Raw genomic sequence first — 228,243 nt, forward strand, 5'->3', positions numbered from 1 at the left:
CTACGTCAACCTGTTCGAATGGAAATGGCGCGATGTCGCCAACGAGTGCCGTTATTTCCTTGGCCCCAAGGGTTATGCCGCCGTGCAGGTGTCGCCGCCGCAGGAATCGATCAGCGGCCCGGCCTGGTGGACTCGCTATCAGCCGCTGAGCTACCGGATCGCCGGTCGCTCGGGCAGTGAATATGAATTCAAGGCCATGGTCGATACCTGCAAGGCCGCCGGGGTGGCGGTCTATGTCGATGTGGTGATCAACCATATGGCCGGCAGCACCAGCCGCGACTATCCCGGCGTGCCCTACCAGCCGAGCGACTTCCATACCCCTTGTGATATCCGCGACGAGGACTACCGTCAGGACCGCTGGCGCGTGATGAACTGCTCCCTGCCCGGCCTGCCCGATCTGGCCACCGGCCGCGACACGGTGCGTGGCAAGATCGCCGACTATCTGAAGAAGCTGCTGTCGCTTGGCGCTGCGGGTTTTCGCATCGACGCCGCCAAGCATATTCACGAAGACGATATCGCCGCGATCCTGCAACGGGTGCCCGGCAACTACTTCGTCACCCAGGAAGTGATCAGCGATGGCGTGACGCCGGTGGCGGCCTATTTCAAGAACGGCACGGTCAACGAGTTCAAATATATCTACCTGATGAAGAACGCCTTTGACCGCCAGGCCGGCCAGAATCTGGCGGGCCTGAAGCAGGTCCTCGACCCGACCACCAACCCGTGGGGACTGATGCCCAGCCTCAATGCCACGGTATTCGTGAACAACCACGACACCGAGCGCAAAAAGCCCGACGGCGTCAGCTATGACTCGATGAACGTCTATTTCGGCCCGATGCACCGGCTCGCCCATACCCTGATGCTGGCCTGGCCGTATGGCTATCCGCAGGTGATGTCGGGCTACTACTTCCAGCACGACCACGATATGGGGCCGCCCGCCAGCGCGCTCTACGATGGCCCGAAAGACAGCACGCCGGCTTGTACGCCCGATGCCGATCCGACCAAGGCAAGCGGCTGGGATTGCGTCCACCGCAGCCGCTTCGTCGCCGGGATGGTGGGCTTTCGCAATTACACGCTACCGGCCTGGCAGGTCGATAACTGGGTCAACGACGGCGGCGACCGGATCGCCTTCAGCCGCGGCCGGCTCGGTTTCGTCGCCATCAACCGTCACGACAGCGCGAGCTGGAACAGCACCTTCCAGACCGGACTCGCCGCCGGCCAATACTGCGACGTGATCTCGGGCGAACGGCGCCAGGACGGCAGTTGTTCGGGCAAGACCGTCACGGTCGATGCACGCGGCCACGCCAGCGTGACTATCGCGCCGATGGATGCCCTGGCGATCCATATCGGGGAAAAACGCGGCGGCGACCACAGCAACTCGGTCGCAGTCACCTTCAGCCTGCGCGCCCAGACCGTGCCGGGCGAAAACCTGGCCCTGGTCGGCGACCGACCCGAGCTGGGCGACTGGCAAAGTGCCGCCGCCGTGCCTTGCACCACCACGTCCGCGAGCTATCCACTGTGGACCTGTAGCCCGGTCCGACTCGCCCCGAACCAGACGGTCGAGTTCAAGTTCATCAAGCGGCAAGGCAGCCAGGTGATCTGGGAAAACGGCGCCAACCGCAGCTACGGCGTACCGGGCAGCGGGCCGGTCAGCCGCGATGAAGGGCAATGGCGTTGAGGAATTGAAGGATCCGCACAGGAGTCGGAGGCGCCCGCCGCTTCCGACTCATCCAGATCCGCCTCCCCTCTCGCGTCCACCAGCCTTGCAGGATGGGTCCGATCCTGAGGAGCCACGACACAGGTACCAGGTTTTCCGTGGCTTTCGCTCGGGTGCCGTATGGACGGTTTTTGGAGGATTCAGCCTATATTATTTATTTATCTATACCATCTGTTATATTGCTTGCAATGATTTTTCCTAAAATTTTCTATTTAGTTTGATTCTCGCTTACTCGTCCACTGTTCCCCTCACCTGTTTGTCCGTTTTCCCACCGCAAGCACAGGCATGTTCTGGGTTACTATCGGGGCTTGCCTTCGTGCCCCAGGAGTCAGCCGTGAGCGCGCCTCTTCCCGCTTATCGCGTGTTACCGCCCGAACGTGGTTATGAATGGCTGGTACAGGGTTTCCGCCTGTTCCAGCGCCAGCCGATGCTGTGGATTGTCATGGTACTGGTCTGGGGCTTCCTGGCCGTGGTGGTGATGTTTGTGCCGGTGGTCAGCATTGCCTCGCCCCTGCTGATGCCGCTGATGCTGGCCGGGCTGATGGTCGGCAGCGCCCATCTGGCGCATGGCAGGCCGATGGAGTTCGGCCATCTGTTTACCGGTTTCCACAAGCCGATTCCGCTGCTGATGGCGGGCTTGCCGCTGGTGCTGACCCAGATAGTGATCGGTCTGTTGCTGGCGGGGGTGTTGCTGACCTTCCTGGGGGGATGGCTGTTCAGCAGCGACTTCCAGCTGCTGCTGGCGGGCAAGCGCGATATCGTCGAAGTGCTGTATGAGATCGGCTTTGCCTCGCTCTATACCCTGTTGATGACGACGCTGGTCGGGACGCTGCTTTACATGGTGGTGTGGTTTGGCCTGTGTCTGGCGCCTGCGCTGATCATCCTGGGCCGGCTCGAGCCTGGCGTTGCCGTCAAAGCCTCGTTCCGTGCCGTGTTCGCCAACTGGCTGCCCTGGACCATCTACGGCATTGCCAGCCTCTTGCTGGTGCTGTTGTCGCTGCTGACGCTGGGTCTGGGGCTGCTGGTGCTCTATCCGGTGACGTTTGCCAGCTTTTATGCGGCTTACCGCGATATCTTCCCCGAACTGCCCGAATATCTGGAGTCGTAATGGAGCAACCGCTCAAAGGCAAGACCGGCCTGCGACGCATTCTGAACGCCACCCGCTACTCGTTCGAAGGGCTGGGCGCTGCCTGGCGCCATGAGGCGGCTTTCCGCCAGGTCAGCGTGCTCGCGCTGGTCGGCATTGCGCTGGCCTGGTGGCTGCCCTTGCCGCTGTGGGGGCGTGGGCTGTTGATGTTGGCCCATCTGCTGACTCTGGTGATCGAACTGTTCAATTCCGCTATCGAAGCGGCCGTCGACCATACCTCGCTCGAACGTCACCCGCTTGCCAAGCGGGCCAAGGACCTGGGCAGCGCGGCCCAGTTCGTCGGACTGGTCAATCTGGCGCTGCTGTGGGCACTGGTCTGGTGCAGTCGCTGACGATTTCCCTCTATAGCTGAGTCAGAAAACGATACTTGTTCGTTATAGGGTTTTCCTGGTCTTGCGGCTATTTGTCTTTATATTTTATTTTCTGAAGATGCCAACCGGCCGCCAGCGCCAGCAGCGCGGCCAGATCGCAAGCAGCCAGGACGGCATAGAACAGATGCCGTTCGGCATCGACCGCCAGCGGCCAGACACGCACCAGCACCAGCGTAGCCAGGGTCAGCACGGTGATCAGAGCGACGAAACGCAAAGGACGAGGCTGCCAGCGCGGCCACGCCGAATAACCCCGCCGACGCGCCAGGCCGGCCCACCACAGCCCCAGGGCCAGCAGGCCGACGATGGTCGAGCCGTGCTGGAGCCAGCGGTAGAGCGGAGCGCCAGCCAGCGGCTCGGCCAGCAGGGTGAACCAGCGCACGGCCAGCCCGCCGCCGTGGGTGAAATGGTCCCAGAACAGATGGGTGGCGGCGCCCAGCAGGAGCGACAGTCCGACCCGGACTCCGCCGCGTGGACAGTCGGCCGTGGCCAGCAGACCCGCATAGGGTGCCGGCAATAGGGGCAGCAACAGCGGACGGGCGCCACACCACAGCCACCAGCCCAGCCAGGCGATGGCCCAGGCCAACAGCAGACCGTGGAGGCGGTAATGGCAGTCGGCCGCCAACGACAACAGACCGACGAAGTAAGGCAGATCGGGCGCCGTGCTGCCCACCATCAGCGCCGTCAGGCACAGCCGGCGTGGACAGCAGCGCGCCAGCGGCAGCGCTGCTGCGGCATGCGACAGGGTGAAGGGCATGTCAGCGGATACTCTGCAACCAGTCGATCAGATCGCGCGTCACCAGCTCGCGCTGCTCCGGTAACTCGTTGAACAGCTCATGGCGGCCGTTGGGATAGAGCAGGGTATCGACCCGTTTGAGACCAGCGGCCCGGTAGCGCGCCGCCAACTGACGGCAGCCAAGGCCGCCCATGCTGACCGGGTCGTGACTGCCGGCGATCAGGCGGACCGGCAGATCGGGCGGCAGGGCCAGCGGTGGGGCCGCTTCAGCGGCTTCGAGCGCCACGATGGCGTCAAACAGCGTCTGCCACAGGCTGGCACTGCAATCGAAGCCGCACAGCGGATCGGCGATATAGCGGTCGACTTCGGCCGCGTCGCGCGACAGCCAGTCGTTCGAGGTCCGTGCCGGCAGAAAACGTAGATTGAAGGTGCCAAACACCAGGCGGCGCAGCAAAGGGTTGGGACGGTCGCTGCCACGCCGGCGGGCTTCCCAGGCGGCGATCCGGCCCATCAGCCGGGCCAGCGGGGCCTGGCGAAAGCCAGTGGCCGACAGCAGCAGACCGTCGAGCAGGGCTGGATGGGACAGTAATAGTGAACGAGCAACGAAAGAGCCCATGCTATGGCCTATCACTATCAGTGAAAGACCCGGATGGGCGGCCCGGACGTCGCGGCACAGCTGGGCCAGATCGGCCACCACCTGAGACCAACCGACGCCAAAGTGGCCATAACGGCCATCTTCGACACTGCGGCCGTGGCCACGGTGATCGAGTGCCCAGACGCTACAGCCGGCCTGATTAAGCGCCTGGGCCAGACGGTCGTAGCGGGCGGCATGTTCGGCCATGCCGTGGGCGATGATGACAAGACGGCGCGGCGTAGCGGCCGGCCAGTGGTAGCGGGCAGAGAGGGCACCGTCGGCGGCGCGGAATGTGTCGGTCAGCATGCGGCGAGTGTACCCATGTATACTCGATTGGAGCAGTAAACCTAGTGAAAACGGCGACACCGAGATGACGATGACGACCTGGATGGCGTTGGCAGCAATCGGCTTGACGCTGGTCGCGGCCGGTCTGACGCGACCTTACTGGACCCCCGCCACCAAGCAACTACTGCGCAAACTGGCTGGCTTTCGCCGCCATGAAATAGCCATCGATGGCCATCAGCTGGTCTATCACTGTTGCGGCAAGCCCAGTTCACCGCCGCTGGTGCTATTGCATGGCTTTGCCGGCGACTGCGACAACTGGCTGTTCTATGTGCGGCATTTCCGCCGCGATTTCCATGTGATCGTTCCTGACCTGCCGGGCTTTGGCGAAACCGGCGCCCTGCCGCAGCGTTCCTATTCGCTCAACGCCCAGCTTGCCCGGCTGGCCGCCTTCTTCGACAGCATCGGCCTGCACCGTTTTCATCTGGCCGGCAATTCGCTGGGCGGCTATTTCGCGGCGGCCTACGCGGCCGATCATCCGGAACGGGTCGCCTCGCTCGCCCTGTTCAACGCCGCCGGCGTCGATATGCCGCACCGCAGCCCGTTCTACAGCGCAGCGCTCGAAGGCCGCAATCTGCTGCTGGTTCGCCAAGCGGGCGACTTCGACCATGTGCTCAAGCTGGTCTACCACCGCCCGCCGTGGATTCCGGGCTGGTTCAAGCGCGACCTGACCAAGCAGCGCATCGAAGTGGCTGCCGAGCAGGACCAGATATTCCAGGAGATCTTCGAACAACGATTGTGGCTGGACACGCGGCTGCCGCGGATCAGCATGCCGACGCTGGTGCTGTGGGGAGACGACGACCGGGTGCTCGATATTTCCAGCGTATCGCTGTTCCGCCAGGGTATTGCGCATGCCGAAGTGGCCATTCTGCCGGCCTGCGGTCATGTGCCGATGCTGGAAAAGCCGAACGAAACGGCACGCCTGCACCGCGACTTTATGGACCGGGCCTGGCGTCCGCTCCTACCCAGCGATCCGCCCAGCGCCATCTCAGCCCAATCGAACGCGTTCGGCCGCTAAGGCCACCTTCAGAAGCCGCGCTTGAATTCCTTAACCACATGGGCCTGCCGCCGGCTGACCGGCAGCTTCTCGCCGATCCCGTCGAGCAGGGCCAGCCAGTGGGCGTCATGGTCGTCCTGACCGCGCTCGAACCCCGTCAGCGCATTGCGCGCCACCAGACAGTTGCGATGGATGCGCAGGAAGCGGTCGTTGAATTCCTGTTCGAGCTGGGTCAGCGATTCTTCCAGCAGATACTCGGCATCGCGGGTACGCAGCGTGACGTATTTGAGCTCGGCCTTGAGATAGAGCACCTGATCGACCGGCACCAGCCGCACCCGGCCACGTTCGGCCACACTGAAATAGCGCCGCGCCCGGCTCTCCAACTGGGCCAGCGCCTCGGGGCGCGGCGGCGCCAGGTCGCGGGCCCGTTGCAGGGCGGCAGTCAGCCGTTCCCGGCGGATGGGCTTTAGCAGATAGTCGATCGCATGGACCTCGAAGGCATCGACGGCGAACTGGTCGTAGGCGGTGCAGAAGATCACCGCCGGCCGAGGATGGAGCCGGCCCAGATGGCGCGCCAGCTCCAGCCCGCTCATCCCGGGCATCTGGATATCGGTCAGCACCACATCGGCATGCTGCTCATTGAGCTGGGTCAGCGCTTCGGGTCCGTTCTGGGCCACGCCGATCACCGTATGCGGCAGAACATCCTGACAATCGCTGAGAATATCCTGTAGCCGGTTCAATGCCGGCGGTTCGTCGTCCACCAGAAACAATCTAAGCGGTGCGGCCATTGATTCTCCTTTCCTTGCGACGCGCCGGGCGGTAGGGCAGGGTCAGATGCACTTGATAATAGTCCGGACCGACGGTGGTTTTTAGGCTGGCTTCGGCGTCGAAGTGCAGTAGCAGCCGTTCGCGGATATTCCCCATCGCCATATTGTTGCCGGCATGGCGCCGGCCTTCATTGGCAAAATGGGGGTTGCGGATATTGATATGGACCTCGTCGCGGGCGCGAAAGATATTGATGGTGATCACACCAGGCCGGGTAGCCGGCTCGATGCCATGGTAAACGGCATTCTCCAGTAGCGGTTGCAGCGTCAGCGGCGGGATCAGCGCGTCACCGGGCATCTTGTCGATATGCCATTCCAGCCGCATCCGCTTGCCCAGCCTCAGCGCCTCCAGATCGAGATATTGCCGCACCAGTTCCACCTCGCGCGACAGCACCGACAGCTCGCGGTTTTCCGCCATGAATACCCGGAACAGATCGGCCAGATCCTCCAGCGCCCTCTCGGCCTTGGCCGGCTCGCTGCGGATCAGGCTCAACACCGCATTGATCGAATTGAACAGGAAATGCGGGCGTATCCGTGCCTGTAGCGCCTGCAAGCGCGCCTCGGTCAGCAATGGGCTGAGCGCCCGGTTGCGCAGGCGGAAATAGCCCAGGGCACTCCAGGCCAGCAGGGCGGCAAAGCCGCCGGTACGCAGCGCCGTGCCGGTATTGAACGGGTATAGCTCGCGCAGCATCAGCCGCACCAGGATCGCGACCGCAGCCGACAGCAGCACGATCACCGCCACGGCGCTGCGATAGCCGAGTTCTTCGAGTTGACGGCGCAGCCCCACGGCCAGACCGACGCAGAGCAACAGAGTCGGCTCCAGCACTGCCGCCTGATCGGAGAAATACTGGATGGCCTCGGACCAACTGCTGGTCGCCGCCAGCGCCACCACCGCACCACACACATTGACCGCCAGGATCACGCGCAGCAATACCCCCAGATTGCGCAGATCGGGCAGTTCGTCGGGCAGACGGTCGGGCAGGATGGTGGTCATGATGATCGGAAGCGGGTCGGACCGGGCTGCGCGGCTGCGCGACCGTCGGTGCCGGTGGCATATTCCCGCGTCATTATAGGGGCAGTCGGCCGTGATTTCGTCCCCCTGCCCTGCGCTTCCTATAATCGTCCGTTCCATCCCCAAGGAGAACCGCTATGTCGCTCGCTGTGGTCCATAGTCGCGCCCTGCAAGGGGTGGCTGCGCCGCCGGTGACGGTCGAGGTCCATCTGGCCAATGGTCTGCCCGGCTTTACCGTGGTCGGGCTGGCCGATGCCGAGGTGCGCGAGGCACGCGACCGGGTGCGGGCGGCCTTGCAGACCGCCCGCTTCGAATTTCCCAATCGTCGTCTGACCGTCAATCTGGCCCCGGCCGATCTGCCCAAGGAATCGGGCCGCTTCGACCTGCCGATCGCGCTCGGGGTACTGGCGGCCTCGGGCCAGCTGCCAGCGGCCCAATTGGCCGGATACGAATTCGCTGGCGAGCTGGCGCTGACCGGCGAGCTGCGTTCGGTACGCGGCGCCCTCGCCATTGCGCTGGCGACCGGACGGGCTGGCCGCCGCTTGATCCTGCCGCGCCCGAGCGCCGGCGAAGCGGCCTTGCTCGATGAGGTCGAAGTCTATGGCGCCGACGATCTGGCCGGCGTCTGCGCCCATCTGGCCGGCCAACAGGCGCTCAGCCGGGCGGTTGCAACGGAAATGGTTTCCCGGATCGGCTACCCCGATCTGGCCGAAGTCAAAGGTCAGCCGGCTGCCAAGCGCGCCTTAGAGGTGGCGGCGGCCGGTGGCCATTCGCTTTTGCTGGTCGGCCCGCCCGGCAGCGGTAAATCGATGCTGGCGGCGCGATTGCCCGGACTGCTGCCGCCGCTCGATCGCGATGCCGCACTCGAGACGGCCGCCGTGCAATCGCTCGGCAGCGCCGGTTTCGACCCCAGCCGCTTCGGCCAGCGGCCGTTTCGTCAACCGCATCACACGGCCTCGGCCGCGGCCCTGGTCGGTGGAGGGTCGGAGCCGCGTCCGGGCGAGATCAGTCTGGCGCACCATGGTGTGCTGTTTCTTGATGAGCTGCCCGAATTCGACCGCCGGGTACTCGAAGTGCTGCGCGAGCCGCTGGAAACGCGCCGTATCGTGATTTCGCGGGCGGCACGCCAGGCCGAGTTCCCCGCGTCGTTTCAGCTGGTGGCGGCGATGAATCCCTGTCCTTGCGGCTATCGAGGCCATCCGGGCGGACGCTGCCGTTGCAGTGCAGTCCAGGTAGCGCGTTATCAGGGACGGCTGTCCGGGCCGCTGCTCGATCGCATCGATCTGACGGTGGAAGTCCCCGCCATCGCCCACGCCGAATTAAGCGCCCCGGCCAGCGGTGAACGCAGTGCCCTGGTGCGGCAGCGGGTGGCAGTCGCCCGTGAGCGGCAGCAGCGGCGCCAGGGCAGGGAAAACGCCCTGCTCGGTGCCCATGAGCTGGACCGCTTCGCCGCCCTCGATCGCGACGGCACCCGTCTGCTGGAAGCCGCGATGCAAAGGCTCGATCTGTCGGCCCGCGCCTATCACCGCATTCTGCGCATCGCCCGCACCGTCGCCGATCTGGCCGGGGCCGAAACGATCAGCAGTGCCCATCTGGCCGAGGCGATCGGCTACCGACGGGCGCTGTAGCTGCGATGTAAAGCATTTACGGGACATTGGACACCATAAAAAAATCGCCCCGGCTAGCCGGGGCGATTGGCGAACGAGGACCGTCTCCGTTTAGAAGCGGTAATCGAGCATCAGGCCCAGATGGGAGCCGTCGATGCTGTCGTTGCTGTTGAAGTCACGGTATTCGTAGTCTTCATGGGCATAACGACCGATCAGGGCCAGATGGTCATTGAAGTTGTAACCCACCTCGAACAGCAGACCATAGGCATTATCGAAACGGACCCGGTTGGAATAACCGTCGATGTCATAGACCAGCTTGGGCTTGACGGCCCAGCGGGCACCGACACCGACCATCCAACGGTCGGTCGGATGGTAATAGCCGATCAGCTCGATCGGGAAACGGCGGAAATACACGTCGCCATTGCTGCCTGGGGCGATATCCATATGCATATTGGCCGTCAGCTTGATCGACGCCGGCAGTTCGTGGTCGCGCCACACTACGCCAGCACCAAACTGGACCAGGGCACCGGTGCGGATCGACTTGCTGCTGCCGTTGGTATAGCGCACGGTGCTCAGCTTATCGCCACCGCCGGTCAAGCCGCCGGTCATGACAAAGCGCAGGCCCGAATGCTGGCCGGTCGGAGCGGCCATGGCTGCGCCGGATAGCGTCAGTGCCAAGGTCGCGAACAGGGTCTTGAGCGTTTTGGACAACGTGGTTTCCTTTCCTTGTTCATTGGTATGTCAGAAGCGCATATCCAACATCAGGCCGATATGGGAACCATCGAATTTGAGCGGGCGGTATCCCTTGGTTTCGTATTCTTCTTTCACATACCGCACTACGAAACCGGCCTTTGGACTGAAGTTATAAGCGCCTTCGACGATCCAACCCACGGTATCGTCGAATTCACCGCTGCCGCCTTGTCCGTCGAGGCTCAAGCTGAGCTTGGGCTTCTTGACCAGACGCGGACCCGTACCGAGTGACCAGCGCTCGTTAAAATGATAGGCGCCGACAAATTCAATCGGAAAGCGGCGGAAGGTCAGATCGCCATTCGAGGCCGTCGCACCGTCTACGTGATAGTTGCCGGTGACCTTGACCGAAAGCGGCATATCCTTGGCGCGCCAGTACAGGCCCGCCCCCAGTTGCACCATTCCACCTGCATGCACCGACGACGACTTGCCGTTGGTGTAGATCATATTTCCCAGTTTGTCGCCGCCGGCCGTCAGTCCGAGGGTAAGCAGAAAATCCAGACCCGATTCGGCCTGGGGCTGCTCGACCTTTTCGGAAGTGGTATCGGCCAGGGCAGCATTACCCAGTACCATGGTTGCAGCGATCAGCGTGGATTGTAATAGGTTGAAACGCATTTGATTATTCCAATGTGATATGGAAAAGAAAAAAAGGGGCCACATTCTAGCACAAACAGAAAATAATGATTAGATGAAATACAGAAAAAACCTTGATATGCCATGGGAAAACGGCTGAAGGGGCCGTCAGGTCTACGGTCTTTGCAAACAGAGAAAAAATCCGACAAGACTACCTACCAGGCTGTGCTGAGCGGCATCAGCGGCCAAATCAAGCAGACCAGTTGCCAACCGTTTTCCGCCACCACGAACAATCAGCAACGACTGTCCCACCAGCTTCGCAACAGGCCTAGGCTTCCCGGTTGGCTCGGAAACCCGGTTCTGCTAGTATCCTGCCCCTGTGCGGGCGTCGTTCAATGGCAGGACCTGAGCTTCCCAAGCTCAAGACGTGGGTTCGATTCCCATCGCCCGCTCCACATCAAATTCCAGGGTGTTCCAGGGACGTCCACGGAGTGCTGCAAGTCATTGATTTTAAGTGGCTTCGCGCATTCGGATGTTCCAGGGACGTCCAGGGAAATCCACCAACAGCCAGGACTTTTAAGTCCATTTTTAAGTCCATTTTTTATGGGCGTGGTGGATTCCGGATTGTTGCTGTGGCCCACGCGATGATGTGACGAGCATCTGACTCCTGACTCTTCAGGAGCGAAGCATGTCACTCTCAGACCTCGCGATTCGGCAAGCCAAGGCAACAGGTCAGGCGTACACCCTTCCCGACATCGATGGACTCTCCTTGGCTGTGACCGCCGAAGGCGGCAAGTCCTGGCATTTCCGTTACTACTGGCTCGGCAAGCAGAAGCGCATGTCGCTCGGGACCTATCCCGAGATCGGCCTGCGCGATGCGCGCGCGCTACGCGATGAAGCGCGTGCGCTCCTCGCAAAGGGCATCAACCCGCATCAGGAGCGCAAGCGCCGGCGCGCCGAAGTTCGGCTTGCGGACGAGCACACATTCCGTGCCGTCTACGAAAAGTGGTGCCGGCACCGCGAACTCCAGATCAGCGCAGGAACGCTTGAGGGCGCTCGGCGCATATTTGATCGCGATGTATTGCCCACGCTCGGCGAGCGCTCGATCTACCACATCAAGCGAGCCGACCTGATCGACGTAGTGGCGAAGATCGAGGCCCGAAGTGCTCTGTCCATCGCCGACAAGGTGCGCACCTGGCTCAGGCTCATGTGGCGCTATGCGCTGGTCGTGGTGCCCGACCTTGAGAGCAATCCCGCAACGGATCTCGATGTCGTCGCGATGCCTCTCCCGCCCGTCTCCCACAATCCGTTGCTGCGGATGCCGGAGCTGCCACGTCTCATGCAGCGCATCCGGTCCTATCGGGGCCGGCTCGTCACGCAGTTCGGCGTGCGGTTGCTGCTACTCACGGGGGTTCGAACGGGTGAACTGCTGCAAGCGACGCCAGAACAGTTCGATCTTGACGCGGGCCTCTGGAAGATTCCACCGGATGCGGTGAAGCAGCTCCAGCTTGAAATGCGGAAGAAGCGCATTCGCCCCCAGGACATGCCGCCTTACATCGTGCCGCTTCCCGTGCAGGCCATCGAGATCGTTCGCTATCTGTTGGACCAGTTCAAGCCGGCACAACGCTTCCTGCTTCGCGGCGATCACGACGTGACGTTGCCGATGAGCAACAACACGCTGAACCAAGCACTGCATCGCATGGGGTTCAAGAGCCTGCTCACCGGGCACGGCATCCGGGGCACCATCTCGACGGCGCTCCATGAGCTTGGGTATCTCAAGGCGTGGATTGATGCACAGCTGTCGCATGTGGACCCGGACGCCACGAGCGCATCGTATAACCACGCCGAATACGTGGAGCAGCGGCGAGCGATGATGCAAGACTGGGCCGACCGGCTCGATCTGTTCGAACAGGGTCATGTCGAGCGCGCGAGCCAACGCCTCATTGTCCAGTTTCAGGCGGTTCCCGCTGCATCGTCCGACGGAGCGGCTGCAAGCACGATGGTGTCGCCGATGCTGATCGTGACGCAGCCGCGTGTGGGTTCCACCGAGTCCGATGGAGCGACGCGTCTCCCGGCAGTACCGGCCCCACGTTCCGCAATGCTGCCCGTTCTCTCGGGCGTCCAGCGTGAGCAGTTGGCGCTGATCGACATCTTTGAGGCGCCGCACAATCTGCCGGCCGTCGACTTTGCCCAGTTGGCGGGCAAGTCGAAGCGCTGGATCAACTATGAAGTGTCAGCGGGCAATCTCTTGGCACTGAACCTTGGCAATCGTGGCCGCCGCATTCCGGACTGGCATCTCGACCCAGTGAAGCATGCGCTTATCCAGGCGGTGATGAAGCTCGCGCGCAGTGCAGAGCCTTGGGAGATCTATCACGCCCTGGCCGCGCCACGCGCGATACTGAATGGCCGCGCTGCTGTTGATGCTGTCACCACAGAAAACACCGATGAGCTGATTGCAGTGGTGAGCAATGAAGTTCGGACGGGCGAGTGGTCGGCACTGCGCGCCGCATAGCTGATGCATCCCACAGTCTTCTCGCTCGCTTTTCGGGCTGCAAGAGTTGGTGCATGTACTGGCCTGCCTTGATCACTGATCCGGTCTAAGCTGATCAGTGTGCTGGTGTTGATATGTCCGCTTTCGACCCAAAGCGGTCGATCAGCTAGAGGCCGAAGCTTGGGGCGAGCACTTGACTCCGAAGTGGCTGCGGCGTTAGCTGCTGCGGAGCACGCTGACTTATCGAGTTCTGGAGAATCGTGATGGAGGAGAATCGTGATGGAAATCGGTCAACCTAATTTTGCTGCAATGCTGGCAGCCAAGTTCTATGAGCCGACGCTGGAGGATCTAGCGTCTGAAATTGACCGGATCCTCCGCAAACACTTCAGTTGCAGCGCAATGCCAGCCCGACAGGTGGGAATCGGAGTCCTATGCCATGAATACGAGCCGGAGACGCTGGAGGCTACGATCGAGCGAGAGGCCCAGGTAACGCGGGAAGTGGCTGAGCAGGTGGCGCACCTCATTCGTGCTCGCGACACCGACAACTATCACCGGCCGAGCTGTCGCTATCTCAACCAAACGGAGCGCCAAGCAAGCCTCCAAAGTTTTTGGTCTAGCCTGAGGGGCGACGAACTCGACCCTGTCAAGCTAAACGACAATAATGCAAATAATGCTGTTGGTCGGGCGTTGGAAATGATTGAGCGTCGGGCACCACAAGCATTTCGTTGGCTTGAGGCCGGAACGCCCCTTTGGCGAGGCCGTGCCGATGAGAATTTCAGCTTGTGGGAGGCAGTGCAGGCAGATGGCTATTGCGCGCTTGGGGCACACCCTAACGGACGTGCAAATCGTCTAAATCCAGAAGGAATTCGTTGCTTCTATGGGGCAAACGATGTTCAGACAGCGTTGAGTGAGCTGCGCGTTGAGACCGGCTGGATCATTTATCTGGGAAACTTCACGCTTACTCGGAACGTCCCGATTCTCGATCTGCAGCTATTGAAACAAGCTCCTTGGCCGTCGGTATTTGCTGGTGACTACAAAGAGCAGGCGTACGAGGTCGGGGTCATCCGTGGAATTCCCAACGAGCTTGCGCACGCTCCTTGGAAAGGAGGAGGTGACCACGTATATCGTCCCGCACGCTACTTCGCGGAGTTCTGCAGGCAGCGACAATCAGACCGAATCGCGGGGCTACTTTATCCGTCTTCCCAGCATCCTTCTGGCTTCAACATCGCATTGTTCGCTGATAAGTGGGACGGATCAAACGACCCCATTAGACTGACCTCCATCCACACCACACAGATTCTCTCGCGCACTACTCGTGCCCGTGGAGTAGACGTTTGTCTGGATGGAGTGGATCCGTTGGATACGGATGAGTGAGATCACGGGCATTAAAATATGCCGTTCTGAGCGACCGCTCCTGGCCGTTAGCGGAACTAACGCCTGATTAACACCAGCGTAGCGGTCAGCGATCTCCGGAACTAACGATCAATCTCACCGAAGTCTATAGTTGGGTTAGCCGCTTTGACGGCGAAAAAGCCTACTGCTTCTCGCTCAATGAATGCCTAGCCGCCAAGCAACGGATCATCCCGGTGCTACGTGACAACGACGGAATCCAGCGATGAAAACAAAGTTGTCATCGGATGAAACTGCAATTTGCACCGGTACGCTGACCAAAGTGTAAGACTCCTGCGCCATCGGGCGCGTGCTTACGCAGGGGAGTCAACGATGGATAGACCCAATCGACGAAAGAGGCCCACAGCGCGGAGGTCGGCTTTCTCTCGACCGCCGACGCGGGAGGAGAAGGAGGAAATCGACCTTGCCGAGCAGTATCTTCAACTTCCCCCTGCGATGCGTGATGCGATTCGGCACCTGATGATCGGCGCTTATCAGATCGATACGTCGTGAACCGGCCAAGCGTGTCGCTCTAACTAAGAGGATCGGCCGGGACGCAGTCGGACAGTGCGACCCGGAGCACGCCGCGAAAGCCCAGCGCGGCACGCTTCACATTGGCGCGCGCCTGCTCCAGCTTCGCGAGGATGGGGCGCATGTCGTCGAGAAAGCGCTCACCGGCCCAGGTGAGCCGTACGCCGCGCGAGTTCCGTTCGAACAGCACGGCGCCCAAGTCCGATTCCAGTTCCTTGATGGTGCGCGAAAGCGGCGATTGCTCGACATGGAGCCGGGTCGCTGCCCGAGTGAAGTTCAGCTCCTCCGCGACCGCGACAAAACTTCGAAGATGACGCAGTTCCATGGCGGGCACCTCACCAGCCGGCCTTGACTGCACCGCCCAGGTGGCAAGTCGGCGTCACTGGTCGCCCGCTCGCCCCGCTGATCGGCCGGAGGCGCCAATGAAACATCGCTGCCTCATCGAGCACGGCATTGGGGGACGCCACCGCTAAACGTGGGGGTGGCAGCACGGTGCAGGCGGGGGAGACGACAACCATGAGGGTACGAATCGCGGACTCCATCCTTGGCTCCAGTCTTTCGAGGGTCGTGTCAACAGGGGTCGCTCCCCACAGCAGCTCAGAACCGCGTGGCCGTTGGGGGCAGCAGGCAGGTGAGGCAGGTGTCGTCTGGGTCGGTCAGCCCCCGGAATAAATGACGTGTGAGTTTTCACATTGCGATGGCACCGGGTGCGGTGGGGCACTGCGATGACAGTGCCCAATGCGGCGTGTGGCTCGGCGTCAGTGCTTTGGAGAGTGGGGGGAGCTGGCGGGCATGACGCAGGGTGACGTCATCAGAGAGGGAGTCGGAAACTAGCATCGGGCAGAGAAAGCGACTCGCCGATTTCGGACATCAATGCAATGGAGGATAAATCGTCAGAATCTCCCCTCAATCATCAGCGAGTGGTCGTCGTAAGAAATCTGGACGGACTGTCAGACACTAGAAGGCGAGTCGCCGCCGGCGCATTGGGCAGGCACTTCCGTGCCAAATGGCATCGCAGTGAATTTGGTCGAACATGCGTTCGATATAAAAACAGTGCGGCCGCCTTTGTTGCTGTTCCCGCAGGGGCGGCCGAGCGGCATCGAATATCGAACGATTTCCCTATTCAATAACGTAATTCATCTAAATAGTCAGGTTCTATACTGCACAAATGAACCATAAACATTTGTCTTTAAAGTGCTGTTCCGTAAGGCAATAGTGGCTTGACTGGGGATGCCGCGATATAATCTATTCTTCGATCGACTCTGATAAGGGTGCGCACCGTTGTGCGCGCCCCGGGTAGATTTTTCTTTTTTATTCTCTTGTGGTTATTCAATGAAAAGCTGGTTAAAACCCCTCGCTTTTCCCCATGGTCATGGTCAACGCAGTATTCGAAAACTAGCTATTGCCGTGTCCTTGTTGGGAATCTCTCCGCTCACCCTGGCTGCCGATGACGATGGCACCACCATTCCCTATCCGAAAGTCTGTGACCTTTTTAATGCCTGTATCGAAAGCGCCAGTATTTCGGAATGGGTAGACCATTTCTACCCGAAGCCAAAACGGAATTGGTGGAAAGTCACCAAAGGTCCTTATGAGTGCTTGGCGCCCAATGGTATGCGAGCCAAGTGCTATGACCTTCAGATCGACGGGCAAAGCTACCTTGAGGGTACAATTGTCCGTGCCATCATCGGTTGTCCAGATGGAACCTTCTTTGGCAAAGTCAGCCAGCGCTGCCGGAAGATTTGCCCCGAGGGTGAATATCTGGTGAAAGATGTGTCGCCGGATCAGTGCAAGCCCAATCCGAAACCTGAAGAACGTGATCCGGACGACACGGCTGATCCGGAACAGGGCATGCCCGAATGCCCAAAACGCTCAGAGGAAATGGATAAGACAACCGGCAATCCCATCAATACCGCGACGGGGAATAAGTTCCAGCGCGAGATTGATACCCTGCTGGGTGTGCCTTTCATCCGGTTCTATAACAGCCACGATTCCGGTCCGAAGCATCAACTCGGCCTGGGCTGGCGCCACAATTGGCACGCCCGGGTATTGCCGGTTTATTCCTATTTCATTGATCCGGGTATTCCCCCGCATATGGACCCGGATTGGCGCGAGTACTGGAATAGCCGTGCAGCGAATAGTTCAGGCCCGAAACCGCGTCTGTTGTTCTACCGGCTGGAGCGTACCGATGGAGCGTCTTTCTCCGCCACGACGGATGGCCGGATTATCGGCGCGACCGACAAGAACACCCTCAAGCTGACCATTGGTCCGACCGGCTTTACTGTCTTTGATGGCGTGAACACTGAGCATTACGACGCCAAAGGCAATCTGGTCTCGCTCATCGAAGGCGGTGGCAAGCGCTACACGCTGACCTATGCCGATAAGCTGCTGAGCCAAGTCAAGGATGACACCACGGGTCGCACGCTGACCTTTACCTACCGCCGGGAAACGCTGGGTGGAATCGAAGACGATTGGCTCAGCAAAGTCGAGAGCGGCAATGCTTCGGGCACGACAGGTCTGGTGGCGAGCTTTGACTATTCGCCGAAGGGCTATCTGGCCAAGGTCACGCATGCGGACGGGACAACGCGTCAGTACGTCCACGACGACCCCGAGCGCGGTGACAAGCTGTCAGGGTTAATCGATGAGAACGGGGTGCGGTTTGCCACCTGGAGTTACAACCGATACGGCGCAGCGATCAGTTCCGAGCACGCCGGTGGGGTGAACCGCTACACCTTGAGCTTCGGCGGGGCACGTGGCTGGCCCAGCACGGCCCAGACCAGCCCAACGGGTGCCACTCGGTTCTTCAACTACCAGCAGATCGGCCGTCGCCTCCTCTTTGCGGGCAATTGGCAGCCGGGTGGTTCGGGTTGCAACGCCAGTACCCGCAAGCGTACCTACGACTCGGCTGGCAATCCGCAAGAGCAGATCGACTTCAACGGCAATGTGACGTGGTTCACCTACGACCCCGAGCGGGATCTGGAGGTGACGCGGATTGAAGCCGCGACCAGCTCGGCACCTCGGGCGGTCACTACGCAATGGCATGCGACATTCCGCTTGCCCACGAAGATCAGCGCCAACGATCGGACCGTCAGCTTTGACTATGATGAGCGCGCCAATCTGACCAAGAAGACCGTTGAGTCCAATGGGAAGGTATGGAGCTGGCGTTATGCCTACGACAGCAACAATCGCTTGATGAGCGTGACCGATCCGGCGGGCCGCAGCAGCGAGTTCGGCTATGACGCCACGGGCAATCTGGTCTCGTTCAAGGATCGTGCTGGGCTGGTCACGACGTACGGTCCCCACAACGCCCATGGTCAACCGCTGTCGATCACCCGTCCTGATGGCGTGGTGGCATCGATGACCTATGACGCTCGCGGTCGCTTGCTGACCTACAGCGAGGGTCAGTCTGTGACGCGCTACCAGTACGCGCCGACGGGCCTGCTCAAGCAGGTCAATCTGCCCGATGGCAGCCAGATCGACTATGAGTACGACCCAGCCCACCGGTTAGTCGGCATCCGCAACAACCAGGGCCATAGCATCCGCTACGTGCTGGATGCTGCCGGTAATCGACTTCAACAGGATGTGCAGGATGCTAACGGCACCTTGGCCGCCGCGATGGCGAAAGTGGACGCTGAACGTCTGTCCCTGATTGCGCCGAACAGCCTGCCGACTCAACAAGACAGCGAATAATTTCTTATGCGATTTCCTCGATTCGCCAGCGTCTTCACGCTGGCAGCGGTCCTGGCCGCCTTCCCATCCCAGGCAGCCATTACCCAAACCATTAAACAAGAGTTCGACCAGCTGGGTCGGCTGGCCAAGGTCATCCAAGCCGATGGCAGTTGGGTCAGCTATGGCTACGACCCCAACGGCAACCGGACCGCAGCGACTGATCATCTCGGGCGGACCACCCACTACGAATATGATGCGTTTAACCGCCTCACCACGATCCGCGACCCGAAGGGTGGCATTACGCGGATGGGATATGACGCCTTCAACAATCTGGTCAAAGTCACTGACCCCAAGGGTTTAACCACCGAGTACCAGTACAACGGTCTTGACCAGCTGGAAAAGCAAATCAGTCCGGACACAGGAACCAGCAGCCAGACCTATGAACTGGATGGCCAGATCAAGACCCGAACCAATGCTGCGGGGCAGACGACCGAGTTCAAGTACGACAGTGCAGGTCGACTCATTGAGCAGCGTCATGCGGGTGGGCCCAACTGGACTTTCCAGTGGGACAGCGTCGGCCGGCTCAGCGAGGTCAAGGACAACACCGCGACCACGCGCTACCGCTACGACAGCCAAAGCCGGCTGGAAGCCAAAACCCAGCAGATTGGCACGCTGACGCAAACGGTGAGCTATCGCTGGACACCGGCGAATCAGCTATCTGGACTGACGACGCCATCAGGCCGAGTGATCGACTATGTTCGGCAGAATGGTCAGATCGTCGCGGTTAATCTGGACGGCAAGCCCTTGCTGACTCAGGTGGTTTATCAACCCTTCGGTGGACCGCAGGGCTGGACCTGGGCGAATGGCCTGCACCATACCCGGCTTTACGACACCAATGGTCGGATTTACCGAATCGAGTCCGCCGGCATCTTTGCCAAACGGCTGATCTTTGACGGGGCCAGCAATGTCAAGCAGCAGGAAGACCTGCAAGACGCCAAGCGTACGCAGGAATTTGGTTATGACGTGCTGGATCGGCTGACGAGCGAAACCGCGACCCATCGTAACGACGCTTATCAGTACGACGCCAACGGCAACCGAACCCAGGTCAGCCGTAATGGCACGACCACGGCCTCAACGATTGAGGCCACCAGTAATCGGCTGACGAGTCTGGGCACCCAGACGCGGACCTATACCGCGACGGGTCATCTGCAAAGCGACGGCACCCGGACATTCGAGTACGACGGGGCTGAGCGGCTGGTCAAAGTCACCACAAATGGCAAGACCTACCAGTACAGCCACAATGCTTGGGGGGAACGACTGGTCAAGACAGGGGTGCGGTTTGTCTATGACGAGCAAGGTCGTCTGCTGGGCGAGTACAAGACCGACGGTAGCCTGATCCAGGAAACGGTGTGGTTAGGGGATCTGCCGATTGCTACGATTCAACCGGACGCCAAGAGCCCCAGCAAAACGTCGGTCTACTATGTTCACCCGGACCACCTGGGCACGCCTAGGGCGGTCAGCGATCCCGTCAGCAATAAAGCGGTCTGGCGTTGGGATTCAGATGCTTTCGGAAATGCTATTGCCGACGAAGATCCGGATCAGGACGGTAAGAGAGTGGTGTACAACTTGCGCTTTCCTGGTCAGTACTTTGACCCCGAATCCGAGCTAAATTACAATCTGTTTCGGGATTATGAGGCAAGCAGTGGGCGCTATGTGCAAAGCGACCCTATCGGGCTGTTCGGCGGTTTAGGGACATTCTCCTATGCGGAGAACAATCCATTGCGAAACGTTGACCGCAATGGTCTCGTGGCAATTCCTGGTCCGATATTGCTTCCCCCGATAGTTCTGCCCGGAAGCTCTGCGCAGAATCTTGAAGACGAACTTCTCGGGAAGAAGCCACGCGGTGGAAATATCGTTTACCCGCCAGGTATTTCGCCCGATCCCAAGCCCCCGGAATCTCATCCGGAAACACGCGTCCCGGCTGAGCCTCCGGTTGAGAAGAAGTGGGGGAAAAATCGCGATTTTAAGAATGATTCGAACTGCAGAATGATGTATGAGGCCTGCAAAGCCGCTGCAGATCAATACGGCAAGACCTGCGTTAGCATCGCAGGAAATGCGTCGTATCTAGTCGTCAGAGGAACGTGTTTCGCTGCCTATTTGGCGTGCATGGCGGCCGATGCCGGCGATGGATTTTTTTAACTGCTAATGGTAAGAGGGGCACTATTATGTTAGTGCCTCCGCAAAATGGCTCGGGAGTGCATTCGCGTGGACTCTCCGAGGTTGTTTGAAGCGCCAGCAATGACAGCAACTGCCATGGTCAAATTGAACTATCATCAGCGAGACTTCTTCAAGTGCGCTTGGAAGGCGATTGATGCCAAAGAAGAACTATTGATTACCGTCAATGGATGGGCGTCAAAGGGCATCTATTTTGTTATCAAGAACCTGCGCAAGCCCTCATTCATAAGAGCGCTCGGCGTGCTGGTTCTAAGTTTTCTTTGCATGAGGATATGGGGAATCCACGTCCATGCAAAACTATCGGGGTTGCAAGAGAACTCAAGCTGGATAACTAAGAACACTTTAGAAATAACCTACACGCGTCCTCCGGCTGGTGTTGAGGTTCGTCTTTTTGGCTAAGGGATAAACCATGGCGCAGCCATCGCAAGCGTTGGAAGGGTCTACTAGGGGGTCCTCAGAGCGACGGGAAATGCGAATAGGAGTTGGCTGGATTCTGCGAATATCATTTGCATCTCTCGATTCGCTCTAGCCCCGCGCCAACTTCTTCGTCGTGATCCAGGACGATGAGCCGGAAAGCATCCGCTCGTGCAATCTTATGGAATGCCCCCCTGGATTCGCACTCAATGAGCACGCTGGCTGCCCAGTCGGCGAGATGTGCATTGAATGCATTGGATAGGTCTACATCGAACGTCTTCTGGTACAGCTCGCTGTATCCGACGGTTTCAATCAGGGATTCCCACGGCTTCCATGCTTGGACGAACGTCGGCGCATATCGGTCATTGACGCAATACAGTGGCCAGTCACCCAATGACCAGAATTGTTCTCGTGCCGATGGTGCAGAAGCTGCGGCTCCCGTATCCATGCCCGCCTGCGCTGCGATGCTCGATAGGTAGCTCTTCGAAGCTAGGCTGAAAAAGATCGACCCCACCGAGAAGTTGCAGTCGAGCGCAAAGCCGACGAATTCTTCGCCTGAGTGTTCGCGCGCGACATTCTCGATGCACTCGCGGATGCCGGCGGACAACACCGTCTCCATCGCTTGAAAGTCGAGACGATCGAGGTAGGGTTTGAGTGAAGTCGTCATATCATTCGCATCCTTGGACAACGAGCGCACCGCTCAGAAGGTCTTGTCGGATTGCAGCCAGCGCGTTGATGGCCTCTTCCTTATCATTTGCGCCCATCACGACCGTTTCGACGAAGTCGTAATACTTCTTGCAGTGTCGGCCACCGTGCGCCGATGAGTAGTCGCCTGCAGCCGCATTCTTTGGGAGCGCGACACCGTTGCTCGGAGAGTTGGGGTCAATTCCAAACTGCTGTAGCTTTGTCATCGCCGGAGAAGTTTTCGGGACGATGTGGTGTGGAATATGGTTGGGCGGCAACTCGCCGAAAATCTGCTCCATGTTGTGCCGGAGCACATTCGCGCTATAGGGCTTGCCGAGTTGCAGATTGATCCCTCGCGACCAGACTCTGGCAAACAGGCAGAACACCTTGTCGCTCATTTTCGCAACAGGCCGGAACTTGGCGAACTTGCCGAGCAAGGTCATCTGCTGGGTGAGTACAAGACCGACGGTAGCCTGATCCAGGAAACGGTGTGGTTAGGGGATCTGCCGATTGCCACGATTCAACCGGACGCCAAGAGCTCCAACAAAACGCTGGTCTACTATGTCCACCCGGACCACCTGGGCACCCCTAGGGCGGTCAGTGATCCTGTCAGCAATAAAGCGGTCTGGCGTTGGGAATCCGATGCATTCGGTAACAGCGCACCCGATGAAGACCCGGATCAGGATAAGAAGAAGCTCGTCTATAACCTGCGCTTCCCGGGTCAATACTTCGACCAGGAAACTGGGCTCAACTATAATTTCTTCCGGGACTATGAGCCGGCTACTGGGCGCTATATACAAAGTGATCCAATTGGAATAAAAGGTGGAATAGGGACGTACAGCTATGCCTTTGGCAGCCCACTTTCATATTCTGACCCCCATGGACTGATTCCAATAGATACAATTTGGGACTTAGGTAATCTTGCATATGATATTGCCACAGGGAACTGGGTGGATGCAGCAGCGGATGCTGCTGCCTTATGTACTCCATATGTTCCCGCTGGAATTCCAAAATTAAGGAAGCTGAAACGCCCAGTTAATGAAAAAACTTCGTCAGCAGTAAAGGATGTCGCAAAAGATGGAAAAGCACTTCCTGATGATGCATTAGTGTGTCGAGGAGGAACCTGTACTGCTGAAAAATTCAGTGGAGGATCAGGAGTAACGTTAGATTCTCATGGGAATCTTCAGGGGGTCTCTGTTAATAGTGGAGTAGGGAAAACTGTTGAGGACTTAACAGTTGGAATACCCAATAAGCAAGTTGGGGTTACAACGGTAGGGAAGGTGCGAGAGGCGGGAGGGAATGTCATTCCGTCACCTACACCAAACAACCCTCATCACTGCACACTATGTGGTATTACGCCAGCAAAAGCGGAAAGTTTGATGACTCCAACGATCAGAAATCCTCATAAATAGGGAGATTACTATGCATAGACCACTTACGGAAGAAGAGATCAACTTGATTACCAAGCGATTGGAAGCGACTCAACCGGGACCATGGAGGTCCTTTGTGGAAGGACGAGATCACACTAGTGGATCCAGTTTTATCATGACGGGAGAAGGTATAAACCGTGGTGAAGATATTGAGCTAACGGGGGCTACTGTTGCCGATCAAGATTTTATTGCTGCGGCGCGGCAAGATATTCCTAGATTGCTTGATGAGATTAAAGATTTAAGGAGGCTTCTAGAAAAAAAATAAACGGCTTCTGTTAAAGGAAAATCCTGCTTTGTCCTTCAAGCCTAGAGCGTGTTATGGACTGATATTGCTGCCAACCTCGGCAAGAGAATGCAAACGAAGGCCAGGAAATAGTAGGCGCCAAGGTCTGACGATGAGGAGATTTTTGAAATGATCAAAATTTCCTCTGCTGAGGATGCGCTCAACGTCCCGTAGGGACGGCGATGGGGCCCGGCGCATTGCTGGGCCCATTTTTACTGAATAGCCAAGGTGATTAGAATATGAACTTGCCGATCCTTGGCAATTATTGTTTGCTCAGCTACATTCGATCTGGCCCGACGTTGAGTTCTTCGTCGTGATCCAGCACGATGAGCCGGAAAGCATCCGCTCGCGCGATCTTATGGAACGCACCGCTGGATTCGCACTCAATAAGCACGCTGGCTGCCCAGTCAGCGAGATGTGCATTGAATGCATTGGATAGGTCTACATCGAACGTCTGCTGGTACAACTCGTTGTATCCGAGGGTTTCAATCAGGGATTCCCACAGTTTCCATGCTTGGACGAACGTCGGTGCATATCGGTCATTGACGCAATACAGTGGCCAGTCACCAAATGACCAGAATCGTTTTCGTAGCGTTGGTGCAGAAGCCGCCGCTTCCATATCCATGCCTGCCTGCGCGGCGATGCTCGATAGGTAGCTCGTCGAAGCCAGGCTGAAAAAGATCGACCCCACCGAGAAGTTGCAGTCGAGCGCGAAGCCAACGAATTCTTCGGGTGGTCGCGCGCCACATTCTCGATGCACTCGCGGATGCCGGCGGACAACACCGTCTCCATCGCTTGGAAGTCGAGACGATCGAGGTAAGGCTTGAGTGAAGCCGCCATATCATTCTCATCCTTAGAACAACGAGCGGCGTGCTTGATCCGTTCAGCATCCGCCCGCGACCGTCGGTCGGTATCACGGACCGGCGAGGCCAGCAGAGCGCAAGTTCTCAAGCTGTGCATTGAACTTCAGCGGACCAGGACAGGACCCGCGAGTTGATCAGATCCGCAGGTCGCTTTCGCTGGATCCAGCAGCGAGGGCGGCCTTGAACCAGCTCGGCCGCTTCCCGCGACCACCCCAGGTCTGCATTGGGTTCGCAGGGTTTCTGTACTTTGCTTCGACCGACCCACGCTTGAGCGGCGTAGGCCGCCGGGCCACGCCCGCCTCAGGAAAGAGTTCGCTGATCGAGAGGCCCTCGGCCGTAGCCAGGTCGATGCACTTCTGCCGTACGCTCGCGAGCTTCTCGCGTACCAGCTTGTCGCGCAGGTGCTCGGCTGCTTCGATCAGCTGACGGAGCTCGTCAGCGGAAAGGTGGTCGATGTTGACGGTCATGCCGATGCATCCAGAGGAGGTATTGCAGCATACGGCAGCGCGTCCGCGGGATGCATAGATCCTCGCGCGAGGGCGGCCATACGCCGTTGCCCTGGCTCAGCTTGGACGTCAGCAGAACACCATGGACGATCGCGTCACCACCGGTGCGGTTCAAGTCCAGAATCGAGTCCATTTCCTGTATGATGTCTCGGGAAATGTCTTTTTCATCAGCACGTTAGGGGTAGAGTTCGATTCCCATCACCCGCTCCACCTTCCCGATCCAAAATGCTCCAAGGACTCCCGAAGAGTCTCTCTCTAGAGAACGCGCTGACCACGAACGCCAATATGCGTCCGTCGATGCAGTTCCACTCTGAGCCTTCTGCCGCTCAAGCCCTGCCCTCTCAGACAAGCTGCTACGTGACTGCAATCCATCGTTTTTGCTTGGCGCGTACCGGCTGACAGATCAGCTACTCTGTAGCCTAGATGACTACAATCGTCGAACTGAGGCTACAGTCAACCCCATCAGCCCTACCACCGTGGCAGAAAGCTTGAAACAAACTCCCGATCTGCTTTCCCGATCACGAGCTTAGTTGACCGCTAACCGTCCAGATCTGGTTTGACCAGCCTCGGGTCACTTTTCCTGGATTACCCCCTCCCCCATCCTCCCCGCCTTTTCGCTAAACTCGCGCCCACTTGGCAGGCTTTTCCTGCCCAGGTTTTCCTCGGAAGTTTTCCTTATGCGCGTACCGGTCAACCTGATCACCGGCTTTCTCGGCGTGGGCAAGACCACGGCGATTCGTCATCTACTGGCCGGCAAGCCGGCCGACCAATACTGGGCGGTGCTGGTCAATGAATTCGGCGAGGTCGGAATCGATGGAGCCACCTTGTCGGCCGCCGCCGATGGGCTACAAGTGGTCGAAGTGCCGGGCGGTTGCATCTGCTGCACCACCAGCCCGATGTTGCGGGTCAATCTGGTGCGCCTGCTGCGCGCCCGCCGGCCCGACCGGCTGTTGATCGAGCCGTCGGGCCTCGGTCACCCGGCCGGGATTCTCGATACCCTGCGCGACCCACAACTGGGCCTCGCCCCCAAAGCGACCCTGACCCTGGTCGATCCACGCCATCTCGACGACCCGCGCTATACCAACCATGAAGTCTGGCGTGACCAGATCCAGCTCGCCGATGTGCTGGTGGCGAATAAATGCGACCGTGCCGATGCCGAACAGATCGACCGTTTCCTGCGGCTGGCCCAGCACCAGTTCCCGCCCAAGCTCGCCTGCCATACCACCAGCCAGGGCCGTTTCGACCGGGCTCTGCTCGATCTCGATCCGGCGCCGGGCCGCGCGCCCGAGTTCGTCGATGCCCATGCTGCCTGGCAGCCGCTGTTGCCACGTCGCAAGGTCCAACCGGAAACCAGCTCCGACAGCGCATGGCGGCGGGAAAACCGTGGCATCGACAATATCAGTTGCGGCTGGGTGTTTGCGCCCGACGTCCGTTTCGATGCCGAAGCGCTGGCGCAACGCTTCATGACGCTCGCCAGCGATCCGACGCTGGGTCTACAGCGGCTGCAACGCGGGAAAGGGGTGTTCCATACCGATCATGGCTGGCTGCTGTTCGACTGGGTGGGCGGCGAGGTCAGTGCCGTCGAGATTGCCTATCGGCGCGATTCGCGGGTCGAGTTGATCATCGCAGGCAGCACAGCACCCGATTGGCGCGTGTTTGAAGAGACGCTGCTGGCTTGCCGGATTGCGGACAGGACGGATGCGTCCTAGCGGCGTGGACAAAGCAAAGGCCCAATAATGGGCCTTTGCACAAAAACATCAAAAACTGTTTATACACAGAACAGTTCTTGCAGTTATTTTTCCTGATTTTTTCTATTTGGCCAATCAAGCTGCCAGTGGCGCGGCGCTCGGCTCCAGAAAGCTCACCAGATCGGCCACCGTGGCCACCGTCAGTCCATGACGGGCTGCATAGGCGATGACACGGTCGCCGCGCAGCATTTCACCGGCATCGTCCATCAATTCACACAGTACCGCCGCTTCGCGCCAGCCGGCCAGGCGGGCCAGATCGACCGAGCCTTCGGTATGGCCACGCCGCGCCAGCACACCCCCGGCCCGCGCCCGCAGCGGGAAGACATGGCCAGGGCTGACCAGCCCGGCCGCACCTTCTTGCAGCGCTGCCTCGATGGTGCGGACCCGATCGGCCGCCGACACCCCAGTGCTGACGCCATGGCGCGCTTCGATGGAAACGGTAAACGCCGTGCCATGACGGCTGCGGTTGTCGGCCACCATCATCGGCAGGCCGAGCCGCGACATTTCGGACTCGCCCAGGCACAGACAGACGATGCCGCTGCAATCGCGGATCAATTGTGCCATCAGCGTCTGGTTAAGCGCTTCGGCGGCAACGATCAGATCAGCTTCGTCCTCGCGGTCCTGATCGTCGAGCAGCACCACGGCGCGGCCTTGGCGGATCGATTCGATCGCCGCGACAACCCGTTGGGCAGCGGTGGTGGTCGTGAAGTAATGCTGGAAGGTGGACATGAAAACGCTCCTTGGATGGGTTCAAGAAAGCGTTTCAGGGCATGACGCCGCTGCCGCGGCCGGGTGGGTCGCAGAAGGCAATCTGCATGGCCGGCAATCAGCCACGCGCTTTCCGAGCGCCTCGTCGCAGCTGGACGGGCACTCGCGGCGTTTCGTCTTCTTTCATCCGGACTATCACCGTCGGCCCCGGCATTGGACCGGGTCTGCTGACCTCGCGCGGGAACGCGAGCGCTCGCGGGCTCGGTGCCTGGGCACCCTACCGCCGGTGGGGACTTTCACCCCGCCCTGAAGACGCGCCCCGTCTGGAACGGGGCGGACGCGACTCTAGCATGAACCGGCTTCGGCCGCCTCGCGCCGCTCACCCGTTCCCAGCAGCAAGGCCGCCACCACCCCGAGCTTGGCCACGGCCAGACAGAACAGCCCATACTCGGGCCAGCGCTCGGCAGTACAGGCCAACAGCACAGTCAGCACGGCACATAGCGCGAGCAGACGACCGGCGATACGTTGGCGTACGGCGGGATCGGGATGACGGCGGAAATCAGCAGGATGAAAACGGAAACGCGGGCGGTCGCCGGTACAGTAGAGACAGGTCGCGACGGCCGCCAGAAGCGCTGCGAGCACGAACAGGAGTCCGGCGTAGGAGAATATCGAGGTAGACAGACGGGGTCTTTCCACGCCGGGTACCCCCCGGCTTCAGTAAGGGATATTAAGCCGCCGATACAGCCAACTCAAGGTCCAGGCCGGACCGATCAGCAGGAATTGCAGATCGCGGAAAAACGACGGCTTCTTCCCTTCGACCTTATGGCCATAGAACTGGCCGATCCAGGCCACCACAAAGACCACGGCGCTGATGGCCAGAATCGGCAGTCCCGCCGTGCTCATTGCTTGCAGAATCAGCAGAAAGGCCCCGCACATCAGCCCCATCCCCAGCGCCATCGAGAGGGACAGACGCAGATAGAACAGCAGCCCCAGCAGCACGATCAGGCTGGCGAAATTGGCAAAAGGCACGGCCGCGAGCGCGGCCGGGACGGGAATGCACCAGGCAAAACCCAGCACCGTGAACACGATGGCCGGTACGCAGATTTTGTGGATGGCGATATTGGTGGGATTGCGATGGCTGTCGCCGTAAGCGTCGAGCCATTGTTGCAGGGTGATCATGACGTCTCGCTCCTTATGGTTATGTTGCGCGGCGAAACCGCCGCGCAACGCCATTTCAGTACGAAACGCCGTTATGGACAAGCGTACCGCCGCCCCCCAAGCCGGCTCGGATCAGCCTTCGCGCCAGTGCGGCGGATAGGTGCGGTCGAAGTAGGCCAATGATTCAAGGCGGGTAAGCCAAGCGCTCAGACGCGGGCCGATACGCCGCTCCAGCCCCAGATCGGGCCGCTTCTTGGTGCAGATGCGCAACAGATAGGCCAGCGCACTATAGAGCGCATAGTCGGCCGCCGACGGTGTCTCGCCGCCAAACCAAGGCTGCTCGCCGATTTCCGCCTCGAAACGGCGCAGTTCCGCGCCGATCTGCGTCATCGCGGCATCCAGACGGCCTTCGTCGGTCGGGTCTTCGTTCCAGGCGATCTGATCACCCACCGCTTCGAGCGCGCTGTCGAAATAGTGGTCGATCTCGGCGATCAGGCGCCGCGTTCTGGCCCGGCTGCGCGGGTCCTGGCCCAGCACCGTGTGTTCGCGGTAAGCGTCGTCGAGGTATTCAACGATGGCGGCGGACTCGTACAGCACAAAATCGTCATCCACCAGCACCGGCACCTTGCCGCGCGGATTGAGCGCCAGGAATTCCGGTTTTTTCAGGTCGCCGGCCGCAAAGGACAGCATCTGCAAGCGGTAGTTGAGCTGCTTGTGTTCCAGCGCCAGCCAGACCCGCCAGACAAAGGGCGAACCGGAACCGGCATAGAGCGTAAGAGCCATCGTCGTCTCCTGTTGGTATAAGACCGGCGCCAGGCCGGATCAGAACAGCTTACCGGGCAAGAAGACTATCGGCTAGGAATTAGCGATAAGTTTTTTTGAATTTCGCCTGGAGGAAGATTGACCAGCACAAGGCATAAATAAAATATTCTGCAAATATACTGCAAGATATATAGCCAAAAATAGAAAAAAATAACTATTCCTACATCCATGCGTTGATGGCTCCAGTAACGGTCCGCCAGCGCCCGATCGTGTCTATTCCCTCGAAGATTCCACGCCACATCCAGACTGCCCCGAGCTGATCAGCTAGCGCATTGCCAGCCAATTCGGCGTGAGCGTGTCCGGACCTCAACGTGCAGCGTCCCCAGGTTTAGCGGCGACGCCGATTCAAATGGAAATGCGCCAAGTTTCGCTCCCGCGGCAACTCCCGTGCAGAGACAGACCATGCTGCGTTTCCTGAGTCTGGGCGCCTCGCCAGCCCACTCAGAACTTCAGCTCAAGCACTGCATTCCAGCTCGTGTAGGTGCGATGGTCCTGCTGTCGCGTCCGCTGGCTGCCACCCAGGTCGATCTCGCTGCCCTGCCGGTAGTCGGCATGGCGCAGATTGCCGGCCGACAGGCGCAACTGCGCGGCCGGGCTGAAACGCCACAGGCCGTAGGCATCGATGACGCCCTTGCTGCCGGTGCGGGTGGTTTCGCCTTCGCTGACCCGGACCCGATAAGCCGGCGTCCAATTGACCGTGGCACCCACGCTCAGCGGCAGCGAACGGAGCCGGTAATCGAAGCCCAGATTGAGCGATTGCGGAATCTGGTCGGCCAGTCGGTTATCCGGCCCAGGCACGCCTGCGACGCTTGACCAGTAGCGGCCGTAGTTGGCGCGCAGATCGAGCGCGAGTTCGCTATCGACCAGTTCGGCCAGCCGGACCTTGGCTTCGAGTTCGATGCCGTTGGTGCGGGCGCGGGCGATATTGCGCGGTACGGCAATCCAGCGGCCGTCGAGCAATTCGGTGCGGCGGCGGATCAGATTGTCGATGCGCCGGCTGAAGGCGCTGACGCTGACCAGCCCACCCTGACTCAGATAGCGCTCAAAGGCGAAATCGAGCCCCCAGGCCAGTTCGGGCTTGAGATCGGGGTTGCCGTACTGATCGGGTGCGGTGGGCGAGTTATCGGTCGAGCGCCAGCCGCGCCCGAGCAGGTCGCCTGGGTTGGGAGTCTTGTAGCTGCGGCTCAGGCCGAAACGGACTTGATCCTTGGCTTCGGCCGATAGGCGCCACACGCCTTGCAGGCTCGGGCTCCAGACGCTGCTGCGATGGCGCTGGCTCATCCCGCCCTGGCTGGCCGTTTCGATTCCTTCCCAACGCAAACCGCCATACAGCGCCCATTGCGGCGTCACCTCCCATTCATCCTGCACAAAACCGGCAAGCTGGGCAGTGCGCGCCTCGTACTGCTCACCGAAATCGGTCTGCTGCGGTAAACCGTTTTCCAGCTTCTGGCGGCGTTCGCGCCGGCGGCTCCATTCGGCGTTGTAGCCGAAAGCCAGCATATGCTTGTCCACGCCCAGGGGCAGGGTCCATTTGCCATTGCCGCTCCAGCCCTGCTCGCGGGTCTTGCTGTCGTCCTCGACCAGGCGACGCAGTTCGCCCGCCGTATCGCGGCTCTCGGTCTGCTGTTGGCGTTCATTGCGGTGGAGGCTGGTGCCGAGGCGGACGTTGAAGCGGCCCCGCTGCACGAACCGCCCCTGCCAGGTGGCGTTGAGCCGGACCATCTGGTGGTCGTTGTCGCTGCTGGAAAGGGTTTCCGGATAGGCCAGCGGATCGCGCGGCCCGGACAGCGTGCGTTCGGTCAGCGTCCGGCCCTGGCTGCTGCCGTGACGGCTGAAACCGAAGCCCTGCACCACCAGGCTTTCCCCCTGGCCAAGGCGCCAGTTCAGCCTGGGAGCCAGATGCAGCATATGGCCGCGGTTACGCTGCTCGGCTTGGCTCGTCTCATCGAAATTCTGCCGGCCGTCGCTGGCCCGGCCCTGCTCTTCCACCTCGCTGTGGAGCCGCTGGTCGAAGCGGTTGAGCGCTGCGGCCAAGGTGTAGGAAAGCGTTTCCGTCTTGTCGCTGTGCTGGAGAGACACGCCCGGCTGAAAGCCCCGATGCTCGAAGCCCGCGCTGAGCCGGGCCTCGTTCTGGCGCTTTCGCACATCCTGGCGCAGCACGATATTGATGGTACCGGCCACGGCCCGGGCGCTGTGTTCGGCCAGCGGGCCACGGGTGATTTCGATCCGCTCGACCATGTCGGGCGACAGCGAATCGAGCGAAAAGCCGCGTGCCATCGGCTCGTCATTGATCAGGATCTGCGTATAGCCCTGACCCAGTCCACGCATCCGGATCTCGCCACCGCGCCCGGGTACGCCGCCGAGGGTGACGCCGGGCAGACGCTTCAGCACATCGCCAAGATTGCTGTCGCCGTAACGGTCGAGTTCGTCGCGGCCAAAGATCAGCTTGGTGGCGGTCTGGCGTTGCCGCTCCTCTGTGGTCGTCTCCTGCCGTCCTGTCACCACCACTTCTTCCACCTTCTGCACGGCTCCCGGCGTTTTGGCAGGCTTTGGCGGCGTTGGTGCCGGTAAGGTCGAGTCTGCCCCCCAGGAAACGCCAGCGAGCGCATACACAGCGAAACAACGGGCAAGAAACGGATAAGCGGACATGACTTCCTCGACAAGGAACACCAGCAGCGGCGGCAAGGGCCCGGCATCAGAGCGGGCGATTCTGGCACAGGTGCGCTGGTTTTTCAGGGAAGGCGGGGGCAAGGAAGGCAGCACTGGGGCGCAGTGGAGCCGCTATAGAAAAATATGTGAAAAATCATTTCAAGATTTGAAGCAATATGAAACAGATAATGAAATTTACTTGCATAAATATTGGAAGAAAAAACGGGACGGATCCGAAGATCACGCCCCGTTTTCCCGGTCGGCAGACTTCCCCTCAAGTGTTTGGCCGGCTCAATGGGTGGCTTTGAGCATATCCTCCACCACCTTTTTGGCGTCACCAAACACCATCATGGTCTTGTCCATATAGAACAGATCGTTGTCGAGACCAGCATAACCTGCATTCATTGAACGTTTGACCACCACCACAGTGCGTGATTTATGCGCTTCGAGGATCGGCATGCCGTAGATCGGGCTGGCCTTATCCTTCTGCGCCGCCGGGTTGACCACGTCGTTGGCACCGATCACCAGCACCACGTCGGTGTTGGAAAAATCGGCGTTGATTTCCTCCATCTCAAGCACCCGCTCATACGGCACTTCGGCTTCGGCCAGCAGCACATTCATATGGCCCGGCATCCGACCGGCCACCGGGTGGATGGCATAACGCACATTCACCCCTTTTTCGCTCAGCGCTTCGGCAAATTCCTGCAAGGCATGCTGGGCACGCGAAACCGCCAGGCCGTAGCCCGGCACGATCACCACCGAATCGGCGTTGTTCATCAGGAAAGCAGCGTCGTCGGCACTGCCGGCCTTGTAGTGCTTCTGCGTACCGCTGGCCACTGCCGGTCCGGCATCGTCACTGCCCATTCCCCCGCCGAAAATCACGTTGAGGAAGGAACGGTTCATCGCCCGGCACATGATGTAGCTCAGGATGGCGCCGGAAGAGCCGACCAGCGAACCGGCGATGATCAACACCGAGTTGTTGAGGGTGAAACCGATACCCGCCGCTGCCCAGCCCGAATAGGAATTGAGCATCGACACCACCACCGGCATATCGCCGCCGCCGATCGGGGCGATCAGAAAATAGCCCAGTACCAGCGACAGCATGGTCATCAGCCAGAACGAGCTGAGCGTCTCGGTCACGAAGTAGTGGGCACCAAAACCCAGCATGGCCAGCGCCAAGCCGATCTGCACCGGTTTGACGAAACCGCCTTTGAGCGGCTTGGCGCCGAGCTTGCCCGACAGCTTGCCCCAGGCGACCACCGAGGCCGTGAAGGTGATGCCACCGATAAAACAGCCGACGAACAGTTCGATCCGCTGCACCGTGCTGTGCTGCTGCTCGGTGTGGTGAACCGCCGCCAGGGCAATCAGCACAGCCGCCAGACCGACCAGCGAATGCATGATGGCCACGGTTTCAGGCATCTGGGTCATCGGGACGGTACGGGCACGGTACAGCCCAACCGCCGCCCCGGCGATCAAGGCCAGCAGGATCAGGACGAAATTGGGATTCGGGGCAACAGCCAGGGTGGTCAGGATCGCCAGACCCATCCCGACCATCCCATAGCGGTTGCCGGCAATGGCGCTGGTGGGGCTGGACAGTCCTCTGAGCGCCAGGATGAACAGGATGGCGGCGACCAGATAGACCCAGTCTGCATACGGGGCGAAATCTCGCATGGTCGGCTCCTCAGCGCTTTTTCTTCTTGAACATGTCGAGCATCCGTTCGGTGACGGCAAAGCCACCGAAGATATTGACGCTGGCGAGGAAAACCGCGATCGCTCCGAGCACCGAGGTCAGGCTGAAGGCTTCTCCACCGATGAACTGCGTCTGTAGCAGCGCCCCCACCACGATGATCCCGGAAATGGCATTGGTCACGGCCATCAACGGCGTGTGCAGCGCCGGCGTGACATTCCACACCACGTGGTAACCGACCACGATGGCCAGCACGAAGATGGTGAAGGTCGCGACAAAGGGATTGGACTGGACGACTTCGACCGGTATCTGCTGCACAGCCTGACTGGCCTGGGCGACGGCAGTGACGACGGTTTCCTGCGTACTCATGGCATTTCTCCGGCAATAAACAGAAAACAGTGGCGGCTGGAGGCATGACGGACCCGTCCGAATCGTTTCGGAACAGAAGGAGCCCTGGCTCGTCGGGTCCGGAAAACCGCGTCAGCCGGCCTTGAACAGCAGTTCGCCCTGGTGAGTCACCAGGCTGGCAGCCACGATGTCGTCGCTGCGGTCGATGACGAAGCGCTGTTCCTTGTCGAACAGTAAGGCGATGAAATTCAGCAGATTACGGGCATACAGGCTCGAAGCATCGGCCGCCACCATCCCAGGCAGATTGGCAAAACCGACCAGTTTGACGCCGTTGTCGGTGATCACCACTTCATTGAGCCGCGACAGCGGACAGTTGCCACCCTGCTCGACGGCCAGATCGACCACGACCGAACCCGGTTTCATTCCCGCGACGGTTTCAGGCTTGAGCAGTACCGGCGCAGGTTTCCCGGGAATCAGCGCGGTGGTGATGACGATGTCGGCCTGGCGCGCATGTTTATCGACCAGTTCGCTCTGACGGCGCTTGTAGTCCTCGCTCATCTCGCGGGCATAGCCACCGGCCGTTTCGGCCTGCTGCTTCTCGGCGTCGTTGAGTGGCACCTCGATAAAGCGGCCGCCCAGCGATTCCACCTGTTCCTTGGCGGCCGGTCGCACGTCGAAGGCTTCGACCACCGCTCCCAGCCGCTTTGCCGTGGCAATCGCCTGCAAACCGGCCACACCGGCGCCAAGAATCAGCACGCGAGCAGGTTTCACGGTACCGGCTGCCGTCATCAGCATCGGAATAAAGCGTGGATAGTGTTCAGTTGCGAGCAGCACGGCTTTGTAGCCGGCGATATTGGCCTGGCTCGACAGCACGTCCATTGCCTGGGCGCGGGTGGTGCGAGGTACCAGCTCCATCGCAAACAGATTGAGCCGCTTGGCGGCGTAGGCCGCCAGATACGGATTGCGATAAGGATTGGCCAGCGCGATCACAGTGCTGCCCTCCCCCACTGCGGCAAGTTCAGTGTCGTCAGGTGCCTGGACCTTGAGGATCAGCTCGGCGCTATCAAGGGTGGCGGCCCAGTCGTTGGCGACCCGTGCCCCGGCTTCCTGGTAGGCAGCGTCGGGGATGGCGGACAGACGACCGGCATCCCTTTCGATGGTGACGCTATGACCGAGCGCTACCAGTTTCTTGACTGTCTCGGGGGTGGCGGCCACGCGGGTTTCACGGGCGGCGCTTTCTTTGGGAACTGCAATGCGCATGACACTCCTCGCCTAAGTCTTAAGTTTGTGCCGGGTCAGCTCGACCGAAGCACGGACCAGTGTAGGAAAACAGCGTTAAAGCAGTACGTCGGCATCGCAGGAATCGGACGCTGACGATTGCTCCAAGAATCGGAGCGGTCGCGGATGGCGACCTGGTGACGTTGCCCGGCGGTAGACCGGTGCATTGGCAGCCGTAGTGGGATAGCCACGGCTTTCAAACAAGCGTTTGAATGGTTGGGTTATTCAATCATGGTTCCCGTGAAAAGAAAAGCTGTCCTTCCCCGCCGTTGCAGACATGTCGTCAACCTGTCACCAACAGCAAACAGCCCGCCGAACACGCTCTTGTAAACCACTGTTTCAAAAGAAAAATTTGAATCTTTTCATGGTCGAGTCCCGTTTTCATGGCAGGTTTTTGACCTTGGAGCGACCTCTCTTGTACCACGATTGTATGAGAGAGAAGGATAAGAATAGGTAATAGAACAGCGTGCCAGCTGTGGATAAGTGTAAAACCCTTTTTATTTCATCCGTTTGACCCAGGAAGTGGGCTGAGGAAAACATCCACTGAGCCATGTGGACCAATTGTGATGCAATTTTTCCTTCCGCCGGCAAAGCCGTCTTATCCACATCTGCGCGCCATTTTATCCACGATCGGCAGTGGATAACTCACTACATTTGCTTACTATTTAAGCGCCGCCGATTATTTCACCCTGTGAATGGCCATTTCCTTCTCCCATTCGTCCCTCCCTTCCCCATTTTCCCCTGCTCGCCCCCGGAAATGTAAACGCCTCGTTCTCTCCGAACGATCGAACGTGATACAGACTTTTTCGTTTCCTCTGCACGGTTGAAGAATCTCTATCGCTTATTTATCGCGCTGGATTGTCTTTCAGAGAACTTCAATCTGAATTTAGACAGTTATTTCCAAGATCACTTCTTAATGCAGACGGGTTTCTGTTGGAAATCGCGCTGATCTTTGTTTTGACTCGGTTGTTTCCAAGTACTTATCGAGCTTGCCTAGTTTTTTACTGATGGCGAAGCTGAAAATCTGAGGAAAAGTTTGAGGCGCTGAAGGTTCAGCTACGTTTTTTTCCTCAAATCTCTTCTGTGCTGAGTCTGAGAGAGTGAACCGGCACTGCAAGCTCTTCGAAGTGCTTCCCATCGATAACCTACTAAGTTAGAGAGAGAACAGATAGAAATAATTGATAAGCCCTCCCCCTATCTGTGGACAAGCCAAAAAAACCTTTCAGTTCATGTACTTGCTTGTGAATCTGCCTGTGGATGACTCACTACTTCGTTTGTGGGTGGATTGTGGCTCGTTTTGGCGGTCGGTGCGCCAGGTCTGCTTGCTCACAGATTCGATGAAGGTTCTGCACAGGGCTTGTAGGAACGATTGGAGGGGAAAAAGTAAGAGTCAGGCAGAATATTTACTGGTATTAGAATGGCTTCAAATGTCGGATTCTTATTTGCCGCCTCAGGGTAAGAAAAATCAATTCATTTCATCATCCTGCTCCTATGTCGAAGAGAAATAATTTCGATTCTGGCGGTGGATGAAATATTTTTAGCTTCTGTGAGAGGAGGAAAAAACTGGAGAGCGATGGGGTGATGAAGAAGATAGCGATGCTGATTGTCTGCTCGGAGGTTTTATCTTTCAGCTCAGGAGACGGAAAGATAAAAATAAACCTGTCACAAGCAACAAATACGGTAGCAGATGAATTCAGTCTACCTTATGAGAAATGCAGGTTTTACAACAAATCTGACATCGGAAGACGGCTTAGGGGAGAAGAGGGAAGCGCTTGTGCGAGGTGTGACCGTGTGAAGCTTGCTATAACACTCCTACAGACCGGGTAAGGGACTTGTCCAGTCTGCTTCTGTTTTGCCGTATTGCTCGTTTCCTGTCGGTTTCTCCTGATTTATGTAGCTTTGTTCGGAAGGACGATTTATGTTGCAACGCATCTCTCATCGCCTGGGTGCTTTTATCGTATTAGCACTGATCGGTTTGTGGATTACCGGTCTCAACGGGCTCTATCAGCTCAACAGCTTGCAGGCAGCACTGAATGACATCACAAAAAATGTGATGCCTCGCGTCCAGTCGCTTGATGAGATCCAACGTCAATTCAATTTGGTACGGATTGAAGTGCTCTACCACGTTTTGGAAGCTGAAGCGGCCAAGCGCGGTGAGCGGGAAAAATCTCTGTCTGCGCGTTGGGATGCATTGCATAAATCTCTCGACGACTACGCCAAATTGCCGCTTGACGATATTAATCGGCAAATGCTGGCTGCCGATAAAGCCGCACTGGCCAGTTATGAAACGGGTATAGCGAAGGCATTGGAACTGTCGCGCAGTGATATGGATTCGGAAGCACGTGAATACCTCAGCCAGGAAATGCTGCCCAAAGCCAATGCGGTGGCCGAAGCTCTGGGCAAACATGGCCAATTCAATAATCAGAAAGCCATAGAGCACCGGGAAAAATCGGAAGACCGCTATCGCGATTCACTGCTGGTCTTGATCTCTCTGATGGCGGCGACGACGCTGCTGCTGTTGTGGGTGTCCTACGGTACCTACCGCAAAGTGGTCGGTACGGCTCATGAAGCCAGTCGCCAGGTCAGCCGGGTGGCGCGTGAACTCGATTTCAGCCAGCCGATTCCGATCAAAGGCCAGGATGAGCTGTCGGAATTGCTCCATGCCTTCAATGGCTTAATCCATGGTCTGCGTGACGGACTGGGCCGGATTCGTAACGATGCCGAGCGGTTGACGCTGGCGTCGGCCGAATTGGCCGGTTCTGCTGAACAAATCACTGCCGGTTCAGTAGCGCAGAGCGATGCTTCGGCCAATATGGCGGCCAATGTCGAGCAGGTGACGGTCAGTATCGGCCACGTTTCCAACCGTACCGACGAAGCCAGCAGCCTGACCCGGGCCTCGGGTTCGCTGGCGCTCAATGGGCGCGACTCGGTCATCAGCACAGTCAAAAGAATCGAACAGATCGCCGATGTGGTCAGTGGCGCTGCTCAGGAGCTGAACCAGCTTGAAGAAAGCGGACGGCAGATCAGCGCGGTGGTCAGCGTGATCAAGGAAGTGGCGGAACAAACCAATCTGCTGGCGCTCAACGCCGCCATCGAGGCGGCCCGTGCGGGCGAGCAGGGACGGGGTTTTGCGGTGGTGGCCGACGAAGTGCGCAAATTGGCTGAACGCACAGCCGGCTCGACGGTGGAAATTGCCAATATGGTCCAAGCCATCCAACAACGGTCGGCCCAGGTATCGAACCAGATAACCCGGGCGGTCGAATCGGTCCGTGATGGCGTGCGCGAAGGCGTCAGCACACGCGATGTGATCGAACAGATCGCCAATAGCGCCGAACAGGGCAGCCAATTGGTCGACGAAATTGCCACCGCCTTGCGTGAACAGAGTGCAGCCAGTAATTCGATCGCCGGTCAGGTCGAACGAGTCGCCCAGATGGCCGAACAAAACAGCCGGGCAGCGGAGCGGGGAACGGAGTTGTCGAAGGAATTGCAGCGCTTGGCCACCACGATGAACCAGGTTGTTGGGTCCTACCGGCTATAGGAATCAAAATTAAATATTCATGCAAAATCTCTGCAAATAAGGTGGCGAGTTTAAAATACAAATAAATAAAAAACGAAGCGCGCTATTACAGCGCGCTCCGTTTCTTTCTGTTGGAGGCGTTAGAACATTCCCGAAAAACTCGGCGCTGAAGGTCTGGACACCAAGCATCAGGTTCAGGTCGATTAACAAGGCTGCAAATGGCATCGATTTAAGCGGGAATACGCTGGCGCATTTCCGAAAAACCCAGTGTCCGAGGGTGCGGACACAGAACATCAGGTATAGGACAATCAAGCAGTGCTACCAGTGGCGCTGATCTAAACGGAAATACCTCAATCGAGTGCGAGATCGAGAATCAGCTCGGGCAAAAGCGCCATATCGCCGAATGCGACCACATCGGGTTCGATTTCGGCCGGATGCCTCCGCCCCGGCTCGAACCACAGGGCCCGCATCCCGGCCGCTTTGGCGGCTGCGATGCCTACCGGGCTATCCTCGACCACGATACAGTCAGCCGCTGCGACCCCCATCGCCGTGGCGGCCGCGAGAAACAAGCCAGGTTCGGGCTTCCACGAACCGACTTGGTAGGAACTGAACAGATTGCTGCCGAAGTAGCGGGCAAGCCCCGCCACCCGCAGGGCCTGCACGATCTTCTCGGGCGGGCCGCTTGAGGCCACACACATCGGCATACGGATTTTCTCCAGCGCCTCTGCCACTCCGGTTACCGGTTTCAGTTCGTTTTCAAATAATTGGGTCACCAGTGCCCGATAGTCGGCGACAAATCCTTCCGGCAGGGTCAGGCCATGGCGGTTTTGCAGATCGTCGAGAATGGACTGCAACTTCGCGCCACGATAGCGCTCGACCAGCGCCTCGGTGCGTTCTTCGACACCCAGATCGCGCAGCAGCGCGACAAAGGCTTGATTACATAGCGTTTCACTATCAACCAGCGTGCCATCGCAATCGAAGATGACGCATGCCGACATGGGAAATCCTCCTGAGCTGTTGTCGTAATTGGGCTGGAAATCCGTGCTGGAAACGGCACGTCCGTTGAACATCGGCCGCAGCACAGCAAGTCCAACTGCTGCCGCTAAGCGTATCCGAATGCTTGGTTTGGACACAGCAAACCAATGCCCGCGCCGCGAGCTGGAAGTCTCGCCAGCCTGGGGTAATCAGACTGGGCAGGAAGTTTTCAAGTCAGGTGGAAGAGACTCATCTGCTGATATAGAAGAGGAGGCGAATTCAAATTTGAAGTGCCATCGGGAAGGGCTTTGTTGCATAACCCAATCTCAGGTCGAGTGAACCCTTTGCCGGACGGAATTCAGGGGTGAGCCACCGTGGTAGGCATGCCCAGCAGCACGAAGCGATTCAAGATCGCATAGCGTACGTGGATTTCGGCGACCTGCCGTTCGGGGTGTCGGGCCAGCAGTCGCTCGCCGAGCCGCGATGCATTGCGGTTTCTACCAGGCTGCGCCGAGGGTAGCCGCTCCAGCGCTTCCAGATCGCCCGCCCCACGCACTTGATCGCGGCCAGTTTGTCGTTGCGGTGGGCTGCCCAGTCGGTCTGCTCTCGCCAAGGCTGGGCATCCCAGCGAGGGGGAACCAGTCATTCGGCCCTCCACGCCTGAACGGCACGATAGACCCGCCGGCTGTCATAAGCTCCGTCGCCCCCACGCTGTCGAGCACTGTTCCCGGTGGCAGCTGCGACAATAGCTCCTCGACCTGTAGGCCATCGGCCTGACGCGGGTCGGTCACCTCAACTGCTTGAATTTCCTGCGTATCGGCATTGATGGCCAGATGCACTTTGCGCCAGCCGCGTCGATAGGCCGGCCCGTGCTGCTTGACCTTCCATTCCCCCTCGCCGTGAATCTTGATGCCGGTGCTGTCCACCAGCAGATGCAGCGGCTCGGCACGGCGTCGCACCGGAATCTGCACCGCCAGGGTGGCCTGCCGCCGGCTGACCGTGCTGAAACACGGCACCGACCAGTCCAGATTCATCATGCGCACCAGGCTGCACGTGAGCCCGCGGACTTGGCGCAGCCCTTGTTGGAACAGCACCTTCAACGTCAGCATGATTTGAATGGCTTGATCGCTGTAGCGCGTCGGGGCGCCCGCCTGACCTGAACGCTCATTGCTATGCCAGGCAAGGTCCGGCGAAAACCAGATCATGACATCGCCCCTCGCTTGCAGGCTTCGGTTGTAGTCGGACCAATTCGTCGTGCGGTAGCGGGGCTTGGCTGGCTCATTCTGCTAGCTTACAACCGGCGTCAACCCTGGAGTCGGGGGGGTATGCAACAAGGCCACTCACGGCTATAAAAATTTGTCTACTACTACAGTTGTAAAATTGGTTTTATCAATTTTTCTAGACTATTTCTTGTATATGGCTGAGATTCGCGTTTTTACCAGCTTTGCTTTTCTGTTGTTCCCTTTTCTCGGCTCAACGGGTGCCTTAGATTGATCGACTAAAAGGTCAGCAATTTTTTCCATGTGGGATGTTTATTATGGAAAATTCTTTACCTGACGAGTGCGCTGCTAGCTTGGGCTTCCCTGCCTTTGCACCCGTTGCTTCTCTGTTCTCTATCACACATCTTTTTGATTCTGGCAGGAAACGTTGTGGTGTCTATCTGCTGCATTTTCAGGCAGGATCCTTTTATATTGGCCAATCGGTGGATGTGGTACGTAGATTTTCAGAACATCGACGTATCTACGATGATATTGTGGGATTTTCTTTTCTGCCTGTCGAAAAAATCTATCTGGAAGACAAAGAGAAAGACATTATATTTCGGGCTGAGATTCAAGGCATTAAGATAATCAACGCTGTTCATGTTTCAATCCTCAGCGGTACGGCCGATCTGGACTCGATTATTCCTCGTGCGGAGCAGGACGAATGGCTAAAGGACCCAATCTCTTTCGTCAAACAAAGGCCGCAGGGTGAAAAGATAACTTTACCTGATTCCCTGCAAATCCGGTTCGCCAAATCCTTTCAAAAATTTCGTAAACATCAATTGGCACCAAAAATCTTGCCTTTGGCGAAAAGATATATTGAATATTGCCTGCCGTTTCCGAGAAAAACCGAACACTCCTTCTGGGCAGTTAGCTGCATGCCAAGTACTAACCGGAATACCTTTCCCCGCCTGTTATCGGTCAATGTTGGGGTAATGGAAATATTTGTCGCTGGATGGATGAAACATAATCCAACGAGATTATGGGCATTTTTGACGATAGCCGGAGATGTCTTGGAGGACAGTGGCATATCAATCTATCAGCTGAAGAAGACATACCCTTTTCTAAATAAGAGTTATAGAGGCTACCGGGATGCAGGGCAGTATCAAGTCACACTCTCTGTGGAAGGAGACGATAAATTAGAAATTTTATTGGACAATCCGACTGTTTTAAAGGCTGCGGCGACTCTAGCCCTGCGTGTCATGAGAAAGCACGCAACCATTTATTCCAAGTTTCATTGTTCACAGTTGGCAGATGTCTTATTGGCAGAGGAAGGCGCAAAGAATCTCTAGCAATAGGTCCGACAGACTTGATTTGGCCAAAGCAGGTTTCTGGGAAATTTTCCAAGGGTTTAAGATACCTGCCCTTGGAATTAATATCATTTGCCGATGCAGAAAATAATTTAGCGCCCCTAAGCCGCCTAAGCACTGCCTTTATTATTTTCATGGGCCGTGCTTGGACTAAAATTTGGACTTAATCTTGGGTGTTCAATCCGCATGGGCTAATATGTCTTGAGCTTTTATCAAAACATATCCTGGTTTACGTGTTAATTCATCAATGCTTTTTTCGTGTCCCGATTTATGGGTTGTAAGTAAATTTATCATAGCAAGAAGCCCTGTAAAACTAATTCCTAGTTGATTAGTTGCTGCTCCATAGGCTACTGCGCCTAAACCAATTAATCCGAAAGTTGTTTTCCAATATTTTGTTGAGTGTTTTTGAGCTGATTCGAGTTCTGCTTTTACTTCCGCCGCTTGTTCTCTAAGTTCATAAATAAATTCTTTTCTTGCTCTGTTTGTTCCGTCGGTGTCCTTGTAGAGTTCTATATCTGAATTTTTAATAAAAATTTCTCGGAATTGTGGTAGTGCTTTGCACGCTTCTTGTCGAAGCTGTAAGATTTGCTCGGGATTCAAATTGCTCACCCATGGAATATCAAAACCGTTTTGGTTATCTAAAACAGCTAAGCTTTTCCGGCTGAAACTTTTTCCATCTTGCAATCTTAACCCAGCAAGCCCAATTTTTGAATTGGAAAAAATCGTTCCTTCCCCTATTCCTGCATTTCGAGCCATCCATGCGGTTTCTCTTACAGCACGATGAATAACAGCCTGAGTAATCTCTCGCTTGGTAGCAGAAATTGGAACGGATCCAGCTTTTGCATTAATTATAATTGTGGGTGTAAAGAATGAGCCTGTATCTATATGGCATTCACCATTTTCTTGGTGGGATATAGATATTTCCTCTTCATATTCGTCGAGTAGATTTTCTACGATATTGTCTATTGTGTTTTCGAATACATTAAGGCAGCCTTTGCATGAAACAATGAAAGGGCGTTGGAATTTTATAATTCCCGCCGAGATTAAAGGGTATAGTTCTGTCAAAACCAATCCGTCCCCTATAATTTTTTCCAGCTTTACGTTAGTTACCCTTCCCAAATCTAAAAAACTTTCTGTAAAAAAATCAGTTAGCCATACTCTGTCACCAATAAGCCCCATACTTCTACTTATATTCTTTGCTTGTAAAATACGGCATGGCCCAGCCTGACAGCCTGTAGGGGAGAAAGGATCTAAAGCACTATCAAGATATATTTCAAATCCATAGCTTTTATTCTGTGTTTTTATTGTTGATGTATAATAAAATTCGGATTGTTGTTTTAATTCTGGAATCAAAGCTTTAATGTTTTTTCTGGCATCAGTCAAAGATTCAGATGCTTTTAATGCATCAACAATGAGAGGAATGGCCGGAGGAATGTCGTTCAGATTTTCGCTCATGTGATTCTCCATTTTTAAATGGTTGATCGTTGATTTTTTCTGTGAATGTAAAAATCTCTTTCAGATTTAGATGTTGCTGAAGAATTTATTGATTGCCGGCAAATTTGGAATTGGGATTGGACTCATAAAGAGTACTTATCCTGAATATGATCTAAATTCAATCAATCTTCTCAGGATGAAACCAATCCCAGTTTTGGGGTTTTACTCGCAATATTTCTTGCAGGGCTGTTTGACGAGCACTTTCTGCTTGAATCTTGACGGGTGCGCGAAACTCTCCTAGCTCATTGTCCCATGAACTTGCTGGCTGATCATCAGGAACCCGCTCATACAACGGCGGTTCCGACGGTATTGGTTCTGCGGTTTGCTCTATGTAATCTTCGTTCCCGGCAGAAATCCCTACACAGGTATAGGGTTGCTGTTCCTGTTTGGCTTCCTCTACATTCCCTATAGGTTTTTTACAAGTAGCAGGAGGATTTCTTCCAGCCTTATTTTTCGGTCTTGTAGAGGCAGTCATTATGGCAACGAAGCTTTTTGACTGGCCTGTCTCTATGGGAACGTTTAAACCAAGTTGTTCGCTTAGTCTTTCAGGACTTGATTTTATCAGCTCCAACAGAATCTCTCTGAAACTAGGGTCTCGCAGCTTCTCCGGATAGAATTCAATAGCCTGAATGATTTCTTCAGCAAGCGCTGATCGAGTACGGCTGTTTAGTCGTTTCGTTTTAACTGGGCGCGAAAATCCATAAGACTTAGCGACGACTTCATGGAAGTTATCTTGCATGAACCGAAGACTCTGTCGTCCGCCTATGAGGTCGCTTCCTATCATACGCCCGTCCTTCAACGGCAATAACAAGACATGCATATGAGGCGCCCCCTCATCAAGATGGACTATCGCAGACAAGACGGGTACGCCGAAGAAAGAGCGTATCCACTCCAGCCCCTTCATGAAGAATTCTCTTAACGGTACCGTAGTGCGTGGTGGAAGGCTGATGAGAACTTCTACCATACGTACAGCGTTCTTCCTGAGCTTAGTAATTCCTGCGTCCTGTAAGAGCTGTCGCGCCTGTGCGTTAACTTCTGTGGCTGTTTCTGGGCCGGCCAGTACCATGTTGAGCGGCGTTTTATTAACGTCGATATGGCTGGTTGCTCCTAGCTCTGCTTGAAGCTCTCGAAGGTTGTGTCGAGCAGCAATGCTGATAATGTTGGGATCATGTTTCTTGGCTACTGTGAGCCGGGGATTGAAATTCATCATTTCTTTCCCCTTCATTTGCTGTTTTTCTTATGGGCTTGTGCTGCCCGGCTCTGCTGAATCTGGGCTTCAAGCCATTCGTCAATGTCTGATTCCAGCCAGCCTACCGCTCGCCCTCCTAGGTTGATCTGACCAGGAAAGGTACCGTCTTGCATGCGTAGGTAGATCGTGGCTCGGGATAAACCGACCCGTTCTTTGACTTGAGGGAGGCGAAGGACGACGGGATGGTGGTGGGGGTTGTACTGCTGCATCAAGGCTCCGTTGCATCGAATCATGGATCAAGAACCTTTCTTGACCCTCTGACTGCACGATACCGATGCAAAAGAAGCCCGAATAACAGTGGGAAGCACCCGAAATTCCGGGCGTTTGCTACTACTTAAGTGCTGGATATTTTTCCTTGGCTTCAAGAATGATGTCGCGCCAAGTGTATTCGTCCAGCACTAGCCCAATGTCGTCACCTATGGCTTTCAGGATTTGAACTGCTGGGCTTGCGTACTCGTGATAGATATTGTCAAACGTCGCCGATGCACGAATCCCGTAGTGTCTGGCTGCACGTAAGACATCAATAGCTAGCTCAACGGCTATGGCATGCTGCATTTGATCGTAACGGGGGCGCCTGGGAAGTTGAGCCACTGCTTGTTGGCCTTGAAGCACATAGGGAATCAGCTCCCCGAGCTTGTCTGCACATCCCAGAGGGTCGGCTTCTACCCCTAATAGCCTATCCACGTCCGTTGAGAGCTTGCGTAGCTTTTGCTGTGCTTCTGTCAAGGTATCTAGCAAGTCTTGGAGTTCGGCCTTTATATCCTGCTTGACCAAGGCTCGCTTTGCCGTATCGAGATGGGGGATTGCCTTATAGGCTTGGCTTAGTAAATAGTTGACGAACTCATCGGCAGGATGTCCGAAGAATTCGTCAGCTTGGGCGGATTGATGTGGATAGAAATCTCTTAAAAATAACCTTAATTTTTCTGACTTTGATAAGTCTTTGAGCGAGACAGGTTCTTCTGACTGCATCATCTCAGCTAAAGTAGGCGGAGCGTTATACTGTGCTTTTGCTGTCGGCATGGTTGCGCCTCCCTCTTCAGCGGCACTTGGAAAACTTAAACCGGACAGATTATGCCCGGCTCTCTTTATAAACGTTTCCCTTACATCTTGCGCGCGTCCTCTTCCGCCTCTTCCAAAAGATCAGCGATACCAGATAAACCATCCGAAACCAGCCAGTCGGCTGGCTTATCCTCTGCGATTACCGCTAATGCGATCAGCTTTAGTAACGTCTTGGATGAAGAGAGTCGAAGCAACAGCCTTTCATGAGATGTGGAGTTGATGGGGGCTGATTGGGACGGGACGGGCGAGCTGTCGCATTTGGCGGTATGATCGGCGTCAGCCATGATTCAAGCTCCTTCTAAGCTTGGTTTATGGTCAGGGTCGGCAAGTGTTGGCGCATTTGTCGGCCCGCTTCACCCCATCTTGGCGAATGGGGAACTTTCATTTTCTTGGGTTACGCCACTTTTCCGAAGCGTCCCAACACCACTTTCTGATCCGTCAGCAAGCTGTCGATGAAGTCGCCCCAGAATTGCAGCATTTCCCGTCTTTGGTCCGCATACTCGGCGCGGTTGTAGATGCCGCGTACTCCGCCAATCGTATGGTTTAGGGCCTTCTCTACGACATCCGCCGGCCAGCCATTTTCGTGCAGCAGCGTCGAGGCGGTACGTCGTAGGTCATGAATAGTGAAAGCAGGAATATCCTGGCCTTGTAGGGCGGTCTTCAAGGCCGTATTCAGGGAGTTATGGGCGAACGGCTGTTTAATCGTGCCGCGACCCGGCATAACGAATTCGCTCCCGCCTGCCAGACGCCGCAGCTCTTCAAAGAGGCCGAGTGCCTGCCGCGACAAGTAGACGATATGCGGCTTGCCGGTTTTGGAGTTCTCGGCCGGTATCTGCCATTCGCCTTTCCCTACGTCGATATGTTCCCAGCGTGCTAACAGCAGCTCGGACTTGCGCACCATCGTCAGCAAGATCAGGTGCAAGGCGAGTTTGAATTGCCGTCGAATATTGGAGGCGAACGCTGCTGTCAGAAAGATGCGGATTTCTTCGGGAGATAGCGTCCGTTCTCGCGCCTTGGGCTTATGAACATGACGCATTGGCAGGGCTAGAACGGGGTTTGCGGCGATCAGGCCGCAGGTCACGGCGTAATCCATCAAGCGCTTCAACAATCCACGTACCACGCCCGCAGCGGCATCGAAACCGTGTTCTTTCTTGCGCCAGATTAGCGAGCGCACGTCTTCCGTTGTCACGTCTTTGACGAGCTTCTTCCCGATGAAAGGCAGGATGTCTTTGTCGAGATAGCGGCGGGGTAATCGTGTGTCTTTGCGGTCCTTGGCTTGGACCTCGACGAAGAAACGTTCGGCGAACGCCGCGACGGTGATGTTGTCGGGACTGCCGGCTTTGGCGCGCTGCTTCTGTTCGGCTGGCGACACACCCATGGCGACCGACGTGGCGGCCTCGTCGCGTTTGATTCTGGCGTTCTTCAGGGATAGCGCCGGGTACTTCCCGAGCGTCAGCTTTTCCTGTTTGCCATTGAGCCGGTAACGATAGCGCCAGACCACACCACCAGTTGGAAACACCTCGACGTAAAGCCCGCGCTCGTCGCTGACGGTGTAGGGCTTGTCCTTCGGTTTTAGCGCCTTCAAGGCGGTATCGGTCAGTGGCATGATGCCCCCGTAAGTCCAAGTAGTGCTGACTTAGGTGTCCAAGCTGCCGTTGGACAGAAACTTGGACTCGAAAAGCCAACGCTTTCGTTAGCTTTCCTTAGACAATCTAGGACACTGAAACCTAGGTTTCAAGCGGGTTTCAAGGCGATTTTCGGAGCGGATAAGATGGCCTTGGACGTAACATTATTTGCCGATGCAAAAACGCCCAAAAATTTCCCCCAATAAGTCATCGGCCGTGAATTCGCCAGTGATCGACGACAGGGCGTTCTGGGCCAGACGCAGCTCTTCGGCGAACAGTTCGAGGCCATGCCAGCAGTGGTTGGCGGCATCGAGATGGCTGGCGGCGCGGCGGATGGCGTCGAGATGGCGCTCGCGGGCCAGGAAGACTCCGGCATCGCTGCCCTGCCACCCAACCATGTCGAGCAGCGCCTGCCGCAGCGCGTCGACGCCTTCGCCCCGTTTGGCCGACAGCCGCACCAGCGGATGGCCATCCTCTTCCGCACGTCCGGGTGCTTCGCCGCTCAGGTCGATCTTGTTGTGGACATGAATACGCGGCAGCCGCGCCGGCAGCCGGTCCAGGATCGCGCGGTCGAGTTCGGTGATGCCTTCGCGCTGATCGATCAGTAATAGCACCAGATCGGCCTTCTCCACCGCCGCCCAGGTGCGGGCGATGCCGATCTTCTCGACCGGATCGTCGGTTTCGCGCAAACCGGCCGTATCGACCACATGGAGCGGCACGCCGTCGAGCACGATCGACTCGCGCACCGTATCGCGGGTGGTGCCGGCGATTTCGGTCACGATGGCCACCTCACCGCCGGCGAGCGCATTGAGCAGGCTCGATTTGCCGACATTGGGCTGACCGACCAGCACTACATGCATCCCTTCGCGCAGCAGACTGCCCTGGCGGGCGGTGGCAAGCACGCGCTGCAACTGGCTCTGCAGGCCGCTCAGTTGCCCGCGTGCATCGGCCGCTTCGAGAAAATCGACGTCTTCTTCTTCCGGAAAATCGAGCGTGGCCTCGACCAGCATACGCAGCCCGATCAGTTGTTCGACCAATTGACTGATCTCATGGGAGAAAGCGCCCTGGAGCGAACGTAGCGCCGAGCGCGCGGCCGCTTCGGAGCCGGCGTCGATCAGGTCGGCCACGCTTTCGGCCTGGGCCAGGTCGAGCTTGTCGTTGAGAAAGGCCCGTCGGGTGAATTCACCCGGTTCCGCCAGCCGGGCGCCCAGTTCGAGGCAGCGCGTCAGCAGCATCTTCATCACCACCGGGCCGCCGTGACCTTGCAGCTCGAGTACGTCCTCGCCGGTGAACGAATGCGGCGCCGGGAAATACAGCGCCAGCCCCTGGTCGATCACCGCACCGTCGGCGTCGACAAAGGCGGCGTAATGGGCATGGCGCGGCCGCAGCGCACGGCCAGTGATGGCCTGGGCAAAGGCAGCCAGGCCGCTGCCGGAAATACGGACGACGCCCACGCCGCCGCGACCGGGCGCGGTGGCAAGAGCGGCAATGGTGTCGCGGACGGGGTGGGTCACGTTGGCAGCTCGAACGGGAAACGGATCGACGATTGTGCCACGGCAGACGAAACTGGCCGTGACAGACCAATTATTAAAGATTTCTGCAAAATCTGTGCAAGAAACAGAAATCTAAATATCAAAAATATAAAAAACAATGCCGCCACAAGGGCGGCATTGTCATTGCTGCGGGACAGCAGACTCAAGCGGGCGAATCACCCTTTTCGATCGCCCGGGTAATCAGCCACTGCTGCACGATCGAGAACAGGTTGTTGACCACCCAGTAAAGCACCAGACCGGCCGGGAAGAAGAAGAACATCACGCCGAAGATCAGCGGCATCAGCTTCATCATCTTGTCCTGCATCGGGTCGGTGGCAGGCGGGTTGAGGAAGGTCTGCACATAGCTCGACACCGTCATGATGACCGGCAGGACATAGTAGGGGTCGGGCAGGGACAGATCCTTGATCCACAGCACCCAAGGCGCCTGGCGCATCTCGACCGTGGCAAGCAGCACCGAGTAGAGGGCGATGAACACCGGGATCTGCACCAGGATCGGCAGACAGCCACCCAGCGGGCTGACCTTCTCGGTCTTGTACATCTCCATCATGGCCTGCTGGAACTTCATGCGGTCGTCGGCGTACTGCTCCTGCAGCCGCTTCATCCGCGGCGCCAGCTTCTTCAGCCGGGCCATCGAGCGGTAGCTGGCAGCAGTCGGCCACAGCAGCACCACCTTGATCAGCAGGGTCAGCAGCACGATCGCCCAACCCCAGTTGCCGACCAGACCGTGGATCATGTCGAGCAGGGTGAAGATCGGACGGGCCAGAACGCTGGTCCAGCCGTAATCCTTGACGAATTCCAGGCCAGGCGCGGCGGCGAGCAGACGACGGGTTTCCTGCGGGCCGGCAAACAGCGGCACGCTGAAGCTGCTGGTGGTACCCGGCTGAATGGCCGGCAGATCGACCACGGCACCGGCAGAGTACAGGCCGTCACCGGCGCTCTTGACCTCGAAGCGGCAGGCGTTGCGGGCACAGACATTCTGATAGCCGTTGGCCGACAGCAACCAGGCGCTGGCGAAGTAATGCTGGATCATCGCCACCCAGCCGTCGCGACCTTCATGGGCGTATTCGGCTTTGCCCTTGTCGATGTCCTTGAAGTCCACTTTCTGGAACTTGCTGATATCGGTGTAGACCGCCGGACCGGTAAAGGTCGCGGTGCCGAAGAAGCCGTTGCCACTGCCTTCGGGCAGGGAACCGTCGCGCAGCAGGCGGTAATAGGCCGACAGCGCAACCGGTGCAGCGCCGCCGTTCTGGATCTCGTACTTGACGTCGATCAGATAGCTATTGCGCTTGAAGGTATAGATCTTGGCCACCTTGAGGCCGCCGACTTCGGCCGCTTCAAGCCGCACGCTGACGCTGTCCTGGCCGTTTTCGAGCCGGACCTGGCTGTCTTTGGTGGTAAACAGGGTACGGTGGGTGGGGAGGTTGGGCAGGCTGGCTTGCAACAGGCCAGTCTGGGCGACGTAGGTATGGTCGGGACGCTCATCGAGCAGCACAAGCGGGGTACCGGGCTGTTCATGACGGCCGTGCTTGAGCAGGCTCAGACGGCGCAGGTCGCCGCCCATGGTGTCGATCTCTGCGTCGATAAGATCGGTGGTGATGCGGACGCGGCTGCCTTTTTGCAGGCGGCTGGTATCGGCCGGCGCGGCGGCTGCGACGCTCGGCGTGGCGGCGGCAGTCGGGTTGGCGCCGCTTTGCTGCACGACGGCCGGACGCTGCGGCTGCTGGCTGTGCTGCAAGTAGCTCCAGCCGTACAGAATGCCGAACGACAGCACGACGAAGAGGATAAATCTGCGGGTATCCATCGGGGATTCCTGGGCGATGATCGGGAGGCTCTGGCGTCAGGGCACCGGGTCGTAGCCACAGCCACCCCACGGGTGGCAACGCAAAAGCCGCCGAATTGTAAGCCATCCACCGCGTAGCGCACCATGACGGCGCAGGGCCGTGATGGCGTACTCAGAACAGGATGGCGTGAAACGGCAACGGGGCCCGATCAGGGGGCTGAGGGTATAGCGATAGGCCTGGACCAGTAGAATCAGCAGGCGCGACACGGTCCTATCCTAGCGAACAGCTTGAGCAGCGCAGTGCGGGCGGCGGCGCTTTCACTACGCCTGACCGGACGCTTGGCGCGCACGATCAGGTCAAAGCCGCTCAGTTCATGGGCATGGAGCCGGAACTGTTCCCGCACGGTCCGCTTGATGAAATTGCGACCCACGGCATGGCGTACCACGCGCTTGGCAACCACCACACCCAGCCTGGCCCGGTCGAAACCGTTGGGACGCAGCCAGAGCTGGAAGAACTCATTGGCCTTGGTCTGGCGCAAACTAAAAACGGATGAAAATTCATCCGTTTTTAACAGGCGTTGCTGCCTGGTATAGCGATAGGCCAACGGCCTGTGCCTCAAACCGACAGGCGATGACGGCCTTTGGCGCGACGAGCGCGGATCACGGCGGCGCCACCGCGGGTGCGCATGCGGACGAGGAAACCGTGGGTGCGCTTGCGGCGGACGACGGACGGCTGGTAAGTGCGTTTCATGGCGTTGCCCCTGGATGCTTGGTGGAACTTGGAAAACTCGCCATTAAAGGCAAAAAAGCTATATTTGTCAACGGCGTTTTTTTGGGTGCCCTGTGGATAAGTACGGGGAAAGCGACTAGAATGTCGAGCCGATCAACCCGCGCGGCACGGGTCGGACTCTGTTTTCCAGCGCCGCGCTCCCCAAAAGTCCACATAAACGATGTCAGCGATCGAACAATTTTGGCCGAGCTGCCTTGCCCGGTTCGCCGAGGAATTGTCCGCCCAACAGTTCAATACATGGATCAAGCCGCTGCGCTGTGAAGCTGGCGACGAATCCATCGTGCTGCTGGCGCCGAACCAGTTCACGCTAAATTTCGTCAAGGATCGCTTTTTCCCCCGGCTGGAGAAGTTTGCCGCCGAATATTTCGACGGTGCGGTGCCGATCACCCTCAAGGTGGGCGGCGCCGTCACGCCCTCGCCGCGGCTTGAGCAGCCGGCTGACGCCACCGCGCCGGCCGAGCCGCGCCTGAGCACGCCGGCCAAGCCGCAGGGCTTTCGCCAGATCGCCCCGGCCGATGAAACCACCCGGCTCAACCCCAATTTCTCGTTCGAGACGCTGGTGACCGGTAAGGCCAACCAACTGGCCCGCGCGGCGGCAATGCAGATCGCCGAAAATCCGGGCCACGCCTATAACCCGCTGTTCGTCTACGGCGGCGTGGGGCTGGGCAAGACCCACTTGATTCAGGCCATCGGCAACTATGTGCATCAGCACAATCCACAGGCCAAGATCCGCTATATCCACGCCGAGCGCTATGTCGCCGATGTGGTCAAGGCCTATCAGCACAAGGCGTTTGACGAGTTCAAGCGCTATTACCATTCGCTCGATCTGCTGCTGATCGACGATATTCAATTCTTCTCGGGGAAAAACCGTACCCAGGAAGAATTCTTCTATGCCTTCAACGCCCTGATCGAAGGCCATCGCCAGGTCATCATCACCTCGGACCGTTACCCCAAGGAGATCGAAGGGATCGAAGACCGGCTGATCTCGCGTTTCGGCTGGGGCCTGACGGTGGCGATCGAGCCGCCCGAGCTGGAAATGCGGGTGGCGATTCTCAACAAGAAGGCCGACTCGGAGAACCTCAAGCTCGACTCCAATGTGGCCTTCTTCGTGGCAAAGAATATCCGCTCCAATGTGCGCGAGCTCGAAGGCGCATTGAAGCGCATACTGGCCTATTCACGCTTCACCGGTCAGACCATTACGCTCGAGCTGGCCAAGGAAGCGCTCAAGGATATTCTCGCAGCCGGCAATAAGCTGATCACGGTCGAGAGCATCCAGAAGACGGTGGCCGATTTCTACAAGATCAAAGTCGCGGACATGCACTCGAAGAAGCGCACCCGCGATATCGCCCGGCCACGCCAGATTGCCATGGCGCTGGCCAAGGACCTGACCCAGCTGTCTCTGCCGGCCATCGGCGAGGCGTTTGGCGGCCGCGACCACACCACGGTGCTGCACGCCTGTAAAACCATCGCCCAGATGCGGCAGTCCGACAGCAATCTCAGCCACGACTACAACGTGCTGATGCAGATTCTGCGCAACTAGGACCAGTGCGGCGCGACCCAGCCCCGCCGTGGTCCGCGTCCGACGCTGCGGCGTCGACGTCGGGGTCGCCGGGGGCCGACGACCGCTTTACCAATCTACTTTCAGAAACACACTCCCTATGTTACTGATACAAGCAGACCGCGACGCGCTCCTTAAACCGCTCAGTACCGTTATCGGTATCGTCGAACGTCGGCATACCCTCGCTATCCTGTCCAATGTCCTGATCGCCAAGGAAGGCGAACGCCTGACCTTCCTGGCGACCGATCTGGAAATCCAGATCACCACCGAAATCCAGCACGCCGAAGGCAAGGATTTCCAGATCACCGTCTCGGCCAAGAAATTCCAGGATATCCTGCGCGCCATCCCCGATGGCGTGATGGTCCAGCTCGAACAGGACGACAGCCGTTTGACGGTGCGCGCCGGCAAGAGCCGCTTCAACCTGCAAACCCTGCCGGCCCAGGATTTCCCCAAGCTCGCCATCGACACCAATGTCAAGAGCAGCATCCGCCTCAAGCAGGCGGTGCTCAAGGACCTGCTGTCCAAGGTTCAGTACGCGATGGCGCATCAGGATATCCGCTACTACCTCAACGGCCTGTTCCTGATCGCCGCCGGCCGCGAGATCAAGCTGGTGACGACCGATGGTCACCGTATGGCCTTTATCTCGGCCGAACTCGATGAGGATGTGGGCCAGCACGAGGTGATCCTGCCGCGCAAGACCGTGCTCGAGCTGTACAAGCTGCTGGCCGACAGCGACGAGGAAGTGGTGGTCGAGATTGCCGGCAACCAGGTCAAGTTCGCCTTCGGTCACAACGTGATCCACAGCAAGGTGATCGACGGCAAATTCCCCGATTACAAGCGGGTGCTGCCGACCAACAACCAGAAACACGTCCCGCTCGACCGCAGCCAGCTGCTGCAATCGCTGCAACGGGCGGCCATTTTGTCCAACGAGAAATTCCGTGGCGTGCGGATGGTGCTCGAGAACGGCATCCTGCGCATCCTGTGCAATAACAGCGAACAGGAAGAAGCCCAGGAAGAGCTGGAAATCGCCTACCAGGGCGAACCGATGGATGTGGCTTTCAATATCAGCTATCTGCTCGATGTCCTGACCAACCTCGACAACGAGGCCGTGGTATTCAGCTTCGGCGACCATGCCACCAGCAGCACGCTGGTGACGGTGCCTGATATCGCCGATTTCAAGTACGTGGTGATGCCGATGCGGATTTAAATCCAGTTTCTGGCCTGAAGTATTAATTTTCTTGTTAAGTCATAACAGCGTCTTGCGCCTGTTTTGCAGAAAATTAACTTTTCCAGGAACACGCGCAACGGTGCGCCAATGCTGCGCAGTAACGATCAACAGGTGGTGAAGCAATGAGCGAACACGATTACGGTGCGGACAGCATCAAGGTTCTCAAGGGTCTGGAAGCGGTCCGCAAGCGCCCCGGCATGTATATCGGCGATACCCAGGACGGCACCGGTCTGCACCATATGGTGTTCGAGGTGCTGGACAACGCCATCGATGAGGCGTTGGCCGGCCATTGCGACCGGATCAAGGTCATCATCCACCCCGACAATTCGATCTCGGTCGAGGACAACGGTCGCGGCATCCCGACCGATATCCACCCCGAGGAAGGCCGCTCGGCCGCCGAGGTCATCATGACCATCCTGCACGCCGGCGGGAAGTTCGATAACAACAGCTACAAGATCTCGGGCGGTCTGCACGGGGTCGGCGTGTCGGTGGTCAATGCGCTGTCGGAATGGCTGCGTCTGACCATCCGCCGCGATGGCCATGTCCATTCGATGGAATTCCGTCATGGCGAACCGGTCGAGCCGCTCAAGATCATCGGCAATACCGAGCATCGCGGCACCGAAGTGCACTTCATGGCGGCGACCGAGACCTTCGGCAATATCGAATTCCATTACGAGATTCTGGCCAAGCGCATCCGCGAGCTGAGCTTTCTCAACAACGGCGTGGGCATCGAGCTGATCGACCGCCGCACCGGCAAGGAAGAGAACTTCGCCTTCTCGGGCGGGGTGAAGGGCTTTGTCGAATACATGAACCGCAACAAGACGGCGCTGCATCCGCATGTGTTCCACGCGATCGGCGAGCGTGACGGCATGAGCGTCGAGGTGGCGATGCAATGGAACGACTCCTATCAGGAGAGCGTGCAGTGCTTTACCAACAATATTCCGCAACGCGACGGCGGCACCCATCTGACCGCACTGCGCACCGTGATGACCCGGACGCTCAATGCCTATATCGAGCAGTCCGAACTGGCCAAGAAGGCCAAGGTCGAAACCGGTGGCGACGATATGCGCGAAGGCTTGACCTGTGTGCTGTCGGTCAAGCTGCCCGATCCGAAATTCAGCTCGCAGACCAAGGATAAGCTGGTATCGAGCGAGATCGGCCCGGTGGTGCAGGAAGTGATCAACGAGACGCTGTCGAACTTCCTGCTGGAAAACCCGAACGACGCCAAGATCATCTGCGGCAAGATCGTCGAAGCGGCTCGCGCCCGCGAGGCCGCCCGCCGCGCCCGCGAGCTGACCCGGCGCAAGGGGGTGATGGACGGCATGGGCCTGCCCGGCAAACTGGCCGACTGCCAGGAAAAGGACCCGGCACAGAGCGAACTCTATCTGGTCGAGGGCGACTCGGCCGGCGGCTCGGCCAAGCAAGGCCGTGATCGGCGCTTCCAGGCCATCCTGCCGCTCAAGGGCAAGATTCTGAACGTCGAGAAGGCACGTTTCGACAAGCTGCTGTCGAGCCAGGAAATCGCCACGCTGATCACCGCGCTTGGCTGCGGCATCGGCAAGGATGAGTTCAATCTGGAGAAGCTGCGCTACCACCGCATCATCATCATGACCGACGCGGACGTGGATGGCGCCCATATCCGCACCCTGCTGCTGACCTTCTTCTACCGTCAGATGCCCGAGCTGGTCGAGCGTGGCTATATCTATATCGCCCAGCCGCCGCTCTATAAGGTCAAGCACGGCAAGAACGAGCAGTATCAGAAGGACGACCATGAGCTGAAGCAGTATCTGCTCAAGCTCGCCCTGACCAACGCCCGTCTGGTGCCCGGTGGCGATGCCGCCGTGATCGAGGGCGAAGCACTCGAAGCGATCGCCCGCCAGTATCTGCTGGCCGAAGCGGTGATCGAGCGCGAAAGCCGTCTGATCGATCCGTCCATCCTGTACGCACTGATGCGCGCTCCGGTGCTCGACCTCAAGACCGAACAAGGCGCCCAGGCGGCCGTCGAGGCACTGCGGGCGGCCTTGGCCGATCCGCTGGTTGGCATCGAGTCGGTACACGACGACAAGAACGACGCCTATGTGCTGCGGCTGCGCAAGACGCTCCATGGCAACGTGGCCATGCAGTACATCGACCAGGATTTCATCCTGTCAGGCGACTACGCCCAACTGCGCAAGACGGCCGATATGCTGTCGGGCCTGCTCGGCGAAGACGCACGGGTCCAGCGCGGCGACCACGAGAAACCCGTCAGCGAGTTCAAGGAAGCACTCGACTGGCTGATGGGCGAGGTGCGGCGCAATCTGGGCATCCAGCGCTACAAGGGTCTGGGCGAGATGAACCCGGAACAGCTCTGGGAAACCACGATGGACCCGACCGTACGTCGCTTGATGCGGGTGCAGGTGGAAGATGCGATGGCCGCCGACGATATCTTCACCACCCTGATGGGCGACAACGTCGAGCCACGGCGGGCGTTCATTGAGCAGAATGCGCTGGTGGCGCGCAATATTGATGTTTGATCTGTGGTGTCGGCTGACACAAGAAATAGAACCTGCACTGAGTTATTGAAAAGTCAGTGACAGAAATAATGAAAAAAGCTCCCTTGGGAGCTTTTTTCATGGCTGTCAGCGCATTTCCATTTAGATCGGAGTCGTCGCCAAAGCTCGCTGGGTACTGCGCGTCTGTGCCTTGAGACCTCGATGCGCTGACTCCGAGTTGGCGGGAAATGCGCGAATGGCTCGGTGATGGCCCGAATGCTTTCCTACTCTTGGTGGACATAAAAAATCCGGCTCATGAAAACCATGAGCCGGATCGAATCGAAAACCTGTTCAGCGAAGCAACCGCTCAGCCGGCCAGTTTCTTGCGCAGGATGTCGTTGACCATCGCCGGGTCGGCCTTGCCCTTGGCGGCCTTCATGCATTGGCCGACCAGTGCGTTGAAGGCTTTTTCCTTGCCCGACTTGAATTCCTCGACCATGGCGGCGTTGGCGGCCAGTACACCGTCGATCAGCGCTTCGACTTCACCGGTATCGGTATTGGCCTTGAGATCGTGCTGGGCGATCACCGTATCGGCGTCGGCGTCCGATTCCCACATATGGCGCAATGCTTCCTTGGCGCCCTTGTTGTGCAGGGTGCCGTCCATGATGCGGCGGATCAGGCCGGCCAGCCGTTGAGCCGACAAGGGCGAGGCGTCGATGTCCTTTTCCTCGCGGTTGAGGCGGGCCGATACCTCACCCATGATCCAGTTGGCGGCGAGCTTGGGCTCGGCGCCCGCCGCGACGGTGGCCTGGAAATAGTCGAGCAGCGACTTGGAGGCGGTCAGCGTCGAGGCGTCGTAAGGCGTCAGGCCCTGCTCGACCATCCGGGCCGCGACCGCCGCCGGCAGCTCGGGCATGTCGCCCTGTACCCGCGCGATCCAGTCCTCGCTGATAAACAGCGGCGGCAGATCGGGATCGGGGAAATAGCGGTAATCGTGGGCGTCTTCCTTGGTGCGCATCACCTTGGTTTCGCCGCTGTCGGGGTTGAACAGCACCGTGGCCTGCTGGATCGTCCTGCCGTCCTCGATCTGCTCGATCTGCCACTGCGCCTCGTATTTGATCGCCTGCTCAAGGAAGCGGAAGCTGTTGAGGTTCTTGATCTCGCGCCGGGTGCCGAATTTCTCTTCACCCTTGCGGCGGACCGAGACGTTGGCGTCCACCCGGAAGCTGCCTTCCTGCATATTGCCGTCACAGATGCCGATCCAGGTCACCAGCGAATGCAGCGCCTTGGCGTAAGCAACCGCCTCGGCGGCCGAGCGCATGTCGGGCTCGGACACGATTTCGAGCAGTGGGGTGCCGGCGCGGTTGAGGTCGATTCCGCTCATGCCGTGGAAGTCTTCATGGAGGCTCTTGCCGGCATCTTCCTCGAGATGGGCGCGGGTCAGGCGGACCGATTTTTCCGTGTCGCCGACTCGGATGGTCAGCGCGCCGCCCTCGACCACCGGCAGCTCGAACTGGCTGATCTGGTAGCCCTTGGGCAGATCGGGGTAGAAGTAGTTTTTCCGGGCGAAGACTGATTTGCGGTTGATCTTGGCGCCGATGGCCAGACCAAAGCGGATGGCCCGCTCGACCGCGCCACGGTTGAGCACGGGCAGCACGCCGGGCAGGGCGATATCGACCGCGCTGGCCTGGCTGTTGGGGGCCGCACCGAAAGCGGTCGAGGCGGCCGAGAAGATCTTCGAGGCGGTGGAGAGCTGGACGTGGGTTTCCAGCCCGATGACGATTTCCCAGTTCATTGGCTTCTAGTCCTTGTGCGTGGGCCTTACAGCGACGGCGAGCGGGTGTGCCAGTCGGTGGCGGTCTGGAAGCGGTGGGCGGCGTTGAGCAGGCGCGCCTCGGCGAAATAGTTGCCGATCAGTTGCATCCCGATCGGCCGGCCGTTGGCGGCAAAGCCGACCGGATGGGCAATGCCGGGCAGACCGGCCAGATTGACGCCCAGGGTGTAAATATCGGCCAGATACATGGCGACCGGGTCGTCGCTCTTCTCGCCCAGCCCCCAGGCCACGGTCGGTGCGACCGGCGCGGCTATCACATCGCACTGGGCCAGACCGGCCTGGAAGTCCTCGGCCACCAGCCGGCGCACCTTCTGCGCCTTGAGGTAGTAGGCGTCGTAATAGCCATGGCTCAGCACATAGGTGCCGGTCAGGATACGGCGCTTGACCTCGGCGCCGAAACCTTGGGCGCGGCTCTTCTTGTACATATCGTCCAGGTCGCCGTACTCGGCGGCGCGGTGGCCGTAGCGCACGCCGTCAAAGCGGCTCAGATTGCTCGACGCCTCGGCCGGGGCGATCACATAGTAGGCCGGGATGGCCAGCCGGGTATTGGGCAGGCTGATCTCGACCAGCGTGGCGCCGAGCTTGCGGTATTCGGCCAGTGCCGCTTCGATGGCGGCAGCGACGTCGCCAGCCAGACCTTCGGCGAAATATTCCTTCGGCACCCCGATGCGCAGGCCGTCGAGCGGGCGCTCCAGATCGCGGCTGTAGTCTTCGGCGGGGCGCTCCAGGCTGGTCGAATCGCGCTCGTCGAAACCGGCCATCACATTGAGCAGCAGGGCGCAGTCGGCCGCGGTCTGGGCGATCGGGCCGCCCTGGTCGAGACTCGAAGCGTAGGCCACCATGCCCCAGCGGCTGACCACGCCATAGGTGGGCTTGAGGCCGGTGACGCCGCAGAAGGCGGCCGGCTGGCGGATCGATCCGCCCGTGTCGGTGGCGGTGGCGGCCGGGGTGAGGCGGGCGGCGACCGCAGCGGCCGAGCCGCCCGAGCTGCCGCCGGGAACGGCTGTCCGGTCCCACGGGTTCCTGACGGCGCCGAACGCCGAGTTTTCATTCGACGAGCCCATGGCGAACTCGTCCATATTGGTGCGGCCCAGCGTCACCAGACCGGCTTCCTTGCAGCGCGCCACCACCGTGGCGTCGTAGGGGGAGATGAAGTTCTCCAGCATCTTCGAGCCGCAGGTGGTCTTCCAGCCGTCGGCGCAGAAGATGTCCTTGTGGGCGATCGGCGCGCCGGTCAGCGGACCGGCCTGACCGGCGGCGCGGCGCTGGTCGGCCTCTTTGGCCATCGCCAGCGTCCGGGCGCGCTCGACGGTGACAAAGGCGTTGAGCGTCGGATTATGGGCGTCGATCCGGGCCAGATAGTCGGTGGCCAGTTCCACGGCCGAGGTCTTGCGCTCGGCCAGCAGCCCGGCGATTTGCTGTAGCGTCAGATTGGTCATAGTGTTTTCCAAATCTCTTTTAAGGCGCGCTGGGTCTGGCAGCCTTAGGGCTTAGATTTTGTATTCGCGTGAAAAGGCACTGGCGATGAAGTCGCGGCTCGGTACGATGCGCTGGCCTGGAGCCAAGGTGGCGCGGAACTGCGCCATCGCGGCGCTGCGATCTTCCCGCTGCGCCAGCACGCCGTCGACGAAATGCAGTTCGACCACTTCACGGTATTTCCAGGCCGGGTGAAAGCCCATATGGACATACAGCTCCGGCACAAAGTCACGGCCAAGCAGCAGGCCGCCACTGAACGGCAGTGCCAGATTGAGTCCTTCGTACTGGCAATTGAAGTCGAGCATGCCGCGCGGCGGTCGTTTCGGGCTGATGCCGTTGAGCGGCGGTCCGGGCGGTTGGCGCACCCCGGGTGGCAGCTCGGCCTGATGGGTCAGGCGCAGTCGATCGAGCCGCAAGGTGCCGTCGTGCAGGCGGTAGCCGCAGACATAACCGCGGTAGCAGGCGGTACAGCGGCCAACCGGGTTCAGGCCGAATTCGGCCGGATCGAACGGTTGCTCGCCATCGATACCGGCGAGGGCATATTCGATGCCGTCGAGCGTCAGGGTGTCGGGGATCTGCGCGGTCACGACACGTAGCCCATGCCCTGTTCGATCAGGTCCATCAGGGTATGGATCACTTTGATATGGATTTCCTGGGTACGGTCGGCATAGCCGAAATGCGGCACCACGATCTCGACATCGCCCCGGCCCCTGAGCTTGCCGCCGTCGCGGCCCAGCAGCAGCACCACCCGCATCTCGCGCTGGCGGGCCGCTTCGACCGCCCGCAGGATATTGGCCGAATTGCCGCTGGTGCTGAGGCCCAGCAGCACGTCGCCGGGTCGGCCGAATGCCTCGATATGGCGCGAGAACACGAATTCGAAGCCGTAGTCGTTGCCGACGCAGCTCAGATGGGACGGGTCGGAGATGGCCATTGCCGGCAGGGCCGGCCGGTTGTCGCGGTAGCGGCCCGATAATTCTTCGGCGAAATGCATGGCGTCGCAGTGCGAGCCGCCATTGCCGCAGGAGATGACCTTGCCGCCGGCTTTGAACGAATTCACCAGCAGTTCGGCGGCCTGGCCGATGGCTTCGAAGAAGGCGGGGTCGTTACGGACCTGGTCAAGCAGTCGTGCAGCTTCGTCGAAATGGGCCTGGGCGCGCTCCATCATGATTCGATCACCTTGGGCACCAGATAGAGCCCGGCTTCGGTGGCCGGTGCAACGGCCTGGAACTTTTCGTGCAAGTCCGACTCGTTCACCACGTCGTCGCGCAGGCGCAACATCACGTCCTGGGCATGGGCCATGGGTTCGATGCCTTCGGTGTCGGCGGCTTGGAGTTGTTCGATCAGGTCGAAGATGCCATTGAGTTGGCGGCCGACCTCTTGGATCTCGGCCGGGCTGACTTCCAGCCGGGCCAGATTGGCGATGCGCAGCACATCGGCGTCGGTGAGGGACATGGGGGCTCCTGCGGTGCGTGGCAAAACCGGTCGCGCCGGGGCGCGGAAAGTCGGCGTCGCCCTTTAATCATGTAAGCGCGATAGGGTAACATACCGGGTTTGATCGGCCCAAGCCTGGCGGCGACGCGCGACCGCGCAAGCGGGAACGCAAGGCGTTGACTCGACAGAGAAAAACAATCAAGCCGATCGGGGAATGCAGCGAGCGGCCGCGCCTCAGGGGCGCGGCGTATCGGGCGCGAGGACGCGCCGTCACCGGGTGGCCCGTCCCGGACCTGGACATTTACGGCCACCGCCCGGTGGCTGTCAACGTAACCGGGCCGGCCGCCGCAGAACACTAGCCAGAAAGTAACAGATGTTAGGATCCTTGAGCGGGTACTTTTCCAATGACCTGGCGATCGACCTCGGTACCGCCAATACATTGATCTTCGTCCACGGCAAAGGCATCGTGCTGGACGAACCTTCGGTAGTCGCCATCCAGCAAGAAGGCGGCCCCAGCGCCAAAAAAACCATTCTCGCCGTCGGCGCCGAAGCCAAGAAAATGCTGGGCCGCACGCCCGGCAGCATCACCGCGATCCGACCGATGAAAGACGGTGTGATCGCCGATTTCACCATCACCGAACAGATGCTCAAGCAGTTCATCAAAAAGGTGAACCCGAGCCGTTTCTTCGCCACCAGCCCGCGTATCGTGATCTGCGTGCCGTGCGGTTCGACCCAGGTCGAGCGGCGTGCCATCAAGGAATCTGCGCTGGGCGCCGGCGCCCGTAAGGTCGAACTGATCGAAGAACCAATGGCCGCTGCCATCGGCGCCGGTCTGCCGGTCGAGGAGGCCACCGGTTCGATGGTGGTCGATATCGGCGGCGGCACCACCGAAGTGGGGGTGATCTCGCTGGGCGGTATCGTGTATTCGAGTTCGGTGCGGGTCGGTGGCGACAAGTTCGACGAAGCCATCATCAACTACATCCGCCGCAACTACGGCATGCTGATCGGCGAAACCACCGCCGAAGAAATCAAGAAGCGCATCGGCTCGGCCTTCCCCGGCGCCGAAGTGCGTGAGATGGAGGTCAAGGGTCGCAATCTGGCCGAGGGTATTCCGCGCTCCTTTACCATCTCCTCCAATGAAATCCTCGAAGCGCTGACCGAGCCGCTGAATCAGATCGTGTCGGCGGTCAAACAGGCGCTCGAACAGACGCCGCCCGAACTGGGCGCCGATATTGCCGAAAAGGGCATGGTATTGACCGGCGGTGGCGCCTTGCTGCGCGATATCGACCGCCTGCTGATGGAAGAGACCGGGCTGCCCGTGATCGTGGCCGAAGATCCGCTGACCTGCGTGGTACGCGGCTCGGGCCGGGCGCTCGAGAAGATGGACAAGGTCGGGTCGATCTTTACCAACGACTGACCTGCCGGACCCGGTGAACGACAGGCGCCGGGGGCGGAACGCCGCAGCAGGGCTGCCGTTCCGCCCCCGGCGTGCTTGCCGTTTCTGAGCCACTTTCGCCGCGTAACGCTTTGCCATGCAAGCCACCATCCAACCGGCGTTTTTCAAGCAGGGGCCCAAGCCGCTCCATCGCTTCCTGCTTTATGCCGCGCTCAGCCTTGCGCTGACCGTGATCGACACCCGCTGGCATCTGCTGGCCGGCGCGCGAGAAGTCGCGTCGGTCGCCCTCTACCCGCTACAGCGGCTCGCCACCGCACCCGTGGCGATGGCCCAGCATGTCGGTGACTTCCTGACTGCCCAATCGACCCTGCTGCGTGAAAACCGTCGGCTCCAGGACGAGCGTCTGCTCGCCAATGCCCAGCTGATGCGGATGCAGGATCTCCAGATGGAAAACGCCCAGCTCAAGCGCCTGATGTCGGCGCTGGAGTCGCGCCGAGGCGGCGGGGTGCTGACCGAGGTGCTGTACCACGCCCGCGACCCGTTCACGGCCAAGCTGATTGTCGATCGTGGCGTGCGGGCCGGGGTGCGCGAGGGGCTGCCGGTGATCGACCCGCTCGGTCTGGTCGGTCAGATCACCCGGGTTCAGCCGCTGACTGCCGAAATCACCCTGATCACCGAAAAGAGCCAGGCCGTACCGGTCCAGGTGCAGCGCACCGGCCAGCGTGCCGTGGTCTTCGGCGGCGGGCGCGAACATCCGCTCGAAGTCCGTTTCATGCCGCTCAATGCCGATATCCGGCCCGACGATGTGTTGGTGACGTCAGGGATAGACGGCGCCTACCCAGCCGGCCTGCCGGTGGCGCGGGTGCGCCAGGTCGACCGCAATGCCGGGCGGCCGTTTGCCGGCATCCTGTGCGAGCCGATTGCCGAAGTCGACCGACACCGCTATTTCCTGATCCTTGACGAGACGCGCCGTCTGCCCGAAAAGCCGCCCGTGCCCGCTGAAGGCGAGGCCAAGAAGAAACCACGCCGCCGTCAGGCGGCCGAGGAGGAGTAATGCCGGTCTCCCGCCAGTTGCTCAAACCGGTCAAGCTGAGTTTCATCGTGCTGACCTTTCTGGTCGGTCTGGTGCTCGATCTGGTGCCCTGGGGGCCGGGCATGCGCCAGATGCTGCCCGACAGCATCGCCCTGCTGCTGCTGTACTGGTGCATGAACCAGCCCAGCCATGTCGGCGTGGGCTGGGCGTTCTGGCTCGGCCTCACGCTCGATCTGGCCGATGGCAATACCTTTGGCCAGCATAGCCTGGCCTATGTGGCGAGCTGCTATCTGGTGCTCAGCCGTCATCGCCAGCTCGCCATGTTCCCCCTGTGGCAGCAGGCCATCTATATCGCGCCGCTGCTGTTGCTCAATCAGGCGATCATGGTGGCGGTGCGGCTGGTGACCGGCGCGCCCTTCCCGGGCTGGAGCTATTTTGTCGGCCCCCTGATCGGCATGTTGGCCTGGCCGCTGCTGTCCTATCTGCTACAGATTCCGCAACGCAAGGAAAAGCCGGCCGAGTTATGAGTCGCCGTACCGAACTGCGCAATCCCCAGCGCGAGCGTTACAACTTCCAGTTGCGGCTATGGGTAGCCATTGCGGTGGTGCTGGCTGGATTCGGGGTGCTGCTGTCGCGTTTCTTCTTCCTCCAGGTGGTCGAACACGACAAGTACCACACGATGGCCGAGACCAACCGGATCAGCCTGGTGCCGATCCCGCCGCCGCGCGGCATCATCACCGACCGCAACGGCGTGGTGCTGGCGCGCAACCATTCGGCCTATACCCTGGAAATCACCCCGTCCAAGGTCGAGGATCTCAACGCCACCATCGATGCGCTGGCCAAGCTGATCGAGATCAGCCCGCGTGACCGGCGCCGCTTCAAGAAATTGATGGAAGAGAGCAAGGACTTCGCTTCGCTGCCGATCAAGACCCGGCTCAGCGACGAGGAAGTGGCCCGTTTTGCCGTCAATGCCTACCGTTTTCCCGGCGTCGAGATCAAGGCGCGCCTGTTCCGCCACTACCCGATGGGCGAATCGGCCTCGCATCTGCTGGGCTATATCGGCCGGATCAACGACCGCGATCTGGTGATGCTCGAAGAGGATGGCCGGCTGCCCAATTACCGTGGCTCCGACCATATGGGCAAATTCGGCCTGGAGCAGAGCTACGAGGAGCAGTTGCACGGCAAGACCGGCTATGAGGAAGTCGAGATCGACGCCAACGGCCGGGCAGTCAATTCGCTCAAGCGCACCCCGCCCATCTCGGGCAACAATCTGGTGCTGACGGTCGATATCAAGTTACAGCAACTGGCCGAGCAGGCGTTCGGCAACAACAAGGGGGCGCTGGTGGCGATCGAGCCGGCCACGGGCGGAGTGCTCGCGCTGGTGTCGCGGCCGGGTTTCGATCCCAATCTGTTTGTCGATGGCATCGACCCGCAAAGCTGGCGCGAACTGAACGAATCGCCCGACCATCCGCTCAATAACCGGGCCATCCAGGGCACCTATATGCCCGGTTCGACCTTCAAGCCGTTTATGGCGCTCGGGGCGCTCGAACTGGGCAAACGCACGCCGCATCAGGCATTTGCCGACCCGGGCTATTTCTTGTTCGGTAATCACCGCTTCAACGACGACAAGCCGGGCGGCCACGGGATGGTCGATCTGGAGCGCTCGATCGTGGTGTCGTGCGACACCTACTACTATCTGCTGGCCAACGACATGGGCATCGATAACATCGCCCGCTTTATGAAGCCGCTGGGCTTTGGCCAGAAGTCGGGTATCGATCTGCCCGGCGAAAAGGCTGGGGTGTTGCCGTCGACCGAGTGGAAACGGCGGGCCTTCCAAAAGCCGCAGATGAAGAAGTGGTATGCAGGCGAGACCGTGTCGATCGCCATCGGTCAGGGCTACAACAGCTACACCCCTTTGCAGCTGGCCCAGGCCACCTCGATTCTGGCCAACCGTGGCGTGGTGTTCCGGCCTCACCTGGTGCGGTATATCGAAAACAGCATGACGCGCGCCCGCACCATGATCGAGCCGCAGCCGGTGGCGCGTCTGCCTTACAAGCCGCAGCACCTCGATACCGTGACCCGGGCCATGGTCAACGTCAACAAGGCCGGCACCTCGGCGCGGGTATTTGCCAACGCCGGCTATGATGCGGCCGGCAAGACCGGGACGGCGCAACGCTACAGTCTGCGCGGCGCCACCTATATCCGCAGTCAGGTGGCCAAGCATTTGCAGGACGACGCCTGGTTTATCGTGTTCGCGCCGGCCGACAAGCCGCGTATCGCACTGGCGCTGATCGTCGAGAACGGCGGTTTCGGTGCCGAAGCGGCGGCGCCGATCGCCCGCAAGGTGCTCGACTACTATCTGCTGGGCAAGCTGCCCAAGGAGCCGGCCAAGTCCGATGCCCCGGCCGCAGCGGCTACGTCGCCGGCTGCCGAGTCTGCGTCCCCTGAGCCGGCAGCGACCCTGCCGTCTGCGGCCCAGCCGAGTGCGGCCCAGCCGAGTGCGGCCCAGCCGAGTGCGGCCCAGCCGAGTGCGGCCCAGCCGAATGCGGCCCAGCCGGAAGAGGAAGACCACAGTGATTAAGCGTATGTGGCTGCGGCTGAGTCAGCCGCTCGATGGCTGGCTGCTGCTGTTTACCGGCCTGCTGCTGTGTGTGAGTCTGGCCACCATCTATTCGGCCGCCAACCAGAGTCTCGACAAGATCGCCAGCAAGATGGTGTCGGTGTCGGTGGCGCTGCTGGCGATGTGGGTGGTGGCGAACTTCAAGCCAGTGCAGCTGATGCGGCTGGCACCGCCGATCTATATCCTCGGCTTTGTCCTGCTGGTCGGGGTGGCGCTGTTCGGTGACATCACCAACGGGGCCAAGCGCTGGCTCAATATCGGGATCACCCGGATCCAGCCGTCCGAGCTGATGAAGCTGGCGGTGCCGATGATGCTGGCCTGGTATTTCGACCGCCACGAGAACGATCTGCGGGCACGGCACTTTGTGATCGCCGCGGTATTGATCGGGGCGCCGGTGGCGCTGGTGCTGAAGCAGCCTGACCTGGGCACCGCGACCCTGATTTCGGCTGCCGGCTGCTATGTGCTGTTCCTGGCCGGGCTGTCTTGGCGGCTGATCGCGGCCATGGTGCTGGGGCTGGTGGCGGCGATCTGGTTTGTGTCCGATTTCGGCCGCTGCATGGAAGTGTTCCATCGCTACCAGTGCGAGCGGGTGCAGACCCAGATCGACCCCGATTCCGACCCGCTCGGCAAGGGCTATCACATTATCCAGGGCACCATTGCCATCGGTTCGGGCGGTACGCTCGGCAAGGGTTGGCTCAATGGCACCCAGACCCATCTCGACTTCATTCCCGAGCGCACCACCGACTTTATTTTCGCGGTCTATAGCGAGGAATTCGGTCTGGTCGGCAATGTGGTGCTGCTGTTGCTCTATCTGTGCGTGATCGGGCGAGGGCTGATGATTTCCTACAATGCGCCCACCCTGTTCGGCCGGCTGCTGGCCGGGGCGGTGACGCTGTCCTTCTTTACCTATGCAGTGGTCAATATGGGGATGGTGTCAGGGATACTGCCGGTCGTGGGCGTACCGCTGCCACTGGTCTCGTACGGCGGTACAGCAATGCTTTCGCTTTTGATCGGTTTCGGTATGCTGATGAGTATCCAGCGTGACCGGAAACTGATGAAATCGTGACCGCCTCAGGACTGCGCCGCCCGCCCGTTTTTGTTATCGCCGGCCATTGGTCGGCTTTCACTGCCGTCCTTTTGCTGGCTGCCTGCGCCACCCAGCGTCCGGCACCCACCACGGTCGGCTCATCGCTGCCGCCGGCCAAGGCAACGCCTTCTGCTCCCAGCAGTGGACCGGCCCCGGCCAAACGGGAGCAACTGCCCAAGTTCGGCGGTGGCTACTACAAGGATGATGGTCCGCTGCTCGAAGTCCCCTACGACCTCGACGCCCTGGCCGAGCCCGAACCGCGGCTCGAGCCGCTGCACCGTTTCGCCAACCGCCCCTACAGCGTCCTGGGTCAGACGTTCGAGCCGATGACCCGGCTGACTCCTTACAAGGTGCGCGGTATCGGTTCCTGGTACGGCCGCAAATTCCACGGCCAGCCGACCTCGTCGGGCGAACCCTACGATATGTTCAAGCTCACGGCTGCCCATCCGGTGCTGCCGATTCCGAGCTATGTCCGTGTCACCAATCTGGAGAACGGCCGCTCCATCGTGCTGCGGGTCAACGATCGCGGGCCGTTTCTCAAGAACCGGGTGATCGATCTGTCCTACGCCGCCGCCTACCGGCTCGGCTACCACCACAATGGCAGCGCCCGGGTCGAGGTCGAATCGGTCTGGCCCGGGGCCACGCCCTCGCCTGTGCTGGTGAATGCCTCTCCCACCGATGATCCGATTGCCCTGCTGGCAATGCAGGCCAGTCAGGCCAGCGATGAATCGGCCGAGCCGGAAGCCGCGCCAATCGCGCCGGTGTCGGCTGCGCTACCGATGGCGACCGAGGGCCGGGGAGGCGAAATCTGGCTGCAATTGGCGGCGTTTGGTAATGCCAGCAACGCAGAAGCCTTCAAAAGCCGCCTGGCCGGCGAACTCGATTGGCTGCCGCAAAGATTGACGGTCGCGGCGGGTGACCGGGTCTGGCGAGTCCGCGCCGGCCCCTTCAGCGACCGCGATGCAGCCCGCCGTGCGGCTGACCGGATCGCCTCGGCTTTCGATCTGCGGCCGCTGCTGGTGCGCTGATCTGCAGAAATTAAATTTTTAGGAAAAATGTCTGCTAGATATGTAGCAGGGAATTTCCATTTTTAAATGAAATGGGAATTCTCCCACTATACGGCTCCGGCTCGGCAGCAAGGCTTCATCAAGCCAGCCGGTGTCCACACCGACGGACAGATAGGGTGCGCTAGCCGCAAAGCGGCGTAACGCACCCGACGAGACATTGCATTTTCATGCCGTTTCTGGCCATGCCTCGCCTTTCGCTGCGACCGTCTGGCAAGACAGGCCGATGGCCTCAGTCGCTGACCCGCTGCAAGGTCAGTTGGCCGGCCGAGCCATTCGACCAGTTGCCCGACAGGGTAAAGCGTGAAGTGTTGCCGCTGACGCTACCGGTGAAATAGCCCAGTCCGACCAGCTTGCCGTTATTGGTCCAGTCGAACACAAAGCTCTGCTTGCTTACATCGAAGCGCCACAGCACCGGTACATAGCCGGCGGCGTCGGCAGTTTCCGGGTAGCGCAGCTGGATCGGCATATCGTAGAGAAACTCACGTACCCGTCCGGTGCCGTCGGCCTGGAGGATGGCGTCGCCGTGGTATTGGTAGGAAGTCCGGGTCGGGTCGGTCAGGCCGTATTTGCCGGCCAGATCGCTCATGCCGCTATTGGGCAGCGATTTGCTGACGATCACGCCAGGCCAGTAGGCGCGGTTGCCGCTCTTGTCGGTGGCGATCACGCGGAATTGCGAATAGGCCCCGGCAGCCAGCGTGCTGGGAAGGGCCATGGTGCCGCTGTAGTTGCCGTCGCTGCCCAGGGTCAGGGTCAGCAATGGATAGGGGTCGGTAATGCCGCCCAGGGCATAGTAGACCTTGACCGACTCGATATCGCTGCCGCTGACCTGGGCAGTAAAGGTGATGCTCTGGCCGACGCTGGGCTGGGTCGGACTGATCCAGGCGCGCGGGATTTCCAGGTTGGCGCTGAAACCATTGCTGGGCCGACTGGCCGCCAACCGGGCCGGGTCGGGGGCCACCGCTGCCTGACCACCGCCGGCAGGCGCAGCGGGGTCGGCCAGGACCGGGACCATCAACAGCAACGCGGTCAGCAAGCCGCGCAGCCAGGGAGTAAACCGGGAAGTGACGTGCATGGCGGTCTCCTTATGTGCCTGTTGTCACTTCCTCATTCTAGAACTGGTGTTTTGTTACGCCAGCGCCGCCGACCTGCGGTCCAGCTTGGGACTTTGATAAATAACCTTTGAATATTTTTCTGATTTCCGGCTTCTGTGGAGTTGGTGTCAGGGCTTGAATGTCGCATAGAAAGGCCTATTTGGCTTGGATAAGGACATTGGATCTGTCGTTTCCGACATCAAGATTAGGTAGGATAGTTAATGTACTGTTCCAGCCCGGTACAGTCCGTGCGGGCTGAACTGCCGGACGGATCGTCGGTGCAGGGGCTTTAGCTGCCGGTTTCACAAAAAAATGGCCTGTCCGAAGACAGGCCCAACTTTTGGAGATTGATACGGTAGGTGGTCCAACCGCGATTTATCGGGTTTCTCCTCTATTTCCCCTTTTTGTTCTGGCGGGCCGTGCCCGCATCAATGGCTGTAAGCCTTCTCGCCGTGCGACGTCACGTCGAGACCTTCACGTTCTTCATCTTCGGGCACGCGCAGGCCGATGGTCATATCGACCAGCTTGTAGGCCACTGCCGCCACCAGTGCCGACCACAGCACGGTGATACCGACCGCCTTGGCCTGGACCAGCACCTGATCGGCAATCGAGTAGCTGGCGCCGGCCTGGTTGGCGACATAGTCCCAGACCCCGACTCCACCGAGGGCCGGATCGGCAAACACGCCGGTCAACAGCGCACCCACGATACCGCCCACGCCGTGCACGCCGAACACATCGAGCGCGTCGTCGGCGCCGAGCATCCGCTTGAGGCCATGCACGCCCCACAGGCACAGCACACCCGACAGCAGGCCGATCGACATCGCGCCGCCCACGCCGACAAAGCCGCAGGCCGGGGTGATGGCGACCAGACCGGCCACCGCACCCGACGCGGCGCCCAGCATCGAGGCCTTGCCTTTCCAGATCCACTCGGCAGCGGTCCAGGTGAAGGCGGCCACGGCGGTGGCGACCCAGGTATTGATAAAGGCGAGGGCGGCGCTGCCGTTGGCTTCGAGGGCGGAACCGGCGTTGAAGCCGAACCAGCCGAACCACAGCAGCGAGGCACCGATCATGGTCATGGTCAGCGAATGCGGCGTCATGGCCTCGCGGCCGTAGCCGACCCGCTTGCCGACGAAATAGGCGCCGACCAGACCGGCCACCGCTGCATTGATATGCACGACCGTGCCACCGGCAAAATCGAGTGCGCCGAGCTGGAACAGCCAACCGGCCCCGCTTGCTGCCCGGGTGGCGGCCTCGGCGCTGGTATAGGCGTCGGGACCGGCCCAGAACCAGACCATATGGGCGATCGGCAGATAGGAGAAGGTGAACCAGACCACCATGAAGGCCAACACTCCGGCGAACTTGGCGCGTTCGGCAAAGGCGCCGACGATCAGGCCGCAGGTGATGGCGGCAAAGGCGCCCTGGAAGACCACATAGACCAGCTCCGACACCCCGACGCCCTTGGAGAAGGTGGCCGCCACCGAGTCGGGCGTCACCCCCTTGAGGAATAGTTTATCGAGCGAGCCAAACAGCGCATTGCCCTCGGTGAATGCCACGCTGTAGCCGTAGACCACCCACAGCACCGAGATCAGCGAGAACACCACGAATACCTGCATCAGCACCGACAGCATATTCTTGGCCCGCACCAGCCCACCGTAGAACAGGGCAAGGCCGGGGATGGACATCAGGATCACCAGCGCCGCGGCCATCAACAGCCAGGCGTTGTCGCCCCGATTGACCGTGAGGGTCGGTGCCGCAGCGGTGGCAGCGGGCGGCGCTGCCGCGACGGCCGTGGCGGGCGCCTCAGCCTGGGTGGTGACCGGCGCAGCCGTCACGGCCGCCGCAGCAGGGGTTTCGGCCCAGGCCGGCGCGGCCGCCAGCGCAGTCCAGAGCGCGAGCGTAGTCAGCAGTTTCTTCATTGTGTTCTCCTTGTCTCCGGTGCGACTTACAGCGCCTCGGCGCCGGTTTCGCCGGTGCGGATGCGGATCACTTGCTCCAGCTCGAACACAAAAATCTTGCCGTCGCCGATCTTGCCGGTATTGGCCGATTTCTCGATGGCCTCGATTACCTGTTCCAGCATGTCCTCGCGCACCGCGATCTCCAGCTTGACCTTGGGCAGGAAGTCCACGACATATTCGGCCCCGCGATATAACTCGGTATGGCCTTTCTGGCGTCCGAAGCCCTTGACCTCGGTCACGGTGACGCCTTGCACGCCAATGGCGGACAACGCCTCCCGTACCTCGTCGAGCTTGAACGGCTTGATGATGGCGCTCACGAACTTCATCTTGGCTCCTTGCAGTGGATACAGCCGGTGGCAGCGCATTAGCACGCGCCGTGCCATCGATAAAATCCCTTGTTTTTCAGTGAGATAGGAATTTTTTGGCCCATGGCGGCGATTGGCTCGCACCAAGGCGGCGCCTGGCGGGCCGGCGATGCACCATGATGGTGCGGCGGCAGTGGCGATGGGATGGGGGAGTTTTGCTAGACTGGCTGGGTTTACCGCATCGCAACCAGGAGATTGAAGCCATGTTGTCGCAAAAACTGTTCGACGAGGTCAACAGCAAGCTGGGCGAGGTACTGTCCAGCGGGCCGGCCAAGGACATCGAGAAGAACCTGCGCGCGGTGCTCCAGGCCGCGTTCGCCAAGCTCGATCTGGTGACGCGCGAGGAATTCGACGTGCAGCAGGAAGTGCTCAACAAGACGCGCGAAAAGCTGGCCCAGCTGGAAATGCGGCTGGCCGCCCTGGAAAATCGTCTGCCGGCCAATGCTGTGCTGCCGGCCGACAATCCACAGGACGATTTCTAGGCAAGCTGCCACTTAGAAAATAAAAAGACAAAGCCATGCAAGATGCATGGCTTTTCTCGTATGAAAATAAATAAATTATTGCGATCCGATAGCTTGGCTTGCCCGTACCGCCGGTGCGCCTGCTGACGCGCCGGCGGTCGCGAACAAACCTCCTCCTACCTGTTCCCGTCATACTGCTGCAAAGCATATGGTGCTGATGCACCGCCTAAGACTGCCGGCATGGAATCCAGCTGGATTCCCATCGTGACGTTATATCCAGTATTTCCTCTCCCTATTCCGCCATTTATTCAACAGGCGTGGCGTGGTCGCGTAATACGCGAGAATAGAGTGGAATAAAAACTGCTAAGTTTCTTTGGAAATACGATATTTTTATTTTTCGGGAAGGGGAACTGTGCGATTAACCTGCCACCATTATCCCGATTCACTTCGTCACGGCGCCGAGCAAGCTGTGGTGCGGTATTCAGGCTGTGGATCTTAGCAAGCGCCCCGCTGTGCCACCATATGCATTATTTCCGTGCATACTAAAATCTCCCCGCTGGTTCTCAGCAAAATCCCGGCTCATCAATCACTTATATCCGAATAAATCGACAGTAATATGAAAAAGCCGAGCGGTGAATAATCACGGTTCGGCTTCGAGATAAGGAGCGACGGTGCAATTTATCTGAGTTTATTCCACGGCATTTAACCCATCCTGTGCTTAATAGCGCAGCGAGCGATCACGTTCCTTGAGCGACAGCTTGGCACCGGGGCCGAAGTCGTAGCGTAGATTGAGCTGGAGGGCGCGGTAGTCCTGGCGGGCAAACTGGAGCTCGCTGCCCACGGTCAGGGCGTTATTGGCAAACGGCAGGCGGTAGCGCACGCCAAAGCCGATCCGGCGCTGGTCCTTATCGAGGTTTTCGCCGGTGGCGCCAAGCGCCAGCCGTTCATCGCCATACCATTTGAGCGCCAATTCGCTGTCGGTACCGTGATTGGGCCGATAGCGGGTCAGGCGGCCGCCCACGGTGAGGTTGTCGCGCCAGTATTCGGCAAACAGGCTCGAAGTGGTCCAGCTCTGCTGTCCGATCCGCAGCGGCTCGTCGCTGCGGCTGCGTTGCACCTGGGCGCCCAGGACGCCCATACCGTTGAGATAGTATTCGGCGCCCAGTTGGTAGAAGTTGACGCTATGGCGATGGCTGCTGCCGCCGGAGCTGCGCGCTTCGATGCGCTGGCGGCCAAAGCCCGCGCTGAGCTGGCCGAGCCCGGCGCGGCGCCAGACCAGACCCAGTTCGCCTTCGTATTCATAGGAGCGGGCCTGGTGGCAATCGTCGAACAGGCTGCTGCATGGGTGTTCCCAGTCGGCACGGGCGCCGCCGAGCAGGCCCAGGCCGTTGCCGAGCGACTTGGCGCCATGGGCGGTCACGCCCAGTCCGCTGCTGTCCCAACCGTCGCTGCGCTCGTGGTTCATGCTGGCAGTGACCTGGGTGTAGTCCTCGATATCGGCGGCATAGGCCAGGCTCGAAGCGGCCAGGGCGGCGATCAAAGCGATACGCATGCTTTCCTCTCCTATCTAGTCAGCAATATGTGTTCAGGGACTGCCTAGACCGGACTTCAATTGGAAAGTTGCTTAGAAAATACATTGTGTCGCTGTTGCAACAAAACAGTCTTATTGCTGTCGTCGCAGGCGGCGCCATAGCGGCAGTTGATGGACCAGCAGTCCGCCCAGAATCAGCGCGGTGCCAGCAAGCAAGGTGGACGAGACCGGTTCGGCATTGGCGACATGGCCAAGCCAGAGTGAACTCATCGGAGTGATCAGCATGATCAGCGCCACATGGGCAGTGGGCAGGCGTTGGATCAGCAGGTAGTACAGACTCATCGCCAACACCGAGCCGACCACCGCCAGATAGACCACCGCGCCCCAATGGCGCGCCCCGGCCTGGGCCGGCCATTGCCCGTCACCCACGGCCCAGGCCGCCAGTGCCACCACGGCGGCGACGGCCAGCGCCCCGACGGCGGTGGCAAACGGCGGGGTGGCGGCGCCGTATTTCTTGCTCAGCACGGCACCCAGCGCCTGGATGGCATTGCCGGCCAGGGCCGCGCCAATGCCCAGATGGGCGTCGGGACCGAAGGACAGCCGGCTGCGGAAGATCGTGGCAAGTCCGATCACGCCCAGTGCCAAGCCGATCAACTGGCCCCGGCTGGGCCGCTCGCCCAGCAGCAGCGCGGCAAATAGCGCGGTCAGCAGCGGCGCCAGGCCATAGATCACGGCCAGCAATCCCGAGGAGATATGGCGCGCACCCCAGTAGGTGCACAGCATCGAGGACACCAGTGCCAGGCCCGCCACCAGATAGGCCCGGCAGGCGGCGCCATCGCGCGGGAAAGGCCGGCGCAGCGCCAGATAGACCAGCGCGGCGAGCAGCGCGCCCAAGGTCATCCGACCGGCCAGCGCGGCCTGAAAGCTCATTCCGGCCACGCTCCAGTTGATGGCAAGCGCGGTGGTCGACCAGACAAAGACCACGGCGGAATAAGCAAGCCAGGTCGGCATCAGTCGAACGCTTTCTCGAACAGCAGGGTTTCAGCCAGAAATTTCGGGTCACGCCGCCGCTCGCCGGTGGCACGAAAACCCAGGCTCTGCCAGAACGACAGCGCCGGCAGATTGTTGGCGGCCACCCCTATCCATACCGTCTGGATGCCTGGCCAGTCGATGATCAGGCGCTCCAGTTCACGGTAGGCCAGGCGGCCAAGCCCCAGGCCCTGCCATTCCTCGACGATCAGCATCAATCCGATCATCGCCCGGCTGCGATAGGGCCAGCCGCGCAGAATCTGACACAGCCCCACCCGGCGGTTCTCGGCCCACAGCGTAAAGAAATACTCGTCGGCGAGACTCAGCCCTTCAGGCAGATCGGCGCCGGCAAACCAGCCGGCAATCTGGTCGCGCCCGGGCGGCTTGCCTTCGCATAGCCGCCAGTAGCCCGGCGTGCCAAGACACAGCTCGTGCAGGGCGGCGATTTCCTCATCAGTGGGAGCGACGATGCGCTGGAGCGTGATCGACATGGCAGCAGGGCGGACCGAGTGGGGGCGGACGCCCAGGAACGGGGGCTCGGCAGGTTATGTAAAAATCATGCCTTATCCATTGCAAGGTATGTGAATGGATAGAGACATAAATAAATAAAACTTCTATCAGTCCATCGCTGTCGCTGCTGGCAACGGGGTATCCGTCGGCCAGCGCGACAGCGAGTCCAGACGGCACTACAGCGTGCCGTACGAGTGCAGGCCCGACAGGAACATATTGACGCCGAGGAAGGCGAAGGTGGTCACATAAAGCCCGATCACCGACCACCAGGCCAGCAGCTCGCCACGCCAGCCTTTGACCAGGCGGATATGCAGCCAGGCGGCATAGTTGAGCCAGACGATCAGCGCCCAGGTTTCCTTGGGGTCCCACGACCAGTAGCCGCCCCAGGCATCGGCCGCCCACATGGCGCCAAGGATGGTGGCGATGGTAAAGAACAGAAAGCCCAGCGCAATTGCCCGATAAGCCACTTCATCGATCAGCGCGGGCGCCGGCAGATAGGCGGCGAGCCGGCCACGGCAGGCGGCGACCACGCAGAGCAGGGCGGCGCTATAGCCGGCCTTGGCGATAAAGCCGGCACCGGCTTGCAGATCGGGGAACCAGACCGGCGCGAAATACTGGAATACGCCAAATACGCTGGCGATCAGCACAGCGGCGATAAACAGCAGGCGGCGCGTCTGCGGGCTCTGCGGCTTGGGTTCGGCCAGCAGCCAGGCCACGCCCAGCATGGCCGCCAGGGCAAAGGCACCATAGCCGACGAAATTGGCCGGGACGTGGATCTTCATCCACCACGATTGCAGCGCCGGAATCAGCGGCTGGATTTCATGGGCCTGCCGGCTGAAGGCGTACCACAGGATGAAACCGACTGCCGCCGACACCACCAGCATCACGAAAGCGCCCAGCTTGCGGGTCTGGAAGCGGCCTTCGTAGTAGAGGTACATCAGGGCGGTGATCAGTACGAACAGGATAAAGACTTCGTACAGATTGGAGACCGGGATATGGCCGACGTCGATACCGATCAGATAGCTTTCGTACCAGCGCACCAGCTTCGACACCAGGGCTGCCCCGGCCGCGCCCCAGGTCAGGCTGCTGCCGACGAATCCCAGGGTATCGGAACGGCGCAGCAGGGCGGCCCAGTAGACCACGGTGGCGAGCAGGCACAGCACGCACATCCACATCACGGCCGACTGGCTGGCCAGCAGGTATTTGAGCCAGAACGAACTGCCGGCGCGGGCCAGATCGCCCTGGTACAGGCCGGTGGCCGCAAGCGCCAGCAGGGCACACACGGGCAGAAACCAGCGCATCGCCTTCCAATGCCAGGCGAACCCGATGGTGGCAAGTGCAGTGCCGCCCAGGATCGCCTGCTCATAGCCATCCATATAGTCATGGAAGCGCTGCCAGGCGTAACCGGCACCGAGCAGCACCAGCACGGCGAAGACATAGTCGAGAGCGGTCGGGCGCCAGCGCGCAACGGCCTGGCTGACGGGCTGCAATTTCAGGGCGACGGGATCAGACATGGTCGGCCTCCTGGCCAGCGACAAGCGGGGCGAGCGACTGGGTCAGCGCAGCGAATTCGCGTTCCGCCAGACTGTCCTTGCGGTTGCAGGAAAAGGCGAACAGCGACGATTGCGGCGTCAACCGCAGCCAGACGCGCTGCTCGCGCACATAGAACATGAACAGGATGCCCAATACCAGCAGCAGGCTGCCCAGATAGACCAGATTCTTGCCGGGCGAGCGGGTCAGTTGCAGCCCGCTCGACTTCACTTCGGTAAAGCCGGTCGGCTGGAGATAGATCGGGCTGCCGTAATCGAAGCTGGCCGAGATCGCCACCAGGCTGTCCATCAGAAAACGGTAGTGCGACTCGTCCATCGTGACCGGTGCCAGCCCGGCACGCTGCTGGGCCAGCGCCATGGCCTCGACCACCGCGCCTTGCAGCAGCTTGATATAGGTCTGCGCCACCGTGGCGCGCTTGTCCTGCGGCACCTTGGCGCTATCGAGGAAACTCTCGAGCGCGGCAAAGCCGCCCTCGGCATAGCGCTCAAGCACCCAGACCAGACTGCGTTCGAGGTCGGCCAGCCCGGCCGGACTGACGGCCCCGGCTTCGCGCGCCTTGGCGGTGGCGCGCTTGGCGACTTCACGGCGGGCTTCGGCGTCGAACAGGGTGGCACGCAGCCGCATAAAGGTATCGGGCTTGAAGTCGCGGTCGAGCGGAATGCGGACAAAGGAGAACGGCGCCCCGACTTCCTCGCGTACGCCCGACATCAGATAGAAGCGGCCGTCCTCTTCAAACGGCGCCAGATAGTTGAGGTATTCTCGCGCCTGCCCGCGCTCGTCGCGCAGCTTGAACTGGATGGTCGGGCCGAGGTTGCGCATCCGCTTGTCGGCTTTGACCTGACGCACGTCTTCGAGCATCGCGTCGAGCCCATCGCGCGGCGCGGCACCCGGGGCCTGTTCGATATTGAATACCCGCAGATCGCTGAATTCGAGCTTGTAGGGCCGCTCGTTCAGGGTAATGGCCAGATCGCTCTGCGAGCGGGCCTTGAGTGGTTTCTGGCCGGCGCTGTGGCCGAACCAGTCCCAGACGGCGAATTCGAGCGGGCTGCCGCCGTCGCCGAAATTCGACTGGTAGATGGCGATGCCGTCGACGATCAGCGGATGGTTGACCTTGATGGTGGCCGGGGTGACTTTCCCGCTTGTCTTGTCGACCACCTCGATATCGCTGGCAAACAGCTTGGGCTGGCCGGTCGAGTAGTGTTCGATATGGAATTTGCGCAGCCGCACCACAAAGGGCAGTTCCTGCACGAAGTAGCCACGGCCGGCGTTGACGAACACCACATCGGCGCTGCCGCCTTCGGGCATCTCGACGCTGCCGCGGAACGACAGATTGGCGGCGGACAATCGGCTTGGGGCGCCAATCTGGCTCTGCGGCACGTTGCGGGTCTCGACCTGTTTCCAGCCGAGCGCCTCCTGCACCTTGAGCGGCAGATTGCCGTCGATCAGACCGCCTACGCAGATCACCACGATGGCGGCGTGGGCAAACAGATAGCCGAGTCGTTGCAGGCTGCCCTTCTTGGCCGCCAGCATGATGGCGCCATCGGCCTCGACGGCACGGAAGCGGTAGCCGCGCTGCTGCAACAGCGCGGCGGCGCGGCTGGCCGTATCGTGCGGGTCGGCCGTGCCGGCCCACTCATGATGGTGCGGCATGGCGCGCAGCGATTTGAGTCCGGCCTGTTCGCGGTACTGGCGGATATCGCGCAGGATGCCGGGCAGCTGGCGGTAGATGCAGGCGCTGGTGGAGATCACCAGAAAGGCCAGGATCAGCAGAAACCAGCCGGCATGGTAGACGTCGTAGAGGCCGAGGGCTTCGAATGGCTGGAACCAGAATTCGCCAAACTCGACGACATAGTTGGGATAGGGTTCGTTCTGCTTGAGCACCGTGCCGATCACCGAAGCGATGGCGATCACGGTCAGCAGGGCGATGGCGAAGCGCATCGAGCTGAACAGCTCGTATAGCGCCCGCGCGAACGAAGTGCGGCGCACGGCAGGAATCCGGTGGGCGAGCCAAGGGGGCATGGCCCCCTTGGGTCGTAATGCGGGCGGCGAAGTTCCCGACGGCGGGCGTCGGGCGTCGGAACGGTTTAACGCAGGCCGGCGATATATTCGGCCACGGCCTTCATTTCGTCGTCGCTGAGCTTCTGGGCGATCTGCTGCATCGGCAGATTGGCGCGCTCCTTGCCGAGCTTGAAGGCGTTGAGCTGGGCGACGGTATAGGCGGCGTGCTGGCCACCCAGACGCGGGTACTGGGCCGGAATACCGCTGCCCGACGGACCATGGCAGGCCATACAGGCCGGAATGCCGCGTGCCTGGACACCACCACGGTACAGCTTCTTGCCGGTCTCCATCAGCGCCTTGTTGGTGCCGGCGCGTTCCTTGGGCTTTTGCTCGGCGAAATAGGCGGAGAGGTTGCGGATGTCTTCGTCACTCAGCGTGGCAGCCTGCGGCTGCATGATGGCGCTCTTGCGGGTGCCTTTCTTGAAGGCCACCAGCTGTGCTTCCAGGTATTCAGGATGCTGGCCCGCGAGGCTGGGGTTGGCCGAGGCGGCGCTATTGCCGTCCACACCGTGACACGCGGCACAGATTTGTTCCACCTTGGCTTTGGCTTTGGCCGGATCGCCCTTGGGCTTGGCGGCCGGGGCTTCCGCCGCGAACGCGAAAGAGACGGCAAAGCCTGCCAGAACCGCCAGCGCACTACGTTTCATAGAAGTTTGCTCCTTCGAACATGACGATGTATCGGCCGGCCACCGGCCGGGACGCCATGGTGTCGATACGCGGGATCGGAGCGCATCGGTCCAAGGTCTTGATTCAAACCTGTTATTCTATCGCAACTGAAAATCGCCGCGAAAGCGCTCTACCATTTATATGTCGCTGTTCAGCCAAATCGAGTTCTTCACCACCGCCAACGATCTGAAAAGCCTGCCCCGCGACGGGTGGGAAGTCGCTTTCGCCGGGCGGTCCAACGCCGGCAAGTCCAGCGCCATCAATACCTTGGCCAACCGCACCCGGCTTGCCTATGTGTCGAAGACGCCGGGTCGCACGCAGCATATCAACTATTTCAACCTTGGCAACGACCGTTTTCTGGTCGATCTGCCGGGTTACGGCTACGCCCAGGTGCCCGAGGATGTGCGCGCCCACTGGGAAAAACTGCTGGCACGCTATCTACAGACCCGCGACAGCCTGATCGGTCTGGTACTGATCATGGATTCGCGTCATCCGCTCAAACCGCTCGATGTACAGATGCTCGACTGGTTTGCCCCGACCGGCCGGCCAGTCCATGTGCTGCTGACCAAATCGGACAAGCTGACCAAGCAGGAAGCCAGCAAGACCCTGGCCGAAGTGCGCCGTGGGCTGGAGCCCTGGCCGCATTGCACGGTGCAGCTGTTCTCCAGCCTGAAAAAGCAAGGCGTGGCCGATGTCGAGACCACGCTGCGAGGCTGGTTCGAAGCGGCCGAGCAGGCAGCCGGAACTTACCCGCCCGCCGATGACCTAACCTCCTAGGTGTTACGCACGCCTCCCGCTTTTACTTCCCTGAGCGGGCGCCTAGCCTCCAGGCTAGGCCTTTCGGCCCCGGTCTTATCCCCTTAGACCGGGGCTTTTTGTGGGCGGCCGCTTGGCAAACCCGACCATTCTCTGCATGCTGACGACTCGGTTTGCTACCAGGAATGCTTCCGATGTCGCTCCAGCTCTGGCTCACTTATATCATTGCGGTCTTCTTCATCTCGGGCACTCCCGGCCCCAATATGCTGTTGGCCATGACCCATGGCATCCACTACGGCTTCTCCCGCAGCACAGTCAGTATGGTGGGGCTGTTGGCGGGACTGGGCGTGATCCTGTCGATCTCGCTGGGCGGCCTCGGGGCTGTGCTGCTGGCCTCCGAACACGCTTTCACGCTGCTCAAATACCTGGGCGCCGCTTATCTGATCTATCTGGGCATCAAGACCTGGCGCAGTCAGGATGGCGGCCTCAGCGCCGAAGGGGCCGCGCCGCCGGCTCCGCGCAACTGGCAGCTATTCCGGACCGGGCTTTTGATCAGCCTGTCCAACCCCAAAGCCATCCTGTTCGGTGTGGCCTTCTTCCCGCAATTCATCGACGCCAGCCGGCCGCTGGCGCCGCAGATCGTTCTGCTGCTGCTGTCCTTCCTGCTGGTCGAAACCGGCTGGATGTGCATCTACGCCCGAAGCGGCGCCCAACTGGCCGGCTGGCTGCGCCAGGGTCGGCGGATGTGCTGGTTCAACCGCGCCGCCGGCAGTGCCTTTGTCGGAGTGGGCGTGCTGCTGGGTACCTTCCGACGCTAAACCGCTGGCCAGCGGGACCGCCCCTGGTCTTCTAACCATAAACGGCCTCTCCAGAGATCAGAGAGGCCGTTTTTCTTCAGGCAGACAGGGGAAGTCAGGCTTGGCCCGGCCGAAGTCGGACCATCCCGTCCCTCCGTTTACCGGCTGCGGTGGCCGATCTCATCGCGATACATCACATCGGTCCGCAGCACATATTTGAGTCCTTCGCGTACCTGGCTGCCTTGATGGCTCATCCGATGCGGAAACACCAGTGCCATGCCGATACGCGGTGTCACCACTTCCCAATTGAATTCGGTCGTACCGCCCTCGAAATCCTCGTTGAGGTAGATCATGAAAGTCAGCGCACTTTCCTCGGTGGTCGAGCGGATATAAGTGCCGTCTTTATGCCGCTTGAAGAATTCACCGGGCCCATAGCGGTAAAAGCGCAGTCTCTCGTTGAAGCCGCAGAGCTGCCAGCCCTGAATATCCTGCGGCAGATAAGGCCGGGCGCGCTGATAGAGCTGGTCGGCCAATTGGGCATCGTCGTACAGGATTCGATGGTTGTTACGCACTTCGGGCAGCATCCTGGCGCCCTGCTCGGTATTGATCAGCGCCGCCTCGTAACCGATTTTCTCACTGTGTTCGATATAGGCGTGGCACTCCTCTGGCGAGAGGAAACCCTCGATGGTGAAGATACCGGCACCGATCGAATTGACTTGCATGATTTATGTAAGCCCTTGAATAAAAAATATTTTGGCTCGTCAGTCTCCGTGTCCACCATCGTCGGCCCGGAGAAAGAAGCGCGTGCCGCGTCAGTATCGCCAGGACCGAGCCGCGCTGCCGATCTGCCGGCTTGGCCTTACTCCTGCACTTTACTGCGCAACTGCTTGATTTCTCCGCGCCGGTTCTTGCCGGCCAGCCGACGCTGTTTGGCACCGTAGCTGGGCCGGGTCGGTTTGCGCGGCTTGTCGACGGCGCAGGCCGTATCGATCAGTTCCTGCAAGCGTTCGAGGGCATCCTGCTTATTGAGTTCGACGCTACGGTGGCGCTGGGCCTTGATCACCACCGTGCCATCACGGGCGATACGTTGGTCGGGCCAGTCGAGCAGGGCCGTCTTGCAGGCATCGGGCAGGGACGAGGCGCGGATGTCGAAGCGCAGATGGACGGCATTCGACACCTTGTTGACGTTCTGCCCGCCCGCGCCCTGGGCGCGGATCAGGCTGAACTCGACTTCACGTTCGTCGAGCTTGGGCATCAGCGCGAGCGGCCCGAGGATTTGCCCTGACGCCGCTGCTCGCCGCCCGTTCCGCGCTCGGTGCGACCTTCGCCGCGCCGCTTGCCGGCGTGCTTGGAGCTGCTGCGACTGCGCCGGGCCTGGTTGTTCTGTGCCTGGAGCATCCGGTCGATCGCTTCGGAAGTCGTCTTCATCAGGCTCTGCGCGATTTCCTCATCGGGGAAGGTATCGGGCATGCGGTAGCCCAGCCAGGCGTAGGCCGAGTAGAGCTTGCAACTGTCTTCGAGATATTGCAGCTCGTTGCGGCCGCCCAGGCCTTCCATCCGCAGCAGCGGTGCCTTCTTTTTGGCGGCGCGGGCGCGGGCCCAGTCTTGCAGGGCGCGTTCAAGCATCGGGATCTTGGTGGAAACCGGACACAGGCTCAGGGTAAAGCGATCGGGCAGCGACAAGGGCAGGGTATCGAGCCAGCGGGCTTTTTCCATTTGCTCGGCCAGATTGGCCGGCAGGAAAAACTCGTCGTGGACATTGATATGTTTGGTGAACAGCTCAAGCAGCGCCTGGAGCCGGTTTTCGCCGGTCGCGGCCGCGATCTGGTTGAGATAGTCGAGGTTGGGCGCCACGAAAAAGCCGGTCGAGGGCAAGGGCTCGGTTTTCTGCCGCAGCAGCGAGCTGATGATCTTGTGGGTATGGGCATCGAGCCCCGCCACATAGCCGGTGGCGTGTTCGCCGTAGCGGCCGGCGCGACCGGCGATCTGCTTGGCGAGCGGGGTGGCGATAATGCCTTCGGCGTAGCCGTCGAACTTGCTGGCGGTGGTAAAGATCACCCGGCGCGCCGGGGTATTGAGGCCCATGCCGATGGCGTCGGTGGCGACCACGATCTTGGTTTCGCCCTCGATAAACCGTTCGGCCTGGGCTTGGCGCACTTCAGGCGACAGATTGCCGTAGATCGCCGACACCGGAAAACCCTCGGCCAGCACCTGATCGCGCCAATTGAGCACATCGCGGCGCGAGAAGGCGATCAGCACATCGCCCGGGCGCAGATTCTTCAGCGAGCCGAGCGGCTGCTTTTCCATTTCCAGCGGCGATTTGCGTTCGAGCTGACGCACTTCCAGCGTGCCGCCGACCCGCTTGACCAGCGACTCCACCGCTTCGCGTGCTTCGAGCGCACCGAGCAGATAGACCGTCTCGGCCGGCACGCCGCAGACCGCAGCGGTCCAGGCGGCACCACGGTCGGGGTCGTCGAGCAGCTGGATTTCATCGATCACTGCCACTTCGACCACCCGGTTCGGGTTGAGCATCTCGACCGTGCTGGCCACATGGGTGGCTTCGGGATGGATCTTGCGCTGCTCGCCCGTCACCAGACTGACGGCGATGCCGGCGTTCTGCAGCCGGTTGTAGTTCTCCAGCGCCAGCAGCCGCAGCGGCGCCAGATAGGTGCCAGTCTTGGCCTGGGCCAGATGTTCCATGGCGGCGTGGGTCTTGCCCGAGTTGGTCGGGCCGAGAATCGCGATGAAATGGCGCTTCATCGATTGCGCCAGGCTGAACGATTCGGGGTAGAGCGACAGATTGACCGCCTTGCGGGTCTTTTCGGCCTGGCGCGTTTCGGCGTGGCGGCCGCGGGCGGCTTCGATCCGGTCGAGCGCCACATTGCAGCGTTCGCGTGCCAGCTCGTATTTGGCTTGCAGCGCATGGAGTGCGCTGGTCGGATCGAGTTCGTAGTGGCGGGCGATCTCAAACACTTTGTTGACGCATTCGAGCAGCTTGGCTTCGAGCTGTTCGCGCGCGGCGTCGTTCCAGCGTTCTTTGAGCAGCGCCAGCCGGGCGGCGTCGTCCATCCGGCGCCATTTGCTGACCTTGCCGAGAAAGCCGGCATCGGGCACCAGGTGGTAGGGCACCACCCGCTTATTGACCAGCAGTTCGCCCTGCACCGAGACGGCATAGCTGCCTTCGGTCGTCACCAGGGTGGCGTGCTGGGCCTGGAGGTAATCATTGATTGCCACGGCTTCGTTGGAGGGAGCATCGGGCAAAGTCACGGAAGTATCAGTCATTATTGGGTCTTGCTTGGTGAACCGGCTGCGTTACGCAAGGTTGGCAGGTTCCAGTCGGGTACGCTGCCGGTCATTAAATGGAAAACGCTGCAAAATTCTCGCTTAGTTTTTTAAAAAATTAATATTTTCCAAAACAGGTCTAGCACCACATTTTCCTGATTTTTTATTAAAAAGAATATTTCATGAGTGACCGGTAAACGATGAGCGGGACACTCTATAGGCATAGCAAGCGCTGTGCGCCATGCCGACAAAGACGATGGCCGACGGGTAAGGGGTCGGTCGGCCATGCTGCGAACGGGGCATGATGGATAAGGCACCACGCAGTAGGGTGGGACTGTAGCAGGTTCGGCGACCACGGTTATCGTGGTCCAGGAGCGGCATGATATTACGTGAGCAGACTTGGGGGTATCACAGAAGCAAGCGCACAGTGTGACGGACAAAGTGCCTTTCCGCTGCTTTTTCAACCCTAAGCCTTGGGAAGATATTTGCAAAAACTATCTTATTTAGGCAGAAAATTCTGAAAAAGCTATGGATATTGAACGGACCTGGGCCATTGCTGCTATCGCGCCGGCATGATAGCAAAATTCCTTTGTCATGGTGATGGCTTGTGTCATCGCGCAAGCATTTGGTTTGTTTGGAAATTTGCTGACTCGATCTGCGGGGCAGGGTGGATGGGCGGGGCTATCGCGGAACCGTGCGGGTAAGGCGCAGTCAATCGGCAAGCGCTTGCCACCGTCTTGGTTGGGGCGGCCGATGAAAATAAGCCCTTTCTACCCTTTGATCCCCGCATTCACTTAAACAAGAAAAGATCATGTCCATTCCCCATCTGTCTTCATTAATTGCCGCAACGCTATTGAGCATTTCAGCGCTGGCAGCACCCAAGCCCGAGATGATTCCGAAAGCGCAGGAACCGTTCTGGAATCTGCTCAATCGGTTGCGCGTGCAGGCCGATCGGATCAGCCGCACTGGCCCGACCGAACAGGATCTGGCCCAGGCCAGCGCCAGCCGGGCCGAGCCAGACAGCATGGTCGGGCGGGGCGACCGGACCTGCGTGCGGGCTTCGGTCATGACCCGCAAGGGAATGCTCAATATCCGCGAGTGTTTTGCCGGAAAGATCCAGATGTACGATCTGGGACAATGGATCGAGTATGGCAACTATGCGATTCCCGGCATCAATGCGCCCGGGGAAGTCTTCAGCGTGATCAGCCAGCAGCCAGGCGTACTGATCTTGCAGACATCTAGAGACGAAGTGGCCAGCGTATTTTTTGACGAGAAGAGCCGGACCATCGGCGAAATCGTGTTGCTTGCCAATGCGGCCAGATGATCATTGATGCTCGCCTGGAGGGCCGGATTCAGACCGGAAGTCTCTGAAAGACTGGCTCCAGCGTCTTGAGTGATCTTGTCTGCTCCAGACGATCCATCCTGTGCTGCATAAACAAGCCCCGTCAGCAAAACGGGGCTTTTTCATGGGGGGCGGGCAGCGCTCAGGCTGGGTTGCCCAGTCCCCATTGCATCATCTCCAGCAATTCCTGCTTGATTGCCTGCCATGGCTGGTCGAGATCGACGGTGGCCACGGCCACCGGATAGCCCTGGATAAGGTAGCGCTGACGCAGGGACTGATCGACGCGCGGATAGATCAGCATGCCGGTCAGGCGGTCGCCATCCTGACGGGGCGCGTTATGCAGGTAGCTCATCAACTGGTACAGATTGTCGTGATGAATCTTGGGCGTATCGAAATGGCGGCTCAGGGTCTGGCGGTAGAACTTGGCGTCGATGATGGCCAACTGCCCCCCGCGCCGCAGCGAGATATCGGTCTGCATCGCCGGCAACAGCGACAGATGCGGATCGCTGTCGCTTTCCGCTTTCCATAAAATTCCCTGCCTTTTTACCTGCCAATCAAGTAGTTCTATACGAAGAAAATGGAATAAAAACCGCTCGAACAGTTTGGCCATCTGCCTGTCGTCGCGGCGGAAGTCGCGGAAGCGGTATTGGCCGGTTTCGCTATCGATCAGCCAGGCTCCATGCAGTGCCTCGCAGATATGCAGCAGAAAACGGTAGAAACGGTTGTGCGCGGCCAATTGCACCCGCTGGAAGCTCTGCCTGCTCAGCGCCATCGTGGCGATGCCGGGCAGATCGCGCTGGAGCCGTTCCACCTGCCGCCGCAGGTGCGGGTCGAGCGTGCCTTCCTGGCTCAGTCTGTTCAAGGTGGTCTTGATGATCTGATTGGGCAGGGTGTTGACCGTCAGCTCGTCAAAGCGGCATAGCGCCTGACCGTGCTGTGGCAGGAAACGCCGGGCCGAGGCCAGCAGATCGACCCGGCCGCGTACGCCGGCCAGCACGGCTTCGTGCGCTTGATAACCCTGGTCGAGTCCGCGCCGCGCCATATGGCGCACGCCTTCGCACAGGGCGAGTGCCAACAGATCGACCAGTTCGGTATAGGGCAGGCGCGATACATCGATCAGCTCGCCCGGCTCCAGGCAGTCCCAGGCATAGCAGAGCAGATAGTAGAGATTGCGGACCGGAATCGCCGGGGCATCCACGTTCAGGGCTCCAACAGGCGCCGCTCCCAGCGCTCGACCCGCTCGGGGGCGTCGAACCAGTATTCGCGCAGCAAGGGCAGGATGTCGGCGCTGATCACCTCGCGATACCAGTCGTCGCCAGCGCTGCCGGCAGGAACGTTGGCGAAAAAGCTGTGGCCGATACAGAAACCCGGGCCGAGATTGGCGCGGTCGGCGGCGATTTCGGCATTGAGCTGGGTCAGCCGGGTCACGATGCGCTCGATCAGCGCCGCCGCCACTCCCTGCCGCGCCAGATGGTCGCGAAACGCTTCGGTGGCAAAGCCCGGTGCCAGATCGACAAAGGCGAAACGGCGCCGCAAGGCGTAATCGACCAGGGCGAGCGAGCGGTCGGCCGTATTCATCAGGCCGATCAGATAGAGATTGGGCGGCACGTGGAAGCGCTCGGCCGGACTGGCGGCATACGCAAGCGGCAAGCCCCATTCGGCATCGCGTTTATCGGCCTCGATCAGCATCAGCAACTCGCCCAGCACCTTGCCCGGGTTGGCGCGGTTGAGTTCGTCGATGATCAACACATAGTCGCGCCCGGGGTCAGCGAGCGCGCGGCGGCACAGCTCGACGAACGGCCCGCTTCTGAGTTCGAAACCGGCCGCGCCCGGCCGGTAGCCCTGGATGAAATCCTCATAGGCGTAGTTGGGGTGGAACTGCACCATCGTCACCCGATCGCGGCTGCGGCTGCCCAGCAGCGCATAGGCCAGCCGACGGGCAAAGAAGGTCTTGCCGACCCCAGGTGGTCCCTGCAGCACCAGATTCTTGCGCCGGCGCAACCGGGTCAGCAGCACGGCGAAATCGGCTCGCTCGATAAACAGGCCGTCGCAAGCCTCATCGAGCGTATACGGTGGCTCGGCCTCGGGGCTATGGCGTTCGATTTCACGCTCCGGTGCGCTCAGGGAGCGTTTGTAGACATCGATCATCCGCTCAAGCGTCAGCATGAGCTGGTCGAGGTCGAGCCCATCGGGCAATTCGAATAAGGCCGCGACCGGCGCCTCGGCGTAGCGGCCGGCGGGCCGCTGGTCGTAGCGGCGCAGGCAGTCGCGCACCGTGGGGGCCTGCCACAGATTGCTCCAGCTGCCCGTGCCGACGCCGGCCTGATAGGCCAGCAACAGCAGCTCGGGCGCGCCAGGATAGTGGAGCAGCACCGGATAGAGCCCGTTGATATGACCCTGGCCCGGACCGAGAAAGGCCAGCGCGGCAATCCGCTCGGAACTGCGCTCGGCCCGCAGCCGCAGACCACGGTAATCGCGGATCGGACTGGTCAGCGGCTCGCCATGGTGGGCCTGGCGCAGAAAACGATCAAGCAGCTCGGGCAGCAGTTGCCGTCGCACACAGTCGAAGCCGAGCTGACGCAACCGCTCGGTCGCGGCAAGGCTGCGCTCGGCCTCGGCCGGCAGCCCGGCCTGGCGCCAGGCCAGCGCCACGACCTGTTGCGGCGGGTAACGGCGGCCGTCATGGATGAGTTCATAACGCTCATGCCGCCCTGGTGTCGCCTCGCCCTGCTCGATCTCGACCAGCGCCTGCTCGATATGGCGGACCGTCAGTCCGCCCTCGTCAGGCGTGGCCGGTTCAGGCTTCCAGCGCCGTTTGAGCGGTTGCAGATGGAAATCGAGTTCAACGCTGGCGTATTCCTGCTCCAGCCGCTGCCGGATCGCATAGAGCGCCTGATCGAGCGCCACGGGGTCGGCGCCATCAACCGTTTCCCCGAAAGCGCTGGCAATGGCGCGGCGGTCGTGGACGCTGAACAGGCGCTCGAAGTAGTCGGGAAACAGCAGATAGAGCCACATATGGCGGAACTGGCTGCGCGCCGCACCGGGCTGGTCTTGCAGCCAGCGGGCATATTCCCATGGCCGGGTCAGCAGCTGGGCACGCTGGGCCGGCGCCAGCCCTCGCCAGGCCAGCAGGGCACGCAACAGAAACACCAATTCGCGCTGCTGCTGACGATTGAAACCCGGTCCGGCGCTGGCAACACCCACCAGCGTGGCATCGCTCAGCGCTGGCGCGTCCGATGGCAACGCCGTGCCCGCCACGGACCACAACTCGGTCACCAGACGACGTTTCCGGCGTGGCGACAGATTGTTCGGCGCCAGCTGCAACAGCCACAGCGCCTCGGCTGCCAGCCGTGCCAGCCGGGGCGTGTCGGCCAGACGGCGGCGCAGTTCGGCGGCGAAATCGGGAGGGTCGAGCGCAGGCGGCTCGCCAAGACGGTCGAGCAGTGCCGCCATCAGCTCGGGCTGCCACAGCCGTTCGCGCGAAAACAGCGAGCCTTCGTCCACCAGTGCGATTTGCCGCCAATGCGCAGCCGCCGCCAACAGGGCGGTCGGGTCGAGATGGGGACAGTAGCGGCTCATCGCCTGGAATACCTCGCACAAAGAATCGGGGCTGAAGGATAGGGAATTCGTGGCAGATCACCAAATAACAAGAGCCCGGACCGATGCCAGGCGGTAGCGCCTGTCTGCTTGGTTCGGCGTCGCTGCCTTGAGGTCCTGCCCGATCGTCTGGCACTGCCCTCGATGCCGGCGTTGTGGGAGCATCTGTGCTGTCGAACAAGCCTTGAATCTGCCATGTCGTCTTATCGCATTCTGCTGGCCACGCTGCCCATCGTCCTGGTGGCGGGACATCGTTACCTGGTGCTGCTCGACCCGGCCGGCGATGTGCTGGCGGAACTGAACGGACTTGCCACCTCGCGCAGCGGCCGCATCAAGCCGATCGGCTATCTGCCCTCGGATCGGCTCAAGGTCTATGAGAGCGGACGGCGCTTCTACCGGCTGGACCATCCGCAGACGCTGCTGTGCAGCGGCGAGCTGCCCGACCTGTTGCCACGCTGGCAGGCCGCCAGGGAAGCGATGGGGCGGCTCAATGCGGCCGATCTGCCCTATCCGCTGCTGGGTTTCGGGCGCAACAGCAATTCGGTGGTGCGCACCCTGTTGGCGGTGATGGATCTGCCGCCGCAGCACCGCGATTACCGTCTGACCCCGGGCGCACGTTCCTTGCTGCTGGCTCAGCGGGAAATCGAGGAAATACAACAGCAGCATGGTTTACGGTGTGGCGGCTAGTCTGGTTTTTGGAAATATTTATGACACATATGTGCAAGCATATTTGCGCTATATATAAGAAAGAGAAATATTTCTCCGGAATCGCAGTGTCTTGTGACCGATTCGCGCCGCTTGCTGCTACTCCATGACGATTGAAGCAAAGGGCGAATCACGACACAATCGCGCCCGTTTGCCGTAAAACCGGCTGCTTATATGCTTATATAGATTTGATTTATTTGCGATCTTTGGCTGATAGCCAATCGGGCCAGGATAGCCCGGCAACGGCCGATTGCGCCGTGACAGTGCTGGTGGCGATAGCCTAAGAAGAAGACAGCGCTGTCGTGCCCGATGTGTCCTGGACCGTCGCAGCCCGGTAGTCGCGGCGTCTGCCCGACTGGCCGGACCGAACACAACCCTCGGCGCCTGCTGCCCCTCTCGGGCCATGCGCCAGCCGAACCGGAGTTCCGCCATGCGTCTCAAAACCCTGCTTACCTCGCTCGCCTTGCTGGCTGTAAGCCTAGTACCGGCCCAGGCCGACGATCTCGAAGCCATCAAGAAGAAAGGCACCCTGGTGGTCGGCGTCAAGGATTCGACCCCGCCGTTCGGCGTGCTCAACCCCAAGACCCAGACCATCTCGGGCTATGACATCGATTTCGCCTCGGCCATCGCCAAGCGGCTCGGCGTCAATATCCTGGTCAAGGCGGTCGATTCGAGCGAGCGGATTCCGAAGCTGCAAAAGGGCGAGGTCGATATGATCATCGCCACCATGACCAAGAACGCCGAGCGCGAAAAGCAGGTCGATTTCAGCTACGGCTACTTCATCACCGGTCAGAAGTTCGTAGTGCGCAAAGGCAAGGTCAACACGCTCGAAGACCTGACCAAGGCCACCATCGGCACGGCCAAGGGCTCGACTTCCGAAAAGCAGCTGCGTAAGGAAATGCCCAACGCCAATCTGGTGCTGTTCGACGACTATGACGAAGCCTTCAAGTATCTGGGACAGGGCAAGCTCGATGCCGTCAGCACCGACGAGCCCATCCTTGCCGGCCTGCTCAATAAGATGCCCAACAAGGCCCAATTCGAGATTCCCAACGTCACGATTTCGATCGAGGTCTATGGCGTAGCGGTGCGCAAGGGCGAGAAGGCGCTGCTGCAAGAGGTGAACAACACGCTGCTCGATATGGAGAAGAGCGGCGAAGCCGAGAAGATCTTCGACCGCTGGTTCGGTCCGAACACCTCGGCACCGTTGATGCGTACCTTCAGGATCACTGCCAAGTAAGCCTGACGAACCCCGCGCTGCGGGGTTCGCCGTTTTCGGGGCATGGTGGCTAAGTCTCTGAGCGCGCGCCACAACCGCCCGGCCGTGGCGGCCATGCGGTAGAATTGGCCGCTTTGTCCCGACCCGATCCGCCTGCATGTTGCTTTACGCCCTTGGCCTCAATCACGCCACCGCGCCTGTCGCGGTGCGCGAGAAGCTCGCCTTCGCCCCGACCGAACTCGGTCCGGCGGCGGTCGAGCTTGCCGGGGGCAAGAATGTGCGCGAAGCGGCCATCGTCTCCACCTGTAACCGTACCGAACTCTATGTCGCCGCCCGCGACCCCGACGAGGCGCTGAGCTGGCTGGTCCGCTCGCGCTCGCTGGAGCTCGATGCGGTGCGCCCCTATCTGTATCGGCTGAGCGGCCGCGAGGCGGCGCGCCATGTGTTCCGGGTGGCCAGCGGACTCGATTCGATGGTGCTGGGCGAAACCCAGATTCTCGGCCAGCTCAAGGATGCCGTCCGCGAGGCACAGGAAGCCGGTGCGCTGGGCGCACTGCTCAACGGCCTGTTCCAGCGGGCGTTTTCCGTGGCCAAGGCGGTGCGCAGCCAGACCGGCATCGGCGCCCAGTCGGTGTCGATGGCGGCGGCGGCGGTGCGGCTGGCCGAGCGGCTGTTTCCCGATCTGAGCGAATTGGCGGTGCTGTATATCGGCGCGGGCGAAATGATCGATCTGTGCGCCACTCATTTCGCCGCCAGCCGGCCGCGCCGGGTCGGAGTCGCCAACCGCACGCTCGAGCGCGGCCAGGAGCTGGCCGCCCGCTTCGGCGGGGAAGCCTTTACCCTGGCGGCACTGCCCGAGCGGCTCAAGGAATTCGATATCGTGATCACCTCGACCGCCTCGCCCTTGCCCATCCTTGGCAAGGGCGCGGTCGAACGGGCGATCAAGGCACGCAAGCATCGGCCCATCTTTATGGTCGATCTGGCGGTGCCGCGCGATGTCGAACCCGAGGTCGGCGAATTGTCCGACGTCTATCTCTACAGCGTCGACGACCTGGCCGACATCGTGCGCCAGGGCCGCGAAGCACGCAGCGAGGCGGTGCTGGCGGCCGAAGCCATCGTCGAGCAGGGCGCCGACGAATTTGCCCTGTGGCTCGAAGGTCGGGCGCTGGTGCCGACGATCCGGGCATTGCGCGATCAGGCCGAGCGTATCCGGCGCCATGAACTCGAACGTGCCCAGAAACTGCTCGAACGCGGTCAGTCGCCGCAGGCGGTGCTCGAAGCGCTGTCGCTGGCGATGAGCAACAAATTCCTGCATGCGCCGCTGAGTGCGCTCAATCAGGCCGAGGCCAGCCAGCATGGCGAACTGATCGATGCCGTGCGCCGGCTCTACCGGCTCCATAACGAGGAAGGCCCGCGTGACGAGCCCTGAACCCTACCGTCGCCAGTTCGACGACGGCTGCGAGATCGATACCGACCCGGCCCGGCTCGATATCGAGCGTGCCTATAGCTATATCGCCGGCGAGTCGTACTGGGCGCGTGGCATTCCGCGCGCGCTGTTCGAGCAGGCGCTGGCCAATTCCCTGTGTTTCGGGGTCTACCGTGCCGGCGAAATGGTGGGCTTTGCCCGGGTGGTCAGCGACTTTGCCACCATGGCTTATCTGGCCGATGTCTTCGTGATCGAGTCGCAGCGCGGTCAGGGTCTGTCGAAGCGGCTTATGGAGGCCATCAGCGCCCATCCGGCCTTGCAGGGCCTGCGCCGCTGGCTGCTGGCCACGGCCGATGCCCACGGCCTTTATGCCCAATATGGCTTTACGGCGCTGTCCCGTCCCGAGCGGATGATGGAGCGCTTCAACCCCGATATCTACCGACCATCATGAAACCCAGCATCGCCGCCAAACTGGCCCAGCTTGCCGACCGACTCGAAGAAGTAGGCCATCTGCTCGCCAGCGAAGAAGCCACCCGCGACATGGAGCAGTTCCGCAAGCTGTCGCGTGAACATGCCGAGTTGACCCCGGTGGTGGAGCTTTACCATGCCTTCCGCCGCACCGAGTCCGACCTCGCCGCTGCCCGCGAGATGCTGGACGACCCCGATATGCGCGAACTGGCCGAGGCTGAACTCGCCGACGGGGCCGAGCGGATCGCTGCGCTTGAACTCGATTTGCAAAAGGCGCTGCTGCCCAAGGACCCCAACGACGAGCGCAATATCTTCCTGGAAATCCGTGCCGGCACGGGCGGCGACGAGTCGGCGCTGTTTGCCGGCGACCTGCTGCGGATGTATGTGCGCTTTGCCGAGCGCAACCGCTGGCAGACCGAAATCGTGTCGGAAAGCGCGTCCGATCTGGGCGGCTACAAGGAAGTGATCGTGCGGGTGATCGGCTTTGGCGCCTATTCCAAGCTCAAATTCGAATCGGGCGGCCACCGGGTGCAGCGGGTGCCTGAAACCGAATCGCAGGGCCGCATCCATACCTCGGCCTGTACGGTGGCCGTGATGCCCGAAGCCGATGAACTCGAGGAAGTGGCGATCCGCCCCGACGAGATCCGCATCGACACCTTCCGCGCCTCGGGTGCCGGCGGCCAGCATATCAACAAGACCGACTCGGCTGTGCGGATCACCCACCTGCCGACCGGCATTGTGGTCGAGTGCCAGGACGACCGCTCGCAGCACAAGAACAAGGCCCGCGCCCTGTCGGTGCTGGCGGCGCGGATCAAGGACAAGCAGATGCGCGAACAGCAGGCCAAGGAAGCCGCCGCGCGCAAGAGCCTGGTCGGTTCGGGCGACCGCTCCGAGCGTATCCGTACCTATAACTTCCCGCAGGGCCGGGTGACCGATCACCGGATCAACCTGACGCTCTACAAGCTCGAATATGTGATGGACGGCGATCTGTTCGAGCTGACCGATGCGCTGGTGGCCGAGCACCAGGCTGAGTTGCTGGCTGAGCTGGCAGAGCAGTAATAATTTATTTCTTAACAAGAACGGCGCCTCACATGGCGCCGTTTTTTATATTTTTTTATCTTCGTTTCGGGAAAACAAAAGCCCGGAGTGATCCGGGCTTTTGCTATTTAGCAGAAGTAATGCTTTACGATGGGTCACTTTATTCATAGCAGGGTCCAGCGCTGCAGATGACTTATATCAAATATAGCGTTAACTAATCTCACACCCCTTATTCAGTCTCATCTATTCTGATAATTTTTGTTGATTCTTGGTCTCGATCTTCAAAATAGCCTCCTCAAGACATGGGGGAATATCCTCTCTCCATTCCTCTTCCAAAATTTTTAATCTGGGCAGCAAATCTAGAGCCTGTTATGAACTAAATATTGATGCCACCTTAGGCAGGAAAAGGCAGACAAAAGCCAAGAAATGAAAGCCGGCAAGGGTTTGGCTCAAGCGCTCATAGTCCCGGGCCAAACGTCGGAAGCGAGAAGACCAAGCAAAACTGCGTTCCACCACCCAACGGCGAGGCAGCAGCACAAAGCCATTCTTGGCCTCGGCGTGTTTGATGACGTCCAAGGTGATGCCGTGCTCGGCGGCCGCTTGAGCGGCGTTCTCACCGGTATAGCCTTGATCCACAAAGGCGACTTCGACACTGCCGCCCGTCACCTTCTGAACCTTTTGCGCGAGCGCTGCGACCTGGGCCCGGTCCTGCTCATTGGCCGGTGTCACCATCAACGCCAACAAATGGCCCAAGGTATCGACCGCCAGATGAACCTTGCTGCCTTTGCGTTTCTTGGCCCCATCGTAGCCCGCACGCGCCCCGCTCTCTGGCGTGGATTGAAGGGTACGGCTATCGAGGATGGCGGCCGTAGGCTGGACACCCCGACCGTCCTTAAAGCGCAGAATCATCCGCACATCGTGCACGATCGCTTCAAAGCCACCCGCTTTGATCCAACGCTGCATCTGCTGGTACACCGCCGGCCAGGGCGGCAGATCGTGCGGCATCATCCGCCATGACGCGCCAGTCCGGATCAGCCAGCGAACCGCATTGAAGACCTCTCGCAGGTCATGGTCGCGCTGTGGCGCTTCTTCGCTCATCAAGGTCAGGTACGGCAAAACAAATTGCCATTCTTCGTCGCTGACGTCTGACGGATAAGGTTTGCGCGGAGTCATCCCTGAATGATAACGGCCTTGCCACCACTTCGGCTCCAGCCCCCATCAAATCCTGGCTCTAAACCAGGACCAAATAAAGTTCATAACAGGCTCTAGGATAGAAATGATCTACCCATCCCGAAATACTGGTGCTTTCGATACAGGCATTAAAAATGTCACAGACTTTCGGATAGGGAATGGTGGTGCCATCGTCATCGGCAGCCAGGGTGAACGGAGAGATTCCCAACAAGGACACCCTGCCTTGGTTGCACTCCAACGCATCATCTATTGCGAGCGACTTCGACTTGTCACGCGGTGCCAGAACCTAGCACCTACCACGGATTGGGTAATTCGTAGCGTTTTGCCATCTAACCCTCCTGCTTCGCTCGGCCGAAATTTTGATCTCTCGGACTTTTCGTACATGAACCTAGGGGGCGGCTTATAGGTTTCGGGCTGAACTCCCCGGCGAGCCGCGTCACTTGGACGCTATATGGAAAGCGACCTGGGAGAGTACAGCGGGTGCCCGGACCTGCTGCCAGGATGACAAGACCTCCGCTGCTGCGGCGTGGATGCTGGGCGGGTGTACGCCGGCTTATCCAGCTTTTCTAATGGCCGCTGTCATTCTTACAAGTACGCAGAACCGTCTTGACCACATCAACTGCGGATGAGCTGGTCAAATCGCCGTCGAAACCCCCTGGCCAATTGGATTTCAGGCCGATGGCATGGAAGCTGCTCGACACGGCTTCTGACCGGCTACGGGCCGGGATCTGGCGGAGAGAATAGATGTCGCGCAAGCAAAAATCTTCATCCCGCCCGGGCCATCTGGTGGTGGTTGGCGGGGCCGAGGACCGGGAACAGGACAAGCCGATTCTGCGTGAATTCGCCCGACTGTCCGGCGGTGAGAAAGCGCGTATCGCCGTGCTGACCGCCGCCAGCTCGATCCAGGACGAGATCTGGGAAATCTACGACAAGGCGTTTGGCGATCTGGGCGTGGAACAGCGCATGCCATTCGTCATCAATAGCCGCGACGAAGCCAACGATCCGCATCGGGTGGAACAGTTGCTCGGCGCCACCGGCATCTATATGACCGGCGGCGACCAGAAGCGGCTGCTGGCCATGCTGGGCGGCACAGCGCTCGACAGTGCGCTGCACCGGGCCTTTTTCGAACACGGTACCTGCATCGGTGGCACCAGCGCCGGGGCCTCGGCGATGTCGGGTCATATGCTGGCGGAAAGCCTCAATGACTCGATTCCGCAAAAGGGCTCGGTCAATCTGGCGGCTGGCCTGGGATTTCTGCACCGGGTGGTGATCGACCAGCATTTCTCGGCCCGGCAGCGGCTGGGCCGCCTGCTGGCCGTGGTGGCGCAGAACCCCTATCTGTTCGGTGTCGGCATCGATGAGGACACCGCCCTGGTGATCGAGTACGGCAAGCGCTTTGAAGTCATCGGCGAAGGCGCGGTCACGGTGCTCGATGGCCGTCAGATGAGCTCCAACTTCCTCACCATCAATCATCACGAACACCTCGAATTGATCGATGTGCGGCTGCACTTGTTTCCCGCCGGTGCGCGTTATGAAGCGGGCGAGCCCGGTGACGAAGGCTGTACTGGCCTTCCCGAGAGCCTGCGGGAAATTGTTTCTGTCATTACCAACCGGGACTATCTGTCATGAAAATCGTCGACACACGTTTCCTGCGCGGGCCCAATCTGCATTCCCCGCGTCCGTGCTTTATGGCGGTACTCGACCTGGAAGAACTCGATGAAGTGCCTTCTACCGCCATCTTCGGCTTTACCGAGCGCCTGTGCGCCCTGATCCCCTCGTTGAGCGAGCATCGATGCTCGACCGGCTATCGCGGCGGTTTCGTCGACCGGCTCAAGGAGGGCACCTATATGGCCCATATCACCGAGCATGTGTTGATCGAACTGCAATGTCTGGCCGGCAGCGCGGTCGGCTTTGGCAAGGCACGCATGCTGCGCGGCCAGCCACGCCATTACCGCATCGTCTGTTCCTACCATATCGAACAGCTGGTCGAGGCGGCACTGCCGGTGGCGGTCGACCTGGTCTGCGCGCTGGCTCGTGGCGAGGACTACGATCTGGAAAGCCAGCTGGTGCGGCTGCGCGAGCTGGTGGCCGATTATGGGCTCGGACCCAGCACCGGCGCGGTAGTCGAAGCCGCCCGGGCACGTGGCATCCCGGTGATGCGGCTGACCGATACGGCCAGTCTGTTCCAACTGGGCTGGGGGGCGCGACAGCGACGGATCCAGGCCACCATCACCGGTCTCAGCAGCCATATCGCCGTGGAGATCGCCAGCAACAAGCAACTGACCAAGACGCTGCTCGAACAGGCCGGCGTGCCGGTGCCGCGTGGCAGTCTGGTTTCCAGTGTCAGCGACGCGGTGGTGGCGGCCCAGCGGCTGCACGGGCCGGTCACGGTCAAGCCGCTCGATGCCAACCATGGCCGTGGCGTCACCACCTGCGCCATCACGCCCGAAGAAGTGGCGCAGGCGTTCGAGCAGGCGCGCCAGCATAGCCGGCGGGTGATCGTGGAGCAGTTTATCGAGGGCGACGATTACCGCGTGCTGGTGATCAAGGACCAGGTCGTCGCGGCGGCACGGCGGCGGCCGCCCTGTGTGGTCGGCGATGGGGTGCGTACCATCCGCGAGCTGATCAAGGCCGAAAATCTCGACCCGCGCCGTGGCGATGGCCATTGCAAGACGCTGACCCTAATTCCGCTCGACAGCCATACCGAAGGCGTACTGGCCCGGCAGGGGTTCGATTTCGAGACGGTGTTGAATCCCGGCCAGATGTCGGTGCTGCGTGGCAATGCCAATCTGTCCACCGGCGGCACGGCCGAGGATGTGACCGACCTGCTGCCCGCCGTCACCCGCGCCGCCTGCGTGCGGGCAGCCCAGACCGTGGGGCTCGATGTGGCCGGGATCGACCTGATCTGCCGCGATATCGAACAACCGCTCAACGAACAACGTGGCGCAGTGATCGAGGTCAATGCCGCGCCGGGCATCCGCATGCACGAATGGCCCAGCAGCGGTGTCCGCCGGGCAGTTGGGGCGGCGATTGTCGATTCGCTGTTCGAGCCCGGTCAGGATGGCCGTATCCCGCTGATCGCCGTCACCGGTACCAACGGCAAGACCACCACGGTACTGCTGATCGCCCGTGCCTTGCGCGAAAGCGGGCTGACCACCGGTTACACCACCACGGAAGGGGTGTTCATCAACGGCGAATGTCTGCGCCAGGGCGATTGCAGCGGTTATTGGTCGGCTCGCACCGTGCTCGCCGCGCCCGAAGTCGAGGCGGCCGTGCTGGAAACCGCCCGCGGCGGCATCCTCAAGCGGGGTCTGGCATTCGATCGCTGCGATGTCTCGGTGGTGCTCAATGTGACGGCCGACCATCTGGGCCAGGACGGTATCGAGACGCTGGGCGGACTGGCTGACGTCAAGGCCGTGGTGGCCCATACCGCCAGCCGGGTGATGGTGCTGAACGCCGACGACCGCTATTGCCGCGAAATGGCCGAAGAGCGGGCTGACGGTATCGAGGTGGTGTATTTCTCGATGGAGGCCGACAGCCCGGTCATCGCTGCCCATATCGCCCAGGGCGGCCGCGCCGTGGTGCTGTTGGGTGACCGGCTGGTGGTCTGGGGCGGCCGGGAACGACTGAGCCTGCCCGTGGCGCAGATGCCGTTCACGCTGGGCGGCCTGGCCCGCCACAATATCGCCAATGCCCTGGCAGCCACGGCGGCGCTGATCGCCATCGATTGCCCGACCGAGGCCATCGTGGCGGCGCTGACAGCTTTCCGCTCCGATGTCGAAGAGAATCCACTGCGGCTCAATCTGCTCAAGGCCGGCAATAACGTGAGCGTGCTGGTGGACTACGCCCATAACGCCGCCTCCTACCGGGCACTGATCGAGACGGCGCGCGCTTGCAGCACCAGCCGGGTGATCGGGGTGATCAGCGCCCCGGGCGACCGGCGCGACCATGAGCTGTACGAAGTCGGCCAGATCTGCGGCGAAGGGTTTGATGAGGTGGTGGTCTATGAGATGGACGACCGTCGCGGCCGGGGGCCCGGTTCGCTGGCCGAAGTGGTGCGGGCCGGTGCGCGCATCGGGGCCGGTGATCGGCCGGTCAATGTGGTGCTCGATGTCCGCGCCGCTCTGCGCTACGGACTCCAGTGCTGCCGGCCGGGCGATCTGCTGGTCTATGGCTGCGCCAACGATATCGCCGATCTGACCCAGGTGCTGGCAGAACCGCGTCCGGTCGAGCCGCTACCGCTCAATGATGACGTCGTCGAAGTGGATTTCCCGGTACAGAAGGTGGCAGCCAGCCTTTAACGCCACATTGCTTCCAACCGGGCCTGCCTGTCACGCCTTCCCAGCCAATTCGGAGCCACCGTGTCCGGACCTCAAAGCCCAGGCACTCAGCACTCAACCAGGCTTGGCGGCGACTCCGATTCAAGCGGAAAGTCTCCAGAGCGGCGGCCCTACCCTCGGTCTCAGCGGGCGTGAAGCGCAGTGAGGTCGGACCCCAACGGTGCGTCATGCTGCCTGGCAGCGGATGCACCTTGTCATTTCAAAGGCTTGGTCGCACTGGCTCAGGAAGATTCGGCCTGCTGCTGGAAAGGGTGGTTGGGGTGGCCGGCGACGCGCTGGAGAGGCTGACGCGGCGGCGGGCTGGGCCGGTGGGCGCGGCATGATGTGCCAGTGTGGCCTACCGTTCGTCGGGAAGGTGAAAAAGCGCGCTGAATCGGGCGGAAAAGGAAGCGGAAATTGCTGAGCTAGAACAGGGATATTTTTATTTTTCTTTTAAATGCCGATTAGATCTGGCGATCAATTGTCCGTATTTTTTATATAAGTAAAACCCGGATTTACGGGATAGCAAAGTTCCGGCAATTTTCCCGAAACCGCGGACGAATTGCCCGGCGCAAGGCTCAGCCGCGAGGCTTAGCGGCAATGGATCGTGCGATACGTCAAAGGTTCTGCAAGTGGCGAAAAAAAACCTGTGTATTCGGCAGGTTTTTGATTGTTAAGGAAATTCTATCGGTCTTTGAGGTGTGATTTTTACAATGCGATTGGCATGGCCGGCTTAATAAGACCCCCGCCCTGTGATATAGTCGCGCCCTTTCGTGGCCCTGGCGCCCGCATCCGTTTGCGTCATACATCGCACCGATGCGCGCGGTAAAACGCGGCGAGTGGATAGTCGAATAGCGTTTTTATGGCCGGTTCTTATTTCTTATTCTTGCACCAGACGATTCTGCAAGCACTATGGCGGCCTGCTTTTTGATCGATCAATGGGCTGCCTGGGCGCCCGGTTTGGAATCCCCCTCTGCCTGGCGCGACTGGTTTGCCAGTCCGTCGCCCCTGCCTGTCCAGGGCACGCCAGCGCTGGCCGAGATGCCGGCCATGATGCGGCGCCGGGTCGAACGGCTGGGACGGATTGCCCTGCAAGCCACCTACTGGTCGGTGGCCGATGCCGAGCCCGGCCCACTGGTCTTTGCCTCGCGCTACGGCGATATTGCCCGCTCCATCGAGCTGCTCGAACAACTGGCCCAGGGCCAGTCGCTTTCCCCTACTTCCTTCAGTCTGTCGGTTCATAACGCCATTGGTGCGCTCTATTCGATCGCGTGCGGTGACACCGGCCCCTATACCGCGATCGCCGCCGGCGAAGAGACCGTCGCTGCCGCCTTTGTCGAAGCGCAAGGCCTGCTCGCCGACGGTGCGCCGGCCGTGACGGTGATCTGCTACGAAGAGCCGCTGCCGCCGCTCTACCAGGGCTTTGCCGGCAATGAAGTCAACTTTCCGCGCGGCTGGGCCTGCCGGCTGCGTCTGGCCGGGCAGGGCGGCGTCAGCGTCGAATGCGGCACGGCCGCCGCTGACGCGGCGGCGCTGAGGCTGCCGGCCGATCTGGCCATTCTCGATTTTCTGCTGTCCGACCAGGCCGAACTGCGGCATCAGGTCGGCACGCGCCAATGGCGGTGGCAACGTCATGCTTGAACGGCTCGACCGCTACTGGCGCGTGATCGCCACCGCCATCGCCTTCAGCACGTTCGGCCTTGGCGGCCTGCTGCTGCGGCTGGTGTATTTCCCCTTGCTGCAATGGCTGGTACGACAACCGGCGCGCCGCGCCACCCTGTCGCGCCGTGCCGTTCACCGTGCCTTCCGTCTGTTTATCGAGCTGATGCGGGTGCTCGGCATCCTGCGTTATCGCATCGAAGGGGTGGAGCGGCTGCAACGGCCCGGCCTGTTGATTCTGGCCAACCATCCGACCCTGATCGATGTGGTGTTCCTGATTTCGCTGGTCAGCAACGCCGACTGCGTGGTCAAGGCGAGCCTGGCCCGCAACCCGTTTACCCGAGGCCCGGTGCGGGCGACCGGTTATATCTGCAACGACTCGGGCGTCGGCCTGGTCGAGGATTGCATCGCCTCGGTCCGCGCCGGCAGCAATCTGATCATCTTCCCCGAAGGCACCCGCAGCGTGCCGGGCCAGCCGCTGCGCTTGCAGCGCGGCGCCGCCAACATCGCGGTGCGCGGCCAGTTGCCGATCACTCCGGTCCGTATCCGCTGCGAACCGCCCAGCCTGACCAAGGGCCTGCCATGGTGGCAGGTACCGCCGCGTCGGATGCAGTTCACCATCGTGGTCGAGGACGATATCGCCATCGAACCCTTCCTTGACCGTCCGGACGGCGAAGCCCTGGCCGCCCGTGAACTGACCCGCTATCTGACCGACTATTTTTCGCCCTCGACGGAGACTACTACCCATGCCGACGCTTGAACTCGAACAGGAAATCAAGGAGCTGGTCATCGAGTCGCTCAATCTCGAAGACCTGACCCCGGCTGATATCGACAGCGAGGCCACCCTGTTCGTCGAAGGGTTGGGGCTCGATTCGATCGATGCGCTGGAGCTGGGCCTGGCGCTGCAAAAGCGCTACGGCGTGACCATGACGGCCGATTCCGAAGAGACCCGGCGCCATTTCGCCAGTGTGCGTGCGCTGGCCGCTTTCGTTGCCGCCCAGCGCAAGCACTGAGCCGCGCCGGACTTTTCGCCTAATCAAGGCCGGCCTTGCCCCCGGCCAGGAGACTCCCATGACCAAGCAGGAAATGTTCGATCGCCTGTCGGCGATCCTCCAGGAAACCTTCAGCATCGACGCTGCCCGGATCAAGCCTGAATCGCGCCTCTACGAAGATCTCGATATCGACAGCATCGATGCGGTCGATCTGATCGTGAAGCTCAAGCCGCTGGTCGGCAAACGGCTGCAACCCGATGCCTTCAAGTCGGTGCGCACCCTGCAAGACGTGGTGGACGCCCTCGACGGCCTGGTCAACGAACCCGCCTGATCTGCGTGCGCGCCGCCATCGTCACCCTGTTGACCCTGGCTTATCCGCTCCTGGTCTATCTGGGGCTGGGTCGTTTCGAGCCACGCTGGCTGGCACTGCTGCTGGCGGGTCTGGCTTTGCTGCGTGCGCTGGCCACCCGTGAGCGGGTCTGGCTGGCCGCGGCTGCCGGAGCCCTGCTGCTGGCCGGCGTCAGCGCGCTGGGCAATGCGGCGTTGCCGCTCAAGCTCTATCCGGTTCTGGTCAATGGCGTGCTGCTTGGGGTGTTCCTGCTCAGCCTGTCTCATCCGCCCAGCATGATCGAGCGGCTGGCCCGGCTGCGCGAGCCCGACCTGCCGCCCGAGGCGGTGGTCTATACCCGGCGCGTGACCCAGGTCTGGTGCGGCTTTTTCGTCCTCAACGGCTCGATGGCCCTCTATACGGCACTGTGGGCCAGCGATGCGCTGTGGGCGCTCTACAACGGCCTGATCGCCTATGGACTGATGGGCGTGCTGTTCCTGGGCGAATGGCTGGTGCGTGGCCGGGTGCGGGCGAGGACTGCCCATGGCTGAGTTGCTGCGGCTCGATTCGCTGCTGAGCCTGGGCCGCCCGCCCGGCTGGCCAGTCGCCTGGCGCGATGGCCAGTGGCTGAGCTTTGCCGATTTCAGCGGTCGCGCCGCTGCCTGGCAACAGGCCTTTGCGGCAAGCCCGGGCCGTGACTGGGCGCTTTATCTGCACGACAGCTTCGACTTTGCCGCTGCCCTGTTCGGCGCCTGGCACGCCGGCAAGCGGGTCTATCTGCCGGCCGATGTGCTGCCGGCGACCGTGGCCCGTCTGGCCGGCCAGGTCGATGGGTTTGCCGGCGATCTGCCCCACACGCAGCAGCCGCTCCGACCGCTGGCTCCATCCCGGCCGACCCGCTGGTCATCGCTCGACCGCCAGGCCCAGGCGCTGGTGGTCTACACCTCGGGCTCGAGCGGCGAACCGGTGGCGATCCCCAAACGGCTGGGCCAGTTATTCGACGAGGTCGAGACGCTGGCCGCCTGCTGGGAGGGCGAACTCGACGGTGCGCCGGTGCTGGCGACCGTGTCGCATCAACATATCTATGGCCTGCTGTTCCGGCTGTTGTGGCCGCTGGCGGCAGGGCGGCCGTTCGATGCAGGCCGTCTGGCCTTTCCCGAGGACATCGTGGCCGCCCTGGCGGCGCGCGGACCGGCCGTGCTGGTGGCAAGCCCGGCCCATCTGAAGCGTCTGCCGCGCACCCTGCCCTGGCAGACTGCCCGCCCTGGCCTGCGCGCCCTGTTCTCCTCGGGCGGGCCCTTGTCGGACGAAGCGCTGGCCGATTGCCGCGAACTGCTCGGTCAGGCACCGGTCGAGGTCTACGGCAGTTCCGAAACCGGTGGCGTGGCCTGGCGGCGGCGCGATCAGCCGGCCGCCGCGCTGTGGCGGGCCTTGCCCCGGGTCGAACTGAGCTGTGAGGACGGGGCATTACGAGTGCATTCGCCCTATCAGGGCGGTGGCGACGGCTTTCTGACGGCGGACCGGGTGCGGCTCGGTGCAGACGGCTTCGAGCTGCTGGGGCGGGCCGACCGTATCGTCAAGATCGAAGAAAAACGGGTATCGCTGGGCGCGCTCGAGCGCCTGCTGCTCGACAGCGGACTGGTCGAGGAGGCCCGGGTGGTGGCGCTGCCCGGTCCGCGCCTGACGCTTGGGGTGGTGGCGGTGCCCAGCGCGGCGGGCTGGCGCTGTTACGACGAGTCCGGAAAGCGCGGCCTCAATGGACGGCTGCGCGCCGCGCTGGCCGGCGCGGTCGAGCCCAGCGCGCTGCCGCGCCGCTGGCGTTATGGCTGGGCACTGCCGCTCGACAGCCAAGGCAAGACCAAGGAGAGCGATTTGATCGCGCGTTTCGACCCGCGCCGGCCTTCGGCGCGATTACAGGCCCGCAGCGAGGAGTCGGCGCTGCTCGATATCGACGTCGCGGCGACTTCGCCGTTCTTCGACGGCCATTTCCCGGCCACTCCCATCCTGCCCGGCGTCACCCAGCTCGAATGGGCAGTGCTGTTCGGGCGCGAACTGTTCGAGCTGCCGGCCGATTTCCTGCGGCTTGAAGCGGTGAAATTCCAGCAGGTGATCCCACCCGGCACGCTGTTGCAGCTTGAATTGGGCTGGCAGGCGGCGCGGACGACGCTGAGTTTCCGCTTCAGTTCCGCTGCCGGCCAGCATGCCAGCGGCCGGATCGTATTCGGAGGGCCGGCATGAAGCACTGTGCGGTGATCCCGGTCTACAACCACGGCGAGGCGGTCGGTGCGGTAGTGGCAGCCGTACGCAGCCACGGCCTGCCTTGCGTACTGGTCGATGACGGCAGCGCCGCCGATTGTGCCGCCGTGCTCGACCGGCTGGCGGCGGCCGACCCGGACGGGGTGAGGCTGGTGCGGCTGCCGCTCAACCAGGGCAAGGGCGGGGCGATGATGGCCGGACTGCGTCGGGCCCTGGCGCTGGGTTTCAGCCATGCCTTGCAGATCGATGCCGACGGCCAGCACGACACCCGCGATATTCCGCAGTTTCTGGCCTTGTCGCGCCAACAGCCCGAGCGGCTGATCTGCGGCTGCCCGGTCTACGACGACAGCGTGCCGCGTGGCCGGCTGTATGGCCGCTATGCCACCCATGTCTGGGTCTGGATCAATACCCTGTCGCTGGCGATCCGCGACTCGATGTGCGGTTTCCGGGTCTATCCGCTCGCGCCCACGGTCGCTCTGTTCGACAGCGTGCGGATCGGCCGGCGGATGGACTTCGATGTCGAAGTGCTGGTGCGCCTGTATTGGCGCGGCATGAAAATAGTCAATCAACCTACAAAGGTTCATTATCCTAGCGATGGTGTGTCACATTTTAAGGTTTGGCGTGACAACCTGCTGATTTCGCGCATGCACGCCCGCCTGTTCGGCGGCATGTTGCTGCGCCTGCCGCGTCTGTTGTGGCGCAAGGTGGTGTCGTGAACAGGGTGCGTACCCATTGGGCCGGGATGGGCGAACACACCTTTGTGTTCGGCATCTGGCTGCTCTATTGGGTTCATCGGCTGTGCGGCCGTCGCCTGTTCCGCCTGTGCATGTATCCGGTCGCGCTGAGCCACTGGCTGCTGCGGCCGGGCTTGCGTGCCGCGTCGCTTCAGTATCTGAGCCGGCTCGAAGCCGCGACTGGCGCCCTGGGGCATCGGCCCGACTGGCGCGACGGTGTGCGCCATGTGGCGCTGTTTGCCGAGACCATGCTCGACAAGCTGCTGGCGGTGTCGGGTCGCTATCACGGCCCGGTGCGCAGCATCGGCAGCGAACCGGTTTATCAGGCGGCGCTGGCCGGACAGGGCGGCGTGATCGTCACGGCGCATCTGGGCTGTCTGGAACTGTGCCGGGCGCTGGCCGAGCGGCGCAGCGGCTTTCGGCTCAATGTGCTGGTCCATACCCGACATGCCGAGCGCTTCAACCGCCTGCTGCGCCGGTTCGGCGCCGATGCCGGGGTCAGGCTGCTCGAAGTGACCGAGATCAGTCCGGCCACCGCCGTGCTGCTCGCCGACAAGGTCGCGGCCGGCGAATATGTGGCGATTGCCGGCGACCGCGTGCCGGTGTTCGCGAGCCAGACGGTCGAGGCCGAGTTTCTGGGCCATCGGGCGCCGTTCCCGGTCGGGCCTTATGTATTGGCCAGCCTGCTGCGCTGTCCGCTCTATCTGCTGGGCTGCATCCACGAAGGCCGCGGTTACGCGCTGCATTTCGAGCAGCTGGCCGAGCAGGTGGTATTGCCGCGCGGTCGGCGTGAAGCGGCGATGGCCGAGTATGCCGGCCGTTTTGCCCGGGCCTTGACTGGCCTGGTGGCCCGCTCGCCCTACGATTGGTTCAATTTTTTTCCGTTCTGGGATCAACCCCATGTCAAAGCCTCTTCCTGATCCCGTTCGCTTCGACGGTAGCCGACTGACCCTTGATGAGGTGGTGGCGTTGGCAGAACGCCGGCGCCCGGCCGAACTGTCGCCCGACCCGGCTTTCCGCGCCCGGATCGCCCGTGGGGCCGACTTCCTCGACCGCCTGCTGGCCGAGGACGGCGTGGTCTATGGCGTGACCACGGGCTATGGCGACTCCTGCACCGTGACCGTGCCGCCCGAGCTGGTGGCCGAGTTGCCGCATCATCTGTATGCCTACCATGGCTGCGGCAGCGGTCGTTTCCTGACCCCCGAGGAAACCCGCGCCGTGCTGGCCACGCGGCTCGCTTCGCTGGCACAGGGCGTGTCGGGTGTCAGCGTCGGTCTGCTTGAGCAGATCGAGCGGCTGTTGCAGCACGACATCCTGCCGCTGATTCCGGCCGAAGGTTCGGTCGGCGCCAGCGGCGATCTGACGCCCTTGTCCTATCTGGCGGCCGTGCTGTGCGGCGAGCGCGAGGTCTGGTATCGCGGCGAGCGGCGGCAGGCGGCCGAGGTGCTGGCGCAACTGGGCATCACCCCGCTGCGCCTGCGACCCAAGGAAGGGCTGGCGATCATGAACGGCACGGCCGTGATGACGGCCCTGGCCTGCCTGGCCTGGCGGCGCGCCGATTATCTGAGCCGGCTGGCCACCCGGCTGACCGCCTTCAATGTCTGGGCCAGCGCCGGCAATGCCCATCATTTCGATGCCGCCCTGTTTGCGGTCAAGCCGCATCCGGGCCAGCAGCAGGTCGCCGCCCGTCTGCGCGCCGACCTCGACTGTGACCGGCCCAGCCGCAACGAGCGTCGTTTGCAGGACCGCTACTCGCTGCGCTGCGCGCCCCATGTGATCGGGGTGCTCGAGGATGCGTTGCCGTTCTTCCGCACGCTGATCGAGAACGAACTCAACAGCGCCAACGACAACCCGATCATCGACGCCGACGACGAGCGCGTGCTCCATGGCGGCCATTTCTATGGCGGTCATATCGCCTTTGCCATGGACGGGCTGAAAAACGCCGTGGCCAATCTGGCCGATCTGCTCGACCGCCAGCTGGCGCTGCTGGTCGATGCCCGTTTCAACCACGGCCTGCCGGCCAACCTGTCGGGCGCGACCGGCCCGGAAGCGGCGATCAACCATGGTCTCAAGGCCCTGCAGATCAGCGTGTCGGCCTGGACGGCCGAAGCGCTCAAGCTGACCATGCCCGCTTCGGTGTTTTCGCGCTCGACCGAATGCCATAACCAGGACAAGGTCAGCATGGGCACCATCGCCGCGCGCGACTGCCTGCGCGTGCTTGAACTGACCGAGCAGGTGGCGGCCGCCATGCTGATCGCGGCACGGCAGGCGACCACCCTGCGCGCCCGGCTCGACCCGGCCCTGTTGCTGCCGTCGGCCTTGGCGACCATGCAGGCCGATCTGGAACAGCGGATCGAGCTGGTGGTGCGCGACCGGGCACTCGACGGCGAATTGCAGCGGTTGCTGCTTGCCTTGCGCCAGGAGAGCTGGAGCCTCTATGCAGCCTGATCTCAGCGCCGAAATCGAACTGACCCCGGCCTTCCACGAACTCGATCCGATGGACGTGGTCTGGCACGGCCATTACGTCAAATATCTCGAAGCGGCCCGCTCGGCCCTGCTTGGCCGTTTCGACTACGACTACCCGCAGATGCGCGACTCGGGCTATGCCTGGCCCATCGTCGATATGCGGCTCAAGTATGTGCGGCCGGCCACCTTCGGCCAGCGGCTGCGGGTGCGTGCCGAGATCGTCGAATGGGAAAACCGGCTGCGGATCGAATACCGCATCTGGGATGCCGACAGCGGTCAGGTGCTCAACAAGTCCTACACCATCCAGGTGGCGGTGGCGATCGACAGCCGTGAAATGCTGTTCGTCTGCCCGCCGGTGCTATGGGAAAAGCTCGGAGTCCAGCCCGCATGATCCGCCTCGTCCTCGGCCTGTGGCTGCTGCTGGCCGGCTTTGCCGTCAGTGCCGCCGATCTGGCGACTTCGGTCAAGGGCCGGCTGGCCGATGCGCCGCTGTTGCGCGGTCAGTTCGACCAGCAAAAGACCGTCAGGGGCTTCAAGAAGCCGTTGGCGTCGAGCGGCGACTTTCTGCTGTGGCGCGGCCGTGGCGTGCTGTGGCATACCCGGCAGCCGTTCGAGCTGAGCATGACGCTGACGCCCGATGCGCTGTCGGCGCGGCAGGGCGAGGCGGCCTACCGGCTCGATGCCGGACAGGAGCCGGGGCTGCGGGCGGTCAACGAGCTGCTGTTCGCCCTGCTGTCGGGCGATATGGCGGCCTTGCAGCGGCGTTTCCGGGTCGAGGGCGAGCTGGTCGGCAACAGCGGCTGGAAACTGCTGCTGACGCCGCTCGATGCCCAACTGGCGCGGCTGTTGCGCCGGGTCGAACTCGAAGGCGACCGCTATGTGCGCCGGGTTCGACTCGAAGAAAGCAATGGCGACGCCAGCCTGATCCGTTTCGAGCAACTGGCCGAGGCCCCGCCCGCCACCCCCGATGAGGCCCGCCGTCTTGGCCAATAAGCCGTACCGCTGGCTGGCCCTGCTATGGGCGGTGCTGATGCTGGCCGTGCTGTGGCACCAGAGCCAGTTCTGGCGCGAAGCCCGTCTCGACACCGACGTACTGGCCCTGCTGCCCGAAAACGAGCAGGCACCCGTGGTCAGTGCCGCCACCCGTCGGCTGGCCGACCAGGCGGCGCGGCAGGTCGTGCTGCTGGTGGGCGCCGGCGAGTGGGAAGCGACCCGGCGCGCCGCACTGGCGGTGCGGGCCGAGCTGGACCGGCAGAGCGGCTTGCTCGAACCGGCGCCGCTCGACCAACAGCGGCTCGATGAGGCGGTGGCCTTCTATCTGCCGTGGCGCGACCGGCTGCTGACCTCGGCCCAGCGCGACTGGTTGCAGTGCGCAACGCCCGAGCAGTTGGCCAGCACCGCCTTGCTCCATCTGTATCAACCGACTGCCGGCCCCAGATTCGCCGACTGGAACCGCGACCCGCTGGCGCTGTGGCCCGCCTGGTGGACGGCGCGAGCCGCCGAATCGCGTGCCCGGCCGCGCGACGGACTGCTGTGGCTCGAAGAAAAAGGCCAGCATTGGGCGGTTCTCAACTATCGCCGCGTCGGCTCGGCTTTTTCCGTCAGCGGTGACACGCCGCTGGCCGAGGCGCTGGCACGGGCCGAACAGGCCGTCCGCGCCACGGCTCCGCAAGGCCGGCTGCTCGCTGCGGGCGTTCCGCTCCATGCCGAAGCGGCGGCCGAACGGGCCAGTTTCGAGATGAACCTGATCGGCAGCGGCTCGCTTGCCGCAGTGCTGCTGTTGGTCTGGCTGACCTTCCGCTCCTTGCGCCCGCTTGCGCTGGTCGGCCTGTCGCTGCTGCTTGGCTGCGCCACCGCGCTCAGCGTCACGGCGCTGCTGTTTGGCAAGGTCCACCTGCTGACCCTGGTGTTTGGCGCCAGTCTGGTCGGGGTGGCCGAAGATTACGGTTTCCACTATTTCGCTGCCCGCCAGGGCCGCCCGGCCACCGAGCGGCACACCGTGCTGCGCGGCCTGCTGCCCGGTCTTGCGCTGGCGCTGCTGACCAGCGTGCTTGCCTATATGGCGCTCGGTCTTGCGCCATTCCCCGGACTGCGCCAGATGGCCGTGTTCTCGGCCGTCGGCCTCGCTGCCGCCTTTCTGACGGTCTGCTGCTGGTTTCCATTGCTTGATCGCGGTGAATTGCCGAGCACCCGCTTTGCCGAGCGCTTTGCCGCCAGTCTGCAACGCTGGCCGCGCTGGCGTCCCGACCGGCTCGGCCTGACGCTGGCGGCGGTGGCGATCGTGCTCGCGCTGCCGGGGCTATTGCGGCTCGAAGGCCGCGATGATCTGCGCCAGCTCCAGGGCTCGCCTGCCGCGCTGGTGGCCCAGCAGATCGAGATTGGCCGCCTGCTGGGCTTGCCCAGTCCGGCCCAGTTCTATCTAGTCGAAGGGGCCGATGCGGCCGAAGTGCTGGCGCGCGAGGAGGCCCTGAAGGCCCGGCTCGACCGGCTGGTGGCCGACGGCAGTCTGACCGGCTATCGCGCCCTGTCCGACTGGCTGCCCGCACCGACCCGGCAAGCGGAGGCGGCCACGCTGACGGCACCGGCCGAGCGCACGGCGCTGGCGGCGATTGCCGCGCAGACCGGAGAAGCCGTGGCACGGCCGCCGTTTGCGCCAGCGCCGCTGACCTTGCCGCAACTGCTTGGAAGTCCCGTGGCGGCAGCAGTCGCCCCCCTGTGGCTCGGTGAGCTGGGCGGGCGTCAGTACAGCGTATTGCTGCTGCGCGGCCCGACCCCGGCCTTGCTGCCCCGGCTCGCCGCGGCCGGGCGTGATCTGCCCGGGGTGCGCTGGGTCGATAAGACCGCCGAATTCTCGCAATTGCTGGGTCGCTATCGGGTCGGCATGGGCTGGCTGCTGCTGGCCGGCTATGTCGCCGTGGCCGTGGCGCTGTGGTGGCGTTTCCACCGCCGTGCCTGGCGTGCTCTGCTGCCCACGGTGCTGGGCAGTCTGCTGACGCTGGCGCTGTTTGGCTGGCTCGGTCTGCCGCTGCAACTGTTCAGTGTGCTGGCCTTGCTGTTGTTGCTGGGCATGGGGGTGGATTACGGCATCTTCCTGCTTGAACACCCGGGCGATGGCAGCGCCTGGCTCGCCGTGGCGCTGGCCGGGGTCAGCACCTTGCTGTCGTTCGGCCTGCTGGCCCTGTCGAGCACGCCGGCTCTGCGGGCGTTCGGTCTGACCATGCTGGTCGGCGAAATCCTGATCTGGTTGCTTACCCCGTGTTTCCGCCCGCGTGCGGCAGCCGAGGCGGCGCTTTCCTCCACCGTTTCCACCCCTCGGTTCTCCTGATATGTCCGCCCATCCGCAAGACAAGAAGTTCTCCCCCGAGCGCCAGAGCGCTTTCGCGGCCCGCTACGAAGCGCAGAAGATCGCCTTTGCGCCGGTGGTATTCCAATGCGTGCGCTATGCCTGGAAGCGCGGTGTGCTACAGGCACTGGCCGAGGCGGGCGAGCAGGGCCGCAGCGTGGAGGAGCTGGCCGCCGCCGGCCGCTGGAGCGCCTATGCCCTCAAAGTGGTGCTGGAAACCTGTCTGTCGGCCGGGGTGGTGACACTCAAGGCCGGCCGCTACCAGCTCGACAAGGCCGGCTACTGCGTGCTCAGCGATGAAATGACCCAGGTCAATTTCAATTTCATCAACGATGTCTGCTATCTCGGGCTGTTCGAGCTGGAGCGCTCGCTCGACGAGCAAACGCCGCATGGCCTCAAGGCCCTGGGCGACTGGCCCACGCTCTATCAGGGTCTGGCCGAGCTGACCGAGCCGGCCCGCACCAGTTGGTTTGCCTTCGACCATCTGTATTCGGACACCTCGTTCCCGACCATCCTGCCCGATGTGTTCGCCACCCAGCCGCGCCGGCTGCTCGATATCGGTGCCAATACCGGCAAATTCAGCCTGGCGGCGCTGGGCTACGATGCCCAGGTGGAACTCCATCTGATCGACCTGCCGCAGCAGCTTGCCGTGGCCGATGCCAATCTGACCGAAGCGGGGGTACGCGGTCGTGCCCAACTGCATCCCTTCGATATGCTGGCGCTCAAGGAGCCGTTCCCGGGCCAGATGGATCTGATCTGGATGAGCCAGTTCCTGTCCTGCTTTAGTGAGTCAGTAATTTTTAATATATTGAATCATGCCGCACAGGCACTTGCGCCTTCTGGGCAGATTTTGATTATGGATACCTTCTGGGACCGCCAGCGCTACGATATTGCGGCCTATTGCCTGATCAATACCTCGCCGTATTTCACCGCGATGGCCAGCGGCAACAGCAAGGTATACGAGAGCGGCGACTATATCCGTCTGGCCGAGGCGGCCGGTCTCAAGCTGGTGACGGTGCGCGATGGCATCGGTTATTGCCACTCGCTGCTGCGTTTTGCCCGGGCCTGAGCGTGAGCCGTCGTCTACTGCCACTCGCCCTGGCGCTGGCCCTGACGGCCTGTAGCGAACCGACGCCCAGCGATCCGCTGCCGCGCCCCACGCTGGCCCCGGCCGAGTTCGGCGCGAGCGTGAGCCTTGCGCAGCGGCTCAGCGTCGAGCGGCTCGATGGCCAGGGTGCGGCCCGGGTGCTCGACGCGCTGCTGGAAATCGACGCGAATTCGGTGCGGCTGGTCGGACTGGCACTGGGTCAGCGCGTACTGCGGCTTGAGTGGGATGGCCGGCAACTCCAGAGCGAGCGCCATCCGCTGCTGCCCGGCGAGGTCGATCCGGCCCGGGTGCTGCGCGATGTGCAGCTGGCCTACTGGCCGACCGCCGCGCTCAAGGCCGCGCTGCCGCCGGGCTGGACCCTGCTCGACAATGGCCGTGAGCGGCAGTTGCTCCAGGGTCGCGCCATTGGGCTGATCGTGCGCTATCCGGGCGAGCCGCGCTGGCAAGGCCGGGTCGAGCTGGAAAACCGCCTTGAAGGCTATCGCCTGTCGATCGAATCCCTCCCTCAGACTTCGGAGTCCCAGCCATGAGTGCGATCCCGGTCTATCTCAACCAGCTTGGCCTGGTCTGCGCCCTGGGCGCCGGCCGGACGGCAGTGCGCGAAGCGCTGTTTGCCCCGGCACCGGGCGGTGTGGCCGAGCGTGCAGGCGTGTTGCCCGGACGGCTGCTCCATCTGGGCAGCGTGACGGCGCCGCTGGCCGATCTGGCGCCCGTGCCGCCGACCCTGCGCAGCCGCAACAATGCGCTGCTGCTGACGGCGCTGGAGGAAATCCGGCCCGAGGTCGATGCGGCCCTGGCCCGCTTTGGTGCCGATCGGGTGGCGGTGGTGATCGGCACCAGCACCTCCGGCATCGGCGAGAGCGAGGCGGCCATTGCTGCGCAGCAACGCTCGGGCGTCTTGCCGGCCGAGTTCCATGTGGCGATGCAGGAAATGGGGTCACCCGCGATGCTGCTGAGCGGGCTTCTTGGCTGTAGCGGCCCGGCGCTGGTGATTTCCACCGCCTGTTCATCGAGCGCCAAGGCGCTCGCCAGCGGCGCGCGGCTGCTGCGGGCAGGTCTGTGCGACGCCGTGGTGGTAGGTGGGGCCGATTCGCTGTGCCGCTTTACCGTGGCGGGCTTTGCGGCGCTCGAATCGGTCAGCGATGCCCGCTGCAATCCGATGAGCGTCAACCGCTGCGGCATCAATATCGGCGAGGCGGCAGCGCTGTTTCTGCTGACGCGCGAGCCGGGGCCGGTGCGGCTGGCCGGCTGGGGCGAGTCGTCCGATGCCTACCATATCTCGGCGCCCGAGCCGAGCGGCCGTGGCGCCAGCGCGGCAATGTGCGCAGCGCTCGACCGGGCCGGGCTGGCGCCGGCCCGGATCGACTACGTCAATCTGCATGGCACGGCCACGCCGCATAACGATGCGATGGAAAGCCTGGCGGTCCACCAGTTGTTCGGTGCCGCGACGGCGGCCAGTTCGACCAAGCCGCTGACCGGCCATACGCTCGGGGCGGCCGGGGCCTTGGAGGCCGCGCTGTGCTGGCTGGCGCTGACCGACAATCCGGACGGGCTGTTGCCGCCGCACTGGTGGGACGGCGCGGCCGACCCGGCCGTGGCGCCCCTGGGTCTGGTGGCACCGGGTGCCCGGCTGGGCCGGCCGCTTGACTATGCGCTCAGTAATTCGTTTGCGTTCGGCGGCAGCAATGCCGCTCTGGTGTTGGGAAGGGAAGCGTGATGGAACAGCGGATCGATGAAGCAATCGACCGTATCGTGCCCCATGGCGGCGCCATGTCCTTGCTCGACCGGCCGCTGGCTGGCGGCGACGACTGGTTGCGCGCTGAAGTGACCATCCGCCCCGACAGCCTGTTCTTTGACGGGCGCGGGGTCGGTGGCTGGGTCGGGGTGGAATATATGGCGCAGGCGGTGGCCGCCTGGGCCGGTTGGCGGGCGCGTCTGCGCGGTGAGGCACCGCGTATCGGTTTTCTGCTCGGTACGCGCCGCTATGAATGCAGCCGGCCCTGCTTTGTGGCCGGCGAGGTGCTCAATGTGACGGTGCGGCGCGAATTCCAGGCCGACAACGGCCTGGGGCAGTTCGACTGTCGGATCGAGATCGATGGCGTGACGGTGGCCAATGCGGCGCTGACGGTGTTCGAGCCGCAGGATGCCGAGACATTTCTGAAGGGTAGTGGCAATGAGTGACAAAACCATCCTGGTGACGGGATCGAGCCGAGGCATCGGCCGCGCCATCGCGCTGCGGCTGGCCCGCGATGGCTACGACGTGGTGCTGCATTGCCGCAGCGGCCGCGCCGAGGCCGAGGCCGTGGCGGCGGAAATCCGCGAGATCGGCCGTGCAACGCGCATCCTCCAGTTCGATGTGGCCAACCGCACGGCCGCCGCCGAGGCGCTGCTGGCCGATGTTGAGGCGCACGGCTGCTACTACGGCGTGGTCTGCAACGCCGGCATCGCCCGCGACAACGCCTTCCCGGCCATGCCGGCCGAGGAGTGGGATGCGGTGATCCATACCAATCTGGACGGCTTTTACAATGTGCTCCATCCGCTGACCATGCCGCTGGTGCGGCGCAGAAAGCCCGGACGCATCGTTACGCTGTCTTCGGTGTCGGGCCTGATGGGCAATCGCGGCCAGGTCAATTACAGTGCGGCCAAGGCCGGCATCATCGGCGCCACCAAGGCGCTGGCGGTGGAACTGGCCAGCCGGAACATCACGGTCAATTGCGTGGCGCCCGGCCTGATCGATACCGAGATGGTCGAGCCGCAGGTGCTCGAAGAGGCGCTCAAGATGATCCCGGCCAAACGGATGGGCCGGCCCGAGGAAGTGGCGGCCACGGTCAGCTTCCTGATGAGCGAAGACGCCGCCTATATCACGCGGCAAGTGATCTCGGTGAATGGAGGGATGATCGGATGAAGCGCGTTGTCGTCACCGGGGTCGGTGCCATCAGTCCGCTGGGACATGATTGGGAAACGGTCGAAGCCAATCTGCGTGCCGGCCGCAATGCTGTCCAGGTCATGAACGAGTGGGCGGTCTACGACGGTCTGCATACCCGACTCGGCGCGCCGGCCGCGCCGTTCGAACTGCCGGCCGATACCTATCACCGCAAGAACACCCGCAGCATGGGCCGGGTCGCGCTGATGGCGACCCGAGCAAGCGAGCTGGCGCTGATCGACGCCGGACTGTTGGGTGATCCGCTGCTCAAGAGCGGCGAGATGGGCATCGCTTACGGTTCGTCCTCGGGCACCCCCTCGAACATGGGCGACTTTGGCCGGATGATCGTCGAGAAAACCGTCGAAGGCATCACCGCCACCACCTATATCCGCATGATGGCCCATACGGCGGCGGTCAATATGGGGGTGTTCTTCGGCATCACCGGCCGGATCATCACCACCTCGAGCGCCTGCACCTCGGGCAGCCAGGGCTTGGGTTATGCCTATGAGGCGATCCAGTCGGGCCGTCAGGTGGCAATGCTGGCCGGCGGTGCCGAGGAACTGGATGCCACCGAAGCCGCCGTGTTCGACACCCTGTTTGCCACCAGCGTCAAATACAACGACCAGCCCGAACTGTCGCCCCGCCCGTTCGATGCCGAGCGCGACGGTCTGGTGCTGGGCGAGGGCGCCTGCACCTTCGTGCTCGAAGAGTACGAACACGCCAAGGCGCGCGGTGCCCGGATCTACGCCGAAATCATCGGCTACGGCACCAATAGCGACGGCCGCCATGTGACCCAGCCCAATGCCGAGACGATGGCCGTGGCGATGCGGCTGGCGCTGCGCGATGCGGGGCTGGCGCCGTCCGATATTCCCTACGTCAATGCCCACGGCACGGCGACCGACCATGGCGACGTGGCAGAAACCCAGGCGACCCAGTCGGTCTTCGGTGAAAAGGTGGCGATCTCCTCGCTCAAGAGCTACATGGGCCATACGCTCGGCGCCTGCGGCGCGCTCGAAGCCTGGATGACCATCCAGATGATGCACAAAGGCTGGTTCTCGCCCACCCTCAACCTCAAAACCGTCGATCCGCGCTGCGGCCAGCTCGACTATATCGTCGATGGCGGCCGGCAGATCGAGACTGAACTGGTGATGAGCAATAACTTCGCCTTCGGTGGAATCAATACCTCGCTGATCTTCAAGCGGATGTAATGGCGGGCTGGGATGCCGCCATCGACTTCCTCAATCAGAACGGCTCGCCAACAGGTGAGCCGTTTTATTTTGTGGGTCCGGGCTGAAGTCAGCGGAGCAGGACAATCATTGACCAATCAGACAGGCTCTCCGATATTGCCCCAAGTGTCCTCTCATCAATAACACGGGTAGAGAATAAAACCTTCCTTGAATTGCCTGGAGATGGATAGATACCTTTTCTCCGATCAATAACAGAATTGGCAGGGATTTTTCCTTGACACATGTTTATCTGATCGGCAGGGAGAGTGGCTTGAATAATATGGCTGGAGCTTTGGGATGATTCAGCGCTTGATCAATTTTTCTGTTGATCAAGTGAAAGACCGGAGAGGGATGGGATAAGTCGTTCAGAGTTTTCCCCTTATCTAGTGGTTCAATAGAACGAAATGCATTGTGTGCCAGATAAAATACCTGGTTTTCGGTCTATGCGATTGGCAGGCCAGCGCACGAGGCTTGACGCTCGCTGGCGCTTCCCGCCAGACTTCGCCCGCTTGTTTTTGGTTTGCTATTAAGGAAATTCATCATGAAGCAGATTTTGATTGCCGCTAGCATTGCTTTGCTTGCTTCGACCACGGCCTTGGCCCGTCAGGCTCCACTGGTCGAACCGCCCCGCGTGGCCCTTTCCACCCAGACCGCCGAGCAGGTGCGCGGCTATATCGTCAACGGCGCCCGCACCCTGGGCTGGACCGTGGTGAGCGAGAAGGATGGTCAGGTAACGCTCAAGTTCAATAAGCAGAACAAGCACGAAGTCGTGATCAACGCCGATTACGACGCCAAGGGTTACCAACTGCGTTATGTCAGCAGCAGCAATATGAATTTCGAAGAAGCCAACGGTCAGCGTGAAATCCACCCCAACTACAACCGGTGGATCAACAACCTGATCAAGCGCATCGGTGAAGCGCAGACGATGGCGCAATAAGCGTCGATTCACCGGGCCGACTCTCGACCCAACCATTCACTCAGGCAGGAGAAAGCACCATGACTAAAAAACTGTTCGTTCTGGCCGTCGCGGCCGGCATGCTGAGCGCCCCGGCGCTGGCGCGTGACACCGTGCTGCATATTCCGCTCGCCGCTGTACTGGAAATGCCCGAAGCGAAGGAAAAGCTCGACGGCTCGGTGAAGTTCTTCCTGGCTGGTCAAAAGACCCCCAAGGTGCTGCAAAAGCTCGGTGAGGATGTGTCCAACCCGAAAACCAACGGCATGGGCAAAAGTGACGAATTCGGCTGCAAATGGGCGGCCCTGTCGGCACTGATCAATTTCCAGGAATCGGCCAAGCGCAATGGCGCCAATGCCGTGGTGGATATCGTCAGCTACTACAAGAAGAACGAAACCAAGAGTGACACCACCTTTGAATGTCACGCCGGCACTTTTGTGATCGGCGTTGCCCTCAAGGGCCAATACGCCAAGATCGCCAATTAAACGGCCTTCGGTTTGCCAGACGCCCCGCTTCGACAGCGGGGCGCTGTTTTTCTTCGGACAGTGAAATCGAGCAGAAGGTGGATCCCGGATATTTTGCCTGAATCCATGCTCATCACTGATGTAGGTGTCCCCATTGTTTGGGGCATTGTTTTTTATATTTAAAAGCCAATACAAAGAAGCTAAAAAGCCCCGCATCATTGCGGGGCTTTTCTGTGTCGGTAACAGCGATCCATCGCTACACCAGAATCACATCAAACTGTTCCTGGGTATAAGCCGACTCGACCTGCAGGGAAATCGGCTTGCCGATAAAGTCGGCCAGCATGGCCAGATTGGCCGATTCCTCGTCGAGAAACATATCGATTACCGATTGGGAGCCAAGAATCCGGTATTCCTTGGCATTGAACTGGCGCGCCTCGCGCAGGATTTCGCGCAGCACCTCGTAACACACCGTCTGGGCGGTCTTGATTTCACCGCGGCCCTGGCAGGTCGGGCAGGTCTCGCACAGCACATGAGCGAGGCTCTCGCGTGTGCGCTTGCGGGTGATTTCGACCAGACCGAGGCTGGTAAAGCCGGACACGGTGATCTTGGTGCGATCCTTGCCAAGCGCTTTTTGCAGCTCGTGCAGCACCTGCTGGCGGTGCTCCTCGTTATCCATGTCGATGAAGTCGACGATGATGATGCCGCCGAGATTGCGCAGCCGGAGCTGGCGGGCGATCACCTGGGTGGCTTCGAGGTTGGTCTTGAAGATCGTATCGTCGAACGAACGGGTGCCGACAAAGCCGCCCGTATTGACGTCGATGGTGGTCATCGCCTCGGTCTGGTCGATGATCAGGTAGCCGCCGAACTTCAGATTGACCCGCCGCGCCAGCGCCCGCTCGATTTCGGCTTCGACGCCGTGCATCTCGAACAGCGGCCGTTCGCCCAGATAATGCTCGATTCGTGGTGCCACATTGGCGACGAACTGGGCGGCGAATTCGCTCATGCGCTGGAAGGTTTCCCGCGAATCCACCACCACCTTGAGCGTCTCGGCATTGACGATATCGCGCAAGACGCGCTGCGGCAGGCTCAGATCCTGATACAGCACCGATTCGGGCGGCAAGGTGCGCGATTTCTGCCGGATATCGGCCCAGATCCGGTTGAGATAGTCGATATCGGCGCGCAATTCCTCGTCGGTGGCGTGCTCGGCCGAAGTGCGGATGATATAGCCGCCATGCTGGTCGCCATCGGGCAACAGCTTCAACAGCCGTTCACGCAGATGCTCGCGGCCTTCGCCGTGCTCGATCCGCTGCGAGATGCCGATATGGTGCTCCTGCGGCAGAAACACCAGAAAACGGCCAGCGATGCTGATCTGGGTCGATAGCCGGGCGCCCTTGCTGCCGATCGGGTCCTTGATCACCTGCACCACCACCGCCTGACCCTCGAACATCAAGCGTTCGATCCGCTGCGGCTCGCTCGGGTGCTGGCGCTGCTCGATCACATCGGCGATATGCAGAAAGGCCGCCCGCTCCAGCCCGATCTCGATAAAGGCCGATTGCATCCCGGGCAATACCCGTTTCACCGTGCCCAGATAGATATTGCCCACGATGCCGCGCGCCGCGCTGCGCTCGATATGGATCTCCTGCACCACGCCTTCCTCGGTGACAGCGACGCGGGTTTCCTGGGGGGTGACGTTGATGAGGATGTGTTCTTTCATAGCGGGTCGTCGGCGGTCAGTCGGGTCCGGAGGCGGTTCAGGGAGGACGGTCGGGCGGCCTCGAGAGGGCGATATTCAATGATTAGGACAAATGAATGCAAGACTCCTGGCGGTGAAATATAAAAAATAAACTTTTTGCGTCAGAATCCTGCAAAATGGCGCCATCGATCAGCGAGTACGCTGGCGTCCCATCAGACGCAGACCCAGTTGCAGCAGTGCCTCCCAGACATCGCCCTGGCCGACTCCTTTGATCATGCGGTCGATCTCGGCTGCCTGGGCCAGCGCGAGTTTGAGCTGGGCCGGGCTCAGGCGATCGAGTGCCGGGCCGTAGTGGCGCTGGCGTTCTCCCCAGACCCGGTGTTCCTTGAATAGTTGCGGCAGCGGCAGACCCTGACGGCGGCCACTGCCGACCTTGTACAGGCTGCGCGCCTCTTCGGCCATGGCCCAGAGCACCAGATTGGGCGCCTCGCCCTCGGCCCTGAGACCGTCGAGCATCCGCACCAGCCGGGCCGGGTCGCCGGCGACCACGGCTTCACCCACTCCCCATACATCGTAGCGGGCCACATCGGCGATTTCGGTGCGTAAATCGGCCAGGCTCAATTCGCCGGGCGGGTGGAGCAGGGCCAGCTTGTCGATTTCCTGTTTGGCGGCGAGCAGATTGCCCTCGACCCGGGCGGTCAGGAATTCGAGCGCCTCGGGGCTGAGCCGCTGCTGCTGGCGCTTGAGCCGCTCGGCGATCCAGCCGGGCAGTTCGTGGCGGCCGACGCTGGGGCAGGCGATGGCTACCCCGGCTTCGCTGAGCGCGCCGAACCATTTACTTTGGGTCTGGGTGCGGTCGAGTTTCGGACACTGGATCAGCAGCACATCGTCAGGCGAGGGCCGGGCGGCGTAATGGACCAGCGCCTCCGAGCCTTCGTTGCCGGGCTTGCCACTGGGCAGACGCAGCTCGATCAGCTTGCGCTCGGCAAACAGCGAGCCGCTGGCGGCCAGATGGGCCAGCTGGCTCCAGCTGAAACCGGGCTCGACCGTCAGCACCTCGCGCTCACTGCAACCGGCGGCGCGGGCGGCGTCGCGCAGGGTCTGCACCGTCTCCAGCACCACCAGCGCTTCTTCGCCATGGACCAGATAGATCGGGGCGAGCTGGCCGCCGGCCAGATGGCCGGCGAGTTCGGCAGGACGCAATGGCATGGATCAGCTGACCGGCGGCTTGACCGCTGCCAGCCGGCGCAGGATCTGCTGGGCGGCGTCGGAGCGCATATCGCGGATCAGCAACTGTTCCTCGGCTTCCTTGCCGAGCACATTGTTCTCGTCGAAGGCGTAGTCGCGGCGCAGGGAGATCCAGGTCGGCGCGATGGCATCGCGGCCGCCGATCCGCAGCACGAAGCGGGCGCGATAGGTCAGCTGGTATTCGCTGACCCGGCCGGCGCTGTTGACCGACAGCACCTGCTTGTCAACGGTCTCGTCGTGGATGGTCAGCACGGCGTCGGCCTGGTCGGCGGTCGGCTGTAGCGTCAGGTCGGCGCGCAGTTTCAGTTGCTGGCGCAGCACACCGCCGACGCCTTGATCGGAAGCAGCCAGATGGAGGCTGCGGAAGGCGAGCGGCGTGCTGTCGCCCAGGCCGCGCAGATGGAAGCCGCAGGCGCCGAGCAACAGTGGCAGCGCCAGCGCCAGAAGACGGGATCGGAGCATGGAGGACCTTGTGGAAAAGGGCGCCGCCCATGCGGCGCCCACGGGGCTTCGGGTTTGTCAGACCACCAGATTGACCAGGCGTCCCGGCACCACCACCACCTTCTTCGGTGTCTGGCCGTCGAGGAACTTCTGGACATTGGGGTTGGCGAGCGCCAGCGCTTCGATCGCGGCACGGTCGGCGGCCGTCGGCACCTGGATGCTGCCGCGCAGCTTGCCGTTGACCTGCACCATCAGCTCGATCTCGTCTTGCCTGAGCGCGGCTTCGTCGGCGACCGGCCAGGACTGGTCGAGCAGTCGGCTGCCCGGACGCAGCGCTTCCCACAGCGCCTCGCTGAAGTGCGGCACGATCGGCGACAGCATGATCGCCACCGTTTCGAGCACTTCCTGCGCCAGCTCGCGGCCCTTGGCCGAGCTGAGGTCGGTCTTGGCGTAGTTGTTGAGCAGTTCGCGGATCGCGGCCACCGCCGTGTTGAATTGCTTGCGGCGGCCATAGTCGTCGGCAACCTTGTTGATCGCCTGATGGAGCTGGCGGCGCAGCGCCTGCTGGTCCGCGTTCAGTTCGCCCGATTGGTAGGCGGGCACGAGGCCGGCACCGACGTGGTCGTACACGGTCTTCCACAGCCGGCGCAGGAAGCGCGAGGCACCTTCGATGCCGGCATCGTTCCACTCAAGGCTCAGCTCGGGCGGGGAGGTCTCCATCGAGAACAGCCGCGCGGTATCGGCGCCATGGCTCTCGATCAGCTCCTGCGGATCGACGCCGTTGTTTTTCGACTTCGACATCTTCTCCATGCCGCCGATGACGACCGGCTGGCCGTCGCTCTTCAGCGTGGCCTTGATGACGCGGCCCTTGCCGTCGCGTTCGACCTCGACATCGGCCGGGTTGAACCACTCGGGCTTGCCGCTCGCCCGTTCGCGGAAATAGGTTTCCGCCACCACCATGCCCTGGGTCAGCAGGTTCTTGAACGGCTCGTCGCCCTTGACCAGACCTTCGTCGCGCATCAGCTTGTGGAAGAAGCGGGCATAGAGCAGGTGCATCACGGCGTGTTCGATGCCGCCGACGTACTGATCGACCGGCAGCCAGTGGTCGGCGCGCTCGTCGACCATGCCGGTGTTGCTGTCAGGCGAGGCGTAGCGGGCGTAGTACCAGCTCGACTCGACGAAGGTGTCCATGGTGTCGGTTTCGCGCCGGGCCGGTTTCTGGCACTGCGGGCACGACACTTCGTAGAAGGACGGCATCTTGGCCAGCGGGTTGCCCGCACCAGTCGGCACCACGTCTTCGGGCAGCACCACCGGCAGCTGTTCCTCGGGTACCGGCACGTCGCCGCAGCATTCGCAATGGATGATGGGAATCGGGCAACCCCAGTAGCGCTGGCGGCTGACGCCCCAGTCGCGCAGGCGGTACTGGACCTTGGGTCCGCCGTGGCTGTCGCCGGCCAGACGCACCGACATGCGCTCGAACGCGCCGTCGTAGTCAAGACCATCGAATTCGCCCGAATTGATCAAGGTGCCGTGTTCGGCGTAGGCGGCCTGCCAGGGCGACGGGGTGGTGTCGCCGGCCGAGGTGCGGATCACCGGCTTGATCGGCAGATCGTATTTCTCGGCAAAGGCGAAGTCGCGCTCGTCATGGGCCGGCACGGCCATCACGGCGCCTTCGCCGTAGCCCCACAGCACATAGTTGGCGACCCAGACCGGCAGTTTCTCGCCGGTGAACGGGTGGCGCACATAGCGGCCGAGCGGCATGCCCTTCTTTTCCATGGTGGCGAGGTCGGCCTCGGCCACCCCACCGGTCTTGCACTCGGCACAGAAGGCGGCGATCTCGGCATTGTCGGCGCTGGCGGCAATCGCCAGCGGATGCTCAGCGGCTACGGCGACGTAGGTGGCGCCCATCAGGGTGTCGGGCCGGGTGGTGAACACCTTGAGCCGTTCGGCCCAGTCGCCTTCAAGGCCGGTTCTGGAGTCGGCATCGAGCGGGAAATGCACTTCCATGCCGCGCGACTTGCCGATCCAGTTGCGCTGCATGGTGCGGACCTGTTCGGGCCAGCCGTCGAGCTGGTCGAGGTCTTGCAGCAGTTGTTCGGCGTAGGCGGTGATCTTGAAGTAGTACATCGGGATTTCCCGCTTCTCGACCGTGGCGCCGGAGCGCCAGCCTTTACCATCGACCACCTGTTCGTTGGCCAGTACGGTCTGGTCGATCGGGTCCCAGTTCACCACCCCGTTCTTGCGGTAGATCAGGCCCTTCTTGAACAGCCGCACGAACAGCCATTGTTCCCAGCGGTAGTAGTCGGGCTTGCAGGTGGTGACTTCGCGGCGCCAGTCGTAGGCAAGGCCCAGCGACTTGAGCTGCTTTTTCATGTATTCGATATTGGCGTAGGTCCAGGCTGCCGGTGCCACGCCCTTGTCGATGGCGGCATTTTCGGCCGGAAGACCGAAGGCGTCCCAGCCCATCGGTTGCAGCACTTCAAAGCCGCGCAGACGGTGATAGCGAGCCAGCACGTCGCCGATGGTGTAGTTGCGGACATGGCCCATATGGAGCTTGCCCGACGGGTAGGGGAACATCGCCAGACAATAGTATTTCGGCTTGTGGCCACCTTCGCGGGCAGCGAAGGTCTGTTCGGTTTCCCAGCGCGCCTGGGCGGCGGCTTCGACCTCGGCGGGGCGGTAGTGTTCTTGCATCTGCGCTATCCTGTTCTGATCGCCGCCGGGCGGTGGCCGACGTGGGCGGCCCGGCAAAATCCCGATTATAACCGACGGTTCCGCGCCGGCACGGCGCTGTTCTGTAAAGGAGAAATCCCATGCGCCGTCTCCTGCTTGCCGCCTTGCTCAGCGCTGCTGCCTATGTCGAGGCGGCATCCACGGTCGTCACGGCGGTCAATATGCCGGCCTGGCTCGAGCGGGAAGGTCGCACGCTGCCCCTGTCGCCGAGCCTGGCGCTCCAGCCGCGCGACACGATACGTACCGGCCCCGGCGCCCGGGTCAGGCTGCAACTGCCCGAGGGCAGCGAGGTCAAGCTCGGTGAGAACGCCGTGTTCCGGATGGAAAACCTCAATCTGTCCGACGGCCGCACCAGTCCGTTCCAGGCCACGCTCGAAGTCCTCAAGGGCGCTTTCCGCTTCACCACCGGCTTGCTGGGCGGCGAGCGCAAACGGCAGGTCGATGTGCGTATCCAGACCATCACCGCCGGCATTCGCGGCACCGATATCTGGGGCCGGTCCGACGAGGAAAAGGACCTGGTCTGCCTGCTCGAAGGCCGCATCGGCGTCAGCCGCGAGGGCGAGCCGGCCCAGGAGATGAGCGAGCCGCTGAGCTTTTATGTCGCGCCCAGGGGCAAGCCGTCATTGCCGATCAGCAAGGTCGATCCGGACAAGGTCAAGAACGAATGGGCACCCCAGACCGAGCCGCAGGCCGGCCAGGGGCTGACCGAGCAGAACGGCCGCTGGACGCTGACGCTGGCCCGCGTCAAAACTCAGAAAGCCGCGCTCGAATGGTATGACCGGCTGCGCCAGGCCGGTTATGCCGCCAAGATCCGCAGCGGTGACGGCCATGCAGTCAGGCTGGAACAACTGGGTAGCGAGGCCGATGCGAAGGCACTCGGCCAACGGCTCCAGACGGAATTCAAGACACCCCTGGCGGAAGTGAAAAAGCGCTAGTTGTCTCTTCGGGTGGAACCGGCAGTGGACAGAAAAATGACGCACCACTGATTGTGATGCGTCATTTTTATTTATTTGCCACATCTGGCTATATATCTAGCATTTGGTTTGCAGAAATATTTCCATCTGACCTGAAACGGCTCCCGTCCCGCCCCAACGGCGCCTGTCCCACCAGCAAACGCTACAAAGGCCGCACCGGCAAACACAACTGGCACTCGATGGTGGCCGTGGCGATGTCGTAATAGGCGTCGCTTGGGTAGTACTCGAAGAACGGCCGGCCGTCGGGCTGCATGCCGCTGCTGGGCAGCCAGTCGCGCAGCAGTTCGGTCCAGGCTTGGGTGGCGAGCGGGGCCGGGCCGCGGAAATGGGCGCTGGCGTAGCGGCCACCGGGCAGTACGGCGATATTGGCCGGGCTGGTGGCGACGAAATCGTCCGGCACGGCCACACAGGCGTCGTAGCGACACTTGTCGGGTGCCGTGATGCCCGGGTCGTCGTGGCCGACCCCGTAACGCGCGGCGTTTTCAAGGCCATGAGCCTGGATCCAGGGCCAGACGGTCTGCTGCCAGAAAGCAGTGACGCCTGGGCCGTAGGCACCGATACGGCGCAGATAGGCGACCCGGACCGGGGCGAAATTGACGAGCTTGATGTCCATCGTGAACTCCTTGTTGAGAGAGTCACCATGATGACCATGGCAGCCCGCCGACGACTGATCGGGCTTGCGCTGATCCTGATCGAGATTGCTGTCCCGACGGCGCTGCCGCGCCAGTTCCTCGGCCCAGCGCTGCGGTGAGGCGACGCGCCACTCGGTCGGGGTGCAGCCAAAACGCTGGCGGAAGGCCCGCGCAAACGCCTCGCCCGAACCGAAACCGACCCCCAGCGCAATCGTCAGCACCGGAATATGCGGCTGATTGGCCAGATGAGCCGCCGCCATATCGAGCCGCCGACGGCGCAGATAATCGCCCAGCGTCTCACCCATCCAGGCCGAGAACATCCGGTGGAAATGAAACGGCGAGAAATGGGCGATCTCGGCCAGACTCTCCAGATCGAGCGCACTGTCGAGATGACGGTCGATATGGTCGAGCACCCGGTTCATGCGCTGAGCGTATTCCGATGGCTTGCGAGGGGACTGCAATATCGATCTCCTGTCTTGTCTATCTGCCCTGCTGAAGCGGCCAGCCGCTCAGGAGGAAGCGCGTTTGCCGGCTGTCCGGACCGGACCCGATGCGACGATCCCCGACAGGCTGGCGCAGCGGAATTCAGGCGGGTCCGCGACAGCCCGCTTGTCGCGCCCCAACCAAAAAGCCATCCGTCGTGCTCCCTGTCGGCGGCCGAGAGGGAGGCAAAGCTCACTGGAGACTTTTCATAGAACCTGGCGTCGGAGGGGCTGCATAGAGCGCGTCAGGTTCTGGTCGAGCAAGCAGCGTTACTGGGGAGTCCAATTGAAGCGGAAATGCGCCAGAGGCATTTCCACAGCGTGTCCGGACCTCGAAGTACAGGCGTGCAGCGCCCCGCCAGGCTTGCTTGCGACGCCGATTCAAACAGAATGCGCTAGCGCATTTCCAGTCGATTCGGCGTCAGTGTGTCCGGCCCTCAAGGTGCCGGCTCCTAGCGCTCCACCAGACTTGCTGCGACGCCGATTTCAATGGAAGTGCGCTAACTGCCAGCCTTGAGTGGCTGCAATTCTCCCGCACAGCCCGCCTTGGCGCCCGCCTGGGCCGGACGTGGTGCCTGCAGCATCGCCAGCGCGGTGGCCAGGGCGGGGTCGGGGGCCACGGCTTGTGCGGGGCAGGGGATAAACGACTCTCTGGGCGTGCCATCGATATGGAACAGCTTTTCGGTCGGGATGCGCACGGTCAGCTTTGAATGCTCAAGCGTGAAGTTGAAGATCGCGCCGCGCAGACGCGCCATCGGTGTTCCCACCACTGCTGCCCCGCGTGCGCCGTGGAGGCCGATGGCCAGACCCTCGCCCATGCTGCCGGTCCAGCGCCCGACCAGCACCACGACCGGTGCGGCAAAGCGCTGGCCGCGCGGAGTCACATATTCGACCCAGCGCCGCCGGATACCGCTGGTGCGCTCGTCCCAGACCTGTTCATGAATCTGGTAAGGCGACTCGCCGGCCACCAGCCGACCCATGATGCCGCGCGCCACGATCGAATTGCCGCCGCTTGGGGTATCGCGCAGGTCGAGAATCAGTCCTTCGCTGCCGGCCAGTTGTTCCAGCGCCTGGTCGAATGCTTTGACGGTGCGTTCGTTGTCGCCCAGCGAATTGTGCAGACGGATATAGCCGAACCGTTTCTCCAGCTGCGTCGCCGTCAACGGCTCCGTCGCCTTGGCAAAGCCGGGCAGATATTCCAGCGTGCGCGACGTTTCTCCGTCCTTGACCGTCAAGCGCATCGGCTGCTTATTCTGCCGGCCGGCCAGCGCCGTCTGGAGTGCCCAACGTTGGGCCTCCGGGTCAGGGGCGCGCAGAAAGCGGGGCTGATGGCGGGCGACTGCCTCAGCCACGGCGATGCCGTCGATGGCCAGCACTTCCATCCCCGCGCGCAGGCCCGCCTGTTCGGCTGCCGAGCCGGGCCGCACTTCGCGCACCATGACCCGGCCATCGTGCCACTCGGCCCACAGCGAGGCGCCCGTCGGCACCGGACGCGGCGACTCGGCATCGGAGCTGCCGAGCTGGACATGGTCGTCATAGAGTTCGGCCAGCGCGCCTTCGAGCGCCCGCATCAGGGTGCGCCGGTCGGCGTCGGGGGTGAGCCGGGCGCGGTAGTGGCTACAGACCTTGTCCCACTGGGTGGTTTTGACATCGAAATAAGCGTAGCCCTCGGCTACCGAACGGCAGAATTCATCAAAATCTGCCAAGGGGCCACCAGACTCCGCCTGGACTCCCAAAGCCAGCATCCCCACGCCTGCCAGCAGCAGTTTGCGCATATCGATGATTCCCTCATTGAATGAGCCGATCCGGCCCTTACCGGTCGGCAGCTCAACCGTATCGACGGGACGGAATCAGCGTATAAATCGAAGCGGATCAGCACCAGGAGAGCCTCATGACGCTGCTGCGTCACGTCTTGTTAGGGTTGGCTGCTGCGCTTGCCTGTGCCGAGACACCGCTGGTCCGGATCGCCACGGGCGAGCTGCCGCCCTATGCCACCGAGCTGCGGGCGGACAGGGGCATTGCGCTCAGCATTGTCCGACGTGCTTTCGAGCTGGCGGGCTATCGGGTCGAATATATTTTTCTGCCGTGGTCGCGCGCCCAGGCCGAAACCAGGCTCGGCAAATGGGACGCCAGCGCCTACTGGGGCAGAACCGACGAGCGCGAACGGGATTTCTGGCTGAGTGACAATGTCGTCACCGAGCAATGGGTGTTCGTCTACCGCAAGAACATCGAATTCAACTGGAACAGCTTCGAGGATCTGCGGCCCTATCAGATCGCCATCATCCGCGACTACACCTATACGCCGGAGCTGCGCGCCATGCTGAACAATAGCGATCTGCGCACCGATCCCACCCCCGACGATCTGGCCGCGCTGCGCAAGCTGGTCATCGGCCGGGTTGACCTCGCGCCCATGGAGCGCAATGTCGCCTGCGACATTCTCAGCCGCTACTTCAGCGAAGGCGAAGCCAACCGCTTGCGCGCCCATCCGAGACCGATGACCGAAAGCTTCACCACCCATCTGCTGCTGCCGCGCTCGCGCCCCGATAGTCTGCTGCTGCTGCAAGCCTTCAACGGCGGCCTGAAGAAGTTGTACGAATCGGGCGAACACGCCCAGTTGCTCAAGCAGATCCGTTGCCCCAACGGCTGGTCGGATGTCATCACCAACCCCAAGTGAAGCGGGGCCGCCTGCATCAGGCTGCCCCGTCGCGTGCGGTCATGCTGCCCCATCCTCGTGGGCAATCCGAGACGCCCCGTCGCATGGCCGGGTCCTGACTGGACAGGCGGCCTAATAGCCTCGTCGGGCCGTCAGCCGCAAAATGATAACCTCTCGCCATGCGTAATATTTTTCTTTATTCATGTATGAATCTATCTATTTTGCAATGCTTTTGCGCATTTGTTTATTTTCTGCCGAGATCGGCCTTGCGGCGGCCCTGGGTGACCCCGACAGGTACCCGGTCACTGTGTCGCGTTTGCATAAAATTTAAGCGAAACCGCTTCGCGTTCCGGATTGCTGCCCGTAAAATAGCCGCCTTTTCCCTGTCGCCCCTGTCATGCGTATCGGTCCCTACACGCTCAGAAACCGCCTGATCGTCGCGCCCATGGCGGGCGTCACCGATCGGCCGTTCCGGATGCTCTGCAAGCGCCTGGGCGCCGGTCACGCAGTCAGCGAAATGATCACCGCCAATGCCATGCTCTATGGCACCGACAAGACCCGCCGCCGCGCCAATTTCGAAGGCGAGCTGGCGCCGGTATCGGTTCAGATCGCCGGTTCCGACCCGGCCCAGCTGGCCGAGGCGGCCCGGCACAATGTGGCGGCCGGGGCGCAGATCATCGATATCAATATGGGTTGCCCGGCCAAGAAGGTCTGCAATGTACTGGCTGGCTCGGCGCTGTTGCAGGACGAAGACCGGGTGGCCCGCATCCTGGAAGCCGTGGTGGCGGCGGTGGATGTGCCGGTGACGCTCAAGACCCGTCTGGGCTTCAAGAACGGCGAGGAAAACATCCTGCGGGTTGCCCGGATCGCCGAACAGGCCGGCATCGCCGCCCTGGCCCTGCATGGCCGCACCCGCGAAGACATGTACAACGGCTCGGCCCGCTACGAGCTGATCGGCGAAGTCAAACGGCTGCTCAAGATCCCGGTGATCGCCAACGGCGATATCGACTCACCCGAAAAGGCCCGTGCCGTGCTGGCCGCGACCGGCGCCGATGCCATCATGATCGGCCGCGCCGCCCAGGGCCGGCCTTGGATCTTCCGCGAGATCGACCACTTCCTCAGCACCGGCGAACATCTGCCGCCGCCCAGGGTGGACGAGATTCGCGCCATTCTGGTCGAACATCTCGAAGACCATTACCGCTTTCACGGCGAATACTCGGGCTGCCGCATCGCACGCAAGCATATCGCCTGGTATACCAGCGGCCTCAAGGGCTCGAACGAATTCCGCCAGGCCATGTACCGACTCGATTCGACAGCCACCCAGCTGGCGGCCGTCGAGCAGTATTTCGCCGGGCTGGCCGCCGAATCCGAGCGTCTGTGCTACGAACCGTCCGCCCGGCTGGCGGCCTGATATAAGAAGAGGGATACCAACATGCAAGGCAACGAGCATATCCGTCGTGCCGTGGTCGATACGCTGGAGCAGTACTTCCGCGACCTCGACGGCGAAGCCCCGACCGCGATCTACGACATGGTGCTGACCTGCGTCGAGAAACCGATGCTCGAAGTGGTACTGGACCGCGCCCAGGGCAACCAGACCCGTGCCGCCGAACTGCTTGGCATCAACCGCAATACCTTGCGCAAGAAACTGCAAGAACACGGTCTTATCTGATTGGATTTGGTAGGTCCGCCGTCGATTCCGGCGCGCGCCGGGTAGACGGCAGCGACGGAAAGTGACTGTCATGCTTGGCCTTCCCCCGCAACGGGTCGAACTGCACCCCTCCCACCCCGACTGGCCCGCTGCCTTTGTCGCCGAAGCGGTGCGGCTGGCCGAGGCGCTGGTGCAGGCGGGTCTGCCGCCGTTCCAGCTCGAACATATCGGCAGCACTGCCGTACCCGGTCTGATCGCCAAGCCTATCCTCGACCTGCTCGGTGGTGCCGAGGATTTCTCCGCCCTGGCGGGCTGGGTCGCCGCGCTGGAGAAACTTGGCTACACCTATAAGGGCGAATTCGGCATTCCTGGCCGCCATCTGTTCGTGCTGGGCGAGCGGACCACCCATCATCTGCATCTGGTCATCAGCGGCGGCCGATTCTGGCGCGACCATCTTGCCTTCCGCGACGCCCTGCGTGCCGATCCGGTGCTGCGTGAGTCCTATGCCGAGCTGAAACGCGACTTGGCGCAGCGTCATCGCGACGACCGCTCGGCCTACAGCAGCGCCAAGGGCGACTTTATCGCCCAGGCGACTGCCCGCGCCGTGGCGACGATTTCCCCCCAACCGTAACGAGCTGTCCACCATGGTCAAAATCCAACGTGCTCTGATCAGCGTCTCCGACAAGACTGGCGTTCTCGACTTTGCCCGCGAGCTTGCAGGCTTTGGCATCGAAATCCTCTCGACCGGCGGCACCGCCAAGTTGCTGGCCGATGCCGGCATTCCGGTGATCGAAGTCGCCGATTACACCGGTTTCCCCGAAATGCTCGACGGTCGGGTCAAGACCCTGCATCCGAAGATTCACGGCGGCATCCTCGGCCGGCGCGATCTGCCCGAGCATGTGGAGACCATGATGCAGCATGGCATCGGCAATATCGATCTGGTCTGCGTCAACCTCTATCCGTTCGAAGCGACCATCGCCCGGCCCGATTGCAGCTTTGCCGATGCAATCGAGAATATCGATATCGGCGGCCCGGCCATGGTGCGCTCGGCGGCCAAGAACCACGCCTTCGTGGCCATCGTCACCGATTCGGACGACTACCTCGGTCTGATCGAGGAGATGCGCAGCAACGATGGCAGCCTTGGCCCCGTCACCCGGCGCCGGCTGGCCCAGAAGGCATTCAGCCATACCGCCGCCTACGATGGCGCAGTATCGAACTATCTGACCGGGCTCACCGAAGACGGCGAGAAGCTGACCTTCCCCGAGCGGCTCAATCTGCAATTCCACAAGACGCAGGACATGCGTTACGGCGAAAACCCGCACCAGGCGGCCGCCTTCTACCGCGACCTTGATCCGGCGCGCGGCAGCCTGGCCCATTACTGCCAGCTTCAGGGCAAGGAGCTGAGCTACAACAATATCGCCGACGCCGACGCCGCCTGGGAGGCGGTCAAGGCGTTCGACGGTCCGGCCTGTGTGATCGTCAAGCATGCCAATCCGTGCGGGGTGGCGGTGGCGGCCGATCCGCTGACTGCCTACCGGCTGGCTTTTGCCACCGATACCACCTCGGCCTTCGGCGGCATCATCGCCTTCAACCGCGAAGTCGATGGCCCGACGGTCGAAGCCGTCACCGGCCAGTTCCTCGAAGTGCTGATCGCCCCGGCCTTTACCGACGAGGCGCGCCAACTGATCGCCGCCAAGAAGAATGTACGGGTGCTCGAAGTCCCGCTCGAAGACGGCGCCAACCGCTTCGACCTCAAACGGGTGGGCGGCGGCCTGCTGGTGCAGACGCCCGATATCCACCGTCTTGGCGTGGCCGATTTCCGTGTCGTCACCAAGAAGGCGCCGACGCCGCAGCAGCTCGATGATCTGCTGTTTGCCTGGCGGGTGGCGCAGTACGTCAAATCCAACGCCATCGTATTCTGCGGCGGCGGCCGCACGCTTGGCATCGGTGCCGGTCAGATGAGCCGGGTCGATTCGACCCGGATCGCCGCGATCAAGGCGCACAACGCCGGCCTCGACCTCAAGGGCTCGGTCTGCGCCTCGGATGCCTTCTTCCCGTTCCGCGACGGTGTCGATGTGATTGCCGAAAATGGCGTCGCCGCCATCGTCCAACCGGGCGGCTCGGTGCGCGATGAGGAAGTGATCGCCGCCGCCGACGAGCATGGCATCGCCATGGTGGTGACGGGCGTACGGCATTTCCGCCATTAAGCGCCAGGGCGTCCGGCCCGGATGAGCCGGATGCTGGCAAGGCACCAGACGAATACGGTGCCTTGCCGTGGGGCGCGGCTAGCAGCGAATGGAGGCGCTGCGAAACTTCAGGTTTCAAACGATGGCTGGTGCGCTGTTTCGGGTAAAGCCGCCTCTGCGATAATGCCAGGCCGAGGTGTCAGGCATGGGGGCTGCAACACGGTTGCAGCCTCCATACCTGACCCCTTACCGAAAGCCAAACAGCTATGAACATTCTCGTCATCGGCGGCGGCGGGCGCGAGCATGCGCTGGCCTGGAAGCTGGCGCAGAGCCCGCGCGCTCCCAAGGTCTATGTGGCGCCGGGCAATGCCGGTACCGCTCGCGAAGAAAATGTCATCAATCTGCCGCTGACCGAAATTCCCGACCTGATCGATTTCGTCAAACGCGAAAACATCGCCTTTACCGTGGTCGGCCCCGAAGCCCCGCTGAGCAAAGGGCTGGTCGATGCCTTCCGCGCCGCCGGCCTCAAGGTCTTCGGTCCGACCCGCGCCGCGGCCCAGCTCGAATGGTCCAAGGATTTCGCCAAGGACTTCATGGTCCGCCACCATATCCCGACCGCCCATCACCGCACATTCGCCAATGCCGACGAGGCCCATACCTATGTCGATCTGCGTGGTGCCCCGATCGTGATCAAGGCCGATGGCCTGGCCGCTGGCAAGGGCGTGATCGTCGCGATGACTCTGGAAGAGGCCCACAACGCCATCGATGCCATGCTGCTCGACAACAAGATGGGCGACGCCGGCGCCCGGGTGGTGATCGAGGACTTCCTGCAAGGCGAAGAAGCCAGCTTTATCGTGATGGTGGACGGCAAGCACGTCCTGCCGCTTGCATCGAGCCAGGACCACAAACGCCTGCTCGACCAGGACCAGGGCCCGAACACCGGTGGCATGGGCGCCTACTCGCCCGCGCCGGTGGTGACGCCTGCGGTGCACGCCCGCGCCATGCGCGAGGTGATCCTGCCGACCGTGGCCGGGATGGCACGCGAAGGCACACCGTTTACCGGTTTTCTCTATGCCGGCCTGATGGTGGGCGACGACGGTGCGGTCAAGGTGGTGGAATTCAACTGCCGCATGGGCGACCCGGAAACCCAACCGATCATGATGCGGCTCAAGTCCGATCTGGTCGAACTGGTCGAACACGCACTCGATGGTCGGCTCGATGCCATCGAGGCCGAATGGGACCGACGGGTGGCGCTGGGGGTGGTCGTGGCGGCTGGCGGCTATCCCGATGCGCCGCGGCAGGGCGATCCGATCACCCTGCCGCGCACGACGGGCGAAGAGGTGCATATCTTCCACGCCGGCACCAAGATGGCCGGCAACGAGGTGGTCAGCAGCGGCGGCCGCGTTCTGTGTGTCACGGCGCTTGGCGACAGCGTGCGCATTGCCCAGCAGCATGCCTACCAGGTGCTGGAAAACATCAGCTTTGCGGGAATGCAGTACCGCAGCGATATCGGCTTTCGCGCCATCGCCCGCAAAACGCCGGCACCGGGCGACAGCAAGAAGTAAGCACATTGCCTAAGCGGCATCAAACGGCGAGAAGGAATTTCTCGCCGTTTTTGTTTTGTCATATAAATTTATATTTTTTAAATCAAAAGCTATGGATCTTGCATTGGATTTTCATATTATTTTATTTTGACTGGATGCAATCATCCTGGGCCGCCCTGGGACATCAGGGCAGGCCACCGGGCTTATAAGGCCAGCCATTCTGCGGGAAGCTGATCGTACTGAGCCCTCCCACCTGTGCCACCAGTGGGACAACGCCACGGCTGATCTGGTCGCCCGTGCGGAGGCATCACGCCAAAAAACATCAAGTCAGCTGACCGGGCGGGCGGCATCCTGTAGGGGTTGCCAGACGGAACCGGCCCATGAACCACTATCTCAACCGCATCCAACGCTCGCTGGACCATATCGAAGCCCACCTCGACCAGCCGCTGCGGCTGGAAACACTGGCGGCGCTCGCCTGCTATTCGCCGTGGCACTTCCACCGGGTGTTTCTTGGCCTGGTCGGGCTGCCGGCGATGGACTACGTGCGCAAGCGCCGCCTGTTGCGCGCGGCCCGGCTGCTGGTGGAGAGCGAGCGGCCGATTATCGAGATTGCACTCGATCATGGTTTCCAGTCGCCCGAGGTGTTTCTGCGCGCCTTCCGTCGTCTGTTCGGCCTCACCCCGAGCGCCTACCGGCAACGCGGCCGTCTGCCGCCCTCAAGCGGGCCGGCCCGGCTCAGTCCCTACCCCTACCACCCCTATCTCGGAGGATTGACTATGCAAGCCCGTATCGTTGAACGCCCGGCCATGTCGCTGATCGGCTATGCCCTGCGCACCAATATCCACGAGCAACAGCACGAACAGGAGATTTCCCGTTTCTGGCAGGACTATCTGGGCAGCGAGCGCGAGCGCCGGCTGCGCGAAGTGTCGATTGCCGACCATGAATACGGCGTCTGTAGCGACTTCGATCCGGCCAAGGGCGACCTGAGCTATTCGATTGCCGTCGAGGCCGATCCGGCCGCCAGCGTGCCAGCAGGCGCCCAGCGCCATGACTGGCCGGCCGTGTCGTGCGCGGTATTCTCGGTGCCGCCCGTGACCGACCCGTCCGAGTTCTCGGGCGCCATCCAGCAGACCTGGAAGATGATCATGGAGCAGTGGTTCCCGCAAAGCGGCTATGTGCCGGCCGAAGACGCCCAGTGCGAGCGCTATGACTTCGGCAATGCGATGGAAGTGGAAATCTGGGTGCCGATCCGTCAGGCCGACTGAACGGACGTCATGGAAAGGACAAGGCTGGCTGTTTCGCCCTTCGGGGCGTAACAGCCAGCCTGTTTTGCTCGCTGGCGCACAAAATCTGCGCAGAATTTTGCAGAAACTACAGATGTGAGTAATTCCGACTCCGCAGCGGAGCGTGACCTGGCGGGTCAACCGGCCATGCCGGCCTGTACCTGACTCGATACCCGGTTGCTGCGCATTGCATGGCTGCGATGGCGGCGCCGTACCGGCGGGGGCGGCGGTCGGTTCAGGTCAAAGCGGGCCCGTTCCCAGTTGATCTGGTCGCAATGGCGCAATTGATCGACAAAATGCAATTGCAGACGCGCCCATACCCCATTGCGCTGCCAGTCGCGCAAACGGCGCCAGCAGGTCATTCCGCTGCCACAACCCATTTCCTGCGGCAGGTCTTCCCAGGGAATCCCGGTCTTCAATACAAATAAGATGCCGGTCAGCGCCGCCCGGTCCGGCACACGTGGCCGGCCGCCGTGGGGCGACCGAGGCACGATCGGGATCAGCGGTTCGATACGCGACCATAAGGCATCGGAAACCAGCGCTTGTGCCATATGACTTTTCTCCGACTTCGTCACGACGATGACAAAACTCTGGCAAGCCGCGTGCCCATCGCAGCACTTATCGATAAGACGGTGGCAATGTCTCCTGTAGACCCTGCTTCGGTGCCGCGGCCGGCAAGCGGGCGAAATCGCGGACACCCAGGATGCTTCCCTCGCCCCACCAGACCCCGTCAGGAATCTTGCTGCCGGCGTAATAGAGCCGGAATCCGCTCGTGTTATGCCACAGCATCGGCGACCAGATGGCGATGCTGTCCCATTCGCCGCCAAAGGCCGAAAACAGCGGCCGCTCGTCGTGGAAAGCCAGTCCGTCGTTGGAACTCGCCAGATAGATGGCGCTGGGTGGCAGGTAGACGTCGTCCGGATGGGTCGAATAGCTGTAGTACCACGCGCCCGCCTCATCGCGGCTGACCCGGCCGTGCGAGACCGGTCGCGGCGTCGGTACCGGCTGCGGGGCCGAGAAATGGTGGCCGTCCTCGCTCTCTGCGCGGTACAGCGTCTGTCCCGTGCCGACGTAATAGAGCACGATGCGGCCATTGAGGTAGAACGGGCTGGGGGTCTCGATATAGTCAAGGCTGGCGCGGTCGGGCAGCACGATCTCGCCGTGCTTGTGCCAGACGAGGCCCGGCGCCGCGGCGGTGGCGTGGTAGAGGCGCAGATGGTCGAGCGGGGCGGTGCGCGGGCTGACCACGTAGTACATATGCCAGACGCCGTTGCCGTCGATCACCACGCCCGGCGAGCAGGACAGGTCGTCGGGCGCGTCGATTTCCGTGCCGCGCACCACCACCTGATCGTTGATCCACTCGCCCCAGCCGCCGCTGTAGCTCTCGGTGCGCCAGACAGCGTCGCCGTCCTTGCCATCGATGACGGCATTCTTGCAGTAGTAGATCAGGTAGCTGGCCCAGCCCGGCTGGTGCATGACCCAGGGCGAATACTGGCTCCAGCCCGGGTCGGTCGGCTGCTGGGTCAGATCGAGCGGGTCGATCGGCGCCTTGGCCATTTCGGCAAACGGGCTGGCCTGGCCTTCGACTTCGATCTCGCGCCAGGACACCCAGGAATTCGACCCCAGTGTTTCGACCTTGATATAGCGTACGCCGCTCTGTCCGGCAGCAAAGCGCAACAGATCGCCATCGGCGGTGTACTGGCCGAAATGGCGGCCAAGCCGGTATTGCCCGGCTGCGTCGCCCAGCCAGATACGGTGTTCGCTCAGCCCATCGGGTGTCTGCCGCACATGGAGCCTGACCTCATCGACGTAATAGGGCGCACCCAGATCGATCTCCACCGTGGCCGGCGCGTAATCGCCGGCATTCCAGGCCGTGTCGAGCCGGCCATCGACCAGCAGCGAGCCTGGTGCGTCGGGGGCGGCGCTGCTGGCCAGGACCGGCCGCCCGAGCGCCAGATTGTCGGCCTGGGCCACACCGAGCAGTATCAGCAGTGCAGCCAGCCATAGTCCTTGTCGCTTCGCCATTGTTTTCTCCTTGCCACGCCAGGCGTCTTCGATGCGACGCCCTGATGGCGGTCATTTCTTCTTAGGAAAATATTATGCAAAATATTTACAAGATGGGCGGCCATGTATAGAAATAAAAGAAAATTTTCTTATGAAAGCCAGGGTTTCTTGCTGGCGGCACCGCTGCCCGGCGGATGACAAGCCGGTTGGTTTCAGGTTATCTGTAGCGGTCTCCGCTTTTGCGATGCAGCAAGCCAGATACCGGTGCTCTCCATTCTGATTTCTGCGAGATAACCGCTTGTCAGGTGGGTCGTTTGCAGAATTTTTTATATTTATCGCATAACGGGGCCTCTAGGCGGTTTGACAGCGCGTAGCGCCGTTCGGCCTGTTAGAATCCGGTGCAACCCTGCATCGTAAAAACAATCGAGTTCCGACCATGGTGGGATTTTTGTTGCTGACGCATTACGGACTGGGCGAGAGCCTGGCGGAATGCGCCGCTCATGTACTGGGCCGGCCGCTGCCGCAACTGCGGCATCTGGCGGTCAACCGCCAGGACGATCCGGATATCTTGCTGGCCCGGGCGCGCGAATTCGTCCAGGCGCTCGATGACGGCGCGGGCGTGCTGGTGCTGACCGATATCTACGGCGGCACCCCGTCCAATATCGCCTACCGGATGATCGAGCCGGGCCGGATCGAAGCCTGCGCCGGGATCAATCTGCCGATGCTGGTGCGTGCGCTGTCCTACAGCCACGAACCGCTCGAAGTGGTGGTCAGCAAGGCGATCACCGGCGGGTTGGAAGGAGTGATGTATATGTTGCCGCCAGTGGCGCGCGAACGCGGTCTCGACTGATCGCCCTGACCCTCTTTGTCGTGGATCACCCCCATGCAACAACGTGAAGTCGACATCATCAACAAACTCGGGCTCCATGCCCGGGCCTCGAGCAAACTGACCCAGTTGGCCAGTCGTTTCAAATGCGAGGTCTGGCTGTCGCGCCAAGGTAAGCGCGTCAACGCCAAGAGCATCATGGGCGTGATGATGCTGGCCGCCGCCAAGGGCAGCCGGATCACCGTCGAAACCAACGGCGACGACGAGGAAGCCGCGCTGGCGGCGATTACCGAGTTGATCGCCAATCGGTTCGACGAGTCGGAATAAGCGGCGTCATCAAGGAGCGACAGTATGGCCATCACCCTGCACGGGATAGGCATAGGCGGCGGAATCGCCATCGGCCGCGCCCATCTTGTCAGCCACACCGATCTCGAAGTGGCGCATTACGAGATCGACGAGGCGCAGGTCGCCGCCGAGATCGCCCGCTTCGACGCCGCCATCCGTACCACCCGCAAGGAACTCGAACAACTGTGGGGCAGCATTCCCGACAACGCGCCGACCGAACTGGGCGCGTTTCTCAGTCTCCATGTGATGCTGCTCAACGACCACACCATCTCGCGCGAACCGCGCGACATCATTGCCAGCAAGCGCTGCAACGCCGAATGGGCGCTCAAGTTGCAGCAGGACCGCCTGCTCGAACAATTCGACGAAATCGAAGAGGAATATCTGCGCGAGCGGCGCGCCGATGTGATCCAGGTGATGGAGCGCATCTTCAAGACGCTCGACGGCCGCCCGGGCAGCCGTTATCAGCCGCCCGAGGACAGCCATCAGTGCATCCTGGTGGCGCACGACCTCAGCCCTGCCGATATGGTCACCTTCAAGGAGGCCGATTTCGCCGCCTTCCTGACCGATGTGGGCGGGCCGACTTCGCATACCGCCATTCTGGCGCGCAGCCTCGATATTCCTTCGGTGCTGGCATTGCACCATGCCCGTCAGCTGATCCGCGAAGGCGAGACCGTTATCGTTGACGGCAGCGCCGGCGTGGTGGTGATCGACCCCGACGCCACCATCCTGGCCGACTACAGGGCACGGCTATCGGCCTTCACCCAGGAAAAACGCCGTCTGCAAGGTCTGCGCAGCACGGTGGCCGAGACCCGCGACGGTACGCCCATCGAACTGATGGCCAATATCGAGGTGGCCACCGATCTCGATCTGGTGCGCAACAACGGTGCGGCCGGGGTTGGCCTCTATCGTTCGGAATTCCTGTTTCTTGGCCGCGACGACCTGCCCGACGAGGAAGAACAGTTCCAGGCTTACAAGCAGGTGCTCGAAGGCATGCAGGGTCTGCCGGTGACGATTCGCACGGTCGACCTTGGCCGCGACAAGATGCCCCGCTGGGCCGATGACACCGACAGTCCCAACCCGGCGCTGAGTCTCACCGGCGTGCGGCTGTGCCTGGCCGAGCCGATGCTGTTCCGCACCCAATTGCGCGCCCTGCTGCGCGCCGGCCGCTATGGGCCGCTGCGGCTGATGATTCCGATGCTGTCGTGTCTGGCCGAAGTCGAACAGACGCTGTTCCATCTGGAGCAGGCGCGGCTCAGCCTGGCTGACGACGGCATTCCCTATGCCGAAGACATCCTGATCGGCGGCATGATCGAAGTGCCGGGCGCAGCGCTGACCGTGTCGCATTTTCTGAAACGGCTCGATTTCGTGTCGATCGGCACCAACGACCTGATCCAGTACACGCTGGCGGTCGACCGCGGTGACGACAGCGTGTCCCATCTGTACGACGCGCTCCACCCGGCCGTGCTGCAACTGATCGCCGGGGTGATCCGGGCGGCCGACAAGGCCAATAAGCCGGTGTCGATCTGCGGGGAAATGGCCGGCGACCCGAAACTCACCCGCCTGCTGCTGGCGCTGGGGCTGCGCCGCTTCTCGATGCATCTGGCCCAACTGCTCAACGTCAAGCAGGTGGTGCTGACCACCCATCTTCAACAGACCACGTCGCTGGCGACCAAGCTGCTCAAGGCGGAAGACGCCGGGCGTGTGCGTGAACTGCTGGCCGAACTGAATACCTGATGTTTGTCATCGCCCCCCCGGACGCCGTACCGCTCGATCAGGTACGGCGCGCCCTGTTTATCAAGCTGCGCCATCATGGCGATGTGCTGCTGTCCGGCCCGGCCCTGGCGGCGCTCAAATCGGCCGCGCCGCATTGTGAGATCGACGCCCTGGTCTACCGCGATACCCGCGATATGCTGGCCGACCATCCGGCGCTCAGCCGGCTCCACACCATCGACCGCCAATGGAAGAAGCTGGGTCCGCTGACCCAGCTTGGCCATGAATGGCGGCTGCTGCGCGAGTTGCAGCGGCGCCGCTACGATCTGGTGGTGCATCTGACCGAACATCGGCGCGGCGCCTGGCTGACCCGGCTGATCAAGCCGCGCTGGTCGGTGGCGCCAGCCGGCGACTACGGCAAATTCTTCGCCCGCAGCTTCAGCCACCGCTACCCGCTGATCTACGACAACCGCCGCCATACGGTGGAACGCCATCTCGACGCGCTGCGCCGCCTGGGCATCTTCCCCGAGGCAGAGCGGCGGCTGGCGATGGTGCCGGGGGTCGAGGCCGATGCAGTAGTGGAAACGCTACTGGCCCGCCATGGCCTCCAGGGACGGCCTTTCGTGGTGGTCCATCCCGGCTCGCGCTGGATGTTCAAGTGCTGGCCCGCCGCCCAATTCAGCGCGCTGATCGAGCGCTTGCAGAACGCTGGCTGGCCGGTGGTCGTCACCGGCGCCCCGGACAAGGTCGAAGCGAAGATGATCGAAGCCATCGTCGCCGCCCTGCCCACGCCGCCCGTGGTGCTGCAAGGCCAGTTGACGCTCAAGCAGTTGGGCGCCCTGATCGGCCGCGCCCGGCTGTTCGTCGGGGTCGATTCGGCACCGATGCATATCGCGGCGGCGATGCAGACGCCCACTCTGGCGCTGTTTGGCCCATCGGGTGAAATCGAATGGGGACCGTGGCAGGTCGAGCATCGCTTGTTGACCTCGGACCATCCCTGCCGCCCGTGCTATCGCGATGGCTGTGGCGGCGGTAAGCGCAGCGAATGCCTGGAGGCGATCACCTTGGACCGGGTGTGGGGGGCTGCGCAGGAATTATTGGAACCTGCCAAATGAGTGCGCCACGTATAGCCATCATCAGACAGAAATACAATCCAGCTGGTGGTGCCGAGCGTTTTGTCTCGCGCGCGATCGCAGCCTTGGCCGGTGAAGTCGACATCACCCTGGTGACCCGGCGCTGGGAAGAACACGCGGGCTACCGCCATCTCAAGGTCGATCCGTTCTATCTCGGTTCGGTCTGGCGCGACTGGGGCTTTGCCAATGGCGTCGGCCGGGCGCTGCAAGGGGCCGGCTTTGATCTGGTCCAGTCGCACGAACGGCTGCCCCATTGCGACCTGTACCGCGCCGGCGACGGTGTCCACCGCGAATGGCTGCGCCAGCGCGGCCGGGCACTGAGCGGCTGGCAGCGCCTGTCGCAGCGCTTCAACCCCTATCACTACTACGCGGCCTTCGCCGAACGGCGGATGTTCCAGAGCCCCCGGCTGCGCGCAGTGATCTGCAATTCCAAAATGGTGCGCGACGAGATCTGCGAATGGTTCGATTTCGATCCAGCGCGTCTCCATGTGATCTACAGCGGCATCGATGCCGAGACCTTTCATCCCGATCGCGCTCGTGAACGCCGACAGGCACTGCGCTCGGCACTGGGCATCGGGCCGGATACCGCCACCCTGGTCTACGTCGGCTCCGGTTTCGAGCGCAAAGGCGTGGCCACCTGCCTGCATGCCCTGGCGCTGGCCGGCGGCGATACCCGTCTGCTGGTGGTCGGCCACGACAAGAAGGCCGCGCGCTATCAAGCGTTGGCGGCCAGGTTGGGCGTGGCCGGACGGGTCCATTTCGCCGGCGCACAGAAGCAGGTGATCGATTGGTATGGCGCGGCGGATGCGCTGTTTCTGCCGACGCTGTACGACCCGTTCCCCAATGTGGCGCTGGAAGCCTTCGCCTGTGGCCTGGCGGTGCTGACCAGCACCAAGTCGGGCGCGGCGGAGTTTGTGCTGGAAGGCCAGAACGGCTTTGTCCGCGATGCGCTCGATGCAGCGGGCTTTGCCGACCTCATCCGTGCCCGTCCGAGCAGCCGCGACTGGGACCGATTCAGCGAGCCGGCGCGGCAAACCATCCTGCCCTATTCGCCTGCGGCGATGGCGGAGCAACTGACGGCCTTGTACGGGGCGCTGTTGGCCAAGCCTTAACGCCACAGCCGAACCTGTTTCAATTCCCTCGGCCCACTGCCGCGCAGCGGTGCAGTGCAGCAGGACGTTGAATAGACTGGGTTTCCGGACAGCGTTGCGAGAACTGAAAAAATGGTGCGTAGGCACTCTATGTGGCAGTGGTACTCGCTCAGTATCGGAGTCGGCCCCGACTCACTCTCGGACAGCCTGTGAAAGCGCGACGTCCGGCTCGTCCACCGTGTCCAGTGTCACTACCCCCTGACGAGGTGGCCACAAGCTGCGCTGGCCTTCACCTGAACAAACAAAAACGGGGCGCCATCGCAGCGCCCCGTCGTTCCTACCAGTCCAGCCCGATCATGTCTGGATCGTATTCATCACATTGTTCGGTGTGATCAGATCAAACACCACCGTGGCCGGGATCGCCGTTGCAGTCGGATGCGATTGCAGATAGTTGGCCGTATCCCTGGCCTGACGCAAGGCGATGGCTTCGCCGATCTTCACCACGTCCTGGTAATAGGCGAAGACCGCATTGCGCAGGGCCGGGTCAACAAAGCCGTAGCTGTCTTGCAGGACATCGACCGAAGGCTCCAGCACGCCACGGCCCAGCACCGTCTCGGGGTAGGGGCCCTGGCCCGTTACCGAGGCGTTGATCTGCACATCCATGAAGTTCATGTTGCCGATCGCCGGGTAGGTCGCCGTCTGTGAAGGCAGACAGGCCAGTATATCGGCCGGCGCCCACTGCGACGACGGCTTGGTCGGCAGCGGATACATCAGCGTCGAGGCATTGGGCACAAAGGCGGCCTGGTTGTAAGCGCCGTCGTTGATCACCGTGTGCTGGACCGAGAACTGCCAGATAAACATCGTCAGCACCTCATGCAGTACCGGCACGGTCTTCACTTCAGCGGGGAAGCGATGGGCCACCGTCGTGCCATCGACATGGTTGAAGGCCGGGATCAGCTTGTTGAAGAAGCGCTGGAGCTGAATATCGGCCGCAATCGCCTGATCGCCGCCGGGATACTGGATGGCGATGAAATTGCCGACAAAGCGCGAGATGGCCTCATACCACAGGCTGGCATCGTGGAGGTAGGCATAGGAGAACGGCGTCTGCTCGACCCCGCGCCGCTTGGCATCGAGCGGGATGGCCAGATCGAGGAAGCGGAAGCGATCCTGGTCGTAGTACATCTTGTCCTGCAACTGATAGTTGCCGATCCGGCCGCAGGAGAAGATCAGGTCGTAGATAAAGCCGATGTTGTAGACGCCGGGCGCACCGTTGGCCACCCGGGTGGCGGGGAAGGACTCGGCATAGGGGTTGTAGTCGCGGTTGTAGATGGTCTGCTGGAATTCCACCGTCTTCACCACATGCGGCTGTAGCAGCTTGAACACCGGATGCTGCTGGAACGGCTCCTTGGAATGAGGCACGGTGGCTGGGTTGAACACCTCTTCCGAGAACAGCGCGATCGACACCATGGCGCAGATCTGGTGGGTCAGCAGTTGATGGAAGCCCACGTCGTGGAGCGACTGGCCTGCACAGTTGGTCTGCATCTTGGCCAGCAGCCAGGCATTGTCGGCATTGGGCATATCGGGCGTGAACAGCTCGCCGCCGCGCTCGAGTTGAATGCCGACCGGCATCAGCTCCTTATTGCTGTTGACGGTAAAGAAGACCAGCGGCTTGGCCAGGTAGTAACCCACCGGCGTCACCGTGCAGGCTTCCAGATAGCGCCGGTAGTTGGCCACATACTGCACCGAGGCCATCGGCCCGAGCCGCTGCGGGTCGCTGATGCCGGCTTCGGAAATCAGCCGGTCGAGTTCCGGCACAGAGATCTTCTCCAGCAGCGTCGGCATAAAGCCTGCCAACTGCTGGCGGGCGAATTCGTCGTCGTCCTTGAGCCAGAACTTGGGTGCCGGAATCGTCTGGAAGTTATTGCCGTAGTAGATGCTCTCCAGCATCGTCACCGCCGTATCGGTATTGACCGGCTTGGTCGGCAGCTTGGCGCGCTGGGCGACATTGTCGTTCCAGGTCGCGTTGAGCATGGCCAGCACCTGCTTGTCCTGGTTGGTGGACTTCATCGATTGCGGCACCGTGTCGTAATCGGCCACGAAGGCCGGCACCTGGCCGGTGAACACATACTGCTGGTCGCCATAGATGCTGCTGGTGCCGCCCGGCGGGATCGAGGCGGCATTGCGGTCCACCTCGTTGTAGAGGTAGGCATAGGACATCTCGCTGGCCGTGGCCGGGTCGCCTTCGACATCGGGTACCGAGAAGGTGCCCCAGGTCGCCTGCATCTGCTTGACCTTCTCGGTTTCGCCAGCGTGTTGCAGGATATTGAGCACCGCGTTGTAGGCCGAATCGAGCGCCCCGACGATCCAGCCATGGTGCACCGAGCAACATTCGCCGGCGAAGTTGAGGCTGCCGTTGAATTCGGGCATCAGCAAGGTGGGATAAAGCTCCTTGAACTGACCCGGGTTGAACAGCGCAAACGCGCCGCCGCCCGCATGTTCGTCCCAGAACCAGGTCTTGGTGGTGACGCCATCGTTGTAGCCGGCGAAGCACTCGTAGATATCCACATCGGGATAGAGGTACTGGATGCCCTTGAGGCATTCCGCAATGCGTTCCTCATCGCTCAGGGCGCCCAGCTTGCGCGCATCGAGCGCCCAGCAATACACCTGCAATACCCCCTGGTCGGCCGCATAGCCATAGGACGGGTAGATGATCTGCCGGTTGGGCCGGTCGGTCGCCGCTGCACCATAGCCTCCCTCCTGCCGCTCACCCACCTCGGTCCAGAACTGGCGCTTGAAGGTCAGGAAGGCCTTGAACGAGTCCATATAGTTGCATTCGCGGATCGCCTGCGCCTTCTCGAAGGAAATGCCTTCGAGCAGGTTTACCCGGTTCTGGCCGTTGAGATAGGCGCCGTTGGGCAGCGTGGTCACCACATAGGGATAGACCCGCTCGAATTCGCTGCCGTCTGCCTGGCGACGCACCGTCATCCGCATACCGCCCTGGCCACTGTGCAGACTGGGGTCGTACCGCAGCGCCGTGACCTCGTGTTGCAGATGGACCCGCTCCTTATAGCGATCGGGGGAAACCTCCTGACATAGCTCGATATCCGCATACTGCGCCGTGGCCTGCGGCGGCTTGGCGTCGGCGGTCAGATTGGGCGGGTTATAGCTGTAGGGGCCGCCTGGCTGGGAGGGCAGCATGCCGACCTGGATCTGTGCGGTGATCCCTTCCTCGACTGTCACCGCATCGGCCAGATTGAGCACCGTCTTGCAGGCGTCGGGGAAGCGCTGCATGCCCTGTTCGACCGTCAGCATATAGATCCCGTTGTCCTCGGGCCGATACGGGTCTTTGCTGCCGCCCCAGTCGTAGACGGCGATCACCATTTCCACAAAGGAGACCGAGTACATCCCGCTGCCGACATTGGTTGTTTCGAGGAAGTTGGCCACCGACCAGGGCAGCAGATCACTCTTGGCCCCCATGGCCGGATCGTAGTATTGGCCCAGATCACCCAGCCGGAACTGGGTGGTCAGGTAATCCCACATCGAATACTGGTCGAACTGCATCAGCAGCTCGAAGCCTTCGGCAAACGAGCGGTTGATGGCCGACAGGAACGGCGCGTTGACCTGGTCGAGCACCATATTGATCGGCAGATAGCTGTTGCCGTTGCTGTCCTGGCGCGGCGTGACCCACACCAGCGGCACATCGCCGCCCTTGCCCACGCCGAAATTGAAGCTCTCCAGCGCTGCCTGACCGGCCGTGGTGAAGCTGGCCATATTGTTGTAACGCAGCCGCTGCTGCGGCGAGTCGTAATAGAACTTGCGCCAGTACACCTTCTGGTCGTGCAGGCCATTGCGATCGAGCACGGCATTGACCGCCAGCGCCAGTTGCTGGACCGGCAGCATATCCTCGGAAAACTGCGGCAGCCGCATCCCGCCCACTTCGCCATACAGGCCGGCGCGGTTCACATTGTTCGGGTCGTAATCGCGCGAATACCAGGTCTGGATACGCCCACCGACCCGGGCCGAGGTCTCGAACAGCTCGAACTCGATCCCCAGCGATTGCAGAATCAAGCCGGCGAACATCCCGGCGAAACCACCGCCGACAATCCCGACCTGGGGCGTTTCCGCTTCCAGATCGAGGGTATGGGCAACCGGCCCATGCCTTGCCCGCAGCGAGGCGGCCCGCTGACGTTGCTCACTGACCCGGGTACGGTAGTCTGCCCCATGATTGGCCAGTATCCAGCGCGAAAACGCCGCGCCGAGCGAGCCGCGCTGCGGGGCGTGGCGCGGAGGTGAAACGGTGGTGGCGTTGAATTGCAGAAAGCTCATGATCCCTTCTCCTTGTAGGCACTTCTTCTTTGGTGCTGCATGGGTTCCACCGGGCGATACAGCCCGCTTGCGGTGGCGTTATAAGACTCGGCACGGCCAGCAGGCCGTCGTACGGTCAGGCAAAAGGGACTGGCCAACGACACGTCTCAGCCGGTTGCACCAATCTTCGGTATAAACAAGGAAATTGACGGGAAGTGCTGCATTTCTAACGGAACAGCGCGGAGCCGATGGGCGGAATTCGAGTCTGTCTTTGATGCGGCTGTGTGGCGGGGAGGAGGATTTAAATGTCGAGGCATCCGTTTGGGGTGGACCACAGTATTAGGAAATTAAGCTGATATATTTATTTTCCTTTAAATATGGCTATATATCTGGCAACTGTTATGCGTAATTATTTAATTTGTGTCTGCTTGCTTTTGAAGACAATCAAGCAGGGCTGAACAAGAAAACCCACCAACGGTGGGTTTTCTCTTGAGCTAGACCAGTGCTGGCGATTGGTAAAACCACCTGAAATAGGGTCAGATGGCTCAAGGTATCATGCGCCAACACAACCCTCGCTTCGGATTAGCTATGCCCTCCTGGTTCCTTGAGGACGCCACCGCGATTGCCGCGGACTATCCCTACACCTTCTACAAACCGTCGAGTCAGGTAATCAGCAAGGTGGCCGTTGGTGAAGTCGTGAAGCTGATCTTCCGCTTCGACAGCGACGACCCCGAGGCGCCAGGGGCCGAACGGATGTGGGTCCTGGTGGAATCGGTTGACGGGCAGGGTGGTTTCAGCGGCAGGCTCGACAATCAGCCGCGGTATATCAAGGACCTTCAGCCAGGCGACCCGATCGCCTTTCGCGATATTCATATCATCAACACCGACCACGACGACCACGACAATGTGGTCAACCACTATCTCCTGCGCTGCTATGTCACCAAGCGTGTTCTGCAAGACGGCGCCAGGGTCGGCTATCTCTACCGCGAAGCGCCGGAGCAGGACAACGACAGCGGCTGGCGGATCATGGCGGGCGATGAATCGCAGGCCTATATGGATGACGACCAAAACGTAGCCTATGTCTCGCTGGGCGCCGTGCTGAACCGCGACGATGCGTTTGTTGATCTGCTGGAGGCCGAGATTGGCGCAGAGTTCGAGCGCCACGAGGATCGGTTCGTCCGCCTGTAGAGAACGCATGAGGTTCCCGGGCGGGGAGCACGTTTGGCCCAGGTTGAGTCTGGGATTGGTGGGAAGAAGTCTTTTTTTGCGTATTTACGCATGACTATGCTGCATAGTCTGGTCATGCTATGCGCAAATATTTGTTTATGAGTGGAATGTAGAGTTTTTGCTTGTCACAGTCTTGTCGTGAAGGCGGTACGGCTGGCGAGAAATAATTAGTAAATGTGAATATTTGGGTTATAAGATTCACCCCCCTCTCGCGGGGGCGAATCTTATTCAAATGTGAGCAAAGAAAGTCATCCCATGATGTTCAAGAAACTAGCGTTGATGGCGGCAACGGCCGGCATGCTGCTGCTGAGCGGCTGCGCTTCGATTCAGCAACCGGTGCCGGTCAAGCCGGCTTTCTGGCAGGGCAAGGACCAGGGTGTCGCCATCGTGGTGCCGACGCTGCCCAAGGCCGTGGCGATGAAGGTGGGCAATCAGGGTCTGCTCGATGTCGCCATCAATTCGGCGCTGGCCAATCCTTTGGAAACCCATCTCAATAGCCTCGACCTCAGCGAATTCAACCGTGTTGCGCAGAAGATCAACGACGGTCTGGCGGCCAAGGGCTTCAGCCAGGTGACGATCGTCAATGGCTTTGATCTGAGCAAGCTCCAGGAATTCAAGGATCAGAAACCCGGCACCGGTTTTGCCAAACAGGATTTCCGGCCGCTGGCGGCTTCGATGAATTCAGGCAAGGCCGTGGTGCTCAAGGTGATGGCAGCCGGTACGGTGCGCGCCTACTACGGCTTTATCCCGCTGGGTGCACCGTCGGCGAAGTTCATGGTGGAGGCCCAGATCGTCAATCTCAAGGACAACTCGCTGGAGTGGTATCAGAACTTCGACCGTACCCAGCCGGTGGCCGATCCGTGGGACCAAAGCCCCAACTTCCCCAATGTCACCAACGCCGTCTACCAGAACGTCGATGCCGTGGTGAACGATATCGTCAGGGAACTGACGACCAAGGGCTGACGCGATGCCATATCGCGGCTGACCACGCCTGGCACAAGAAACCGCCCGGGCATCGGGCGGTTTTTCGTATCGCACTGTGAATAGCTGGGAAATCGACGCAAGATGACTTCATATCGCCTTAAATCGGTGCTGACACTGCTGGCTTTGGGCCTGCTCAGCACCAATGCCGGCGCCGACGGCATCGCCACCGACGGCACCGCCAAGCCATGGCCGCTTCAGGTCGAATCGCTGCAATTCGCCCGGGCCAATGCCAGCGGTTTTCGTAACGACAGCGCGGCCGTGGCCTCAAGCGTACAGTCGGGCGCCATGGCGGCCAGAAACGTCAACGCCAGTGCCGGCGCAGGTATCGCCGGGGTGGTGATCGGCACGCTGATCGTCAGCGCCATCAGCCGGTCCGGCCAGGATAGCGAACAGCTCAAACCGATCAAGCCGCTGCTCGACCAGGTCGGCACGGCGGCGCTGGAAAAACATATCGAACGATGGCTGCGGCAGCACATTCCCGCCATGGTCCAGGCGCAGAACAGCTCATCGGCTGTCCAGGGCGAGATCAGCGCGGCACCGACGCTGGTGTTCGACCCGTCGCTGAAACAGGTGACGCTGCAACTCCGGCTCAAGATCGAGCCTGATGGGCAAAGACCCCTTGAAGAAGCGTTTGAGGCCGCGTCCAGACCGATCGAAGGCGAGACCGTTGCGCCCACCTACTGGAGCGACAACCGTAGCGACAAGCTCTATGCGGAGGTCGATACCCTGCTGAAGGAAGTCCAGCGGCTGTTCCAGCAATACCACGGCAAATTCCCCGGCGAGCTGGCCAAGCACCAGGCCATCCGCTACCACAACCCCATCGGCGCCTTCTACGAGCGCGGCGTGGTGCTGGCAAGCGAGGCGGATCGCATCGAATACCGCTCGCTGGGCGGAGTGGTCAAAACGGTCTATGGCAGGTTGGAGTAGTCGGAGCCGGGGTGCTGATCCTTTCCTGCAAAGTGAGGTTGATCCATCAGGATAGATCGACCAACTGTTATCTCAGACGCTTCCACCGGCCAATGCTTGTCGGCAAGGGGGCAAGCCTGCGAAACCATAAGGATGTTCGGCTTGTGCTCTCCTTCCGGCTTTCTGATTTTACGGCCTTGTTATGGTTCGACTTCGACAGGCGCGAGCAGCCCCACCAGCTCCTCGGCAGTCAGGGCGGCTAGTGCGGCTGCTTCGTCGCCGAGCACGCCTGCGGCAAGTGCGGCTTTTTTCGCTTGCAGGGTCAGGATCCTTTCCTCGACCGTTCCGCGCGTCACCAGCTTGTAGACAAATACCGGCTTGTCCTGCCCGATACGATAGGCGCGGTCGGTGGCCTGGTTTTCCACAGCGGGATTCCACCATGGGTCGTAATGGATCACGGTATCGGCCGCTGTCAGATTGAGCCCAACCCCCCCCGCCCTGAGACTGAGCAGAAACAGTGGCACCTCTCCGCGTTGGAAGCGCTCAACAGGTGCATTGCGGTCTTCGGTATCACCCGTAAGGCACACATAGGGAATGTTGCGCTGTGCCAACTCTTCCTCGATCAGCGCCAGCATGGAGGTGAATTGCGAGAACAGCAGGACACGCCGGCCTTCAGTGATCAACTCGTCAAGCATCTCGAGTAGACCGTTGAGTTTGGCCGAAGAGGCCGATTTATTGCCTTTGCTCTTGACCAGGCGCGGGTCGCAGCAGACTTGCCGCAACTTGAGCAGCGCATCGAGAATCAGGATATGGCTGCGTGCTACCCCATGTTCCGCCACGGCCTGGCGCACTTTTTCATCCATGGCGAGGCGAACGGTTTCATAGAGGTCGCGCTGGCTCTGGTCGAGATCGAGGTATTGGATGGTTTCGGTCTTGGCTGGCAATTCCGTGGCGACCTGTTCCTTGGTCCGACGCAGCAAGAAAGGCGCAATCCGGCGCGCCAGCCGCGCCCGATGCCCAGCATCGCCCTGTTTCTCGATAGGGGTGCGCCAGCGGCGACGAAATTCGCGCTCGTCGCCAAGCCAGCCCGGCATTAGAAAATCGAACTGTGTCCATAGCTCACCGAGATGGTTTTCCACGGGCGTGCCGGTGAGGCACAGCCTGTGGCGTGCATCGATCCGGCGTATCGTCTGCGCCGCCAGGCTCTTGCTGTTCTTGGTCTGCTGCGCTTCATCGAGTACCAGATAGTAGAAATGCCGGTCCTGGTAATGCTCGATATCGCGGGCCAGCAGGGGATAGGTGGTGATGACCAGATCGGCTTGCTCGATCTGAGCAAAGGACTGCTGGCGTTTGCTGCCATGCAGCACCAATAGCTTCAAGGTCGGGGTGAAACGCTCGATTTCCCGGCGCCAGTTATGGACCAAGCTAGTCGGTGCCACGATCAGACTGGGTTGGTCGAGTCGGCCGGCTTCCTTCTCTGTGAGCAGATGGGCCAGGGTCTGGATGGTCTTGCCAAGTCCCATATCGTCGGCCAGCACCCCGCCAAAACCGTATTCGCGCAGGAATTGTAGCCAAGCCAGGCCCTGCAGTTGGTAGGGACGCAGCGTTGCTTGCAGACTATGCGGCGGTTCGACTGGCAGCAGGCCCTGGAAATTGGCGAGTCGGTGCGCCAGTTCGCGCAGTTTATCGCCTCCCTGCCAAGATAGACCCGGTGTCGCGGCCAGTTCGTCGAGTCGGCCAAGGTCGAAGTACGACAGCTTGAGTTCATCACTGCCGTGCTCGAATAAATCGAACAACGTTTCCAGCAAGGGCAATACGCGGGCGGTCGGAAGACGCAGTACGCGCTGGTCGGCCAGCGTAGTCTGGACGTGGCTCTGTTGCTTCAGCAGCGCCAGATCGGGGTATTGCCGCAGCAGCTTGAGCAGGATCGGCTGAAGCGGCACCTTCTCGCCCTCGACTTCGATATCGAGCCGCATACCGAACCAATCGTTGCCGCTGGGCTCATCGAGCGAAATCAGCCAGGCTTCGGGTTCGAGCTGTAGCGGATAGGGAAAATCAGGCGCGACATGCAGTCGCCAGCCCTCTGCCTTCAAGGTGGGGAGCGCTTCCTGGGTCAACTGGCGCCAAGCCTGCACGTCATGACGCCAGACGGTCTTTTTGTGGTTGGGTTGACCATAGTGCAGAGGCGGCAGGGTATAGAGATTATCCTGCTGGGGAGCCAGTACCAGTTTCAATTCCCTCAACGGACGCAGCCCGGTCTGCCGTAACTGCTCGCTCAGGGCTTTCTCGGTCTCGAACTGGCGCGGAATCTGATCGAGCCGGTTCGAGTGCCAACGCGACAGTTGCGTGCGCAGGTCCTGCGGAAAGATCAGCAGGCCGTCGTAGTCGAAAGCAAGCACGGCCAGATCGACCAAGTATTGCTCACGCAGCCACGGGATATACCAGTCGTGTCGCTCGCTGATCAGCGTCAACACGGGGATTGGTGCGATAAGGCGCACTTCGCCCTGAGTGATCGGCTGCAGCGCTGGCAGGCAGGCGGGCAACTTGGGCAGGAGGTCCGCTACGCTGTCAGGTGCAATCGCTGGTGCTTCCAGCAGCGCCTGCACCGCCTGGGCCGGCAGATCACACTTGATGGGGTGTAGATGACCCTCGCACAGCAGTTGGGGTGGGTCCAGTGCCAGTACCGTGCCCTGTGGTGCGGACGGCGTCCGCAAGCGCAGTCGCTGGTAGCCGGTATCGTCTATTTCCCATTCGAAGTGTCCGCTGATGGGGGGGCCACATCGAAGCGGTTCGCCTTGGGCGACCTCGAGAAAGCAGCGGCCGGTCTCCAGCATGCGTTCGAGCAGATGGGTGCGATAGCGACCTTCGAGTTCGAAGCCGGTGTGGCCACCAAGCACGGCAAGGCAGTCGTCCAACAGATTCTCATCGAAGTCGGTCAGGGTGCCGTCCTCGCGCCAGCGCCGTTCGATACGGAACGGGTGGGGCACACCATAGCCACCTTTCTTGAGTTTCTTCACCTTGGCCAGCTCAAGCCGTGGCGTGCCACGCGCCACGTCTTGCAGCAGATAGACCAGCGTATAGTTGCCTTCGCTTTGATGATTGCCAAGCAGGGCTTTCGATACACGCTCCAGCCAGTGCTGCCCAGTGTTATCGGCCCGGTCCAGGATGTTGGCCGCAGGCGGTAGTGGCTCTGTGGGACTTTGCTCATAGGCTGCCAGCAATAGCGCTACGACATGCTTGCAGTCGCCACCGAGCGGGCAGTTGCACTGCGAATCCCAGAACAGATTGCCCCGCAGGTCACGCCCGAGTTCCACACTGGTCTGGTAGGTCTTATGCCCCGAGCCTTGGACGCTGCCAAAGAGCGCTTGTAGTGCCGTGTCGTATTCAATATCTGAGACCCGTTGCTGGGCATGGTAGGCCCTGCCGCGTTCCAGCGTGCCGGCATCGAAGTGGAGGGCGAGGTCGTTGGGGTGGTAGGGCAGCAGGGACGTGATCATTTCGGCAAAAGCAAAAGCCGCTGTGGGCGGCTTCTGCGCTTGAGTAAAGTGGGTGTGGGAAACGGCAGTGACAGAGGGTTGCCGCAGCGCCTGGCTGAAGAGATTACAGCAAGCCCTCGGCCTTGAGCGCGGCCTGGACAGACGGGCGCGCCTTCATCCGTGTCATGAAGGCTTGCAGCTTGGGCCAGTTGTCGAGCGAGCGCTGGTGCATGCCGGCCCAGTTGGTGCAGACGAACAGATAGGCATCGGCGGCGCTGAACTGGCCCAGCAGATAGTCCTGCTCGGCGAGCTGCTTCTCGACCAGGTCGTAGCGCTGGCTCAGTTTCTTCCAGGCGGCGTCCTTGTCGCTGGCCGAGGCATCGCGGTTCCACAGCGTGCTGTAGCCCTTGTGGATCTCGGTGCCGATAAAGGCCAGCCATTCCTGCAAGCGGACGCGGCCCAGGGTGCCGTTGGGCGGGGCGATTTTCTTGTCGGGTGCCAGGTCGGCGACATACTGGACGATGGCCGGACCTTCGGTGAGCAACTGGCCGTCGTCGAGCTGGAGCGCCGGCACATAGCCCTTGGGGTTGATCTGATAGAAGTCGGTGCCGCCCGCGGTCTGATGGGTGCGCAGATCGACTTTTTCGAGGGTGAACGGCAGACCGGATTCCTGTAACACGATATGCGGAGAGAGCGAACAGGCGCCGGGCGAGAAATACAGTTTCATGCTTGCCTCCTGGGGGTCGTGGGTTGAGAGCCGGTCCGGCCGAGCGCTACCATGCCGTTCCGAACGCTCAAATATGGAGGTGGTATGGCTGCAATTCAACTCGATCGCGACGGCGCGGTCTGGACCCTGACCCTCGCCAACGGCGAAAACCGGCTCGACGACGAGGTGCTGACCCAATGGCACGCTGCACTCGACACGGTCGTCGCCGAACCCGGCAACGGCGCGCTGGTGATCACCAGCGCCGATCCCAAGTTCTGGTCGAACGGCATCGACCTGAAATTTATTGAAAGCAGCGGTGGCATTCCCTTCCTGATGCAGGAATTCGTGCCGCGCGTTGACCGTCTGCTGCGCCGGCTGGCGCTGTTCGAGCTGCCCACGGTGGCGGCGCTGGGCGGTCATACCTATGCCGGTGGCGCACTGCTGGCCTCGGCCTGCGACTTCCGGGTGATGCGCAGTGACCGGGGCTGGTTCTGCTTCCCGGAAATCGATCTGAAACTGCCGCTGACCGAAACGATGGTCGAAGTGATCCGCCTGTTGCCCAACCCGCAACTCGGTTGGGAAATGGCCATGACCGGCCGTCCAGTCGGCGGTGACGAGGCGGCCCGGCTGGGTCTGGTCGACGAGGCGGTGGCAGGCGAGGAAGTGCTGGCCGCTGCGCTGGTGCGGGCCCGTGAACTGGCCAAGAAGGATCGCCAGACCTACGCCACCATCAAGCGGCGCTGGCGGCGTGATATGGCGGCACTCGATCGCTGAGCCGGATCGGCAGGATTTGCATATGAATAAAATATGCAAATCCTGTGCAAGATATAGAGCAGCATTCAATAAAAATGGAAAATTTTTTATATGTTTAAGATGACTTTTCTGGGTACGTCCTCAGGCGTTCCCACCAAGACCCGCAACGTCTCGGCATTGGCCATCCAGACCGGCCAGGGGCGTGACTGGGTGTTGTTCGATTGCGGCGAGGCCACTCAGCATCGCCTGTTGCATACCCCGCTGTCGGTACGTGATCTGACGGCAATCTGTATTACCCATGTTCATGGCGACCACTGCTACGGCCTGCCTGGTCTGCTGGCCAGCGCCGCCATGAACGGCCGGCGCGAGCCACTGTTGCTGCTGGCCCCCAAGGCGGTGCTGCGCTGGCTCGATGCCACGATCGAATGCAGCGAGTTGTTTCTGCCCTATCCGCTGGAATGCCGCGATGTGGCCGAAGTCAGCGTCGCCGAAGTGTCCGGCTGCACCCTGAGCGCTCACCGGCTGTCGCATCGGGTGGAAAGCCACGGCTACGCCATCGAGCGGGTGGTGGTGCACGCCAGCCTGCGCGCCGAAGCACTTCGCGCTGCCGGCTTGGCGCCCGGTCCCGACTGGAAACGTCTCCAGGCCGGCGAGACCGTGACCCTGCCTGACGGGCGGGTACTGGCGCCTGCCGATTTCGTCGAACAGCGCCGCGAGTGCTGGCGCGTGGTGGTGGGGGGTGACAACGACGATCCGGGCTTATTGGCTGACGCCTGTCGCGGTGCCCAGTTGCTGGTGCACGAAACCACTTACACCGAAGAAGCCTTGCAACGTATCGGTCCCGGACCGATGCACAGCTCAGCCGCCCGCGTGGCGCGCTTTGCGGCAGCGGCGGGCTTGCCCAATCTGATCATGACCCACTTCAGCCCGCGCTATCAGGACGAAGGCCCGACCACCGTGGCCGAACTGGCGCAAGAAGCGCGGGCCGAATACAGCGGCAATCTGCTGCTGGCCCGCGATTTCGACCGCTACGAACTGGGCCGCGATGGCGTGGTGCGATTGGTGGCCGAGGCAACTATCGCCAATGGCGGCTAGCGCATGGCCAGCCCATGCGGCGTGGACCTCAAGGTGCGGCGACGATAAAGCTCAGAAGCTGAGCGGCCAGTCAGCTTCCACCAGCACTTCGGTGGCCGAATCAACGGTCTGGTAGGCTGCATTAGCCGCAGAGCGGCGTAATGGATGCACCATTGCCTCCGTCCTCACTGACGATCGAGCGACAGCAGTAAGGGCTTTGGGCCCGTGACGCCCCACCGGACGCCAAGGCGAATCGACATCAAGTCGATGGATTTCCCGGCCAGGCGACCTCTAAAACCTGGCGCTCACCCGTTCGTCCGACTTGCCTCACCGACCGGCACTACGCTTCACCGAGAAAACGGTAAAGCGTTTCCTCCTCGGCCTCGATCAGTGGGTAATGGGCCACCCAGCGCGCCAAGCGTGCCGGGATCAGATAAGCCCAACGTTGCAGCGAAACCGGGTCACTGCCTTGCAGCATGTAGTCGAAATCAAGCGCCCGCAGCACATGGCCGACCCACAGCATCTGCCGCAAGGTCGATAGCAGCCTTGCTTCGTCGTCCCAATCGCGCCAGGCCGCCAGATAGGCATGGCGCAATTGCCGGCCGCCGTTGCCGCGCGCTGCGGGCGGCAGGGTTTGCAGGACAAATTCCAGCGCTACCAGCATCGAGGCAAACGGATGGGTGATACAGGCATCGCCCCAGTCACACAGCCGATATTCGTCGTCTTTGACCAGCACATTGCCGGTATGGAAGTCGCCATGGTCGAGTGTGGCGGCAAACGACGAATCGTTGAGGGAAAGGCAGACCTGCTCGAATGCCGGCAATAGCGCGGCGATGTCCTGGCGCAGCGCGGTGGGGTCGGCAATGGCTGGACCCGGCCGCACCCTGTCTCCTTCAAGTAAACCGGCCAGCAGGGCCGGCAGATGCGACAGGCGCCGATCGGGCAGTGCGAGCGTCAGCAGTGCAGGAATCTGTCCCAGTGTGCCCTGCTGCAAGCGGGCGTAGACCGGTAACAGCCGCAGCAAGGCGGCAAGCGAAGTGTCGGGGGTGGCGGTGTCGTGCAGGGTGCGGCCGGCATCGGCCAGCAGCAGCCAATGACGGGCGTCGTCACTGGCCAGGACCGGCGACAGATATTCGCTCCACTCGATTTGCAGATGGCGCAGCAATGCCGGCTCATGGCGGCCGTTATGGCTACAGGCTTTGAAATAGGTCGCGTGCCCGCCGAAATCGACCCGCCAGACGGCCGACCAGGGCCGCTCCTTGAGGACTGCCACATTGCTGACTTCCCCCAGGCCGCAGGTGCGGCCCGTGCGGGCAATCCAATCCATGGCCTCGGCCGCCCAGTGGGACCGTGTGGCGCTTAACCAGGGCGGTAGAAGGTCATGACGGGCGGGAACAACCAGGGTGTCCATAGCAAAAGGCTCGGGGTCGGGGATCGGGCACAGCATTCTGCATTGTCGGGGAGACCCTGCCCGGCCTCAAGCGCTGGAGACTGGCCGGGATGGGCATTGGGGAGCCATATCGACCTGTCCCGGCCGTCATCCGGACCCGTAGCGCTAGTGATGTTGCACTTCCCGCAAGATGGCGCGCGCCGCTTCGGCACCCTGGGCGATCAACTGGTCGATCCGGTCGGGTGAATAGTCGAGGTCGCGCGAGATATGTTCGTGCGGCAGGCTGGTGCGACGGATTCGGGTGCAGCGGATCGGGCAGCGATTCTCCCGCTCGATCCGCGCCGCCTCGGCCAGTATCCGCCGCGCCCACGGCTGGTCGGGCTGTGCCATGGCCGTTTCGGTCAGATCGTTGACCAGCTCGATATAACGGTTGCCCATGGCAATCGCCGCTTCGTCATAGTCGGCCCGGTTGCCGAACATGATGCCCAGCAGCCGATAACTCGACTTCAGGGCGCTGACCGGAATCTGCTGGGACAGCGTATCGCTGGTATCCACCACGATCAGCCAGTAGCTTTCCGGCGCCGTTCCGGGCGGACGTTCCTGTTGCAGGGCATTGAGCACTTCGCGCAGCGCGGTCTGCGGCCAGAAGGCACCGTCCCAGTAGTAGGTGCCGTCGATCTCGACCGGCGGGAACAGCATCGGCAGGCTGGCACTGGCGCGCAGATGGTTGGGGGTGATGGTGTCGCGCCAGTTGATGAAGCTGCGCGTCGCCTGCCGCTCGACATCGACCGTGCGCACCAGCAGCAAAGGCTGTTCGGTCGGCACGGGGCCAATCGGGCCGATATGCTGATCCAGCAGATTGGCCATCGGTTCGGTGCGGTACAGCGGCTGGAAGAAGCGCACCGATTCGGAAGCCGGTAGCCAACCGGGCCAATTGGGACAGAACATCTGAGGATTGCCCGACAGCAGATTGGTCAGCAGACCATTCCAGCGTGCCAGATAGGGCGACAGCGGCGGCAGGAACGGCAGCGCCGGCGTCGACAACTGCTCGCGCCAGAAGGTTTCGAGCGCTTGGGCGCCCCAGTCGGCTTCCTGCTGCCGTACCGACAGATAGGCTGCGTTGATGGCCCCGATCGAGGCACCCGCCAGAGCGGCAATCCGATGGCCGCGCGCTTGCAGATAAGGCACCAGCTCACGGTAGACGCCGCATTCGAACGCGCCGAGCGCCCCTCCGCCCTGGAATACGAAAATCACCGGTTCTGCCATGGCCTGCTCCCTTTGCAAAGTTTGAATACCGCCCGACCACACAACGACCAGCCTGACGGGCGCAGGAGCGGGACGTTGTGATCAGGCAATCGATATGAATCTGTTGCGGTGCAGCAAGCGGCGCACCCGGTGACTGGGGCAAAGGGTGTTTTGGCTTGTCGCTGGACCATTTCCAGTCAATTAGTCAGTGTGTCCTGCCCTCAAAGGGACGAGGAGGGAGTCAGCTGGAGTGGTGGTGGAGGGAACTTCAGAGCGCATGAGCAAGAAGGTTTGCCGGCTCGCTTTTAACTTGGTGTCCGGAGCCTCCCATATCGCAGAGTGAACAGGGCCATGGGCAATTGCGACGTTCTGTGGACCCTCCAAGACATGATGAGGTCGGAGGCCGGGTGCATCAGGCCACTCTGCGGCTAACGCACCCAAGGTTCTGCGGAGATTTACGACCTGACTGACAAGAATCGAACTAAATGCTCAACCAGCCTGCGGTGCCAGATTGGCACGCCTGCTGGCCCAGAGCCGGTCACGCCAGCGTAATGCCGGGCGCTCCACCGCCAGATAGAGCAGCACCCCGGCGAGCAAAGCCGCCGCGCCGTAACACAGCACGGCGTAGCCATCGTGCAGCTTGAGCCAGGGGCCGATTTCGGTGCGGACCAGCCGGTAAGCCGCCTTATGCGTCAGATAAAGGCTGTAGGCCAGGGTGGCCAGCAATGCGGCGCCGGGAACCTGCCAGCGTGACAGCAGGCTTTGCGGACTGGCGGCCGAGGCCACGATCAGTCCAAGCCCCAGGGACAGCAAGGGGAAACCTGCCACGGTTGCGGCGAAACTCTCGCGTTCCTGAAACAGCGCAAAGGCGCCCCACATCGCCACCAGCCCGGCGACCAGCAGCAGATTGGCCCGCCGTTGCCAGCCCGCCCACCAGCTTGGCCGGAAGGTGGCGACCAGCGCCAGACTGACGCCGGCGAGCAGACCGTCGAGTCGGGTGTAGGTCGGGTAGTAGATCCACTCCATATAGCGCTGCCAGAAATTTCCCACGCCCTCCTCGACGCCCAGCAGTGGCTGCAAGCCGTTGAGCCAGATGGCACTGCGCAGCAGCATGCCGCCGATCAGCAGCCCCAGCAGCAAGGCCATGGTCTTCCACCAGGCGGGACGGCGCATCAGCAAGAGGGTCAGCAGCGGTACGACCAGATAAAAATGCTCTTCCACACACAGCGACCAGACATGGGAAAACGCCTTGGGGTGGAAGAAATCGATGAACAGATTTTCGGTAAAGGTCAGGAATTGCCAGAGCGGCTGGATTTCCGGCGTTTCGCGCAGAGGTGGCCAACTGAAGTACAGCGCCACCACCACCAGATAGGCCGGCAGGATGCGCAGGGCGCGGCGCAGGTAGAAGGCGCCCAAGGCCAGTTTTTCGCCCTGGGCCAGCGGCTTGAACAACTGGCTGCCGATCAGAAAACCGCTCAGGACAAAAAACAGATCGACCCCCATCCACCCCCAAAACGACACGCTGTCTATCGTCTTGCCCAGACCCGCCACCCTGGCGTGGTACAGCATGACCCAGACAATCGCGACAGCACGTAATAAATCGAGCCCCGGCAGGCGCTGCATGATTCAACCTCTCCTCTTTTGCGTATGAAATGGTCCAGCCCCGGCGATACTACGCCGACCGTTTCCACCGGCCGGACAAGCAGCTGTAACGCGCGTAACGCAGAAAAGACAACAGGCCGCAGAGGCGGCCTGTTGCAGGGAGAGGCGGGGACTGCTTACAGAACGTAGCGGGCCAGATCCTCGGAATGGGCCAGGGCGGCCAGCTTGTCATCGACAAACTCGGCATCGATGCGGACATCGCCCGCGCTGGCATGGAAGGCCACGTCTTCGAGCAGTTTTTCCATCACCGTATAGAGACGACGGGCGCCGATATTCTCGGTGCGCTCGTTGACGTCAAAGGCGATCTCGGCCAGGCGGCGGATGCCCTCGGGCGTGAAGTCGAGCCGGACCGATTCGGTACCGAGCAGGGCTTCGTACTGGCGGGTCAGGCAGGCATCGGTGCCGGTCAGAATCTGTTCGAAATCGCCCACCGACAGCGAATCGAGCTCGACCCGGATCGGAAAGCGGCCTTGCAACTCGGGGATCAGGTCGGACGGCTTGGACAGATGGAAGGCGCCCGACGCGATAAACAGGATATGGTCGGTCTTGACCATGCCGTATTTGGTGCTGACCGTGGTGCCTTCGACCAAGGGCAGCAGATCGCGCTGCACCCCCTGGCGCGAGACATCGGCGCCCTGGCTGTCGGAGCGGCTGGTCACCTTGTCGATCTCATCGATAAACACGATGCCGTGCTGCTCGACCGCTTGCAGTGCCTCGGCCTTGAGTTCGTCGTGGTTGATCAGCTTGCTGGCCTCTTCCTCGGTCAGCAGCTTGAGCGCATCGACCACCTTGAGCTTCTTGGGCTTTTTGCGGTTCTGCGCCATGCCCTGGAACATCGACTGGATCTGGCCGGTCAGCTCTTCCATCCCGGGTGGTGCCAGGATTTCGGCCTGCATCGGGGTATCGACCAGTTCGACTTCGATTTCCTTATCGTCGAACTTGCCTTCGCGCAGCATCTTGCGGAATTTCTGCCGTGTCTCGTTCGGTTCGGGCGCCTCGGGCGTGATGCCGAAGCTGCGCGGCGGTGGCAGCAGGATATCGAGCACCCGCTCCTCGGCCGCATCCTCGGCCAGCATGCGCACCCGCTTCATGGCGAGGTCGCGGGTCTGCTTGATGGCGATTTCCACCAGGTCGCGGATGATGGCGTCGACATCACGGCCGACATAGCCGACTTCGGTGAACTTGGTCGCTTCGACCTTGATGAACGGCGCCTGGGCCAGACGGGCCAGCCGCCGGGCGATCTCGGTCTTGCCGACACCGGTCGGGCCGATCATCAGGATATTCTTGGGCGTGATTTCGCTGCGCAGCGGCTCGGCCACCTGCTGGCGCCGCCAGCGGTTGCGCAGCGCCACGGCAACGGCGCGCTTGGCCCGCGCTTGGCCAACGATATGTTTGTCCAGCTCGTGGACGATTTCCTGCGGGGTCATTTGCGTCATGGTATTCGGCGGGATATCTGGCTCGATGGATGGGGACTGCTTGTCCCAGGCAAGCAGATGGGGCCGGCTCACAGCGATTTCAACCGCAGGACTGCATTCACCATATATTTAGAGAATATATTTATTTTTCAAATATACCGTATGTATATCTAGCAGATGATTTTCCTGTTTTTTTCTAAAACCTAGATAGCCGAATTTCCCGTGAAAAAAGAAAGGCGACCCGCCTGTTGGCGGATCGCCCTTCTGCCTTGACGTCCCGACGGCGACGTCTAGGTTCTGACCGGCGGTTGCGCGGCCTGGGTCATCAGTTCGTTGGCCCGATGGTTATGGGTCACGACCTGAGGACAGCGCTTGCACGCTTCCCGACCTTCCTGGGCCCACCACACGCAGGTAGCACGGATGGCACAGGGTGCGAGCCGGTCGAATACCACCGGCACGGCCTCGACGATGCGCGTCACCAACGAGCAGTGATGACCGTCGTGGTGCATACAGCTCGATTTGGCGCACGGCGCGGCGACCCGGAACACCTCCTCCGGTGCCACATCGCCCAGGCGCTCGACCAGCTCGGCCGTGGGCGATACCGCTTCCTTCAGATAGGTGACCTCGGGTGCATCGGCCGAACCGCCGACGATGCCGATGATCTGGGCCCCCTCGCTTTGCCAGGGGGCGCTCGGGCACATGGCTCCTTGCGTGCTCATCGCCGCCGTACCCTGGGCTTAGCCCAGCAACTCCACAGCGGGCGGGGGCGGCATCAGACCCATGATGACCGGCGGCTTCTTGATCGGCGGCTTGATCGGCAGTTCGATCGGCTTGAGCTGGGAGATGCCGCTGGTTTCGTTGCCAGCCAGCAGGCCGACCGTGATGCCGCCGCCATCGGGCAGCTTGACGCCGGTGGCGCCCGATACGGCTTCCATTTCTTCCAGCGACAGCTCACGGACCTGACGAGCACGCTCGACGGCGCCACCGATCAGTTGTTCGACTTCCAATGCCTGCACCGCGTTGGGGCGGCGCATTTCTTGTTTACTCATATAAAACTCCTCGTGCACTCAAGGTGCTATTGACGTTGTTATTGCATTTTTACGGCTTTGCCCTGTTTGCGCGGCCGTGGCCGTTGTCAGCTCATCCAATAAAACAGGCGTACTGAAAATGACCAGGTATTTCCTAGTGGCGCATTTTTACGGGGAGCAAGACCCGTATTCAGGGCAACGATGATTCTTGCATAGGCCGGAGATTTTTTGGATATCCAGGCAATTTATATTCATCAGATCGAAATGAGATAAGAAGCGGGTCGCAGTGGCAGAAAAAATTATTGGCGTGGTTGGTCGGGGAGTTGTCACTACCCGGCCAAGCCGCGCCAATCAATGATTACAGCAGGCTTACCGCCTGCGGCAAACCGTATTACAGCGTTTCAATCACATGATTGTGATTGGTGTAAATGCAAATATCACCCGCAATCATCAGCGATTTCTTGACTACCGTGTCTGCCGGTAATTCAGTATTTTCGAACAAAGCCTTGGCGGCCGCCTGGGCATAGGCCCCGCCCGAGCCGATGGCGGCGATGCCCTGTTCCGGTTCCAGCACGTCGCCGTTGCCGGTAATCACCAGGGTGGCAGTCTTGTCGGCCACGATCAGCATCGCTTCGAGCCGGCGCAGCATACGGTCGGTCCGCCAGTCCTTGGCCAGTTCCACGGCCGAACGCAGCAGATGGCCCTGGTGCTTTTCCAGCTTGCCTTCGAACCGCTCGAACAGGGTAAAGGCGTCAGCCGTGCCGCCGGCGAAACCGACCAGTACCCGGTCGTGGTAGAGCTTGCGCACCTTGCGCGCCGAGGCCTTGATCACCACATTGCCCAGCGTGACCTGGCCGTCGCCACCCAGCGCGACCTGGTCGCCGCGTCGGACCGAGACGATGGTGGTTCCGTCGAATTGCTGCATAACTGACCTTCCGGCTTAGCGCCTGATTAAACACCGTACAAAGATGAGGGGGCTTGCCATGATTGCAAGCCCCCTCTGTGCTGCCACCGGTCGCGACCGGTGTTATTTCTTGCGCACCACCTTGGCCACTTCGGCGATGCCCATGATGCGGAACAAGGCCACGATCAGCTCATTGGCGCCGACGATCTCGATAGGTTTCGACTGGGCGGTCAGCGCCACCAGCTCGTTCATCAACATGCCGCAACTGACGAAATCGACCCGGGGCACGCGCGAGAAGTCGATGCGGACTTCCATCCGGTCGGCCGCATAGTCGTGCAGTCCGGCAAAGGTCGCTTCCGTCGCGGCGACGATGGGGCCGTTGAAGACATAGCCGTCGGTGGGCGGCGACTCGAAGGCCTCGGCCTGTTCGGCCTGGTATTTGGCTTCTTCGGCCGCCACTTCGGCGGCGGTCTTGGCCTTGGTGGCCACGTCCCACGAGGGCGGCGACACCTCGAAGGTGACGGCGTAATCGACGGCGGTGTTCTCGAAATCTTCCTGGAGGCCCAGCATCTGGTAGACCTCCATCAACAGCAGCCAGAACGGTGCCTCGTCGTCGATCCGACGCATGATCTCGATCCGGCTTTGCAGCAAGGCGGCGAACTGGGTGGCGCCCGAGACCTGGAATTTGTATTTGGCTTTCTTGAATTTGGCGTAGCGCACCAGCATGGCGTGCGCGGCGCTTGAATCGAGTGCGACGATCTTGCCGAATTCGACCCGGACCGGGCCGGCGGCGGCCAGCTTTTCCAGCTGGTCGAGCTGAGTCTCGATATTTTCGGCGCCAAGCACCGAGGGGAATTGGAAGAACGGCCCGCCCGCCTTGGCCTGCTGCGGCTTCTTGCTCGATTTGGCTGGGTCGCCCAGGTCTTGCCAGATGGGGGCGCTGCGCTCGAATTCGACCACGAATTGCAGGGCCAGCTCTTCGAATTCGATCCGTTTGCCCTGCATCTGGTACAGGTCGAACAACATCAGCCAGGTATCGAAGGCATGGTGGCCTTCGACGGTTTCGAGATCGGCAGCCAGGATGGCAATGGCGTCATCGACCTGATCGTTGGCATAGCAGATCGCCGCTTCTTCCATGGCGGGCGAGATGATCTCGCTCGATTCGACCACATCGATCCGGGCACTCGAGATGGTGTTCTGGCCCATGGTGGTGAAATCGAGGCTGAGGCCATCGGCCGGCGAATGGGCCTCGGGCGTGGCGGCAGGCGGTACTTCGCTGCCATCGGCACGCTTGGGCTGGACGATACGCGGCTGTTTCTGCTCCGGCTTTTGCGGTTCCGCGTCTTTTTTCTTGAAAAACGAAAACACCACGATCGTTGCCTTATCTATGCTGGACGCGCCGAGTATAGGGCGCAAAACACCCATTGTAACCGCTTCATGATGGCAGATGGGGGCGGTGGCTGCCGTCTCAAGCGGGGCGGCCACGCACCTCGAAGGCCACCCGGGCAAGCTCGCGGCCGCTGGCGTCGCACAGCGCCAGTACATGGCGTCCGGGCGTCGGTGCCCAGAAATATGGCCCGGCCGGCGCTGTCAATAATTGGCCATCGAGCCGCCAGCGCGCCGCAATACCACTTGCCCGGAATACCACGCGCTGCCGCTCGGCCGGAATATCGGGGTCAAGCGCCAGCATCGTGCCATGGGTCGGATACACGATAGCAGGACCATGGAGGGCGGCCGCAAGTTCCACCTGCTCAAGCTCGGTGCCGGCGATAAACCATTCGCGCCGGCTCGGTTCGAGTGCCGGCACGAACTGCACCGTCCGCTCGCTCAGTCCGGGCGGTGGCGCAGGCGGGGCGGACGGCCCGCTGGCCAGCAGGGCAGTCATGATGCTGTGCCAGGCGGGAGCCGCGCCGCTGACTCCCGATACATCCCACATCGGCTCGCCATCGGCATTGCCTATCCATACCGCCACCGTATGGCGCTCGCTAAAGCCGACTGCCCAGTTGTCGCGCATATCCTTGCTGGTGCCGGTCTTGACCGCCGCCCAGCCGGGGACGCCCAGCGGATTGTCGAGGCCGAACGCCGGTGCCCGGGCGGCACGGTCGGCCAGCATATCGGCCACGATCCACGACGCCTGCGGCGACAGTACGGTCCGCCCCGCCAGCGCGGCGCCCGGCGTCAGCCGATAGGGCGACCAGTGGCCGGCCCGCGCCAGCGCCCGATAGGCATTGGCCAGATCGATCAGGCTGACCTCGGCCGCGCCCAGGGCCAGGCCATAGCCGTAATGGGCGGCGGGCGCGGGCAGGTTCAGGCCAAATGCCTGTAGCTGCTGGCGGAACGGTTCGAGCCCGAGCAACTGCGCGGTGCGCACGGCCGGGATATTGAGAGAGGAAGCCAGCGCACGCCGCACGCTGACCGGGCCACGGAACAGATGGTCGTAATTCTGCGGCGTATAGGCGCCGGCACCGGTATCGATACTGAGCGGCGAATCGTCGAGCAGCGACGCCGCCGTCAGCAGCCGCCGCTCGATCGCCTGGCCATAGAGCAGTGGCTTGAGGGTGGAGCCGGCTTGACGCGGCGCCATGACCGCATCGACGAACCGAGCGCTGCCGCCGTCGTCGCGCCGGCCGACCCAGGCGAGCACCTCGCCGCTCTGATTGTCGAGCACCACGGCTGCGCCATCGCGCACATTGCGACCGGTCAGCGCGCCGATCTGCTCGCGCAGCACCGTCCGCACCAGTCGCTGCAACGAGGCATCGAGTGAAGTCTGCAACCGTTGCCCTGCCACGGGCTTCAGCAGTACTGGCAATTCGGGCGCCAGCGCCGGGGTGGGGGGAGGCTGACGCGGCGTGGTCAGCACGGCGTCGATATAGGCACGCAGCACCGGACAGGTCGGTGCATCGGCGATGCGCGCCGCCAGCCGGCACGCCCGCTCGCCGACCTGGCGCGCGGAGGCGTTGGGAGCGGGCAGCAGGCTGACCAGCAACAGGCTGTCGCGGCGGTCGAGCGCATGGGGGGCACGTCCGAGCAGCAGCCGGGCCGCCGCGTCCACGCCCTGCTGCTCGCCGCGGAAGGTGGCCAGATTCAGATAGGCTTCGAGGATCTGGGATTTTTGCCAGCCCGCTTCAATGCGCCACGCTGCCCGCATCTGACCGAACTTCTGTCCCAGGCTGCGCCCGCCCGAGCCGGTGCGTAAGGCCGGATCGAGCAGCCCGGCCAATTGCATGGTCAAGGTGCTGGCGCCGCGTCGCTCGCCCAGGGTGCTGTCACGCAGCGCGCCGGCCATGGCTGACCAGTCCACTCCACCATGTGAATAGAACTGCCGGTCTTCGGCCAGCAACAGGGTGTCGAGCAGCGCCGGCGAGATGGCCTCAAGCGGCACCCAGTCGAGTCGGCGTTGCTGGAAATCGCTGCGGCTGATCTGGATCAATTCGCCGTGGCGATCAAGCAGATAGGCTTCCGAACTGCGATGTGCGGCACGCACCTCGGCCGGCGACGGCGAGGTGCCGCAACCGGACAGCAGCGCCGTCAGCAGCCAGAGCGGGAACTTCGGCCAGGACGGCCAGTCTGTTGCAGGGTGATCGCGCGACGGCCAGTCTGTCGCGTTATCGGGTTTCTCCTCTGTCTCCTGTCCCCTACAGGATACGACTAGCCGGCGCGGTGCCACCGCGCCGATTTTTTTTGCCAGTGCCGACCAGGCAACAGCAGAAAAAATTCCTTTTCTATTCAAGCACACCACACGTATTGCAGTAGGTTTTCCTGATGTTTTCCATTAGCCCCGGCCAAGCCGCTTGGCCAGTCCCTGGGCCAAGGCTTCGGCCGCCTGCGGCCGGAAGCGGAAGAACAGTTCCGGCTCGACCAGCTCCAGTTCCATGATGCGCAGCCGATCGCCGTCTTCGACCAGATCGACCCGGGCATACAGCGGCAATACCGGACAGGCCGCCACGGCGCGCTCGGCAAACTCGATCTCGGCCGGACTCGGGAAATACGGGTGAACGATGCCGCCATGGTCATCCTGCACCCGGAAGTCGCCCGGCGCCGGGGTCTTGCGGATCGCATGGCTGAAGCGACCGTCGATCACCATCAGCGACAGCTCGCCCTGTTCGAGCACCGTCGGCATAAAGGGCTGGACCATCATCGCTTCGCTCACCAGACAGCTATCGAGCTGCGCTTGCAGCAAGGCCGGCGTGCCACGGAAGGTCAGGCGGGCGGAACCCGAGACGACCGGCTTGATCACCAGTTCGTGGCAGCCCAGACGCGCTGCCAGCATTGCCAGATCAGCCGTACTGCCGCGTTCCAGATATAGGGTGGGGACGATGGCCACGCCCTGTTCGGCCAGATCACGCAGATAGCGCTTGTCGAGATTCCAGCTGAGCAGGTCGTAGCGATTTTGCAGTGGCAGGATACGGGCCACGTTTTCCAGCCACGGCGAGAATTCGTCGTAGCGCTCGAAATAGTCCCAGGTGCTGCGAAACAGTGCGGTGCCGGTATTCGACCAGTCGTGCTGCGGGTCGTCCCAGGCCACCCGGGCGGCGCTCAGGCCCAGGCGTTTCAGATGGTGCAGCAGCCATGCCTCTTCAAGCAGTACCTGGCAGCCATACGGCTCGTCGAGCGGCGGATTGAGCAGGCGGCGGTCGGTCAAGATGGCGACATCAAGGGCAGGCATGGCAGTTTCCGGGAAAAATCACCGCCTGGGGCGGTGGACCCGTCACGCGGCGATCAGGGCCGGGGCCCGGACAGTAGAAGTCGACACGGCGTGAACGGGAGACAGGGCGGATTCGGGTCGGCTTCCGCCGCCGGGGCATCAGTAGCGCGGCATGGCCGGATCGACCTGATCGGCCCAGGCGGCCACGCCGCCGCTCAGATTGTATAGCGTCTCGAAACCGGCCCGTTCGAGATAGGACGCCACCTGGTAGCTGCGCATGCCATGGTGGCAGATCGCCACGATCGGCGCTGCTTCGTCGAGTTCCTGCATCCGCTCGGGGATGGTCTGCATCGGTACATTGATCGCGCCATCGATACGACAGCGGTCGAATTCCCACGGCTCGCGCACATCGAGCAGCAGCGGGCGCGGCCGGCTGGCGTCGGCCAGCCAGGCGGCCAGTTCGGTCGGGGTCAGGACTTCCATCTCGTCTCTCCTAGGCAAACCGGCCCAGACGGGCCGGTATCGGACAAAAAAGCCGGCTCAGGGGCCGGCTTACGCTATGGGACATCAGAACTGGAACTTGGGCGCCGGCGGGACGTTACGCAGCGGCTCCAGCACGGTCTCGAACAGCTTCTCTTCCTTGACCGCGCCGCCGACCTTGGTGAACAGCGAAGCGCTCATCACCGGCAGCTCGCCCACCACAGCCCACAGCCGGCCGCCTTCGGCCAGTTGGCCCAGCAGCGCCTCGGGGCGGGTGGGGTAGGAGCCACCGGCCACGATCACATCGTAAGGCGCATGGCGGTCCCAACCGAGGGCGGCATCGCCCGTTTCGACCGTGACATTGAGGCAACCGGCCGCCTTGAGCTGCTCCCGCGCGGCATCGGCCGTGGCCGGGTCGATCTCGACCGAATAGACATGCTTGACCAGATGCGACAGCAGCGCCGTCAGATAGCCCGAGCCGGTACCGATCTCCAGCACCCGGTCGGTGCGCTTAAGGCCCAGTTCCTGCAAGACCCGGGCTTCGAGCTTGGGTTGCCACATGCGGAAACCATTACCCAGCGGCAGCTCCATATCGACAAAAGCCATCTGGCGATGGGCTTCGGGGACAAACTGCTCACGTTTCACGTGAAACAGCAGATTCAGGACGGTCTGGTCGAGCACATCCCACGGGCGGATTTGCTGTTCGACCATATTGAAGCGGGCGTTTTCCCAATCCATTGGGGCATCCTTTCCACAACGAAAACGCCGCGAAAGGCGGCGCTTTGAGTCATTCGATTTGGCATCGATTAATCGTTGTAATTATTCCATATTTGCTTTAGCTTCACAGCATTTCCAGACGCTAGGGGTTCTTCCGTCAATGATGGACGGAGGATGAGACAAACCCTCAGCACCTGATCCGGTTAACACCGGCGTAGGGAAGCGTCCTGCGGCACCGCGTCCGCGCGTCCGTCTTCCCTGCGTCGCCCATCCGAGGAGATCCCTCCAGTGAACGCGCCGCACCAGAAGAAGATCCTGTCGCAGACTGCCCATGTGGACGAAGCTGCCGTCCAGCCCTTTCCCAATTCCCAGAAAATCTACGTCGAAGGCAGCCGGCCCGATCTGCGCGTGCCGATGCGCGAAATCTGCCAGGCCGATACGCCCACGAGCTTCGGTGGTGAAGCCAATCCGCCGATCTATGTCTACGACACGTCCGGCCCGTACACCGACCCCAAGATCGCCATCGATGTGCGAAAAGGTCTGGCCCCGCTGCGCGCCAGCTGGATCGAAGAGCGCGCCGATACCGAACTGCTGGCCGGCCTCTCGAGCGAATACGGCCGTGCCCGCGAAGGCGATGCGTCGCTCGACCATCTGCGCTTCGAGCTGACCCGCAAACCGCGCCGCGCCCTTGCTGGCCGCAATGTCACCCAGATGCATTACGCCCGCCAGGGCATCGTGACGCCCGAGATGGAATTCGTGGCGATCCGCGAAAACCTGCGCCGTCAGGAATACCTGGCCAGCCTGCAAGCCACCGGCCCCAACGGCGCCCGGATGGTCGAGCTGCTGGCCCGTCAGCATCGTGGCCATAGCTTCGGTGCCGCCATCCCCGAGCAGATCACCCCCGAGTTCGTCCGCGACGAAGTGGCGCGCGGCCGCGCCATTATCCCGGCCAATATCAACCATCCGGAATCGGAGCCGATGATCATCGGCCGCAACTTCCTGGTGAAGATCAACGGCAATATCGGCAACTCGGCCGTGACCTCGTCGATCGAGGAAGAAGTCGAGAAGATGACCTGGGGCATCCGCTGGGGCGCCGACACCATCATGGATCTTTCGACGGGCAAACATATCCACGAAACCCGCGAATGGATCCTGCGCAACAGCCCGGTGCCGATCGGTACGGTGCCGATCTATCAGGCGCTGGAAAAGGTCGATGGTCGTGCCGAGGAGCTGACCTGGGAGATCTTCCGCGACACCCTGATCGAGCAGGCCGAGCAGGGCGTCGACTATTTCACCATCCACGCGGGCGTTCGCCTCGCCTATGTGCCCTGGACCGCCAAGCGCATGACCGGCATCGTCAGCCGGGGCGGTTCGATCATGGCCAAGTGGTGTCTGGCGCATCACAAGGAGAATTTCCTCTACACCCATTTCGAGGAAATCTGCGAAATCATGCGCGCCTACGATGTGAGCTTCAGCCTGGGCGACGGCCTGCGGCCCGGTTCGGTGTGGGACGCCAACGACGATGCGCAACTGGGCGAACTCAAGACCCTGGGCGAACTGACCCAGGTCGCCTGGAAGCACGATGTCCAGACCATGATCGAAGGCCCGGGCCATGTGCCGATGCAGTTGATCAAGGAGAATATGGACCTCCAGCTCGACTATTGCAGCGAGGCGCCGTTCTATACGCTGGGTCCGCTGACCACCGATATCGCGCCGGGCTACGACCATATCACCAGCGCCATTGGCGCCGCCCAGATCGGCTGGTACGGCACCGCCATGCTGTGCTACGTCACGCCCAAGGAGCACCTGGGTCTGCCCAATAAGGACGACGTCAAGGAAGGCATCATGGCCTACAAGATCGCTGCCCATGCAGCCGATCTGGCCAAGGGCCATCCGGGTGCGCAGATCCGCGATAATGCGCTGTCCAAGGCTCGCTTCGAATTCCGCTGGGAAGACCAGTTCAACCTCGGCCTCGACCCCGACCGTGCCCGCGAATACCACGACGAGACGCTGCCGCAGCAAGGCGCCAAGGTGGCCCATTTCTGCTCGATGTGCGGACCGCATTTCTGCTCGATGAAGATCACCCAAGATGTGCGCGATTTCGCCGCCAGCCAGGGGGTGTCCGAGCAGGAAGCGTTGCAGAAGGGCATGGAAGTGAAGTCGATCGAGTTCGTCAAACAAGGCGCTCAGGTCTACCACAAGCTGTAAGCAGCCAATGCTTGAGTCGTCGCTTCAGGCGACTCTTCTTTGAAGGCAGGTATGCATTTATTGCATGCCTGTTTTTGTTGATGTGCAAGATTCTGTCTTGCAATTAGGCAAGAAGGCATTCGGAAAAGGAATGTCTTAATTGGTGGAATCGCCTCCAGCGCAGTCTCCAGGTGAAGCAACCGGACACTTCCGGCGCCCATGGCCGTGAAGGCGCAGACAGGGAAGCGTCGCGTCACCCCTGCGAGCGGGGACCGCTTGGAGGCCGTTTCTCATGCCAACCCGTGCCGGACAGTCCATGTTCGCGCCAGACAGGAGCCAGCTCCCATGAGTTCTACCCCCGTTCCTCGCCTCACCCTCAGTCGTGACGGTCCCGAATTTTCCCGGCTGGTGGCCGGCACCTGGCGGCTCGGCGAGTGGCAATGGCCGCTGGCGCGTCGTATTGCCTGGATCGAAGCCTGTCTGGAACTCGGTATCACCACCTTCGACCATGCCGATATCTACGGCGGCTATACGGTGGAGGCCCTGTTCGGCGAAGCCCTCAAGGCCCGTCCCGATCTGCGTGAACGCATCGAATTGGTCAGCAAGTGCGGTATCCGGCTGGTCCACCCCAATCGGCCGGAACACCGGATCAAGTCCTACGACACCTCGCGCGCCCATCTCGAAGCAAGCGTCCATGCCTCGCTCAAGGCACTCGGCACCGAGCGGCTCGATCTGCTGCTGATCCACCGGCCCGACCCGCTGATGGATGCCGATGAAATCGCCAGCGCCTTCGAGTCGCTCCAGCGCGCGGGCAAGGTGCGCCACTTCGGTGTCTCCAATTTCACCCCGTCCCAATTCGCCCTGCTCGACAGCCGCTACCGGCTCGTTACCAACCAGATCGAATGCTCGCTGCTGCACCTGGCCCCGATGCTCGACGGCACGCTCGATCAGGCCCAGCAACTGGGCCGGGCGCCGATGATCTGGTCGCCGCTGGCGGGCGGCCGGCTGCTCCGTGGTGAAGACGACAGCGCCCGCCAGGTCCAGACCACCTTGACCAGCCTGGCCGCCAAATACGCGGTCAGCGCCTCCACCTTGGCCCACGCCTGGCTGCTGCGCCATCCGGCCCGCCCGCTGCCCATCGTCGGCAGCTCGCGCCTGGAAGGCTATCAAGAAGCCGCGGCGGCCTTTTCAGTCGAGCTCGAACGCAGCGACTGGTACGCGCTCTGGTCGGCCTCCACCGGCGCACCCGTACCCTGAGACGGACATAGGCCGCAAGGCAGAAAGCCGCCACCTCTCCCACCCGCTTTCGTCTCCAACCCGGCCCCCTCCCGCCACCGCTCACGCACCTATCCTGCATCCGCGACGGCCTCTGCTTCCGAAGCTGGGAGCGGGGCAGGAGTCTGAGTCGGAGTCAGCAAGAGTTTTGCGCTATGAAGCTTAATGCTCAAATAGCGAAGTCCGATGCATCAGCCTCTTTCGTGGCGGCAAAGCCCAGGCTGATAATGGCGGCTTTGCCGTTCTGAGCGGATCTCGCCATGTCCCTGCCCCATCTCGAAGCCCTGCCCTCGGATCTCCAGCGTTATCACGACGCCGCGCCCGCTGCCTCGCTGGCGGCAGTGGTGGCCGATCCAGCGCGTTACGCCGATCCTCTGCTTGCCGAACTCGACCGGGTTGCTGCCGATCCGGACTACGCCAGTGGCGACGATCCGTGGATGCTCCATATCTATGCGCTGTTCCTGCTGGCTGGCTGGCGTGAAACGCGGGCCTTTCCTGCGCTGCTCCAGCTGGCACGGATGCCCGAAGATCAGCTCGACGCCCTGCTCGGCGACCATATGACCGAGACCCTGCCGCGCGCGCTGGCTGCCTGCTGCGACGACGACGGCAAGCTCCACACGCTGGCACTCGACGAGTCGGCCTCGTTCTGGGGCCGCAGCGCTGCCTTCGATGCCCTGGCGATCCGGGTACTTGAGGGCGACAGCGACCGGGCCGGGCTGGTGCAGTGGCTGGGCGACACCGGACGCGCCCTGTTTGCCCGTCTCCCGGCCAGCACCACCCAGCGCGACGAGGCCACCAACGAGACGGCAGAACTGCTCGATACCGTGGTCTACACCGCCACCCAGATCGGCGCGGCGGAGCTGGCCGAGGAAATCCTGGGCTGGTACGACAAAGGCTGGATCAACCCCGAACTGGCTGACCGCACCATGCTGGCCGAAGACCTGCAACAGCCGTTTGAAGCCTGTCAGGCTGCGCTGCGTGAACGGTCCTCCGGTGGCTATCCCCGCGACGTGCTTGAAGAGATCGGCACCTGGGCCTGCTTCAGCGAAGACGATCTCGATGAGCTGGACGAGGACGAAGAAGACGGCGAGCCGCAAGCGCCTTTCCGCCGCGAAGAACCCAAGGTCGGCCGCAACGATCCCTGCCCGTGCGGCAGCGGCAAGAAATTCAAGAAGTGCCACGGCGCCTGAGGCCGTGTCTCATTGGGAATGGCGTCCAGGTGCGATGCACCGTCCAGCGCTGCCTTGCAGGATGGGACCGACTCGACGCCATTTCTTATCGATCACTGCCATGGGGCAGCCTTTTCCCGGACCCTTCGAGCCGCTGGCATCGCCGCTCGATCAAGCGGTCCTGACCTTCAGAGATCGATCGCAGCGGGACTGATTCAAGCGCCTTGCCTGGGGGACTTGGTGTAGAGGCGGACGGGAAGAGGGAAGCGCTGCTTGGGATAAATTTTTAAATATTCCATTTATCCAGCAGTTTATCTTGCAAGCATCTTGCAGATAAATTGATTTCCCCCGTCCTTTATTCTCCGCGATGTAATGCCTGCCCCGCCCGTAAAGCCCCCAGCATGGTAGCGGCCGTGACGCCTGGTGCCGGGCTTTCGAGAAACAGGGAACCGATCACGGCGGCGGCATCGGCACCGGCGGCGCCGACCTCGGCGATATTGTCGGCATCGATGCCGCCAATCGCGACCGTGGGCAGGCCCAGTTCGGCGGCCTGTGCAAACAGGGTCAGCGGTGCCAGCGGAGCGTTCGGTTTGGTCAGCGACGGGAAGACGGCGCCAAAGGCCAGATAGCTGGCCCCGGCCGCCCGGGCGGCGCGGGCGCGTTCGATACTGGCGTAACACGAGGCACCGATAATGGCGGTCGGGCCGAGCCGGGCACGGGCGACGGCGAGGTTGCCGTCGTTACCGCCCAGATGGACCCCTTCGGCTGAGATCGCCTCGGCCAGGTCGAGATGGTCATTGATGATCAACGGCACGGTGAAACGCCGGGTCAGTGCCCGCAGCGCCCGCGCCTGCCGCAGCCGGGTGGCGGCATCGGCGCGCTTGTTGCGGTACTGCAACAGAGAAACCCCGCCCGCCAGCACCGCTTCGACCGTTTCGAGCAGATGTTCGTCGTCGAGCCAGTCGGGGGTGATGGCGTAGAGGCCGTCGATGATATTGCCCTTCATTCGGTCGGGTCTTCCTCGCCGCGCATCCAGTACAGCCGATCGGGCAGATGCTGGCCCATGCCGGGACGGTAGGCGTTGAGCAGGGTCTGGTAGGTATAGGCCTGGGCCTCGCGCACCGCCTGCGGCAGTTCCATCCCGTTGGCCAGCAGGGCCGCCAGTGCCGAGGCCAGCGTACAGCCCGAACCGTGGTAGCTGTGCGGCAGGCGCTCCCAGGTATCGACCCGCAGCCGGCCGCCACGGCCGAACAGCATATTGGTGACTTGCAGGGTGTTTTCGTGGGTACCCGTCACCAGCACATGCTCGCAGCCAAAGCGCAGGATGCCGAGCGCAGCCTCGTCGATCGACATGGTCTCCTGCTCGTCGGGGTCATCGCTGGCCAGACGGCGGGCTTCGAGGCTGTTGGGGGTCAGGATCAGGGTATGCGGCAGCAGCAGCTCGCGCATGGCCGAGATCAGATCGTCGGAGGCGAATTCATCGCCGCCGCCGGTGGCGAATACCGGATCGACGATCAGCGGCACCTCGGGATAATCGGCGGCAATCTCGGCGATCACGGTGAGGTTTTCCACGCTGCCGACGACGCCGACCTTGATGGCGGCGATCTGCATGTCTTCCAGCACGAAGCGCGCTTGGTCGGACACCATTTCGGCGTCGATGGCGAGGAAGTCTTCCATGCCGGCGGTGTCTTGCACCGTCAGCGCCGTGACGACGGGCAGACCGTGGCAGCCAAGGGCGCCGAGCGCCGCGAGGTCAGCCGACAGACCGGCGCCGCCCGAAGGGTCGTTGCCGGCAAATACCAGGACGATGGGTGGGGTCTCGTTCATTGAACAGTTGTGTCGGGGTCGAATGCGATAAAATTTTAGCCATTATCCCATCTACCCAAGCGACAAGGTTCGACAATGAAAAAATACATGTGCCTGATTTGCGGCTTTATCTACGACGAGGCGGCAGGTTGGCCAGAAGATGGGATTGCGCCGGGCACGCGCTGGGAGGATGTGCCGATGAACTGGGCTTGCCCCGACTGCGGCGCCCGCAAGGAAGATTTCGAAATGATCGAGATCTGAGCGGCCCGGGCGCTTCCATCCTCTACTGTGGGCCTCTGCCCTTTACCGCCATGACCAGCCTGCCGGGAAAAACCTACTACGCCATTCTGGGCGTCGACCGTAATGCCTCCCAGGACCAGATCGAGCGTTCCTACGCCGATCTGGTGCAAACCTTCAACGAACTCCCCGACGGCCCGCTGCGACGGCAGCGGCTGGAAGCGCTCGAAGAAGCCTATCTCCTGCTGTCCAACCCGATCCGCCGCTCGGTCTACGACGCGAGTCTGGTGGCCGGGCAGGCGCCGATGATGGAAATCGGCATGACCGTGCCCGGGCGGGTGCCCGGCGCGCTGCCGCCAGCGCCCGAGCGTCGCTCGCGCATGCCGCTGTATTTCGGACTCGGCCTGTTGACGGTCTTCGTCGTCGGCTATCTGGGACTGGCCTATTCGCAACAGCGCATGCTGCGCGATGTGCAGGAACGGGCGTTGCAGAGTGCCGAACAGGTACAGGAACGGGTAGCGCGCCAGGAGCAGGAAATGCTCGAGGCCGAACAGGCCGCGACCGGCAACAATGCCGAAGCCCGCGAGCGCTATGCCCGCGAGGCCGAACAGCGTGCCGCCGAGCGCGAGGCGCGCCAGCGCAATGCCGAATTCGAGCGCTGGAATGCCGAAGTCGGCGCACGTGAACAGCGGGCCGCCCGCGAAGCCCAGCGTGCTGCCGAGCAACGCGAGCGCGAACTGGCCAACGAGGCCCGCCGCGCAGACCAGCAGGAAGCGCGCGATGCCCAGGTGGCCCGCGAACGGGCCGACCGTGAACGGCGCCAGTTGCTGGCCAAATTGATCACCGAGCGGCGTTACGCCGAAGCCAAGCAGATCGTCAAGGACGAAAGCGAACTACGTCAGGTCGAACAGGCCGAACGCTATGGGCGCTGAGTTGGCGCCGATCTTGCGGAGATTAAGCATCATGTCCCATCTGTCTCGCCTGGCCGCGGCGCTCGCGGCCGTGTTGCTGGTGGCGGGCTGCGAAAAGGTCCAGACCACCGAAGGCGGCGCGGTCGGGGTGGAGCGCGAACAACGGATGTTCTCGCTGCTCTCGACCGAACAGGTCGAAGGGATGGCCGCCCAGGCCTACGAGGCGACCCTGAGCGAAGCGCGTGCCCAGGGCCGGCTGAACGACAATCCTCCCCAGACCGACCGGGTCCGCGCCATTGCCCGCCGTCTGATCCCCCAGGTCGAGGTCTACCGCCGCGACGCCCTCAACTGGAAATGGGAAGTCAACGTCGAGGACTCACCCGAACTCAACGCCTACTGCGCCCCGGGCGGCAAGATCATGTTCTTCGACGGCATTATCGAGCGGCTCAAGCTCAGCGACGACGAGATTGCCGCCATCATGGGCCACGAGATGGCCCATGCCCTGCGCGAGCATGGCCGCGAGCGGATGTCGAAGATCTACGGCCAGCAACTGCTGGCCCAGGGCGTATCGCTGGTGACGGGCGGCAAGTACGACAACCAGATCAATATCGCGCTCGACGTCACCCAGCTGGCCTATAACCTGCCCAATAGCCGCGAACACGAGAAGGAGGCCGATGCGATCGGCCTCGAACTCGCCGCCCGTGCCGGCTACGACCCGCGAGCCGCCATTTCGCTGTGGCAGAAGATGAGCCAGGCCAGCCAGGGCCAGCCGCCGCAGTTTCTGTCCACCCACCCGTCCCACGCCACCCGCATCGAGGAGCTGCAGGCCAAGATGCCCATTGTGCTGCCACTCTATGAAGCGGCCCGTCAGCAGAGGAGCTGAACGATGCTCTGGGTCAAGGCCCTGCATCTGATCTTCGTGATCAGCTGGATGTCCGGTCTGTTCTATCTACCGCGTCTGTTCGTCAACCACGCCTCGGTCAGCGACCCGGCCACCCGCGCGCGGCTGGCGCTGATGGAGCGCAAGCTGTTGCGCTTTACCACCGGTCTTGGCGTGCTGGCGCTCGGTTTCGGTACCTGGCTATGGCTGGGCTGGGGCTTTGGCGGCGGTTGGCTCCATGCCAAGCTGACCCTGGTGGCCGGGCTGGTGGTCTTTCATCTGTGGTGCGCCCGGCTGGTGGCCGATTTCGCGGCTGACCGGGTGCGCCACAGTCATGTCTGGTTTCGCTTCTTCAATGAGATCCCGGCGCTGTTGATGTTCGGCATCGTCTTGCTGGTGGTGCTCAAACCGTTTTGAACCGGCGCGTCTGGCGCTGCCAAGGAGTTCCTGTGAATCTCGAAATAGAACGGCGCTTTCGCGTGCGCGACGCCGGCTGGCGCGCGCTGGCCGAGGGCGAATGGCTCAAGCAGGGCTATCTGTCGGTCGATCCGCAACGCACGGTGCGGGTGCGGGTCAAGGGCGAGCAGGCCTGGTTGACCTTGAAGAGCCTGATTACCGAGGTCGCCCGCCACGAGTTCGAATACCCGATTCCGTGTCGCGATGCCGACGCGATCCTGGCGGCCATGTGCCCGTTTGTGGTGGAGAAGCGGCGCTATCGGATCGAACACGCCGGCCTGACCTGGGAAGTCGATGAATTCTTCGGCGCCAACGCGGGCCTGGTGCTGGCCGAGGTCGAACTCGCCAGCGAAGACCAGCCCTATCAGCGGCCCGACTGGCTCGGCGACGAAGTGACGCACGATCCGCGCTATACCAATTCCTATCTAAGCGAACACCCGTGGCCGAGCTGGCCCGACAACCAGCCTGCGGGCGAGGAGAACCGATGAGCAAGAATCAGCAACTTTTCGAGCGCGCCCAGCGCCATATCCCCGGCGGGGTCAACAGCCCGGTGCGCGCCTTCGGCAGCGTGGGCGGCACGCCGCGCTTCTTCGAGCGCGGCCAGGGTGCCTATGTCTGGGATGCCGACGGCCAGCGCTATATCGACTATGTCGGCTCGTGGGGACCGCTGATCGTCGGTCACGCCCACCCCGATGTGCTCGAAGCGGTCCAGGCCGCTGCCGCGCGCGGCCTGAGCTTTGGTGCGCCGACCGAGGCCGAGATCGAGCTGGCCGACCGGCTGTGCGCGCTGTTGCCTTCCTTGCAGCAGGTCCGGCTGGTCTCCTCGGGCACCGAGGCCACCATGAGCGCGCTGCGGCTGGCGCGCGGCTTTACCGGCCGTGACAAGATCGTCAAGTTCGAAGGCTGCTACCACGGTCACGCCGACAGTCTGCTGGTGAAAGCCGGTTCGGGCCTGCTGACCTTCGGCAACCCGTCGAGCGCCGGGGTCCCGGCGGCGGTGGCAGCCGATACGCTGGTGCTGCCGTATAACGATGTGGTCCAGCTCGAGGCCCTGTTCGAGCGCCTGGGCGACCAGATCGCGGCGGTGATCGTCGAGCCGTTCGCCGGCAATATGAATCTGATCCGGCCAAGCGCCGAGTTCGTGCAGGCCATGCGCTCGCTGACCGAGCGCCACGGCGCTCTGCTGATCTACGACGAGGTGATGACCGGTTTCCGCGTCGGCCTCGACTGCGCCCAGGGCCTCCATGGCGTGGTGCCCGATCTGACCACGCTGGGCAAGGTGGTGGGCGGTGGCATGCCGCTGGCGGCCTTCGGCGGTCGGGCCGATGTGATGGCGCGGCTGGCGCCGCTCGGTCCGGTCTATCAGGCCGGCACCCTGTCGGGCAACCCGGTGGCGGTCGCGGCAGGTCTCGCCACGCTCGAGCTGATCTCGGCCCCGGGCGTGTTTGCCACGCTGACCGAGCGCACCACCCTCCTGGCCGACGGCCTCAACCGTCTGGGCCGCGAGCTCGACGTGCCGTTCTGCGCCGATTCGGTCGGCGCCATGTTCGGCATCTATTGCGCCGAGCGCGTGCCGACCAGCTACGCCGAGGTGACGGCCTCCAACCGCGAGCGCTTCAACCGCTTCTTCCATGCGATGCTGGACCTGGGCGTCTATCTGGCCCCGTCGGCGTTCGAGGCCGGCTTCGTCTCCACTGTCCATAGCGACGACGATATCGAGGCGACCCTGGAAGCCGCTCGCTCGGCCCTGCGGCAAGTTAAGTAAATAATTTTATAAAATAAAGAAATACCGCTTCAAATCTAGCAGGCAGTTGGCTGAATATATTCCTTCAGGGAGGAATCGCGCCAACTGTCTGCCTGTCTAATTGCACCTGCCGGCGTGTCGCCGAAGGCCTGTTCAGATAGAGGAGGTTTGCATGCAACAACCCGAGATTCGTCAGCTCGACCCGTTCCCGGTCGCCTATTTCCGTCGTTACGGCCGCGATAGCGATTCCGGCGATCTGCCAGGCGCGGCTCAGCAGGCCTGGAATGCCTTCCATGCGTTCGCCGTGCCGCGTGGTCTGGTCCGTGAGGGCGCCGAGATGCTGGGCGTGTGCCAAAGCGACCCGATGACCACGCCACCGGCCGATATCGCCTACGATGCCTGCATCGCCGACGTCGGCCGTCGTCTGACCGGCCACGACGAGCCGCAAGCCGGCATGATCGAGGGTGGCCGCTACGCCGTGTTCACCTATCGCGGCGGTTACGACGGACTGGGCGACGCGTGGCACCGCGTCCATAGCGAATTGCTGCCCGCCAGCGGCCACACCCCGCGCCACGCGCCGGCCTTCGAGTGGTATCGCGTCTTCCCGGCCATGGCTGCCAATCCGGAAGATTGGGTCACCGAGCTGTGGGTGCCTGTGCAGTAAGGAAGCGGAGGGTCGCTGGCTGATTGCCAGCGAAGCACAAAGCCGCGAGACCACGCTGGTGGTTGTCGCGGCTTTTTCATGTCGGGACACTGCCTCTGCGTCCCCGCTGCCCTGCCCACCGGTGCGACTGTGTGAGTCCTCATCGATCAGTCCAAGGAGACAGCGTGTCCGACACAGCGGTGCATGACGCCGCTTTACGGTTGGCGCATTTCCCTTTCAATCGGAGTCGCCGCCAAGCCCGATGGCGCGCTGTACGCCTGTGCGTCGAGGTCGGGACGCACTGACTCCGAATTGACTGGAAATGGGCCAACGTACTCTGCGATGGTGGGTTCGGAGATGGCAATGACGTCTTTTCTATTTTTCCAAAATAGATGGAGGCCGCCACCTATATTGCAGAAAGTTTTCCTGAAATTTGAATAAATCGCTGATGGCCAGCCACTCCACGGCTTGCTGCCGCGTTCAGTGATCCCGCGTCACCACATTGATCCCCCGCAGCGCCGGATGATCGGGCGTCGGCTTGTCGAGGTAATAGCCCTGCACCATATCGACGCCGAAATCGACCAGCATCCTGAGGGTTTCTTCGTTCTCGACGAATTCGGCCACGGTCTGCTTGCCCATATCGCGTGCCATGCCGGCCATGCCGCGCACGAAGACCTGGCTGTCGTGGTCGTTGGGCAGGTCGCGGATGAACAGGCCGTCGATCTTGAGCACATGGGCCTTGAGGTGCTTGAGATAGGCGAACGAGGAAAAGCCCGCGCCGAAGTCGTCCAGGCACACCGTGCAGCCGGTATCGCGCAGCGCCTCGATAAAGCGCTGGGCGTCGCGCATGTCGGAAACGGCAGCCGTCTCGGTCAGTTCGACCATCAGCCGGCTTGGCGGCACGCGGTATTGGGCCAGCAGCTCGCCGATATAGTCGGGCAGGCCCGTCTCGTCGAAGCTGCGACCCGAGATATTGATCGCCACCGACGGCATGGTGCGGTTGTCGGCCAGCATACGGATCGCCTGGCGGATCACCCAGCGGTCGATATCGAGAATCTTGCCGCTCTTCTCGGCATGCGGAATGAAATGGCCGGGCGGCACGATCTGGTTGGGGTTGTTCGGGTCCTTCATCCGCACCAGTGCTTCCAGATGCGACACCTGGCGCGTGGCCGCCTCGTAGATGCCCTGGAAATACAGCACGAAACCGTCGTTTTCGAGTGCCTTCTGGATGCGTTCGTTCCAGGTCAGCCGATTCATCATTTCGCGCGACGCATCGCGTTCGGCCTGATACAGCCGCCAGGTCGACTTGCCGGCGCTCTTGGCCTGATACATGGCGGTGTCGGCATGCGCCACCAGCTCTTCGGCCGTATTGGCGTGCTGCGGATAGAGCGCGACACCCAGGCTCGACGACAGGCGCAGCGTCTGGCCCTCGACGGCGAACTGGATGCCGGCCACGGTGGTGACGATGCGGCTGGCCAGATAGCTGACTTCGGTTTCATTGCAGCCCGGCACCAGGATGGCGAATTCGTCGCCGCCCAATCGGGCGAAGAACTCGTTGCGGCGCACCTGGCTCGACACTTCCTGCGCCACCCGCTTGAGCAGATCGTCGCCGGCGCCGTGGCCGAAGGTGTCGTTGACGTATTTGAACTCGTCCAGATCGAAATACAGCACCGCCAGATTGTCCTGGGCGCGCTCGGCGTCGGCCAGCATGCGGTCGAGCTGTTCCTGGAAGGCGTGGCGGTTATACAGGCTGGTCAGCGCGTCGCGCTCGGCCAGGAAGGCCATGCGCTCGTTGAGGAAGTGCTCCTGCGTCACATCCTCGTAGATCCATAGCCGACCGCTGCGTTTCCCCTGCTCGTCGCGCACCACATAGCTGTGCTGGGTGACGATGCGGCCGTCGTTCATGGTCAGATCGTTGGGGTAGGCATCCAGGCTCTGCTGGTCGTCGTTGGCTTCGAGATAGACGCTGATGTCGTAGTCGAGCGGCCGGTTCAGCGCTGCCTGCATCACCTGGCCGATCGGCTTGTCTACCAGCGGGGAGGGGTCGTCGATCAGCCACAGGGTTTTGAAGGTCGGGTTGTGGTAGACCACCATATTGGCGTCGTCGACGAACAGCACGCCAAAGCGCATCGCCGACAGCAGCGCCGACAGTCGCGCCCGCTCGGCCTCGGCCCGGCTCAGATAGAGCTGGCCCAGCGCCTGCGATTGCTGCAGTTCGTAGATGGCGCGCTTGAGCGCCAGCCGGTCTTCCTTGAACTGGCTCGAATCGTTGATCGAGGCGCGGATGCCCAGATAACGCCCGGCCGCATCATAGAGCGGCTGCCACGACATGATGGCCCAGAAGGCGCGGCCGTCGCGGCGGATGGCGCGGAATTCGTAATCCTGCCCGGTGGTGCCCTGGAGTGCCTGCTGCAACTGCGTGGTCAGTGCCGTGCGCTCTTCGAGCGCGGCGAGCGGCAGCGGGAAGTCCTGCATATTCATGCATTCCTTGACCGAGTAGCCGGTCAGCCGCGTCACCGAGGCGTTGACCCAGACCGGGTGGCCATCGGGTGCCAGCCATAGCTCGACGCCATAGGTGTAGTCGGCGATGGCGTGGAATTTCTCTTCGTTTTTCTTGAGTGCCTCGATCCGCTCCTGCACCGCTGCGGCCATCTGATTGAGCCGGGTGGCGAGCTGGCTCACCTCGTCGTTGCCCTCGATCGGGATCGGCGAGGGCGATTCATTGGTGGCATGACGCTCGGCCGCATCGATCAGCCGATACAGCCGCCGGGTCAGCCAGAAGCCGAGCAGGGCCAGCAGCGCCACCGACAGCAGGGCACCGACGCCGACCACGCCTGCGCTGTGCCAGACCAGCCGATTGGCCGATTCGCGCAGCAATTCGGTCGAGATGCCAAAGCGCAGCAGGCCATAGCGCTGACCGGCCAGTTCGATATCGGTGGCGGCATGGACCATGGCCGGCACTTCGCGTGCGGCAGCGAGCTGGTCGAGTCGATGGGGAGGGGGCAGCGGCTGACCGATATCCCAGCCACGGGCCGCCACCACCTTGCCCTGGTGGTCGAACAGCACCAGATAATCGATGCCTTCGGGCGTACGGATACCGTCGAGCAGCTCGGCGGCCGGAGCGTAGTCGAGCGAGGCAAGCGGTGGGGCCAGCGCGGCGTTGAGCAGGCGCGACAGCTCCTGTACCCGGACCTCGGTGGCCTTGAGCACGATATCGGACCAGACGCTGCTGACGCTGAACAGCAGGGCGCCCAGCACCGCGAACTGCACCAGCAGCATGGCAAGGATCAGCCGTACCCGCAGACTCTTGATCAGCGGTACCTGCATCAGCGGCCCTCCGCCAGTCGGCGCTTGAGTTCGACCATAAACGGCTCGACCGAACTCAGATCGCCTGCTTCGATCGGGCTCGCGCCATAGAAGCCGAGCCGGGCCAGAAACTGGCGTCCCTGTTCATTGGCATTGAGAAAATTGGCCACGGCCTCGCTGTAGCGTTGCCGCTCAGCCGGTGTGACCCGGCTGTCCACCAGCAGCACCATATGCGGCAGGGCGCGGCTTTCGGCCAGTACCCGCAACTGGTCGCGCAGTTCGAGCGGCATATGGGCAAAGGCCGTGTTATTGACGATGGCGGCGCGGGCTTCGTCGCGCACGACGGCAAGCGCGGCGGCATTGTGGAAATCGTGGTAGCGCAGCCGGGCACTGATCTGCTGGCGGTTCAGCAGCTCCTCGCCGAGCATGGCGGTGGCCGTCAGCGGATTGGGCAGGGCGACCGGCTGGTTCTGCAGCGCTTCGAGCCGGTCGATCGGGCTGTGCCGCTTGACGATCACCAGCGCAGTGAGCTGGGCGGCGCCCTTGAGCAGCGGCACATAGCCCGCTTCAAGCTGGGCGTAGCGGGCGGTATGCGGGCCGATGATCACCAGATCGTAGTGATGGTCGACGATATGGCCGACGAACTGACGATAGTCGGGGGCGGTCAGCAGAATCACCGGCCGGCCCAGCGAGCGGGTCAGCGCCTGACGCAGCGGCTGCATGCTGGACAGCAGCAGCTTGGGGCTGAAATACGGTTCGATGCCGATCCGCAGCTCGCCCTCGGCCAGGGCCCGGCATCCCCACAGTCCGAGCAGCAGCCAAAGCATCCAGCGGCGCATCACGATCAAGATTCTCTCCCGCAAACAAGACCACCGTGCCGGCGGTCGCGCCCCCCGGCCGGCCCGAGGCGGTTCATTCCCAACTTTAGCAGATCAGCCTTGCCGCTCCGGGCGTTTCACAAGGGCTTGATAAATACCTTGGAACGGCGCTGATAGTTATAGAGCGCCTGCTTCTTCATCGGCAGGTCATCGACGCTTGCCGGTGCAAAGCCACGTTCGATAAACCAGTGCGCCGTGCGAGTGGTCAGCACGAACAGCCGTTTCACCCCGAGCGAGCGGGCTTCCTTGACCACATGCTTGAGCAACTGCTCGCCCCGGCCGCCGTCACGGTAGTCGCTGTCGATGGCCAGACAGGCCAGTTCGGCCATATCGCTGCCTTCAAAGGTCTGTAGCGCGACGCAGCCGACGATCTTGCGGTCGTGTTCGAGCAGGGCGTAGCGGTCGATTTCGCGTTCAAGCAGCTCCCGGCTGCGTTTGACCAGCACGCCTTCGGCTTCGAGCGGTTCGATCAGGGCGAGGATGCCGCCGACGTCGTCGATGGTGGCCCGGCGCAGGGTTTCGAGCGGCTCGCGCGACAGCATGGTGCCGAGCCCTTCGTGGGTGAACAGCTCGGTCAGCAGGGCGCCGTCGAGATGGCGGCTCAATAGATGGGCCCGCTTGACCCCCTGGCGCACGGCCCGGATCGCACAAGGCAGGAAGAAATCGAGATCACGGCTGGTATCGATGGTTCTGGGCACGAAACGCTCGGCTTCGGCCGCCGTCATCTCGTTGATCAGCCCGCCCATCTCGTCGGTGACGCCGGGCTGATCCATCAGGAAGACCAGCTTGTCGGCCGCCAGCGCCACGGCGGTCGAGGTGGCCACGTCTTCGAGCGTCAGATTGAACACTTCGCCGGTCGGCGAATAACCGAGCGGCGACAGCAGAATGGTTTCGCCGAATTCGAGCCGGTCGCGGATCGCCGCCACATCGATCTTGCGTACTTCGCCGGTGTATTGCATATCGACCCCGTCGCGCACGCCCATCGGCTGGGCGGTGACGAAATTGCCACCGGCGACCCGGATATCGGCATTGGCCATCGGCGAATTGGCCAGCCCCATCGACAGCCCCGCTTCGATCTCGAAGCGTACCGAGCCGATGGCCTGCAAGACCCCGTCGAGCGTTTCGGCATCGGTTACCCGCACGCCGCGCTCGAAACGCGGTTCGAGCTGGCATTCGAGCAGGCGCCGGTTGATCTGCGGCCGCGCCCCGTGCACCAGCACCAGCTTGACCCCCAGACTCACCAGAATATTGAGATCCTGCGCCAGCGTCTGAAAGCGGCCGTCGCGGATCAGATCGCCGCCGAAGGCCACCACGAAAGTGCGGCCGCGAAAGGCGTGGATATAAGGCGCGGCCTGGCGAAACCAGTAGACGAATTCGGGTGAACCTATGTCGGGCATGGCAGAAATGTTGGACAGGTAGGTTGGAAATCGCGCAAGGGTAACAGAGGATGGCATCGCGCTGTTGGCTCATTGCGCCTGTAGGGAAAACCCCGCGGAGCCGCAGGAAAAAACCCTGTTAAGAATTTTTACTTTATCGAAATCTATGGCTACTGATCTTGCGAATGCTTGTCGTAATAATTTATTTATTGCCGACTTCACCCCCTCCCGGCCAAGTGCGTGTTTCCCTCACTGCTCCAGCCAGCAATTCTCCCTCCCGAGCCGGGCTGAACCGCCACCCGCGGGCAGGATGCCAAGCCCGGGGTTTGCTGGCAGACTGGGCGGCCCTTGCCGGAGTTCCAGCCTGATGACGCCGCCCCCGCTCGAGTATGTGCCGGCCTTTGTGGCCGATCCGCAGCCCCTGTTGCAGACGCTGTGCGACAGCGTCGACTGGGACCGGCGGCTGCGTGCCAGACTGACTGCCAGTTTCGGCCGCGCCTATGGCTATTCGGGGATCGACTACCCCGATGTGCCGCTGCCGCCGCGCCTGGCCGACCTGGCGGCACGCCTGGCCCAGCGGCTGGGTTTCCTGCCCGACAACTGCCTGCTTAACTATTACCCAAATGGCGCGGCCAGTATGGGTTTTCACTATGACGACACGGCGCTGCTGGCGCCGGATAGCGGCATCGCCGTGCTGTCGCTCGGCGCCGTGCGGACGCTGCGGTTCCGTCCACGCCATCAGCGTGGTGCCGCTGGGCCGGATTTTCCCTGTCGGCTGGAAAACGGTTCGCTGCTCTTTATGAGCGCCGCGCTGCAAGCCGACTGGCTGCACGGCCTGCCGGCGGAGGCGGATTGCGGGCCACGGCTCAGTCTGACCTTCCGCAAACTGGTGGAGGCGGCGTGATGAAACGGATTTTGCTGGTCGAGGATGAAAACGCCATTGCCGACACGGTGATCTACGCACTCGGTCGCGAAGGGTTCACGGTCGAGCATCGCGCGCTGCTGCGCGAAGCGGCTGCCCTATTGCACGAGCGCGAATTCGATCTGCTGCTGCTCGATGTCGGCCTGCCCGATGGCAGCGGCTTTGACCTATGCCGCGAACTGCGCGGCCGCTCCGACCTGCCGGTGGTGTTTCTGACTGCGCGCGGCGACGAGATCGACCGGGTGGTCGGGCTTGAGCTGGGCGCCGACGATTACGTCGCCAAGCCCTTCAGTCCGCGCGAGCTGGTGGCGCGGGTCAAGGCCATCCTGCGGCGCGGTCGGAGCGAAACGGTGGCGGCAACGGGCGGGCTGGTCCACGACGCGCTGCGGGCGCGGATTACCCTGAACGGTCAGATCCTCGACCTGACCCGCTATGAATACCGGCTGCTGGCGGCCTTGCTGGCCGAGCCCGAGCGGGTATTCAGTCGCAGCCAGTTGATGGACAGGGCATGGGATGAACCCGAAGCGAGCTTCGAGCGCACGGTGGACGCCCATATCAAGACCCTGCGTGCCAAGTTGCGCGCGGTTGATGCCGAGTGTGATCCGATCCGGACCCATCGCGGTCTTGGCTACAGTTTCACGTGGAACAAGCCGTGACAGCGAAGCGGCTGGCCGGATCGATTCCGCGCCGCGGAGCGCCTTAGACGATGCGTATCGGTGTCCGTCTGTTTCTCGCCTATTTCGTGCTGGTCGGCCTGTCGGGCTGGTGGCTGTTCGATCAGGTGGCCGACCGCCTGCGGCCGGCACTGCGCCAGTCGATGGAAGACACCCTGATCGACACTGCCAATCTGCTGGCCGAATTTGCCCGGGCCGATTTCAAGGCCGGCCGGCTGCAAGACGGCGAGTTTGCCAGAACGATGGAAGCGGTCGCCGCCCGGCGCTTTCGTGCCGAGATCTGGGGCGTGACCAAGAGCGGGCCCAACCATCGGGTCTATATCACCGACCGGCAGGGCCGGGTGCTGTTCGATTCAGCCGGTCTGGCGCTCGGGCAGGACTATTCGCGCTGGAACGATGTCTATCTGACCCTGCGCGGCCGTTATGGTGCACGCACCACCCGGGGCAAGCCGGACGATCCGACCACCTCGGTGATGTATGTGGCCGCGCCCATCGTCGATCGGGGCCAGGTGATCGGTGTGGTTACGGTCGGTAAGCCTTCCACCAGCGTCGAGCCCTTCTTTCGCCGCACCCTCGACGATCTGGCCCAGGCGGGCGGCGCGCTGCTGACCGCTTCCCTGCTGCTGGGCCTGTTGCTGGCCTGGTGGCTGAGCCGCGCCCTGGGGCGTCTGGCCGACTATGCCCGCGCCGTGGCGCGCGGCGAACGGGTGGCGCCACCGGCATTCCAGGGTGGCGAAGTGGGGGTGCTGGGGCGCGCCATCGAAGCGATGCGGGTGCGGCTCGAAGGGCGCCAGTATGTCGAGGATTACGTCCACAGCCTGACCCATGAACTGAAAAGCCCGCTGGCAGCGATCCGTGGTGCGGCCGAGCTGATCGATGCCGAGATGCCGGCCGAGGATCAGGAGCGCTTTCTCGCCAATATCCGCAGCGAGGCCGAACGGCTGACCACCATCATCGATCGTCTGCTGGCATTGGCGCAGCTCGAAAGCCGTCGCGTCCTGGCCGTGGTGGAGCCAGTACTCCTGGCCGAACTGGCCGACCAGGTGCTGGCGGCCAAAACGGCGCTGCTGGCACAACGGGGGCTTGATGCCCGGCTGCGGATCGATCCAGGTCTCAGCGTCGGTGGCGAACGCTTTCTGCTCTGGCAGGCGCTGTCGAATCTGCTCGACAACGCCATCGACTTCTCGCCGCCGGGCGGCACGATCGAGCTGGCTGCCACGGTCGAGGGCCCGATGGTGGTGCTGAGCGTGCGCGATCAGGGGGCAGGAATTCCCGACTATGCGCGCGAGCGGCTGTTCGAGCGCTTCTATTCGCTGCCCCGTCCCGATGGCGGACGTAAGTCAACCGGCCTGGGTCTGCCGTTCGTGCGCGAAGTGGCGGCGCTCCATGGCGGCAGCGTCACGGTGGGCAACGCACCCGAGGGTGGCACGTTGGCACAGTTGCGCCTGCCGCTGGGCTAAGCCGTGATGGACTTTATTAAATAAACATGAAAAACGACTGCAAGAACTACAGTCGTATAGAAAAGAAAATAAAAATCTTCTGCTTAGGGTTCAGCGACCATTGCCCTGGCGGGCATTGGCAAGGCTGGTCTGCATTTCATGGCGGTAGTAGAGATAGTCCATTTCGGGCGTCGGCGCGCCGAGCCGGGTGGCGACGCCCGAAATCTGACCGCGGTGGTGCGCCATATGGTTGACGAAATGGGTCAGGACTTCATGGACCCAGTTGATCCGTTCCTTGCCCGACAGCGAGATATAGCGGGTTTCCCCTTCAAAGAAAGCCGTCGGCTGGGCTTCGAGCCAATGCTGGAAATGGCGTACCGTCTGTTTCAAGGCCAGCTTGAGTTCGCGGTATTCCTCATGGAGCGGCTGGTCGGGACGCAGGGTCGGTTGCTCGCCCTTGAGCCGGCTCCACCACAGCAGATGGAACACCAGCATATGGTTGAGGGTGCCGTTGATGCTTTTGAAGAACAGGCCCTGGTCGGCCTTGCGGGCGTCGTCGCCCAGTTTGTCGAGACTCTCGAACAGCACATCGTTGGCCCAGTGCTGGTAGTCGAGCTGATACAGGAAGTGGGCTTTCCAACTGATCATGGCGGCGGACTCCCTACTAAATAGGCAATGTCCTCACCATAGCAGCCCACTATGGCGACCGCCCGGCCGTTCCGGCAGGCGGCCGTGTCGGGCCGTCAGACGGATTCGGCCAGTTTCTGCTCGATCAGTTTTTCCAGGGTGTTGAAATCGGGTTCGCCCAGAAAACGCTGCACGATACGGCCGCGTTTATCGATCAGGAAGGTGGTCGGGGTCAGCTTGACTTCGCCGAACCGCTGGGCGATCGAGCCGTCGAGATCGAGCGCCACCTTGAACGGCAGCTTGTTGGTATTGGTATAGGTCTGCACATAGTCAGGCCGGTCATAGCTCATGGCCACGGCGACCGTCTCATAGCCGCGGGCAGCGAATTTATGGTGGGTCTGCACCAGTTTCGGCATTTCCTTCATGCAGCCGGTGCACGAGGTGGCCCAGAAATTGACCAGCACCACCTTGCCTTTGAGGGCGGTCTGTTCGATCCGGGCGCCGCTGAGCGTGCTGTAGGTGACGGCTGGCGCGAGTTGCTCGGCCTGGCTGCCGAAGATCAGAACGCCGGCGCTCAAGGCGCCGATCAGGCCGAGCAGCAGGCCGTGCTTGACGGATACTTTCATGCTGGAGTCTTGGCTAGGGAAGGGATGAACGGCATACGGTCCGGCATTATATTGATTCGGCGAGGCTTTTTCAGCTTTCGCGGTATAATCCCCGCCCTTTTTTCCTGTGGACAAGCGCGATGGCGATCCAGTGGTTCCCCGGCCATATGCATAAGGCGCGCAAGCAGGTCGCCGAGACCATGGCCAAGGTCGATATGGTGATCGAGGTGCTCGACGCCCGGCTGCCGCGCATCACCACCAACCCGATGATCGGCGAACTGCGCCGGCAACGGCAGCGGCCCAGCCTGAAAGTGCTCAACAAATGCGATCTGGCCGACCCGCGCGTCTCGGCTGCCTGGGTCACGCATTTCCAGGCCGAGCAGCAGACTGCGGTGCTGCAACTCGACGAAGCGGGCAAATTGCGCGATGCCCCCAAGGTACTGGCGCTGTGCCGTGAGCTGGTGCCGCATCGCAGCGGCGGCGAGAAGCCGGTCCGGGCGATGATTCTGGGGGTGCCCAATGTGGGCAAATCCACCCTGATCAATGCGCTGGCCAAACGCCGGCTGGCCCAGGTGGCCGATACCCCGGGCGTGACCAAGTCGCAGCAGCGCATCGAGCTGATCGACGGCACCATTCTGGTCGATACTCCGGGTCTGATGTGGCCCAAGATCGATTCGCCCAATGATGGCCTCAAGCTCGCGCTGTCGGGCGCGATCGGCAAGAACGCCTACGATGCCGAGGAAGTGGCCTGGTATACGCTGGGCTGGCTGGCGCAGCACTACCCCGAATCGATCCGCACCCGCTACCGCCTGCCCGATCTGAGCGTGCATGCCGACCAGTTGTTCGAACAGGCTGCCCGTGCGCTCGGTTGCGTGCAGTCGGGCGGCCGGCTCGATACCCAGAAAGCCGCCGAACGCATCCTGACCGACTTCCGCAACGGCACGCTTGGCCGTATCACGCTCGAACGCCCCGGCCTGCCGCTCGATCTGCCGCTCGATGAGCCCAATCCCGATCAGGTTGTGCCCGACGATGAGGCTTGAGACGGTTCCGGTGGTACTCCGGCCGCTGAATAGGGCCGACGCGGTGACGGCTTCGACCCACCCTGTATCCTTGCTGCGGCTTGATCGGCTCCGGAGGCCCGCTGGTTCGGCAGCCGCCTTGCTGGCGCTGCTGCTTGGCAGCGCGGCGCTGGCGGCGCCGGCGGTGGAAGCGCGCGACGATAAAGGCCGACAACTGCGTCTGGCGCGGCCGGCCTTGCGGGTGGTGAGTCTGAGCCCGCATGCCACCGAGTTGCTCTACGCGATCGGGGCCGGCTCCACCCTGGTGGGGCGCGACGGTGCCAGCGACGAGCCGGCGGCGGCGCGGGCTCTGCCTGACGTGGGCCGCTATGGGGCTTTCAATGTCGAGGCGATTGTGGCGCTGCGGCCTGATCTGGTGGTGGCATGGGAAGGCAGCGAAGCCGGCCCGGCGCTGACCCGGCTGCATGAGCTGGGACTGCCGCTATTTGCCAGTCAGCCGGCCGATATCGCCGCGATTGCCGGAACCGTCCGCGCGCTGGGCCGTCTGACCGGGCGGACCGAGGCCGAAGCGCTGGCGCGTCGGTTCGAGTCCGAGTGGGCGGCACTCAAGGCACGTTACGCCAACAGCCGGCCGCTGACCGTGGTGGTGCAGGTGGGCGAAGGCCCGGCCCTGACCGTCAACGATCGCCAGTTCACCGCTTCGCTGCTGCGGGTCTGTGGCGTGGTCAATCCGTTCGGCGCCAGTAGCGCCCCGGTGCCGGTGATCGGTGCCGAAGCATTGCTGGCGGCCCGGCCCGATGCGATGGTGGCGGTGGCCGATGCCGCGGAAGCGGCGGTCTGGCGCGCCAACTGGCGCAGCCGGGGTCTCGATGTGCCCTGGCTGACGGTCGATCCGCGCCGGTTTGGCCGCCCGGTACCGGCGGCCGTCAAGGAAGCAGAAGCGTTGTGCCGCCGACTCGACAGCCTGCGCCGTCGTCCTTCGTAGCCGCGATGCCGCCTGCTAGAATTCCAACGTTGCGTCAGCAGAATCTACCCATGGAAGCCGAACTGCAAAGCCTGGAAGACCGAATCAAGACGCTGGCCATGCTGTGCCGGCAGTTGCGCGATGAAAATCAGTCGCTACATGCCGAGATCGCCGTCCTGCGCGCCGATAAGGCACGACTGAGCGAGAAGATCGAGGTCGCCACCCAACGTATCGAAGCGATGCTGGCCAGCCTGCCAGCAGGAGAACCGGTATGAGCGCCACCCGCCAGCTCGACGTCAGCATCATGGGACGTGAGTTTCGAGTCGACTGCCCGGTCGAGGAGGAACAGGCATTCCGCGAGGCAGTCGCTTTCGTGGAACGGCGGATGCGCGAAATCCGCGACTCGGGCAATGTGATGGGGCTGGACAAGGTCGCCATCATGGCAGCACTCAATATCGCCCATGAATTCATGAACACCCGTCTAGGCGGTTTTGACATCGTCGATTTTCGGCGTAGAATCGCCCGCATGCAGGAAGTCATTGACGCGGCGTTGCAAGACGATCCGACGTCGTGACCCCACCGGCTCAGTCTCCCTGCGGCGCTTGCTACGGTTTAATATTCTTTGAACCAATATATTGAACCGGGCCGCTCAACCTCGGCATCTTGTTGTGCGCATCCCTTATGTCGGATGCGCCTGAAAGATGACGGCGGGTGGCCACTTGAACCGTTAGGTTCAAGATGAAAACCGAGCGGCGCCCGCGGGGAGGCCCCCCTCTCCGCTCCCTTATCTCCCCATGAACGACAAGACCGACCTGCGTCGCCAGTTGCGCCGCCGTCGTGCCGCCGTGCCTGCCTGGCTGCGTCGCTGTGCCGAACAGCGGGTCGCCAAACGCGCTGTGCCCTGGCTGCGCCGTGGCTGGCGTGTCGGTGCCTATCTGGCGCTGGGCAGTGAACTGTCGCTGGCGCCGCTGATGACGCTGGCGCGTCGGCGTGGTGTGCGCTTGTTTCTGCCGCTGGTACCGGCGCGTGGTCGCCGGCTGGGTTTTGTCGCTGCCGATGCCCCTGCGGGCCGCTGGCGCCGTAACCGTTACGGTATCGCTGAATACCACGGCCGCCAACGCCTGGCCCCCCATCGCCTCGATGCGGTATTCGTGCCCCTGGTCGGTTTCGATGCCCAAGGCGGCCGGCTCGGTCAGGGCGGCGGTTACTACGACACGACCTTTGCCTTCCGGCTGCGGCGCCGATGGAAAAAGCCCACGCTGATCGGCGTGGGCTTTGAATGTCAGCGGGTGGCGCAGATACCGCGTGAAGCGCATGATGCACCGCTCGACGCAGTCCTGAGCGAACGGGCCGTCTACCGGCCCGGCCACCTCAGTCGTGATAGTCGGGCTCGAAAAACAGCCACTTGATATTGGGGAAGGTCGCTTTGAGCTCGGCTTCGAGCCGGTTGATCGTGGCCACCAGCTCTTCGGCGCTATCGGCTTTGACATGGGCCTTGATCGCCACCATCACATCGTTGCCAAGCTGCATGGTCAGCAGGTTGAACACCTTGGCCACCGACGGATCGGCTTCGAGCTTCTTGAGCATCGCGGCCTTGATTTCCGGCTCGACCCCCTGGCCGATCAGCAGGCCCTTGATTTCGACGCCGATAAAGATCGCCACCGCGATCAGCAGGATACCGATAAAGATCCCGCCCATGGCGTCATAGACCGGATTCTCGGTAATCACCGCCAGACTCACCGCCACCAGCGCAAACACCAGACCCAGCAGCGCGGCAATATCTTCGCCCAGAATCACCACCAGCTCGCTCTGCCGGCTTTCGCGCGCCCAGCGCCACAGGCTCTTGCTGCCGCGCAGCTTGTTGATTTCGCGCATCGCCCCCCAGAGTGAAATGCTCTCGGCGATCACCCCGAAGGTCAGCACGGCGATGGCGATCCACGGTGCCTGCATCTGTTCGGGTTCGGACAGCTTATGCAGGCCTTCGTAGATCGAGAACAGGCCACCCAGGCTGAACAGCATCAGCGCCACGATGAACGACCAGAAATAGATCGCCTTGCCATAGCCCAGCGGATAGTCCGGTGAAGGCGGCGTCTTGGCGACCTTGAGACCCCAGATCAGCAGACCCTGGTTGCCGCAGTCGGCAAACGAGTGGACCGCTTCGGCCAGCATCGCGCCGGAACCGGTATAGAGCGCGGCGGCGAGCTTGGCGACACCGATCGCCATATTGGCGCACAGCGCGTACAAGATCGACTTCATCGAATCGGCCGAGGCCATGGATGGTTCTCCTTTGTAATGGTGAGCATGGATGCGACCGGAGTGTAGCCGATTGGCATGGCTGTCATGTATCGGCTAGGCTTGCGGCTTTGTCTGGAGGCGCCTTCGATGCGGTACTGGCTGATGAAATCCGAACCCGACGAGGTGTCGATCGATCACCTTGCCGCCCGACCCGGGCAGACCGTCGGTTGGTTTGGCGTGCGCAACTACCAGGCGCGCAATTTCATGCGTGATGCCATGCAGATCGGCGACCTGGTGCTGTTCTACCATTCGAGCTGCGCCGAACCGGGCATCGCCGGCCTCGCCGAAGTCTGCTCGGCTCCCTATCCCGACCCCACCCAATTCGACCCCGCCAGTCCCTACCACGACCCGAAAAGCCCGGCCGACGCGCCACGCTGGGTCCAGGTCGATGTCCGTTTCGTGCAAAAAAGCCGGCTGATCACCCTCACTGAGCTGCGGCAATACCCCGAACTCGCAGCGATGCGGCTGCTGCAACGCGGCAATCGCCTCTCCATTACCCCGGTCGAGCCGACCGAATGGGCCTTTATCGTCGATCTGATGGAGCGCGCCGCATGATGGCCGAAGCCTGGGCGGCTTTTCTGGCCGTGGGCGCCGTGGCAGGTTTTCTGGCCGGTCTGCTCGGCGTCGGCGGCGGGCTGGTGATCGTGCCGGCCCTGCTGGCGGTATTCGAATGGCTGGGCTTTCCTTCGCGCCATCTGCTCCATATGGCGCTTGGCACTTCGCTTGCCAGCATCGTTTTCACTTCCCTATCGAGCCTGCGTGCCCATCATGGACGCGGCGCGGTGCAATGGCCGACCGTGCGCGGAATGAGCGCCGGTCTGGCGCTTGGCACCTTCGGCGGCGCCTGGCTGGCCGCGCGGATACCGACCGTCGGGCTGAAATGGTTTTTCGTGGTATTTGCCGTGGTGGTGGCCGTGCAGATGCTGTCGGGCTACAAACCGCGCCCATCGCGCCGTCTGCCCGGGGCCGCCGGCTTGAATGGCGTCGGCGGTGTGATCGGGGCGGTGTCAAGCTTTGTCGGCATTGGCGGCGGTTCGATGTCGGTGCCGTTTCTGACTGCCTGTAATGTGCCGATGCAGCAGGCGGTCGGGACCTCGGCGGCGCTGGGTCTGCCGATCGCGCTGGCCGGACTGGCCGGTTATGCCGTCAACGGCTTCGGCATCGAGGGACTGCCGCCTTACAGTGTCGGCTATCTCTATCTGCCCGCGCTGGCTGGCATTGTCGGCGCCAGTGTGGTGCTGGCGCCGCTGGGCGCCGCCGTGGCGCATCGTCTGCCCGTGCCGGCCCTGAAAAAATGTTTCGCGCTGCTGTTGCTGACGCTGGCGGGCAAGATGTTATGGGGATTGCTGCGCTAAGCGGCCCGAAGGCGTCCTAGTCGCCTAGCGCATTGCCGGCAAACTCGGAGGCTGCGGGTCCGGACACAGGGCATCAGATCAAGGCTGATCACCAGCGCTGCCGGTGACGCCGATTTGCAGGGAAATGTCCCACCTTGTGTCTGCGCTCACCAGTCAATCCGATCTACCGTCGCGGTGTCCCGACCCGCTGGCGCAGCAGTCGTTTAAGAAATTTTTCTGCCTAATGGTGTGGTCCACACTGTTCCACACCCATTTAGATCATCTAATAATCTGTCCGAGGAGGATTCTGTATGGAACTTCGCTCCGAGCTGTACCCGCCGCTTGAGCCCAACCGTAGCGGGATGCTGGCCGTCGATGCGCTGCACACGATGTATTGGGAAGAGTGTGGTAATCCCAACGGGGTGCCGGTGGTGTTTCTCCATGGCGGTCCAGGTTTTGGGGCCAGTCCGCAGAGCCGGCGCTTTTTCGATCCGGACTTCTACCGCATCGTGGTGTTCGACCAGCGCGGTTCCGGTCGCTCGACACCGGTGGGCGAGACGCGCGCCAACACCACCCAGGATCTGATCGCCGATATGGAGCGATTGCGCGAAATGCTACAGATCGAGCAATGGCTGGTGTTCGGCGGCTCGTGGGGCTCGACGCTGGCGCTGGCTTACGGCTGTACCCATCCTTCGCGTTGTCTGGGTTTCGTGCTCCGTGGCGTCTTCCTTGGCCGGCCGTGGGAGCTGGAATGGTTTATGAACGGGGTCCGCAATTTCTTCCCCGAGGTCTGGCAGAAGTTTGCCGACCATCTGCCGGCGGCCGAGCAGGGCAATCTGCTGGAAAACTACCAGCGCCGCTTCAACGACCCCGATCCGGCCGTGCGGCTGGCGGCGGCGCGGGCGTGGTGCATCTATGAAGGCAGTTGCGTCACCTTGCTGCCCGACCCCCATGTCGAGACCACCCACAGCGACGAAACCATGGCGCTTGGTGTGGGGCGACTCGAAGCCCACTATTTCGCCAACCAGCTATTTCTGGCCGGCCAGCCTTTGCTGGAACAGGTCGAGCGCATCAGCCATCTGCCGATGATCACCGCCCAGGGCCGCTACGATGTGGTCTGCCCGCCCGTGTCGGCCTGGGAGCTGCACAAAGCCTGGCCTGGTTCCGAGTTGCATATCCTGCCCGATGCCGGCCATTCGGGCTGGGAGCCCAGCATCAACCGCGAGCTGGTGCGGGCCTGCGAGCAGATGAAGACACGGATCGCCAGCTAGAGCATTTTCAGCCAATTCGGCGCCAGCGTGTCCGGACCTCGAAGCGCAGACGTACAGCGCTCCACCAGGCCTGGCAGCGACTCCGATTTACATGGAAATGCGCTAAGCGTTCTCCGATGCGACTTGTCACGGTGCGTTCGCCGCAAAGCGGTGTAACGCACCATCTGTTTCCGGTCTGGCGGTTGTTCGTGGGGGATACAATATCGGGTTTGATTCTGTCGGACTGCTGCCTAATGGAATGAAGAAACTGTCATATAAATATTGTTTAATTTATAAAACATCACTCTGTATTGCGGAGATTTTTCCTAAAATTTTATTTCCTGCTGTGCTTCATTGCTGGAACCAGCCTGTCCGCTGCCTGACATCCATTTCCTTTCATTGGGAAGGTCCATCATGCCCGTTCTCGATCTCGACCATTTCAATCTGCAAGTCCCGGCCGAACAGCTCGAATTGCTATGCGATTTCTATTGTCGGGTGATCGGTCTGCAAGACGGTCAACGACCGCTGCGCTCACAAGGACGCTGGCTGTATGCCGGCGATAAGGCGCTGGTGCATCTGAGCGTCCGTCCGATCGATTTCTGTCCTGCTGCCTCAACCGGTCATTTCGGCCATATCGCTTTTTCCTGCCGCGATCTGACGGCAATGCTGAGCCATCTCGATCAGTGCCAGGTCACTTACGATGTGAAAGATCGCGGAGAGCAGACCCAGGTCTTTCTGAATGACCCGTGCGGCGTCCTGGTGGAATTGAATTTCAACGAGCCGCTGAATCCGACTCCTTAATCGCAGAACACCCCGGCAATTTCTCAATAAAAAGGCTGGTGGGATTACCCACCAGCCTTTTTATTTCATTTTCTCCCCCCTTCAAGACCGGTTGCGCGACAGAGGCCGGTGGAGAGCGGCGCAGGCAGACCTCATCCGCTTCCAGTAATGAAACGGCGGAAAGAAAAACGCAATCTGAAATGAAATAAAAACAATTGGCAAGAATTGCAGATGGCTGACGCACATCAGAAGAAATGAAATTTAAATGGCCGGTGCCCTGCCTCGGCAATTTGTGTACAAAAGTATAGCAATTCAGGTCTGCAAGAGGGTGATTTGCTGTGAGTGTCCCGAAAAACCTTTTCCTGTGAATTCATTGCAGCATAAAGAGATGTACTTGCATGCAAATATACATTTTCTGGCGGGAATCTTTGTATGAAATATAAATATTTTCCATTGTATTTTAATGGGTTATATGTAAGTGCCGGATGTGAAATTTAATTGAAATGCATTGATGACGCATGCCGTGCATATTGATATGCATGATGAAATCTAATCAAAAAATATCAGCAAAAAGGTTCTTGGACCGGTCTGGAAAACTTCGCAGTGTTTTGGCTGAGCGTCAGCTAGCAAAGGGACGCCGCCAAGGCTGGCAGGGGCTTGGGGTTTTCTTGCCGAGGTGGTGGACGGGACGCGGAGGAGGCGGAGCGCCCGGTGAGTGGGTGTTGGGTGGGGGAGGGCGTGGAGGGGGAGAAGCAGACAGGCCGGTTGGGGAACCGGCCTGTGGGGGATTTTCTTGCCTGGTGAGCTTTACCAGCCGACTTCTCGGCACAGCATCGGATAGCACTCCTCATCGGGCAGCCCGGTCTGGGCCAGCCCGCGGGCTTTCTGATAGGACAGCAGCGCCGAGCGGGTGCGTTTGCCGAGCCAGCCGTCGATGCCGGCCGGGTCGAACTCGGGTTGGTGGGTGGCCAGCAAGGTCAGCGCCAGTTGGGTTGACCGGATGCGCAGATCAGGCAAGGTGCCATTGCTGAGCTGCTGATAGCAGTGGGCCAGTTTGCTGTCATAGCTGTTGATTGCGTAGTTGGGGCCGTTATAGGCCGCCGCGAAACCGGCCCAGTCGCGCTTGCTCAGCTTGTTGGCCAGTTGATTGACCTTGATGAAGCGCGCCATGGCGTCGAGTTGGCTGTCCTCGTCGCAGAACATGGCGGCGATCATCTTGTCGAGGCTGGCGTAGCCGAGCTTTTGCCAATGCATACCGAGTACCTGGCCGATACCCCAGGAGGTGGCCTGTAGCGCCGCTTCGCGGTCGAGCTGGATGGCTCGGCGCAGCCGTTGGTATTGATAGTCGCCGCTGGCGCCGTAACCGCCCGGGGTCGGGTCGCTCAGATCGGGATAGCGTTCGTCGTAAGCCTGCTTGGTCAGCCGGCTGAATAGATGGCGCTCGTACAGAATCTTGGGCCGGCCGTCACGCTCGAAGCCGCAACCCGAGGTTTCGACCGTGAGCACGGTGAACAGGGTCACTTCATCGATAGCCAGGCTGTCCTGGACGGCGGCAAGTCCGGCCTGACTCAAGGGCCGGGCCGGGCCGGTGAAATCGAAGAAATTGCTCATGATTCAACCCTCGCTGCGGGTGGCGGGAACGGCCGGCACCGGCGTGGTGACGGCCGTGGCGGCGATGGTGGTGATGTGGGTGCCATCGTCCTGACGGGCCAGCCAGGCTGGCTGCGCCTTGCTCATCACCGCCTCGATCGCATCGGTGCCGGCATAGCCGACGGTGATCAGGGTCAGCAGATGCTGCTGGTCAAGCACGGTCGCCGGGTTCAGGCCCATGGCCAGAAAACCCAGCACACCGGCGATAAAGCCGATCAACAGGCTGAGCCAGACACGCTGGCCCGACATCATGTCGCTGACTTTTTGTTGCTGAAGCTGGGCCAGGTCATGGAGCTTCTTCAGCCCCATCACGACCCGGATGCCCTGACCGACCATGCCGAGCAGGCCAGCCAGCAACAGGGGGGTAAGCCAAGTTCCTGCCATATGAATCTCCTCCGTGAGTCGTTGTTATCACCCCGGCCTGATGGCGGGGTGGCTGCTGCATTGCTTCTTCATATAGCCGAGTGGGGCGGGCGGGGGAAGCGTCCTGGTTTGACTGGCGCAGATCTGTCGCTAAGCTGACTTGGCGATAACAAAAACTCATTCCACCTGAGGAGGAAACCCCGATGCTGCTGCCCCGCGCGACCCTGTTGGCCGCTGGCTGTGCCATGGCCTTTGCCGCTCCCCACCAACTCGACTACGCCGACCGCCCCGAGGCGCGGCGGATCGTGATCGATCTCAAGACCTACCGCAGCCCTGATGGCCGGATCTGGCGCGACCGTGTCTTCCGCGATGGCTACGGCCGCGAAGCCTATTTTCGCGGCTGGAACGTGTCGGGCAAGACCAAGCATGTGGAAAGTGGCTTCAAGCCCTTCCTCAATACCGGCGACGCCACGATTGGCCTGGGCCGTCTGGCCGAGATGGCTGGCCCCAATATGGTGCGCTTTGCCATCGCCTGGGAAGGTGTTCACCCGGCGCCTGACCGCATCGACACCGTCTATCTCGATCAGGTCGCGGCACAGCTCAAAGTGGCCATCGGGCGAGGCATGTATGTGCTGCTCGACTATCACCAGGATCTGTTCTCGCGCCATCTGTTCAACGCCAGGTCCTGGCACACCGGCAACGGCGCGCCGGCCTGGATCACGCCCAAGGGCCTTTATCCGCCCGAATATTGCGGCATCGTCTGCGCCAGTTGGTCGCAGCACAATCTGACCGACGAGGCGGTACGGCGCGCTTTCCGCAATTTCTGGAATAACGCCCCGCTGCCGACGCCGCTTGGCGAGCGGCGGATGCAGGATGAATTCCTCTGGCAGACCGGGCAGGCGCTGGCCTATCTGAAAAACCGGCTGACGGCGGCCGAGTTCGAGATGGTGCTGGGGCTCGATCCGCTGAACGAGCCGGTTGACGGCGGCATGGAAGGGCTGAGCCCGAAGCAGTGGGACAACCTCAAGCTCTGGCCCTTCTACCGCCGGGTCCGGACCGTGATGGACCAGCATGGCTGGGGAGAGAAGTGGGTCTATGCCGAACCGCTGGTGTTCTGGAATACCACGGCAGGCATCGTGGCGCCGGCGACCGGTGGCCATCATCTGGAGACCAGGCCCGGTCCCGGTTTCGTCTTCAACTCGCATTTCTACGATGCCGGCCGGATGGGCGTCGATCTGCGCGGAGTGGACAACGGCACCTATCTGCTGCATCTGGCGCAGATACGCGACGAGGCGCGCTTTCTCGATACACCGGTGTTCCTGAGCGAATTTGGCATGTGGCTCAACGATAAAGGCGCCCGCGACACGGTGCGGATACTCAAATCGACCTATCAAGCCATGGAAGTCAGCGATGCCATCGGCGGTCGTACCCGCTGGGCCGATTTCTACGCGCCTCTGGTATCCGGCACCCAATGGCACTGGGACTACTACTACGACCGCCACCGCGAATACCAGAACGGCGCCATCCTGGTGACCGGCCAGGACGGCTGGAATAAGGAAAACTTCTCGGTGGTTCGCAATGAATCGCGCGACTACAACCTCGATCATCGACTGGTCGAGCGTGCCTATCCACGTCGGGTGCAGGGCGACATCCTGCATTTCCACTATCAGGACTTGAGCCGCGACGACTGGGGCAAGCTGCTCAACTGGGCCAGCATCGTGGCCGAACCGGGCCAGGCCGGCCGCTTCGGCGACGAGCAGTTCGCCCTGCTGACCTGGCGCGGCCGCCGTGGCGACGCCCCAACCGAGCTATATCTGCCACGCCACTGGAAGGCCGAGGATTTACTGGTGCTGACTGAACGGCGCCTTCATATCGGCGACCTGCGCCGTGACGCTGCACTGACTCAGGCCAGCGATGAAGTGGCGCTGGGTCACGACCCGAACGGCGGCGCAGCAGGCGGCCATCTGCTGCGGATCTGGGACGATCCCGGTGTGGAAGAGGATGCCGACAGCGTGCACTTTGCTCTGGTCGTCAACCGCCAACAGGCGGCCACCCGGGCCTTCACGCCCGCCCAACTGGAGGTGCTGCGCCAGACGCTGGTCGAGGCGCTGTGCCGCCAGCAACGCAGCGTGCTCTATCTGACAGGGAAGATGACTTTGCCGGGGTATCCGAGCTGAGCGGGAGGAGTCAGTGGAAAACGGCCGCACTTGGTGAGAAGGCGGCCGTGGTTGTCTGGCGTCAGGCATAGCGACTCTAGCGTCCCCCTTCCTGCCGCCAAGCGCCGCACTCTGCGCAGTGTTTGGCTGCTGGGTGCGCAGGGTTTTGCCGCACTGCTGGCAGGGAGGACCATAGCGGCTGAGACGGCGGGTCCATAAGACGTCGGTGTGAAGTTCGCGAACAGCTGTCAGTTCGAAATAACGTTGCAGAGCCGCTTGACCACAGTTTCTCCATGCTTCCTGCAGCGAGCATTGATGCCGCTCACGGTAGTCTTTGATCTGTTGGACGGCGTTGACCAGCCAAGTCCGCTCTCCGCCCATTCCTGCTCGTCGAGCATAGGGACTTCCTGAAGGCTGTGATGGCAGTAGAGTAGCTTGGGCATGATGGGCTCTCCGGGGCTGCCGTATCTCAATCAAAGGAGACCTCTAAAATATTGTGCCAAATAAGCTCTGGTTGTTTAGCCACTAGAAATGAGAGTACATAGACCCATTGATTCAGTGGGATTTTATTTCCTTATTCTGCTCGATTCGCGCTAAGCTCGCCGGTCGTCCGCCCTGCTTGCCCTTCCCATGGAATGCCGTCCCCACTGCGCTGCCTGTTGCATTGCCCCGTCGATCAGTTCTCCGATTCCCGGGATGCCACACGGCAAGCCGGCTGGGGTGCGTTGTGTGCAGCTCGATGAGCAGGACGGCTGCCGGATTTTCGGTCTGCCTGAGCGGCCGGCCGTGTGTGGCGGCTTACAGCCCTCGCTGGAAATGTGCGGCGATGACCGGCTTCAGGCCATTACCTGGCTGACCCTGCTGGAGCAGGCGACGGCGCCGCTTTCCTAGTCTGGTGGATGGCTTGCATGCGCGAGCGCTCAACAGGGTGCCACACAGCGCCTTGCGGCAATCACCCGCATTCGCGGAACTGATGAGCGGTTTGGTTGTCGCTTGGTGGTTTGATGTTCGGGATGAATCGAGATGAGCAAGAAAATAGTCTTCGACTGCTGCCTCGACAGCCTGCGCCAGTTGCTGTCGGATGCCCGGACCACGGCGGATGCGGTGACCGCGGAGAAACTTGCCCTGGCCCTGCGTTTTGCCGATGAGCTTGGCAAATTCTGGCCGGGCTCGGTGGCTGCCACAGGCAGCGATGGCGAAACCGCCGACTATGAAACCTACCGTCTGCTCCATGAAACCGGGCTGTCTCAGCGTCAACTGGTCAAGATCGCGCTGCAAGAAGAACTGCCGGCCGTGCGCATTCTGCGGATGTTACGGGCGCTGTTTGGACTGACGCTGAAGGAGGCAATCGAGTTTCTCGAATCCTGTCGTCAGGAAAGTCCGATTGAAGCGTGACGATACGGTTTCCTGATGGTTGCCTAATAAATATGCCGCCCTTGTGGGCGGCATTTTTTATGGCGCGGCCGACGGCTCAACGCGGCAGGCGTCCGATGGCCTGCTTGGCCAGCGAGGCAAATACCTGTTCGAGCTGGCGGCGGGCCAGTTGTGAATCCTGGCTGAAGTAGCTGATATCGACGATATGGCGTTGCTGCCGTGCCACCAGCTGTGCCGCGGCCGGGCGGGCGCCATCGGCGGTGACCGAGAACACGGCCTGTTCACCCAACTTGGCAATCGGGCGCAGTTGGCGATCGGCAAAGCCCTTCTGGTATTCGGCGTAGGCATCGGCGGCGTGTTGGCTGTCCGGGTGCGGCGTCACCCCGACGATAAAGCCTTCGCCTGCATGGTTGACGAACATGCAGCCGCGTTGCGGATCGAAGCTGGTCAGTTGCCAACTGCCGGCGACCACATTGCTGATCTCGCTGGGGGTGGCATAGGGACATTGCTTGGCCGCCCAAGCGGAAGTCAGTGCCAGCACGGTGAGCAGGGGAGCGAAGGACGAGATACGCATGGTAGAAGTCGCCGTAACAAGAAAATAGGCCGATGGCATAACCGGACGTCACGATAGCAAAACTCGTCCGGGCAGAGAGAAGGGCAAACCCTAAGGCTCGGCTGTAAATAGTGCCCTTGACCTTGGCGCTACAGAAAACGCTGTGGGTCAACCTTCCATTTCTGCGGGCTTTCGTGGCTGATGATCTTGTCGGCGCCACCGCGTCCCATCGAACGCGCCAGATCGACCTCGACCGGTGGGATATAACCGCGCTTGGTGTCGTAGAACACCTTGAGCCGGGGGGCGAGCAGATTCTGTTCATTGTGCTCGACCACCACGCCCAGCCGGCCGCTTTCGAGCAGCACCAGGGTGCCGACCGGATAGATGCCGACGCAGCGCATAAAAGCCTTCACCAGATCGGGGTCGAAATGGTATTTGCTCCATTCGAAGATCTTGCGCAGTGCATCGGTTGGCGGAATGCCACGGTGGTAGCAGCGGTCGGCCGTGATGGCATCGTAGACGTCGACGATGGCTGCCATCTTGGACAGCGTGCTGATCTGTTCGCCCGCGAGCTGGTCGGGATAGCCCGAGCCATCGATCCGTTCGTGGTGGTGCAAGGTGATATCGAGTGGAATGACGCCGATCCCGGGTGTCTTGAGCAACAGCGCATGACCGTCGCTCGGATGGCGCTTCATGATGGCGAATTCCTCATCGGTCAGCCGGCCGGGTTTGTTGAGGATTTCGTCGGGCACCAGCGCTTTGCCCGTATCGTGCAACAGTCCGCCCAGACCAGCTTGGTGGGTGGTGGCGGCGTCGAGTCCGACGGAGCGGCAGAAAGCCACCATAAAGGTACAGACGCTCACCGAGTGCAGAAACGTGTAGTCGTCCTTATTCTTGATATACATCAGCCCGAGCAGCGCGCCCGAATTGCGCAGGATCGATTCGGTAATCGCCGCCACCAGCGGCTCGACGCTCTCGACCGCCACGGCTTTGCCAAGCCGGGCATCGGCCATCACATTGCGCACGAGCGTAGCGGCCTGGGCCTTGATGGCACGGGCGCGGCCCAGTTCTTCGCCATAGCTGACCCGGACCGGCATGGCAGTCTGTTGCGCCGCTTCGATCATCTGGCGATCGAGTTCGCGCTGGACTTCTTCCTGGGTGGGAGCATCGGGGACGTCGAGGCCGCGTTCGGTGTCGATATACACCTCGTGAATGCCGCAGCCGACGATGGTGTCGATTTCCTGGTCGGATTTGAGCGGAAAGCTCGAGCGCATGAACGGATGTACCGACCAATCCGCCGCTAGATCCTGGATATACATACCGACTTTGAGGGAAGTCGTGGGGACTTTCTTGATCATGGCGCGGCCCATTCCGTACAGCATCACTGCTCAAGTCTAGTTAAGCGAATGCTGTGCTGCCAACTACGGTTGAGTCGGTCTGACGGGGAACGCGATACGATCGCTGCGCTGCGGGCGATTTTGGGTAGAATCCGTTTTTTGAAACAGGGGATTGCCCGATGAGCGTCGAAATCGGCCTGGTGATGGGTAGCAACTCGGACTGGGAAGTCATGCAGCATGCCGCCCGCCAACTGAAAACCTATGGCGTGGCGTTTGAAGCGCGCGTCGTCTCCGCCCACCGCACTCCCGACCTGTTGTACGAATATGCCGAAACCGCCGAAGCGCGCGGTTTGCAGGCCATCATCGCCGGCGCTGGCGGCGCAGCCCATCTGCCAGGCATGCTGGCGGCCAAGACCACCATTCCGGTGCTGGGCGTTCCCGTTCCTTCCAAATATCTGGCTGGCGAAGACTCGCTGCTGTCCATCGTGCAGATGCCCAAGGGCGTGCCGGTGGCCACCTTTGCCATCGGCGAAGCGGGTGCAGCCAATGCCGCGCTGTTTGCCATCGCCATGCTGGCCAATCACAACCCCGAACTGCGCCGTCGCCTGCTGGAATTCCGCGAAACGCAGAAGAACACCGTGCTGGCCATGACCCTGCCCGAGGTCGATCCGCTATGAGTCGTCCCATCCTGCCTCCCGCGATGCTGGGCATTCTGGGCGGTGGCCAGTTGGGCCGGATGTTCGCCCAGGCGGCCCGTACCATGGGCTATGGCGTCACGGTGCTCGACCCCGACGCGGCCGCACCCGCAGCCGCCTTTGCCGACCGCCATATCATCGCCCCCTATAACGACCGCGAAGCACTCGAAGAACTGGCGCGCAGCTGTGCGGCCGTCACCACCGAATTCGAGAACGTCAACGCCGACTCGATGCGCTGGCTGGCACAGCGGATCCCGGTCAGCCCATCGGGCGACTGCGTGGCGATTGCCCAGGATCGCATCCGCGAGAAGTCCTATATCCGCAAAGCCGGTCTGGCCACCGCCCCCTATCTGGCGCTGGAAACCGTCGAAGACCTGAACCACGATCTGTCGCCCTACCTGCCCGGCGTGCTCAAGACCGCTCGGCTCGGTTACGACGGCAAGGGCCAGGTACGGGTCCAGACCGCAGCAGAAGCCCGGGCGGCCTATGCCGATCTGGGCGGACAGGCCTGTGTGCTGGAAAAGATGCTGTCGCTCGACTGCGAAGTGTCGGCCATCGTCGCCCGCACCTCGGCCCATGAAGTGGCGGTCTTCCCGCTGGCTGAGAACCGCCACGCACGCGGCATTCTCGATGTCAGCCTCGTGCCTGCCCACATCGACCCCGCCTTGGCCCAGCGTGCCCAGGCCATGGCGGTGCAACTGGCCGAAAGCCTAGATTACATCGGTGTGCTGGCGGTCGAATTCTTCGTGCTGACCGGAGGCGAACTGGTGATCAACGAAATCGCCCCGCGCCCGCACAATTCGGGTCATTACACCATCGACGCCTGCCTGAGCAGCCAATTCGAGCAGCAAGTCCGCACCATGTGCGGCCTGCACCCCGGTGCGGTCGATCTGTTGCGGCCGGTGGCGATGGTCAACCTGCTGGGCGACAGCTGGGAGACCCCGTCGGGCGAGCCCAACTGGGAAGTCCTGCTACAGGCCCCCAACGCCAAGCTGCACCTCTACGGCAAAAAAGAAGCCCGTCCGGGCCGCAAGATGGGTCACTACTGCGTCCTGGCCGACAGCGCCGAGGCAGCGCTGGAGCAGGCTGAGGCGATCAAGGAAACCTTGAGCTGAACGGCAGCAGACTGAAGCGGGGGAGCTGTTTTCTGATAGAGGCCGCTCCCGCTTTTTTTGATGCCGACGCCGGTGCATCCTTATGTTAAGTGTTCTAGGCCGATCAGATCGCACCCAGCATGGCTTGTTCGAAGGCTTGTGCTTGACTGCATAAGGCAGTGACGCTGGACCAGTTTTCTGTAATGCGAGGTGCGAATGCTCGGTACTCGCGCACAGTCTTTTTGATGCGCAGGTTCTTACTCAATTGGGAAAGCCGGGCTTCAACACTGATATTGCATTCGATGCCTGCCAATAAACTGTGTCCTTCAGGCAGTGTTGCTGCGGCTAACCAAGTACCGGAAGCTTGTGCCGGTAGGCAGAGTACGGTCTTGTTGCCTGTTTGAGCGGGACTAAGCCAACTGTTCAGAACAGTAGTCAATTGGGTACAGCTATTGGTTACTGGCGGGCAGGGCTGCACGCAGGGTAAGGTTGCCCAACCCTTGTCTGAGGCCATGCTGACTATCTCTGTTCCGCAAGCCCCATAGTGATCATGGGCCACATCCACATCGAGATGGATAATCACCACTTCGAAATGGCCAAGCGTCGTGTCATGGTCAAGCGACCCGGCGTGGCGTTGGCCTGCTGCATCACACCACTTCAATACGCCTCCCCACCCAGTGCCCATTTCAGGCTTGGTCATTTCTGGTTGCAGCATCGTCAAGACAAAAGACGTGGGCAGGATAGCTTTTAATGCTGCATTGATCACTTCATAGTCGGTCGGGCCTTCGGCAATCAGGGCGATCTGCGGATCAGACATTCGGTACTGCCCCTAAATGTCCCATCATCCACAATCTGGAAAGTGGATATTCCCTGTTCAAGGCCGCCAGTTCTGCCGACAGCTCAATACGCCGTACCACGGTCATACCATGACTGTTTCTCTCGATAGCAAATAGGCGGGTTTCCGAATCGTTCAGATTCAGCCCATCCAATACGGCGGGATTATGAGCGGTGAACAGTAATTGCCGCTCCGCGCCATTGTGTTCCAGCCACCCCGACAGGCGAGCAGCCAGTCGTGCTAGCAGGCGTGGGTTGAGTGCCTGATCCAGATTATCGATGGCCAGAATCCGGGGAGCGTGCGGTAGCAAGCACAAAGTGGCACAAAAGATGATGTACAGTGCACCCTCACTCGCGTCGTAAGCAGTCAACTCATTGCGAGTACTGTTCATAAAGCGGTCAGTGAACTTCAGCATTAGCTTGGTTCGCGGCACTTTGCTTGAAATCAACGATGCACCATGGCTGGTGGTCTGGATGTCGGCGACCCAGTCGATCAGTTCCAGAACCTGATCCAAGACAACTTCACCAGCTTCTCCTTGAGCTTCCAAATGTTGGCGCAGGGAGGCAAAGCCTTCTGCTAACTGACCACCACTCAGGCCGACAGGTCGGCGCGATTGCATGTCTGGTATGACACCGCGCAGGGTTGGTGTATTGGGGCAGTAAATCGCATAGTCCTGCATGCTCTGTATAAGTCGGGCGGCCGCATTGTCAGTGTCCATCTCCACCAGTTTCAAGGCTGCGAGTCCGGCTTGTGGATTCAGGTTTCTTCGCGTGGTGTCTCGCACGCCTCTGGAAATAATTTCCGCTTCCCCATCCGTTAACACTTCCGTTTTGTAGGACCAGGCGGGTTCCGGAGATTCCAGCGGGTTCAGCAGTGAGACCCGATAACTCTCCTGCGTTTCCCCTTCAATACCGATGCGAATATGAGCGGGCGTTCTTTCGGTTGCAAACGAGCTTTTATATAACCTGGGCAATCCTGCCCGAACCCCGCGTCTGAGCAGGCTTTCATCGTCAACTACTCCATTAGCCGCAGCGCCCAGGACGCCCAGTGCCTCCAACACGTTGCTTTTGCCCACTCCATTGGCGCCGATGAAGCAATTGACCCGACCGAGTTCAATGCTTTCCTGAACGATCGATTTGAAGCCGTGGATGCTCAGTCTGCGAAGCATATGCCTTTTCTCTCTGTGATCTCGCCGCTCATCGACCATTTCGTCTACTGTCGGAACGGTGTGGGATAGCTGGTAGCGAAGCGCTACTGCCTATTTCGTCATGGGTTTGCTTGATCAGCAAAGGATGCCGCTAGCCCATCGATTTTTCGATAAGGGTTGTCCCATAGTGAGCGGAGTCAGCCATTTTTCTATCTGCTTTTTATACGGAGCTGTATCTGGCAAAGATATGACTAGAATTTTTTACCCTGCTCTGTTTGCCGCAAGGTCCTCATGCGCCCGCTACGACTGCTGCGATAGTCGCTCGACGAAGGCAGCGGGGTGCCCAGATATTGGCTGCGCAGTCGGGCCTGGGTGCCGTCTTGCTGCATCCGGGCCAGTTCGCGGTCGAAGGCGGGGATCAGGTTGCCCAGGTTCTTGCCTCGAGTGAAGACCAGATAGTTGTCGAGATAAGACAGCGGCGGCAGGAGTGGCCGGATGCCGGTTTCCTGCATCTGCGCCAGCACATACAGCCCGACATCGAGATTGATCAGTACCGCATCGAGCCGCCGTGCTGCGAGTTTGCGGAAATTGCTCTGCTCGTCGTCGGCTTCTTCGATGCTGAAGTGGTGTTTGGCGACGCCGTGCTGGATGGCCTCGGGTAGCCGGAAGCCACGTCGCACGCCGATGACCCGGCCCCGGAAGTCCGACAGGGTGGCGAAGGGGTCGTCCTTGCGCACGAACAGGACATATTCGGTGCGCTGCATCACCACATTGGTGTACTCCATATACGCTTCGCGCTCGGGTGTCCGGCTGAAGGCGAAGGCGCATTCGACCAGGCTGTCGCGGCCGCGGCGGATTTCCCATTCGAGCCGCTTCCATGGCATTTCGCGGAATTCGACCGTAATGCCGAGCCGCTTGGCCGCCTGGGCCACCAGATCGGTATTGAGACCGGCATAGCCTGTACTGCCGCGCATGAAGTAGGGTGCCAGCAGATCGTTGTAACAGACCAGATGGCGGCGCGGCAGCTCGTCGGCGCTGGCTACCGAGGCAGTCAGCAGGGACAGGACGAGACGCAGCGACAGGCTCATAAGACAGCGGGTGCCGAGGGGGTCGGCAGCCTGGATGTTTCGAGCACGGCGTATTCTCCGGCAACGCAAAGCCCGCAGTATAGCGGCGCTGTTGAGTCCGCTGCATAGGCCGGCTTGCTGTGGCCCAGGTCCGGGGCCGATTCGGCGACTCGACAAGCAACCGACAACCGACCATGTCGGGCGAGGGCGGATTCGGTACACTGCCGCCTCAATCCACCCACCGTTCCGAGGACACGCCATGGCCGGCTTGACCCAATCGAACCTGACCTCGCTCAAGAAGATCTACTCGGGCAAGGTCCGCGACCTGTATGAAATCGACGACCGTCGCATGTTGATGATCGCTACCGATCGCCTGTCGGCGTTTGATGTGATCCTCAACGAGCCCATTCCCGACAAGGGCAAAATCCTGACCGCGATCTCGAACTTCTGGTTCGCCAAGCTCGCCCATGTCTGCCCCAACCATCTGACCGGCGAGGCGCCCGAATCGGTGGTGGCCGCCGCCGATCTGCCGCAGGTCGAAGGCCGGGCCGTGGTGGCCAAGCGGCTGCGTCCGGTGCCGGTCGAGGCGATTGTGCGCGGCTATCTGGCCGGTTCCGGCTGGAAGGAATACCGCCAGCACGGCACGGTCTGCGGTATTGCCCTGCCGGCCGGTCTGTGCGAAGCCGACCGCCTGCCCGAGCCGATCTTCACCCCGTCCACCAAGGCGGCCGTCGGCGACCACGACGAGAACATCAGCTTCGACGAGCTGGCCGGCCGCATCGGTGGCGAACTCGCTGCCCAGGTGCGCGAAACGGCCATCGCCCTCTACCGCGCCGCCAGCGAGTTTGCGGCCGAGCGCGGCATCATCCTCGCCGACACCAAATTCGAATTCGGCATCGATGAAGATGGCAAGCTGACCTTGATGGATGAGGCCTTGACGCCCGACTCCTCGCGTTTCTGGCCGGCTGACCAGTACCGGCCCGGCAGCTCGCCACCTTCCTACGACAAGCAGTTCGTGCGTGACTGGCTCGAAACCACCGGCTGGAACAAACAGCCGCCTGCGCCGACCCTGCCTGACGAGGTGGCCGAGAAGACCGCTGCCAAATACCGCGAAGCGCTGGAAAAGCTGACTGCTTAAGCCTTGCTTCTGCGCTCAAGCCGCCTTCGGGCGGCTTTTCTTTTGTGGAAGTAGTGAATGGCTATTGGCTTTCGATACGGCGTTCAGCGGGTAAAGATTTTTGAGAAAGGACAGATTGAGGCTACCAATCTGTCCTGATGACTTCCCACGCTCCTTTGTCTGACCATGACGCCTTTTCCAAAGAGAATCTGAACAAGGATTTTGTCAGCTGATAGAAAGACATCGCCCAATCAAGGCCGAGCCTCTGGCAAAATTCCTGAAAAAACAATAAATGAAGGAAATTCGATAGTGCAGATTAATTGCGAACTGCCTTGTTTCCTTCCCGGCTCTCCCGTTCCCCCTGCTTTGCCTAAAGAGAAAGGATGTCCATGGGACAGATCGCCAACGAGGCTTTTCTGAATCAGTTCGACCAGTTCGTCACTACGCGGCTGATGACTGCCGCCGGTATCGAGCCGTCAGCAAGTGGGCTGGCGCTATTTGACCTTTATGCCCAGGAAATCGACGTACCAGGTGGCAATGCAGCGATTGCACAATTGGCACTGCATTCGCAGCGCTCGTCCCGTCTGACGTTGGTGCAACGAGCGTTCGATGCGGCGAAACCGGTCAATCCGATCCCGGCTTACTGGGTACCACAGGGGGGTTATTGCGATGTGCCGATCCAGAATCCGGAAAGCCATTTCGTCTTTACGCCCGATTTCAGCGGCTGCGCGATCTATGTCGATGAGATCAATTCCAATACCTACCGGGTCTACCATGTCGAAGGCGGCAAGTACCATCAGTACCCCAACCACCGGGGTTTGCAGCCTTCGCAACTGGTCGGTCTGATGCGTCATGGCCGCGAATACGCTCAGGCGGCAACTAATGGCGAAGTTTCGGTACGTGCTTTCGCCTTTCTGAAATTTGTGGCGGGCAGCTGGCACATCTTCTGTCAAAACCAGAACGGGGTATCGCTGGGCTTGAGGGGGTCGAAGTTCGTGCCGATCGGTGAACAGACGGTCAAGAATCCTGCTTATTCGGCCCCGATCCGCCGCTTGTCCGAAGGGGCGATTGCCGTGCCGGCGACCATGTCGGTGTAGTCGCCGCTATGGAGAACGGCCAACTTGGGCACCGACCTCATTTCAGGGCCTGGTGGTGGGGTGGACGGCGACGGCTTGGGTGATCGCCTATGCTGTAGTGAATCCCCACCAGCGAGTCCGTCATGGTGTTCTCTTTCCTCAAGCGCTTGCTCGGCAACGAAGAAACCATTCCTCCGCCCAAGCCCGAAGCGCCTCGATCAGTCCCTGTGCCGCCGGCGCCTATGCCGGCGCCCGTTTCCCAATTGCAGCCTGCACCCGGGCAGGCCGGCCATATCAGCGGCGCGCCGGTGGAGACCATGTTGCAGCGTGAAATCGTGGTGGACCGCGAACTCCATGTGGTCGGCTACAACTTCCGCCTGCGTGACAGCGTGCTCAAGCGCAAATCGCAGATGGCGCATTCGGTCTGGAAGCTGTACGACGAGGTGCTGCTGCGCAATTTCCTGGCCGAAGAGGCCACCAAGGGCTTTGGGCAGAAGCGGATTTTTCTTGATATCTCGGTCTGGTCGCTTGACAGCCCGATGCTGCAAAAGCTGCCCAAAGGCCGTTTCGTCCTGATGCTGCGCTACGACGCCGAGTTCTTCCGCGATCTGGTGGTGCATCTCGATACTCTGCGTCGGCTCAAGGAAGAAGGTTTCCAGCTCGGGTTCGACCAGTTCCCGCTCAATGCCGAGCTGCTGCCGATGTTGTCCCTGGCCGACTACCAGAAAATCTCGGTCACCGATAAGGACGTGACCGAGCTGTCCAAAGCCGTCGCTGCCATCGGCAATGCGGCGCCGGGCTCGGAGCTGGTAGTGGGCGATGTCCATTTCTTTGAGGAATTGCAGGTGTGCCGGCAGTTGCTGGTCCACTATCTACAGGGCAGCTATCTGCGCCATAAGGATCTGTCCGAAGCCGACGCGGTCGATGCGAGCTATCTGCGGCTGATGGAAGTGCTCAATCTGGTCCGTTCCGAGGCCGAACCGGCCGTTATCGCCAATGCAATGAAGTACGACCCGATGTTGAGCTTCAAGCTGCTGCGCTATGTCAATTCGGCCGGCGCCGGGTTGTCTACCAAGATTGAGACGCTGGAGCGTGCCTTGATCGTGCTGGGCCATAAGCAGCTTTATCGCTGGCTGACGCTGCTGGTCTTCAGCCATGAGCGGCAGGAAGGCGATCAGAGCATCCTGCTCGAAACCGCCCTGATCCGTGCCCGCATGATGGAAACGCTCGGCCAGTCGCGCTTCAAGCGTGAGGATCTGGACCAGCTATTCACCACCGGCATGTTCTCGATGCTGGAAGCACTGTTGCGGCAACCGATGATCCGCATCATCGACAAGCTCAATCTGCCCGACGACATCAACCAGGCGCTGTTGAGCCAGCGCGGCCGTTTCGGTCCTTTGCTGAAGCTGGTGCTGGGGTGTGAAAACGGTGAGCTGCCCGATGATCCGCAGTTGTTTCTGGCCGCTGGCGTGTCCAAGAACGAGGCCAATAAGGCGCAGATCGAAGCGATGCTGTGGGTTGAGGAAGTGGTTTAGGGGAGACGGAGCCGGCAGTATTGGCTCCGTCAATTTTCTTTGGAGGGCTATTTGGAAATAAATATGCAAAAAGTATGCTAGATGTATGAACTTATATACTAAGAAATAAAAATATCATCCGCCTTCGTTGCGACATTCACCTTCAGATCCGCTCCGATCCCAACGCGTCGGCCATCCCATCCGTTTCTCCGTCCTCTTCGTTTGCGCTGTCACTGTCCGCTGGCAGGACTGGGACAGTCTTGTCACTGTCGTGGTGGCCGTCCCACTTTGAGTGAGGGCGGCGCACTACGCTGACGGCTGTCTTAATCGCTATCGGATAGCTATGTGTGATCGTCTGCTGAGTGAAGTGGGTGGGATCGATGGGGAGGCACGGTGATGGAAGCCGAGCTGATCCTGTTGTTGATTGCGGCGTTTGGGGCCGGTTTTCTGGATGCGGTGGTGGGAGGCGGTGGTTTGATCCAATTGCCGGCTCTGTTCTCGGCCTATCCGGCGTTGCCGCCGGCGACCTTGCTGGGCACCAGCAAACTGGCGGGTGTCTGGGGCACGCTGGCGGCGGTGTGGCGTTATGCGCGCACGGTGCGGCTCGATTGGCACAGTATCGGCCCGGCCATGTTGCTGGCGCCTTTGGGTGCCTGGGCCGGGGCGAGGGCGGTGTCGGCGATTCCGCCGGAGCAGGTGCGGATGATATTGCCGTTCGTGCTGGGGGCAGTGGCTGTCTACACCTTGATGAAGAAGGATTTGGGACAGGCACATCAACCGCGTTTCAGGGCGAAGTCGGCTGTTTGGGTATCGGCGGGGATGGGGTTGGGGCTGGGTTTCTACGATGGGCTGTTTGGACCTGGCGTAGGAAGTGTGCTGATCTTTGTCTATGTGCGGCTGTTCGGTTTCGATTTTCTGCACGCCTCGGCGTCGGCCAAGCTGGTCAATGTTGCCTGCAATATCGGCGCGCTGATCGGTTTTGGACTTGGCGGCCATCTGCTGTGGAAGGTGGGTCTGTTGATGGGTGCCTGCAATGTGGTGGGTTCGCTGGTCGGCAGTCACACGGCGATTGCCCAGGGCAGCGCTTTTGTGCGCAAGGTGTTTATTGCGGTGTTGTCGGTATTGATCGTCAAGATCGTCGCGTTCAGTTGAGACGGGCAATCGTGACTTGAGGTTTGGGACCTGACTTTGAAGCAGAGTCGGGGTAGAGGCCGACCTGGCAAAACGGCTCGCGTCGCCCTTTCTGGCAGCGCGGGCCGTTTGTTTTGGGGGTCAGTCGGAGATTTCCCTATCTGGCGTGGCAATCGATGGGGTCTCCGTCCAGAAGCTCCCCGGCAGACTGCTGGACGGGGCGAAAGCCTGCCGCAGCAGCTCCATCGGCGCCGAGGCGATTTCGATGGCGTTAAAGCGCAGCCATGGCGAAACGGCCGCTTCGGTATCGAACAGATAACCCGGTGCGATCGAGATACGACGGCGAGCCAGGGTCTCTGCCAGCACGCGGCTATCGGGGTGGGCCGGATGACGCGCCCAGAGAAACAGCGCTTCGCTGTCGCGGCTGTACTGCTCGAAGCCCAGTTGATCGAGCCGGGCCAGTGCCAGATGAAAGGCGCGGCGGATGCCTTCACGCAGCCGTTCGAGGGTGCGGGCGTAGTGGCCCGACAGCAGGACGGCGTGGATGACCTTGTCGTGGAATTCCGGGGTGAACAGGCCAATATCGACCTTGCTGCGCAGCACCTGGGCAATCGTGGCCGGTGACGAGGCGAGATAGCCGAAGCGAAAGGCCGAGGTGATGGTTTTGGAGAAGCTGCCCAGATAGATCACCCGCTCCGGCCCCGCCAGGGTCAGCAGATCGGGCTGCGACATCGCCTTGAAGCCGCCCAGGCAGTCGTCCTCGATCAGTTGCACATCGTAGCGTTCGGCCAGCACCACCACCCGCGCGGCCACGGCCGGGGTCATATCGGTGCCGGTCGGGTTGTGGTGGCGCGAGCTGGTGAAGAACAGCCGTACCCGGCCGCTGCGGAAGACCTGTTCCAGCCGTTCCAGATCGGGACCATCGTGGCGGCGCGGGATCGGATGGGCTTCGACGCCATAGAGCCGCAGCAGGCTGTTGAGGTTGTAGTAGCTGGGGGAATCGACCGCGACGGCCTGGCCTGGCTGCACCAGACTGCGGCAGATCAGATCGAGTGCCTGGCGGCCGCCCTGCGACAGCAGCATGCCCTCGGGCGCAATGGCGATGCCGCGTTCGGCCATATGGTCGCGCAAGGTGTCACGCAAGGGCAGATAGCCGCGCGGGTCGGTTGCATGGCCGTAGCCGATTCCCTGTGGTCGGCGCAGGAGCGCCCGTAATTCGCGTTCCACGGTGCTGCTGAGCGTCCACTCACTTGGCAGAAAACCACTACTAAGCCGCAGCCCACTGCCTGTGCCCTGGATATAGTCGATCACGACCGGCGTCGGCAGCCGCAGCGCCGGTTCGGGCGCGCTGCGTCCGCCGCTGACGAAGAAACCGATGCCATGCCGCACTTCCACCATTCCGCGCGCGACCAGCCGGTGATAGGCCAGTTCGGCCACGGTCTTGCTGACCTGGTGCTGCTCGGCCACCTGCCGGATCGACGGCAGACGATGGCCGGGATGAAGCGGCGCAATTTCCTGCTGCAAAGTGGCGACCAGACGATCGCACTTGGGACTGTTCAAGGGTGATTCCTGCAAGGCGGGAAACGCGATCATGCCAAGCGGACGCGGGAGTGACAAGGCTGCTTGCCTGTGTTGGGAAGGGAAAGAGAAAGAAAAGTTTTAGGAAAAACAGATGCAAGATATGCGTTTATAAAAAAGGAAAATAAACCAATTATCCTTTTTGGGCTGAAGCTGTATAGCGTGGGCTGTATCGCCTGGGGCAAGTCGATCCACTTTCTGCCTCAAGTCTTCCTGGACCGGCCCCTGAGGCCAGGCAGTAAAGGTCGCGTACCCAAAAAGCCTCCAGGGCAGATTCAGCGATCAACGTGGCAACCCGCACGGGCTTATGTATCTGTCCGATAGCCAGGCTAACACGGAAGCGCACAAGGAGCGGCCTGGCGATCGGTGGGCAACCGGTAAAGAACGCAACTACATTAACCCCACACCTGCTGAATTCATCGAATGCCACAGCCGGCAATCACGGCATGGGGTGGGCCTTCTGGCCAGGACCGTAACAAGACAATCCAGCCTGCAGCGCAAGGTGACAGATTTGTAGTCTGGCAGTCAGTCGACTGACAACCGGGGTTACGTATGCTGCAGCTCAATCGCTATCCGGACGAATGGCCAGCTGGCCCTTCAACCCAGCAGAGGATTGCATGCACTTACGACATTACCTGCTCACTATCTTCTGGCTGCTTCCCTCTGCCATCGGGGCCGATCTGCAGCAAGCCTTTGAGCACGCTTGGCTACAGCAACCGCAGGCGCGGGCGCACTCGGTGCGGGAAGACGAATTGAGCGCGCGCGCGGCGGCTGCCCAAGCCTGGTCGCCGCAACCACCGACTCTTGGCCTGATGCACAGGAATGATCGGGTAGACCGCAAGCAGGGCCTGCGTGAATGGGAAGTTGAGATGGCGTTCCCCCTATGGCAAGCAGGTGAGCGTCGTCAGCAACAGGCAGTGGTCACGGCCGAGCGCGAGGCTTATCGCACTGCTCAGGACGAACATAGATGGCGCTTTGCCGGGCAGGTTCGTGAGGCCTGGTGGCGACTGCATCTTGTTGCGAGCGAAGCACTGATCGCCAAGCGCCGCTTGCAGGAGAGCGCTACCCTGGCCGAAGACTTGGGGCGACGCCTGCAAGCTGGCGCGGCTGCGCGTCTTGAGTACAACCAGGCGCAGATGAACAGACAGTCGGCGCAGATGGCTCAGGCATCGGCCGAGAGCGTCTGGCAACGTGCCCTCAATGACTGGCAGGCGCTCACTCAGACCCCGGTACCTGCGATCCTGCGAGGCGACGAGATCGCGTCGCCGTCCGAATCGCTCACCGCTGATCCCTTACCGAGAACGGACCACCTGGTGCCGGCACATCTGGACCGCCATCCAGCCCTGCTGGCGGCTGGTCAACGGCTGGCGCTGGGGCAGGCCCGTCTGGCGCTCGTCGGTGTCAACCTGCGCGAATCACCCGAGCTAAGTCTGGCATTGACCCGCGAACGGCAGAATCGCCTCGATTCCTACGCACAGCAGCTGACCTTAAGACTGAAGATCCCTTTCGGTGGCGATCTTCGCAATCATCCACGTCAGGCGGCTGCCCGGGCTGACCTGATCGAGGCGCAGACCGCCCTCGAACAATTACGTCAGCAGGTGCTGGCAGATATCTCCAGCGCCGCGATCGAGTTGCGTCAACAGCAGGCGGCGATCGCCCTTGCCAGTGAACGGCTGCAACTGGCCCAGGACAATTTCAAGCTGCAGGACACTGCCTATCGGCTTGGTCATATCGATCTGGCCACCCGACTGCGCGCCGAGGGCGAGCGTTTCGATGCCGAACAGGGACTGGCCCGTGCCCGCTTCGAAACTGCCCGGGCCATCTCTCGCTACAACCAGGCATTAGGAGTGCTGCCATGACGCCGCTGATTCGGCAGGCCATGCTGCTATGGCTTCTGCTCCTTTCCCCTGCAGTGTTTGCCCACGGTGACGAAGACCACGGCGATGGCGCAGCGCGGGCTCCCGCTGGCCAGGGCCTGCCACCCCGTGCAGAAGCTCAATCGGAGAGCTTTGAACTCTTGCTCGAACTGTCCGGTGAAGAGCTGACGCTTTACCTCGACCGCTTTGCAGACAATCAGCCGGTCCGTGGTGCGCGCATCGAAGTCGAGGGCAAGGGCTTCAAAGGAGTAGCCCGCAGCGAGGGTGATCACTACCGACTCAGCGCTGGCGCCTTGGCGCAGCCGGGCGAACATTCCCTGATCTTCACCATTACTGCCGGTGATAGCGCTGATCTATTGGAAACCACCTTGCGTGTGGAAGGTGATGGTCCTACCCGTCAAAGCGGCCAAGCCCGTGACTGGCGCTGGTTGCTGGCCGGCCTATTGGTCCTGGTCGTCCTGATCATCGTGCTACGTACCCTGTTGCGCCGAAAGAAATCATGAACAAGCACTTACTCCTTGTTTGTCTTCTGGCCTCGACGATTGGCCAAGTCCAGGCCCATGAAGGTCATGACCACAGCGAGATCGCCAGGCCGGCACTAAGCAGCAATCGGCCCCAACGGTTCTCCGACGGCAGTGTGTTTCTGCCCAAAGCGGCCCAACGCCGCTTGGCCGTGCGCACCGTCATGGCGGTGATCGGCGAGCATGCACGGACGGTCGAATTGAACGGTCATGTGGTGATGGATCCGAGTACCGGCGGCAAGGTACAAGCGATGCTGGCGGGTCGGATCGAGTCCGGTCCCAAGGGGCTGCCACTGCCGGGCCAGGCAGTGCGCAAGGGCGAGCTGCTGGCCTGGGTTAGACCGGCGGTCGGCATCGCCGAGCGCAGCGGGCAGCGAGCGCAGCAAGCCGAGCTGCGCAGTGCCCGGACGTTGGCAGCTAAGCAGCTTGCTCGCCTGCGCGAATTGGAAGGCAGCGTCTCGCGGCGCGAGATCGAGGCTGCCGAGGCCGAACTGCAGAGTCTGGATGGGCGGCTACAGGCCTTATCGACAGGGCTCGATAGCCGTGAGGCATTGATCGCACCGGTCGATGGCGTGATCGCGAGTATCGCCGTGGTCGCCGGTCAGGTCGTCGAGGCCAAGGAAGTGCTGCTTGAAGTGATTGATCCGGCCCGCCTGCTGATCGAGGCACAAGCCTTTGATGCCAGCCTGGTCAACAATCTGGCGGGTGCGAGCCTGGTGGGCAGTCAGACGGAACTGCGCTATCTGGGCGGCAGTCGGGCATTACGTGCTGGTAGCCTGCCGCTGCTGTTCCGATTGGAAAAGACCGACACGGCATTGGCCCTGGGCCAACCGGTCAAACTCATCGTCCGTACTCGCTCGACGGCCAAGGGAGTGGTGCTGCCGACGGCAGCCGTGGTACGCAATGGAGCCAACGAATCCATCGTCTGGCTTCATACCCAGGCCGAGCGCTTCGTGCCCCGTCCGGTCCGGGCTACCCCGCTTAATGGCGACTCGGTGTTGACGCAGGGCATCGAAGCCGGCGCGAGGGTGGTGACCGAGGGCGCCACCTTACTCAACCAGATACGCTGAGGAACGGTCGATGTTCAGTTGGATCGTCAACCACAGCCTGCGCAATCGCCTTTTGGTGCTGGCCGTTGCCCTTATCCTGATGCTTTATGGCAGCCTGACGGCTTGGCATATGCCGGTCGATGTGTTTCCTGATCTCAATAAGCCGACTGTAACGGTGATGACCGAGGCGGGCGGCATGGCGCCCGAAGAAGTCGAACAACTGGTCAGCTTTCCGCTGGAAACCGCCCTCAACGGTATGCCCGGCGTTACCCGCGTCCGTTCGGTCTCCGGCATCGGGCTGTCGATTGTCTATGCCGAATTCGACTGGGGAAGCGATCTTTATCGCAATCGGCAATTGGTGGCCGAGCGATTGGCCGAAGTCCGCGAGCAATTGCCACCAGGCGTGAGCCCGAACATGGGCCCGATTTCCTCGGTGATGGGCGAAATCATGCTGATCGCTTTGCCGGCCGGTGCCGGCAGTCAGCCCATGCAGGTGCGCGAATACGCCGACTTCATACTGCGGCCCCGGCTGCTGTCGATCCCGGGCGTCTCTCAGGTGATTCCCATCGGTGGCGAGGTCCGGCAGTTCCGGGTGGAGCCCGACCTGGGGCGCATGGCCCAGCTCGACATCAGCTTCAAGCAGCTGGAAGAGGCGTTGAATGGCTTCTCCAGCAATACCAGTGGCGGTTTCCTGGAACACAATGCCCGCGAATATCTGATCCGCAACCTGGGCCACACCACCCGGCTGGAGGATCTGCAGAACTTGGCGGTGGCGGTCCGCCACGATCAGCCGATCTTGCTCAAGCAAGTCGCTGAAGTGAAATTCGCCGCCGCTTTCAAACGCGGCGATGCCGGCTTCGGCGGCCAAGCTGCCGTGATCGTCAGCGTACAAAAGCAGCCGAGCGCCGATACGGTGCGGCTGACCCGGGACATCGAGGCTGCGCTGCATGACCTGACCAGAACACTGCCACCGGGGGTCAGCAAGCCCCAGATTTCTTTCCGCCAGGCCGACTTCATCGAAGCCTCCATTGATAACGTCCAGGAAGCACTACGCGACGGCGCCATCATGGTGGCGGTGATCCTGTCCTTGTTCCTGATGAATGGGCGCACAACGCTGATCTCGTTGACCGCCATCCCTCTGTCGATTGCCATCACGGCACTGGTCTTCAAAGCGATGGGGCTGTCGATCAATGTCATGACTCTCGGTGGTCTTGCCATCGCCATTGGCGAACTGGTCGATGATGCGCTGGTCGACGTGGAAAACGTGCTGCGCCGACTGAAACAGCAGAAACCGAGTGGAATGGCGGACATCATCAAGGTGGTCGCTGTCGCGTCCAATGAAGTGCGCTCGGGGGTGGTGGTCGCCACCTTGGTGGTCGTGCTGGTATTCGTGCCGCTGTTCGCACTGCCCGGCATCGAGGGTCGGCTGTTTGCGCCGCTTGGTGTTGCCTATATTGCGTCGATTCTGGCCAGCATGGTGGTGGCACTGACCCTGACCCCGGTCATGTGCTATTTCCTGTTGCCCAGCATGAAGCAGATAGCCCATGGCGATGGCTGGCTGGTACGCCAGTTGAAGGTCTGGGACAGGTGGCTGCTGGAGCATTCGTTTGGGCACGCACGCAAGATCCTGCTCGGCGCGATTGCGCTGCTGCTCGTGGCCGTGGCGACGGTGCCCTTCCTGCCTCGCGCCTTTCTGCCGGCGTTCAACGAGGGCACGCTGACTATCAGCCTGCTGCTCAACCCGGGTACTTCGCTGGCTGAGTCAAATCGTGTCGGTACCTTGGCCGAGACCCTGATTGCCGAGGTGCCCGAAGTGAAAAGTGTGGGGCGCCGGACTGGCCGGGCCGAATTGGACGAGCATGCCGAAGGGGTCCATTCCAGCGAGCTTGATGTTGATCTCCGAGCTAGTGAGCGTGACCGCGAGACGATCATCGCCGCTATTCGGCAAAAGCTGGCGCCGCTGCCTGCTACCGCCCTGATCGGCCAGCCGATCTCGCATCGGCTCGATCACCTGTTGTCAGGTGTGCGGGCCCAGATCGCCATCAAGCTCTATGGGGACGACCTCGACACCCTGCGTGGCCAGGCCGCTGCCCTGCGCGACCGACTGGCCCAGGTGCCTGGCCTGACCGACTTGCAAGTCGAGAAGCAGGTGCTGATTCCGCAAATCAAGGTCCGGCTCGACCATGCGCGAGCCGCCCAGTATGGCGTCTCTCCCGGGGCGCTGCTGAAAACGCTGGAGACCTTGACTGAGGGCGATACCATTTCCCAGATCGTCGACGGCAACAAGCGTTTTAAGCTGGTGGTGCGCTTACCGGACACCGCTCGCAATGCACAGGGACTGGCCAATGCGCTGATTGACACACCGCATGGCCGTATTCCGCTGTCGCTGGTGGCCAATATCGAGGAAAGCGATGGCCCCAACCAGATAGGGCGCGAGAACAGCCGTCGTCGCATCGTTCTGGCTGCCAATACCGATGGCGCCGATATAGCTGCCGTGGTGGCTCGGATCCGTAGCGAACTGGCTCGCACGACACTGCCCGAAGGCTACTTCATTCGTCTCGAAGGTCAGTTCCAGGCACAGGAGCAGGCGACCCGATTGATCGCCGTACTGTCGTTGATCTCCCTGGGCCTGATCCTCATGGTGCTCTACAGTCGTTACCAGTCGCTCCTGCTGGCCTTGATAATCATGGGCAATATTCCGATGGCCCTGATCGGCAGCGTGGCGGCGATGTGGCTTACCGGCATCTCGCTGTCGGTCGCCTCCCTGGTGGGCTTCATCACCCTGACTGGTATCGCGACGCGAAACGGCATCCTTAAGATCAGTCACTACATCAATCTGTGCAAATTTGAGGGGGAGAGCTTTGGCCCCGCCATGATCGTGCGCGGTTCGCTGGAGCGGCTGACCCCGGTGCTGATGACCGCCCTGGTGGCTGCCTTCGCGCTGGTACCGCTGTTGTTTGCCGCCGATGCACCGGGCAAGGAAATCCTTCATCCGGTTGCGGTGGTGATCTTCGGTGGCCTGGTCAGTTCCACCTTGCTCGATACCCTGCTGACCCCGTTGATGTTCTGGCTTTACGGCCGCCAGCCGCTTGAGGCCCTGCTGGCCGAACGCAGTCACGAAGCCTATTGATCCTGAGTTCCGACTGGAAAGGAAGCTCACCATGAACAAGCGAATCCCCCCATTGCTGGTGGCAGCCATGCTGGCAACGGCCTATGCCCATGGCGACCTCAAGCCAGCACACGGCGGCGTTATTGCCGAAGGTAAACAGGTCGTGGTCGAGCTGGTGGTCAAGACTGACCGGCTCGATGTTTATCTGACCGACCACGTCAAGGCAATTGATGCGAAGGGAGCCAGTGGCCAGGTCATCCTGCTTTCCGGTGGCACAAAGACCGAAGCCCGTCTGCTGCCAGCAGCCGGCAACCTGTTGTCTGTTCAGGGAAACTTCAAGCTCGGTGCCGGCGCCAAGGCGATCGTCAAAGTGTCGATACCGGGCAAGGGTGAGGATCAGATTCGCCTGAGCCTTCCTTGAGGGCTTATCGCATCGCGATTGGCCCTGACCACGACGGTGGTTTTCACTCCCATCGTTGAACGAGCAGGACAACCGACCAAAAGCGCTTGATTGCCATTCATGCTACAGGACGTGCAGCCGCCTATTGTTGGCACGCGCTCAGGCCACGCTACGAGGAGCTTTCCAATGTCGTACATCAAGCGTTTTGTCATGACCAGCCTTGTCCTGGCGGCGCAACTGACTTTTGCTGCGCCGATCGGCACCCTCTACACCGCCAATGAGCGGGAAGGTTCGATCAGCCAAGTACAGTTGGATCGCGGCACGGTCCGTACGGTCAAGGTCGAGGTAGCGCCACACAATGTTCAGGTTTCGCCGGACGGTCGATGGCTGCTGGTGGTCGGCATGCCGCAGCGTGCTGGCCATGAAGGCCACAGCACAGGGACCGGCCAGCTGCTGGTATTTCGCACCGATGCGCTGGCCGAACCCGCCTTTGTCCTGGCTGCGGGCGCCCATCCGGCACATGTGGTGACCGACTTGGCCGGCAAGCGCGCCTTTGTTACCGATTCCGCGTCCGATCTGGTGCGGGTATTTGATCTGGAAAAGCGGCAAGAGGTCGGCCAGATCGGTACCGGGCGTTTTCCCCATGGCCTGCGCCTCAGTCCCGATGGCAGCACTTTATATGTGGCTGACCTGAAAGCTGATGCGGTTTCGGTGATCGACGTCGCAACGCTCAAGGAAACCGCGCGTATTCCGGTAGGCAAGGCACCAGCCCAGGTTGGATTTGCTCCGGACGGCAAACAGGCCTATGTTTCGCTGAGCGGTGAGAACAAGCTCGGTCTGATCGATACGGCTACTCGCCGACTCGTCACCAAGATCGCCGTCGGGCGGATGCCGATCCAGATGTATGCCACCCCCGATGGCAAGCAGGTCTATGTCGCTAATCAGGGCAGCGCCAAGCTGCCTGACCAGCGGGTCTCGGTTATCGATCCGGCAAGTCGCAAGGTCGTTGCCACGATCAACAGTGGCAAGGGTGCCCATGGCGTCGTAGTCAGCAATGACGGGGCCTATGCCTTCGTCAGCAATCTGGAAGACGGCACCGTCTCCATTATCGACACGGCCACCCACCAGGTAGTCGCCCGGCCGCAAGTCGGGGCTGGTCCCAATGGCATCAGCTTCCAGCAGCCTTGAAGTGCTGGAGTTTGACTCATCTCAATCAGCGACTTCTGCAAGCGAATAGACTGATCTCACGCTGATTGGACTCAATGTGGTGCGACGGTTATTTCGTCACTTGGCGAGATGCCGCCTTTTTCCATCCCTAACGGAGCTCACGATGAAAACGTTTGTGAAGTGGATCACGGTTGCCTCGCTTGCCTGTACAGGCCTTGCCGTCTCTGCCAACGAGGAACATCACAAGGATGAAGCCAAGCCGGTCCAAACAACCCAGGCTGCCAAGCCATCGGACAAGGCTGTCAGCGAGCAGATGCAGAAGCTGCAGGCTGCACAGGACAAGCTGACTGGTGCGAAGACGCCGGCCGAGCGCCACAAGGCCATTCAGGAAGGGATGCATGCCATGAAAGATGCCATGGCCATGATGCGCGACATGCACTCGAACAAGGGCTGCATGGACATGAAGATGGGACAAGGCTCAGGCAAGGACAGCAATATGCGCATGATGGACATGATGATGCAGATGCTGGACCAGCAGTCGTCGATGATGGCCATGCCACCAGGTAAGAAGGAGTAAGGCTCGGAAGCGACGGGACTTTGTTCAGGGCCTGGCGCTTGGGGAATTGACCGAGTCGGGCTGAGACACGTCGCCAATACGATCAGCATGGGCGACATGGCCATGTTCGCAGCCCAAGCAGTTCTGCTTTCAATCCCGCGACCGCGCTGAGTTGGCAGGGGCTGGTTCTGCTTCTGCAAAGGAGAAGACTATGCAACACCATCCACCACCGAGTCGGCATCGCTGGGTGTTCTGGGGCTTTGCCGCGATTGCAGCCTTTCTCCTTCTGACCGAGCACATGGCTCATGTGCTCGGTGCCTTGCCCTATCTATTGCTGGTGGCCTGTCCACTGATGCACGTGTTTATGCATCGTGGCCATGATCATCACCAAGCCCATCACGAACAGCACCATGATGACCATGACCAGAAGGAACAGCGATGAACCCCAGTGATTCGCCCGCTTACGGTCTCTGGTCGCTGGTCCTTATCAACTCGGCGGTTTTCATTCTCTTCGCCTTTAGCTTCGTCAAACCGAAGACAGTAAGGGACTGGCGCTCCTTTGGCCTGTTCTCAGGCTTTTTGGTGGCACTGTTTACCGAGATGTATGGCTTTCCGCTGACCATCTACCTATTGCTTCCTTGGCTGAGCAGGCAGTTTCCTGGTATCGACTTTCTGACGCACGACAGTGGTCACCTGCTGGAGGTGATGTTCGGCTTACGGTTTAACCCCCACTTTGGGCTATTTCACCTACTAAGCAATGTGCTGATCCTGGCGGGTTTTGGCTTGTTGGCGGCTGCCTGGGACAAGCTCTACAAGGCCCAGCGCCGTGGTGAGCTGGCGGTTGATGGGCCATACGCATGGGTCCGTCACCCGCAATACGATGGCTTTGTGGTCATCATGTTCGGCTTCCTATTGCAGTGGCCAACCCTGCTTACGTTGCTGATGTTTCCGATCCTGATCGTGGTCTACGCAAGGCTGGCTAAGCGTGAAGAGACCGATATGGCCGAACGCTTCGGCGAGGCTTATCTGGCCTACCAGGCACGCACGCCGGCTTTCTTCCCGCGCTTGGGCCAGGGGACCCTATGAAGGAGAGGCCTAGGCGTGCTGGTTAGCGCGAGGCATCTGCTTTCGCAGTACTTGTTTCATCGTGTGGAATTCCGGCAGCGGCTTGTCACAACGATTGAAGCCCTTATGCCGATGACTTCTTGGTGCCTGCTGGCTGTACTCGCGACTTACGAGTCTCTGACGGGCTGCCGTCTTCCTCGATAGACGGCCAACTTCATAAGATCAGGAGCGCGAGATGAGCGATACACATCGCCACCACGAGCACCATCATTCCGTGGTTCCAG

The 228,243-nt window shown here is 61.6% G+C and carries 204 protein-coding genes, 1 tRNA gene, 1 other RNA gene, 2 pseudogenes and 2 riboswitches (2 of these 210 running past the window's edge); of the genes and pseudogenes, 116 read left to right on the forward strand and 92 right to left on the reverse strand.

Annotated elements, in window-relative coordinates; all coding sequences use genetic code 11:
• From ACFOW7_RS13580 to ACFOW7_RS13590, 3 genes are all read left to right on the forward strand, one after another.
• Positions 1-1,675: the 3' portion of a carbohydrate-binding module family 20 domain-containing protein gene (locus tag ACFOW7_RS13580; protein ID WP_378165119.1), read on the forward strand. It extends 101 nt beyond the left edge of the window; 1,675 of the gene's 1,776 nt are visible here — the last part of the coding sequence; its start codon lies off the left edge, out of view; its stop codon occupies positions 1,673-1,675.
• 373 nt (positions 1,676-2,048) lie between these two features.
• Positions 2,049-2,822 carry a BPSS1780 family membrane protein gene (locus ACFOW7_RS13585; protein ID WP_378165121.1) on the forward strand — a complete coding sequence of 258 codons (774 nt, stop codon included), beginning with the start codon at positions 2,049-2,051 and terminating at the stop codon, positions 2,820-2,822.
• The gene (locus tag ACFOW7_RS13590; RefSeq protein WP_378165124.1) at positions 2,822-3,193 is read left to right on the forward strand and encodes a diacylglycerol kinase; all 372 of its coding nucleotides are present in this window, start codon (positions 2,822-2,824) and stop codon (positions 3,191-3,193) included. The genes ACFOW7_RS13585 and ACFOW7_RS13590 overlap by 1 nt, the downstream gene beginning before the upstream one ends.
• 67 nt (positions 3,194-3,260) lie before the next feature.
• Here the strand turns inward: ACFOW7_RS13590 and ACFOW7_RS13595 are convergent, their stop codons facing one another.
• Positions 3,261-3,986, reverse strand: a complete 726-nt coding sequence (locus tag ACFOW7_RS13595; RefSeq protein WP_378165126.1) for a DUF4184 family protein — start codon at positions 3,984-3,986, stop codon at positions 3,261-3,263.
• A 1-nt stretch (position 3,987) separates the two neighbouring features.
• Positions 3,988-4,905 carry an alpha/beta hydrolase gene (locus ACFOW7_RS13600; protein WP_378165129.1) on the reverse strand — a complete coding sequence of 306 codons (918 nt, stop codon included), beginning with the start codon at positions 4,903-4,905 and terminating at the stop codon, positions 3,988-3,990.
• A gap of 64 nt (positions 4,906-4,969) precedes the next feature.
• On the opposite strand from ACFOW7_RS13600, the gene ACFOW7_RS13605 reads away from it, so the two are divergent.
• Entirely contained in the window at positions 4,970-5,959 is a 990-nt protein-coding gene (locus tag ACFOW7_RS13605; RefSeq protein ID WP_378165131.1) for an alpha/beta fold hydrolase, read from the forward strand.
• A gap of 8 nt (positions 5,960-5,967) precedes the next feature.
• Here ACFOW7_RS13605 and ACFOW7_RS13610 read toward each other — a convergent pair whose 3' ends face one another.
• Together ACFOW7_RS13610 and ACFOW7_RS13615 are read right to left on the reverse strand one after the other, a co-directional pair.
• On the reverse strand, positions 5,968-6,726 hold the full coding sequence (locus tag ACFOW7_RS13610) for a LytR/AlgR family response regulator transcription factor (protein ID WP_378165133.1): 759 nt from the start codon (positions 6,724-6,726) through the stop codon (positions 5,968-5,970).
• Positions 6,710-7,756 (reverse strand): sensor histidine kinase, encoded by a 1,047-nt coding sequence (locus ACFOW7_RS13615; RefSeq protein ID WP_378165136.1) that lies wholly within the window; start codon positions 7,754-7,756, stop codon positions 6,710-6,712. Before ACFOW7_RS13615 ends, ACFOW7_RS13610 begins: the two co-directional genes overlap by 17 nt.
• Positions 7,757-7,911: 155 nt before the next feature.
• Between ACFOW7_RS13615 and ACFOW7_RS13620 the strand changes: the two genes are divergently transcribed.
• Positions 7,912-9,402 carry a YifB family Mg chelatase-like AAA ATPase gene (locus ACFOW7_RS13620; protein WP_378165138.1) on the forward strand — a complete coding sequence of 497 codons (1,491 nt, stop codon included), beginning with the start codon at positions 7,912-7,914 and terminating at the stop codon, positions 9,400-9,402.
• Between the two features lie 90 nt (positions 9,403-9,492).
• On the opposite strand, the gene ACFOW7_RS13625 is transcribed toward ACFOW7_RS13620, so the two are convergent.
• Both ACFOW7_RS13625 and ACFOW7_RS13630 read right to left on the reverse strand, forming a co-directional pair.
• Positions 9,493-10,092, reverse strand: coding sequence for an outer membrane beta-barrel protein (locus ACFOW7_RS13625; protein ID WP_378165140.1), 600 nt, complete (start codon positions 10,090-10,092; stop codon positions 9,493-9,495).
• A gap of 30 nt (positions 10,093-10,122) precedes the next feature.
• Positions 10,123-10,743, reverse strand: coding sequence for a hypothetical protein (locus ACFOW7_RS13630; protein WP_378165141.1), 621 nt, complete (start codon positions 10,741-10,743; stop codon positions 10,123-10,125).
• Between the two features lie 339 nt (positions 10,744-11,082).
• On the opposite strand from ACFOW7_RS13630, the gene ACFOW7_RS13635 reads away from it, so the two are divergent.
• The 3 genes from ACFOW7_RS13635 (at position 11,083) to ACFOW7_RS13645 (ending at position 14,566) form a co-directional block, all read left to right on the forward strand.
• A tRNA-Gly gene (locus tag ACFOW7_RS13635) sits at positions 11,083-11,156 on the forward strand.
• A gap of 233 nt (positions 11,157-11,389) precedes the next feature.
• Positions 11,390-13,213, forward strand: a complete 1,824-nt coding sequence (locus tag ACFOW7_RS13640) for a tyrosine-type recombinase/integrase (RefSeq protein WP_378165142.1) — start codon at positions 11,390-11,392, stop codon at positions 13,211-13,213.
• A gap of 258 nt (positions 13,214-13,471) precedes the next feature.
• Entirely contained in the window at positions 13,472-14,566 is a 1,095-nt protein-coding gene (locus ACFOW7_RS13645) for an RES family NAD+ phosphorylase (protein ID WP_378165144.1), read from the forward strand.
• A gap of 547 nt (positions 14,567-15,113) precedes the next feature.
• On the opposite strand, the gene ACFOW7_RS13650 is transcribed toward ACFOW7_RS13645, so the two are convergent.
• Entirely contained in the window at positions 15,114-15,437 is a 324-nt protein-coding gene (locus ACFOW7_RS13650; RefSeq protein WP_449252232.1) for a LysR family transcriptional regulator, read from the reverse strand.
• A gap of 1,007 nt (positions 15,438-16,444) precedes the next feature.
• Between ACFOW7_RS13650 and ACFOW7_RS13655 the strand changes: the two genes are divergently transcribed.
• From ACFOW7_RS13655 to ACFOW7_RS13665, 3 genes are all read left to right on the forward strand, one after another.
• Complete coding sequence (locus ACFOW7_RS13655; RefSeq protein ID WP_378165146.1) at positions 16,445-18,799, forward strand: RHS repeat domain-containing protein; 2,355 nt, start codon at positions 16,445-16,447, stop codon at positions 18,797-18,799.
• A 6-nt stretch (positions 18,800-18,805) separates the two neighbouring features.
• Positions 18,806-20,977, forward strand: a complete 2,172-nt coding sequence (locus tag ACFOW7_RS13660; protein ID WP_378165148.1) for an RHS repeat-associated core domain-containing protein — start codon at positions 18,806-18,808, stop codon at positions 20,975-20,977.
• Positions 20,978-21,043: 66 nt separating this feature from the next.
• Positions 21,044-21,412: a hypothetical protein gene (locus tag ACFOW7_RS13665; RefSeq protein WP_378165150.1), complete on the forward strand. Its 369-nt coding sequence runs from the start codon at positions 21,044-21,046 to the stop codon at positions 21,410-21,412.
• Between the two features lie 103 nt (positions 21,413-21,515).
• Here the strand turns inward: ACFOW7_RS13665 and ACFOW7_RS13670 are convergent, their stop codons facing one another.
• Together ACFOW7_RS13670 and ACFOW7_RS13675 are read right to left on the reverse strand one after the other, a co-directional pair.
• Positions 21,516-22,094 carry a DUF4303 domain-containing protein gene (locus ACFOW7_RS13670; protein ID WP_378165152.1) on the reverse strand — a complete coding sequence of 193 codons (579 nt, stop codon included), beginning with the start codon at positions 22,092-22,094 and terminating at the stop codon, positions 21,516-21,518.
• Position 22,095: 1 nt separating this feature from the next.
• On the reverse strand, positions 22,096-22,548 hold the full coding sequence (locus ACFOW7_RS13675; protein ID WP_378165154.1) for an AHH domain-containing protein: 453 nt from the start codon (positions 22,546-22,548) through the stop codon (positions 22,096-22,098).
• A gap of 51 nt (positions 22,549-22,599) precedes the next feature.
• On the opposite strand from ACFOW7_RS13675, the gene ACFOW7_RS13680 reads away from it, so the two are divergent.
• Both ACFOW7_RS13680 and ACFOW7_RS13685 read left to right on the forward strand, forming a co-directional pair.
• Entirely contained in the window at positions 22,600-23,523 is a 924-nt protein-coding gene (locus tag ACFOW7_RS13680; protein ID WP_378165156.1) for an RHS repeat domain-containing protein, read from the forward strand.
• Between the two features lie 10 nt (positions 23,524-23,533).
• The gene (locus ACFOW7_RS13685) at positions 23,534-23,806 is read left to right on the forward strand and encodes a hypothetical protein (RefSeq protein ID WP_378165159.1); all 273 of its coding nucleotides are present in this window, start codon (positions 23,534-23,536) and stop codon (positions 23,804-23,806) included.
• Between the two features lie 295 nt (positions 23,807-24,101).
• On the opposite strand, the gene ACFOW7_RS13690 is transcribed toward ACFOW7_RS13685, so the two are convergent.
• Positions 24,102-24,584 (reverse strand): DUF4303 domain-containing protein, encoded by a 483-nt coding sequence (locus ACFOW7_RS13690; RefSeq protein WP_378165162.1) that lies wholly within the window; start codon positions 24,582-24,584, stop codon positions 24,102-24,104.
• 237 nt (positions 24,585-24,821) lie between these two features.
• On the reverse strand, positions 24,822-25,154 hold the full coding sequence (locus ACFOW7_RS13695; protein WP_378165164.1) for an H-NS histone family protein: 333 nt from the start codon (positions 25,152-25,154) through the stop codon (positions 24,822-24,824).
• Between the two features lie 716 nt (positions 25,155-25,870).
• Between ACFOW7_RS13695 and ACFOW7_RS13700 the strand changes: the two genes are divergently transcribed.
• Positions 25,871-26,902, forward strand: coding sequence for a CobW family GTP-binding protein (locus ACFOW7_RS13700; RefSeq protein ID WP_378165166.1), 1,032 nt, complete (start codon positions 25,871-25,873; stop codon positions 26,900-26,902).
• A 114-nt stretch (positions 26,903-27,016) separates the two neighbouring features.
• On the opposite strand, the gene ribB is transcribed toward ACFOW7_RS13700, so the two are convergent.
• From ribB to ACFOW7_RS13740, 8 genes are all read right to left on the reverse strand, one after another.
• Complete coding sequence (gene ribB, locus ACFOW7_RS13705) at positions 27,017-27,670, reverse strand: 3,4-dihydroxy-2-butanone-4-phosphate synthase (RefSeq protein ID WP_378165169.1); 654 nt, start codon at positions 27,668-27,670, stop codon at positions 27,017-27,019.
• A gap of 150 nt (positions 27,671-27,820) precedes the next feature.
• Positions 27,821-27,967: riboswitch (FMN riboswitch) on the reverse strand.
• A 27-nt stretch (positions 27,968-27,994) separates the two neighbouring features.
• Positions 27,995-28,291: a hypothetical protein gene (locus ACFOW7_RS13710; protein WP_378165172.1), complete on the reverse strand. Its 297-nt coding sequence runs from the start codon at positions 28,289-28,291 to the stop codon at positions 27,995-27,997.
• 72 nt (positions 28,292-28,363) lie between these two features.
• Entirely contained in the window at positions 28,364-28,828 is a 465-nt protein-coding gene (locus ACFOW7_RS13715) for an Mpo1 family 2-hydroxy fatty acid dioxygenase (protein WP_378165174.1), read from the reverse strand.
• Positions 28,829-28,939: 111 nt separating this feature from the next.
• Positions 28,940-29,590, reverse strand: a complete 651-nt coding sequence (locus ACFOW7_RS13720) for a glutathione S-transferase family protein (RefSeq protein WP_378165176.1) — start codon at positions 29,588-29,590, stop codon at positions 28,940-28,942.
• Positions 29,591-30,070: 480 nt separating this feature from the next.
• Positions 30,071-32,155 (reverse strand): TonB-dependent receptor plug domain-containing protein, encoded by a 2,085-nt coding sequence (locus tag ACFOW7_RS13725; RefSeq protein ID WP_378165178.1) that lies wholly within the window; start codon positions 32,153-32,155, stop codon positions 30,071-30,073.
• A 414-nt stretch (positions 32,156-32,569) separates the two neighbouring features.
• Positions 32,570-33,949, reverse strand: a complete 1,380-nt coding sequence (locus ACFOW7_RS13730) for an NAD(P)(+) transhydrogenase (Re/Si-specific) subunit beta (protein WP_378165180.1) — start codon at positions 33,947-33,949, stop codon at positions 32,570-32,572.
• Positions 33,950-33,959: 10 nt separating this feature from the next.
• Complete coding sequence (locus tag ACFOW7_RS13735; RefSeq protein WP_378165182.1) at positions 33,960-34,334, reverse strand: proton-translocating transhydrogenase family protein; 375 nt, start codon at positions 34,332-34,334, stop codon at positions 33,960-33,962.
• Between the two features lie 111 nt (positions 34,335-34,445).
• Positions 34,446-35,573 carry a Re/Si-specific NAD(P)(+) transhydrogenase subunit alpha gene (locus ACFOW7_RS13740; protein ID WP_378165184.1) on the reverse strand — a complete coding sequence of 376 codons (1,128 nt, stop codon included), beginning with the start codon at positions 35,571-35,573 and terminating at the stop codon, positions 34,446-34,448.
• Between the two features lie 1,936 nt (positions 35,574-37,509).
• Between ACFOW7_RS13740 and ACFOW7_RS13745 the strand changes: the two genes are divergently transcribed.
• On the forward strand, positions 37,510-39,129 hold the full coding sequence (locus ACFOW7_RS13745; protein WP_378165186.1) for a methyl-accepting chemotaxis protein: 1,620 nt from the start codon (positions 37,510-37,512) through the stop codon (positions 39,127-39,129).
• A gap of 329 nt (positions 39,130-39,458) precedes the next feature.
• Here the strand turns inward: ACFOW7_RS13745 and ACFOW7_RS13750 are convergent, their stop codons facing one another.
• Positions 39,459-40,106, reverse strand: a complete 648-nt coding sequence (locus ACFOW7_RS13750) for an HAD-IA family hydrolase (RefSeq protein ID WP_378165188.1) — start codon at positions 40,104-40,106, stop codon at positions 39,459-39,461.
• Between the two features lie 335 nt (positions 40,107-40,441).
• A pseudogene (locus ACFOW7_RS13755) lies at positions 40,442-41,309 on the reverse strand (IS5 family transposase).
• Between the two features lie 311 nt (positions 41,310-41,620).
• Between ACFOW7_RS13755 and ACFOW7_RS13760 the strand changes: the two are divergent.
• Positions 41,621-42,634, forward strand: coding sequence for a GIY-YIG nuclease family protein (locus tag ACFOW7_RS13760; protein ID WP_378165191.1), 1,014 nt, complete (start codon positions 41,621-41,623; stop codon positions 42,632-42,634).
• A gap of 195 nt (positions 42,635-42,829) precedes the next feature.
• Here ACFOW7_RS13760 and ACFOW7_RS13765 read toward each other — a convergent pair whose 3' ends face one another.
• The 11 genes from ACFOW7_RS13765 to rpmH all read right to left on the reverse strand — a co-directional run bounded on the left by ACFOW7_RS13765 (position 42,830) and on the right by rpmH (position 52,163).
• Positions 42,830-44,107, reverse strand: a complete 1,278-nt coding sequence (locus tag ACFOW7_RS13765) for a hypothetical protein (RefSeq protein WP_378165193.1) — start codon at positions 44,105-44,107, stop codon at positions 42,830-42,832.
• Positions 44,108-44,264: 157 nt separating this feature from the next.
• The gene (locus tag ACFOW7_RS13770) at positions 44,265-45,371 is read right to left on the reverse strand and encodes a plasmid recombination protein (RefSeq protein ID WP_378165195.1); all 1,107 of its coding nucleotides are present in this window, start codon (positions 45,369-45,371) and stop codon (positions 44,265-44,267) included.
• A complete protein-coding gene (locus ACFOW7_RS13775) occupies positions 45,368-45,604 on the reverse strand; it encodes a helix-turn-helix transcriptional regulator (RefSeq protein WP_378165197.1) in 237 nt (78 codons plus the stop codon). The genes ACFOW7_RS13770 and ACFOW7_RS13775 overlap by 4 nt, the downstream gene beginning before the upstream one ends.
• 121 nt (positions 45,605-45,725) lie before the next feature.
• The gene (locus ACFOW7_RS13780; protein WP_378165199.1) at positions 45,726-46,415 is read right to left on the reverse strand and encodes a hypothetical protein; all 690 of its coding nucleotides are present in this window, start codon (positions 46,413-46,415) and stop codon (positions 45,726-45,728) included.
• A gap of 80 nt (positions 46,416-46,495) precedes the next feature.
• Positions 46,496-46,738, reverse strand: coding sequence for a hypothetical protein (locus ACFOW7_RS13785; protein WP_378165201.1), 243 nt, complete (start codon positions 46,736-46,738; stop codon positions 46,496-46,498).
• A 110-nt stretch (positions 46,739-46,848) separates the two neighbouring features.
• Entirely contained in the window at positions 46,849-48,060 is a 1,212-nt protein-coding gene (locus tag ACFOW7_RS13790; protein ID WP_378165203.1) for a tyrosine-type recombinase/integrase, read from the reverse strand.
• Positions 48,061-48,243: 183 nt separating this feature from the next.
• Positions 48,244-49,593 carry a tRNA uridine-5-carboxymethylaminomethyl(34) synthesis GTPase MnmE gene (mnmE, locus tag ACFOW7_RS13795; protein ID WP_378165205.1) on the reverse strand — a complete coding sequence of 450 codons (1,350 nt, stop codon included), beginning with the start codon at positions 49,591-49,593 and terminating at the stop codon, positions 48,244-48,246.
• Between the two features lie 181 nt (positions 49,594-49,774).
• Positions 49,775-51,433, reverse strand: a complete 1,659-nt coding sequence (gene yidC, locus ACFOW7_RS13800) for a membrane protein insertase YidC (RefSeq protein WP_378165208.1) — start codon at positions 51,431-51,433, stop codon at positions 49,775-49,777.
• Between the two features lie 36 nt (positions 51,434-51,469).
• Positions 51,470-51,679 carry a membrane protein insertion efficiency factor YidD gene (gene yidD / locus ACFOW7_RS13805; protein ID WP_378165210.1) on the reverse strand — a complete coding sequence of 70 codons (210 nt, stop codon included), beginning with the start codon at positions 51,677-51,679 and terminating at the stop codon, positions 51,470-51,472.
• Positions 51,664-52,032: a ribonuclease P protein component gene (rnpA, locus tag ACFOW7_RS13810; protein ID WP_378165212.1), complete on the reverse strand. Its 369-nt coding sequence runs from the start codon at positions 52,030-52,032 to the stop codon at positions 51,664-51,666. Before rnpA ends, yidD begins: the two co-directional genes overlap by 16 nt.
• Positions 52,029-52,163: a 50S ribosomal protein L34 gene (rpmH, locus tag ACFOW7_RS13815; RefSeq protein WP_378165215.1), complete on the reverse strand. Its 135-nt coding sequence runs from the start codon at positions 52,161-52,163 to the stop codon at positions 52,029-52,031. Before rpmH ends, rnpA begins: the two co-directional genes overlap by 4 nt.
• 199 nt (positions 52,164-52,362) lie before the next feature.
• On the opposite strand from rpmH, the gene dnaA reads away from it, so the two are divergent.
• The 3 genes from dnaA to gyrB all read left to right on the forward strand — a co-directional run bounded on the left by dnaA (position 52,363) and on the right by gyrB (position 57,501).
• Entirely contained in the window at positions 52,363-53,742 is a 1,380-nt protein-coding gene (gene dnaA / locus ACFOW7_RS13820; protein WP_378165217.1) for a chromosomal replication initiator protein DnaA, read from the forward strand.
• A gap of 118 nt (positions 53,743-53,860) precedes the next feature.
• Positions 53,861-54,967, forward strand: a complete 1,107-nt coding sequence (gene dnaN, locus ACFOW7_RS13825) for a DNA polymerase III subunit beta (protein WP_378165219.1) — start codon at positions 53,861-53,863, stop codon at positions 54,965-54,967.
• Positions 54,968-55,110: 143 nt separating this feature from the next.
• The gene (gyrB, locus tag ACFOW7_RS13830) at positions 55,111-57,501 is read left to right on the forward strand and encodes a DNA topoisomerase (ATP-hydrolyzing) subunit B (RefSeq protein ID WP_378165222.1); all 2,391 of its coding nucleotides are present in this window, start codon (positions 55,111-55,113) and stop codon (positions 57,499-57,501) included.
• A 325-nt stretch (positions 57,502-57,826) separates the two neighbouring features.
• On the opposite strand, the gene gatB is transcribed toward gyrB, so the two are convergent.
• From gatB to gatC, 5 genes are read right to left on the reverse strand one after another with little or no spacing between them, the layout of a single operon-like run.
• A complete protein-coding gene (gene gatB / locus ACFOW7_RS13835; protein ID WP_378165224.1) occupies positions 57,827-59,254 on the reverse strand; it encodes an Asp-tRNA(Asn)/Glu-tRNA(Gln) amidotransferase subunit GatB in 1,428 nt (475 codons plus the stop codon).
• Between the two features lie 26 nt (positions 59,255-59,280).
• Positions 59,281-60,732: an Asp-tRNA(Asn)/Glu-tRNA(Gln) amidotransferase subunit GatA gene (gene gatA, locus ACFOW7_RS13840; RefSeq protein ID WP_378165226.1), complete on the reverse strand. Its 1,452-nt coding sequence runs from the start codon at positions 60,730-60,732 to the stop codon at positions 59,281-59,283.
• Between the two features lie 51 nt (positions 60,733-60,783).
• Positions 60,784-61,356, reverse strand: a complete 573-nt coding sequence (locus ACFOW7_RS13845; RefSeq protein WP_378165228.1) for a hypothetical protein — start codon at positions 61,354-61,356, stop codon at positions 60,784-60,786.
• Positions 61,353-61,934: a D-sedoheptulose 7-phosphate isomerase gene (gene lpcA, locus ACFOW7_RS13850; protein WP_378165230.1), complete on the reverse strand. Its 582-nt coding sequence runs from the start codon at positions 61,932-61,934 to the stop codon at positions 61,353-61,355. The genes ACFOW7_RS13845 and lpcA overlap by 4 nt, the downstream gene beginning before the upstream one ends.
• Complete coding sequence (gene gatC / locus ACFOW7_RS13855; RefSeq protein WP_378165232.1) at positions 61,931-62,221, reverse strand: Asp-tRNA(Asn)/Glu-tRNA(Gln) amidotransferase subunit GatC; 291 nt, start codon at positions 62,219-62,221, stop codon at positions 61,931-61,933. Before gatC ends, lpcA begins: the two co-directional genes overlap by 4 nt.
• A gap of 352 nt (positions 62,222-62,573) precedes the next feature.
• Here gatC and ACFOW7_RS13860 point away from each other — a divergent pair, with 352 nt between their 5' ends.
• The 6 genes from ACFOW7_RS13860 to ACFOW7_RS13885 all read left to right on the forward strand — a co-directional run bounded on the left by ACFOW7_RS13860 (position 62,574) and on the right by ACFOW7_RS13885 (position 69,364).
• The gene (locus ACFOW7_RS13860) at positions 62,574-63,617 is read left to right on the forward strand and encodes a rod shape-determining protein (RefSeq protein WP_378165234.1); all 1,044 of its coding nucleotides are present in this window, start codon (positions 62,574-62,576) and stop codon (positions 63,615-63,617) included.
• A 115-nt stretch (positions 63,618-63,732) separates the two neighbouring features.
• Positions 63,733-64,650: a rod shape-determining protein MreC gene (gene mreC / locus ACFOW7_RS13865; RefSeq protein WP_378165236.1), complete on the forward strand. Its 918-nt coding sequence runs from the start codon at positions 63,733-63,735 to the stop codon at positions 64,648-64,650.
• Entirely contained in the window at positions 64,650-65,156 is a 507-nt protein-coding gene (gene mreD / locus ACFOW7_RS13870; protein WP_378165238.1) for a rod shape-determining protein MreD, read from the forward strand. Before mreC ends, mreD begins: the two co-directional genes overlap by 1 nt.
• On the forward strand, positions 65,153-67,210 hold the full coding sequence (gene mrdA, locus ACFOW7_RS13875) for a penicillin-binding protein 2 (RefSeq protein ID WP_378165241.1): 2,058 nt from the start codon (positions 65,153-65,155) through the stop codon (positions 67,208-67,210). The genes mreD and mrdA overlap by 4 nt, the downstream gene beginning before the upstream one ends.
• Positions 67,211-67,214: 4 nt before the next feature.
• On the forward strand, positions 67,215-68,315 hold the full coding sequence (rodA, locus tag ACFOW7_RS13880) for a rod shape-determining protein RodA (RefSeq protein ID WP_378168039.1): 1,101 nt from the start codon (positions 67,215-67,217) through the stop codon (positions 68,313-68,315).
• Complete coding sequence (locus ACFOW7_RS13885; protein WP_378165243.1) at positions 68,312-69,364, forward strand: septal ring lytic transglycosylase RlpA family protein; 1,053 nt, start codon at positions 68,312-68,314, stop codon at positions 69,362-69,364. Before rodA ends, ACFOW7_RS13885 begins: the two co-directional genes overlap by 4 nt.
• 268 nt (positions 69,365-69,632) lie before the next feature.
• Here ACFOW7_RS13885 and ACFOW7_RS13890 read toward each other — a convergent pair whose 3' ends face one another.
• The 3 genes from ACFOW7_RS13890 to glnK form a co-directional block, all read right to left on the reverse strand.
• Entirely contained in the window at positions 69,633-70,475 is an 843-nt protein-coding gene (locus ACFOW7_RS13890) for a hypothetical protein (RefSeq protein WP_378165245.1), read from the reverse strand.
• Between the two features lie 447 nt (positions 70,476-70,922).
• On the reverse strand, positions 70,923-72,410 hold the full coding sequence (amt, locus tag ACFOW7_RS13895) for an ammonium transporter (protein ID WP_378165247.1): 1,488 nt from the start codon (positions 72,408-72,410) through the stop codon (positions 70,923-70,925).
• 26 nt (positions 72,411-72,436) lie between these two features.
• Positions 72,437-72,775: a P-II family nitrogen regulator gene (gene glnK, locus ACFOW7_RS13900; RefSeq protein WP_378165249.1), complete on the reverse strand. Its 339-nt coding sequence runs from the start codon at positions 72,773-72,775 to the stop codon at positions 72,437-72,439.
• 242 nt (positions 72,776-73,017) lie between these two features.
• On the opposite strand from glnK, the gene ACFOW7_RS13905 reads away from it, so the two are divergent.
• Positions 73,018-73,296 carry an accessory factor UbiK family protein gene (locus ACFOW7_RS13905; RefSeq protein WP_378165251.1) on the forward strand — a complete coding sequence of 93 codons (279 nt, stop codon included), beginning with the start codon at positions 73,018-73,020 and terminating at the stop codon, positions 73,294-73,296.
• A gap of 697 nt (positions 73,297-73,993) precedes the next feature.
• Here the strand turns inward: ACFOW7_RS13905 and ACFOW7_RS13910 are convergent.
• From ACFOW7_RS13910 to ACFOW7_RS13935, 6 genes are all read right to left on the reverse strand, one after another.
• The gene (locus ACFOW7_RS13910) at positions 73,994-74,827 is read right to left on the reverse strand and encodes a hypothetical protein (protein WP_378165253.1); all 834 of its coding nucleotides are present in this window, start codon (positions 74,825-74,827) and stop codon (positions 73,994-73,996) included.
• Positions 74,828-74,938: 111 nt separating this feature from the next.
• Positions 74,939-75,817, reverse strand: coding sequence for a DMT family transporter (locus ACFOW7_RS13915; protein WP_378165255.1), 879 nt, complete (start codon positions 75,815-75,817; stop codon positions 74,939-74,941).
• Positions 75,817-76,326 carry a GNAT family N-acetyltransferase gene (locus ACFOW7_RS13920; protein ID WP_378165257.1) on the reverse strand — a complete coding sequence of 170 codons (510 nt, stop codon included), beginning with the start codon at positions 76,324-76,326 and terminating at the stop codon, positions 75,817-75,819. The genes ACFOW7_RS13915 and ACFOW7_RS13920 overlap by 1 nt, the downstream gene beginning before the upstream one ends.
• 195 nt (positions 76,327-76,521) lie before the next feature.
• Positions 76,522-77,859 carry a c-type cytochrome biogenesis protein CcsB gene (gene ccsB / locus ACFOW7_RS13925; RefSeq protein ID WP_378165260.1) on the reverse strand — a complete coding sequence of 446 codons (1,338 nt, stop codon included), beginning with the start codon at positions 77,857-77,859 and terminating at the stop codon, positions 76,522-76,524.
• A complete protein-coding gene (locus ACFOW7_RS13930) occupies positions 77,852-79,915 on the reverse strand; it encodes a cytochrome c biogenesis protein ResB (protein WP_378165263.1) in 2,064 nt (687 codons plus the stop codon). Before ACFOW7_RS13930 ends, ccsB begins: the two co-directional genes overlap by 8 nt.
• A 65-nt stretch (positions 79,916-79,980) precedes the next feature.
• Complete coding sequence (locus ACFOW7_RS13935) at positions 79,981-80,601, reverse strand: c-type cytochrome (protein ID WP_378165265.1); 621 nt, start codon at positions 80,599-80,601, stop codon at positions 79,981-79,983.
• A gap of 160 nt (positions 80,602-80,761) precedes the next feature.
• Here ACFOW7_RS13935 and yihA point away from each other — a divergent pair, with 160 nt between their 5' ends.
• Both yihA and ACFOW7_RS13945 read left to right on the forward strand, forming a co-directional pair.
• Positions 80,762-81,397, forward strand: coding sequence for a ribosome biogenesis GTP-binding protein YihA/YsxC (yihA, locus tag ACFOW7_RS13940; protein WP_378165268.1), 636 nt, complete (start codon positions 80,762-80,764; stop codon positions 81,395-81,397).
• 173 nt (positions 81,398-81,570) lie between these two features.
• Positions 81,571-82,194 (forward strand): LysE family translocator, encoded by a 624-nt coding sequence (locus ACFOW7_RS13945; RefSeq protein ID WP_378165270.1) that lies wholly within the window; start codon positions 81,571-81,573, stop codon positions 82,192-82,194.
• Positions 82,195-82,331: 137 nt separating this feature from the next.
• Here ACFOW7_RS13945 and ACFOW7_RS13950 read toward each other — a convergent pair whose 3' ends face one another.
• The 3 genes from ACFOW7_RS13950 to ACFOW7_RS13960 all read right to left on the reverse strand — a co-directional run bounded on the left by ACFOW7_RS13950 (position 82,332) and on the right by ACFOW7_RS13960 (position 85,455).
• Positions 82,332-82,895 (reverse strand): 2OG-Fe(II) oxygenase, encoded by a 564-nt coding sequence (locus tag ACFOW7_RS13950; RefSeq protein WP_378165272.1) that lies wholly within the window; start codon positions 82,893-82,895, stop codon positions 82,332-82,334.
• A 137-nt stretch (positions 82,896-83,032) separates the two neighbouring features.
• Entirely contained in the window at positions 83,033-83,428 is a 396-nt protein-coding gene (arfB, locus tag ACFOW7_RS13955; RefSeq protein WP_378165274.1) for an alternative ribosome rescue aminoacyl-tRNA hydrolase ArfB, read from the reverse strand.
• Positions 83,428-85,455, reverse strand: coding sequence for a helicase-related protein (locus ACFOW7_RS13960; protein WP_378165276.1), 2,028 nt, complete (start codon positions 85,453-85,455; stop codon positions 83,428-83,430). The genes arfB and ACFOW7_RS13960 overlap by 1 nt, the downstream gene beginning before the upstream one ends.
• 811 nt (positions 85,456-86,266) lie before the next feature.
• On the opposite strand from ACFOW7_RS13960, the gene ACFOW7_RS13965 reads away from it, so the two are divergent.
• Positions 86,267-86,779 (forward strand): hypothetical protein, encoded by a 513-nt coding sequence (locus ACFOW7_RS13965; RefSeq protein ID WP_378165279.1) that lies wholly within the window; start codon positions 86,267-86,269, stop codon positions 86,777-86,779.
• Positions 86,780-86,939: 160 nt separating this feature from the next.
• Here the strand turns inward: ACFOW7_RS13965 and ACFOW7_RS13970 are convergent, their stop codons facing one another.
• The gene (locus ACFOW7_RS13970; protein ID WP_378165281.1) at positions 86,940-87,995 is read right to left on the reverse strand and encodes a 5-methylcytosine restriction system specificity protein McrC; all 1,056 of its coding nucleotides are present in this window, start codon (positions 87,993-87,995) and stop codon (positions 86,940-86,942) included.
• 2 nt (positions 87,996-87,997) lie between these two features.
• The gene (locus tag ACFOW7_RS13975) at positions 87,998-90,376 is read right to left on the reverse strand and encodes an AAA family ATPase (RefSeq protein WP_378165283.1); all 2,379 of its coding nucleotides are present in this window, start codon (positions 90,374-90,376) and stop codon (positions 87,998-88,000) included.
• Between the two features lie 213 nt (positions 90,377-90,589).
• On the opposite strand from ACFOW7_RS13975, the gene ACFOW7_RS13980 reads away from it, so the two are divergent.
• From ACFOW7_RS13980 to prfA, 5 genes are all read left to right on the forward strand, one after another.
• On the forward strand, positions 90,590-91,081 hold the full coding sequence (locus tag ACFOW7_RS13980) for a hypothetical protein (RefSeq protein ID WP_378165285.1): 492 nt from the start codon (positions 90,590-90,592) through the stop codon (positions 91,079-91,081).
• Positions 91,082-91,529: 448 nt separating this feature from the next.
• A complete protein-coding gene (locus tag ACFOW7_RS13985) occupies positions 91,530-92,336 on the forward strand; it encodes an ABC transporter substrate-binding protein (protein ID WP_378165287.1) in 807 nt (268 codons plus the stop codon).
• A gap of 136 nt (positions 92,337-92,472) precedes the next feature.
• Positions 92,473-93,744: a glutamyl-tRNA reductase gene (gene hemA, locus ACFOW7_RS13990; RefSeq protein ID WP_378165289.1), complete on the forward strand. Its 1,272-nt coding sequence runs from the start codon at positions 92,473-92,475 to the stop codon at positions 93,742-93,744.
• Entirely contained in the window at positions 93,731-94,192 is a 462-nt protein-coding gene (locus tag ACFOW7_RS13995; protein WP_378165291.1) for a GNAT family N-acetyltransferase, read from the forward strand. The genes hemA and ACFOW7_RS13995 overlap by 14 nt, the downstream gene beginning before the upstream one ends.
• On the forward strand, positions 94,189-95,268 hold the full coding sequence (gene prfA, locus ACFOW7_RS14000; RefSeq protein ID WP_378165293.1) for a peptide chain release factor 1: 1,080 nt from the start codon (positions 94,189-94,191) through the stop codon (positions 95,266-95,268). Before ACFOW7_RS13995 ends, prfA begins: the two co-directional genes overlap by 4 nt.
• A 348-nt stretch (positions 95,269-95,616) precedes the next feature.
• Here prfA and ACFOW7_RS14005 read toward each other — a convergent pair whose 3' ends face one another.
• Entirely contained in the window at positions 95,617-96,420 is an 804-nt protein-coding gene (locus tag ACFOW7_RS14005; RefSeq protein ID WP_378165295.1) for an IS5 family transposase, read from the reverse strand.
• Between the two features lie 762 nt (positions 96,421-97,182).
• On the opposite strand from ACFOW7_RS14005, the gene ACFOW7_RS14010 reads away from it, so the two are divergent.
• The 22 genes from ACFOW7_RS14010 to ACFOW7_RS14115 all read left to right on the forward strand — a co-directional run bounded on the left by ACFOW7_RS14010 (position 97,183) and on the right by ACFOW7_RS14115 (position 119,229).
• Entirely contained in the window at positions 97,183-98,067 is an 885-nt protein-coding gene (locus tag ACFOW7_RS14010; RefSeq protein WP_378165297.1) for a cyanophycinase, read from the forward strand.
• Positions 98,064-100,739, forward strand: coding sequence for a cyanophycin synthetase (gene cphA, locus ACFOW7_RS14015; protein ID WP_378165299.1), 2,676 nt, complete (start codon positions 98,064-98,066; stop codon positions 100,737-100,739). Before ACFOW7_RS14010 ends, cphA begins: the two co-directional genes overlap by 4 nt.
• Positions 100,740-101,717: 978 nt before the next feature.
• Positions 101,718-102,398 carry a beta-ketoacyl synthase chain length factor gene (locus ACFOW7_RS14020; protein ID WP_378165304.1) on the forward strand — a complete coding sequence of 227 codons (681 nt, stop codon included), beginning with the start codon at positions 101,718-101,720 and terminating at the stop codon, positions 102,396-102,398.
• Entirely contained in the window at positions 102,391-103,176 is a 786-nt protein-coding gene (locus tag ACFOW7_RS14025) for a lysophospholipid acyltransferase family protein (protein ID WP_378165306.1), read from the forward strand. The genes ACFOW7_RS14020 and ACFOW7_RS14025 overlap by 8 nt, the downstream gene beginning before the upstream one ends.
• Positions 103,163-103,429 carry a phosphopantetheine-binding protein gene (locus tag ACFOW7_RS14030; protein WP_378165309.1) on the forward strand — a complete coding sequence of 89 codons (267 nt, stop codon included), beginning with the start codon at positions 103,163-103,165 and terminating at the stop codon, positions 103,427-103,429. The genes ACFOW7_RS14025 and ACFOW7_RS14030 overlap by 14 nt, the downstream gene beginning before the upstream one ends.
• A gap of 58 nt (positions 103,430-103,487) precedes the next feature.
• Positions 103,488-103,739 (forward strand): acyl carrier protein, encoded by a 252-nt coding sequence (locus ACFOW7_RS14035; protein ID WP_378165311.1) that lies wholly within the window; start codon positions 103,488-103,490, stop codon positions 103,737-103,739.
• A gap of 5 nt (positions 103,740-103,744) precedes the next feature.
• Positions 103,745-104,287, forward strand: a complete 543-nt coding sequence (locus ACFOW7_RS14040; protein ID WP_378165313.1) for a COG4648 family protein — start codon at positions 103,745-103,747, stop codon at positions 104,285-104,287.
• A complete protein-coding gene (locus tag ACFOW7_RS14045) occupies positions 104,280-105,974 on the forward strand; it encodes an AMP-binding protein (protein ID WP_378165315.1) in 1,695 nt (564 codons plus the stop codon). The genes ACFOW7_RS14040 and ACFOW7_RS14045 overlap by 8 nt, the downstream gene beginning before the upstream one ends.
• Complete coding sequence (locus tag ACFOW7_RS14050; protein ID WP_378165318.1) at positions 105,971-106,708, forward strand: glycosyltransferase family 2 protein; 738 nt, start codon at positions 105,971-105,973, stop codon at positions 106,706-106,708. The genes ACFOW7_RS14045 and ACFOW7_RS14050 overlap by 4 nt, the downstream gene beginning before the upstream one ends.
• Complete coding sequence (locus tag ACFOW7_RS14055; RefSeq protein WP_378165320.1) at positions 106,705-107,646, forward strand: LpxL/LpxP family acyltransferase; 942 nt, start codon at positions 106,705-106,707, stop codon at positions 107,644-107,646. The genes ACFOW7_RS14050 and ACFOW7_RS14055 overlap by 4 nt, the downstream gene beginning before the upstream one ends.
• Positions 107,627-109,174: an HAL/PAL/TAL family ammonia-lyase gene (locus ACFOW7_RS14060; RefSeq protein ID WP_378165322.1), complete on the forward strand. Its 1,548-nt coding sequence runs from the start codon at positions 107,627-107,629 to the stop codon at positions 109,172-109,174. The genes ACFOW7_RS14055 and ACFOW7_RS14060 overlap by 20 nt, the downstream gene beginning before the upstream one ends.
• The gene (locus ACFOW7_RS14065; RefSeq protein WP_378165324.1) at positions 109,164-109,583 is read left to right on the forward strand and encodes an acyl-CoA thioesterase; all 420 of its coding nucleotides are present in this window, start codon (positions 109,164-109,166) and stop codon (positions 109,581-109,583) included. The genes ACFOW7_RS14060 and ACFOW7_RS14065 overlap by 11 nt, the downstream gene beginning before the upstream one ends.
• Positions 109,580-110,185 carry a LolA family protein gene (locus ACFOW7_RS14070; protein WP_378165326.1) on the forward strand — a complete coding sequence of 202 codons (606 nt, stop codon included), beginning with the start codon at positions 109,580-109,582 and terminating at the stop codon, positions 110,183-110,185. The genes ACFOW7_RS14065 and ACFOW7_RS14070 overlap by 4 nt, the downstream gene beginning before the upstream one ends.
• Positions 110,160-112,517 (forward strand): MMPL family transporter, encoded by a 2,358-nt coding sequence (locus ACFOW7_RS14075; protein ID WP_378165328.1) that lies wholly within the window; start codon positions 110,160-110,162, stop codon positions 112,515-112,517. The genes ACFOW7_RS14070 and ACFOW7_RS14075 overlap by 26 nt, the downstream gene beginning before the upstream one ends.
• A 1-nt stretch (position 112,518) precedes the next feature.
• The gene (locus ACFOW7_RS14080; protein WP_378165330.1) at positions 112,519-113,604 is read left to right on the forward strand and encodes a class I SAM-dependent methyltransferase; all 1,086 of its coding nucleotides are present in this window, start codon (positions 112,519-112,521) and stop codon (positions 113,602-113,604) included.
• A gap of 2 nt (positions 113,605-113,606) precedes the next feature.
• A complete protein-coding gene (locus ACFOW7_RS14085; protein ID WP_378165332.1) occupies positions 113,607-114,173 on the forward strand; it encodes a DUF3261 domain-containing protein in 567 nt (188 codons plus the stop codon).
• A complete protein-coding gene (locus ACFOW7_RS14090; RefSeq protein ID WP_378165334.1) occupies positions 114,170-115,360 on the forward strand; it encodes a beta-ketoacyl-ACP synthase in 1,191 nt (396 codons plus the stop codon). The genes ACFOW7_RS14085 and ACFOW7_RS14090 overlap by 4 nt, the downstream gene beginning before the upstream one ends.
• On the forward strand, positions 115,360-115,824 hold the full coding sequence (locus ACFOW7_RS14095) for an ApeP family dehydratase (protein ID WP_378165337.1): 465 nt from the start codon (positions 115,360-115,362) through the stop codon (positions 115,822-115,824). Before ACFOW7_RS14090 ends, ACFOW7_RS14095 begins: the two co-directional genes overlap by 1 nt.
• Positions 115,817-116,548 carry a 3-ketoacyl-ACP reductase FabG2 gene (locus ACFOW7_RS14100; RefSeq protein WP_378165339.1) on the forward strand — a complete coding sequence of 244 codons (732 nt, stop codon included), beginning with the start codon at positions 115,817-115,819 and terminating at the stop codon, positions 116,546-116,548. Before ACFOW7_RS14095 ends, ACFOW7_RS14100 begins: the two co-directional genes overlap by 8 nt.
• Complete coding sequence (locus tag ACFOW7_RS14105) at positions 116,545-117,774, forward strand: beta-ketoacyl-ACP synthase (protein WP_378165341.1); 1,230 nt, start codon at positions 116,545-116,547, stop codon at positions 117,772-117,774. The genes ACFOW7_RS14100 and ACFOW7_RS14105 overlap by 4 nt, the downstream gene beginning before the upstream one ends.
• Before the next feature lie 559 nt (positions 117,775-118,333).
• Positions 118,334-118,729: a hypothetical protein gene (locus ACFOW7_RS14110; protein WP_378165343.1), complete on the forward strand. Its 396-nt coding sequence runs from the start codon at positions 118,334-118,336 to the stop codon at positions 118,727-118,729.
• A 59-nt stretch (positions 118,730-118,788) separates the two neighbouring features.
• A complete protein-coding gene (locus tag ACFOW7_RS14115; protein ID WP_378165345.1) occupies positions 118,789-119,229 on the forward strand; it encodes an excinuclease ATPase subunit in 441 nt (146 codons plus the stop codon).
• A gap of 235 nt (positions 119,230-119,464) precedes the next feature.
• Here ACFOW7_RS14115 and rng read toward each other — a convergent pair whose 3' ends face one another.
• From rng to leuS, 4 genes are all read right to left on the reverse strand, one after another.
• A complete protein-coding gene (gene rng, locus ACFOW7_RS14120) occupies positions 119,465-120,922 on the reverse strand; it encodes a ribonuclease G (RefSeq protein WP_378165348.1) in 1,458 nt (485 codons plus the stop codon).
• 168 nt (positions 120,923-121,090) lie between these two features.
• Positions 121,091-122,110 (reverse strand): DNA polymerase III subunit delta, encoded by a 1,020-nt coding sequence (gene holA, locus ACFOW7_RS14125; protein WP_378165350.1) that lies wholly within the window; start codon positions 122,108-122,110, stop codon positions 121,091-121,093.
• A 3-nt stretch (positions 122,111-122,113) separates the two neighbouring features.
• Entirely contained in the window at positions 122,114-122,611 is a 498-nt protein-coding gene (locus tag ACFOW7_RS14130; RefSeq protein WP_378165352.1) for an LPS-assembly lipoprotein LptE, read from the reverse strand.
• A gap of 57 nt (positions 122,612-122,668) precedes the next feature.
• A complete protein-coding gene (leuS, locus tag ACFOW7_RS14135) occupies positions 122,669-125,284 on the reverse strand; it encodes a leucine--tRNA ligase (RefSeq protein ID WP_378165355.1) in 2,616 nt (871 codons plus the stop codon).
• Positions 125,285-125,403: 119 nt separating this feature from the next.
• Between leuS and ACFOW7_RS14140 the strand changes: the two genes are divergently transcribed.
• On the forward strand, positions 125,404-126,258 hold the full coding sequence (locus tag ACFOW7_RS14140) for a FecR domain-containing protein (protein WP_378165358.1): 855 nt from the start codon (positions 125,404-125,406) through the stop codon (positions 126,256-126,258).
• 181 nt (positions 126,259-126,439) lie between these two features.
• Here the strand turns inward: ACFOW7_RS14140 and ACFOW7_RS14145 are convergent, their stop codons facing one another.
• Positions 126,440-127,390: an AraC family transcriptional regulator gene (locus ACFOW7_RS14145; RefSeq protein WP_378165360.1), complete on the reverse strand. Its 951-nt coding sequence runs from the start codon at positions 127,388-127,390 to the stop codon at positions 126,440-126,442.
• Positions 127,391-127,911: 521 nt separating this feature from the next.
• Positions 127,912-129,186 (reverse strand): S41 family peptidase, encoded by a 1,275-nt coding sequence (locus tag ACFOW7_RS14150; protein ID WP_378165363.1) that lies wholly within the window; start codon positions 129,184-129,186, stop codon positions 127,912-127,914.
• Positions 129,187-129,302: 116 nt separating this feature from the next.
• Between ACFOW7_RS14150 and ACFOW7_RS14155 the strand changes: the two genes are divergently transcribed.
• The 7 genes from ACFOW7_RS14155 to ACFOW7_RS14185 all read left to right on the forward strand — a co-directional run bounded on the left by ACFOW7_RS14155 (position 129,303) and on the right by ACFOW7_RS14185 (position 136,707).
• A complete protein-coding gene (locus ACFOW7_RS14155; protein WP_378165365.1) occupies positions 129,303-130,085 on the forward strand; it encodes a substrate-binding periplasmic protein in 783 nt (260 codons plus the stop codon).
• 376 nt (positions 130,086-130,461) lie between these two features.
• A complete protein-coding gene (gene dusB / locus ACFOW7_RS14160; RefSeq protein WP_378165367.1) occupies positions 130,462-131,475 on the forward strand; it encodes a tRNA dihydrouridine synthase DusB in 1,014 nt (337 codons plus the stop codon).
• A 21-nt stretch (positions 131,476-131,496) separates the two neighbouring features.
• The gene (locus ACFOW7_RS14165) at positions 131,497-131,733 is read left to right on the forward strand and encodes a Fis family transcriptional regulator (protein WP_378165369.1); all 237 of its coding nucleotides are present in this window, start codon (positions 131,497-131,499) and stop codon (positions 131,731-131,733) included.
• A gap of 70 nt (positions 131,734-131,803) precedes the next feature.
• On the forward strand, positions 131,804-132,343 hold the full coding sequence (locus tag ACFOW7_RS14170; protein ID WP_378165371.1) for a GrpB family protein: 540 nt from the start codon (positions 131,804-131,806) through the stop codon (positions 132,341-132,343).
• 13 nt (positions 132,344-132,356) lie between these two features.
• Positions 132,357-133,919 carry a bifunctional phosphoribosylaminoimidazolecarboxamide formyltransferase/IMP cyclohydrolase gene (gene purH / locus ACFOW7_RS14175; protein WP_378165373.1) on the forward strand — a complete coding sequence of 521 codons (1,563 nt, stop codon included), beginning with the start codon at positions 132,357-132,359 and terminating at the stop codon, positions 133,917-133,919.
• A gap of 245 nt (positions 133,920-134,164) precedes the next feature.
• Positions 134,165-135,463: a phosphoribosylamine--glycine ligase gene (gene purD / locus ACFOW7_RS14180; protein ID WP_378165375.1), complete on the forward strand. Its 1,299-nt coding sequence runs from the start codon at positions 134,165-134,167 to the stop codon at positions 135,461-135,463.
• 359 nt (positions 135,464-135,822) lie between these two features.
• Positions 135,823-136,707 (forward strand): helix-turn-helix domain-containing protein, encoded by an 885-nt coding sequence (locus ACFOW7_RS14185; protein WP_378165377.1) that lies wholly within the window; start codon positions 135,823-135,825, stop codon positions 136,705-136,707.
• A 257-nt stretch (positions 136,708-136,964) separates the two neighbouring features.
• Here ACFOW7_RS14185 and ACFOW7_RS14190 read toward each other — a convergent pair.
• Both ACFOW7_RS14190 and ACFOW7_RS14195 read right to left on the reverse strand, forming a co-directional pair.
• Positions 136,965-137,276, reverse strand: a pseudogene (locus ACFOW7_RS14190) (transposase); the annotation flags it as partial.
• A 67-nt stretch (positions 137,277-137,343) separates the two neighbouring features.
• Positions 137,344-138,750, reverse strand: a complete 1,407-nt coding sequence (locus ACFOW7_RS14195; RefSeq protein ID WP_378165379.1) for a discoidin domain-containing protein — start codon at positions 138,748-138,750, stop codon at positions 137,344-137,346.
• A 415-nt stretch (positions 138,751-139,165) separates the two neighbouring features.
• On the opposite strand from ACFOW7_RS14195, the gene ACFOW7_RS14200 reads away from it, so the two are divergent.
• The 5 genes from ACFOW7_RS14200 to ACFOW7_RS14220 are packed head-to-tail and all read left to right on the forward strand — an operon-like array spanning position 139,166 to position 143,855.
• Positions 139,166-139,579 carry a PTS sugar transporter subunit IIA gene (locus tag ACFOW7_RS14200; RefSeq protein WP_378165381.1) on the forward strand — a complete coding sequence of 138 codons (414 nt, stop codon included), beginning with the start codon at positions 139,166-139,168 and terminating at the stop codon, positions 139,577-139,579.
• A gap of 33 nt (positions 139,580-139,612) precedes the next feature.
• On the forward strand, positions 139,613-139,882 hold the full coding sequence (locus ACFOW7_RS14205; protein WP_378165383.1) for an HPr family phosphocarrier protein: 270 nt from the start codon (positions 139,613-139,615) through the stop codon (positions 139,880-139,882).
• 24 nt (positions 139,883-139,906) lie between these two features.
• The gene (gene ptsP, locus ACFOW7_RS14210) at positions 139,907-141,634 is read left to right on the forward strand and encodes a phosphoenolpyruvate--protein phosphotransferase (protein WP_378165385.1); all 1,728 of its coding nucleotides are present in this window, start codon (positions 139,907-139,909) and stop codon (positions 141,632-141,634) included.
• Positions 141,634-142,725 (forward strand): putative lipopolysaccharide heptosyltransferase III, encoded by a 1,092-nt coding sequence (gene rfaQ / locus ACFOW7_RS14215; protein WP_378165387.1) that lies wholly within the window; start codon positions 141,634-141,636, stop codon positions 142,723-142,725. Before ptsP ends, rfaQ begins: the two co-directional genes overlap by 1 nt.
• Positions 142,722-143,855: a glycosyltransferase family 4 protein gene (locus ACFOW7_RS14220; RefSeq protein ID WP_378165390.1), complete on the forward strand. Its 1,134-nt coding sequence runs from the start codon at positions 142,722-142,724 to the stop codon at positions 143,853-143,855. Before rfaQ ends, ACFOW7_RS14220 begins: the two co-directional genes overlap by 4 nt.
• Positions 143,856-144,188: 333 nt before the next feature.
• Here the strand turns inward: ACFOW7_RS14220 and ACFOW7_RS14225 are convergent, their stop codons facing one another.
• The gene (locus tag ACFOW7_RS14225; protein WP_378165392.1) at positions 144,189-148,160 is read right to left on the reverse strand and encodes an FAD-dependent oxidoreductase; all 3,972 of its coding nucleotides are present in this window, start codon (positions 148,158-148,160) and stop codon (positions 144,189-144,191) included.
• A 567-nt stretch (positions 148,161-148,727) separates the two neighbouring features.
• Between ACFOW7_RS14225 and ACFOW7_RS14230 the strand changes: the two genes are divergently transcribed.
• The 3 genes from ACFOW7_RS14230 to ACFOW7_RS14240 all read left to right on the forward strand — a co-directional run bounded on the left by ACFOW7_RS14230 (position 148,728) and on the right by ACFOW7_RS14240 (position 151,277).
• Positions 148,728-149,327, forward strand: a complete 600-nt coding sequence (locus ACFOW7_RS14230; protein ID WP_378165394.1) for an immunity protein Imm33 domain-containing protein — start codon at positions 148,728-148,730, stop codon at positions 149,325-149,327.
• Between the two features lie 294 nt (positions 149,328-149,621).
• Positions 149,622-150,329 carry a hypothetical protein gene (locus ACFOW7_RS14235; RefSeq protein WP_378165396.1) on the forward strand — a complete coding sequence of 236 codons (708 nt, stop codon included), beginning with the start codon at positions 149,622-149,624 and terminating at the stop codon, positions 150,327-150,329.
• Positions 150,330-150,431: 102 nt separating this feature from the next.
• Complete coding sequence (locus tag ACFOW7_RS14240; protein ID WP_378165399.1) at positions 150,432-151,277, forward strand: hypothetical protein; 846 nt, start codon at positions 150,432-150,434, stop codon at positions 151,275-151,277.
• 179 nt (positions 151,278-151,456) lie between these two features.
• Here the strand turns inward: ACFOW7_RS14240 and ACFOW7_RS14245 are convergent, their stop codons facing one another.
• Both ACFOW7_RS14245 and gstA read right to left on the reverse strand, forming a co-directional pair.
• Entirely contained in the window at positions 151,457-154,753 is a 3,297-nt protein-coding gene (locus ACFOW7_RS14245; protein ID WP_378165401.1) for a DEAD/DEAH box helicase, read from the reverse strand.
• Between the two features lie 103 nt (positions 154,754-154,856).
• Entirely contained in the window at positions 154,857-155,459 is a 603-nt protein-coding gene (gene gstA / locus ACFOW7_RS14250) for a glutathione transferase GstA (RefSeq protein WP_378165403.1), read from the reverse strand.
• A gap of 84 nt (positions 155,460-155,543) precedes the next feature.
• Between gstA and ACFOW7_RS14255 the strand changes: the two genes are divergently transcribed.
• Both ACFOW7_RS14255 and ACFOW7_RS14260 read left to right on the forward strand, forming a co-directional pair.
• Positions 155,544-156,212: an enoyl-CoA hydratase/isomerase family protein gene (locus tag ACFOW7_RS14255; RefSeq protein WP_378165405.1), complete on the forward strand. Its 669-nt coding sequence runs from the start codon at positions 155,544-155,546 to the stop codon at positions 156,210-156,212.
• Between the two features lie 90 nt (positions 156,213-156,302).
• Entirely contained in the window at positions 156,303-157,286 is a 984-nt protein-coding gene (locus tag ACFOW7_RS14260; RefSeq protein WP_378165408.1) for a ribonuclease Z, read from the forward strand.
• Positions 157,287-157,605: 319 nt separating this feature from the next.
• On the opposite strand, the gene ACFOW7_RS14265 is transcribed toward ACFOW7_RS14260, so the two are convergent.
• The 12 genes from ACFOW7_RS14265 to ACFOW7_RS14320 all read right to left on the reverse strand — a co-directional run bounded on the left by ACFOW7_RS14265 (position 157,606) and on the right by ACFOW7_RS14320 (position 170,772).
• Positions 157,606-158,592 (reverse strand): phosphotransferase, encoded by a 987-nt coding sequence (locus ACFOW7_RS14265; protein WP_378165410.1) that lies wholly within the window; start codon positions 158,590-158,592, stop codon positions 157,606-157,608.
• Positions 158,593-158,820: 228 nt separating this feature from the next.
• The gene (locus ACFOW7_RS14270; RefSeq protein ID WP_378165412.1) at positions 158,821-159,921 is read right to left on the reverse strand and encodes a patatin-like phospholipase family protein; all 1,101 of its coding nucleotides are present in this window, start codon (positions 159,919-159,921) and stop codon (positions 158,821-158,823) included.
• Between the two features lie 468 nt (positions 159,922-160,389).
• Positions 160,390-161,523 (reverse strand): acyltransferase family protein, encoded by a 1,134-nt coding sequence (locus ACFOW7_RS14275; protein WP_378165413.1) that lies wholly within the window; start codon positions 161,521-161,523, stop codon positions 160,390-160,392.
• Positions 161,524-161,678: 155 nt separating this feature from the next.
• Complete coding sequence (gene hslU / locus ACFOW7_RS14280; protein WP_378165414.1) at positions 161,679-162,998, reverse strand: ATP-dependent protease ATPase subunit HslU; 1,320 nt, start codon at positions 162,996-162,998, stop codon at positions 161,679-161,681.
• 269 nt (positions 162,999-163,267) lie between these two features.
• Positions 163,268-163,696: a hypothetical protein gene (locus ACFOW7_RS14285; RefSeq protein ID WP_378165415.1), complete on the reverse strand. Its 429-nt coding sequence runs from the start codon at positions 163,694-163,696 to the stop codon at positions 163,268-163,270.
• A gap of 18 nt (positions 163,697-163,714) precedes the next feature.
• Positions 163,715-164,026 carry a hypothetical protein gene (locus ACFOW7_RS14290; protein WP_378165416.1) on the reverse strand — a complete coding sequence of 104 codons (312 nt, stop codon included), beginning with the start codon at positions 164,024-164,026 and terminating at the stop codon, positions 163,715-163,717.
• Between the two features lie 370 nt (positions 164,027-164,396).
• A complete protein-coding gene (gene hslV, locus ACFOW7_RS14295; protein WP_378165417.1) occupies positions 164,397-164,930 on the reverse strand; it encodes an ATP-dependent protease subunit HslV in 534 nt (177 codons plus the stop codon).
• Positions 164,931-165,032: 102 nt separating this feature from the next.
• On the reverse strand, positions 165,033-166,280 hold the full coding sequence (locus tag ACFOW7_RS14300) for an STAS domain-containing protein (RefSeq protein WP_378165418.1): 1,248 nt from the start codon (positions 166,278-166,280) through the stop codon (positions 165,033-165,035).
• 97 nt (positions 166,281-166,377) lie between these two features.
• Positions 166,378-168,393, reverse strand: a complete 2,016-nt coding sequence (gene pbpC, locus ACFOW7_RS14305) for a penicillin-binding protein 1C (protein WP_378165420.1) — start codon at positions 168,391-168,393, stop codon at positions 166,378-166,380.
• 288 nt (positions 168,394-168,681) lie between these two features.
• Positions 168,682-169,575, reverse strand: coding sequence for an ATP-grasp domain-containing protein (locus tag ACFOW7_RS14310; RefSeq protein ID WP_378165422.1), 894 nt, complete (start codon positions 169,573-169,575; stop codon positions 168,682-168,684).
• A gap of 138 nt (positions 169,576-169,713) precedes the next feature.
• Positions 169,714-170,037, reverse strand: a complete 324-nt coding sequence (locus tag ACFOW7_RS14315) for a rhodanese-like domain-containing protein (protein WP_378165424.1) — start codon at positions 170,035-170,037, stop codon at positions 169,714-169,716.
• A gap of 84 nt (positions 170,038-170,121) precedes the next feature.
• Positions 170,122-170,772 (reverse strand): protein-L-isoaspartate O-methyltransferase family protein, encoded by a 651-nt coding sequence (locus tag ACFOW7_RS14320; RefSeq protein WP_378165426.1) that lies wholly within the window; start codon positions 170,770-170,772, stop codon positions 170,122-170,124.
• 113 nt (positions 170,773-170,885) lie between these two features.
• A riboswitch (TPP riboswitch) is annotated at positions 170,886-170,989 on the forward strand.
• A 74-nt stretch (positions 170,990-171,063) separates the two neighbouring features.
• Between ACFOW7_RS14320 and thiC the strand changes: the two genes are divergently transcribed.
• From thiC to ACFOW7_RS14335, 3 genes are all read left to right on the forward strand, one after another.
• Positions 171,064-172,959, forward strand: coding sequence for a phosphomethylpyrimidine synthase ThiC (gene thiC, locus ACFOW7_RS14325; protein WP_378168041.1), 1,896 nt, complete (start codon positions 171,064-171,066; stop codon positions 172,957-172,959).
• A gap of 324 nt (positions 172,960-173,283) precedes the next feature.
• Positions 173,284-174,195, forward strand: coding sequence for an aldo/keto reductase (locus ACFOW7_RS14330; protein ID WP_378165428.1), 912 nt, complete (start codon positions 173,284-173,286; stop codon positions 174,193-174,195).
• Between the two features lie 278 nt (positions 174,196-174,473).
• Positions 174,474-175,403 carry a DUF1186 domain-containing protein gene (locus tag ACFOW7_RS14335; RefSeq protein WP_449252233.1) on the forward strand — a complete coding sequence of 310 codons (930 nt, stop codon included), beginning with the start codon at positions 174,474-174,476 and terminating at the stop codon, positions 175,401-175,403.
• Between the two features lie 334 nt (positions 175,404-175,737).
• Here ACFOW7_RS14335 and thiE read toward each other — a convergent pair whose 3' ends face one another.
• Positions 175,738-176,388, reverse strand: coding sequence for a thiamine phosphate synthase (gene thiE / locus ACFOW7_RS14345; protein ID WP_378165430.1), 651 nt, complete (start codon positions 176,386-176,388; stop codon positions 175,738-175,740).
• Complete coding sequence (thiD, locus tag ACFOW7_RS14350; RefSeq protein WP_378165432.1) at positions 176,385-177,209, reverse strand: bifunctional hydroxymethylpyrimidine kinase/phosphomethylpyrimidine kinase; 825 nt, start codon at positions 177,207-177,209, stop codon at positions 176,385-176,387. The genes thiE and thiD overlap by 4 nt, the downstream gene beginning before the upstream one ends.
• Before the next feature lie 75 nt (positions 177,210-177,284).
• On the opposite strand from thiD, the gene ACFOW7_RS14355 reads away from it, so the two are divergent.
• From ACFOW7_RS14355 to ACFOW7_RS14385, 7 genes are all read left to right on the forward strand, one after another.
• Complete coding sequence (locus ACFOW7_RS14355; RefSeq protein WP_378165434.1) at positions 177,285-177,449, forward strand: rubredoxin; 165 nt, start codon at positions 177,285-177,287, stop codon at positions 177,447-177,449.
• Between the two features lie 50 nt (positions 177,450-177,499).
• Complete coding sequence (locus ACFOW7_RS14360; protein ID WP_378165436.1) at positions 177,500-178,357, forward strand: DnaJ domain-containing protein; 858 nt, start codon at positions 177,500-177,502, stop codon at positions 178,355-178,357.
• Positions 178,358-178,388: 31 nt separating this feature from the next.
• Positions 178,389-179,219: a M48 family metallopeptidase gene (locus ACFOW7_RS14365; protein WP_378165439.1), complete on the forward strand. Its 831-nt coding sequence runs from the start codon at positions 178,389-178,391 to the stop codon at positions 179,217-179,219.
• A gap of 3 nt (positions 179,220-179,222) precedes the next feature.
• Positions 179,223-179,633 (forward strand): CopD family protein, encoded by a 411-nt coding sequence (locus tag ACFOW7_RS14370; RefSeq protein ID WP_378165441.1) that lies wholly within the window; start codon positions 179,223-179,225, stop codon positions 179,631-179,633.
• A gap of 32 nt (positions 179,634-179,665) precedes the next feature.
• Positions 179,666-180,160 carry a CYTH domain-containing protein gene (locus ACFOW7_RS14375; protein ID WP_378165443.1) on the forward strand — a complete coding sequence of 165 codons (495 nt, stop codon included), beginning with the start codon at positions 179,666-179,668 and terminating at the stop codon, positions 180,158-180,160.
• Complete coding sequence (gene hemL / locus ACFOW7_RS14380) at positions 180,157-181,437, forward strand: glutamate-1-semialdehyde 2,1-aminomutase (RefSeq protein WP_378165446.1); 1,281 nt, start codon at positions 180,157-180,159, stop codon at positions 181,435-181,437. The genes ACFOW7_RS14375 and hemL overlap by 4 nt, the downstream gene beginning before the upstream one ends.
• A gap of 151 nt (positions 181,438-181,588) precedes the next feature.
• The gene (locus ACFOW7_RS14385; protein ID WP_378165450.1) at positions 181,589-182,080 is read left to right on the forward strand and encodes an AraC family transcriptional regulator; all 492 of its coding nucleotides are present in this window, start codon (positions 181,589-181,591) and stop codon (positions 182,078-182,080) included.
• Positions 182,081-182,539: 459 nt separating this feature from the next.
• On the opposite strand, the gene ACFOW7_RS14390 is transcribed toward ACFOW7_RS14385, so the two are convergent.
• The 3 genes from ACFOW7_RS14390 to argA all read right to left on the reverse strand — a co-directional run bounded on the left by ACFOW7_RS14390 (position 182,540) and on the right by argA (position 187,640).
• Positions 182,540-185,386: a bifunctional diguanylate cyclase/phosphodiesterase gene (locus ACFOW7_RS14390; protein ID WP_378165452.1), complete on the reverse strand. Its 2,847-nt coding sequence runs from the start codon at positions 185,384-185,386 to the stop codon at positions 182,540-182,542.
• On the reverse strand, positions 185,386-186,204 hold the full coding sequence (locus ACFOW7_RS14395; protein WP_378168043.1) for a phosphate/phosphite/phosphonate ABC transporter substrate-binding protein: 819 nt from the start codon (positions 186,202-186,204) through the stop codon (positions 185,386-185,388). Before ACFOW7_RS14395 ends, ACFOW7_RS14390 begins: the two co-directional genes overlap by 1 nt.
• Positions 186,205-186,320: 116 nt before the next feature.
• Entirely contained in the window at positions 186,321-187,640 is a 1,320-nt protein-coding gene (gene argA / locus ACFOW7_RS14400; RefSeq protein ID WP_378165454.1) for an amino-acid N-acetyltransferase, read from the reverse strand.
• 346 nt (positions 187,641-187,986) lie between these two features.
• Between argA and ACFOW7_RS14405 the strand changes: the two genes are divergently transcribed.
• Genes ACFOW7_RS14405 through creC form a run of 3 tightly spaced genes read left to right on the forward strand, consistent with a single transcriptional unit; the run spans position 187,987 to position 190,675 of the window.
• The gene (locus tag ACFOW7_RS14405; RefSeq protein ID WP_378165457.1) at positions 187,987-188,523 is read left to right on the forward strand and encodes an alpha-ketoglutarate-dependent dioxygenase AlkB family protein; all 537 of its coding nucleotides are present in this window, start codon (positions 187,987-187,989) and stop codon (positions 188,521-188,523) included.
• Positions 188,523-189,197, forward strand: a complete 675-nt coding sequence (creB, locus tag ACFOW7_RS14410; RefSeq protein ID WP_378165459.1) for a two-component system response regulator CreB — start codon at positions 188,523-188,525, stop codon at positions 189,195-189,197. Before ACFOW7_RS14405 ends, creB begins: the two co-directional genes overlap by 1 nt.
• Positions 189,198-189,247: 50 nt before the next feature.
• Entirely contained in the window at positions 189,248-190,675 is a 1,428-nt protein-coding gene (gene creC / locus ACFOW7_RS14415) for a two-component system sensor histidine kinase CreC (protein ID WP_378165462.1), read from the forward strand.
• A 90-nt stretch (positions 190,676-190,765) separates the two neighbouring features.
• On the opposite strand, the gene ACFOW7_RS14420 is transcribed toward creC, so the two are convergent.
• Positions 190,766-191,302 carry a DinB family protein gene (locus tag ACFOW7_RS14420; RefSeq protein ID WP_378165464.1) on the reverse strand — a complete coding sequence of 179 codons (537 nt, stop codon included), beginning with the start codon at positions 191,300-191,302 and terminating at the stop codon, positions 190,766-190,768.
• 95 nt (positions 191,303-191,397) lie between these two features.
• Positions 191,398-191,907, reverse strand: a complete 510-nt coding sequence (locus ACFOW7_RS14425) for a peroxiredoxin family protein (RefSeq protein ID WP_378165466.1) — start codon at positions 191,905-191,907, stop codon at positions 191,398-191,400.
• A gap of 119 nt (positions 191,908-192,026) precedes the next feature.
• Between ACFOW7_RS14425 and ylqF the strand changes: the two genes are divergently transcribed.
• From ylqF to ACFOW7_RS14455, 6 genes are all read left to right on the forward strand, one after another.
• Entirely contained in the window at positions 192,027-192,926 is a 900-nt protein-coding gene (gene ylqF, locus ACFOW7_RS14430) for a ribosome biogenesis GTPase YlqF (protein WP_378165468.1), read from the forward strand.
• A 118-nt stretch (positions 192,927-193,044) separates the two neighbouring features.
• Positions 193,045-193,890 carry a helical backbone metal receptor gene (locus ACFOW7_RS14435; protein ID WP_378165470.1) on the forward strand — a complete coding sequence of 282 codons (846 nt, stop codon included), beginning with the start codon at positions 193,045-193,047 and terminating at the stop codon, positions 193,888-193,890.
• A 50-nt stretch (positions 193,891-193,940) separates the two neighbouring features.
• Complete coding sequence (locus ACFOW7_RS14440) at positions 193,941-194,144, forward strand: hypothetical protein (protein ID WP_378165472.1); 204 nt, start codon at positions 193,941-193,943, stop codon at positions 194,142-194,144.
• Positions 194,141-194,443, forward strand: a complete 303-nt coding sequence (locus ACFOW7_RS14445; RefSeq protein ID WP_378165474.1) for a cell division protein ZapA — start codon at positions 194,141-194,143, stop codon at positions 194,441-194,443. The genes ACFOW7_RS14440 and ACFOW7_RS14445 overlap by 4 nt, the downstream gene beginning before the upstream one ends.
• Before the next feature lie 13 nt (positions 194,444-194,456).
• Positions 194,457-194,638: non-coding RNA, 6S RNA (gene ssrS / locus ACFOW7_RS14450), on the forward strand.
• Between the two features lie 25 nt (positions 194,639-194,663).
• Entirely contained in the window at positions 194,664-195,278 is a 615-nt protein-coding gene (locus ACFOW7_RS14455; protein ID WP_378165476.1) for a 5-formyltetrahydrofolate cyclo-ligase, read from the forward strand.
• Here ACFOW7_RS14455 and ACFOW7_RS14460 read toward each other — a convergent pair.
• Entirely contained in the window at positions 195,241-196,143 is a 903-nt protein-coding gene (locus ACFOW7_RS14460) for a cation diffusion facilitator family transporter (protein WP_378165478.1), read from the reverse strand. The genes ACFOW7_RS14455 and ACFOW7_RS14460 overlap by 38 nt on opposite strands.
• Positions 196,144-196,266: 123 nt before the next feature.
• Here ACFOW7_RS14460 and ACFOW7_RS14465 point away from each other — a divergent pair, with 123 nt between their 5' ends.
• The 4 genes from ACFOW7_RS14465 to ACFOW7_RS14480 all read left to right on the forward strand — a co-directional run bounded on the left by ACFOW7_RS14465 (position 196,267) and on the right by ACFOW7_RS14480 (position 199,549).
• The gene (locus tag ACFOW7_RS14465) at positions 196,267-196,719 is read left to right on the forward strand and encodes an EVE domain-containing protein (RefSeq protein WP_378165480.1); all 453 of its coding nucleotides are present in this window, start codon (positions 196,267-196,269) and stop codon (positions 196,717-196,719) included.
• Complete coding sequence (locus ACFOW7_RS14470) at positions 196,716-197,519, forward strand: sulfite exporter TauE/SafE family protein (RefSeq protein WP_378165482.1); 804 nt, start codon at positions 196,716-196,718, stop codon at positions 197,517-197,519. The genes ACFOW7_RS14465 and ACFOW7_RS14470 overlap by 4 nt, the downstream gene beginning before the upstream one ends.
• A gap of 290 nt (positions 197,520-197,809) precedes the next feature.
• Positions 197,810-198,769 (forward strand): prolyl aminopeptidase, encoded by a 960-nt coding sequence (gene pip / locus ACFOW7_RS14475; RefSeq protein WP_378165484.1) that lies wholly within the window; start codon positions 197,810-197,812, stop codon positions 198,767-198,769.
• Positions 198,770-199,162: 393 nt separating this feature from the next.
• Positions 199,163-199,549: a VOC family protein gene (locus tag ACFOW7_RS14480; RefSeq protein ID WP_378165487.1), complete on the forward strand. Its 387-nt coding sequence runs from the start codon at positions 199,163-199,165 to the stop codon at positions 199,547-199,549.
• A gap of 786 nt (positions 199,550-200,335) precedes the next feature.
• On the opposite strand, the gene ACFOW7_RS14485 is transcribed toward ACFOW7_RS14480, so the two are convergent.
• Both ACFOW7_RS14485 and ACFOW7_RS14490 read right to left on the reverse strand, forming a co-directional pair.
• Complete coding sequence (locus ACFOW7_RS14485) at positions 200,336-201,139, reverse strand: N-acetylmuramidase domain-containing protein (protein ID WP_378165489.1); 804 nt, start codon at positions 201,137-201,139, stop codon at positions 200,336-200,338.
• Positions 201,140-201,142: 3 nt separating this feature from the next.
• Positions 201,143-201,562 carry a hypothetical protein gene (locus ACFOW7_RS14490; protein ID WP_378165491.1) on the reverse strand — a complete coding sequence of 140 codons (420 nt, stop codon included), beginning with the start codon at positions 201,560-201,562 and terminating at the stop codon, positions 201,143-201,145.
• 182 nt (positions 201,563-201,744) lie between these two features.
• Between ACFOW7_RS14490 and ACFOW7_RS14495 the strand changes: the two genes are divergently transcribed.
• Entirely contained in the window at positions 201,745-203,718 is a 1,974-nt protein-coding gene (locus ACFOW7_RS14495; RefSeq protein WP_378165493.1) for a cellulase family glycosylhydrolase, read from the forward strand.
• Between the two features lie 227 nt (positions 203,719-203,945).
• Here the strand turns inward: ACFOW7_RS14495 and ACFOW7_RS14500 are convergent, their stop codons facing one another.
• Positions 203,946-204,140: a hypothetical protein gene (locus ACFOW7_RS14500; RefSeq protein WP_378165495.1), complete on the reverse strand. Its 195-nt coding sequence runs from the start codon at positions 204,138-204,140 to the stop codon at positions 203,946-203,948.
• 187 nt (positions 204,141-204,327) lie between these two features.
• On the opposite strand from ACFOW7_RS14500, the gene ACFOW7_RS14505 reads away from it, so the two are divergent.
• Positions 204,328-204,588 carry a YkgJ family cysteine cluster protein gene (locus tag ACFOW7_RS14505; RefSeq protein WP_378165497.1) on the forward strand — a complete coding sequence of 87 codons (261 nt, stop codon included), beginning with the start codon at positions 204,328-204,330 and terminating at the stop codon, positions 204,586-204,588.
• Positions 204,589-204,720: 132 nt separating this feature from the next.
• Positions 204,721-205,092, forward strand: a complete 372-nt coding sequence (locus tag ACFOW7_RS14510) for a hypothetical protein (protein WP_378165499.1) — start codon at positions 204,721-204,723, stop codon at positions 205,090-205,092.
• 76 nt (positions 205,093-205,168) lie between these two features.
• Here the strand turns inward: ACFOW7_RS14510 and ACFOW7_RS14515 are convergent, their stop codons facing one another.
• On the reverse strand, positions 205,169-205,645 hold the full coding sequence (locus tag ACFOW7_RS14515) for a hypothetical protein (RefSeq protein ID WP_378165501.1): 477 nt from the start codon (positions 205,643-205,645) through the stop codon (positions 205,169-205,171).
• Between the two features lie 128 nt (positions 205,646-205,773).
• Positions 205,774-206,982 carry an HD-GYP domain-containing protein gene (locus tag ACFOW7_RS14520; protein ID WP_378165503.1) on the reverse strand — a complete coding sequence of 403 codons (1,209 nt, stop codon included), beginning with the start codon at positions 206,980-206,982 and terminating at the stop codon, positions 205,774-205,776.
• Positions 206,983-207,140: 158 nt separating this feature from the next.
• Between ACFOW7_RS14520 and purE the strand changes: the two genes are divergently transcribed.
• Both purE and ACFOW7_RS14530 read left to right on the forward strand, forming a co-directional pair.
• Entirely contained in the window at positions 207,141-207,638 is a 498-nt protein-coding gene (gene purE, locus ACFOW7_RS14525) for a 5-(carboxyamino)imidazole ribonucleotide mutase (protein ID WP_378165505.1), read from the forward strand.
• On the forward strand, positions 207,635-208,771 hold the full coding sequence (locus ACFOW7_RS14530) for a 5-(carboxyamino)imidazole ribonucleotide synthase (protein ID WP_378165507.1): 1,137 nt from the start codon (positions 207,635-207,637) through the stop codon (positions 208,769-208,771). Before purE ends, ACFOW7_RS14530 begins: the two co-directional genes overlap by 4 nt.
• 103 nt (positions 208,772-208,874) lie before the next feature.
• Here the strand turns inward: ACFOW7_RS14530 and ACFOW7_RS14535 are convergent, their stop codons facing one another.
• From ACFOW7_RS14535 to ACFOW7_RS14545, 3 genes are all read right to left on the reverse strand, one after another.
• Positions 208,875-209,567: a hypothetical protein gene (locus tag ACFOW7_RS14535; protein ID WP_378165509.1), complete on the reverse strand. Its 693-nt coding sequence runs from the start codon at positions 209,565-209,567 to the stop codon at positions 208,875-208,877.
• Positions 209,560-210,753 (reverse strand): AAA family ATPase, encoded by a 1,194-nt coding sequence (locus tag ACFOW7_RS14540; RefSeq protein ID WP_378165511.1) that lies wholly within the window; start codon positions 210,751-210,753, stop codon positions 209,560-209,562. The genes ACFOW7_RS14535 and ACFOW7_RS14540 overlap by 8 nt, the downstream gene beginning before the upstream one ends.
• A 230-nt stretch (positions 210,754-210,983) precedes the next feature.
• Positions 210,984-211,820 carry a substrate-binding periplasmic protein gene (locus tag ACFOW7_RS14545; RefSeq protein WP_378165513.1) on the reverse strand — a complete coding sequence of 279 codons (837 nt, stop codon included), beginning with the start codon at positions 211,818-211,820 and terminating at the stop codon, positions 210,984-210,986.
• A gap of 238 nt (positions 211,821-212,058) precedes the next feature.
• Between ACFOW7_RS14545 and ACFOW7_RS14550 the strand changes: the two genes are divergently transcribed.
• From ACFOW7_RS14550 to ACFOW7_RS14565, 4 genes are all read left to right on the forward strand, one after another.
• Positions 212,059-212,937, forward strand: coding sequence for a phosphoribosylaminoimidazolesuccinocarboxamide synthase (locus tag ACFOW7_RS14550; protein WP_378165515.1), 879 nt, complete (start codon positions 212,059-212,061; stop codon positions 212,935-212,937).
• Between the two features lie 368 nt (positions 212,938-213,305).
• Positions 213,306-214,013 (forward strand): hypothetical protein, encoded by a 708-nt coding sequence (locus ACFOW7_RS14555; RefSeq protein WP_378165517.1) that lies wholly within the window; start codon positions 213,306-213,308, stop codon positions 214,011-214,013.
• Positions 214,014-214,135: 122 nt separating this feature from the next.
• Positions 214,136-215,527, forward strand: coding sequence for an EAL and HDOD domain-containing protein (locus ACFOW7_RS14560; RefSeq protein ID WP_378165519.1), 1,392 nt, complete (start codon positions 214,136-214,138; stop codon positions 215,525-215,527).
• 375 nt (positions 215,528-215,902) lie between these two features.
• Positions 215,903-216,658: a sulfite exporter TauE/SafE family protein gene (locus ACFOW7_RS14565; protein ID WP_378165521.1), complete on the forward strand. Its 756-nt coding sequence runs from the start codon at positions 215,903-215,905 to the stop codon at positions 216,656-216,658.
• A gap of 120 nt (positions 216,659-216,778) precedes the next feature.
• Here the strand turns inward: ACFOW7_RS14565 and ACFOW7_RS14570 are convergent, their stop codons facing one another.
• Positions 216,779-218,254 carry an aminotransferase-like domain-containing protein gene (locus tag ACFOW7_RS14570; RefSeq protein ID WP_378165523.1) on the reverse strand — a complete coding sequence of 492 codons (1,476 nt, stop codon included), beginning with the start codon at positions 218,252-218,254 and terminating at the stop codon, positions 216,779-216,781.
• 578 nt (positions 218,255-218,832) lie between these two features.
• Between ACFOW7_RS14570 and ACFOW7_RS14575 the strand changes: the two genes are divergently transcribed.
• The 10 genes from ACFOW7_RS14575 to ACFOW7_RS14620 all read left to right on the forward strand — a co-directional run.
• Positions 218,833-220,074 (forward strand): TolC family protein, encoded by a 1,242-nt coding sequence (locus ACFOW7_RS14575; protein ID WP_378165525.1) that lies wholly within the window; start codon positions 218,833-218,835, stop codon positions 220,072-220,074.
• Positions 220,071-220,595 (forward strand): hypothetical protein, encoded by a 525-nt coding sequence (locus ACFOW7_RS14580; protein WP_378165527.1) that lies wholly within the window; start codon positions 220,071-220,073, stop codon positions 220,593-220,595. The genes ACFOW7_RS14575 and ACFOW7_RS14580 overlap by 4 nt, the downstream gene beginning before the upstream one ends.
• Positions 220,592-221,683, forward strand: a complete 1,092-nt coding sequence (locus ACFOW7_RS14585) for an efflux RND transporter periplasmic adaptor subunit (protein ID WP_378165530.1) — start codon at positions 220,592-220,594, stop codon at positions 221,681-221,683. Before ACFOW7_RS14580 ends, ACFOW7_RS14585 begins: the two co-directional genes overlap by 4 nt.
• A gap of 10 nt (positions 221,684-221,693) precedes the next feature.
• Entirely contained in the window at positions 221,694-224,792 is a 3,099-nt protein-coding gene (locus tag ACFOW7_RS14590) for an efflux RND transporter permease subunit (RefSeq protein ID WP_378165532.1), read from the forward strand.
• A gap of 31 nt (positions 224,793-224,823) precedes the next feature.
• Positions 224,824-225,192, forward strand: a complete 369-nt coding sequence (locus tag ACFOW7_RS14595) for a hypothetical protein (protein ID WP_378165534.1) — start codon at positions 224,824-224,826, stop codon at positions 225,190-225,192.
• Between the two features lie 165 nt (positions 225,193-225,357).
• Positions 225,358-226,359, forward strand: coding sequence for a YVTN family beta-propeller repeat protein (locus ACFOW7_RS14600; protein WP_378165536.1), 1,002 nt, complete (start codon positions 225,358-225,360; stop codon positions 226,357-226,359).
• A gap of 142 nt (positions 226,360-226,501) precedes the next feature.
• Positions 226,502-226,915: a hypothetical protein gene (locus ACFOW7_RS14605; protein WP_378165538.1), complete on the forward strand. Its 414-nt coding sequence runs from the start codon at positions 226,502-226,504 to the stop codon at positions 226,913-226,915.
• Positions 226,916-227,105: 190 nt separating this feature from the next.
• On the forward strand, positions 227,106-227,336 hold the full coding sequence (locus ACFOW7_RS14610) for a DUF2933 domain-containing protein (protein ID WP_378165540.1): 231 nt from the start codon (positions 227,106-227,108) through the stop codon (positions 227,334-227,336).
• Positions 227,333-227,980 (forward strand): methyltransferase family protein, encoded by a 648-nt coding sequence (locus ACFOW7_RS14615; RefSeq protein WP_378165542.1) that lies wholly within the window; start codon positions 227,333-227,335, stop codon positions 227,978-227,980. The genes ACFOW7_RS14610 and ACFOW7_RS14615 overlap by 4 nt, the downstream gene beginning before the upstream one ends.
• 214 nt (positions 227,981-228,194) lie before the next feature.
• Positions 228,195-228,243 carry the 5' portion of a copper-transporting P-type ATPase gene (locus ACFOW7_RS14620; protein ID WP_378165544.1) on the forward strand. It continues 2,291 nt past the right edge of the window, so only the first 49 of its 2,340 coding nucleotides appear in the window; the start codon lies at positions 228,195-228,197; its stop codon lies beyond the right edge, outside the window.

Source organism: Chitinimonas lacunae, from assembly GCF_042650885.1.
Lineage (GTDB): Bacteria > Pseudomonadota > Gammaproteobacteria > Burkholderiales > Chitinimonadaceae > Chitinimonas_A > Chitinimonas_A lacunae.

Excerpts from the sequence above, each read along its gene's own strand:
- ACFOW7_RS14600 (WP_378165536.1), top strand. The coding sequence starts at position 225,358 with ATGTCGTACATCAAGCGTTTTGTCATGACCAGCCTTGTCCTGGCGGCG.
- ACFOW7_RS13670 (WP_378165152.1), bottom strand. The coding sequence starts at position 22,094 with ATGACGACTTCACTCAAACCCTACCTCGATCGTCTCGACTTTCAAGCG.
- holA (WP_378165350.1), bottom strand. The coding sequence starts at position 122,110 with ATGCCATTGCGTCCTGCCGAACTCGCCGGCCATCTGGCCGGCGGCCAG.
- ACFOW7_RS13980 (WP_378165285.1), top strand. The coding sequence starts at position 90,590 with ATGTCGTCTTATCGCATTCTGCTGGCCACGCTGCCCATCGTCCTGGTG.
- dnaA (WP_378165217.1), top strand. The coding sequence starts at position 52,363 with ATGTCAGCGATCGAACAATTTTGGCCGAGCTGCCTTGCCCGGTTCGCC.
- ACFOW7_RS13595 (WP_378165126.1), bottom strand. The coding sequence starts at position 3,986 with ATGCCCTTCACCCTGTCGCATGCCGCAGCAGCGCTGCCGCTGGCGCGC.
- ACFOW7_RS13615 (WP_378165136.1), bottom strand. The coding sequence starts at position 7,756 with ATGACCACCATCCTGCCCGACCGTCTGCCCGACGAACTGCCCGATCTG.
- ACFOW7_RS13935 (WP_378165265.1), bottom strand. The coding sequence starts at position 80,601 with ATGAAACGTAGTGCGCTGGCGGTTCTGGCAGGCTTTGCCGTCTCTTTC.
- ACFOW7_RS14110 (WP_378165343.1), top strand. The coding sequence starts at position 118,334 with ATGAAGCAGATTTTGATTGCCGCTAGCATTGCTTTGCTTGCTTCGACC.
- ACFOW7_RS14200 (WP_378165381.1), top strand. The coding sequence starts at position 139,166 with ATGGTGGGATTTTTGTTGCTGACGCATTACGGACTGGGCGAGAGCCTG.
- ACFOW7_RS14100 (WP_378165339.1), top strand. The coding sequence starts at position 115,817 with ATGAGTGACAAAACCATCCTGGTGACGGGATCGAGCCGAGGCATCGGC.
- ACFOW7_RS14130 (WP_378165352.1), bottom strand. The coding sequence starts at position 122,611 with ATGCTCCGATCCCGTCTTCTGGCGCTGGCGCTGCCACTGTTGCTCGGC.
- gatA (WP_378165226.1), bottom strand. The coding sequence starts at position 60,732 with ATGACCAATCTGACGCTACAGCAAATCGCCGGGCTGCTGGCCGAGCGC.
- ACFOW7_RS14315 (WP_378165424.1), bottom strand. The coding sequence starts at position 170,037 with ATGGAAGTCCTGACCCCGACCGAACTGGCCGCCTGGCTGGCCGACGCC.
- ACFOW7_RS14050 (WP_378165318.1), top strand. The coding sequence starts at position 105,971 with ATGAAGCACTGTGCGGTGATCCCGGTCTACAACCACGGCGAGGCGGTC.
- ACFOW7_RS14155 (WP_378165365.1), top strand. The coding sequence starts at position 129,303 with ATGACGCTGCTGCGTCACGTCTTGTTAGGGTTGGCTGCTGCGCTTGCC.
- ACFOW7_RS14440 (WP_378165472.1), top strand. The coding sequence starts at position 193,941 with ATGGAAGCCGAACTGCAAAGCCTGGAAGACCGAATCAAGACGCTGGCC.
- ACFOW7_RS14265 (WP_378165410.1), bottom strand. The coding sequence starts at position 158,592 with ATGGATTGGATTGCCCGCACGGGCCGCACCTGCGGCCTGGGGGAAGTC.
- dnaN (WP_378165219.1), top strand. The coding sequence starts at position 53,861 with ATGTTACTGATACAAGCAGACCGCGACGCGCTCCTTAAACCGCTCAGT.
- ACFOW7_RS14220 (WP_378165390.1), top strand. The coding sequence starts at position 142,722 with ATGAGTGCGCCACGTATAGCCATCATCAGACAGAAATACAATCCAGCT.
- cphA (WP_378165299.1), top strand. The coding sequence starts at position 98,064 with ATGAAAATCGTCGACACACGTTTCCTGCGCGGGCCCAATCTGCATTCC.
- ACFOW7_RS14405 (WP_378165457.1), top strand. The coding sequence starts at position 187,987 with ATGACGCCGCCCCCGCTCGAGTATGTGCCGGCCTTTGTGGCCGATCCG.
- ACFOW7_RS13610 (WP_378165133.1), bottom strand. The coding sequence starts at position 6,726 with ATGGCCGCACCGCTTAGATTGTTTCTGGTGGACGACGAACCGCCGGCA.
- ACFOW7_RS13905 (WP_378165251.1), top strand. The coding sequence starts at position 73,018 with ATGTTGTCGCAAAAACTGTTCGACGAGGTCAACAGCAAGCTGGGCGAG.
- ACFOW7_RS14185 (WP_378165377.1), top strand. The coding sequence starts at position 135,823 with ATGAACCACTATCTCAACCGCATCCAACGCTCGCTGGACCATATCGAA.
- lpcA (WP_378165230.1), bottom strand. The coding sequence starts at position 61,934 with ATGATGGAGCGCGCCCAGGCCCATTTCGACGAAGCTGCACGACTGCTT.
- ACFOW7_RS13950 (WP_378165272.1), bottom strand. The coding sequence starts at position 82,895 with ATGCAAGTCAATTCGATCGGTGCCGGTATCTTCACCATCGAGGGTTTC.
- prfA (WP_378165293.1), top strand. The coding sequence starts at position 94,189 with ATGAAACCCAGCATCGCCGCCAAACTGGCCCAGCTTGCCGACCGACTC.
- mreD (WP_378165238.1), top strand. The coding sequence starts at position 64,650 with ATGCCGGTCTCCCGCCAGTTGCTCAAACCGGTCAAGCTGAGTTTCATC.
- ACFOW7_RS14045 (WP_378165315.1), top strand. The coding sequence starts at position 104,280 with ATGGCTGAGTTGCTGCGGCTCGATTCGCTGCTGAGCCTGGGCCGCCCG.
- ACFOW7_RS14580 (WP_378165527.1), top strand. The coding sequence starts at position 220,071 with ATGACGCCGCTGATTCGGCAGGCCATGCTGCTATGGCTTCTGCTCCTT.
- ACFOW7_RS13630 (WP_378165141.1), bottom strand. The coding sequence starts at position 10,743 with ATGCGTTTCAACCTATTACAATCCACGCTGATCGCTGCAACCATGGTA.
- ACFOW7_RS13975 (WP_378165283.1), bottom strand. The coding sequence starts at position 90,376 with ATGAGCCGCTACTGTCCCCATCTCGACCCGACCGCCCTGTTGGCGGCG.
- ACFOW7_RS13715 (WP_378165174.1), bottom strand. The coding sequence starts at position 28,828 with ATGATCACCCTGCAACAATGGCTCGACGCTTACGGCGACAGCCATCGC.
- argA (WP_378165454.1), bottom strand. The coding sequence starts at position 187,640 with ATGCCCGACATAGGTTCACCCGAATTCGTCTACTGGTTTCGCCAGGCC.
- ACFOW7_RS13760 (WP_378165191.1), top strand. The coding sequence starts at position 41,621 with ATGGAAAATTCTTTACCTGACGAGTGCGCTGCTAGCTTGGGCTTCCCT.
- ACFOW7_RS14585 (WP_378165530.1), top strand. The coding sequence starts at position 220,592 with ATGAACAAGCACTTACTCCTTGTTTGTCTTCTGGCCTCGACGATTGGC.
- ACFOW7_RS14605 (WP_378165538.1), top strand. The coding sequence starts at position 226,502 with ATGAAAACGTTTGTGAAGTGGATCACGGTTGCCTCGCTTGCCTGTACA.
- purD (WP_378165375.1), top strand. The coding sequence starts at position 134,165 with ATGAACATTCTCGTCATCGGCGGCGGCGGGCGCGAGCATGCGCTGGCC.
- ACFOW7_RS14260 (WP_378165408.1), top strand. The coding sequence starts at position 156,303 with ATGTTTAAGATGACTTTTCTGGGTACGTCCTCAGGCGTTCCCACCAAG.
- ACFOW7_RS13700 (WP_378165166.1), top strand. The coding sequence starts at position 25,871 with ATGCGCGTACCGGTCAACCTGATCACCGGCTTTCTCGGCGTGGGCAAG.
- ACFOW7_RS14205 (WP_378165383.1), top strand. The coding sequence starts at position 139,613 with ATGCAACAACGTGAAGTCGACATCATCAACAAACTCGGGCTCCATGCC.
- ACFOW7_RS14335 (WP_449252233.1), top strand. The coding sequence starts at position 174,474 with ATGTCCCTGCCCCATCTCGAAGCCCTGCCCTCGGATCTCCAGCGTTAT.
- ACFOW7_RS14070 (WP_378165326.1), top strand. The coding sequence starts at position 109,580 with ATGATCCGCCTCGTCCTCGGCCTGTGGCTGCTGCTGGCCGGCTTTGCC.
- ACFOW7_RS13985 (WP_378165287.1), top strand. The coding sequence starts at position 91,530 with ATGCGTCTCAAAACCCTGCTTACCTCGCTCGCCTTGCTGGCTGTAAGC.
- ACFOW7_RS14225 (WP_378165392.1), bottom strand. The coding sequence starts at position 148,160 with ATGAGCTTTCTGCAATTCAACGCCACCACCGTTTCACCTCCGCGCCAC.
- ACFOW7_RS14470 (WP_378165482.1), top strand. The coding sequence starts at position 196,716 with ATGATGGCCGAAGCCTGGGCGGCTTTTCTGGCCGTGGGCGCCGTGGCA.
- ACFOW7_RS14550 (WP_378165515.1), top strand. The coding sequence starts at position 212,059 with ATGGCCGGCTTGACCCAATCGAACCTGACCTCGCTCAAGAAGATCTAC.
- ACFOW7_RS14510 (WP_378165499.1), top strand. The coding sequence starts at position 204,721 with ATGAGCAAGAAAATAGTCTTCGACTGCTGCCTCGACAGCCTGCGCCAG.
- ACFOW7_RS14370 (WP_378165441.1), top strand. The coding sequence starts at position 179,223 with ATGCTCTGGGTCAAGGCCCTGCATCTGATCTTCGTGATCAGCTGGATG.
- ACFOW7_RS14170 (WP_378165371.1), top strand. The coding sequence starts at position 131,804 with ATGCTTGGCCTTCCCCCGCAACGGGTCGAACTGCACCCCTCCCACCCC.
- thiD (WP_378165432.1), bottom strand. The coding sequence starts at position 177,209 with ATGAACGAGACCCCACCCATCGTCCTGGTATTTGCCGGCAACGACCCT.
- amt (WP_378165247.1), bottom strand. The coding sequence starts at position 72,410 with ATGAAGAAACTGCTGACTACGCTCGCGCTCTGGACTGCGCTGGCGGCC.
- ACFOW7_RS14115 (WP_378165345.1), top strand. The coding sequence starts at position 118,789 with ATGACTAAAAAACTGTTCGTTCTGGCCGTCGCGGCCGGCATGCTGAGC.
- rpmH (WP_378165215.1), bottom strand. The coding sequence starts at position 52,163 with ATGAAACGCACTTACCAGCCGTCCGTCGTCCGCCGCAAGCGCACCCAC.
- ACFOW7_RS14465 (WP_378165480.1), top strand. The coding sequence starts at position 196,267 with ATGAAATCCGAACCCGACGAGGTGTCGATCGATCACCTTGCCGCCCGA.
- ACFOW7_RS14255 (WP_378165405.1), top strand. The coding sequence starts at position 155,544 with ATGGCTGCAATTCAACTCGATCGCGACGGCGCGGTCTGGACCCTGACC.
- ACFOW7_RS14230 (WP_378165394.1), top strand. The coding sequence starts at position 148,728 with ATGCCCTCCTGGTTCCTTGAGGACGCCACCGCGATTGCCGCGGACTAT.
- ACFOW7_RS14365 (WP_378165439.1), top strand. The coding sequence starts at position 178,389 with ATGTCCCATCTGTCTCGCCTGGCCGCGGCGCTCGCGGCCGTGTTGCTG.
- yihA (WP_378165268.1), top strand. The coding sequence starts at position 80,762 with ATGTCGCTGTTCAGCCAAATCGAGTTCTTCACCACCGCCAACGATCTG.
- rfaQ (WP_378165387.1), top strand. The coding sequence starts at position 141,634 with ATGTTTGTCATCGCCCCCCCGGACGCCGTACCGCTCGATCAGGTACGG.
- ACFOW7_RS13930 (WP_378165263.1), bottom strand. The coding sequence starts at position 79,915 with ATGCCCCCTTGGCTCGCCCACCGGATTCCTGCCGTGCGCCGCACTTCG.
- ACFOW7_RS14615 (WP_378165542.1), top strand. The coding sequence starts at position 227,333 with ATGAACCCCAGTGATTCGCCCGCTTACGGTCTCTGGTCGCTGGTCCTT.
- ACFOW7_RS13650 (WP_449252232.1), bottom strand. The coding sequence starts at position 15,437 with ATGGAACTGCGTCATCTTCGAAGTTTTGTCGCGGTCGCGGAGGAGCTG.
- ACFOW7_RS14275 (WP_378165413.1), bottom strand. The coding sequence starts at position 161,523 with ATGCAGCGCCTGCCGGGGCTCGATTTATTACGTGCTGTCGCGATTGTC.
- ACFOW7_RS13915 (WP_378165255.1), bottom strand. The coding sequence starts at position 75,817 with ATGCCGACCTGGCTTGCTTATTCCGCCGTGGTCTTTGTCTGGTCGACC.
- ACFOW7_RS13780 (WP_378165199.1), bottom strand. The coding sequence starts at position 46,415 with ATGCCGACAGCAAAAGCACAGTATAACGCTCCGCCTACTTTAGCTGAG.
- ACFOW7_RS13605 (WP_378165131.1), top strand. The coding sequence starts at position 4,970 with ATGACGATGACGACCTGGATGGCGTTGGCAGCAATCGGCTTGACGCTG.
- ACFOW7_RS13790 (WP_378165203.1), bottom strand. The coding sequence starts at position 48,060 with ATGCCACTGACCGATACCGCCTTGAAGGCGCTAAAACCGAAGGACAAG.
- ACFOW7_RS14025 (WP_378165306.1), top strand. The coding sequence starts at position 102,391 with ATGCTTGAACGGCTCGACCGCTACTGGCGCGTGATCGCCACCGCCATC.
- ACFOW7_RS14485 (WP_378165489.1), bottom strand. The coding sequence starts at position 201,139 with ATGAGCAATTTCTTCGATTTCACCGGCCCGGCCCGGCCCTTGAGTCAG.
- ACFOW7_RS14500 (WP_378165495.1), bottom strand. The coding sequence starts at position 204,140 with ATGCCCAAGCTACTCTACTGCCATCACAGCCTTCAGGAAGTCCCTATG.
- ACFOW7_RS13695 (WP_378165164.1), bottom strand. The coding sequence starts at position 25,154 with ATGACCGTCAACATCGACCACCTTTCCGCTGACGAGCTCCGTCAGCTG.
- gyrB (WP_378165222.1), top strand. The coding sequence starts at position 55,111 with ATGAGCGAACACGATTACGGTGCGGACAGCATCAAGGTTCTCAAGGGT.
- ACFOW7_RS14535 (WP_378165509.1), bottom strand. The coding sequence starts at position 209,567 with ATGTCTGATCCGCAGATCGCCCTGATTGCCGAAGGCCCGACCGACTAT.
- ACFOW7_RS14515 (WP_378165501.1), bottom strand. The coding sequence starts at position 205,645 with ATGCGTATCTCGTCCTTCGCTCCCCTGCTCACCGTGCTGGCACTGACT.
- gstA (WP_378165403.1), bottom strand. The coding sequence starts at position 155,459 with ATGAAACTGTATTTCTCGCCCGGCGCCTGTTCGCTCTCTCCGCATATC.
- ribB (WP_378165169.1), bottom strand. The coding sequence starts at position 27,670 with ATGTCCACCTTCCAGCATTACTTCACGACCACCACCGCTGCCCAACGG.
- ACFOW7_RS14575 (WP_378165525.1), top strand. The coding sequence starts at position 218,833 with ATGCACTTACGACATTACCTGCTCACTATCTTCTGGCTGCTTCCCTCT.
- mrdA (WP_378165241.1), top strand. The coding sequence starts at position 65,153 with ATGAGTCGCCGTACCGAACTGCGCAATCCCCAGCGCGAGCGTTACAAC.
- ACFOW7_RS14355 (WP_378165434.1), top strand. The coding sequence starts at position 177,285 with ATGAAAAAATACATGTGCCTGATTTGCGGCTTTATCTACGACGAGGCG.
- creC (WP_378165462.1), top strand. The coding sequence starts at position 189,248 with ATGCGTATCGGTGTCCGTCTGTTTCTCGCCTATTTCGTGCTGGTCGGC.
- ACFOW7_RS14090 (WP_378165334.1), top strand. The coding sequence starts at position 114,170 with ATGAGTGCGATCCCGGTCTATCTCAACCAGCTTGGCCTGGTCTGCGCC.
- ACFOW7_RS14420 (WP_378165464.1), bottom strand. The coding sequence starts at position 191,302 with ATGATCAGTTGGAAAGCCCACTTCCTGTATCAGCTCGACTACCAGCAC.
- ACFOW7_RS14455 (WP_378165476.1), top strand. The coding sequence starts at position 194,664 with ATGAACGACAAGACCGACCTGCGTCGCCAGTTGCGCCGCCGTCGTGCC.
- ACFOW7_RS13730 (WP_378165180.1), bottom strand. The coding sequence starts at position 33,949 with ATGCGAGATTTCGCCCCGTATGCAGACTGGGTCTATCTGGTCGCCGCC.
- yidC (WP_378165208.1), bottom strand. The coding sequence starts at position 51,433 with ATGGATACCCGCAGATTTATCCTCTTCGTCGTGCTGTCGTTCGGCATT.
- ACFOW7_RS14445 (WP_378165474.1), top strand. The coding sequence starts at position 194,141 with ATGAGCGCCACCCGCCAGCTCGACGTCAGCATCATGGGACGTGAGTTT.
- glnK (WP_378165249.1), bottom strand. The coding sequence starts at position 72,775 with ATGAAGTTCGTGAGCGCCATCATCAAGCCGTTCAAGCTCGACGAGGTA.
- ACFOW7_RS13775 (WP_378165197.1), bottom strand. The coding sequence starts at position 45,604 with ATGCAGCAGTACAACCCCCACCACCATCCCGTCGTCCTTCGCCTCCCT.
- ACFOW7_RS13620 (WP_378165138.1), top strand. The coding sequence starts at position 7,912 with ATGTCGCTCGCTGTGGTCCATAGTCGCGCCCTGCAAGGGGTGGCTGCG.
- ACFOW7_RS14065 (WP_378165324.1), top strand. The coding sequence starts at position 109,164 with ATGCAGCCTGATCTCAGCGCCGAAATCGAACTGACCCCGGCCTTCCAC.
- hslV (WP_378165417.1), bottom strand. The coding sequence starts at position 164,930 with ATGCAGCAATTCGACGGAACCACCATCGTCTCGGTCCGACGCGGCGAC.
- ACFOW7_RS14150 (WP_378165363.1), bottom strand. The coding sequence starts at position 129,186 with ATGCGCAAACTGCTGCTGGCAGGCGTGGGGATGCTGGCTTTGGGAGTC.
- ACFOW7_RS14195 (WP_378165379.1), bottom strand. The coding sequence starts at position 138,750 with ATGGCGAAGCGACAAGGACTATGGCTGGCTGCACTGCTGATACTGCTC.
- hemA (WP_378165289.1), top strand. The coding sequence starts at position 92,473 with ATGTTGCTTTACGCCCTTGGCCTCAATCACGCCACCGCGCCTGTCGCG.
- ACFOW7_RS14480 (WP_378165487.1), top strand. The coding sequence starts at position 199,163 with ATGCCCGTTCTCGATCTCGACCATTTCAATCTGCAAGTCCCGGCCGAA.
- ACFOW7_RS14390 (WP_378165452.1), bottom strand. The coding sequence starts at position 185,386 with ATGCAGGTACCGCTGATCAAGAGTCTGCGGGTACGGCTGATCCTTGCC.
- ACFOW7_RS13965 (WP_378165279.1), top strand. The coding sequence starts at position 86,267 with ATGTCCATTCCCCATCTGTCTTCATTAATTGCCGCAACGCTATTGAGC.
- ACFOW7_RS14060 (WP_378165322.1), top strand. The coding sequence starts at position 107,627 with ATGTCAAAGCCTCTTCCTGATCCCGTTCGCTTCGACGGTAGCCGACTG.
- ACFOW7_RS14005 (WP_378165295.1), bottom strand. The coding sequence starts at position 96,420 with ATGACTCCGCGCAAACCTTATCCGTCAGACGTCAGCGACGAAGAATGG.
- purE (WP_378165505.1), top strand. The coding sequence starts at position 207,141 with ATGAGCGTCGAAATCGGCCTGGTGATGGGTAGCAACTCGGACTGGGAA.
- ACFOW7_RS14075 (WP_378165328.1), top strand. The coding sequence starts at position 110,160 with ATGAGGCCCGCCGTCTTGGCCAATAAGCCGTACCGCTGGCTGGCCCTG.
- ACFOW7_RS14080 (WP_378165330.1), top strand. The coding sequence starts at position 112,519 with ATGTCCGCCCATCCGCAAGACAAGAAGTTCTCCCCCGAGCGCCAGAGC.
- ACFOW7_RS14545 (WP_378165513.1), bottom strand. The coding sequence starts at position 211,820 with ATGAGCCTGTCGCTGCGTCTCGTCCTGTCCCTGCTGACTGCCTCGGTA.
- ACFOW7_RS13860 (WP_378165234.1), top strand. The coding sequence starts at position 62,574 with ATGTTAGGATCCTTGAGCGGGTACTTTTCCAATGACCTGGCGATCGAC.
- ACFOW7_RS13910 (WP_378165253.1), bottom strand. The coding sequence starts at position 74,827 with ATGCGTATCGCTTTGATCGCCGCCCTGGCCGCTTCGAGCCTGGCCTAT.
- ACFOW7_RS14505 (WP_378165497.1), top strand. The coding sequence starts at position 204,328 with ATGGAATGCCGTCCCCACTGCGCTGCCTGTTGCATTGCCCCGTCGATC.
- ACFOW7_RS13745 (WP_378165186.1), top strand. The coding sequence starts at position 37,510 with ATGTTGCAACGCATCTCTCATCGCCTGGGTGCTTTTATCGTATTAGCA.
- ACFOW7_RS13640 (WP_378165142.1), top strand. The coding sequence starts at position 11,390 with ATGTCACTCTCAGACCTCGCGATTCGGCAAGCCAAGGCAACAGGTCAG.
- ACFOW7_RS14360 (WP_378165436.1), top strand. The coding sequence starts at position 177,500 with ATGACCAGCCTGCCGGGAAAAACCTACTACGCCATTCTGGGCGTCGAC.
- ACFOW7_RS14460 (WP_378165478.1), bottom strand. The coding sequence starts at position 196,143 with ATGGCCTCGGCCGATTCGATGAAGTCGATCTTGTACGCGCTGTGCGCC.
- ACFOW7_RS14495 (WP_378165493.1), top strand. The coding sequence starts at position 201,745 with ATGCTGCTGCCCCGCGCGACCCTGTTGGCCGCTGGCTGTGCCATGGCC.
- ACFOW7_RS13600 (WP_378165129.1), bottom strand. The coding sequence starts at position 4,905 with ATGCTGACCGACACATTCCGCGCCGCCGACGGTGCCCTCTCTGCCCGC.
- ACFOW7_RS14560 (WP_378165519.1), top strand. The coding sequence starts at position 214,136 with ATGGTGTTCTCTTTCCTCAAGCGCTTGCTCGGCAACGAAGAAACCATT.
- ptsP (WP_378165385.1), top strand. The coding sequence starts at position 139,907 with ATGGCCATCACCCTGCACGGGATAGGCATAGGCGGCGGAATCGCCATC.
- ACFOW7_RS14270 (WP_378165412.1), bottom strand. The coding sequence starts at position 159,921 with ATGGCAGAACCGGTGATTTTCGTATTCCAGGGCGGAGGGGCGCTCGGC.
- ACFOW7_RS14540 (WP_378165511.1), bottom strand. The coding sequence starts at position 210,753 with ATGCTTCGCAGACTGAGCATCCACGGCTTCAAATCGATCGTTCAGGAA.
- ACFOW7_RS14140 (WP_378165358.1), top strand. The coding sequence starts at position 125,404 with ATGCGCCGTCTCCTGCTTGCCGCCTTGCTCAGCGCTGCTGCCTATGTC.
- ACFOW7_RS14520 (WP_378165503.1), bottom strand. The coding sequence starts at position 206,982 with ATGATCAAGAAAGTCCCCACGACTTCCCTCAAAGTCGGTATGTATATC.
- ylqF (WP_378165468.1), top strand. The coding sequence starts at position 192,027 with ATGGCGATCCAGTGGTTCCCCGGCCATATGCATAAGGCGCGCAAGCAG.
- ACFOW7_RS14165 (WP_378165369.1), top strand. The coding sequence starts at position 131,497 with ATGCAAGGCAACGAGCATATCCGTCGTGCCGTGGTCGATACGCTGGAG.
- pip (WP_378165484.1), top strand. The coding sequence starts at position 197,810 with ATGGAACTTCGCTCCGAGCTGTACCCGCCGCTTGAGCCCAACCGTAGC.
- ACFOW7_RS14010 (WP_378165297.1), top strand. The coding sequence starts at position 97,183 with ATGTCGCGCAAGCAAAAATCTTCATCCCGCCCGGGCCATCTGGTGGTG.
- ACFOW7_RS14530 (WP_378165507.1), top strand. The coding sequence starts at position 207,635 with ATGAGTCGTCCCATCCTGCCTCCCGCGATGCTGGGCATTCTGGGCGGT.
- hemL (WP_378165446.1), top strand. The coding sequence starts at position 180,157 with ATGAGCAAGAATCAGCAACTTTTCGAGCGCGCCCAGCGCCATATCCCC.
- ACFOW7_RS14395 (WP_378168043.1), bottom strand. The coding sequence starts at position 186,204 with ATGCGCCGCTGGATGCTTTGGCTGCTGCTCGGACTGTGGGGATGCCGG.
- ACFOW7_RS14285 (WP_378165415.1), bottom strand. The coding sequence starts at position 163,696 with ATGAGCACGCAAGGAGCCATGTGCCCGAGCGCCCCCTGGCAAAGCGAG.
- ACFOW7_RS13655 (WP_378165146.1), top strand. The coding sequence starts at position 16,445 with ATGAAAAGCTGGTTAAAACCCCTCGCTTTTCCCCATGGTCATGGTCAA.
- dusB (WP_378165367.1), top strand. The coding sequence starts at position 130,462 with ATGCGTATCGGTCCCTACACGCTCAGAAACCGCCTGATCGTCGCGCCC.
- ACFOW7_RS13785 (WP_378165201.1), bottom strand. The coding sequence starts at position 46,738 with ATGGCTGACGCCGATCATACCGCCAAATGCGACAGCTCGCCCGTCCCG.
- ACFOW7_RS14590 (WP_378165532.1), top strand. The coding sequence starts at position 221,694 with ATGTTCAGTTGGATCGTCAACCACAGCCTGCGCAATCGCCTTTTGGTG.
- ACFOW7_RS13685 (WP_378165159.1), top strand. The coding sequence starts at position 23,534 with ATGCATAGACCACTTACGGAAGAAGAGATCAACTTGATTACCAAGCGA.
- ACFOW7_RS14030 (WP_378165309.1), top strand. The coding sequence starts at position 103,163 with ATGCCGACGCTTGAACTCGAACAGGAAATCAAGGAGCTGGTCATCGAG.
- ACFOW7_RS14330 (WP_378165428.1), top strand. The coding sequence starts at position 173,284 with ATGAGTTCTACCCCCGTTCCTCGCCTCACCCTCAGTCGTGACGGTCCC.
- rodA (WP_378168039.1), top strand. The coding sequence starts at position 67,215 with ATGTGGCTGCGGCTGAGTCAGCCGCTCGATGGCTGGCTGCTGCTGTTT.
- ACFOW7_RS13645 (WP_378165144.1), top strand. The coding sequence starts at position 13,472 with ATGGAAATCGGTCAACCTAATTTTGCTGCAATGCTGGCAGCCAAGTTC.
- ACFOW7_RS13890 (WP_378165245.1), bottom strand. The coding sequence starts at position 70,475 with ATGCACGTCACTTCCCGGTTTACTCCCTGGCTGCGCGGCTTGCTGACC.
- ACFOW7_RS13720 (WP_378165176.1), bottom strand. The coding sequence starts at position 29,590 with ATGGCTCTTACGCTCTATGCCGGTTCCGGTTCGCCCTTTGTCTGGCGG.
- ACFOW7_RS14035 (WP_378165311.1), top strand. The coding sequence starts at position 103,488 with ATGACCAAGCAGGAAATGTTCGATCGCCTGTCGGCGATCCTCCAGGAA.
- ACFOW7_RS13590 (WP_378165124.1), top strand. The coding sequence starts at position 2,822 with ATGGAGCAACCGCTCAAAGGCAAGACCGGCCTGCGACGCATTCTGAAC.
- gatC (WP_378165232.1), bottom strand. The coding sequence starts at position 62,221 with ATGTCCCTCACCGACGCCGATGTGCTGCGCATCGCCAATCTGGCCCGG.
- ACFOW7_RS13750 (WP_378165188.1), bottom strand. The coding sequence starts at position 40,106 with ATGTCGGCATGCGTCATCTTCGATTGCGATGGCACGCTGGTTGATAGT.
- ACFOW7_RS13740 (WP_378165184.1), bottom strand. The coding sequence starts at position 35,573 with ATGCGCATTGCAGTTCCCAAAGAAAGCGCCGCCCGTGAAACCCGCGTG.
- ACFOW7_RS13770 (WP_378165195.1), bottom strand. The coding sequence starts at position 45,371 with ATGAAGGGGAAAGAAATGATGAATTTCAATCCCCGGCTCACAGTAGCC.
- ACFOW7_RS14425 (WP_378165466.1), bottom strand. The coding sequence starts at position 191,907 with ATGAAAGTATCCGTCAAGCACGGCCTGCTGCTCGGCCTGATCGGCGCC.
- ACFOW7_RS14555 (WP_378165517.1), top strand. The coding sequence starts at position 213,306 with ATGGGACAGATCGCCAACGAGGCTTTTCTGAATCAGTTCGACCAGTTC.
- ACFOW7_RS13920 (WP_378165257.1), bottom strand. The coding sequence starts at position 76,326 with ATGTCGATCACGCTCCAGCGCATCGTCGCTCCCACTGATGAGGAAATC.
- ACFOW7_RS13735 (WP_378165182.1), bottom strand. The coding sequence starts at position 34,334 with ATGAGTACGCAGGAAACCGTCGTCACTGCCGTCGCCCAGGCCAGTCAG.
- ACFOW7_RS14245 (WP_378165401.1), bottom strand. The coding sequence starts at position 154,753 with ATGATCACGTCCCTGCTGCCCTACCACCCCAACGACCTCGCCCTCCAC.
- purH (WP_378165373.1), top strand. The coding sequence starts at position 132,357 with ATGGTCAAAATCCAACGTGCTCTGATCAGCGTCTCCGACAAGACTGGC.
- ACFOW7_RS13660 (WP_378165148.1), top strand. The coding sequence starts at position 18,806 with ATGCGATTTCCTCGATTCGCCAGCGTCTTCACGCTGGCAGCGGTCCTG.
- mreC (WP_378165236.1), top strand. The coding sequence starts at position 63,733 with ATGCAAGCCACCATCCAACCGGCGTTTTTCAAGCAGGGGCCCAAGCCG.
- ACFOW7_RS13960 (WP_378165276.1), bottom strand. The coding sequence starts at position 85,455 with ATGACTGATACTTCCGTGACTTTGCCCGATGCTCCCTCCAACGAAGCC.
- ACFOW7_RS14610 (WP_378165540.1), top strand. The coding sequence starts at position 227,106 with ATGCAACACCATCCACCACCGAGTCGGCATCGCTGGGTGTTCTGGGGC.
- ACFOW7_RS14240 (WP_378165399.1), top strand. The coding sequence starts at position 150,432 with ATGACTTCATATCGCCTTAAATCGGTGCTGACACTGCTGGCTTTGGGC.
- ACFOW7_RS13765 (WP_378165193.1), bottom strand. The coding sequence starts at position 44,107 with ATGAGCGAAAATCTGAACGACATTCCTCCGGCCATTCCTCTCATTGTT.
- ACFOW7_RS14310 (WP_378165422.1), bottom strand. The coding sequence starts at position 169,575 with ATGCCTGCCCTTGATGTCGCCATCTTGACCGACCGCCGCCTGCTCAAT.
- gatB (WP_378165224.1), bottom strand. The coding sequence starts at position 59,254 with ATGAACTGGGAAATCGTCATCGGGCTGGAAACCCACGTCCAGCTCTCC.
- ACFOW7_RS14565 (WP_378165521.1), top strand. The coding sequence starts at position 215,903 with ATGGAAGCCGAGCTGATCCTGTTGTTGATTGCGGCGTTTGGGGCCGGT.
- ccsB (WP_378165260.1), bottom strand. The coding sequence starts at position 77,859 with ATGTCTGATCCCGTCGCCCTGAAATTGCAGCCCGTCAGCCAGGCCGTT.
- rng (WP_378165348.1), bottom strand. The coding sequence starts at position 120,922 with ATGAAAGAACACATCCTCATCAACGTCACCCCCCAGGAAACCCGCGTC.
- ACFOW7_RS14235 (WP_378165396.1), top strand. The coding sequence starts at position 149,622 with ATGATGTTCAAGAAACTAGCGTTGATGGCGGCAACGGCCGGCATGCTG.
- ACFOW7_RS13945 (WP_378165270.1), top strand. The coding sequence starts at position 81,571 with ATGTCGCTCCAGCTCTGGCTCACTTATATCATTGCGGTCTTCTTCATC.
- ACFOW7_RS14385 (WP_378165450.1), top strand. The coding sequence starts at position 181,589 with ATGCAACAACCCGAGATTCGTCAGCTCGACCCGTTCCCGGTCGCCTAT.
- arfB (WP_378165274.1), bottom strand. The coding sequence starts at position 83,428 with ATGCCCAAGCTCGACGAACGTGAAGTCGAGTTCAGCCTGATCCGCGCC.
- ACFOW7_RS14490 (WP_378165491.1), bottom strand. The coding sequence starts at position 201,562 with ATGGCAGGAACTTGGCTTACCCCCCTGTTGCTGGCTGGCCTGCTCGGC.
- hslU (WP_378165414.1), bottom strand. The coding sequence starts at position 162,998 with ATGACGCAAATGACCCCGCAGGAAATCGTCCACGAGCTGGACAAACAT.
- ACFOW7_RS14105 (WP_378165341.1), top strand. The coding sequence starts at position 116,545 with ATGAAGCGCGTTGTCGTCACCGGGGTCGGTGCCATCAGTCCGCTGGGA.
- leuS (WP_378165355.1), bottom strand. The coding sequence starts at position 125,284 with ATGCAAGAACACTACCGCCCCGCCGAGGTCGAAGCCGCCGCCCAGGCG.
- ACFOW7_RS14290 (WP_378165416.1), bottom strand. The coding sequence starts at position 164,026 with ATGAGTAAACAAGAAATGCGCCGCCCCAACGCGGTGCAGGCATTGGAA.
- creB (WP_378165459.1), top strand. The coding sequence starts at position 188,523 with ATGAAACGGATTTTGCTGGTCGAGGATGAAAACGCCATTGCCGACACG.
- ACFOW7_RS14320 (WP_378165426.1), bottom strand. The coding sequence starts at position 170,772 with ATGGATTGGGAAAACGCCCGCTTCAATATGGTCGAACAGCAAATCCGC.
- ACFOW7_RS14095 (WP_378165337.1), top strand. The coding sequence starts at position 115,360 with ATGGAACAGCGGATCGATGAAGCAATCGACCGTATCGTGCCCCATGGC.
- thiE (WP_378165430.1), bottom strand. The coding sequence starts at position 176,388 with ATGAAGGGCAATATCATCGACGGCCTCTACGCCATCACCCCCGACTGG.
- ACFOW7_RS14595 (WP_378165534.1), top strand. The coding sequence starts at position 224,824 with ATGAACAAGCGAATCCCCCCATTGCTGGTGGCAGCCATGCTGGCAACG.